This window comes from Meridianimaribacter sp. CL38 (genome assembly GCF_004328055.1).
Classification (GTDB): Bacteria; Bacteroidota; Bacteroidia; order Flavobacteriales; family Flavobacteriaceae; genus Gaetbulibacter_B; species Gaetbulibacter_B jejuensis.
In genome coordinates, this window is the sequence record NZ_QKWS01000001.1 from 461,371 (window position 1) to 692,056 (window position 230,686).

The window sequence follows — 230,686 nt, forward strand, 5'->3', positions numbered from 1 at the left end:
CATCGTCTTGTCCCATTACTTCTTCAGCTAAGTCAGCAAAATCTAAAGCAGCATCATCAATAGCTTGCTCATACTTGTCTTTATCCCAAATCTCAATGATATGTATTGCCGAAGACACCACAATCTCCTTGCTAATTCCAGAGAAAGCAATCAAATCTTTCGGGATTAAAAGTCGACCAGTAGCATCTACCTCAACCATTTTAACTCCTGCCGTAAAGCGTCGTATAAAATCATTATTCTTTTTCTTGAACCTATTGAGTTTATTCACTTTTTGCATCAACAACTCCCACTCACTCATTGGATACAACTCCAAACAAGGCTGAAAAACCGCTCGCTTTAACACGAAACCATTTTGTAGCACAGGAGACAACTGCTTTTTTAGGGCAGCAGGAAGCATTAGCCTTCCTTTGGCGTCTACTTTGCACTCGTATGATCCTATTAAAGTGTTCAAAATGATTATTTTATACTTCTAACGAATTCAATTCAAATATATTGAAAATATTACCACATTTTACCACTTTATACCACTTTTGTTAATAATTTTTTTATTTTAACAACAATTAAGCGCTAAAACAGATTGTAGTTATTTAAAAATCAGAGGTTTATTTTTTTATGAAGACACATTGATTAGATTGTGAAAAACTCTATGAAAAACAATTTTTCACTAAGGGGTAAAAAAGGGAGTATTTATCAATGAAATAACTATATTTGTTTAAAATGACATCACTAACTAATACATGAAACACCTTTTAAAAACAGAAAAAAATTACAGTTATATTGAAGTAGGAGAAGGCACGCCAATAATTGTTTTACACGGTTTAATGGGAGGGTTGAGTAATTTTGACGCTGTTACAAATTACTACAGTACAAAAGGTTACAAAGTCATTATTCCTGAGTTACCAATCTACACCATGTCATTACTAAAAACCAATGTAAAAAGTTTTGCAAACTACCTACATGATTTTATTGAGTTTAAAGAGCTAGATAACGTTATCTTGTTAGGAAATTCTCTTGGTGGACATATTGGTTTATACCATACCAAAATGTATCCTGAAAAGGTTAAAGCCTTAGTAATTACAGGAAGTTCTGGACTATATGAAAGTGCAATGGGAAGTGGTTACACCAAGCGAAGTGACTATGAAGTTATCAAGAAAAAAGCCCAAGATGTATTTTACGACCCAGCAGTTGCTACCAAAGAAATAGTTGATGAAGTTTACGAAACTGTAAACGACAGAAACAAGCTTATAAAAACATTGGCAATTGCTAAAAGTGCAATACGACACAATATGGCAAAAGACCTTCCTAAAATGCAAACACCAACTTGTATTATTTGGGGAAAAAACGACACTGTTACTCCACCTGAAGTTGCTGATGAATTCCATAGTTTATTACCTGATTCTGATTTATTTTGGATTGATAAATGTGGACACGCAGCTATGATGGAACACCCTGAAGAGTTCAATTTGATTTTAGAAAAATGGCTTTCTGCCAGAAACTTTTAAAACATGTTAATTAAAACAGCAGAGTTTGTAATAAGCAATTCTGAAGTTACAAAATGCCCAAAAGACATATTGCCTGAATATGCTTTTATTGGTAGAAGTAACGTTGGAAAATCCTCGCTAATTAACATGCTCACCAACCATAAGAATTTAGCAAAAACCTCTGGAAAACCAGGAAAAACTCAACTAATTAATCATTTTTTGATTAATAAAAACTGGTTTTTGGTGGATTTACCAGGTTATGGTTATGCAAGAGTCTCTAAGACTGCTAAAAAGAAATTTCAAAAATTCATTACCAATTATTTTGAACAACGTCAACAACTCGTATCCGCATTTGTTCTTGTTGATATTAGACATAATCCTCAAAACATAGATTTAGAATTTATGGAGTGGTTGGGAGAACATGGAATCCCTTTTTCTATTATTTTCACAAAAGCTGACAAACTGAAACCTAAAGCTATTGAACGAAATATTTCAGAGTACGAAATGGAAATGCTTAAAACTTGGGAAGAAATGCCTAATTACTTTGTAACCTCTTCAAGTAAAGCCATAGGTAGAGAGGACGTTTTACAGTTTATTGACGACACGAATAAAGAAATTAACGCTTTAAGAAACGAATAGTTTTAATTTTTTACATCCAATGCATCTCTAAGCGCATTACCTATAAGTATAAAAGCCATTACCAAAATCATAATACATAAACCAGGAATTATTGCTAAATAAGGTTTTCCCAGTATAATATAATTATAATGATCTTTTATCATTGCTCCCCAACTTGCCATTGGTGGTTGTGCTCCAATACCCAAAAAGCTCAGTCCACTTTCAATTAAAATTGCAGCTGCAAAATTTGCTGCTGATATAACAATAATTGGAGCCATAATATTGGGTAATATGTGTCTGGTAACAATTCTAAAATCGGTATAACCTAAAGCTTTAGCAGCTGTAACATATTGCATCTCCTTTACGCTTATAACTTGCCCTCTCACTACTCTAGCAACTTCAACCCACATAGTAAGCCCTACTGCTATAAACACTTGCCAAAATCCTTTATCTAAAGCCAATATAATAGCAATAACCAAAAGCAATGTTGGAATAGACCAGGTTACATTGATAATAAACATAACTATTGTATCAACTACTCCACCAAAGTATCCAGCTAAACTTCCCATAAAGATTCCAACTACTAAAGAAATAAATACAGCTATAAAACCAATAAAAAACGAAATTCGAGAACCTATCAATACTCTACTTAATAAGTCCCTTCCGTATTTATCAGTACCAAACAAAAATGTACGTTCTTTTATAAAAGGCTTAAAATCTTGATTTGGAAAAGTACTTAGGGCAATTTCTTTTTCCACACCTATTAATCCATCAGACGCATATTCAGTATATACTAATTTATCATTATAAGCTTTAAATTCTGAAATTGGGATTTCGGTATCTGTATTTTTTTCACCATAAAATATTTTTGACAAGAAAGATTGATTATTATTAATTTCTGACGGAATGGTGAGAATATTCACTTTAAAACCAGGTTTTTTAGAGTGAATTGTTAAATGCATTTGATTTGCATTTTGAGAATTATCTGGTGCTAAAACATAGGCAAAAACAGACACTAACCCAATGGCAACAATGAGCCAAAAACTTAAAACGCCCCAAAAGTTCTTTTTGAACTTTTGGAGCGCTAATTGTGTTAATGAGTTACTGTTTTTACTCATTTATTTTAATCTTTTACTGCAGCTACTTTTGTTTTAACACCATAGGTCATTTTAAGATCGTTTAAAACATTTAAAGCCTCTTCAATATACACATCCTTACTTAAATTTTGGTGCCAACGCTCACGCTTTTGTTTTAAAACAGAGTCTTGCTCCATTAATTTAATTTCATAAGGCAATGAATTAAATGTAAGATTAGTTTTGTAATCTGCTATTTTTTCAAAACGTTTCGCCTCTTCTTCATTAGTATTTAAACGCTCTTTGTATTTTTTATAGTTAAGAGAAAAATTTTCTGTTTCTCTTATAGTATTAATCCATTTAGCATTTTCATCAATTAGCTTTAACTGATCGCTATTAGCCATACGCTCTCTACTTTTTGAAATTGTAGTTTCATAATCGTAATAGTTTTCCCAAAGGTCATAATCAGCAGCATCAATTTTATCCCATTCTAAAGGACTGTCATACGTTCTTTCACCAATACCAATATACTTATAACGGTCTGGAACTACAATATCACTCTTTACTCCTTCTAACTGTGTTGAACCACCATTAATTCTGTAGAATTTTTGAGTCGTGAACTTTAACGCTCCCATATCTCCATTGGAATTATTTCTCACCATTCTATTAAGGTCTAGCACATTTTGCACTGTTCCTTTACCATAGGTTTGTTTGCTTCCAATAACTATTGCTCTTTTATAATCTTGCATTGCAGCAGCTAAAATCTCTGATGCTGAAGCAGAAAGTTCGTTAACCAATATTACTAACGGTCCATCCCAAACAATAGACATATCTCTATCCTTTAAAACTTCTTTTGGCTCACCTGTAGTTTTAACTTGAACTATTGGACCATCTTTAATAAACAATCCTGCCATATCTACAACCGTTTGAAGTGATCCTCCTCCATTATCTCTAAGATCTAACACAAGACCTTCCATACCTTGTTGCTTTAATCTTATGATTTCTTGTTTTACATCTGAAGCCGCATTTCTTTTATTGTAATCGTCAAAATCAACGTAAAACTTAGGTAAATTGATAACTCCAAATGTTTTGTTATCTTTAATTACTGTTGAAGATTTTGCATAAGTTTCTTCTAATTCCACAATATCTCTAGTAATTGTAATGTCTTCTATTGTACCATCAACTTTTTTCAAAGTTAAGGTTACATCAGTACCTTTTGGTCCTTTTATGAATTTGATAGCATCGTCTAAACGCATACCAACAACACTTACAGCCTCTTCTTCATCTTCTTGCTTTACTTTCATTATTTGGTCTCCTACCTGAAGTTCGTTTTGTCTCCAAGCTGGACCACCACTGATAATTTCGTTAACCAAAATAGCATCCATTTTCTTTTGAAGTCTTGCTCCAATACCTTCAAAATTACCAGACATATCTACATCAAAACGATCTTTATCTTCTGGCGCAAAATAAAACGTATGTGGATCATACTCCTCTACAATTGCATTGATATACACTGAAAACCAATCTTTACGTTGTCTTTCACCTATAAAAGCGTAGAGTTCATTTAAAGAGTTTAACGTTGCTTCTCTGGCTTCTTCTTCTAGTTGTTTTTCAGTTTTTACTGTATTTGCAGCACCACTATTTTCATCAAATGCCATTTCTGGATCTTTATTTTTAGCTCCACGTTCTTGCTGCACTAATAAATCATCATAATTAGCTATGGTTGAAAACTTAAGTTGTTGTCTCCAACGCTCTTTCATTTCTTTTTTAGATGTTACATAAGGCATTGAATCATAATCGGTAGAAAAATCTTCATCCACATTGAAGTCAAAAGGTTTTGACAGCACTTCTTTGTAGATTTCTTTAGACTCTTCCATACGCTTTAATAGTCTTTCATGAGTTAAATTAAAGAACGTTAAATCGTATTCTTTAATCTGGTCATCAATACTATTTCTATAAGCACTGAATTCCTCAATATCAGACTCATAAAAATAACGCTTTAGTGGATCTAATTGCTTTATATAATCATCAAACACTAATCCTGAAAAATCATCATCTACGTCAACTGGACTGAAATGACCTTCATTTAAAACATAACTAATAAGCTGAATGAGTAATTTATCTTTGTTAGGGTCTTCAAAGGTTTTTGAGGTAAAACTACAAGAAGCAAATGCAAGTAGTAAAACCAAAAGCAAAATTTTATAGTTCCTTTTCATAATATCTTTCATATTTATACTTTAACTGTATATAACTACAAAAATTAAGTTATATTTTTCACTAAAGTAAAAGAAAAAACCGTGCCAATAAAATATAGCCCTACTAATTTTTTGTTAAACCTAACATAACAGGTAATTGAAGGGTTTTATTTATTTTAGCAGCTAACAAACAACAATATATTTTATGGCAAAAAGACCTCTTATTTTAGTTACAAACGACGATGGTATAACCGCTCCAGGAATTAGAACTTTAATTGAAGTTATGAATAGCATTGGAGACGTTATTGTTGTAGCTCCTGATAGCCCTCAAAGCGGAATGGGACACGCAATTACTATTAATTCAACACTGTTTGTAGAAGAGATAAAAATTGACGAAGGTAAACAAATAGAGTATAGTTGTTCTGGTACACCTGCCGACTGTGTAAAACTTGCTATAAATGAAATTTTTGACCGTAAACCGGACCTTTGTGTTTCAGGTATAAATCACGGTTCAAACTCATCTATAAATGTTATCTATTCAGGAACAATGAGTGCAGCTATTGAAGCTGGTATTGAAGGCATTCCTGCTATAGGGTTTTCACTTTTAGATTACAATTGGAACGCTAATTTTAAAGCCACAAAATCCTTTGTAAAAACTATTGCTGAAAATGTTTTAAAAGAAGGTTTGCCAAAAGGAGTGGTTTTAAATGTAAATCTTCCTAATCTTCCCAAAAAAGATATAAAAGGCATAAAAGTATGCCGACAAGCTAAAGCGAATTGGGAAGAAGAATTTGACAAACGCAAAAACCCACAAGGCCGAGAATATTACTGGCTAACCGGTAAATTTGTTAACTTAGACAAAGGAGAAGATACTGATGAATGGGCTTTAAAAAACGGTTATGTTTCAGTAGTACCAATACAATTTGATTTGACAGCTCATCATTGCATACAAAATTTAAACACATGGAAATTGAATGGTTAAAAAGGAAGTTTTTATTGGATTTATTGTTGGATTAATTGCTAATTTTATGGGTTTAATATTAGCAGTCTATCTTTTTGGAAATGGCGATGATATTGAAACCACTATTAGGCAATCCTTAGCGGAAGGTTTTTTTAGTAAATTAGTAAGTATAGGAGCTATTTTAAATTTAGGTGCGTTTTTTATTTTCATAAAAAAGAAACAAGATTATAGAGCTAGAGGTGTGCTTTTAGCTACGGTTTTAATAGCAGTATTTACATTTTTGGTAAAGTATTTATAGATGAAGTATTACATAATTGCAGGAGAAGCGTCAGGTGATTTACATGGCTCAAACCTAATGAAAGCATTACAAAAAATTGATGTAAATGCCGAATTTAGGTTTTGGGGAGGCGACCTCATGCAAGCTGTAAACAACTCTCTGGTAAAACACTACAAGGATTTAGCCTTTATGGGTTTTATTGAAGTGGTTATGAATTTAAGAACCATAACCAAAAACCTAGCCTTTTGCAAAAAGGATATTGAACAATACAATCCTGACACTATCATTTTTATTGATTATCCTGGTTTCAATTTACGTATTGCTAAATGGGCAAAACAAAAAGGCTACAAAACACATTACTATATTTCTCCACAAATTTGGGCTTGGAAAGAAAATCGTATTAAGGATATAAAACGAGATGTCGACCACATGCATGTTATTCTTCCTTTTGAAAAAGAATTTTATGAAGACAAGCATAATTATCCTGTAAATTTTGTTGGTCATCCATTAATTGACGCTATTGGATCACGACAACAAGTTGATGAATATAGTTTTAGAGCTGAACATGAGCTCAACAAAAAACCTATTATTGCTTTACTACCAGGAAGCCGAAAACAGGAAATTAAAAAAATGTTATCGGTTATGCTTAGTGTTGTTGACGATTTTACTGGTTATCAGTTTGTAATTGCTGGAGCGCCAAGTCAAGATTATAGTTTTTATGAGCCTTTTATTACAAATAACAACGTAAGTTTTATTAGCAACCGAACTTATGATTTACTCAGTGTATCCTACGCTGCATTAGTAACTTCTGGAACTGCAACTTTAGAAACTGCATTGTTTAAAGTTCCTGAAGTAGTATGCTACAAAGGAAGTTGGTTATCTTACCAAATAGGAAAACGATTGGTAAAACATATTAAATACATCTCATTGGTAAACCTTATTATGGATAAAGAAGTGGTTACCGAATTGATTCAGGATGATTTTAACACCAAACGTTTAAAGCAAGAATTAAAAATTATTCTAGACGATTATCAACGTGTGAAATTTTTCTTGAACTACTATGATTTAGAGAAAAAATTAGGAGGTAAAGGCGCAAGTAATAAAACTGCTGAATTGATTTTTAAAAGCTTAAATTAAAACAGGTTTGTTGATAAGAGTTTTCATAACTATTCAAAAGCCTTCCCAAACTAATAATTTATTGTTTTTATTTTGTTTCAATTCTTAATTTTAGTCACAAATTCAATACATGAGAAACTTTACTATACTACTACTAGCGCTTATCTGTTTGAATAGTTGTAAATCCTCAAAAAAAGCCAAAAGCTCACATAAAACCACTACCAAAACCGAAAAAAGGGCAACTAACACAACATCAAATGCACTTGCTGAAAGTATCGTAGACTATGCTAAACAATTTGATGGTGTTCGCTACAAATACGGTGGGACTACCAAAAAGGGAATGGATTGCTCTGGACTGGTAATGACAGCTTTTAAGAGTGAAAATATTATGCTACCTAGGACAACCTCAGACCTTTCGGTTACAGGAGATTGGATAGACCTTAAAGAAGTTCAAAAAGGAGATTTAATGTTTTTCGCAACAAGAAAAAATAGCCGAAAAGTTAATCATGTTGGCATAGTTACTTTTGCTAGCGAAGGCAATGTAGAGTTTATTCATGCTTCAACAAGTGCAGGAGTGATTATATCGTCGTTAGCTGAACGGTATTGGTATTTTGCATTCGTGCAAGCGCGAAGAGTATTGTAAACCATTATTTTTTAGTAACTTAGATTATGAAGTTACTAAATTTTACTCTTATAAAATTAACGCTTTGTTTAGTTATCGGGATTTATATAGGTTATTATATTACAATTCCGTTACAACTATCATTATACACTAGTCTTAGTTTAATCTGTCTTTTATTTTTATGCTTTCTCTATCTTAAAAATAAGTTTAAAAACTCCATTTGGTTTGGACTTATTACTTTTATTACCACAATAAGTATAGGTGTATTAACTCATAACCTTCATGATAAAAAACAATTTTATAATCACTACACCAAAGTGGTGGAAATAGATGAATCGGCTTCAAAAGAAATTACATTTAGAATACGAAAACAACTAAAACCAGGGAACTACTACAATAAATACATCATTGACATTTTAAAGGTTGACTCAACGGTTGTTAATGGAAAATCTTTATTAAACATTGAAAAAGATTCTACTTTAAAACGCTTAAAAACCGATGATATTTATATCACATATTCTCCCATAAAAGATTTGATTAACCCTCTAAACCCAAATCAATTCAATTATAAAAACTATTTAGAGAAGCAATATATCTATCATCAAATTTTCACGAATCAACAGTCAGTTTACAAAACAAAGTCCAAGAGCAATACTATTTTTGGTTATGCAGCAGCACTTAGAAATACCATAAATGCTAAATTGAAACCATACAACTTCTCTCCAGATGAACTCGCAATTATAAATGCTTTACTTTTAGGGCAACGACAAGATATAAGCGAAGACGTTTACAACAATTACACCAATGCTGGAGCAATACACATTCTTGCCGTTTCAGGGCTTCATGTTGGCATTATATTACTCTTACTAAATGTTTTATTAAAACCTTTAGAACGTCTTAAACACGGTAAACCCATTAAAATACTGTGCATACTCCTACTGCTTTGGAGCTTTGCCATTATAGCAGGATTATCAGCATCAGTTACTAGAGCTGTAACCATGTTTAGCATTGTTGCCATTGCTATAAATTGGAAACGACCAACAAACATTTACAACACACTAGCCATATCTATTTTTATATTGCTGCTCATCAAACCTATGTTTTTATTTGATGTTGGGTTTCAACTTAGTTATCTAGCAGTTATTGCTATTGTTACGTTTCAGCCTATACTTTACAAACTATGGTCAACCAAAATAAAACCACTAGACTATTTTTGGCAAATCTTCACAGTTACAGTAAGTGCTCAATTTGGAATCATTCCTGTGAGTCTTTATTACTTTCATCAGTTTCCTAGTTTATTTTTTATTTCAAACCTTGCTATAATTCCGTTTTTAGGATTGATTTTAGGTCTAGGTATTCTAGTCATTGTTTTAGCTGTTTTAAATAGCCTTCCTGAATTTCTTGCTAATTTTTTTGGAAGTACTATTAACGCAATGAATCTAATTGTTGCTTGGGTATCCAAACAAGAAACATTTTTATTTAGAGATATCCCTTTTAGTTTAGCTCATGTTTTAAGTAGTTACTTAATTGTTGCTTCACTTTTTGTGCTGAATAAAAAAAGGAACTTTAAGAGTTTAACTTTCATGCTTATCGCTATTATGGTATTTCAAGGTGTTATGATTTATACAAAATATGAGACCTCTAATAAACAATTTATCGTATTTCATAAAAGCAGATACAGTTTGATTACTGAAAAATCTAATAGAAATATGATAGTTTATCATAACCTAGACAGTACAAGTTTTAAAAATGATAAAGTCATTAAAAACTACAGAGTTGGTAATTTTATTGAAAGTTTTAAAACAGACTCACTGGAATCTATCTATAAAGTTCAAAACAAAATGGTATTAGTAGTAGATAGTTTGGGTGTTTACAATGTTACAGCGTTTAAGCCTAATTATGTATTACTTCGTAACTCTCCTAAGATTAATTTGCAACGTTTGATAGACTCTATTCAACCAGAGGTCATTATTGCTGATGGTAGCAATTACAAATCTTACATTAAACGATGGAAAGCAACGTGCTTAAAACAAAAACTCCCTTTTCATCAAACTAGTGAAAAGGGAGCGTTTATTATTGAATAGTATTTTTAACCTTGAAACTTTGGTTCAAATGCAGTGTAATACGCATTGAAATCCTCTTGAGAGGTCATGTTCTTGTGTTCATCGTTTTTGAAGAGTTTTAAATACAACTCTATTTGTTGAGGCTTTTGATAACCTCTTAAAGGCGTAAGCACTTTTCCTTCTTCATCAAAAAATACGATAGTAGGATATGCACTTACTTTTAAATGCCTTGTTAACTCATGAACACCATTTCTACGATTTGCCAATTCTGGCTTGTAGCTTTTATTAGTAAATGTTTTACCTTCATAAGTAACCTTATCATTTCCTTCGGCATTAAACTTAACAGCATAGTAATGCTCGTTTACATAATCTGCCACATCTTTATTTTGAAATGTGTTTCGGTCTAACATTTTACATGGACCACACCAATTTGTATACACGTCCATCATTATTTTTTTAGGTTTTTCTTTTTGAAGTTTTAGAGCTTCTTCAAAAGTCACCCAATTAATCTCCTGAGCTACACTACTAACTGTAGTTAATAATGCAAATACTAATAAATATCTAAGTTTTTTCATAATATCATTTGTTGCAAAAGTTATTCCGAACTTACAAAAAATGCTCCAAAAGAGGAGCATTTTACGTTTATTTTAACGAATTACTCGATTATCTCACTTCGTGCATTAACTTTTTAAGTAAAGGATTTAATAGCATTGCGAGTAAACCAAATCCTGCAGGAACAAGAGTAAATATTAAAAAGAATGTAGACAAACTGTATTGCTCAGTAATTTTATCAATCATTCCTCCCATAGTTCCAGCAGCTTTTTGACCTATAGCAATAGCTAGATACCAAATACCAAACATAAACCCAATCATTCTAGCTGGCACTAGTTTACTTAAATAAGATAAGCCCACTGGTGAAATACACAACTCTCCCATAGTGTGAAATAGGTAAGCAAATATTAAAAACACCATACTAACAGATGCTGTTTTAGCACCTTGAGGAATTCCTAAAGTGCCAAAAACTAACACTCCAAAACCTAATCCTAATAACATTAAACCAATACCATATTTCATAGCAGCACTTGGGTTGTATTTACTTTCCCACCACTTTGAAAATAATGGTGCTAATGTTATGATAAAGAAAGAATTTAAAATTCCGAACCATGATGCACCAACTTCAGTAGCATCTTTACTGAATTCATTATTTATTTTATAAAACACTACATACCATAAAAACACAAAAGTAGCAGCTAACACTATATTAGATAAAGCAATTTTAGAAAATGTCTTTTTAAACAACAAGTATAACACCCAAGTAATGATTGCAAGCGGTACAACTGTAAGAATGGAGTCTATTATTTTAAACACTGTTGCAGAGTTTCCTGTTAAAGCACGAGCAGTATAATCTCTAGCAAAAAGAGTCATAGAACCTAAGGACTGTTCAAACGCTGCAAAGAAAATAACAGTAAATACACCACATATGGAAACAGCAATAATTTTATCTCTAACTATTGGAGTATATCGTATAATCCTACTTATAATTAGAATTAAAAACAAAATCAATGCTAAAACAATAACAACACTTGAGCCGTCAAATGGACCAATATTAAAATTAAGCATATTAATATTCCCTATTTTAGACATAGGATCATTGAATAAGTAAAGTAAACCTCCAATTGACGATAAAGCAATCAGTATTAAATCAAAACTTTTAAAAGGGTTTAATTTATCCTTTACAGGTGCTGTAACGTCATGTCCTTTTGGGCTTTCCTCATTAATGTTTTGGGGCAACTCAACTTCATGAACTTTTGTAGGTTTAGCTCCTATAGCACCAAACAAATCTTTAGCTAACCAAAATTGAATTAATCCACCAAGCATAAAAATACCTGCAAGACCAAAACCATAACTCCAACCAACGTTTTCAGCTAAATAACCGCAGAGCATCATTCCAAAGAAAGCGCCTGCATTAACACCCATATAGTAAATAGTGTAAGCCCCATCTTTTTTGGATTCTTTTCCTCTATACATTTCAGAAATCATAGAAGTCATATTAGGCTTAAAAAAACCTGTACCAATTACCAATAATGCTAATCCTAAGTATAAAGACCAAGTCGTTTCAAAAACCATTGCTGCATGACCTAACATCATAATAAAACATCCTATGATAACTGCTCCTTTATAACCTGTGTATTTATCGGCTAACCATCCTCCTACAATTGGCGTTAAGTATAGTAACGAAGAGTAGGTACCAATCAGCGCCAAAGCGTTTTCACGAGACCACTCCCATCCAGGATTATCACTTAAAAAGGGAGCTGTTAAAAACAGCACTAAAAGTATTTTCATTCCATAAAATGAAAAACGTTCCCACATTTCGGTAAAGAAAATAACAAATAATCCAGCAGGATGACCAATAACCTTGTCTTTAAACAGATTTTCAATATCAGTATTCATAGTGTTAGTTTTAGTTAAGAAAAGAGAAACCCTTGCCTGTAAAAATTAGCAAGGGTTTTATATTTAATATTATGTTAGTTTGCTTCAGAATCAGCTAATTCAAAACCTTCAGTTTCGTCACTTGAGATTTCACGCTCGTTATCTTCAGCTCCATGTGTAAGACGTTTTAAAGGTTTAAGCAACAAAATTACAAGTAAACCAAATAGAACAGTAAAAATTGTAATTCCTGAGAAGATTGCATATTCACCAAATTCTGATGCAGATTCTCCAATAACTCCAGCTACTTTATTACCTAATCCTGTTGCTGCAAAATAAACTCCCATCATTAATGAGGCATATTTTACAGGTGCTAATTTTGTAATAAACGATAAGGCTACAGGCGAAGAACATAACTCTCCAATAGTATGGAATAAATAAGCCAAAACAAGCCATTGCATTCCTGAGCTACCATTAGCATTGTACTCTGAAGCTGCAAAAATCATGAATACAAAACCTAATCCCATAATCATTGTACCAACAGCCATTTTAAATAATGACGAAGCCTCTTTACCTTTTAATTTTCTTTTTGCCCAATATCCTGCAACAATGGTTGCAAATATTATAATAAATCCTGCATTTAAACCTTGGAACCATGTTGCTGGAATATCCCATCCAAATAAAGTTCTATCGGTTTTGGTTTTGGTGTAAATACTCATTAATCCACCTGCTTGCTCAAACGCTCCCCAAAACACAATAACAATTAGGAATGATAATAATAAAACCAAATACCTATCTCTTGATACTTGCGTCTCTAAGTTTTTATATATCATCATCATTACACCTGCTACTAAAGCAATAAATATGTATAAGGCTGTATAACCCCAACTATCAATACCATCATAGCTAAACCCTGCATAAAACGCATAACCTATTATGAGCAAAACAATTACAAGGTTCAATGGAGACTTCATTAAATCACCAAATAACTTACCTAATGAAACATCAGTTTTCTTATCCTCTTCGGTTGGCTTATTCCCAACGTTAATCAAAAACTTTTGACCATACATGTAAACCATTAACCCAAACAACATTGCAATTCCTGCTAATCCAAAACCGTAATGCCATCCTATTTTTTCACCTACATATCCAACTATAAATGTTGCTAAAAGTGACCCTAAATTAATACCAATATAAAAAATACTAAATCCTTTATCTCTTCTAATGTCTCCTTGTTTATACAGGCCTCCTACCATTGTAGAAATATTAGGTTTTAAGAGTCCGACTCCTAAGACAATTAAGCCTAAACCAGTATAAAAAGCCCACATAGGCTCAAAAGCAAGAATACCATGACCAGCTACTAAAATTAGTGCTCCATAAAGAACCGCCTTCTTTTGTCCTAAAAACTTATCTGCAATCATACCACCAGGTATGGACATTACATAAACCAACATGGTGTACCAACCATAAAGCATTATAGATTCAGAATCTAACCATCCTAGACCTGGATTATCTGCTGTTGTTTTTTCTACCAAGTATAGTGTTAATAACGCTCGCATTCCGTAATAAGAAAAACGTTCCCACATTTCAGTAAAAAACAAAATGTATAATCCTACTGGATGTCCCCAAAGTTCTCTTTGGTGTGGCTTTAGTGTTGTAGCTGACATAAAATTTATTATTAGTTAGTAATTTATTGATTTTTAAAAGGTAACACACCTTTATTTTTGCTTTTAAGGAACCGCCTTAAATTTTTAGCAAAATGATGTCAAGTTTACTAAAAATTATGCAAAAAACCGTAACTATTAACAGTTAAATGTGCAATATTACGCTTGGCAAAGTATTTTAAACACAAGAATAGTATCTTTGTAGACATAAATAAAAATTAATGAGCAAAACTATTTCTGGGTTTTCAAAACTATCTAAATCCAAAAAAATCGACTGGATTGTAGACACTTATTTTTCTAATAAAGAAGCTGCCAAAACTGTATTAAAACAATATTGGAATTCTAACGAGAAGCTACAACAACTTCATGATGAATTCATTGAAAACACAATCACCAACTACTATTTGCCTTTAGGAGTTGCTCCCAATTTTTTAATTAACGACAAAACTTACACTATTCCAATGGCTATTGAAGAGAGCTCAGTAGTTGCAGCTGCTAGTAAAGCTGCTAAGTTTTGGTCAGATCGTGGTGGTTTTAAAGCTGAAGTTATTTCAACCACTAAAATAGGACAAGTTCATTTTATTTTTAATGGCGATACTGAAAAACTCAAGTCTTTTTTTAATTCTACAAAGTCAAAACTTATTGAAGACACTCATGCAATCACCAAAAACATGCAAGCACGTGGTGGAGGTATTCTAGATATTGAGCTACGTGACAAAACCAATGCTATTGAAGGCTACTATCAACTGCATGCAACCTTTGAAACGCTTGATGCTATGGGAGCAAACTTTATTAACTCTTGTTTAGAGCAGTTTGCTAAAACTTTAAAAACTGAAGCTGAAAGTAAGCTTGACAATTCCATAGAAATTGTAATGAGCATTTTGTCTAATTATGTACCTGATTGCTTGGTAAAAGCCGAAGTAAGTTGTCCTGTTAATGCCTTAAGTGATGACAACTCTATTACAGGCGAGGACTTTGCTAATAAGTTTTTACAAGCTGTAAATATAGCTGAAGTTGAACCTTACAGAGCTGTAACTCACAACAAAGGCATTATGAATGGTATTGATGCTGTTGTTTTGGCTACTGGTAATGATTTTAGAGCTGTTGAAGCGGGAGTTCATGCGTATGCCTCTAGAAACGGAGTATATAGTAGTCTTACACATGCTGAAGTAAAAGATGGCATCTTCAAGTTTTGGATTGAAATTCCTCTAGCACTTGGAACTGTTGGAGGACTTACAAGTTTACATCCATTAGTGAAACTTTCTTTAGAAATGTTAAACAAACCATCAGCTAAAGAGCTAATGCAAATAGTTGCTGTTGCTGGATTAGCGCAAAACTTTGCCGCAATACGCTCACTGGTAACTACAGGAATTCAACAAGGTCACATGAAAATGCACTTGATGAATATTTTAAATCAGTTTGAAGCTACTTTAGAAGAAAAAGAACAACTTGTTGAGCATTTTAAGTCCAATACCATAACACATAGTGCAGTAATTGAAGCTATTGAAAACTTAAGACGTTAATGCAAACTTTTTTTAGCAACGGAAAATTATTATTAACTGCAGAATATTTAGTATTGGATGGAGCTTTATCATTAGCTATTCCAACCGAATTTGGGCAGTCAATGGTTGTTGAACCTATTAATGAGCCTAAAATTATTTGGAAAAGTTTTGATGAAACTGGAGCTATTTGGTTTGAAGAGGTGGTTCTTTTAAATAACCTTTCCAGTAGCAATTACGACAACCCATTTTCAAAGCGACTAATTGAAATATTTAATGCTGTAAAACAACTTAACCCTAACTTTTTTGAAAATTCTAACGGCTTTGAAATTGCAACGCTATTGGATTTCCCAAGACATTGGGGGCTTGGAACCTCTTCAACTTTAATTAACAATATTGCTAATTGGGTAAATGTAGATGCTTATAAACTATTAGAGCTTACTTTTGGCGGAAGTGGTTACGATATTGCTTGTGCGCAACATAGTTCTCCATTAACCTATCAACTTCAACCTAATAATAGTAGAACAATAAACACAGTTGAATTTAACCCTAGTTTTAAAGAGCAACTCTATTTCGTTTACCTTAACAAAAAACAAAATAGTAGAGATGGTATTGCGCAATACAAGTCTAACTCAACAGATATTAGTGCTTCTATTTCTGAAATAAATGCTATTACTTTAGCTTGCATTTCTTGCGAAACGTTAACAGAATTCAACAAGCTCATTACAACTCACGAAAGCATTATAAGCAAACTTATAAAACAAGAACCTGTAAAACACACTCTTTTTAGCGACTTTAACGGAAGTGTAAAAAGTCTTGGTGCTTGGGGAGGTGATTTTGTTTTAGCAACATCAGAGACTAACCCAAGCTCTTATTTTAAAGACAAAGGTTTTGATGTAATACTTCCTTATTCTGAAATGGTTATTTAAACACATAAAAAAACTCCACTGAAAAGTGGAGTTTTTATTTTATTATGTGACTTTCTTATTAGTAGAAATTCGCTCTGTTATCTTCGATATCACTAGCCTCTTTAAGTGCGTTGTATGCTTTTGTTAACACACTGCTTCCTCTTGTAGCACTTAATCTGTTAGCTATTGGTTGGTAGTTATCTAGTTTAGATGCTGGAGTTGCTTTAGTAACTTCAACTACATACACACCTTTAACACCATCAATTGGCTTTGAAATTTCGCCTTCTTTCATTCCAAAAGCTACACCTACTACTTTAGGTTCACGTCCAGCACCTGAAATTGTTGGGCTTTTCATTGTTACTGCTGTTGCAGTTAAAGTTGCTACTTTATTTGCCTTTGCAATTTCGTCTATAGTAGTACCTGAAATTTTAGCTTTAATCATTTTAGCTTTTTTCTCATTTCTGATTTTGCTAATTGCTGTAGCAGAAGCGTTTTCAGGAGACATTAATCCTGCTTCGTTTTTCTTAACCACTTGCACAACTGCATAACCTCCTCCAGGAACAGTAAATCTTTTGTAATCACCTACTTTAGTTTCTCCTTCAAAAGCCCAACGAACAATAGCTCTTTGACTTCCTAATCCTGGTATATTTTCATCTAAAACTTTAAAACTTACAGGTTTTACTTGGTAGTTGTTTTCTTTAGCTACTTCTTGGAAATCTCCATCTTGAAGTGCTATTTCAAATTTAGATGCTGTATTAAATACTTCGTCAATTGTTTTTTCAGAAGGCTCTATAGTTCTTGAAACTGTAGCTACTTTAACAGCTTTACTTTTGTTCTTTTGGTCTAAAATTTCAATGATATGGTATCCAAAAGATGTTTTAACCACATCGATATCACCTACTTTATTATCAAAAGAGAATGCTTTAAACTCAGGAGCAAAAGAATCGTTGTATCCAAACTCTATTTCTCCTTGTTTTTCATTACTAACTGTATCAGAAGATAAATCTAACAGGTCAACAAACTTACTTTGCTTAGACTTGATAACAGATAAAATACTATCAGCTTTAGCTTTTGCTTGAGCATCTGTAGTCGTGATTGTAGGATCAACTCTTGTTGCTCCCATGTAAGGAATTAAGATATGACGTACTTTAACTGAGTCTGCCATTTGAGTTTCAGCTACCAACTTGCTTAAGCTGTAGTATCCATTTTCTTTATAAGGACCATAAAACTCTCCTACTTCTAATTTAAAGATACTATCAGCAATTGATGCAGGTAACGCAGACTTGAATAAAAACTTATCGTTGTATTTTACATCTGAATTTGAGTTTACAAACTCTGCTACATCTTTAGTGTTTTTAAACCCTAAAATAGTTTCGTTTAACTTACTTACTTTATTAAACTCTACTCTATCTTCTAATAGATTAGTTAAACTGTTTTTGATTTCATTTTCATCTTCAACAGTAGCAACTTCATCAAATTGAACATAAACAATATCTCTACTTGCTTCTACTTCATACTCACTTTTATGCTCGTTGATGTATTTTGAAATGTCAGATTTTGTTACTTCTACTAAAGAATCGGCAATTGAAGTGTAAGGAATATTTACGAACTTTAAATCTACTGTTTCATTTTCCATTAAGTATTCAGTCTCAGCTTCAGCTAAAGTAGTTACAACTCCAGCTCTAACCATATTGAAGTATGTTTGCTCTTTAGCTCTATTAGCTATAGACGCTTCGTTAGTTACCCACTCGTTATAATTGAGTTGGAAGTTTCCTAATGGAGCTCTGTTTTGCTCATTATTTTGAATTGCTTTTAAGTTTGCTATAAACTCGTTAAGCTTGTTTTCGTCAAAAATACCAGCTTCGTTGTTAAACTCAGGATAGCTAGAAAAACTAGTTTTTAACAACTCTCTCATTTGGTCTTTCTCAACTGATAAACCTAATTCTTCAAACTGTGAACTTAAAACTGCTTTTCTTACTTCTTGCTCATAAATTCTGTTCATTGTTTGTGTAGAAGATGCACCAGGTCCTTGAGCTCTTTGAGCGTTCTCAACTTGGTTCATAAAATCTTCTCTAAAGATATCAGTACCGTTTACAGTAGCCACAACATCTTGTGAAGCTCCTGAAAGCGCGCTGCTATTTCGGAATAAATCTGAAAGTACAAATGAAAATAATGCTAATGCAATTATTAGTATTAAAAACAGTGAACGTTGTCTAATTTTATTTAAAACTGCCATTTTGTTGTATTCTTTTATAAAATATAAGTCCGCGAAAATACCATTTTATATCAAATAATAAAAGTAGTAGAACAGATTTTTATGGTAATATAACGTTTATTCTTCTTCAAGGATTTTAAGAGAAACTACATCAATTTTTGTAGAAGACACTTCTAAGATTGTAAACAGGAAATTTTCTATAACAACTTGGGTATCAACCTGAGGTATTTCTTCGGTTTCATCCACTATTAAGCCTCCTAAAGTTTCGTAGTTTTCGCCTTCTGGCAGATTAAGTTTGTAGGCTTCGTTGAGATAATCCACTTCTAAACGCGCCGAAAATTTATAGTTTTTATCGTCTATTTTTTCTTCGATTAAAGCCACTGTATCGTGCTCGTCTTCAATTTCACCAAATAATTCTTCTATAATATCTTCAACCGTCATAATACCAGATGTACCACCATACTCATCAATAACAACTGCAATACTTTTTCGCTTTTTGGTAAGGATATTAAGCACATCTTTGGCAAGCATAGTTTCTGGAACAAACTCTACAGGGAGTGTGATGGATTTTATAGACTTTGGTTTTTTAAACAACTCAAAAGAATGCACATAACCCAAAACATCATCAATAGTATCTTTGTATACCAAGATTTTTGACAAACCAGAAGTAGTAAATAAGTTATTGATGTTTTTGATAGAATCGTTAACCTCAACAGCAACTATTTCGGTTCTTGGTATCATAACCTCTCTCGTTTTTACTTCAGAAAACTCTAAGGCGTTTTGAAAAATCTGAATCTCACTATCTACTTCTTCATGCTCCTCAACAGCTTCCATTTGCTCACTTATGTAATTACCCAGTTCAACTTTGGTCATTGCCAACTGCACATCGTCTCCATCGGTTTTAAAAAAGTATTTTAAAATAAGGTCAGAAATCCAAATTACAAAAGAGGAAATAAACCAAAACAATAGGTAAAAAATATACGCTGGTAATGCAAAAATCTTAAGAAAAGAATTAGCATAAATTTGAAAAAACACCTTTGGTAAAAATTCAGCAGTTATTAAAATGATTATTGTTGAGATAATCGTTTGGGAAAGTAAGCTTAAATCGGTAAGCAAATAGTGTACAAATCCTGAATCGGTAGGCAACATGGATTGAAACCAATCAACAAGAACGTCTCCCATTTTAAAACCGTAAATTACCAATGCTATATTATTACCAATAAGCATTGTGGCAATGTACTTAGAAGGTCTTTCGGTAAGTCGTCTTAATATTTTTGCAAGAAAATCGTCCTGCTTTTTTTCAATTTCAATGTGTATCTTGTTTGAAGACACATAAGCGATTTCCATACCAGAAAAAAAGGCAGATAAAAGCAGTGATAAAACAATAATCAAGATACTGAAATCCATATATTATTTTTGATTTCGGTCTTCAATTTTTTTTCTGAATCGTTTTCTGAAGAAAAACATAAATACTGCAAGTGCTGCTAAAAACAAAAGCATGTAAGAACGGTTTCGATCAACGTTCCATTGGGTAATAGCATCATAAGTAAAAACAATTGCTACAAATGCATATACATATTGAAAAAAGCTAAGAATTTTCATTTTTTATAAAAGTTAGTTGGAACAAAGATAACTAATTATTCATCCAAATAAACAATACCACTCATCTCAGTAACTTCAAAATTTTTAAAGTTAGAGTCAGAGTCAAAACCTTTTCCGTGGCTTATCTCAGAGCCAGAACGCAAGGTTACGGGTTTGTTTGTAAATAACCATTCTCTTTTTTGGTCGTAGTAAAGTTGTTCGGCAAATAGCGTATCTCTACTGTGAGTAGAAATTACTACGTTACCTTGAAGATCTATAAGATCGGTTTCGCTATAAAAAATAGCATAGTCAGAAACAATAACGCTTTTGTTATTTTCTTCATCAAAAACGGTAAGATGTATGCCTTGAGGAAATTCAGAAAACGCAAAACTCCTGTTGGAGTAATCAAACATTTTAGGACTTTTTAAGTTTGCCTTTAGTTTACCTGAATCTTCAAGTTTTTCGGTGTATTTTAAATCGATATGTTCTGCTTCTCCAATAGGCTCGTTTTGCAGAATACCAACTTTTTGAACTTCTTTAAAATTGTTTTTACATGAAAAAAACATAGTCACAGTTATTGCTGTGACTATGTTTTTTATACTATGTAAAATATGTGCTTTCATTAAAGACTTGGTACAGTTACACTACCTCCTGTCCAGCAGTTAAACTTAATAACTTCTCCTGAACAACTACAAGAGAAAATCTCGCTTCTTGAAGGTGCTTTTGCCATATAGCTCTCGTAAGTTTGCTTTGCAGCTGACTTAAGGTTAGCATCAACTTTACCAGCTTTAAGTGCTTCTTCAGCAGCATACCAAAACATTGCTCTTTTATTAAAGTTTGTATCACCACAGTTGTTTGCACTAGCAGCATACATAGCAGCAATAGACAAGTGTGGTCTTCCGTTTGATGGGTTTAACTTTAAAGATTCTCTATAGTAACCTCTAGCTTCTCCATATCTTCCTTTTTTCTTTAAGATAGAACCAATTTTTTCAGCAAGTTTACCTTTTTTGTAAGTATCTGTTTGAAGGTCGAAAGCTTGTTTTAAATAATCCATAGCTTCGTTATCCTTACCTTGGTTAAATAATATTGTAGCCACAAAGTATTTAGTATCTGCAGATGGATCAGTAGCATCATACGCTTTTACTAGCTCAATATACAATGGATCGTCTGTACATTCTTTGTTATACATTCTGTTTACAGCACGTTTTAACCAAACTGCATCGTTTTTATACGTTTCGAAATCTTTCTTGTATAAAGGAATTAGGTTTTCACAGTTAGCTAACTGACCTAATTTACTATCAATACTACCAGAAATTTTCTCATAGTTTTCTAAGTAACTATTGTAAGAGTCTTTAAGTTTTTGCTCTTTAGAACTTAACTTAGCTCCTGATTCCTCTTTACTCACCAGTTTGTTTAACTTTTGAGTATAGTTTTCAACTTCTGTTTCTATTTTATCAGACACATCATCATATTTATTGAACACATCTTGGATTGGTGCTTGACCAGCATCGTACAAATCTACTATTTTAGAAAAGTATAAATACAATGCTTTTGGATGTGTAAAGTTTTTTAAATCCTCTTTATAAGCTTTATCAAAGGCATCATAGATTTGCTTATCTGTAGCACCAAGAACATCCTTGTTATCATACATTAACAAACCTTTATCTGATAATACTTCTCCTAAGTCATATTTACTTGGGAAATATTCTAGGGCTTTATCCCATAACAACATTAAATCATCAATATAGGCTTTTTGTTCGGCTCCAGTAGAGTTATCAATTTTGTGCTTTAATATTTTTTCTCCGTAAGCATAGATAGCTCTATTAAACTTTGGACATTTATTTCTAACTTTCATCCATGGCTCATAAGCCTCATCATACTTTTTACTCTTGTAGTAATCTGTAAAGATTGTTAAGTTGGTCATGCACTCTTCATCTTGCTGAGCAAAACCAAGGTTAACACTCATAAACAAGGCAACTAGTATTAAAGTAATTTTAGTCTTCATCGTTTTATTATTTTACCGTTAGTTATATTTAATTTTTTGGAACCATCTATCGTTTAAAGATAAACTTAGTTGGAAATTAATGAAATTCTCTTGTATTAAATTTGCGTTAGTTGTTCCACGCTTACCAAACTCTAATCCAAGGTTTGCATTAGAAAACATACCTCCAACTGGTAATCCAACTCCAAAAGACATGCCAAACTCTCTAATATCCTCATTATTTATTTTTAAACCTGTGTGTTCAAAGCGCATACCTGCTCTATAAGTAGCTCTTTTCCAATATCCTGAAAAAGAATCGTAATTAGGAATATAAAACCCTCCTAATGAAAACGAAGATGCGTTTACAAAGTTGGTGTTATCTATAGAAAAAATTGGGTTTGAAAATTCGCTTGTATTTTGAGACGAATATTCAGCTCCTAAAAACCATTTTCTTGGTTGACCTATACCTACTCCAAAAGAAAATTTAGAAGGCAACGTTAAATCGGTTTGATCTAAGCCTTCAGCAGCTAAATCGGCTTCAATAGTGTTTGTACCTGCCGAAAAAACTCTTGTATTGTTTGATCCAATTTTACTTTTAGGTGAATAGGTTAATCCAGAAACAAGTTCTAACTTTTTACTTATCATTGTTTTATATGATACGCCAATATTAAAACTTAAGCCACTTAAATCTGACCTGTTCTCTTCAGTAGTCGGATATTGAATGACCACACCATCGTCATCATATCTATACTCTGCCACATTATTTTGAATATTACCAAAGTTATAATTAGCATCGACACCTACACTAAGCTCTTCAGTAATTTGATACCCTAAACCTAAAAAAGCTTTATTAAGACCACCTTCTCCAGCATATCTATTGCTAATGCTTCCGTCCTCGTTAGTAGATTCAACTTTATAACCTACTGATGTGTAAGGCAACAACCCCATTCCTAATCCAAATTTTCCCATTGGGACTGAAAGTGCAAAGTAATCGAAGGTTGTAGTACTTGTATTGTCGCTTTGCGATTCACTCTTTAAGTTAGTGCTTGAGTAGCTTCCTCCTACTGTAAATTTAACTGGTCTGCTTTCTTCGTTCCAAATTTTCAAATTATTACCAGCGTATCCTGCTGGGTTTCTTAAGTTAATATGGATACTATCAGTATAAATGCTCAATCCACCCATACTTCTATTCTCAACTGTACCTTTAAATTTTAAACTTCCTATTCCGTAAAACGAATATGGCGAAGCTGTACCTTCTTGAGCATGTGACTGTAATGCAAAAAAAGTTATTAAAACTACTACAAGTCTTTTTATCATTAGTTTGAATTAAATTCTAAAATAAAGTTTAAACCTTCTAAAAGAAAATTAGAGTTGGCAAATATGCTATTTTTTAATTGTTTTGACAAGAAATTAGCGTCTCCGCCTGTTAAAATAACTGTTAAATGTGGGTATTTTTCTTCATATTGGTCTATAACACCATCAATTTCTTTTAAAATTCCATTTACAACTCCAGAGTGTATTGAACTGTCTGTAGCAGTTCCAATAAAGTCTTTTGGAAGTTCAGTATCTAATAACGGAAGATTTGCAGTTAAATTATTTAATGCCTTATATCGCATTCTAATTCCTGGTGAAATAGCACCTCCAAGGTATTCATTTTCAGTATTAATAAAATCATAAGTTATACAAGTACCTGCATCAATAATTAAAGCATTATTATCAGGAAACTGCTTTACAGAAGCACTTACTAAAGCAATTCTATCTACACCAAGTGTTTTAGGAGTGTCATACAAATTTTTAAACGGAAGTTTAGTATTAGAGTCCAAAACAAGAACATCTAGCTTTTTTTGGATTGCTTTTAGATGAGATGTATTGAGTTTTCCTACTGAAGAAACAATACATCTATTGATTTTTTCGTGATTTTTTAAAATTATTTTAAACTCTTTTTCAAAGTCCTCTAATTTAAAAAACACTTTATCTATTAACTCATATGACTGAAATACAGCGAATTTCACATAAGAATTACCAACATCTACTATTAAATTCATGATATTAATTAAAGCTGTAAATTTACAAAAGCAATTTTTATATCTTTTCTTTTTGTGTTTAATAAAAATGAATTTATATTTGCATCCGCAATTAAGCAACTGGTGCCTTAGCTCAGTTGGTAGAGCAAAGGACTGAAAATCCTTGTGTCCCTGGTTCGATTCCTGGAGGCACCACCAGCAAAACCTCATAAACTCAATGTTTATGAGGTTTTTGTTTTTTTAAGGGACAACATTAGGGACAATTATTTCTATATTACTACTTTCATTACTTTATAATATAAGTTTAACCAAAAAAAGAAATTCGCTAAAAAGACTTTTTCTATTTAACAACCATTAATAATTATTGAAACCAAAAAAAATTGATAATTGTATTAAATCACCCTACTTTTTCTTGAACCAACAAAACGTGAAATTCTGATTTGTATCAAAAGGCGTTGTATGTGACTTATTAATACATTTTTGTTTAGAAAATGAAACATTAAACAAATCTTCCAAAGATTTTTCAGAATATTGTTTTATTTCTAAACCACTACATTTTTTTGGTCCATTTTCTGAAAATGTACCTATTACTAAATTTCCATTTTTCTCGATATTCTGTTTTACCAGTTGTTGATACTTTTTGATTTGAGATTCATCAATTAAAAAATGAAATGACGCTCTATCGTGCCAAAAATGATATTTTTCAGTTGGAACGAAATCTAAAACATCCGATACAATCCAAGTAACATCATCTGCCTGATTTTTTAGTCTTTTTTTAGCTCGTTGAATTGCTGCTCCCGAAATATCTAACACTGTAATATTTGTGTAGCCTAATTTTAACAAATGATCTACCAAAAAACTATCACCACCTCCAATATCAATTATCTTATCTGATTTAGACACATTTGCTATTTCAATAAATGATAATGAGGTTTCTGGTATTTGTTCAAACCAACTTACCTCATTTAGAGATTTTGTTTTAAAGACATTTTCCCAGTGTTCTTTTCTGTTCATTATTAATGGTCGTGATTTGAATGGTCATCACTTTTCATTTCTCCAGACTGATTCATAGCCATATTATGGTCATATTTACAACAACCTGGTAAACCATCGTATGCTTCTTCATTACCTGCTACTTTTTCAGTATCATACCCTGAAGCTGCGATTGCATTATGAATTGCCGTTGCATCTGTTTTAGAGCTATCGAAAGATACATCTATTTTCTTTTTGTCTTTATCCCAGTTTGCAGCAGTAACACCTTCAACACTATTGGCTGCTTTTTCAATGGTGTTTTTACACATACCACAATTACCTCTTACGCCAAAAGATAAATCTGTCATTGCTATTTCTTTTGACACTTCCGTTGCTGTAGTTTCTTCAACTTTTTTAGTTTCGTTTTTACAACTTGTTAATCCCATAGCTGCTATTACAGCTACACTTAAAATTACTTTTTTCATTGTTTAAAAATTTAATTATTATCTGTGTTTATTTATTCTATTGTTTGTTTAATCTCACCACATTTAAGCATTGCATCACCAAAATATGGATTCAAGATTTGTTCTTCTTTACTTAACCAATAGGCTCCGTTATTGTTATCTGCCATAGGGCAAAATTCTACATATACCTTTTCATTTACACCAAATATTTGAACCGCTTTTATTAAATGTGAAGACAAGTGTTTAAAGTGATTTCTTTGGGTTTTAATGTCTTGTGAACCGGCTATTGAAGTTGTAGAAGATTTTATCTCATCTATTAATGACATCCAATGATTGTGTGCTTCATCTTTAAGCAATTTCATATCTGTATTACCCAAATTTGATAGTAAAGAAGTTGCATTTTGTGAACTACCTTTTGAGTCTTCTTTTACTAAAGCATCTTTTAAATTGATGTAATCATTGTATACCTCTTTTAATTGCTCTTGAAATTTCTCTGACACTTTTAAGCGTTCATTCATATGAGTATGGTCGCTTTCATTTTTTGAATTATTATCCATACCTAAATGACCTTCGTGACCTGTCATAGTTTTACCACCTTGCTTATTCATCATTGATTTTTTGCCCTGTAGTTGTGCAGCAGCATCTACAGTAAATGTTCCGTTGGTAACAATTTCATTTCCTGTAAATAATCCGTCTAATACCTCATAATTATCACCGATTTTATTACTTAAAGCCACTTCTTTCAATTCAAAAACAGGCTCGTTTGGATTTGTTTTGAGATAGACTACAGAGCGTTCGCCTGTCCAAAGTACTGCTGAAGATGGTATTGTTATTACTTCATTTGAATTGGTTTTAGTGCTTTCAATTTCTGCGGTTACAAACATTCCTGGTTTAAAAATGGCTTCTTTATTATTTAAAACCACACGTAAATCAACAGTACGAGTTTGGGTATTTAAAATTGGATCTATAAAATCTACTTTTCCTTTAAACTGTTTATTAGGGTAGGCATTGGTGATTATATCAACTTCTTGCCCTTTTTTAAATAGTTCAATCTGATTTTCATATACATCAAAATTTGCCCAAACCGTATTTAGATTTGCAATTTTAAGCAACGGTTGCCCTTGTTTAATGTAATCGCCTTGTTCTACTAATTTTTCGGTAACAGTGCCTGAAACGGTAGCATACACAGGAAAATCTTCAATCACTTTGCCAGAGGATTCAATTTGGTTGATTTGAGTTTCGGACAATTTCCAAAGCTTTAATTTATTACGTACCGCTTTATATAGAGCAGGTTGCGATGCTTTTAATGAAGCTGCTGTAATCAATTCTTGTTGTGCTGCATATAATTCGGGTGAATAAATAGTTGCCAATAATTGTCCTTTACGAACTTCTTCGCCAGTAAAACTAATGTTTAAGCGTTCAATTCTCCCTGAAAAATAACTCACTTGTACTGCATTTGCTTCTTCGTTTTCGGCTATTTTTCCTGATAATTTTATGATTCCATTTTCGACTGAACCATTACCAACAACGATAGTTTGAATGTTTGCTAAAGCCATCGCATTAGCTGTTAATTTAAACTGGTCTGCTGTTAAACCATCTGCACCAGCTTCAGCAGGAATTAAATCCATTCCGCAAATTGGACAATCGCCTGGTTCTGGTTGCATAATTTGTGGGTGCATAGAGCAAGTCCACATTTGATTAGTTTGCGCAACTTCATTGTGATTATGGTCTGCTTCTTCTTTTGATGAACCGCCAAATAGCAACCAACCTAATAATAAACCAACTGCTAATATTCCTAAATAGATGCCATATTTTTTCATTACTTTTTATTTTTTCTTTTTAATAATTTTCTAATTGATGGTGAGGATGTGTACCATAGTAAAGAGCCACTCAAAACCGTTATTAAGCCTAACAATGAAAATGCTCTTAAAACCGTTGTATTAAAATTGTCTCTTCCTTCATAATCCATAGTGTGCGTCATCCATAGAAAATCGAACCAACGCCAACTACGATGTCTTACGGTTTGAAATTTTCCATCTATAACAGACACATAAGCCTTTAATGCTTCTTCAGACTTATAAGAAATCACATAAGCTGGCAATAAACGTTCTCTGTATTCGTGGTGTTTACCTGCCTCATTTATTTGCTCTATTGATTCTACCTCTAAATCACTTTTCATATAATTTTTTGCGATGTAAAGCGCTTCTTCTTTTGAAATAAAATTCTTTTTTGTTCCATCTAAAGCACTGAACAATTGTTCATTATTTACCCAATAGTATGGAGCATTATTGATGTCTCTTAATTCAATAGTATTGATCCCATTAGAAGTATTTAGTGTTGATGGGCTTATCAAATTATTGAAAGTTTGAGGTTGATAATCCAAATTCTTAAAATGGTCGCCGTGTATGTCGTCTATGTTTGTCCAACTGAAATACAAGCCACTAATTGTCCAAAACAAAAACTGAATACCTAAAAACAATCCTAAATAGCGGTGTGTTTTTCTTATTTTTAATGCTGTGTGTCTGTTTACCATAGCTATATATTAATTCTTCTTAAACGTAACGCATTTGCTATAACTGACACCGAACTAAAACTCATTGCCAAAGCTGCAATCATTGGTGATAGTAATATTCCAAAAAATGGAAATAGTACACCTGCTGCAATAGGCACTCCTAAAGTATTATAAACTAATGCGAAGAATAGATTTTGTTTAATATTCTTCATTACTGCACTGCTTAAATGACGAGCTTTTACAATGCCGTGTAAATCGCCTTTTACCAATGTAATCATAGCACTTTCAATAGCGACATCTGTTCCTGTTCCCATTGCAATACCTACATCACTTTTTGCCAATGCAGGTGCATCATTAATGCCATCACCTGCCATAGCAACCACTTTACCGTTGTTTTGAAGTTTCTCAACTTCTTGTAATTTGTCTTCGGGTAACATACTCGCTTTAAAATCTGCTAGATTTAATTCAGAAGCTACTGCTTGAGCTGTATCGTGATTATCTCCTGTAAGCATTATCACATCAACCCCTTTGCTTTGCAATTCTTGTATAGCTTTTGCACTGGTCTCTTTTATTTTATCTCCTATAACTACATAACCCACCACTTTTTTATCTATGGCTAAATAAGACACTGTTTTCCCTTGCTTTTGATAGGTTTTAGCTTCTTCCTTCATTTTAGAGGTGATCTCAGCATTTGTGTATTCCATCATTTTCGGATTACCTAAAGCTATTTTTTTACTATCAATTTCAGCTTCAACACCTTTTCCTGTAACTGCACTAAAATTGGTAGATTTTAAAATTTCAGCATTAAATTCTTTACCGTATTTAACGGTTGCTTCTGCTAATGGGTGTTCGCTATTTGTATTTAATGAAACTATAAAATTTAACACCTCATTTTCACTAAAACCATTTCCAAATGCACCAACTTTTTCCACTGTTGGTTTACCTTCCGTAATTGTTCCTGTTTTATCCACAATAAGGGTATTTACCTTATTCATTTTTTCAAGAGCTTCAGCATTTTTGATAAGCACACCATTTTGAGCTCCTTTACCAACACCAACCATAACCGACATAGGTGTTGCCAAACCTAACGCACAAGGACACGCAATAATCAACACTGCAATGGCATTAACTAATGCATATACATAGGCAGGTTCTGGTCCCCAAATAGCCCAAATTGCAAACGTTACTAATGATATAATGACAACGACAGGCACAAAGTAACCCGATACTTTATCTGCAAGATTTTGAATAGGTGCTCGACTTCTGCTGGCATCGTTTACCATATGTATGATTTGTGATAAAAGTGTATCGCTACCTACTTTTTCCGCTTTCATCAGAAAAGTTTGGTTGCCATTTATTGTGCCACTACTAACTTTATCATCTTTAACCTTACTAACTGGAATAGGTTCACCAGTAATCATAGATTCGTCAATACTGGTTTCTCCTTCTGTAATAATACCATCAACAGGGATTTTATCTCCTGGTTTCACTTTTAAAATATCGTTGAGTTCTATCTTATCAATACTCACTTCTACTTCTTCGCCATCTACAATTTTTATAGCTTTATTAGGTGCTAATTTTAGTAATTCTTTTACGGCTGAATTAGTTTTACTATGAGCACGAGCTTCCAATAATTGACCTAAAAGCACTAATGTTAAAATAACTGTTGCAGCTTCAAAATACACGTGAACTGCTCCAGATTCAGTTTTAAACTCATTGGGAAATACATCAGGGAATAACATACCAAAAACACTGAATAACCACGCTACACCTGCACCAATACCAATAAGTGTAAACATATTGAGATTCCACGTTTTAATGCTTTTGTAAGCTCGTTCAAAGAACATCCAAGTAGCATAAAACACGACAGGTATGGATAAAATGAATTGTACCCAATTCCAATATTTCTGTTCCATTATATCATATAACGGATTGTTGTGTAGCATTTCGCTCATGGCTATTAAGAAAACAGGCAGTGTAAATACTGTTGCTACCCAAAACTTTTTCAATAGTTTTTTATACGTTTTTTCTTCAGTAGAAAGATCTGGTTGCATTGGTACTAAATCCATACCGCAAATGGGACAAGAACCTGCTTCGTCCTTTACAACTTCAGGGTGCATCGGGCACGTCCATTGCTCTGCATTTGATGTTGATAGATTTTGTTCTTCTACCAAGTCCATTCCGCATACAGGGCAATCGCCTGGTTTATCGTAGGTTTTATCACCTTCGCAATGCATTGGGCAATAAAATGTGCCTGTACCTTTGCTTTTAGGTTTCTGTTTTTCTTCTTGGTTAGATTCTGGTCGTTGACCTGCTTTGTATATGCTGTAAGTGCCTCCGTCATTTTTAAGAATATCTTGAAATGTTTCAATCGGAATTTCAGATTTCATATCAATGGTAGCTTCGGCTTTTTCTAAATCAACAGAAACATCCATAACACCATCTGCTTTAGATAACACATTTTCAACGTGAGCTTTACAGCCAGTACAAGTCATTCCATTTACAGGAAACGTACGCGTGACAGTTTCATCATTTTTATAGGGATGAATATGATACTTTGCCTTCTTTTCTTGCAATACTTTTTCAAAAGCAGCTAATGGAATATGCTTTTCCATTTCTATAACAGCTGTTGAGGCTTCGAAATCAATCTCTACATTTTTTACACCCTCAACTTCTGATAAAGTATTATTAACAGTTCTCATACAACCTTTACAGGTCATTCCCTGAATTTGATATTTATGTTTCATTATTTTCATATTTTAAAGTTAACCCACAAAACTACCTTTCACTTGCCAGTATGGTTTTCCTAATATTGGATAATATTTATACAATTTGGTCTAATGGTTTTCTGTCATCTATTTGTAGGTTTTTAAAATCAGTCATAGACATACCTGTCACCTGTTTAAACTGTTTTGCTAAATGGCTACTATTTTTGTAATTGAGGGTATATGCTATTTCTGAAAAATTCAGCTCTTGTAACTGTATATATTCCTTAACCTTTTCAATTTTTAGGTTGATAAAGTATTTTTCTAATGTTATACCTTCTGACTTACTGAAGGTTTTACTCAATACGGAATAGCTCTTACTCATTTCGCTTTCAAGATTAGCAAGAATGGTATTGGTATCATTCGCTTCAATATGCTGAATAAGGTTGATTTTAATTTTTTCAACCAAAGCTTTAGTCGGGTCTTTAATCAATTCAAAACCTAATTCATTTAAATTCTTTTCAAATTTTAAGTAATCATTATTTGGGTTTTCTTTAACTGTTATTTTTCCGAGTTGAATAGTCTCTACTTCGAAACCTTCATCATTTAAAAGTTTAAGAATTGACATTTTACAGCGATTACAAACCATATTTTTTATAAATAATGTATGTGTCATTTTTAATTTGTTAAGTAATTAATGATTGTACTCTGCACATAGTAATTTTTCACCGCTTCTATTTGATTGATTTGAAACTTTAATTGCAATTCCTGAATATCTAAAACATCGTTAAAATCAATAGTGCCAGTTTCATAGCTTTTGATGAGTATTTGCTCTGCATCTTTAGCTTGTTTCAGGTTTTTTGATGCTGTTTTATGGCTTATTCTTGCTGAAATACGGTCGTTTATAGCTTTATCTAATACCGTTTTTAAACTGTTTAAACGCTCTTGCTTTTGATAGTTGATTTCTTGTTGTTCCAGTTCGTTTTGTTTGGAAATAGATTTGTATTTCTTATTGAAAATGGGAATGGACACCGAAACCATAGGCATTACAATATCTTTACCGTTATCCGAGAAATTCATATCTGGTCTTTCGGAAACATTTATATAATCTAATCCAAAACCAATCATTGGACTACTTTCTTTTTGATTTAGTAATTCCGACTTTTCTACAGACTGATAGAGTTTATCAAACTTTACTAATTCAGGATGTACCGATAGATTTTCAGTATTGATTTCAAAATCTTCAATCGGAATTGTTAAGCTATCTACCACAGTAACTACAACATCATTTTTCCTATTCAAAAGATTATTAAAATTAGTTCGTTCTGCTAAAAACTGTTGTTGCAACACGTCTTTTAATTGCTGTAAATCGTTTTGTCGCATTTGCAAACGCAATACATCTACTGCTGACGCTTTACCAACCTCTACTGAAGTCAACGCCATAGTTTCATAGGTTTCCAACAATTTAATATTATCACTCAATATTTTCTGTTTTGCTTGGTTTGCATACAGGTTATAATAGGATTGCGATACTGAAGCCATTAGTTTACGTTTGGTAATGACGATGTCTTCATATTTCGCATCTGCTAATGCGGTTACATAATCTTCACGAGAGGTAATTGTACCAAACCAAGGTAACATTTGTTTTGCTGATACTTTAAACCTTTGAGCGCCTGTACGTGTTTCTGGTTCACTAACAAAGTAACCGACGCCAAATTCAGTATTAGGAATCGTATTGACTTCATTTACTTTTTCTGAAACTCTTTTGTATTGCAACTCGAATTTTTGAATTTCGGGATTGTTTTCCAACGCTTCATTAATTAATGTTTCTAATTGTTGAGCGTTTGCAAAAAGACTCAAGAAACAAGAGCCAAGAGCCAAGACGATTTTTATGTGTATTGATTTATATTTCATTTTGATGCTCTTTTAAGTTGAACTTCGGCTTTCCAGCTATATAAAACTGGCACAACAAATAAGGTGATTAAAGCGATTAACATTCCTCCGAAACTCGGTATTGCCATAGGAATCATAATATCACTACCTCTTCCTGTTGATGTAAGTACAGGCAAGAGTGCTAAAATGGTTGTTGCAGTAGTCATTAAACACGGTCTAATACGTTTTTCACCTGCTTCTACAATAGATGCTCTAATTTCCTTTTTAGTTTCCGGTGAATTTCTATCGAATGTTTGCGTTAAGTAGGTTGCCATTACTACTCCGTCATCGGTTGCTATACCAAAAAGTGCAATGAAGCCTACCCAAACGGCCACACTTAAATTAATGGTGTGCATTTGGAATAAATCACGTAGGTTTTCGCCAAAGACACTGAAGTTTAAAAACCACGATTGTCCGTATAACCATATCATTAAAAAGCCACCTGCAAATGCTACTGCAATACCTGTAAAAACCATTAATGATGTACCCACCGAACGGAATTGGAAGTACAGAATTAAAAAGATGATAGCCAATGCTAATGGTACAACTACCGATAAGGTTTTTTCGGCACGTAATTGGTTTTCGTAAGTTCCTGTAAATTGATAATTAATGCCTTTTGGGACTATTAATTCACCTGCATCAATCTTGCTTTGAATCATTGCCTGCGCATTTTCAACTACATTGACTTCTGCATAACCATCTAGTTTATCAAACAACACATAACCCACTAAAAAGGTATCTTCACTTTTAATCACTTGTGGACCTTGCTCATAACGAATGGTTGCCAATTCGCTTAAAGGTACAGGACTGCCTTTTTCAACAGGCACGTAAATTTGTTGTAAATCGGTTGGGTTTGCTCGTAATTCTCTTGGATAACGTACACGAACGCCATAACGCTCACGACCCTCAACGGTTTGGGTTAATGACATACCACCAACAGCTACTTTTAATACGTTTTGCACCTCTTCAATACTTACACCATAACGTGCAATTTTTTCTCTGTCAATATCAATTAGTAAATACGGTTTACCTACAATACGGTCTGCAAAAACGGCTTCATCCTTTACACCTTCAGCTTCTTTTAAAATGGTTTCTAACTGCATTCCAAAAGCTTCAATTTCTTTTAAATCTTGTCCTTTTATTTTGATTCCCATTGGTGCACGCATACCTGTTTGTAGCATTACCAATCGAGTTTCAATAGGTTGTAATTTTGGTGCTGATGTGACACCTGGTAATTTGGTGACTTTTACAATTTCGTTCCAAATATCGTCTGGTGATTGTATTTCTGGTCGCCAGTTTCGGTAAAACTCGCCATCATCGTCTGGGATTAATTGAGACCTTTCTATGTTTAATAAAGTTGACTTTATAAACGCTTTGTTCTCGACTGCGCTCGAACTGACAGCTATATTTTCATTGTGTATTAAACGACCATCTTTTAATTGATATAATCCATCTTCATTGACTTTGAAACGCTGACGTTCTCCTTTGTCATTCAGCATATATTCAGGTTTGTATTGAATGATGTTTTCATACATTGATAATGGTGCAGGATCTAAAGCTGATTCCGTTCTTCCTGCTTTCCCAACAACAGTAAGTATCTCTGGAATACTTGCTACTGCCATATCCAATTGCTGTAAAACGCGCTTATTTTCTTCCACACCAGAATGTGGCATTGAGGTAGGCATTAACAGAAAAGAACCTTCATTTAATGATGGCATAAACTCCTTACCTGTATTTTTCATTATGAAAAATCCTGCAATGACAATTGCTGTAGGTATGGAAAGAAATAATAATTTATTGTCTAAACACCATCTTAAAATACGTGTGTAGTATTTAATGAATAATGCAAATACACCTAATAATCCAAAGCAAATAATAGCTACAAAAATGAGGTTTAAGAAGATACTTTCGTTTGCGCCTAACGGTCGCCAATATTCTGCTAATAAAAATACGATTGCCGAAGCCGAAATGATAATGTTGGCAAAGTTTCCCTGTTTATCTGAAATCTTGTTTTGAAGATTCAATAAAGCTGTCACACCAAAAGCTATGAGTATTATTCCTAACCAGTACTCGAAGTAAATAGCAGTTATTCCTAATACTATTAAAACACCGTTTAAAGCATATTTAAAATGTTTTTGAATGCTCTTTTTTCGGAATAAAAAGGCTGCAAACGGTGGAATTAAAAATAAGGCTACAATTATCGAAGCTGTTAATGCAAAGGTTTTTGTGAATGCTAATGGCCTAAATAATTTTCCTTCAGCACCAATCATTGTAAATACAGGAATAAAACTGATAATGGTTGTCATTACTGCGGTTACGATTGCGCCTGAAACTTCTGCTGTTGCGTTGTAAACGACTGTGTTTATTGGTAATTTGTTTCCGTTTTCGTCTAAATGCCTTATTATATTTTCTGAAAGAATGACTCCAACATCTACCATCGTGCCAATAGCAATAGCAATACCTGATAGTGCTACAATATTGGCATCTACTCCAAAGAGTTTCATTGCTATAAACACCATTAACACCGCAACAGGTAGAAGTCCAGATATAAGTACTGATGCTCGAAGATTAAATACCATAATGATAATGACCAAAATGGTAATGAGTATCTCTAATGTTAAGGCTTCATTGAGTGTGCCTAAAGTTTCTTGAATTAATTCTGTACGGTCGTAAAATGGTACAATAGTAACTTGTGAGGTTCTACCATCTACTAACGTTTTTGTGGGTAAACCTGCGCTTAATTCGTTTATTTTGGCTTTTACATTATTAATCACTTCCATTGGGTTAGCGCCATAACGTGCTACTACAACACCACCAACCACTTCTGCACCTTCTTTGTCTAAAATTCCACGTCTTGTTGCAGGACCTAAAGACACTTTTGCCACATCTTTAATTTTGATAGCTGTGTAATCTTCTGAAGTTACTACTGCATTTTCGATGTCTGCTATGGATTTCACATAACCCAAACCACGTACCAGATATTCGGCTTGATTGATTTCTAACGTCTGTGCTCCAATATCTCGGTTACTTTCTTTAACTGCTTTTACAATGTGATGTAAACCTATATTGTATTGTCGCATTAGTTCTGGGTTTACATCTACCTGATATTCTTGCACATACCCACCAATAGATGCTACTTCAGATACACCACTTGCAGAGGATAGTGCATATTTTACATAGTAATCTTGAATGCTTCGTAATTCGTGTAAATCCCATCCGCCAGTAACGTTTCCGTTTTCGTCACGACCTTCAAGAGTGTACCAAAATATTTGACCTAATCCTGTAGCATCTGGACCCAATGCAGGATTAACACCTTCAGGCAATAAACCACTTGGTAATGAATTGAGTTTTTCGAGAATACGACTTCTACTCCAGTAAAACTCTATGTCTTCTTCGAAAATGATATAGATACTTGAAAAGCCAAACATAGACGAGCTGCGTATGGTTTTTACTCCAGGAATACCCAACAATGATGTGGTTAATGGATAGGTAATTTGGTCTTCAATATCTTGTGGTGAACGACCATCCCATTTGGTGAACACAATTTGTTGATTTTCCCCTATATCTGGTATGGCATCTACAGCTACAGGATTACTTGGTAAAAAACCTGTATCCCAATTAAATGGTGCATTAACAGTTCCCCAACCTATGAAAAGGACGAGTAGTAGTACTGCAACGAGTTTATTTTCTATAAGAAATTTGATTGCTTTATTAAGCATAATTTTTGATTATTAAACAGTTAGACATTGGTGTTGAGAAAACACCGAATACAACAAATTATCCACATAGCATAAAGCCATAGGATAAAACAGTCTAATGTTTAAAAATCAAATTAAATAAGTCTCGTCAATCTTGAAGATTTGCCTGACGACGAGTGGTGGTTTGTATTCTTCATAAGAAGATACATTGCTATCTAATCCTTCAAAAAGGTTGATATAAGTATATACGAAAGATGTAATGAATACTTGTTGTTCAAAAGAAATTTTATCAATGGTAAGTTGTAACTCATCTTGACCTTCAATTGATAATTGCCTATCATCACAACAGTCTTTCTTTGTAATAGAACAGCTTTCAGTTGAAGGGTTGCTCATTTCCATACCGCAACCTTTGGCTTTATGAAAAAGAGCAGTTTCTACCAAAGTATCACCACAATAATGCATATTAATAGTGAACGACATTGTAGAGAATAACACTACAAAAGCCATTACCAAAGCCATTATTTTATGGAATACTTTTTTCATTGTAATTGCGAAGTTACGAAATTATAACAAATACTTATTTAATTAACAGAAGTTTAATGCTTAACTCCATTTCATTTTCTGTAATCTAACAGCATTTAAAATTGCTAATAATGCCACGCCTACGTCTGCAAATACTGCTTCCCACATTGTAGCTAAACCACCTGCTCCTAAAATCAAAACAATCACTTTGACACCAAAAGCTAAAATGATATTCTGCCAAACTACTTTGCGTGTAGAACGACTAATTTTAATGGCTCTCACTACTTTAGATGGTTGGTCTGTTTGAATAATGACATCTGCTGTTTCAATAGCTACATCACTACCTAAACCACCCATTGCAATACCAACATTACTTGCTGCTAAAACAGGTGCATCGTTAATACCATCACCTATAAAAGCTACTTTATTTTCAGGATTCTTCTTTAAAATTTCTACTTCCTTTAATTTATCCTCTGGCAATAAACCGCCTTTAGCCTTTTCTATATTCAATTCTTTTGCCACTTGTTGGGTTATGGAATCTTTATCGCCAGAAAGCATCATTATTTTTTTTATACCTACTTGATGCAAACTTGAAATGGTTTCTTTAGCATCTTCCTTTAATTCATCTGCTATAACTACATAACCTGCAAATTGATTGTCGATTGCAACTAATACTATTGATTCTACAATAGATTCCGTTTCAGTTGGAACATCAATATCATTCAGAGTCATTAAGGCCTTATTTCCTACTAAAACCGTCTTACCGTTTACAATACCTTTTAATCCTTTACCTGCGACTTCAGAAACGTCTTGTGCTTCAAAATTGTTGGTTCCTTTCTGGTATTCCATAATAGCTTTAGCAATAGGATGTGTAGATTGCTTTTCCATTGCCATTAGATAGTTCATAAATTCTTCTTCATCCCAATCAAAGGTCTTAATGCTTTTGATTTTGAAAACTCCTTTGGTTACCGTTCCTGTTTTGTCCATTACCAAAGTGTTTATCTGGGTCATTGCATCGAGAAACGAAGCTCCTTTAAAGAGAATGCCATTTTTTGAAGCTGCACCCAATCCACCAAAGTAACCTAACGGAATAGAAATTACCAATGCACATGGACAGGATATTACCAAGAAAATCAAGGCTCGATATAACCAGTCTCTAAAGACATAATCATCTACAAAAAAGTACGGTAGAAACGTTAAACCAATAGCAAGAAAAACCACAATTGGTGTGTATATCCTGGCAAATTTCCTAATAAACAGTTCGGTTTTGGACTTTCTTGCTGTGGCATTTTGTACCAAATCCAATATCCTTGCAATTGAACTGTCTTCAAACTTACTGGTAACTTCCACTTCAATCACACTTTCCAGATTGATGCTTCCTGCATATACTTTTGACTTTTTATTTATGATGTCAGGTTTACTTTCGCCAGTTAACGCTGCGGTATTTAAAGATGCTTTTTCAGATAGCAGAATACCGTCCAATGGGATTTTTTCACCCACACGTATTTGGATTTTTTCACCTATTTCGACACTTTCGGGCGATACGCTTATATAATCCCCATTACGAAAAACATTGGCTTCCTTTGGTCTTACATCCAATAAGGCCTGAATATTTCCTTTTGCTCTATTGACTGCTGCATTTTGAAATAATTCCCCTACTGCATAAAATAGCATTACCGCAACACCTTCTGGATATTCACCAATGATAAATGCACCTATTGTTGCAATAGACATTAAAAAGAACTCGGTAAATACATCCCCCTTTTTTATACTTTCCCAACCTTCTTTTACTACCGGAAAACCAACAGGGAGATATGCTATGGTGTACCAAATTATACGAAGCCAATCCTTAAAAAAAGAAACATCAAAATAGTCCAATCCTATTCCAACAATAAGCATTGTAAAACTTATAACTGCAGGAATGTAGGCATTAAATTGACTTGAACTTTTACCGTGATTGTGGCCATCATCGTGACTATGCCCGTTATCAGAATCAGGTTTTAAGTCTCTTAAATTAATTTTCTTTTTTTTCATTTTTAATTTGTCTTAAATTCAAAGTTCCGTAAAAATGGGATGCAATAGAAGTGCATTATTTACCGCTACATTTATCGCAAATCCCTTTTACTACCAAGTTTACATTTTCGGAAATAAAACCTTTAGGAACCTTGATTTGAGGTATTTTATGGTCTGTTAAACAAACTGTTTCACCACAATTAGTACAATGAAAGTGTAAGTGTAAATCTGTTTTAATATCGCAACTACAACCTTGCTCACACAACGCATATTTGGTGATGCCAGTACCATCGTCTATTTGATGTACAATATCCTTTTCTTCAAAAGTTTTTATTGTTCTGTAAAGCGTTGTTCTATCTGCCTTATCAAAAGCATTTTCAATATCGCTTAACGTTACAGCAATTTCTTTTTCTGCAAGAAATTTATATATTAATAAACGCATTGCAGTTATACGAATACCTCGTGACTCTAATAATTGTTCTATTCTTTCCATAATTAATGAGTGTGTTCTGCATCTCCTTTTTTCATTTCTGCTATAAGGTAATACGCATTATTGTAGGCAAACTTGGTATTTACCGGTATTTCTTGCGAAAAAGTAACAGCCATCCAATCACCATCTTTTTCTCCAGTTATCACTTCTATAGGTTTAAATGCCCAATTTCCTCCTTTCCTTTCTACCATAAAAACAAAAAAACTATTACCATCTTTTACAATAGCACTTTCGGGCAAAGCTTTTGTTTTTACGCTGTTAGTCTGTATTCTTCCTTGAATGTACATACCAGGGATGAGATTACCTGACTTGTTTTCGATTTCAGCGTGTACATGAACCGCTTTGGGACTGTCCTCAAAGGTTTTGCTTACCGAGTAAATCTCGGCCGTAAGCTTTGAATCTGGTAAGGATTGCACACTAAAAGTTACCTTTTGCCCTTGTTTTACTTTGTGTACGTCTTTTTCAAACACCATCAAATCTGCGTGAACGTGATGCGTATTGACAATCTCGAACAGTTCGGTTTGTGGTTCTACATACTGTCCTGTTTTAACCTCGACTTTTTGAACAAAACCTTCAATGGGGCTTCGCAAAGAAATTTGTTGTGTAATGGTACCGTTACGAACAGATACAGTATTAATATTCAAAATTTTCAATTGAGCTCCTAAACCATTTACCAACGCTGTTGAGCTTTTGTATTCTGCTTCCGCTTTTTGAAAATTGGCACCAGATCCTACACCTGCATCATACAATTTCTTTTGACGTTCAAAGTTTTTCTTTGAAAGTTCACTATTGCTATAAGCGTTTAGGTAATCGGTCTGTAAGGCAATGATGTTAGGGTGTGACAAATAAGCCACAACCTGACCTTTTTCAACTTTATCGCCCTCAATTACTTTTATAGATGTTACGTTTGCACCTACTACAGAAGTAATAGCAGCTTCGTTTTGGGGTGGTACTTCCAATGTGCCGTTTGCCTCTACATAACCACTCATATTGCGCAAGGCCAAAGTATCTATTTTCATTTTTAAGGCTTCAAACTGTTGTTGATTAAGCATTACTTCACCTTCTTCGTGGTGGTCCTTATTTTCACTTGTTTGTTCTTCCTTATCGTGAGAATGTCCATCATTTTCTGAATGGTTTTCTTTATTGCCGCAAGACACCATAAAGAGTGCTGCAAAAATGACTACGATGTATTTATATGCTGTTTTTTTCATAATATTATTGATTGAAATATTGTAATTGAAACGTACTTTCTAAATAATTGATTAAAGCGTTTTGAGCTTCCAGTTCTGACTGCACAGCTTCTTTTACCAATTGTGTAAAGGTGGTATAATCGATTTCGCCTTCCTTATACGCCAACAACGCTCCTGATTTTTGGTCTTTGGTTAACGGTAATACTTGTGTTTCGTAAAATTCCCAAGACAGTTTCCATTTTAAATAATTTTCTTTTGCTTGTGCATATTGTGATTGTAATTCTTGTTTTTTGAATAGCAAATTACTTTCTGCAATAGCATTGTCAATTTTTGCCGATTTAATTCGGGCTTTGTTTGAACCAGACAGGAATGGAATGGAAATTCCTGCTTGATAGGTATAAAAACCTGAATCACCATTAACTTTTTGTAAACCACCTTGAAGGTTCAATTTTGGTAAATTATCGGCTTTTGCTGCCCTCAATTCTGCTTCGGCGACATTCAATTGATTTTCTGAAACAGTAACCATTGGATGTTCATTTGTTGATAAGCTATCAGTTTCAATCGTTGCAATGTTTTCCAATTCTTCTGATACAGTATAAATTTCGTCATCAAACAACCAAAGATTTAACTGTTGGATAGCAATAAGATAATCCCTGTATGCCTGTACTTTTATATTCTGAATTTGAAATACTTGGTTTTTTGCTGCTGAATACTCCAATTTAGAAATGGCTTCCACTTCAAAGTTCAGCGTAACTGCTTGTTCAAAATTACCATAGATGGAATCAAGCTCTTTGTACAACTGAAAGTTTCTCATAGACTGATAACATTTTGCCCACGCTTTTTTTACTTCCAGTTCTACCTCCAGTTCAGATAATTGCACTATTTTTTGTGATAACAGAATGCGTTGTTGTTGCAGTTTTCGTTTTGCTCCGATTCCAAACACATCCATATTTGATTGACCAACACCGACCGTTGTGTAGATTCCTGTTCCATCTTTGACTTCTTCACCTCCTGTAAAGATTTGAGTAGAACCAAAATCATATGCCGTAGATTTTAGGTTTTCTTGTTTGGTAACTTCCAATTGTTTTTGTTTCAATAGTGGGTAGTTCTTTTTAGATAAAGCAACAGCTTCGTTCAACGAAATTTTAGACAAGGTATCCGTGATTTGTTGTGCATTACTTCGAGTTGAAAACACCAACATTAAAACCAGTACTGCGGTTGCACTCACTATTTTTTTGTTTGGCTTTAACCTAAACGATTTATTCTCAACCCAATGGTATAAAATAGGTAATACAAATAAGGTGAGTAATGTTGAAGTTAATAAACCACCAATAACTACGGTTGCCAATGGGCGTTGAACTTCTGCACCTGCCGATGCTGAAACAGCCATTGGTAAAAAGCCCAACACATCTGTAAATGCTGTTAGCATAATAGGGCGTATTCTTCGCTTTGTACCTTCCAAAATCCTTTCTTTTAAATTGGTGACACCTTCTTCTTTCAATTCATTTAGGCCACTTATCATAACCAAGCCGTTTAACACGGCAACCCCAAACAATACAATAAAACCAACACCTGCCGAAATGCTAAATGGCATATCACGCAACCATAAAGCCACCACACCACCAATGGTTGCCATTGGAATAGCAATGTATATCATTAAGGTTTGTGGTACTGATTTTAAAGCAAAGTATATCAATACGAAAATAAGTAGTAAGGCAATAGGCACTACGGTTTGTAAGCGGTTACTGGCACGTTCTAAATTTTCAAAAGCACCACCATATCGAATGAAGTAACCAGAAGGCAAATCCAGTTGTGCATCTAATTTGGTTTTGATTTCACCTACCAACGATTTTACATCACGTCCTCTTACATTGATACCTACATAGGTTCTTCTGTTGGTATTGTCCCTGCTTATTTGCATAGGTCCCGCTTTATAAGATATATCAGCTACTTCACGAAGTGGAATTTGTGTCCCCGAAGGCAAATTGATAAACAGATTTTGAATATCTGATATATCCTTACGGTTGTGTTGGTTTAAACGAACTACCAAATCAAACCGCTTTTCGCCTTCAAAAATAACGCCTGCATTTCCTCCGGCAAATGCCGATTGCACCATTTTGTTAAGTGTGTTGATTTGCAGTCCATATTGTGCCAACTTATCTCTATTATAATTTATAGTCATTTGAGGCAAACCTGTTGTGGCTTCGGCTTTCATATCACCAATACCCGGTGTTCCTGCAATTATTTTAGTAATTTCTTCTGCTTTTTGGGATAAGACCTCGATGTCTTCACCATATAGCTTTATGGCAATGTCTTCTCGAACTCCTTCCAACAATTCATTAAAACGCATTTCTATAGGTTGGGTAAATTCATAATTCACGCCAGGAATTATTTCAACAGCTTCTTTCATTGCTTCAATAAGCTCGTCTTTCGTTTCTACCGTAGTCCATTCGCTTTTAGGTTTCAGTATAACAAATACATCTGCTAAATCCATAGGCATTGGGTCTGTTGGTATTTCAGCTACACCAATGCGGCTCACAATTTTTTCTACTTCTGGAAATTTAGCCTTAACTATTTGTTCTATTTTAGTTGTGGTTTCTACGGTTTCAGATAATGAACTACCCGGTTTTAAAATGGCGTGGAATGCAATATCGCCTTCATCGAGTTGTGGGATAAATTCACCTCCCATTCGGGTAAACATAAAAACTGTTACCGCAAATAGTGCCACTGCAATTCCTACAATCCATTTTCCTTTTAAGAGTGCTCTTTGCAATAAAGGTTTGTACTTATCTTCAACCCAATGCACAAATTTATCACCATAAGATAATTTATCATTTTTTGGTGTTCTCAATACCAAAGCAGACATCATGGGCACATAGGTAAGGCACAATACCATAGCTCCCAACATAGCGAAGATGAAGGTCAATGCCATTGGTTTGAACATTTTACCTTCAATGCCTTGTAAGGCTAAAATGGGAAGAAATACGATAAGAATAATTAGCTGGCCAAAGAACGCTGCATTCATCATTTTTTTGGAAGCCGATGCAGCAACCTCATCACGCTCCTTGGTTGTTATTTTTTTCTTTTTAAGTACTTGGGAAGCGATAAGGAATACCGTAGACTCCACAATAATCACTGCACCATCTACAATAATTCCGAAGTCTATAGCTCCTAAACTCATCAGGTTTGCCCATACGTTGAATACATTCATTAAAATAAATGCAAAGAGTAACGATAGTGGAATAGTTGATGCTACAATTAAACCACCTCGCCAATTACCCAACAAGAAAATGAGGACGAAAATAACGATTAAAGCCCCTTCAATAAGATTGGCAGCTACTGTAGAAGTGGTTTCACCAATTAACTTACTTCTGTCTAAAAGTGGTTCAATAACAACACCTTCTGGCAACGATTTTTGTATTTCAACCATTCGCTCTTTAACATTGGCAATCACATCATTTGAATTTGCTCCTTTAAGCATCATTACCAAGCCACCGACAACCTCTCCTTCCCCGTCTTGTGTTAATGCTCCGTAACGAATGGCTGAACCAAATTGAACCGTTGCTATATCACCAATGGTAATAGGTACATTATTAATGGTTTTAACCGTAATTTTTTTAATGTCGTCTAAACTTCTTACCAATCCTTCGCCTCTTATAAAATTAGCCTGATGGTTTTTTTCTATATAAGCACCTCCCGTATTTTCATTATTAGCTTCAAGGGCTTCAAATACATCTGAAATGGTAATCCCTATAGATTTAAGCTCGTTAGGGTCTACAGCTACTTCATACTGTTTTATTTTACCACCAATAGCGTTGACCTCGACAACACCAGGAACCATTGCCATTTGACGTTGTACAATCCAGTCTTGCATTGTACGCACATCTGAAATGGAATATTTACCTTGATATTCTGGTTTTACTTTTAATGTGTATTGGTATATCTCTCCAAGACCTGTGGAAATAGGTCCCATTGTAGGTTCTCCAAAACCCGCAGGAATTTGTTCTTTTACTTCGTTGAGTTTTTCAGCAACCAATTGTCTCGGAAGATATGTACCCATATCATCATCAAATACAATGGTTACTACTGACAGGCCAAAGCGTGAAATTGAGCGAATTTCTTCCACATTGGGCAAATTACTCATTGCCACCTCAACAGGATAGGTAACTATTTGCTCAATATCTTCTGTACCTAAATTTGGGGATTGCGTTATTACCTGAACTTGGTTGTTGGTAATATCCGGAACGGCATCTATGGGCACTTTGGTCATACTCCAGATACCTGCTCCAATAATGGTAAGCGTTAGCAAACCAATAATGAACTTGTTATTGATTGAGAAATCAATGATTTTATTAATCATAATACATGTATTAATTCAGTTAAACATTTCGATAGGACTTGAGAAGCTATCGAATGAGATTGACCATAGCGATCTTAGAAGGATATAGTAATCCTATAAAAACTGAATTAAACTTGCGGGGGTTGGAAAGGGGATTCCAAGTATCTGGAACGAAAGGTTTCTTTATATGAATTAATTTGCTTTCTCTCTTCAATGTTTAATTGATTTATTGAGAAAATGTTTTTATTAGCAATATACAATAGTACAGATTGGCAACACTGATGATGAGAATGAACTGGTACTTCCTGTTCTTCAGAATCATTATGATGTTCTTCACTTTCGGTGTTATTATCAATGTAATCTTCAACTACATATTCAAGGAAAGAGTCTCCATAAACTTTATGGTCTTGATAATGGGTAATAACTTTTGAAATGTCTTTAATTGGGCCACAAAAGTCCATATCTATGCTTATCCCTTGAAAAAGGAATAAAATAGACATAGATATGGAAAAGAATATTTTCATAAAGCTGTACAAATATACTAATAATTGGATGCAATGGCTGTGCAAAGAATTTACATCTATTTAAAATTATAATATAAAAGCAGTTTACTGAAAAGACTCTAATAATTTAGTTTACTTAGTTAAAACTTATACTTATAACCTAAACGAATCACTTGAGTTTCATAATAGTCATCAGATGTGTAATTAAATGTTTCGCCATTTACTTCTTTTTTAATTACCAAGGTATTGAACAAGTCGGTAGCATTAAGAAATAGTTCTCCTTTATTGTTCTGTATTGGTTTTTTAATACCAAAATCTATCGAAAAACGAGACTTAATTTTACCTTGAGGGATAATATCAGGTGCTAAATAAATTGAGGTCAATTGTGCTTCAATTTCTTTAGGCAATTTCGCTAAAACATTGAGTTTAATGTTTCCTGAATATGCTGTTTGCTCTGATATTGAAATGGTGTTTTCTACTGGATATTTATTTAGTACAGAAAAGGCATCAATTTTATTGTAATAACCGTTCATATTTAGATTAGCTGACCATACTTCTGATAATTTTTTATCTACAACTATTTCTAATCCTGTATTAAAACTATTTCCTGCATTGTGCGACACATTATAAATTAAGTTAGAATCACCTTCAGTAGTTGCAATTCTGGTAATAGTACCTTCGGTTATTCTATGGTATAATGCGATATATAAATACCCTTTATTCCATTGGTTTTTATAACCCAATTCAAATGAATTTGTAAACTGTGGATTAAGAGCTGGATTTCCAACTTTAATAATTTCGGCATCGTCATACTTTGGAAAAATACGAATATCTACTTCATCTGGTCTATCTACGCGTCTATTGTAAAATGCTGAAAGTCTATTTTTATCATTAATTTTATAACTAATCCTTGCATTAGGAAATGGTTGAAAATAGTTATAACCATTACCTTGGTAAGTATTATGATTTGGGTCTACTTGATACTCTAAATTCACATATTCTAACCGTAGACCCGCTTCGGCTTCCCAATTTTCAGTTTCGTAAGTGTAATTGGTATATACAGCTGGGATAATTTCTTTGTATTCTGCTTTACCATCTGCACCAGTATCTAATACCGAGTTTTCATCGGATGGATTGAATTGCATATCAGTTGGGATTATTCTATTTCTAAACTTAAAGCCAGTTTCTAAAAAACCATTTTTTAAAGGTTTAGAGTAATCTAACGCTACATCAACCACTTTTTGGTCAGCTATAAGAAAAAAGGATTCTTCTTCAATAAAGGAAGGTGTGGTATTCGTGAAAAAATATTTTTCATCTTCTCTATCAAACGTGTAATTGAATGAAGCGTTTAACTTATGACCAGGTTGTGAAAATTTATGTTCAAAGTTAGCCGAAAACATTGCAGCTGTTAAGACTTCATCTTCTAAAAATTGCCATAACCTTAATTGTTCTGTTAATTGTTGGTTATAGAATGGTTGGTCTCCATAATCCTTAATACTTTCCTTACTAAAAAGTCCTGATATTGTGAGCGTATTGTTATCATTCATAAACCAATCCAATCCTGCTTTTGATGTGAAAAAATTAGTATTTCTATTGCGCTTTAATTGTTGATTTATCACAGTACCATCATCGTAACTACGAGTTGTAAACTCATTTTTATTTAAGGTTTCTGTGTATAAATTATCTGCTTGCAAAAAGAAGTTTATTTTTTCTTTTCTGTAATTAAGCGCTACAGATGGATTTATTTTAGGCGTCATTTTATATTGTGGTCTTATACCTGGTAAATTTTCTTTCCTTTCCCATAAAGCTCCCAGACCAGTTGTAATACCCAATGTTCCGTTAAAACCGTTTTGATTTTCTTTCTTTAGAATGATGTTTATAATACCTGCATTACCATTGGCATCATATTTTGAAGAAGGATTATTTATAATCTCTATCCTTTCAATAGCAGATGCGGGAATATTATCTAATCCATTTTGATTGCCAAAACCTGTAATTGCCGTTTGTTTACCATCTATTAGCACCAATACTTTGTCGCTACCACGTAATTGCACTTTGCCTTCTTGTGCTGTTATACCTGGCAAATTTTTTAATGATTGTAAAACCGTTCCGCCACTTTGTGAAATATTAGCACTTACAGCATAGGTTTTTTTGTCCATTTTACTACCTATGGCTTCTTTCTTTGATGTTATTACTACTTCATCTAATTGTGATACATCTTCTTCTAAAGCTATCGTACCCAAATCTAAATATCTGGAATTTGCACCAACATAAATAGTATTAGAATATGTTTTAAAGCCAATAAATGATACTTCAATTAAATAATTACCCGAGCTTACATTTTCGAGTGTAAATACACCCTCGTCATTGGTAATAACACCTGCCACAAACTCGTTGGTAGTGTTGCTATTTTTTAAAACCACATTTACATAAGCTAAAGACTCTTTTAAATTAGCATCTAAAATTTTACCTGATAGTGTTACATTTTGAGTTTGTGACCACGTTAACACAGACCATAAAAATATAATAGTGTTTACTAAAATTTTAATCCTCATCTGATTTGTTTTCTTCTTCTACTTTTTTTGTTAGGTTTCCTTTGTGGTCAATAGTTACTTCATACTCTTGCTCACCTATTTCAATTTCAAATTCGTAGGATTTACCTTGTGCTGTTTCTGATATTTCTACGTCTTCGATACCATAATCAGTAAAATTTTTATCCAATATGTTTTTGATGTTAGTAGGAATATCAGATGTTTTAATTTCGTATTCTGTTTCTAACCATTCGCCCTTATTAGAGAAATTTGCAGAATACTCCATATGGCTCATTTTAAAATCGGCTTCCCATTCGTTTTCGTTTTCCTTACTCCATTCTACTTTTTTAGCTTTTGGAAACTTATTCGCAAAACTTGATATTACAGATTGTGGTGCATTTTTTTCATTCTTGTTTTGTGCACAAGATGTAAAGGCTACTGTTATAGCCAAAATTGTTAATATATTTAGTGTTTTCATTTTAAAAATTATTAAAGTTTATAAATTGTTTGTTCTATTTTTTGTCTTCTATGTTCTAGGTAAATGAGTAGTACAATTACGATTAGAGCAACCATTGATGCATTTAATGTCCCTAGGTCTAAACCGCCTTTTGCTGTAGGTTTTGTTAAAAAATCTCCGAATGTTGCGCCAAAGGGTCTTGTAAAAATAAACGCCAACCAAAACAAAACAACTTCGTTTATTTTGGTAGCATAATGCACTACTACAACTACTATTATAATTGCAGCTGTAACAAAAGCACCTTGCAGATAAGACAAGCCTACTACATCGCTTAAATAATCACCAAAGGCTGTTCCTAAACTATTCGAAAATAATATCGCTATCCAATAGTATATTTCTTTGTTCTTACTAATTATTGGGAACACATTTAAGCTATTAAATTTCTTCTTCCATAAAAACAGTGTTGTTATTAAACCTGTAAATAGTAAAATGCTTCCTCCTGTGTAACCAAGATGTAATGATCTGTCTATAAAATCGGATATTTCTGTACCCAATGTTGTTGTAGCAATAATGACCAACCAGTACACATAAGGAATGTATTTTTTACAATTAAGCTGAACCAAAAGAATAATTATAAAAACTAAAGCTGTAATCCCTAGACTTATTAAATAACCTAAGTTTAACGTCATTGAAATAAAATCTCCAAAGGTTTCCCCTAATGTGGTAGCTACGATTTTCATTAACCAAAACAAAATGGTTATTTGTGCTACTTTGTTTAATTGACTATTAGTTTCCATTTTTTAAAATTTATATTTAAAACCGATTAAGTAATTATTGTTTTTTCCTGAAAAGGTTAACTCATAATGTTCTCTTTGATAAGGTGTCGTAAATAAATAAGTACTGCCAACACCAACAACAATACCGCCTAGCACATCCCAGCCATCGTGTCTGTCATTTATACCTTCTATTCTTGTGTAAGCAACTATACCAGCAATAGCATAGGCAGGAATACCGTAAGACCATCCGTACCGTCTTTGAATAAAAGAAGCTCCAGAAAATGCGACTGCTGTATGCCCAGAAGGAAATGCTTTACCATCCGTTCTTCCATCTGGTCTTGGCTTATCTATACAATATTTTAAGGCGTAGGTAAGTGCCAATGTTGTTCCGTAAGATTTTGTGAATTGCCAAAGTCCTTTTTTGTCCTTATTAGCAATTATCATAATCAAAGAAGTTAATGCTGGTGCGTGTTGTGCATAATCACCGAATACTTCTAAATTGGTTTCTCTCCTTATTTCAGATGGTGAATCTTCTTGAGAGCACATTATAAATGGTATTAACCCGACAATAATATTAAAGATATATTTCATTCTAAAAACATTAAAATTTGTAAGTAAACCCTAATAGATAGCCTCCATCTTCTTTATTAAAAGTAAGCTCCATATGCTTTTGCTGATATTCTGTAGTAAATAGTAGGTTACTACCAAGACCAATAGCTGCGCCTGCCAATACGTCAAGAATGTCGTGTTTTTTAGAATCGATTCTGCTTGCAGCTGTAAAACCAGCCAATGCATAAGCTGGTATACTATATTTAAAACCATATCTTCTATGAATATATCCAGCACTATGAAATACGGTAGAAGTGTGCCCTGAAGGAAATGAGTTATCATTACTCATATCTGGTCTTTGTTTATTTATACTTAATTTTAAACCATATGTTATCGCTTCTGTTAGTAATAATCCTTTAGTAAATTGCCAAGCTCCTTTTTCATCTCCGATGATAAAAGAGGTACCGATTGTTGCTGCTGGCAATGCAAACAGAATAACGTCTCCAATTTTTTGAGTTGTCCCTACATCTGGTTTTGTTTGACTAGTATCTTGTGCTTGGGTTGGTAAGATTACTAAAAACAATGTGACACATACAAGCAGTGAAATTTTTAAGTTTGTGATTTTCATTTATACTATAGCTATTAATTAGTGTAGACTTTTCTATATCTAATTTTATTTTAGTTAAAAGTATTATTGAAATCTTAAGCAATTTTAAAGCCTGTTTTGAATAATAAAGACTTTAAACTAATACGTTCAAAGCCTTTCTTTGAATTGATATTAAAAGTGTCTCTTCATTAATTTGTGAAGATTCCCCATCTATTTGAGATAGATAAAAAGCTCCTTGAGTTCTATAGAGAGTAAGTGAATCTGATTGATAACAAATCGCTTCTTTAAGTAAATTTGGTTTTTTTAAAAGTAGGCATAAACCAAAATATAACATTTTTAACACACTTATTTTTGGAACTATAACAATATCTAAAAGGCCATCTTGCATAGAGGCTTTAGGTGTAAGGCTCATATCATAACCCAAAGTATTAGAATTTGAAACAAAAACTAAAAATGGGTCGGTAACATCTGTTTTATCATTAATACGAATATTTAATTTGTTTTTTTTAGAATAATAAAACAATGATTTTAATGTTGCCGTCACATAACTTGACAAGGTTCTTTTGTTTTGTTCTTCATAGTTTTTAATGACAGATGCAGAAAAGCTAAAACCTGTATTACTAAAGAAATAACGTTGATTAATTTGACCAACATCAATTCTAATTTTATTATTTTTTTTAATCAAAAGAAGAGCTTTGTGAATATTTCTAGGAATATTCAATGTTGATGCTAAACCATTACCTGAACCTATAGGAATAACACCTAATTGAATAGATGTACCAACCAATGTCGAAGCTACTTCATTTATCGTTCCGTCTCCACCACAAGCTACTATAATAGTTGCCTTTTGAAAAATAGACTCTTTGGACAAAACCAAAGCGTGCCCTTTATAAATTGATGACTTAATAGTTATGTTGTACTTATCTGCTTCAAAATAATCTTGAAGAAAACTTTCTGAAAAATTGTTTCTTCCTTGACCAGCAATTGGATTGACTATAAAGTGGATATCTATCAAAATACAATTTTATTTTCTAAAAAGTCTTCACAAAGCACTTCCTAATCTTATAAGACTTATTAAAATTTTTAGCGAAAAGTAATCTTCAATTCTAAAGAAATATTAAAGCACAAAATACCTTCTTAAAAATTCCTTTAGAATTGAATTGTAATGTTGCTATGTGTAACCTTCAAGCTGCAGTGTTAGCAATTGGTTTCATTTCATATCTATAATAGAATAAACACCAATTATAATGATAGAAACGCCAATACTACTAGATGATATACCTAGTGAACACAATTTTAAAGTGAGTATCAAAGATAATTTTCAACAAGTGAGATTAAATCAGTTGTTTGTTCCAATTATTTTATTCACAATGATTTTTTGCTTTTTTGTGTATGCTATGCAAGGTTCGTTTGTTAACATCTATGTAGAATCTCAAAAAGATGTATTTTTAAAGCTGAATAGCATTTTATCTGTATATCCAAACTTTGCCCATAACATCTCTTATTTGGGCGATGCGTTAGTGCTCTTCCCTTTTGTTTTTATATTTCTTTTTATCAAACCTAAACTCTGGGAAGCTATAATTATATCATCTCTCTTTACATTGATTACCTCTGCTGTACTTAAACTTATTTTTGCTGTACCTAGACCAGCAGCTATGATAAATATGGAAACTTTCACAATTATGGGTAGACCAAATATATTGCATACCTCATTACCTTCAGGACACGCGATGACAGCATTTATGGTAATTTCGATATTGTTATATGCTTTTATGCCAAAGAAAATGTCAAGTAGGATAATTTGGACTACACTTCTTATTACTATCGGTCTTATTATCGGTTTTTCAAGAGTAGCAGTTGGTGCACATTATCCTTTAGATGTCGTTGTGGGATGCATACTTGGTTATATTATGGCAATTTTTGGTATAAAAATCACTACAAAACTAAATTGGTTAAACTGGCTGAAAAAAAGAAAATTCTATCCAATTATTATGCTAATTTTTTCAATTTGGGGGTACTTGATTAGTCTAAAATTAATAAAGCATAATATGGTGATTTTTCACCTTTCTTTATCAGCATTAATTGTAACGTTTTTTGTAATAATATATAAATATGTTAAAACAGCTAAAGCTTAAATATTACGCAATACTGGTTAGTCTGGTTAACCTTGTGTTTTATCAATATCCATTTTTTAAGTTTGTTCTAGCTTCCAGCAATACAAAAAGTGTAAGTGGTGTCCTGTTACTTTTAAGCCTTATTATTGCTGCCATAGTTTTAAATGCCTTTGTTTTTTATATAGGTCTTTATTTACTGCGAATTGTTGGAAAGTGGCTAATTGCTATATTTTTCAATATTAGTGCTATTGCAGTTTATTTTATAAACACTTACGGCATCATCATAGATAGAAGTATGATTGGTAATGTTTTTAATACCAATTATGAAGAATCTAGCAGTTTCTTATCATTTGGTCTACTTTTATATATCCTGTTTTTAGGATTATTACCTAGTTTTTTTCTCTTTAAATTTGAAATTATAAGACCACAGCTAAAGCGTTTTTTAATAAGTACTGGCTTGACCTTATTATTTCTTGGGATTTTGGTTTTTGTAAATTCTTCAAATTGGTTGTGGATAGATAAAAATTCAAAAACATTAGGTGGCTTGGTAATGCCTTGGTCTTATGTTGTAAATACCAGTAGGTATTATAATCATATAAATAAAAAGAATAAAAAACAGATTCTTCTTCCAGATGCAACTATTGCAAATAACCAAAAATCCGTTGCGGTTTTGGTTATTGGTGAGTCTGCCAGAAGTGGTAATTTTTCATTATATGGTTACGAAAAGAACACCAACCCATTACTATCGCAAATAGAAGATCTAAAATATTTTGATGCAGAATCTTGTGCTACATACACTACAGCTGGTTTACAGTGCATTTTAGAGCACCAAGACACAGGAAAACTCTATGAAATACTACCCAATTACTTATACAGAAATGGTGTGGATGTTATATGGAAAACTACCAATTGGGGTGAGCCTAAAGTAATTATTGAAAATTTTCAAAATAAGGAAATGTTACGAGAAAATTGTAAGGGAACTGATTGTGATTATGATGGTATACTTCTTAATGGACTTAAAGAAGAAATACTGGCAAGTAAAAAAAATAAAATTCTTATTGTACTACATACTAGCACTAGTCACGGTCCGACATATTATAAAAAGTACCCAAAGCAATTTGAACAATTTACGCCTGTTTGTAAAAGTGTTGAGTTGGCCGATTGCACCCAACAAGAATTGATAAACGCCTACGATAATACAATTTTGTATACTGATTACTTGGTTGCAAACCTTATTGAAAATTTAAAGGAATTAACCGCATACAAAACTTCTATGATATACATATCTGACCACGGTGAATCTTTAGGGGAAAAAGGACTGTATATGCACGGAATCCCTTCTAGTTTAGCTCCAAAAGAGCAATTGGAAATTCCATTTATTGTTTGGACATCTGAAGGTTCTGAAATAATTAAAGAAAATCAAGACCATTCACAACAAAACATTTTTCATAGTGTATTAGACTTTTTAGCCATAGAAAGCCCAATCTACGATGAAGATATGAGCATCTTTAAATAATGAAGTAGAATTTATAAACTATTTTGTTGAAAAATTCACTGAAAAAATATGGTGCATTTTATCAAATTTATAAGACACCTTAAATTGATATAAATCACATATTTTCTTAACAATTGCCAAACCTAAACCTGTAGATTTTGTTTCATTAGACTCTCTGTAAAACCGATGAAATAATTTACTTGGATGCTCTAAAGCTTTTTCACCAAAATTAGAAATAACAAATGAGGACTTATCACTAACAATAGTTATAACCTCTTCAGAATTATTGTATTTTATGGCATTTGATATAAGATTATTAATCAATATCTCTGCAAGATATGGATCCATCGAAGCATTAAGCATTTCATTAGATGCGTGGAACATCTTTGACATTTTTAGCTCTTTAAAACTCTCTACTTTATTATTTATAATTTCAGTTAGATTAACATTTTCTACGGTTACAAATTGGTTATTATCTATTTTAGTAAGTATTGTAATACGTTTGTTTAGTTGCTTTAGTTTTTGAATATCTTTTTGAATAGACGTAATCTGTTCAAACTGTACTTCATTTATTTCTTGTGAATTGATAATGTTGTCTAATTTTGCTTGAATAATTGCTAATGGTGTTTGCATTTCGTGAGATACATCTTCAGTAAACTGCTTTAGGTTTTCATAATCTGCACGTACCTTATTGGTAAGTGTAGTAATTTCATTCTTTAATTCTGAAAACTCTAATACGTCACTTTCAACAAGTTCTAGTGGTGCTTTTGAAGAAAGCGAAAAACGTTTCATTTGCTCTAAATTTTTAAAAAACGGATGCCATAATTGAAGATTTCTTGAGGTATTAAAATAAAACAGAAACACAAAAGCTAACCCAAATATGATAACATTGGATAAAACGATTGCAAGAAGAAAGTCTTCAGATTCAACAACCATTTCTCTTATGGTTATTTGGTAGTTCTTTCCGTTTATTTTTCTATAGTTAGAATACTCCCTAAAAAGTTCCATTTCTTCTTGAGAAGGGTCGTAAATAACGGTATCCTTTAAAATTCTATCTTTTAGGATTTTAACTTCGCTAACTTCTAAAATTGGGGGTAATGAACCAACGGTTTTACCTGATTTTAAAGCATTCTCAACCCTCGCTTCTGTTGAATACAATACTTCTTCAAGTTCATTTTCGAGTTGGTATTTGGTGTAAAAATAAAGTGCAACTGTACTTAAAACAGCCAAAACTAATCCTGTTAATAAAAATGTTCTTGATGTTTTTTTTATAAGTCTAACCTTATTTGACATATTTTATTCGTCTATAAATTTATACCCGCTACCATATGCTGTTTTTATATATTTAGCTCCTTCGGCAGTCAGTTTTTTGCGTAAGTTATTTATATGCACATAAATAAAATCAAAATTGTCTAATAAATCGCTATCGTCTCCCCAGAGATGTTCCGCTATAATCTCTTTTGATAGCACACGTCCTTTATTTGATATAAAAAACACTAATAAATCATATTCCTTCCTTGTTAAAGAAATAGCTTTATCATTTATGTAAACAGCACGAGATTTAGTATCTATTTTAATTTCATTAAATTCCATTATCTCGCTACCTCCATATTTACCACGACGAAGTACTGCGTTGATTCGGGAATTGAGTTCAGCTAAATGAAATGGCTTTGTAATATAATCATCTGCTCCCAAATCTAACCCTTCTAGTTTATCGGTTAAAGAGTTATTTGCAGAAATAATAATGACCCCTGCATTTTTCTTTTCTTTTTTTATAGTCTTGAGAACGTCTAAACCACTACCTGTCAACAGATTTATGTCCAACACAATTACATCGTATTCATAAATTGAAACTTTTTCAGAAGCTTCTATATAATCTGAAGCTACTTCACAGATGTTACCATCACGCTCTAAATAGGTTGCAATGGATTGTTGTAAATCGTGTTCGTCTTCTGCAATTAAAAACTTCATTATTGTAAATTTAAAAGGATAAATTTAGTATTACAATCTAAATTTTTTCTAAAGTAATATCGAGCAAGGCGATATTATTTATTGTAAAAAATAAATTTAACCACTTTTATTCAAATGGAAACTTTTTCAAATTGATTTCGAATATCATTTTCTTAAAGTCAACAAACTCTTTTTTCAACATTTCTAAATCACCTTTGGTAGCTGGCAAAGATTTTGGAGCAAATATTTTTTTGGCAGCATAAGCGGTAGCATCAGCTGCTATAGTTCCAATTGCAGCTTCTTTTATTGAAGTACTATTCATACTGTTTTTTTGGCTTAACCGCTCAATTTTCTCTTCTAACTTTTGCACAACTGAAAGAACTTCTGGATTTACTGGTAAAGCCAACTTATCATTGACATCTGTTCTTACTTTTTCATAATGGCCAGAAACATACCTATAATTGTTTCGTTTATAACTTGCTTTTGTTCTGCAACTCGCTGAACAATACATATGGTTGGTTCTACGTTTTAAAAACTGTTGCACACAATGCTTACAAACACCAAATCTTGTCATATTTATGTATTTATTGTTCTAAAGCGTTAAATAAAGTTTAATTTAACGCTTTACATCCTTTTACTTTTACCATTTATTGTTATATAATTGCACATACCAAAAACTCTATCTGCTACTCTAGCATCATAAAAATCTTCTAATTGCAGTAAATTTTCCTTTGGCAACTTCTCAAAACCAGTTATAGGATTCATCGTAAAATGTGTTTTGCAATTATTTCTTTCTCTATTCATAATTATTCTCAGCATCACATTAGTTTTTCCGTAATTATTAGCAATTTTTTCTGAATGTAAATCATCAAATAGAATTACACCTGTTGAATATTTTTTAAAAAACTCTTTTTTGTCATTAGGACAAGTTAATCCTTCAAATTCCTGAACTACATCATCAACAGAAACTGTTTTGAATCTATGTGGTGGGTATTTTTTAAAAATCTCTTCAAAACATTTCATTATTCTAGTTTTACCAACTCCTACTGGACCTGCAATAAAAAGGCCTTTATTATACATAGGAACCACCTCATCCTGAAATAGGTTAGATGATTTATAAAAATTTAAATCGTGTAAAAAATAATTAAATATTACTGCCCAATTATTTTTTAAATATTCATCTGTATAGGCGAATTTCACTTCAAATAGACTTTTGTAAGCACCCCTGAAAGCACCCCAAAGTTCTTTCTTTGTAAATGGATGATTTATCCTAGAATTTATACTTTTTTGTTTTAGTTCTATTCTGATTTTTTCAGAAATTATACTGCAATCGTCGTTATTATTAGTTTGGTTCTTCATACCTATCTATTACCTTTTACTTTTTTTGGTTCATTAGACTTAACGACCGCTGATTTGATGTTTTTTTCCATTTTCACCCACCTTGATAGACGCTTTTCTATTTCAAAAAATCCATCTTTTTCAAATCGCATTTTTTCTTTATATGGTGAAAGCTCACTCCAGTAATCATAAAAATCATTTAAAATCTTTAAATCATAATGAGAGTGTTCAAAAACTTGTTTTTTGAATTTTTCACGCCTCAACTCTATTTTTTCTTTGTTAACCTTATTATTCTTATTTCTTTCTTTAGTTGTTGTTGTTGGTTTGTTATTAGATTGTTGATGGTTTGTTACTTGAGTGTTGCTTTGCTTGTTACTGTAAGATTTAGCAGTTTGGCAATTATCATAGTTAACAATAGTTATGAGCGTAAATCTGTTTGTTGGTTTCAATACTATGTCATTACTATCATTAAGTTTGGAAAGTGCAGTTCTTACAGATTGAGTTGAGATCATTAATTCCGATGCCAAATGACCTATTGAAGTAATTAATTGTCCACGCTTTATTAGTTGCCCTTGCCACTTTTTATCTTTAAAGTTGGCTTTGATTAGTAGATGCATATAAAGTCGAAAAATATTTGAGCTTTGATACCATTCCCATTCCATAATATCCCTATGTAAAATAATGTGTCCAAACATATTAAACCTGTTTTATCAGTTTATTAAATATGTCGCTTCTCTTGTAGTAAACACGATTACCTAAACGGTAAGATGGAAGGATACCATTTTTACGCCAATTCCATAAAGCTTGCTTAGAGCATTTTAGAAATTTTAAAGTTTCTTCTACAGTTAAAAGTTCGTCTGCAAATGGAATTTTATCTGTATTCTTTTTTTGTTGAGGCAATAACTCTTTAACAATGGAGCGAATACTCTCCTTGAACTCATCAGGAGATAAATTATATACTCTTATTTCTTTTGATTCCATCAAAACACATATTTGTTTTTATTGGAACAAATTTGAATAGAAATTAAAGCAGTTTAACAATCACTAACAATTGATTGCACCTATTAACTGATATTTTTGGGAATCTCCCACCCCAAGCCTCTTAATTTATAATCCAGTTTCTCGTTTTCTTCGGAGTTCTGAATTACAAATTGTTTTAAACCATTAAAAGTAGGTTTCTTATCAACAAATTTAAATGTATTTAAGAGTTGTTTAGTCAGTTGTGTATTGTTAATCTTTCCATTTCTTAAAGGCGCATCGAGATAGCCTTTATTTGCTAACTCGCTTATTAAATAGGCTAAAATATTAGGATTAGCTTTCCAAATAATAATGTTATCTCTTGTTTTATTTTCCTCATAAGTATTTGTGAAATTTTTTAAAATTTCTACTATTCTTTCGAATTTCATTTCGTATTTAAACAATGAAGTTTCATGATAAAACAACCTATAATCATAAAATCGATTCCTAATAATTCCTTCTGAAGCAACAAAATCGTTTTCTAATTCAATTGATTTGTAATATTCAATACCAAAACCATTAATTTGAGCATTAGAAATAATTGTTTTAATAGCTGGAATAATTTCTGAAAGAATCAATTCGAAAAATTCATCAGGGTTTTCACTGTTGTCTAATTGCACTTCAAGAAAAGATTTAATTTCCATCCTTGATAAATCAAATAACATTTTTCTTAAACATACCTTTAAATAAAAATCATTTTCAAAAGTTAAGTTTAAATCAGAGTACCTTGTTAGGAGAAAATCATAATCATCTAATAAATATTCATTACCAGAATCATTATCCCTTTTGAACGCGAAATACTTTTTAAAACTCATATAATTTATTTAGTAAAAAAATTGGATTGAGATATTTTAATTGCCCTCTCTTGAGGTTTTACCTTAATATATTTATAAAACTCTCGCTCAGTTGAATGCCCACTAATTGCCATAATATCAATTACAGGCATTTTTGATAAATAAGCATTAGTACAAAATGACCGTCTTGCTGTATGAGATTGAATGAGGCTATATTTTGGCACTTTAACTATTTCAAAGTTACCATTTAGCTCTTTTTCTAAAGAAATCTCGCTATCGATTTTTGCCTTCCTTCCTACTTCTTTTATAAATTCATTAATATCTGGGGCATTTAATTCTGGAGGTGGATTATCCTGATAACGTTCTTTGAATATTTTTTTCAGTCTAGGATGTAATGGAACATATAGCTTTTTGCCTGTTTTCCTCTGGTTAAACTCAATAACCTCTGTTCCTTGAAACCTTTTTACTTGTTCTTTTTTGACATGATTATAGTCAGAAACCCTTTGCCCTGTATAATATCCTACTAAAAAAATATCTCTAGCCAATTCCCAGTCTTTTGTTTTTGATAAATCTAGATTATATATGGCTTCAATTTCGGCTTCAGTTAAATATATAGAAACAGATTCCTTAGAAACTGTCTTAAAGTCCCTATGCTTATATTTTAGATTAGAATTATACCCATCTTCAGTAGCAGCATTAAGAATTGTCTTTAGGTTTTTTATATGTTTACCTATTGTATTTGTTGAGTAATTATTTTTTTCTAAATATTGAACAAACGCATAGTAAAAATTAAGATTGATTGTATTAAAGTTAATACCAAAATTAGTTTCAGAATCAAAGTCTTTAATTCTGTTTACAGTTTGCTTATAGGATCTAACTGTAATTGGACTCAACTTTACATTATTAAGATTTTTTGATTGGCTTTCTTTTCTTGAAATAAAATCATCAGCATATTGAAAAAACTACTAATTTCAACATTAACTTCCTTCTCTCCTCTGATGACATCCCTGAGAATAGCCTTTAATACCGATTTATCATTTTTTTCACTTTCCTGTAACTCAGAAACCGTTTTCATAAACTCAGAGGAAAAAAGCAATAAATCATTATTGACTTTTTCTCTGTTTTTGATAGTCGATACTGCTCTTATTCTTTGATTGCTTTTATCCCAATGCTTTGGGTTTACCTTATAGCCTGTAGAAAATTTTATTCTGTTACTTCTTCCAAAACTATAATCTAATATTATAGATGTTTCCTTATTTGAACTAGGCTCCTTTAATCTATACTTTACAGTTCCAGAAGTTAATTTTATTGTGTTGGTCATATTTCTAGTTTACACATATTAAGGGACAACAAAAGGGACAACATAATGTTGAATTATTGTTATTTCAAATATAGTTATTTTATTCTATAATTGCTCTAAATTCAACATTAACAATAGTTACAAACACTATTGATTAAAATAAGATAACATAGTTTAAACCACAAAGTAGTACTGGAGGCACCACCACAAAAAAACCCTGACACAAGTGTCAGGGTTTTTCGGTTTTAAAAGGTATGAAAAACCTAATTACATATCAGCTTTTAAAGCTTTTAGAGAAGCTACCAGCAACTCCTTACTTAATCTTGTTTTATAATTAGGGTTGATGTATTCAAATAAAATATCACCAGATGTATTTAAGATCATAACCGTTGGAACTGGTAAAATCTCAGTTGCTTCCATCTTTGTTTTCTTTTCAATATACGACACTGCCATTCCTGGAGTTTTAAAACCAATTCCTGTTGCTTGAATAAGTTTTGCTTCAGGGTCTGCATAAAGGCTATAACCTACTTTGTTAGTTTCTCCTGTTGGTGCTAAATTTTTGTAGTTATCAGGACTTACTGCTACTATTTGGTAACCCAATTCTAAGATTTCTGATTCAGATTCAGCTAAAGAAGCTAATTGTGTGTTACAATAAGGACACCATCCTCCACGATAAAACACCAAAACAGTTGGTTTTTCTTTAATGATTTTTTTCAAAGCAATTTCTTCACCATTCTTATCAATTAAGTTAGCATTTGGGATTGTTTCCCCTACCAATAAAGGACTTACGTCTTCTGCTTTTTCTGGTACTTGTGCACTAAGGCTAAATGTTGTTAATACAGTTAACAAAACTAAAAGTGTGTTTTTCATTTGTTTTTTGATTTATGTGTTTTACAATGGTGAAATAAAATACCCTAATCCCATTTTGGTTGATTAGTAACTTAATTGTTATGGATATTTCATTATTATTAAGTTTTGCATCTTGGTCTAACGCAATTAATAATCCTTACAATTTTTAAATACATTTCACTTATTTTTGTGTTAACGATTTAAAAACCAATTATGATAAACTATATAAACGAAACCGTTGACTACTTAAAAGATAAAGGATTTATTAATCCTGAAATAGGAATTATCCTAGGCACTGGCTTAGGTATGCTTTTAGATGAAATTACTATTCTTAAAGAAGTAAGCTATAATCACATTCCTAATTTTCCAACAGCAACAGTTGAGTTTCATAAAGGCAAATTAATTTTTGGTGAGCTTGAAGGTAAAAAAGTTATTGTTATGCAAGGTCGTTTTCACTTGTACGAAGGCTACACGTTACAAGACGTAACTTATCCAGTTCGTGTTATGGAAAAATTAGGCATCACCACTTTATTAGTTTCTAATGCTTCTGGTGCTATTAATCTCAATTTCAAAAAAGGTGAATTAATGCTTATTGACGATCATATTAATCTTCAAGGTAGCTCTCCTCTAGCCTTTAAAGGCGTGTCGCTTTTAGGCGAACGATTTGCTGATATGAGTGCACCTTATGATGCAACCATAAACAATACTTTTAAATCTATAGCTAAAACCAACAACATTACGTTACACGAAGGTGTTTATGCAAGCGTTGTTGGTCCTCAATTAGAAACAAGAGCTGAATACAGAATGCTAAAAATTATTGGTGCTGATGCAGTAGGTATGAGTACTGTACCAGAAGTAATAGTTGCTAATCACCTCAACCTTAAAGTTGCAGCAATTTCTGTACTGACTGACGAATGTGACCCTGACAATTTAGAAGCTGTAGCCATTGATGATATTATAGCTACCGCTGCAATAGCTGAACCAAATATGATTACACTTTTTAAAGGATTAATACAATCGCTTTAGATTTTAAAAAAACAGTTTTGCAATAAACATATCAACCACCTCAACAAGAATAAGGATAATAATAATCCATTCTAATTTGCTGCTTTCTTTGTGGTCCATTATATCTTTAAAAAGCTCTAGATTTTCTTTGATAATCTCTATTCTATCATGGATTAATCTATATCTGTCTTTTAAGTCGAAAGATTGCTTTAAATCGTGATTTAATTTGTTTAACTGTTCGTTTTCTAAAGTAATTTCTGGCGAATCGAAAATATACAGGTTTTCTGAAATTTTATTTTTTATATTGAGTACTTTACCAATAAAGCGCTTTAGCTTGTTTCCAGAAATATCCAACTTCCCTTTATTTTCAAGATAAAGAGTATGTTGATTGGTTTCAATTAAAAGTTCTTCGGTAATTTCAGAATAGTTATCCAACGCTACAGACTGTGATGCATTCAACATCACCAATCGCACCATTTCCTCATCAATTTCAGGTAAAATGACTTTTTCAAACTCCACTTTTAATGTATTGGGTTGAATTGAGATTTGTACATCTTCAGAAATTTTGTCGGAAAAGAAGTCTTTACAAAACGGTTTTATTTCATCTAATGCTGCATTAATTTCGTTGGTAGTCATATTAAAAAAACTCACCATTCCATATTGAAAAATATAGATGAATTTTTCTTTTGAATAGCTATAAAAAAGCTCATCACTATCAGAAAAAAGCAACTCCCATTTAAAGTTATTTTTTCCTTCTCTAACTTGTATTAAGCTAGACACTTGGTAAGCAAAAACGGTATACATTAATATTTAAAAATCTCGCTTTGGTTAGTAAACGATTTAAACTCTACAGTATAATCGTTTGGATCTTTTAGAAAAAACGAATGATGTTCTCCTACTTTCTCAATTAAAAAATCAACTTCAGATTGAACAGGAACATTTCTAAACTTTAAGGTGTTTAAAAGCGTTTTCCATTTTTGCTGCTCTAAAATAATTCCGAAATGAAAGGATGGTAAAATTTCACCTCCAAAAGAATAGCTTTGACAATCAAAATTAAAAGGACCACTTTTAGTAAATGTAATTTGATTATTGTACAAATTAATATCAACCCAGTTTTGTGCTGATCGTCCTACCTGAGCACCAAGACTATCAACATAGAAAGCCTTTGTCTCACTGATACTTAAGCATGGTAATGCTAAATGAAAATGTGCCGACATAACATTATATTTTACATAAATTTAGTTTATTTTTCAATACGCTCAACTAAGTTTGAAGAAAATGAATTAAGCCTTTTGAAAGATAATTTTGGTGAAGAATTTAAGAAGTCGCCAAAATATGGCGACTTCATTTTTAAGTATATGCTATTTTTCAGACTAGATCTGTTCTAAAACATCAAAACTGTAGTGTGTGACTAATCCTCGTCAGAGTCAGCCTCTTGGTCCATTTCTGGTTCTTGTACTGCTTCTGGATCATCATCGTCATAATCTTCATAATCATCTTCATCATAATTCTCCATTGTTACAGCTAATTTAGTACTTACTTTTACTAAATACTTAGTGTCTTCAGTACTTACTTCTACAGCTTCAACAATTTCGTTATTAGCATTTTTGAAAGATATAACGTGGTCATCATCATAACCATCAGGATATTTTTCAACTAACAATGCTAAAATTTCTGGTGTTAATTTTTTAAAATCAACAATTACGCGCTTAAGATTGTCTTTTTTGTTCATAATTACATATCTAGTAGGTAAGCAAATATAAGTGGTGCAACAATAGTAGCATCACTTTCTATAATAAATTTTGGTGTGTTAATATCTAATTTTCCCCAAGTGATTTTTTCATTTGGGACAGCTCCTGAGTACGACCCATAACTTGTTGTTGAATCGCTTATTTGACAAAAATAACTCCAGAAAGGTGTATCAGTACGTTCCATATCTTGGTATAGCATTGGCACTACACATATAGGGAAATCGCCAGCAATACCTCCTCCTATTTGGAAGAAACCAATTCCTTTTTCAGAATTATCAGTGTACCAATCAGCTAAAAATGTCATGTACTCAATACCTGATTTCATAGTACTTGCTTTAAGCTCTCCTTTTAATACATAACTCGCAAAAATGTTACCCATAGTACTGTCTTCCCAACCAGGAACAACTATTGGTAAATTCTTTTCTGCTGCTGCATACATCCAAGAGTCTTTTAAGTCTATCTCGTAGTATTCTTCAAGTACACCACTCAATAACATCTTGTACATAAATTCATGCGGAAAATAACGCTCTCCAGCTTCTTCGGCATCTTTCCAAATTTTAAAAATATGCTCTTGCAATCTTCTAAAAGCTTCCTCTTCAGGAATACATGTATCAGTTACTCGGTTTAAACCTCGCTCTAACAAATCCCACTCTTGTTGTGGTGTTAAATCGCGATAGTTTGGTACACGCTCGTAATGAGAGTGCGCAACCAAGTTCATGATGTCTTCTTCTAGATTGGCTCCTGTACAAGAAATAATATGTACTTTATCCTGACGAATCATTTCAGCAAAAATCTTCCCAAGCTCTGCAGTACTCATAGCTCCTGCTAGAGACACCAGCATTTTTGCTCCTGAGTTTAATTGGTCTTCGTAAGCCTTTGCCGCATCAACTAATGCTGCTGCATTAAAGTGCAAATAATACTTTTCAATAAATTGTGATATGTGTCCTTTAGTTGTCATCCTCGTCATTAAATTTAGAAAATTTATTTATTCCTGAGCTGTTATCGCTAAAATTATTGTCATAATCATCATCTACATCTTCATTTAAGAATTTATAGGTTAACATTTTATAATACAGCTTTGCAGCTAAAAAGTCTGATGATTTATCAATTTTATTTGGGCACAACTCAACGATATCAAAACCTACTACGTTTCTCTCAGCAAATACTTGCTTTAAGAACTCTAGTGTTTCGTACCAGAATAATCCTCCTGGTTCAGGTGTTCCTGTACTTGGCATAATTGAAGGGTCAAACGCATCTAAATCAAACGTGATAAATACGTTATCAGTCATTTGATCTATTGCAGAATCCATCCAGTTGTCATCTTCAGCCATTTCGTGAGCAAAATAGGTTTTGTCCTCATCCATAACTGTTTTTTCCATAACATCCATTGAGCGAATACCTACTTGAATTAAATTAGTCGTTTGACTTGCTTCATAAACAGCACATGCGTGGTTACATTTTGAACCTTCATACTCCTTACGTAAGTCAGCATGTGCATCAATTTGCAATACTGTTAAGTTATCAAAACATTCATTAAACGCACGAATACTTCCTATTGAAATAGAATGCTCTCCACCAAAAAGGGTTACAAACTTATTGCGTTTAATATACTTTTTAGTCATTTCATGTACAGCATCAACTACAGCTTCTGGTGATGCGCTTTCAGTAATTGCATCTGCTAAAAACACACCTTGCTTGTAAACCTCAGTATCGGTTTCAATGTCATAAAGCTCCATATTTTCAGAAGCATCTAAAAAGGCATCAGGACCTTTGTCGGCACCTTTTTGCCAAGTACTTGTACCATCGTAAGGCACAGGAATTAAAACAATTTTTGAACTGTCTAATTTGGAATATTCTTCTGAAATTCCAGCATACGTTTTATTGCTCATGGTAACCTAAAATTTTAAGTAAGTCTTCACTTTTTTGTTGTTCACTAAATAATTCTGTTGTGATGTTTCCATCGTTGTCTTTATCAATTAAAATATGTTTTGGCGACGGAATCAAGCAGTGTTGCAAACCTCCAAATCCACCAATAGTTTCTTGATACGCTCCTGTGTTAAAGAAGCCAATATACAAGGGTTTTTCTTTGTTATATTTTGGTAAGTAAATAGCATTCATATGCTGTTCACTATTGTAATAATCGTCACTATCACAAGTTAACCCTCCTAACAACACACGCTCATAACTATCGTTCCAACGGTTTACTGGAAGCATAATAAAGCGCTTGTTTATTGCCCAAGTATCAGGCAATGTTGTGATAAATGATGAGTTAATCATATTCCACTTTTCACGGTCGTTTTGTTGCTTTTGGTACAACACCTCATAGATTGCTCCTCCACTTTCTCCTACAGTAAAGCTACCAAATTCGGTAAAAATATGTGGCACCTCAACATCTGCTTCATCACAAGCAATTTTAATTTGGTTGATGATTTCATCTACCATATACTCATAATCAAACTCAAATGCCAACGAATTTTTAATTGGAAATCCGCCTCCAATGTTTAAGCTGTTCAAGGTTGGACATATCTTTTTTAAGCTAATGTAAACTTTTAAACATTTTAAAAGCTCGTTCCAGTAATACGCATTATCACGAATTCCTGTATTAATAAAAAAGTGAAGCATTTTTAATTCTACTTTCTTATTATCTTGAATTTGACTTTTATAAAATGGCACAATGTTTTTATAACCTATTCCTAATCTTGAGGTATAAAACTCAAATTTAGGCTCTTCTTCTGACGCAATACGGATTCCTACTTTAAACTTGCCTTTAATTTCTTCTGAAAGTAAATCTAGCTCTTCATAATTATCAATAATTGGAATACAGTTTTTATGACCATCGTTAATTAGTCTAGCAATATTGGTGACGTATTGAGAACGCTTAAACCCATTACTAATCACATAAGTTTTATCTGTGATTTTTCCAGCTTTCTTTAAGCTTTCAACGATATCAATATCAAAAGCCGAAGAGGTTTCTATATGAATATCATTTTTTAAAGCCTCGTTAAGCACATGCTTAAAGTGAGAACTTTTTGTACAGTAACAATAGTTATATGTTGCTGGATAATTATGCTTTTTTATCGCATTATCAAACCATGTTTTTGCACGATTGATGTTATTTGATATTTGCGGTAAATAGGTAAATTTTAAAGGAGCTCCATAAGTTTCTATCAATTGTTTTAAATCGATATCATGGAATTGTAAATGGTTATTTTCAAGTTTAAACTCCTCTTGAGGAAAATAAAAAGATTGATTGATTAAATCAATGTATTTAGTATTCATGTTTTTGTTTTGTTTTTACTCTTTTGAGACAAGTTAATCAATAATGCCATATAAAATAGCAAAATCAATTGGTTACATTATGTTTTAAAATTTAAAAATGTGAATTATTCTGGAATTCGACATTAAGATAACAACAAATTAATGTATATCAAACTTGTATTTGAGGATGGGTTGTAGGAATGAAGCCATACAAATGTTGGCTCATAACGATGTAGTAAGCGGAAGTTAGCTCTAAAATTCGGTTACTTAACCTATAAGCAGTTTTTGAATATGACTTCCTGATGTTCAAAAACCCGAACGTAAAAACAGATTTCAATTTGTTCAGCTAAATGCACTGCAAATGAAATACATTTTTTTTATAAAAAAAGTTTTTTTTTATTTTTTTTAAACTTTTTAACTACAACATCTTTAAGGTGTTGATTTCCTGAATTGTAAGGTGTTTCCAGTGACCACGAGGAATGTCTTTTTTGGTAAGATGTGCAATCGCTACACAATCAATTTTAATGATATTATATTTTAAATGATCAAAGATGGTTCTTATTACTGTGTTTCCTGTATTTTTAATTTTTAACCCTATTTGATTTTTTGATTCACCTTCAATATAGCTAACTTCTTCAACATATATTTCTTTTCCGTCAACCTTCAAACCGTCTTGAATAGCTTTTAAGTCTTCAAATTTTAAGTTTTTATCTAGTTCTATTTGAAATAAGCGTGTTACACCATTTTTAGAATTGGTGAATTTTTTAACCACAGTTTCATCATTGGTAAACAACAATAATCCTGTTGAGTTTCTACCTAAACGTCCAATAGGTTTAATACGTGCGCTAGTTGCATTTGCTACCAAATCCATTACTGTACGTCCTTTGCCTTCGCTTGTGGTTGTAGCAAAACCCTTAGGTTTATTAAGTAAAACATATGTTTTTTTCTCAGGTGTAATGCGTGCTCCATCATAACGCACATCGTCATCAAGTTGCACTTTATAGCCCATTTCGGTAACTACTTTTCCATTTACAGTTACCAAACCAATTGCAATATGCTCATCAGCTTCACGACGAGAACACATACCTGAATTGGCAATGTATTTATTTAAGCGTATTTCATCTGCTGACGCCTTTGTGGTGTTTTTCTTTTTCATAGGAGCATTTCCTCTTGCATAGCTTTTTCCTCCAGAGTTGTTTCCTCCTCTTCCAGATCGAGTTCCTTGGTTGTGTCTTTGTCCTCTACCTGATGGTCTTTTGCTTCCTCCTGTACCTTGCTTTCTGCTCATATCTTTATTCCGCTAAAACGGAAATTGTATTAATTAAACTAAATTTTGCTGCAAAGATATACGATAAATTATTGCTTATCGAATAAAAGTGATTTTATTAAGCACTAAGCCAATATCAATCAAAGGAATACTAATGACTCCTAAAACTATAATAAGCTTTAAAATATTATGAAGAATTAAGTATTGTGATTTTGAATTTGATTTCCATAGCATTACAACAAACACTAAAAGCAACACAATACTTACATAAAAGTAATAACTCATTTTACCTACTTGATACTGAAAAATTAGCAGCAGCGTAGGTACTAATGTCAACACACTTAAAACAGTGAGCATTAATTTTGAAGCTTTTTCACCATACACCACAGGAATAGTATGATAGTCTTGAGCCATATCTCCCTGAAGATTTTCCAAATCTTTTGTAAGCTCACGCATAGAAATCACTAAAAACAAAAACATAGCATGCACAAAAACTACGTGCTCAAAGTTTTTATAGTATACAAAAATGACAAAGAAAGGTGTAATGGTTAAAATAGCAGAAACCAAGTTACCAATAAACGGTAACTTTTTTAATTTATGAGAGTAAAACCAAATTGCAAAAATATACACCGAAAAGAATACTACCGCTCTAAATGACACGTAACTAGCCAAAATAACAGCAATGAAATTAAGCACAAAATAGAATGATAGCTTCGTGTTTTGACTCACTAATCTGTCTAACATCGTTTTTCTTGGCCTATTGATTAAATCCTTTTCAGAATCGTAGAAATTGTTAATAATATAACCTCCAGCAATAGCAGCTGCCGATGCAAGTACAAGCATTAATAAATTAAGGTCTAGAACAACTTCCTTTACTGGTTTATCATGTGCTAAAATGTAAATGGATGCTAAATACTGCGCAATTACTACAACCAAAATATTATAGCCTCTAATCACAGAAAACATACTGAAAAACTTAAGTAGGATATGTTTTTGTTTTCTGGTTAGCATAGAAATTGAAAGTGAGATTCTAAAACAAGTTCAGAATGACAAAAATGTGTATTAAAAATTATAAACCACTTCTAGTTTATAACCTTCTAACGCTTTTTTGGCTTTATTAATGTCTTCAGTGAAACCTAAAATATAGCCTCCACCACCAGAACCGCAAAGCTTTAAGTAGTAATCATTGGTTTCTAAACCTTTCTTCCATAGTTCATGAAATTGCTTTGGAATCATAGGTTTAAAATGATTTAAAACCACTTTAGATAATTGCTTGGTATTATTAAACAATGATTTAATATCACCTTTTAAGAAGTCTTCAACACAAGCATCGGTATGTTTTATAAACTGGTCTTTAAGCATATTACGGAAACCTTCTTGCTTCATGTTTTCCATAAAAATACTTACCATAGGAGCTGTTTCTCCTACAACACCACTATCTAATAAAAAGACAGCACCTTTACCGTCTACTTTTTGCGAAGGGATACCTGTTGCTTCAATATTATCTTTTGAATTGATAAGAATTGGCAAACTCAAATAACTGTTTAATGGATCTAATCCAGAAGATTTTCCATGGAAAAAGGATTCCATTTCAGAGAAAATAGCTTTAAGCTGCAATAACTTTTCACGTGTTAAATTCTCTAAAACAGTTATTTTATCATGAGCATATTTATCGTAAATCGCTGCAACAAGTGCACCACTACTTCCTACACCATAACCTTGTGGTATAGACGAGTCAAAATACATTCCACTGGCAATATCTTGCTTTAATGCTTCAATATCAAAAGTCACTAATTCAGCATCAACTTGCTCTAAATAATCAGCAAATCGTTTTAAAGCATCATTGGATGCTTTTGCGTCATTGGTAAGCTTTGATGCTACTTTTAAAGCACCATTATAAAAATTATACGGAATAGATAATCCTTTGGAATCTTTAATGATTCCATATTCTCCAAAAAGTAGGATTTTTGAGTAAAAAAGTGGTCCTTTCATAGTTTCAATAGCAATCTACTATGTAAATATACGATTAATTATTCTATTTGGTTCGCTCCAAAACCAATTTGGTCGCAAATATATTCGCCATTTTTACAATATGCAACTAATTCGTTTTCAATAAAGTTAAGAATTTCTACTTTTTCAGATTCTGGATATAATATATGAACATTAGCACCTGCATCTAACGTAAAACCAATATGTAAACCTGTATCTTGTCTAAATTTCCAAATACGATTAATTACTTCCAAAGTGTTTGGTTTCATTAAAATGTAATACGGATTGCTAGTCATCATCATAGCGTGCAATGTTAACGCTTCGCTTTCCATTAGGCTGATAAATCCTTTTATGTCGCCAGCCTCTAGAATTGGTTTTAGCTTTTCAAGATTATCGTGAGCTTGCTGAAAACGACTTGCAGCATTCGGATGATTATGCATTAAATTATGACCAACTGTACTACTTACTTGTTTTTCGCCTTTGTCAATCAACAAGATGGTATCTTGATAGTTTTTAAAATGGTCGTGAACCGCATAAGGATATTTCACTCCAAACAAATCACTGCTTTCAGCTACATGTTTTGTGTATCCCCAAACAATTAAATCGCCTTCCACACTTCTGCATGCCGAACCAGAACCTAAACGCGCCAAAAACGATGCTTTGTGATTAAAAAACTTATTAGACATTTCTGTATTAAACAGTTTTTCAACACTCATTAAACACAATGCCAAAGCACTCATTCCTGAAGCAGATGATGCAATTCCTGAACTATGCGGAAACGTGTTTTTTGTTTCAATAGTAAAATGAAAATCCTTTAAAAACGGCACATATTGCTCAACACGCTTAAAGAATGTTTCAATTTTTGGTTTAAAAGCATCTTTTTTTTCTCCATCTAAAAACACATCAAACGAAAAATCGCTAGTTGCTTCCTTTTGCTTGTATGATAGTGTTGTTATGGTTTTGCATTGACTTAACGTAAAACTTATAGATGGATTCTCTGGAATTTGCGGATCGCGTTTTCCCCAATATTTCACCAAGGCTATGTTACTAGGCGATTCCCAAGTGACTTTTCCTTGTTTTAAAGTGTTTGTATATGGCTTTGGAATAAAATCTTGTTCAGTCATTATCTCTAATTATTCCGACAAAGATAACAACTTTAGCATTGTTTTATAGTTTCTAGCAGTTGCTGTGACATTTAATTTCTTTTCGAAGAAATTATTGTTGTATTTGGTTTTCCCATAACCTGTAGAACAGTAAAAATAAATACAGTTTTTGGTTATTGAAACTTCTTCGTTAGGGTATTTTATTTCTGCAACAGCATCAATCAATTCTTGCTTTGGCGCATCATATAATAATGAGAAGTAACTGTTTTGCTTTTTTTCTTCGGAAAAAGGACAATCATCAAAAATCTGTCGCAATACTTTAGGCGTTATTACTAAAACAGGCACATCAAAGCCAAAATGATTTTTTATAGCAACTTCTATTTGATTTTTAAGCATTTCAGCAGATGCAGCCGCATCAAAAATGACGTTACCTGTCTGAATATAAGTTTGCACATTTTCTAAACCAGAATCTGTTAATAGTGTACGTAATTCTGCCATCGGGATTTTCTTGTGTCCCGATACATTAATACCACGAAGTAGTGCTATATATTTCATAATTTATTTCCCTCCTAGAAAGGAGGGATTAAGGGAGGTGTATTATTTTCTTCAAATTTAAGAATATAATCTTCGATTGCTCTAATAACATTATCAATATCATTCATGATTTGAAAATCAGAAAAACGCAAAACATAAACCCCTAAATCATTCAATCGTTTTGTCTTTTTCACATCCTTTTCATAAACCTCTAATATTTCATGAGAATAGCCATCACACTCAATAGCTAATTGTAATTTATTACAAAAGAAATCAACGATGTATTCATCAATAGGCTTTTGTCTATGAAAATCGTATCCATACATCTGGCTTCTGCGTAAATAAGTCCAAAGTTTAATTTCTGACTTTGTAGCGTTATTCCGAAGTTGCCTTGCTAATTCTTTAAGTTTTGGATTGTAATAAATTTTCATTCGAAACTAATTTATATGAACACACCCCTAATCCCCTCTTTTTAGAGGGGACTTTTTTTGGCTATCGTCTTTGCAGCAATAAAAGCTCCTGTCCACGCATTTTGGAAGTTAAAGCCACCTGTAATGGCATCTATATTGAGTACTTCGCCAGCAAAATATAAATTAGGAATGCGCTTACTTTCAAACGTTTTAAAATTGACTTCTTTTAAATCGATACCACCTGCAGTAACAAATTCGTCTTTAAACGTGCTTTTTCCATTGACATCAAAAACAGCTTGTGTTAACTGCTCTGTAAGACTGTCTAATTCTTGCTTGTTTACATCTGCCCAACGTGCATCTTGAGTCATACCTGACGCTAAAACCAATTGCTGCCATAAGCGTTTAGGCAATTCAAACTGTGGTAATTTATAAACTAGTTTTTTACCAAAATCGTGTTTGATAGCTTTGAGATGATCTAAACAACTCTCAAAATCTTGCTTTATAAAATTAATTTCAATTTGAAATTTGTAATCCATTTTTGCTAATTCCACAGCGCCAAAAGCCGATAATTTTAAAATCGAAGGCGCACTCATTCCCCAATGCGTAATAAGCAAAGGTCCTTGCGATGATAAATCGGTTTTTAATATGTTTACTTCTACATCTTGAGCAACAACTCCTGGAATGTTCTTAATACGTTTGTCATTAATATTAAATGTAAATAGTGACGGAACAGGTTGCACAATCGTATGACCTAATTGTGATATTAATTTCCAAAATTTTACGCTACTTCCTGTGGCTACAAGTAGCTTTTCACATTGAAAATTGGTGTCTTTTGTTTTAATTTGAAATACCTCTTGTGCTTCTAAAATTTCAATATCCTGAACATTTTGGCTATATAAAACATCTATTTGAAGTTTTTGGGCTTCGTTTAAAAAACAATCTATAATGGTTTGCGACGAATCGGTTACTGGAAACATACGACCATCTTCTTCTATCTTTAATGCCACACCGCGCTTATCAAACCACTCAATGGTATCACCTGTCATAAACTGATGAAAAGGTCCTAACAGCTCCTTTTCGCCTCTTGGATAATTATTTACCAATTCCTGCGGAATAAACTCTGCATGCGTCACATTGCAGCGACCACCTCCAGAAATTTTCACCTTTTGTAAGCCTTCTTTATTTTTTTCTAGAATGCAGATATTGAGCTTTGGGTTTTGCTCTGCGCAATTAATAGCCGCAAAAAAACCTGCTGCACCACCTCCAATTATTATAACGTCGTAATGTTTCATTAGCTATTTAATGGACGCATTAATCCTTCTTGAGCCACTGAAGCTACAAGTTTTCCGTCGCGCGTAAAAATATTTCCTTTGGCAAATCCGCGTGCATTTGAGGTATTAGGCGATTCAATAGAATACAGCAACCAATCGTCAAAATCAAAATCTCTAAAATACCACATAGAGTGATCTAGACTAGCAGTTTGCGTATTTCCCCAATGTGCTTTACTAGCATGACGATTCATTGCAGCAGCCAGAATATTATAATCTGAAACGTATGTTAGAATTTGCTGCTTTGATGCTAAATTCAAATTACTTGTATCGCCTTTTAATTTAAACCAGACGTTTGTAAAAGGCGGCAAATCTTCTTTATTAAACGGATTTACAACCTCAACAGGTTTAAACTCAATTGGGCGTTCAATTTCAATAAATCCTTTTGTTTTTTTAGGAATCGCATCGCCAAATTGCTCTAGCATATCAGTCCAACTCATTAGTTCTTCTGGTTGCTTTACCTTGGTATTTATATCAATTTGATGATTATAGCCATCTTCTTTTTTATGAAACGATGCCGAAAGAATAAAAATGGTTTTTCCGTTTTGGTCTGCAGTCACACGACGTACCGAAAAACTTCCGCCATCTCTCACCAAAGCCACATTATAGATTATAGGAAGTTCTAAATTTCCTGCTTCTAAAAAATACGCATGCATAGAGTGCAAAACTCTGCTATTAGTTATGGTTTGCGAAGCTGCATTAATGGCTTGCGCCAAAACCTGACCACCAAACACATTTGGGCTTCCTACGGTTTTATTATACCCTTGAAACACATTAACATCAACGGATTTTAAATTGAGAAGTTCGAGTAAATCTTCAACTTTTGTCATAATCATAAAGGCTTTTCAGTTTCAAAATTATTAAAAATGAACAAGCAATAGCTCATATTTTATAAATACTTTAAGGTTAATAATTTTAGTTTGGTTAACAATCTCAATATCTTGTCAGCATGAAGATTTTTATAATGATTAAAGCCCAAATTTTATTTTTCGCCTTTATTTTAACCGCTTGTCAAACAGGAAAACTTGATGTAGTTTGTAATATACCTGAACATCTCACTGAGGTTTCAGCTATTGAAACTATTGACAATAATGACTTGTTTTGGGTTATTGAAGATAAGGGAAATGCTAACAACCTTTACGCAATTGATGTTAATGGAACTTTAAGTAGAGATATAGACATTGATAATGCAGATAATATTGATTGGGAAGAATTAACTTCGGACACTGAAGGCAATATTTATATTGGAGATTTTGGGAATAATTCAGGTAAACGCGATGATTTTTTTATTTATAAAGTAGCGCATTCAAATTTGAATGATGACGACGTTAATGCTGAAAAAATTGAGTTTTCGTTACCAAAAGGTATTAAAAAGAAGGATTTTGAAGCTTTTTTCCTGTTTAATGACCATTTCTACCTTTTTAGTAAAGAAACCAAAAAATGTGTATTGCTTAAGGTGAAAAATGAAATAGGAAAGCAAACCGCAAAACTTGTTACTGAATTTAATCTTGACGGAAAAGACAATAAAATCACCTCTGCTGATATTAGTAACGATGGTAAAACTGTAGTGCTTTTAAACCATGACAAACTATGGAAAATCACAGGCTTTAGTTCAGATAACTTTTTTAAAGGCAATGTAGAAGCTCAATATTTTGACCATAATTCTCAAAAAGAAGGCATTTGCTTTAAAGACCAAAACACAGTTTACATTTCTGAAGAGCGCAATGGCGATTTAGGCAGTAACATTTATAGCTTTAAGCTTCACTAAAAGTTTAAACCAAAACCAAACGAGAATCGCCAACCTTCGACACTATTAAAAAAGTTAAAAGTTCCTGAAAGACTTTCGGCTGCAGTTATCCAAGTACCAAAACCGTAGTCGTTGTGCCACTTTTCGGAATCTTCATATTTTGCCCAAACTCGACCTACATCAAAACCTCCAAAAACACCTATTTGAAATGGTAATGTTTTTGTTTTAAAAGATGGAAAGCTGTATCGTAAATCGGCACTTGTAACCAAGGAACTTTTTCCAGTAAATCGGTCTGTTCTAAAACCTCTTAGTCCATTATGTCCACCAATAATTGCACCTTGGTAAAACAAGAAGTCATCACCAAATCTTAACTGAGTTCTGATATCTGTTTTAAGCACAAGCTCTCGCATACCAAGAGCATTGTAAAACCCTAGATTTGAGTTTACAAAAGCAAATATGTTTTTAAACTTTTCTAATTCGGTTTTTGCTCCTGCATTAAACATAAATGTCATTCCTTTGCTTGGATTGATTTTATTATCAAAACTTTCATATTCATAAGTTGCATCAACTGATGAAAAATAACGTCTTTCATAAAACACTTCATCTGAACCAACTGGAACCAAATCGGTAATTATTCTATTGGGTGAGTCTTGTAACTCTACACCTTCAAAAGCAAGTTTAAACCCATAATCACTACCAAATCCAGATTTTTTCACAATTCCAATAGATGCTCCATAAACACTGGTTTTTACCCTATTGTAATCTAAACCCAAATCGTCATCATTATTTACGGTTTCATTACCATATCCAAAGTAATTATTTGCAAAATTCTCACTAGTAAGTACTCCGCTTAAATGCAAGTTCCATTCACCAAAAATATTTGCAAATTCACCTTCGTACCTTAAATCAAAACCGCTTGTTGCAAAATAATATCCTGTTTTAAACCTATGTTCTTGCGAAAACGGATTACGTTGAAATCCTTTTACTGAGTAATGAATTGAACCTCCAATTAAGAATCCATCATCTGGATTGAACCCCAAATTTGGTGTAATTACAGTATTTCTAGTAATATTTTTCTTGAAATCAAAAAGGTTTAGGTTGTAAACATCTGTCAATTTTATCTGCGCGCCTTTATTTTCTTGAATTGTGTTCTTTTTACTTTTATGGTCGTAGATTTTAACGCGTCGTCCTTTTTTTATAATGTAAGTGTCGTTTTCTTGACCTCCAATTAATCTTGTAAAAATTAAGTTGTTAGCTTTTCCTGTAACTTCAAAAACATCTTTATCATCTAAACCATAAATCCATAACTCTTTTGTGATGTCTTTATCAAAAACTCTATCAACCAACACATCGGCTTTTTCTCCATCTTTAATTCTTGAGATTGTAACCTTAGTTTTATTGTCTCCAATACGCTTTACTTCAATATAATCGTCTTTATCAGTTGCTGAAAGAATTACTAATTCATTTAAATAATTATAATATCGCTTAGCAATGTCTTGCAGATTACCTCTACGACCTTTTAGCTTTTGTTTGATTTCTTCAAAAGTTTCGTCTTGAACTTCTTTAGGTGTTTTTGAAAAAGCGTGCTCAATAACATCATCTGTAACGTTTTCTTGTAAAAACTGTGCTTGTGCTAACCATACATCAAGTTCTGACTGCTGAATTAAAACTCGGTCTAGTTTAACTCCAGCACTATTCATCCATTTGACGTCTTTCAGTTCTTCATCATATACTTGTAACTGATTTGTAGACCCTGAAATTACTCTCATAACATCTAACAACGCACCATCAAAATTTGAAAATACTTGGTCTCTATCTCTTGGTATTGGTTTGTAGAGTTTATCTCCATTTTCTTGGTCAAATTGTGCCCAACGCCATTGATCTTGATGTCTGTCCCAATCTCCAATTAGCATATCAAACAAACGTGCACGAATGTATGCTTCTTCGTCTATTTTATACTCTTCGTCTTTACGTACTTTTTCAATGATATCGTGTGTGCTTTCAATATCATCAGCATAACCAAAAGTTCTTTCATCAGTATAATTGTCTTCTGGTCGCTCTTCAATCATATACAACTCATCACCATATTCAGTATTAAAATCACCTAAGTGTTTATGCTTTGGAATATAGTACAGCTTTGGGTTGGTATGATATACATCTGCAGCATCAGACAAATCAGGAACTACCATAAACGCATAAGGATGGGCTGCTGTATAGAAATCGAGAATTAAACTTTCAACTTCGGTTTGTTCAAACTGATCTTCAATATAATTTTCTTTAAACAAAACCGCTTGTAAGTACTGCGTTGCACTTTTTCGTAATGCTCTCATGTTGAGTTCACGACCATCTTTTGTCTTTAATCTTAGAGATCTTGTTTGGTGTCCTCCACCTTTTCTAACTACTTCTAAACCTCCATAGAGGGTATCTAACGTAGCTACTTTAGCTTTAATTTTTGTACTATAAACTTTTCGGTAGTGATCTCCCCAAACCGATTTAAAAAACATAGATTTATCTGTTTCTTCTTCATCGTAAACAGAAACCTCAACTTCATTAGGAAACGTATCAGGAAGCGATGATGTATCAAAATGCTTGTTTGGTTTATAAACCTCTTTTTGAAACAGTACTTTAGGTGTATTACCTTCGGCATCATAATATCTCACCCAAGAACTTCCGTCTTTAAAAACGGTAAGTTCAGCAAATCCTTGCTTTCCATAGGAAAACAATCCGTCATGTGATAATGCTGCATAAGACTCTTTAGCTCCTGATCCTGAAACTATTTGTTTTATACCTTCGTGCTCAATGTACTGCAAGGTATGTTCATGACCCGAAACAAAAACGATGTTTCCACTTTCCTTCGCTAAAGTTTCTATTCTGTTAACGAGTTTATGGTATCTTTCGTTGTATCTATCTTGTATTGAAATTCCTCCTTGAGTTCTAATTTGTGTAATTACCGAACCTAAAATTGGCATTGGAATTTTTTGCTGCAATGGAAATAGATGCTTTATTGCTGCATATTGTCCTCCATGTGTACCATTAGTGTACATAGGATGATGCATCGCTAAAACAATGGTCTTGTTCTGCGCTTTTTTAATTTCTCCTTCGAGCTCCAGAATAAATCTATCTCTTGTTTTTATTTCGCACTCATCATTTATAGTTGGGTTATGATTCCAGTTTTCGAGATACCACTGACTATCTATAATGATTAATTGAACTGTTTCATTTACATCTATACTCTCTAAAGGACAACCGTTTTCAGGCAAAAAAGTGTTTTTCCCTAAAGCATCCTCCACATATTTCTCTTGCGCTTTAACACCTTTCACACCATTGGCATACCACTCATGATTGCCAGGAATAAAAATGATTTCACCTTTAAAATCTTTAACTGATTTAAATTGAGCATCAAGATTGTTTTCATCACTTGCTCTCAATTTATGGTTTTTACCATGAAGTCCTGAAGGATATACATTATCTCCTAAAAAAAGAACATAATCGTCTTTTGTTTTCTTTCCTTGCAAATGTTGATTTAAAGCCGTTAAACCTTTTGACATTCCATTTTCTGGTGATAAACCTGCGTCTCCAATAAGATAAAATGTTTTATCAATTTCTTTATCAGGAAATGAAGGTTGCGACCATTCTTCATTACTATATTGAGGTTTGTAAGTAGCGCAACCAATGGTTAAAAAAGTAATGACGCTTAAAAACAAAAGCTTTTTTGCGGATATCATATGTAAAATTTTATTATAAAAATACTAATTAAGAACTGCATGACAGCATTGAACACCCTATTTTATGTCTTGCCCATTCTGGTCGTTTTGCAAACCATTTTTCATTTTCTGGTTGCTCATCGTATGGCTTTTTTAATAGTTCAAACAACTCTTCAACCAAGCTGTAATCACTTTCTTCGGCTTTATCTATTGCTAATTGTGCCATGTAATTTCGCAATACATATTTTGGGTTTACAGCATTCATTTTTTTAGAACGTTCAGTGCTACTCAACGTTTCCTTTTTTAATCTTAACGTATACTTATCAAACCAAAGCAGCCACTTTTCTTTTATTTCATTAGATATTTCAGAATAAAAAGCAGGTTTTATGAGTTCAAAACCTCTTTTTGGATTATCTACTGAAAACTTAGAAAGCAACCTAAAAAACAGTGTCATATCTGTTTCAGATAACAATAACGTTTCTTCCAACTCATGAATAAGTTGTAAATCTGAAGCCTCTTTAAATTCCAAACCAAGTTTTGAACGCATCATTTCTAATGATTGCTTGTCAAAATTATTCTTATAGGCTTCTAATGCTGTTTCAAAAGGCTTAGCATCTTCAACCAGAGCATACAACGCATTTGCTAGTTGGTATAAATTCCAAAGTCCAATATTGGGTTGATTTCCAAACCTATACCGCTTATGTTGAGCATCTGTTGTATTTGGAGTCCAACCATAATCAAAACCTTCTAGCCAACCATAAGGTCCATAGTCTATGGTTAAACCAAGAATTGACATATTATCGGTATTCATTACACCATGCACAAAACCTACTCGCTGCCAATGGATAATCATCTCTAATGTGCGTTGACAAACTTCATCAAAAAACTTAATATAAGTCTCTTTTGACGGCTTTCCCAGATGAGGAAAAAATTGATTAATTGTATAATCGGTTAATAGAGTAAGCGTTTTTAAATCTTGTCGTGCTGCGAAAATTTCAAAATTCCCAAAACGAATAAAAGTTGGAGACACTCTACAAACTATTGCTCCTTTCTCATAAGCTGAGTTACCATCATACATCACATCTCTAAGCACTTTTTCTCCTGTTGACAACAATGCCAAAGCTCTAGTAGTTGGCACTCCTAAATGATGCATTGCTTCGCTACATAAATACTCTCTAATTGATGAGCGCAATACTGCCAAACCATCACCTTGTCTTGAGTATGGAGTTTCTCCTGCACCTTTAAGCTGCAAAGCCCATTGCTTGTTGTTTTGCTGAATTTCAAAAAGGTTTATAGCACGACCATCACCTAATTGTCCTGCCCAATTACCAAATTGATGTCCACCATAATTCATGGCATAAGGTTTTGTGTTTGGATACACACTGTTACCAGACATTATTTGCAAAAAATCATTTGATTTAAGGTCTTGCGCTGTTAAACCTAAGTTTTTAGCTAAGTCCACTGAACTATGAATCAACTCAGGGTTTTGAGCCAATTTAGGATTAACATAAGAAAAACACGCCTGCTCAACTTGTCTTCTGGTGTTTTCTAAAACTACATCAGAAGGCAAGTTCTCAGAAAATGTATTATTGATATTGAATGTTATCATATTAATTTATCGGCATGCAGTTGACGTAGTTTAGCTAATTTTGGAGTAATTACAAAATTACAATAGCCATAATCAGGATTATTCTTATAAAAATCTTGATGTTCAACTTCGGCATCATAAAATACATCTAGTTCACTAAGCTCTGTAACTATAGGTTTTTCAAAATATACATTAAGCTCATTTAAAACCTGTTCAGCTACTTTTTTTTGATTGTCATTATGATAAAAAATCACTGAACGATACTGTGTACCAACATCAGCTCCTTGCCTATTTAAAGTTGTTGGATCATGCGTTGTCATAAAAATTGTAATGATATCCTTATATGAAATTATATTAGGATTAAACTCTATTTGAACTACTTCGGCATGACCTGTGAGCCCTGAACAAATTTCTCGATAGGTTGGTTTACCAGGAACTGTTCCTCCAGAATATCCTGAGGTTACCTTAACAACGCCTTTAACCTGTTGAAAAACGGCTTCGGTACACCAAAAGCATCCACCACCTACTGTTGCTAATTCATATGTTACATTCATACTACTTAGTCTTCCTTTTGTAACGTTAATGACTCCGAATTTACACAATACCTTAATCCACTTGGTACTGGTCCATCAGGAAAAACATGACCTAAATGCGCATCACAAACGTTACACATAATTTCCACGCGAATCATACCAAACGAAGAGTCCTTTTCATATTTAATAGCGTTTTCCTTTATAGGCTGTGTAAAACTAGGCCAACCAGTGCCTGAGTTAAACTTTATGGTAGAATCAAACATTGGCGTATTACAGCAAACACAATTGTATTTACCTGCTTCGTGTGTTGAACAAAAGGCTCCTGTTCCTGCCATTTCAGTACCTTTTTTTCTTGTAATTCGATATTGATCGGTAGTGAGTAGCGCTTTCCATTCTTCTTCTGTTTTTTCAACTCTTTTGTCTGGTGTTGGATTACCATTAACTGAAAAATCGATAATATTTTTCCAAGTAAGCATATGTTGTCCTTTCTTTTATTAATTAAAACTGAAAAAAATGTGTTCAAAATTAGTCGACATGCTTCTATTTTACTTACAATCAAAGCGTAAAAGCAGTCTGCTGTTTTTCGATTTTTTTTAGTACTTTGTATTCTATAAATTTAAACAAGATTTATGTCTAAACTAGTTGAAAATGCTGAAAAGTTTGTTTTTGATCTTTTTAAAAATGACCTTGACCAAACATTTCTTTACCATAATTATACACATACCGAACGTGTACTAAGAAGCTTAAGAGAAATTCTTGAAAACTCTGAAGTTAACAAAGAAGATTCTGAAATTTTAGAACTTGCTGTTTTATTTCATGATACAGGTTACACCAAGCTTAGAGAGGGTCATGAAGAGGAGAGTGTAAAAATAGCTTCAAAATTTCTAAAAGATAATGATGCAAGTGATGACTTGATAGGTTCGGTTAGTGAGTGCATTATGGCTACAAAGTTTAAAGACACTCCTAAAACTAAACTAGGTAAAATTATAAGGGATGCTGATGCTTCGCATTTTGGTAAAAAATATTTTAATGAAGCCAGTGAGTTTTTAAGAAAGGAAATGGAAATACAAGGTGTTTGCAAGTTTTCACCTAGCGAATGGCTTGAAGAAAACATAAAAGTACTTACCGAAAAGCATGAGTTTTATACTGATTATGCTTTAAAAAATTGGCAAAGACAAAAAGAAGAAAACCTTGCTAAACTGATAAAAAAGAAAAAGAAGAATAAAGAAAAAGCCAATAAAGAAAAAATAAAGGCAAAGTATAAAGCACAGTATAAAAACGAAAGTCCTGAACGTGGTATTCAAACTTTTTATAGAGTTGCATTAAGAAACCACATAAAACTTAGTGACATTGCGGATACTAAAGCCAACATATTACTTTCGGTTAATGCTATTATTATTTCTTTGGTACTTTCTAACCTAATGTCAAAGCTTGATTCTCCTTCAAACAGCTATTTAATAGTACCTACATTAATATTTACTGTTTCTAGTGTGGTTTCGATGATTTTATCAATAATTGCTACAAGACCAAATATTACCAGTGGTGAGTTTACCAAAGAAGATGTTAAGAACAAAAAAGTGAATTTAACCTTTTTTGGAAACTTTCATAAAATGGAGTTAAGTGAGTACCAATGGGCAATTAGTGAGCTTTTAAAAGACAAAGATTACGTGTACAGTTCTTTAACCAAAGACTTGTACTTTCTAGGTAAAGTTTTAGACCGAAAATACAGGATTTTGCGTTTAACCTATACTATTTTTATGGCTGGAATGGTAATATCTGTGATTGCTTTTGCGGTATCTTTTAAAGCTCAACACCCAAAGAAAGACATTAAAGATGTGATTACTAAAAACGAGTATAAACTAAACCCAAAAACTTCAACAAAAAGCAGTGATTTTTTTTATATTACTGCTTAAGTGTTGCCATTAAATCGTCATAGGTGTAGAATTTTTGATCCTCTTTATCAGTGTATAAGATACTGGCTCTTATAGCTCTTAAACCAGTAACACTTTGTAGGTCTTCTAACTCTAAAATTTCAACCTCATCTCCAAGTACGTGTTTAGATTGTAAGAACTTTACATAACGCATGTATTCTTGCTCATCTTCTTTTTGAGAATATACTATAGTAATTTTTCCTTTGTGTGTAATTCTATCAGTAGTTCCTTTAACAAAAGCTTTGTCCACACGTTTTTTTACAACTTCATATCTTGCATTATAAGTACCATCTACATCAAAACGTTTTTCATCCATTCTAAATCTTATAGACAATGGTTGATTAAACACTAAAATCATTGAAGTAACGTCTAAAGACATTGGATACTCGTGCTGATTGTTGTAAAATTCATTTTCCATTTCGCACATTACCTGAAGCTGCCACAACCTTAGGTTGTACAAGTATATATTATCAAAGCTATCTTCTTTTGTAATAGCCTCTCCTATATACATGTTATGTTCAACTCCATCGGTTTTATAACGCTCAAAAAAGTGTGGATACATTTGTTGCGCATCAACTTGTTTTTCGTCCAGCATACTAGACATTTTTTTGTTGATAAGCGCAATGGTATCATCATAGTTTTTTCTGTAGTAATAAATCATTCCTAAGTTGGAATCAATTTTACTAAAGTAGTCTTCTATACTTTCTTTTAATTCAGAATGTTTAGCTAGTAAAAACTTAAATAAAGCGTCTAATTCTTTATGGAAAAACGCAGCTATTTGTTGCTCACTATCTACTTTAAAATCGGTCTCAATTTCTTTAATGTAAGAATCAATTTGAAATCTTACTTGGTCATAGATAGGCATATTTAAATGCTCAGGAATATCTTCAAGAATTTTATTAGCAAAAGACAGTTGAAGCAATAAATCTTTTTGAGTAGTTAAATTTCTAGCTTCTGATGATCCTTTTACATCAATTTGTCCAAAAAGTGGATATACTTTTTCAAAAGAAATTTTTTGAAACATTGCATTTCCATCATTATTGTGTTGATCAATTAAAAATTGCTTTGCAGCTTTTTTAAATTTCCACGACACACTAGGATGTATAGATGTGCATTCTTGTTGTATAACTGCCTCTATTAAGTTTTCTTCTTCGCGCTTAGATCGTTTAACCGAAGACACTATAAATGGCATTACATCGATTAGCTTGTTAGCTACAATACTATTAAGTACATGTGGTTTTTCTGAAGCTATTTCAAGAACACCTAACACTTCATCTTTATCAGCGATTGGAGCTAAAATAGCACTTTTAATACCTTGTTTGTTTAAAATAGAAACATGAGGCATTTCTTCTTTATCTACACACGATTTTTCTACATTAGATACCGAAAAAAATTGCTTTTGGTTTATGATTAAATCATAAGACCAATCACAAAGTGCATTTTTACAACTTAAATGATCTTGATCACATAAAAGAAAACTCTCAATACCTTCTCCATAAACTCGTTCAAAACTATCATCTTCTTTATTATAAATAGAAAAACCAACTTTTAAATCTTTAATTCCTAAGAAAGAACTAAAGATATTCTGGAAATCGCTCATAAAGCTTTTATCCTTACGTTTGGCTTCTCCTATAAGTGTAGATTTTATATTGGAAATAGATTGGTCATCAGTAACATCAAACATGTTAGAAATAACAAATCCTTTAAACTCATAACTATTAGGTGGAAACTTTTCTTTCCACAAATCGAGATTATCAAAATTATCTAGTAATTCTTCGTAATCGTCTTGAGTGACTTTAGGAGCATTCTTTTTTGGTACAACTTCGGTAAAATCGGCATTATACAAAATCTTATAATACCTCATTACTCCTTTTTCATCAGGTATTTCGTATAAAAATGGACGTTTAAAACTTAAATCGTAACCATAATGAAGATTCAAAATAATAGTACACGCAATAATGTACAAATCACTTTCAGGAAGGTTTTTAATTTTAAGTTCAAAACCATCACCAGCAGCTTTTACTATTTTCTTGAAACGCTCAGAGGAGTTAAAAATAATATTCTGAAATGGCAATGAAACTGCTTTAATTTCGTTATTAGTTAAAGCGTCACTAAAAGTATCTTGTAAAATTGTAGTGATCAGCTCTTGATGCTCTTTCAAGGTTGATTCATCATCAAAGCCATCTCTCAATATACTATGAGGTTCTTGTAACCTAAGTATTCTTTCTGCTTTGGCTTTTTCAAAATCATCTCCTGTTTGCTTCAAATCTTCGTAATATTTGAGCAACTTATCAAAGCTTATCTTAAGCTCAAAAGGCAATTGTGTATTAGGGTCAAAATGCTTCATAGTGTGCTGCAAATTTACGAATAAAATAGATTGGTCGTAATTTTATTGATTAAATAACATAATGACTCAACAGAAAAACATGTTTAAAATAACGATTATTTCTGTTTAATGATGGGGAAAAGAGGCAATTAAACTGTTTTAATATTATATTTGATAGTATTCATTACAAACAATAATGCCTTGTAGCTCAATACATAAATTAAAACTTAAACTAACTCGAAGTAAATCATTACAGCTTTCAACAAAAAAGCGAATTGACCTAAGAGCAAAATTGTTTGGAATAACATCTCAATTTTCAAGTAACCTACAGAAGTCTTTTTGTAGCTTTATTTTACTTTTTTTTTCAACGTTTAGCTACGCGCAACTACCTGATTTCAACTTAAACGTTACTGCTGTTAACGAAACTTGTTCTGGTAATGGTGCTCTACAAATGGAAGTTTCCAATACAGCATCAGGAGCTGATATTACATATACTCTTTACATTTTACCTGACACCTCTACTCCTGTTGCTCAAACATCAACCAACTCATTTAATAATCTTTTTGCAGGAAACTACAAAGTGGTTGCAACCCAATCGTTAAATGGAGACGAAAACACCCAAGAGCAAGAAGCAACTATTAACAACTTAACTACTGAACTGGATTTTGAAATTAGCCACACAACTGCTACATCCTGTAACCAAACTGCCACATTAATTGTAAATGTAACATCTGGTGACGCAGCATTGTATGAAATTACTTCTGGACCAATAACTGTTGCACCACAAACCTCAAATGAATTTTCCAATTTAACACCAGGAACTTATGTTGTACGCGTATATGATGAATGTGAAAACGCACTATCTAAAACCTACACATTAATTCTTGGTGAAAATGACATTACTATTGAGCAATCAGTACTTCCAGTTGTTTATAGCTCTTGTTCAGAAATAGAAATAACCAATAGCATCAATGCGCCTCCTGAAAACCCTATAATTTATCCGCTAACCATAACTTATACAATTTATCCTCCTGATGGCTCTCCTGAAATTGTAATTGTTGAAGAAATGACCTCAGGACCTGAGCTACAATTTAACATTAGCCAAAGCATTATGACTTTTGGTGAAGAAACATTTACAGTAAACATTACAATTACTGATGCTTGCAACAATGTTTTTGAAAGAGATAATGAAATTGACCCAAACCCAAAAGTAATGTTGTTTCCTACTGAAGCATACTGCGGAAAATTTTTAAACCTTATAGTAAACAACTTCTTACCTCCTTATCAAGTTGAATTTATTGAAGCTCCTGAAGATTTTATACCTTCAGTTTTTAATGAAGAATACCCTGGACCTTACAACAATAATGTTGTAGTTTTCGAAACAGAAGGAAACCCTGTACCTTACGGAACATACACTATAAATCTTATAGATGCTTGTGGCAGATCAGGCACACATACTCTACTCTTGGAAGAAATTCCTCTAGAGCCAAATCTAGTAGTTAACAATACAGGTTGCTCGGTAGACTCTGGCTTTATAAATGTTTCAATTCCAGACAGAGAAATTGTATCTGCTACAGTAACTGTAGCTCCAGTATCTTATGAAAACGTCTTGCCTGATGATATTTCAGAAAACATCAATAATGGCGCTTTAAGTTTAAGTAATTTAGGAAGTGGAATTTATACTATACTAGTTATCGATGATTGCGGAAGTGAATACATCATTGAAACAATTGTTCCTGAATTTGTAATGCAAGAACTATCAGTTATAGCAAAACCAAATTGCTTAACCGAAACCGGATCTTTACGTCTTGCTAGTGGACATGGTAGCCTTACTTCAGTTTTAATTTCATCGGCTCCATCTAACTATACACCTTCACTTCCTGATGATGTAAGTGAAAATATAGCTGACTCAGGTTTTTTCTTTATGAACAACCTTCCTGCTGGAGATTACACTTTTGAATTAGTTGACGAATGCGGATTTCAATACACTGAAAATGTTTACATAAATGCATACATCAGCACTCCAAGTGCTTATACTTTAAACAGAAACTGTGGTTCTTTTGATGTTGGTATTAACGATTCTGACGATTCAGTAGTTTCAAAAACCTATTGGTTTCAAAGGTATTTTCCTGAAACCGAAACTTGGGGACACCCAAATACTGGAAGTCCATATACCGAAGGTGATATTCCAAATAGCTCTACAGCCATTCAAATTTTGAATGAGCAAACCATTTACAACATTTTTTTAACTGGAGAATTTAGACTTATTAAGGTGTTTCAACCATTCAACAACCAAAACCCTAACGATTTTTGTTTAGATATTTTTGCAAACTTCTCAGTGTTTTCAAACCTTGTTATTTCTGGTGTTTATAATTTAGGTTGCGATGGTGGTAGCGGACCATCAGATGTTATTGTAGACGTTGTTGGCGTTGGTCCTTTTAACTTTAGTATTATTTCGCCTTTTGAATTTGATAATGGTGAAAGCAACGCGTTCTTAAATTTAAATGCAGGAACTTATGAGATAAAAGTTGAAGATGCTTGCGGAAATATTGAAAACACTGTAATAAACATTGAAAATCTATTACCAGTCGTAAACATTACTCAACCTGACAATCTACTGTTTTGTACTGATACCAATAGTAATTCTGAAACCTTTAGTTTAAACGATCAAAATGCATTAATTCTAGGTAATCAAAACCCAAATAATTTTACCGTTAGCTACCACCTAAATCAAGCAGATGCTAACTCAGGTGATAATGCACTACCTAACAACTATACAAACACAAACAATCCACAAGCTATCTATGCAAGAGTTATTCATAACACATTAGATGTTTGTTATGCAACTACCTCATTTCAAATTCAAGTTGGCGACATTCCTGTTGTTGATGACGATCAAACTATTTCTATTTGCGATGGAAGCACTACAACATTAACAGCAACATCAGGTTATGATGCTTACGAATGGTCTACTGGAGAAACTTCTCAAAGTATTGTAGTAAGCCAAGGTGGAACGTATTCGGTTACTGTAAAGAATATGTACGGTAACAATAGTTGTGAGGCTATTCAAAATTTCACAGTCTACACCTCTAGTATTGCAACTATTGAAAACATAGAAACTATTGATTGGACTTCCAACAGTAACTCCATTTCTGTTTCAGTTTCAGGAACTGGAGATTATGTATTTTCTTTGGATGGTATTATTTATCAAGAATCAAATGTCTTCACTAATCTTCCAGCTGGTTCTTATACTGTTTTTGTTAAAGATTTAAATGATTGTGGTATTGTTACTGAAGACGTTTCAATATTAAATTATCCAAGTTTTTTCACTCCAAACAATGATGGTTACAACGATTATTGGCAAATCATAGAATCGCAAACTGAACCTAGTTTAGAAGTCACCATTTTTGATCGATTCGGAAAAATACTAACGTCTTTTTATGGCAATCATTTTGGTTGGGATGGCACGTATAATGGAAACAATATGCCAACCAATGATTATTGGTTTTTAGTGAAACGTGCTGACGGAACAACTCATAGAGGTCACTTTACTCTAAAAAGATAAAAAGCTCCTTTCGGAGCTTTTATTTATTTCTTAAAAATACTAATTGCAAAACCACCACCTTCTGCTAATTTCACAGAAAGATTTGAGCCTTTTGACACTTCAATTTTTTCAATTATGATGTCTAGAGGATTATCGTCCCAATGTGCTTCATCTCCATCTCTGTAAATTACAGCTTCGTAGCTTTGGTTATCATCTAAAAAGTCGAAAGTTAAGTCTATTGTTCTCGCACTTTCATCTGTAATACCACCAACAAACCAATTACCTGTTTCACGCTCTTGTCTTGCTATGGTTACATAATCGCCAACCACACCATTCAACACTTTGGTTTCTTGCCAATCTACGCCAACGTCTTTTATAAATTGAAGTGGCTCTGGGTTGGCTTCGTAATGTTCTACCAAATCAGCAGCCATTTGTATTGGACTATAAATCACCACATACAATGCTAATTGCTGAGCAATCGTAGTGTTTACCTGATTGTCTGGTTTGTATTCATCAAACTTAATATTGAAAATTCCTGGTGTATAATCTATAGGACCAGACAACATTCTTGTAAAAGCAACTATTGGTAAATGCTCTGGTGGATTACCTCCATCACTTGCCCAAGCATTAAATTCTTGCCCTCTTAAACCTTCGCGAGAAATAATATTAGGATAGGTTCTTCTTAAGCCTGTTGCTTTAATAGGTTCGTGTGCGTTAACTGCCACTTCATATTTTGCCGCTTTTATAGCTGCATTGTTATAGTGGTTTACCATATACTGTCCGTGATGGTATTCTCCCTTTGGAAGTATCTTACCAACATAACCAGATTTTACCGAGTGCATACCATATTTTTGCATTAATGCATAAGCTGTGTCTTGTTGCTTAGTATACGTTTCGGTTGCTGCCGAGGTTTCGTGGTGCATTATAATTTCTACACCTTTTTCTTTAGCATATCGTGTAACCTCATCAATATCATAGTCTGGATATGGTGTTACAAAATCGAACACACCTTCGCGGTCTTCAAAACCTATCCAATGTTCCCAACCAGTATTCCAGCCTTCAACTAAAACACCACCAATGTTATTTTTTGCAGAAAAGTCTATAAAGCGTTTTACATTTTCAGTATTTGCTCCGTGTTTTCCGTGTGCACCTCCTGTGTCTGTCCACGTACTCATATTCTGAGTCATCCCATAATCCCAAGAGGATTTTCCTAAGTGCATTTCCCACCAAACACCTGTATACTTCATTGGCGTAAACCAAGATACGTCTCCAAGTTTATTTGGCTCATTTAGATTCACGATTAGCTTTGATTCTATTAGTTCTGGTGCATTATCTGATATTTGAATCGTTCTCCAAGGCGTCTCAAAAGGCAACCTTCTTTTCACCTTATAATCGGTGTTTTCTGAACCTACTAAATTACTCTTTAAATCAAGGTTTTTAGTATCTACTTTTAAGGTCATTCCTGAATAATCTATCAAAGCTGCTTCGTGAAAACTTAAATGTGTTCCATCTGCACCAACCATAGTAACTGGTGTGTTAACAGCATTTTCCGGAATATACGTTTGTGCTAAATTTTTGTGGTTTGCAAACTGTAAGGCATCAACCTCTGATAGCTTTGTAGTATTATACAAATGCTCATAAATATCCCAATCACCAGGAATCCAAAACGTTTTATAGTCTTCGGTTAAATTAAACTCTGTATGCTCATCTTTAATCAGTGCTTCTTTAAAATTAGCTTGTTCTGGGAATTCGTATCTGAATCCAATACCATCGTCATATACTTTAAAAACAAGGTTTAGTTTTCGTTTTAATTCTGATGTTTCTTGTAATTCAACTCTTAATTCATTGTAATGGTTTACTACATCTACTTGTTCTCCCCAAGACATTTGCCAAGTCTCATTGAACGTGCTTGTTGTTGTATTTACAATATTGAAATTATCCTTTAAAGCTTTAGCATTTGTAAACTCAAACCCTAAGTAAGAGCTATCTACTACGATTTTGTTATTGAACATTACTGTGTAAAACGGTTGTCCCTGAGCATTAAGGTTGAAGTTTACTTTCACTTCACTATTTGGCGAAGTCACTTCAGTAATATGTTTTTCCTTTTGATTACATGAAAAGAAAAGGACTGTAAGGATTAATGGGATAAGATTGAATTTCATTAAGATTGATTTATTGTCTTTCGATTAAAATGATATTAGTATTCGAATTTATGATAATTTTTCCATTTTCTACAGTGGCTTTAACACCAGAATATGCATCTTGAAGTTTATCTCCTTCTTCAAAAATTTTAGAAACATCGATAACTTTTTCGCCTTTTGGTAAGTCTAAACCAACAATTACCAAATCTTTAAAGTCTCCTTGCTGATAGCTTCTGTAAAATAAATAAGGTTCTCGGGTTATCATTTGATGGTTACCAGCGCCTACAGCAGGATGATTTGCTCTAAACTGTCCTAGCTTTTGCCAATGAGTTAGTACTGCTTTTGTTTTTGGGTCTGAATTTAAAGCTTCCCAATTCATAAATGAACGTAAGGTAGCGTCGCCTTCAGTGCCTTCTATAACTAATAATCTTGCAGATTCATCACCATAATAAACTTGTGACGTTCCTGGAGATAGTAACAATCTATTTGCGGTTTCGTATGGTTTTTCTCTTTTAGCATCAAACGGACTACCATCGTCGTGAGAACTTAAATAATTCAATGTTCCAAAACCTTTTAATGGACCTTTTAAACTATCGTTATATTTTTTAAAAGCGTCTTCATAACTCAACTCTTTTGAGTTCCATTTGAATTCAAAATTGATTAAGCTTTGAAAACTTGGTGGATTAAAATAGTTCACCTTTCTATCGCCATAATCATAAAATTGTCCTCCACTAATTCCATAATTATACACTTCTCCAACCAAATAGAAGTCGTTACCGTCTAAAACCTTATCTGGTTTATTCTTCTTATAAGTTTCAAATGCATAATCACATTCTTTCTTAAATTCTTGCCATACATATTCTTCTGTATGTTTTACGGTATCTACACGGTAACCATCAATACCAAAATCGGTAATGTAATCCGTTAACCATTTCATTATATAGAAACGTGGAGCTCTTGGGTGACCTGTACGTTCAAAAAAGGCATCGAGCTCTTTTACTTCTTGGTCGTAACGACCTTCTGCTTTCCATTTTTCTACTAATTGTGGTGGTAATGCTACATTCTCATTGCTTTCAGTTCTGATATCTGGAAGATTAGCTACCAATGTACAACTGATGGTGTTATCATAACTATCGTAAGTACATTGTTTATCTGTTCTTACCCATTCTTCTGGCCAAACTGGGTCTTTTTCTGTTACAGGACCTGTATGATTGATTACTGCATCTAATACTACACGAATGTCTTTGGCGTGTGCTTCCTTTACCAGTTCTTTCAAATCCTCTTCAGTCCCAAAATTTGGATCAATTTTAGTCCAGTCTTTTGCCCAATAACCGTGAAAACCATAAGTAACACCTGTACCCTCGTCTGTTCCTCCGTGGATTTGCTCTACAATTGGTGTCATCCAAATCGCATTGATACCCAAATCGGTAAAATAGCCTTCCTTGATTTTTTGAGTGATGCCTTTGATGTCGCCTCCTTCAAAACCACGCAATTTCCCTGTTGCTCTCGTCCTGTCAAAGTTGACATCATTTGAAGTATCGCCATTATTGAATCGGTCTGTCAATAAAAAATATAAGTTAGCACCTTCCCAGACAAATGGTGTTTCTGGCTTTGGTGCTTGTTGTTTTGTTTCTTGATTGCAAGACATTGCTAACGTAATGGTAAGTATTGCTAGAGTTAGTTTTTTCATTGGTGTTTATTTTCTGCGTAACTAGAATTTAAATTATTCGTTGATTTTTAGAATGAAAGATTCCAGAGGTTTTATATCTATCCTCACTTTTGCTCTACTGTTTTCAACTTTTAAGGTTGACGTATAATTCTTGTACAACTGATCTTCCACTTGATAATCTCCATCTTTCAAACCTAATTTTGAAACCAAATCTTCTGGCAATTGCAATTCAAAACCATAAGTATTTTCGGCATTAAAGTTTGAAATGATAATTAGCTTTTCATCATCACTCCAACGTGAAAAACTTAAGACTTTATCGTTATACCATTCTGTATGTTGTTGATTGTAATGTTGCAAATCTTGATAGTCTCCCATTAAAGCATCACTATTAATCGTGAAGTTTAATAAGCGCTTATAAAAATCTCTCAATGTTTTTTCGTCTTCGGTAGATTGGCCTCCATCAAACTGTTTGTTGTTTACCCAACGTACAACACTCGGCACACTTCCATAATCAAAAATTGAGGTTCGTGTTGGGTCGCCAAAACCTAAATCTTCTTCGGCTTTTTCGCCAAATTCCTGACCAAAATATACCATTGTTGGCGATGTACTAATAGTTGCAGAAACCACCATTGCAGGCTTTCCCTTTTCAGCGTTGCCAGCAAAATCTGGACTTGCAATACGTTGCTCATCGTGATTTTCTAAAAAGTGAAGCATATGGTGCTCAATATCTTTTAAATCCTCTTGAATTGGTGGAATATTGTATGTACTTCCGTGACCTTGCATTACGTGTTTTAAGGTGTCATACAATTGCACCTTATCGTACAGATAATCCATTTTTCCTTTTTTGATGTAATCTCTATACAGATGTGGTTGGTAAACCTCAGCGAGTAAAAAGGCATCTGGATTCTGCATTTTGATGTGCGAATTCATATAACTCCAAAATTCCACAGGCACCATTTCTGCCATATCAAAACGGAAACCATCCACGCTTTTGGCTGTCCAATATAAGGCGATATCTTTAAACTTTATCCAAGAACTTGGTACGGTTTTGTCCTTCCAGAAGTTATAATGTGCTTTGTAATCTTCATTATCGAAACCTTCAGGAAGTTCGTCAAAATCTTTTTTGCCTTCTGGATTGATTCCATAGTTAACTTTTACGGTTTCGTACCAATCGTGCATTTTAGGTTGCGACGCTCTTGAACCGTTACCTGTCCATTTTGCAGGAATTTCTTCAAACTTACTATCTGCTTTTGGATGGTTTTCGCCACCTAAAGGTTGGTAACCGTTTTCCCAATTTGGTACTTTAAATGGTTCTCCTGGATTATAATAAAAGTTGTTATTGACTACGTAAGTCACGGTTTTATCATCTTCTGCACCAAAATCCGTTGTGCCTTCAGGATTAGTTAGACTCTGATAATTACGAGCCACGTGGTTTGGCACAATATCTATTAAAACCTTTAACCCTGCATTGTGTGAACGCTCAATTAAGGCTTCAAACTCTTGTAATCTATTCTCAACATTTTCGGCTAAATCTGGATTAACATTATAGTAATCCTTTACGGCATAAGGCGAACCTGCACGACCTTTTACAATATCTGGATCGTCGTTAGAAATCCCGAATTCAGTATAATCAGTAATCACATCATGATGTGGCACACCTGTGTACCAAATATGTGTGACTCCGAGATCTTTAATTTCAGTAAGTGCTTTGTCCGTGAAGTCGTTGAATTTACCAACACCATTTTCTTCTAAAGTTCCCCAAGGTTTGTTATTGGTATTGGTATTTCCGAACAGACGCGTAAAGACTTGATATACGACTTCTTTCTTTTTCATTTTTTGCTTTGTTGCATTTGCTTTCAATTCACTATTATTTGGTGTCGTGTTGTTTTCATTTTTACAACTGAACATCACTGAAGCGATTAAAATTAGAGCAACTATATAGTTTGAACGCATATTATTTGTTAAGCTTTATTTTAATTTCTTTTTTGGCTGAAGTATCCCAAGTCACATCAAGTCTTAAGGTTTTATTATTGATATTGTAATCAACTTCAACTTTTTGACTTCCTATTTTTATTGTTTTTGGTGTTTTAGAAATGTTATGAACAACAAGCTCGATTTCTTTTATTTCACTTGAAAAATGCTTGCCTATTTCTGCATTAAACTCAAATTCTAAATAGCGTTGATTGCTTTCAGATTTGAATTCGAGAATTTCGTAGTTTCCATTTTCAAAAGCATTAATAGTTGAACCATTGTCATTATACATTTGATAATCACTATTTCCTACTTCTTTATCAAAATAATAATGAAGTTCTAATACCGAACCATTGTAGGTTTTTGTTGATTGCATTGGTTTTGCCATAGGAATAAAACTTCCACCTCTCACAAATGTTGGTATGCTATTCTCTTTTATTTCGTAATTAATTGGATGACCTCCTTTGTATAATTCATCGGAATAAAAATCAAACCAATTAGATGTTTTTGGAAAATAAACCGATGCCGTTTTTTGTCCAGCCTCAAGAATTGGCGCAACTAGAATATTGTCTCCCCATAAATACGTTTTTGAATAATTATAAAGCTCTGAATTAGCGGCTTCTTCAAAAAACAATGGTCGCATTAATGGTGCTCCTGTTTGGTTGTTTTCAAACATAAGGTTGTAGTTATAAGGCAACAACCTGTAGCGTAATTCTATAGCTTGTTTTGCCAAGGCTTTGGCTTTCTCACTTCTAAAAACCGGTTCACTTGGCACATCCTCTTGCGCATGAGGTCTATAAATTGGTTGAAAAACGCCATACTGAAGCCAACGCACATACAATTCGTCATCAAGATTTGCTCCTGCAAAACCACCAAGATCACTATGCATATAGGCTAAACCTTGCATTCCCATTTGCAATGCAATTTCTGGCTGACTTTGTAATCCGCCCCAAGTTCTGTTGACGTCTCCAGACCAAGGTACTAAACCGTAACGTTGCGAACCTGAATAACCAGCACGCATTAAAATAAATGGTCGTTGATTTGGTAAAGCTTCATGAAAAGCATCTTGAACCAATTTTGCCCAATCGTGACCAAAAGTATTATGAACTTCATCAGCTGTTCCTGTTGCATGAATTACACTAGAAGGATGTACTTCAGGCTCTCCTAAATCTCCCCAAACTCCTGTAACTCCAAGATTCAACAAGTCTTTATTTATGCCTTTAAACCAATTGTAACCAGACTTACTATACACATCTACCAAGCCTGTGTTTCCGAAGAAAAAATCATAGGTTGCTGGATTGCCCAAGCTATCTTTTGCTAAAGCGTTGTTGGTAACTGCTTCGTTCCAACGGTTAGATGTTGTTAATATAAAAGGTTCTGTAATGAGAATTGTTTCTACATTTTTGCCCTGTAATTCCTTTATCATTTGTTTTGGATTTGGGAACGAATCTCTATGAAATTCTAAATTACCCATGGTTCCTCTAACCTCTTCTCCAAACCAATATAAATCCAGAATCACTGCGTCAACAGGAATATGTTCTTCTCTAAAAGCATCAATGGTTTTTAATGTTTCTTTTTGAGAATGATAACCAAATCTGCTTGAAAAATTTCCTAAAGCCCAACGAGGCAACATAGGTTGTTTTCCTGTTAAATCAGTGTAATTATCTATGACATCATACCAAGAATCTCCAACAATGACCTGATACGTTTTACGACCAGAAATGGTTTCGTAAGTCAGCGTATTGTCGCCTTTGCTATCTAAATCTAAATATCCTATTGGAGCATTGTCAAAATGTACCATATACTGTTTTGACGACATCACAATTGGCAAGGTAAAATTCATTAACTCACTTGTAGTTTCATAGCCATAATGCGCTTTATTATAAAGCTGCAAACGATGACCACGACGATTCATTCCTAAAGCTCTAGCTCCAGCTCCATACAACACTTCATCAGGTGTTAAACTAAATTGAATGGTCTCAAAAGCATCATTTTTTTGGTAGCCATTTTTTTCTGAAATGACTTCTTTTCCGTCTTTCCAATATGAAATATTGAAAGGCGATTTGGTTATAAGAACCGATAAATCTTTAGATTTTAACGTCACTTCTGAATTGGTTTCAGAAAATTGAATATCAGAAAACCCTTTGTTTAAAACCACTGCGTGAGATGGTTTTGCACTTGCAGTTTCACCTTTTGGCAGAAAGGTGGTTTCTGCAATTTTAGATGTAAAGAATTGAATGTTATATGAACCATCAGATACTTTTACGTTTAGCTCATTATTATTAAAAGAAGCATTAACAAACTCACGCGTTTTTATAGCATCTTGAAACAACCACGTAATAGCTTCTTCAAAATTTTCTCGCCATAATGTTTCGTTGTGTTTTCCGTCAGGAACAACTTTTGACCTTATGTTTTCAGTAGAAAAACCATTGTTTTTTAAAACAGAAATCATTTGATTCATGTCTTTAACAGTCTGACTTATCTCATCAAAACCTGCTTTTTCACCTTCTTTTCCACCTGCAAGGAAATACATTTTTGTATCGTTTAGATTTGCATGCGATTTTGTGTAATTTTCAATTTCTGGTGCAAACCAAAATGCTGGTGAATACACACCTATTTTTCCGAATACGTTAGGATATTTTAAGGCTGCATAATGCGAAATTAAACCTCCCATTGAACTCCCAAAAATGGCTGTGTGCTTTTTATCTTTTAAGGTGTTGTAATTAGCATCAATGTATGGTTTTAGTGTATTGACGATAAACTCTAAATAGGCATCGCCTTCGCCTCCGCCATATTTTTCATTTTTGAAAGGTGAATACTCATCCAGACGCTTATTAGCGCCATTATCAATACCAACAACTATAAGCTTTAAATTTTTATTTCGGAATAGTTTATCTAGTGTTTCATCAACACTCCATTCATTTGAATATGAAGATGTTTTTTTATCAAATAAATTTTGTCCGTCGTGCATATACACAACAGGATACGATTGATTTGAGGTCTTATAATCTGCTGGCAAATACAACCAAACACGTCGTTTGCGGTTGAGTTGTGGTATGTTGAACGTATCTGATAGAACTGTAACCTGCTTTGTTACTGTTGAGGCATTTTCAACATCAAATAAATTGTCCCAACCTACTATCTTTAGTTTTAAAGTATCTGGTTTACTACCAAATGTGTAGCTACGATTTTCAATAGCAAAACCTTTATTATCACACTCAACAGAACTCCAAGTACCTTGCGTAAACTTGAAATTAATAGCGCCTTCGCTTTGAGGTAATGTGATGGTATAACGACCATCTTGTAACTCTAATTGATAGGCTTTTTGTCCTCCAGACCAACCTTCAAAATCACCTGAAATAAAAATCGAAGCATTTTCTGGTGTTTCCTTTGGCACTTGCTCTACAACAATAGTAACTTGAGCAAACGTTGTTTGGAATAAAAGAAGACATAAGATGTAGGTTAGTTGTTTCATTTAAGTTTTGTTGTTAATACTATGGCTCCTTTTTCTTTTAAAACAATGCTATCTTTCCAAATTACAGTTTCTCCTGTAAATACATTTTTTAATGTTTTTCCTGTTAAACCTAATTCTTCAAATCGGTTTGTGTTCAAATTAAAAGCGTCTTCATTTTTATTCAGAATATGAACAACTGTTTCGTCATCATTAAATCTTGCTAGAACATAGGTGTTATCTTCTGGTGCAAAGTGCATGGTTTTTCCGCTATGAATGGCTTTAGAGTTTTTTCTAAAATTCATCAATTTAGACACATAACTTTGCATATCTTTTTTAGTTTCTTCCAGATTGTCACCTGTAAATGCATTTACAGCATCACCTTCCCAACCACCAGGAAAATCAGTACGAATTAATCCGTGATCACCTGGTTTATCAAAATCATTCATTAAGATTTCTGTACCATAATACATTTGAAACGTACGCGGTAATACTGCCAAATAGCTCAACGCCATTTTCGTATTGGTAATATCACCTTGTAATTGCGTAAAAATACGACTCATATCGTGGTTGTCTGGAAACACTAAAATGTCTTCAGGTCTTGTATAATGAAAATCATTAGCCAATGCTGTGTATATTTCTTTAAGACCAGTTCCCCAAGTTTCTTCGTTTTTTAATCCAGAAACTATTTTTTCTTGCATAGCAAAATCCATTGTTGAGCGTAAGTTAGAGTCATAACCATCTGCATTTTGATGACCATCTTGCCAATATCCAATTAACAACGGATTGCTTGACCATTCTTCACCTACAATATTAAAATTTGGATATTCTGCCATTATAGCTCCAGCCCAATCGCTCATAAAATCTTTGTCAGGATATGGATAAGTATCTTGACGAATACCACCAAGACCTAGTGTTTCTATCCACCAAATACTATTTTGAATAAGATACTTTGCCATAAACGGATTACGTTGATTAAGATCTGGCATTGCTTGCACAAACCAACCATCGCTCATTTCTTGTTTATCAATTTTTGAAGCATAGCTATCTTGGTTTACCGTTCTTCTGTGTGATGAACGTTTTACAATCTCATTGTTCCAATTGGCTTTATTTGCTTCGTAATGCGCTTGGTAATTTACCCAATCACTAAATGGCAAGTCTTTCATCCACCAATGTTCCAAACCGCAATGGTTTGCGACTTGGTCCATAATTAGCTTCATATTATTTTTTCGTAATTCGTCAGCTAATTTTCTGTAGTCTTCGGTTGTACCAAATCTTGGATCTACTTGGTAATAATCAGTAATGGCATAACCATGATACGATGCATGATGCATATCGTTAGTTAGCACAGGACAAGGCCAAACAGCAGTAAAACCTAAATCTTTAATATAGTTAACATGTTCAGTAATTCCTTGAAGATCGCCACCATGACGTGCATAATCATTGGTTCTATCTATGTGCTTTTCGTTTAAATTATCAAACGTATCATTGTTTGGATTCGCGTTTGCAAAACGATCTGGTGTGATTAGATAAATAGCGTCTGAACTATTAAACCCTACAAAATCTTCAGCTGATTTTTCTCTAGCTTTAAGCTCATAAGTTGTTACGAGTTCTTCGTTGTCATCATTTTTAAATATGATATTGAAAGTTCCTGCTTTGGTACTGTTTGAAATGATGACATCTATAAACAGGTAGTTATTGCTTTTTTCTGCTTTACTTACATGTGCAATAGTTACTCCAGGATATTCAATACTAGGTTGGTAACTCCCAATATTTTGGTGATGTACTAATAACTGCAAGCTATCATTTTTAAAACCAGTCCACCAATTAGGTGGTTCTACGCGATCAATATCGTTTTTATCAATCAACGCTTTAGGTTGACTGCTGGCTATTGATGTAGAAGTTTGCTCTTTACAAGACACACTTAAAACCAATAGAAGCATTAAAAATATAGGTGTGTACGTTTTCATGTTAAATAGTTTTAAGTGTGCTTTTACTCATTAAACAGTAACCAAGCTATTAGCTTCAATCGTTACTTTTTTATCGTTTACCAAGATGTCTAAACTTTCGCCACCTTCTAGTTCGAAGTTGGTTTTACCTTGGTTAACATTCACTTTTATGATTTGATTTCTAAAGTTGATTTTAAACGAATAACCATCCCATTCTTTTGGAATTTTAGGTGAAAAAGACAAGGTATTATCTTTTACACGCATTCCGCCAAAACCTTCAACAATACTCATCCAAGTTCCTGCCATAGATGTAATATGTAGGCCTTCGTGAACTTCTTTATTATAATCATCTAAATCTAATCGCGATGTTCTTAAATAAAACGTATAAGCTTGTTCCATACGATCTATTTTTGCCGCTTGAATACTATGAACACAAGGTGACAATGAACTTTCGTGAACAGTATATGGCTCGTAAAAATCGAAATGACGCTCTAACTCTTCAGTAGAAAAATGATCTTCGAAGAAATAGAAACCTTGTAATGTATCGGCTTGTTTTATGTAAGGCGAACGCAAAATGCGATCCCAAGACCAATATTGGTTTATAGGTCGTTGACTAGCATCTAGCTCATCAACTTTTATTAATTCTTTATCTAAAAACCCGTCTTGCTGTAAGTACACATTATGCTCTTCAGAATATGGGAAATACATCGCATCTGCAACCGATTTCCATTGTGCTATTTCAGCTTTAGACAGCTTAACTTTATTCATTATTCTAGTAAAGTCTGTATCGTATTCTGCTTCAACTTTACTAATATTTTCAATAGCATAATCTATACACCATTTAGCTATATAGTTAGTATACCAGTTGTTGTTTACGTTATTTTCGTACTCATTTGGTCCTGTAACACCTAAAATAACATACTTGTTTTTTGCTGTTGAAAACGTAGCGCGTTGGTGCCAAAAACGTGCAATACCAATAAGTACTTCCAAGCCTTTTTCAGGTATATAACTGTAATCGTTTGTAAACCTGTGGTAGTTATAAATAGCAAAAGCAATAGCACCATTACGATGAATTTCTTCAAAAGTAATTTCCCATTCGTTATGACATTCTTCTCCATTCATAGTTACCATTGGATACAATGCTGCGCCATTAGTAAAGCCTAATTTTTCAGCATTCTCAATAGCTTTTTGCAGATGATTATATCTGTACTCCAATAAGCTTCTTGCTACTTTTTGGTCTTTTGTAGCCATGTAAAACGGAATGCAATATGCTTCGGTATCCCAATAGGTACTTCCACCATATTTTTCGCCTGTAAATCCTTTTGGACCAATATTTAATCTAGAATCTTTTCCTAAATACGTCTGATTTAAATGAAAGATATTAAAACGAATACCTTGTTGCGCTTTTACATCACCACTAATGGTAATATCTGCCATATCCCAAATGTTTGCCCAAGCTTGTTTTTGTTGCTCTAGCAAAGTATCAAAACCAAGTTGTGTAGCTGTTGACAACACTGATTTTGCTGCAGTTACCAATGCGTTTTTGTCATGGTTTCTATCTACAGTGTAACCTCCAAATTTATGAATGGCATATGTTTCACCTTGCTTGACGTTTTGCTTATAGCTGTAAGATACTAATGTTGCATCTGCACTAACGTTTGGCTCGATTAATACCGACTTACCATTGATAAAAACCTTTGATTCCATGAACGTGCATGTGTAAAAATCGGTTTTCATGGTTTTAGCCTGAATAAACGCTTGGTTATTATCGTGACTTACTTGAGTAGTGTCCCAAAACTTATCGTCCCAGTTGGTATCTTCGTTTGTAATTCCTGAATCTATATAAGGTTGAAATACAATTTCAGCATCACTATTTAATGGTGTTACTTGATAATTGATTACTCCCATTTCGTCTTGGTTAAGACTTAAAAAACGTTTTGCGTTAACCTCTACTTCTATACCATTTTGAAGTGTTGCCTTAAAAGTTCTAGACAACCAACCTTCTTTCATATTAAGTTCTCGTCTAAAATCTTGAACCGTTTTGCACTTGTTTAGGTCTAACTGTTCGCCATTTATTGCTACATTAATACCAATCCAGTTTGGCGCATTAAGTACTTTTGCAAAATATTCTGGGTAGCCGTTTTTCCACCAACCAACACGTGTTTTATCAGGATAATATACACCTGCTATGTAGCTTCCTTGAAAGGTTTTTCCTGAATATTGTTCTTCAAAATTAGCGCGTTGTCCCATGGCTCCGTTGCCAATACTAAACAAACTTTCTGATGATTCTACGCGCTCTGCATGAAACCCTTCTTCTATGATTGACCAATTATCTGGTTTAATATAATCTTGGTTCATAATTTTAATATATTGTCTTGTTATCGCTACAACGACAACTTATTTCTTTATTAATTCTTCTATAAATTCTATACTTATTTCAGTGAAATCTTTAAACACATAATCTGCTTCAGATAACACTGTTTTGTCACCTATACCAATTGAAATCATATTGGCATTATTTGCTGCTTGAACACCTGCTACAGAATCTTCAAACACAATGCAATTTTCAGGTTTTTGGTTAAGTGCTTTTGCACCTATAAGGAATACTTCTGGATCTGGTTTTGCCTTACTTACATCGTTACCATCTACAATGGCCTGAAAGTTTGAAATAAGATTTACTTTTTGAAGTATTTTTCTAGCGTTTTTACTTGCCGACCCTAAAGCTACGCCTTGATTATTTTCTTTAAGATGATTTAAAATTTTTGGCACATCTGGAAGAATTTCGCTTTCTCCCATTTTATCTATGTAGCTTAAATAATCATCATTCTTTTTTGCCATTAATGCCATAAACTCATCTTCTGAAATTGTTTTATTTCCCCAAGACAAGATTTTTTCTAAAGATTTTACACGACTTACACCTTTTAGTTGTTCGTTTTGTGTTTCAGTAAAATCAACATCAATACTATTGGCTAATTTTTTCCATGCTAAAAAATGGTATTTTGCAGTATCTACAATAACACCATCTAGGTCAAATATGAATCCTTTTGTATTCATTTTAATTTATTTCGTTTTCTGGTTGATATGAAATTGCGTCTTTATTCACAATAAACAGGTTGCAAAGTGCTGCTAGAATTAAACTAATACCAGCAACAGTCATAGCATTAATAGCATCTTCACCTAAAAGACTAGACACATAATTAATACCACCAAGTGCTGCTATAATTTGAGGTATTACAATAAACATATTGAAGATACCCATAATAACTCCCATCTTTTTAGGATCTACTGAACTCGATAACATTGCATACGGCATTGAAAGGATACTTCCCCATGCAATTCCTATTAAAATAAAACAGTACTTTAAGGTTTCTGGTGTTGCATAGTACATAGACATAAACCCAACGCCTCCTAGTATAAGAGAACCCATGTGAACAAATTTTCTGTTTATACGTTTTTTAGATGTATACAATGCTAGTAATAATGCAAATGCCATAGATGACAGCCCATAAACACCCATTGCAGAACCTACCAAGTTAGATGATTTCTGAAATGCTGTATTTGCCGTATCAAAAGCTTCGGCTTGTGATGCATTAGTTAAATCAAATGCTGCTTCTATTGGTGCAGGTGTTTGAAACACATGCTCTGTAAGCGCAGGATTTGCCATACTCCACATAGTAAAAAACGCAAACCAACTAAAGAACTGTATAAGTCCTAGTTTTTTCATTGTTAGTGGCATTTTGCCTATATTTTCTAAAATATCAGGAATAAAGCGGTTTTTCTTTTTTCGTTCACGCTCAAATTCCTCCATATCTTCAGGAGGATATTCGGATGTGGTAAATACGGTATATAGTATGCTTATTAAAAACACAACAGCACCAATACCAAAGGCTACTTTTACTGACATTGGCACAACACCTTTTGGCGCTGCATCGCTAACACCTAGCTGCGATACCATCCAAGGCAAATTACTTGCTATCCAAGTACCAATACCAATAATAAGTGTTTGCACAACAAATCCATATGAACGTTGCGAATTGGGTAGCTTATCTGCTACTAAAGCCCTGAAAGGCTCCATTGAAATATTGATAGAAGCATCAAGAATCCATAAAAACCCTGCAGCCATCCACAAAACTGAAGAATGTGGTACTAAAAACAGCGCAAGCGAGCTTAAAATAGCTCCGATTAAAAAATATGGACGACGTCTTCCCCAGCGTGGGTGCCAAGTTTTATCGCTTAAATAACCAATGATGGGTTGCACTAGTAATCCTGTTAAAGGAGCTGCAATCCATAACAATGGAATAGCATCTTTATCAGCACCAAGTGTTTGAAATATTCGAGACATGAAGCCTCCTTGTAACGCAAAACCAAATTGAATTCCTAGGAAACCGAAACTCATATTCCAGATTTCCCAAAAACTTAAGGAACGCTTTTTCATTAATAGTATAATTTAGATTAATACTATTTTGATAAGCATATACTCATCAAAACTTATGGTGAGAAGTGAAAATATAAGTTTTGATTTCTGGCGGTAAAGATATAAAAGTTTTTAAATACGCAATGTTAAATTTCTATTTGGTAGATTCTCTTTCAATTAATTCGGTCTCAATTACAACTGTTTGGTAGTTTTCTTCATCGTCTTCATTTTCTAATTTGTCTATCAATAATTCAGCTGCTTGTTCGCCCATAGTTTGCGCATGTTGACTTACCGTTGTTAAACTTGGAGTTGCGTGTTTTGATAAAACTCCGTCAGTAAATCCTATAAACTGTATATCCTCAGGTATTTTTTTCTTTAGCTTTCTGGCTATTTTCATTGCTGTTAAAGCATAAAGTTCATTTACAGCAAAAACACCATCTATCTTTTTATTCTCTTTAAAAAGTTGTTCTATTTCGGCTTCTAGATCTTCTAAATGATCTTCTGAGTCTAATTCTTCTACAATTTTTAAAATCAAGTCTGATTGTGGCTCAATACCATGGTCCTCTAAAGCTTCTAAATAACCTTGAGTTCTAAGTTTACCTACACTCACATAGTCTTTAGTAGTAATGATTGCTATGTTTTTACAACCATTTTCAATAAGTTTATTAACTGCTTTTTTAGAGCCTTTTAAATCGTCTACAATAACTTTATCACAATTAACCTCGTTTACAACCCTATCAAACATCACAATTGGCATTCCTTGATTTATGGTTTCGTAAAAATGATGATAATCTTGTTGTGCTAATGTATCTTTGGAAATAGAGAGTACAAATCCATCTATACTACCATTGGCAAGCATTTCCATATTGATAACTTCTTTATTAAAAGACTCATTAGAAAGCCCAATAATAACATTATAACCTCTTCTATTGGCTACTAACTCGATACCTCTTATCACTTTAGCAAAGAAATAATGTACTATCTCTGGAATTATAATTCCAATAGTTTTAGTTTTTCGGTTTTTTAAGCTTAAAGCAATATTGTTTGGACGATAATTATAGAGTTTCGCAAAAGCCTGAACTTTTTGCTTAGTATCATCACTAATTTCTGCACTATTTCTTAACGCTTTTGAAACCGTAGAAATTGACACATCTAACTCTCTTGCAATCTGTTTTAGGGTAATCTTTCTTTTCATATTTTTTTGTACCTTATAAAGGTAAAAATTGCTAAATAATTTTCAATAAACATCTTATTGTTAAAATAAGACTCATCTCAATTTTTTTGAAGATGACAATAAAGGTATTACTTTATTACATATTTAATAATTTTAAGCTGTTTTTTATTGTTTTCTCTCATTTTTAAAAAAGTTTTTAACACGAAAACGTTTTCGCAAGGTAATTAAAAGTACAACTCCAAGAAGATACACAAAATTTACATAGATTTAACATCGAGAAGTGAAAATATACATAGAAAATTAACAAACTAACATTAAAAGTATTGTATGAAAACAACGTTAAATTGCTTACTGTTTTTGTTCTTTATTATACCATCATTTTTGATGGCTCAAAATAGAGTTTCGGGTACAGTAACAGAACAATCCTCATCATTACCTTTACCAGGAGTAAATGTACTAGTAAAAGGTACAACTCAAGGTACAGCAACAGATTTTGATGGGAAATACCAAATTAACATTAATAATGGTGACATCTTAGTGTTTTCTTATCTTGGTTACATTACCCAAGAAATCACTTATACAGGACAATCAACAATTGATGTAAGCCTAGTTGAAGATGCTTCTCAATTAGACGAAGTAGTAGTAATTGGTTATGGAAGTGTAAAGAAAGAAGATCTTACAGGTGCTGCTGATTTAGTGACTTCTGAAGACTTTAACCAAGGGCCTATTGTTTCAGCTCAACAATTAATTTCAGGTAAAGTTGCTGGTGTATCAGTTACTTCTGGTAGTGGAGCACCTGGTGATGGTCAAGAAATTAGAATTAGAGGTAATGGTTCTTTATCATTAAATAACAACCCTTTAATTGTATTAGATGGAATTCCTCTAGACAGTGGTGGTGTAGGCGGTTCAAGAAACCCTCTTAACCTAGTAAACCCTAATGATATTGAAAGCATGGTAGTACTTAAAGATGCTTCGGCAACCGCAATTTACGGTTCAAGAGCTGCTAATGGTATTATTATGATAACAACTAAAAAAGGAAAGAACAACGAATTTAAATTTAATGTTACTTCATCTACAACAGTACACACATCTGTTGATAGAGTTGATGTCTTATCGGCTGACCAATTTAGAGAAGTTGTAACAACTCATCCTAATGCTAATGCAAACACGTTGGCTTTATTAGGCAATGCTAACACAGATTGGCAAGAAGAAATTTATGCTACTGGTTTTGGTCAAGACCATACTTTTAGTGCTTTGGGTAGCGCTTTTGGTGTTCCTATGAGAGCTTCGTTAGGATATTCTGATCATGATGGAATTCTTAAACGTGATAATTTTAAAAGAACAACTGCCTCGTTAAATTTAACTCCAACTTTTTTAGAAGATCATATAAAATTAGAATTAAATGCAAGAGGTAATTATACCGAAAACTTATTTGGTAACAGAGGAGCAATAGGTTCAGCTAGTACTTATGCGCCAACTCAACCTGTTTACGACCCTAACTCTCAATTTGGAGGTTACTTTTCTTGGATTGATTCTGCTACAGGGTTTCAACCAAGTTTAGCAGGAACAAACCCAGTTGCTCTTTTAAATTTAGTTGATGACGAAGCTGAAGTAAGACGATTTGTAGGAAATGCTAAAGTTGATTACAAATTACATTTTTTACCAGACCTTACTGCTACTGTAAACGTTGGTATCGACAAATCTAATAGTCATGGTCGTATCATAACTTCTGAGCTTATCCCTACCGCTGATCAAACATGGAACGGTTCAAGAAGCACATATAATAATGAATCAACTAATAAGTTATTTGATGCTTATTTAACGTATAATAAAACTTTAAATGACGTTCACAACTTAAATGCTGTAGCAGGTTACTCTTATCAATCGTTTGAATATGATAATTACAGCTATAATAGTGAAGACGAAGAAGATGGTAACGATTTTGAATTCTACGACAGTTCTAAAAATGTATTACTTTCTTATTTTGGGCGTTTAAACTATGATTTTGATGGTAAGTACCTTGTAACTGCAACCTTAAGAGCTGATGCTTCTTCTAAATTAAATCCTGATGATCGTTGGGGATATTTCCCTTCTGTAGCATTAGCTTGGAATATTCATAAAGAGGATTTCATAAACTCTAATGGTTTTTTAAATGAACTTAAACTTAGAGCAGGTTATGGTGAAGTTGGAAACGTAAACGGTTTAGGTGACTATGGCTTTTTAACTAGATATACTGTAAGTCAATCATCTGCAAACTATCAATTTGGAAACTCATTTTACCAAACTTACAGACCTGACCCAATCAATGAAGACCTTAGATGGGAAATTGGTAATACTTTAAATATTGGTTTAGACTATGCGTTATTAGACAATAGAATTTCAGGTTCTGTTAATGCATATCTTAAAAAGACTAAAGATTTAATTGCATTTGTTTCTATTGATCCATTTACAAACTTTGGAAGCAGCATTAACAAGAATATAGGTGATATGGAAAATAAAGGTATTGAATTCGCTTTAAACCTTACACCTATTAAAACTGACGATTTTGAATGGAACATTAACTACAATGTTGCCTTTAATGATAACGAGATTATTAGCTTACCTTCAGATATTGAAACTGGTGGAATTAGTGGTGGTGTTGGTAATAACGTACAACTTCACAGAGAAGGTGAATCTCCTTATAGTTTTTACGTATTCCAACAAGTATATGACACTGATGGAAACCCTATAGAAGGCGCTTTTGTAGATAGAAATGGTGATAATGTTATTAATGATGCTGATAAGTATTTATACAAAGATCCTTATGCAGATATCATTATGGGTCTTAACACTAACATAAGCTATAAAAATTGGGATTTAGCTGTAGTAACAAGAGCTAATATAGGTAACTATGCTTATAACAATGTAGCTTCTGGTAACTCATACCTTAATGGTGTTATCCCAACAACTAATAACTTCTTATGGAATATCCACTCAGATTATTTAAGTACTGGTTTTGAGAATCAATCAGATGAAAAAAACTTTTTAAGTAGCCACTGGATACAAGAAGCATCATTCTTTAAAATAGATAATATTACTTTAGGATATACCATAAACAATGCTATTAAAGATGCTAACATAAGACTTTATGGCTCTATGCAAAATGTTGCAACCATAACAGATTATGACGGTATAGATCCAGAAATAAATGGCGGTATAGATAACGGATTTTACCCTAGACCTCAATCATTTACATTTGGAGTTAATATAGATTTTTAAAAAAATTGACTTATGAAAAATATAATTAAACAACTAATTTGTATAGTAGCTATATCATCTGCCATGGTATCATGCCATGATGATTTAGACCAATTACCTACTGATCCAGATATCTTTTCTGAATTAGATGTATTCGCAAATGCTACTGAAGCTCAAAGTGCTCTAGCAAAACTTTATGCAAGTTTAGCACTTACTGGACAAGATGGTCCTGCTGGAAACCCTGATATCTCTGAAATTGATGAAGGTTTCTCTCAATATTCTAGAATGTTATTTAACCTAAATGAATTAACTACCGATCATGCTGTTGTAGGTTGGGGAGATCCAGGTTTACCTGATTTACATGGACAATACTGGTCTGCAAGTAACGATTTCACAGGTGCTATGTATTTACGTTTAGCACAAGAAGTGTCGTTTTGTAACTCATTTATTCAAAACGCAAGTAACTTAAGTGATGACGTAGTGCAAACCTATATTGCTGAAGCTAGATTTCTACGAGCTTTTGCTTATTATAACCTAGCCGATTTTTATGGTAATGTACCTGTTTTAACCGAAATTTCTACAACACTTCCTACTCAAAATACAAGAGAAGAAGTATTCAACTTTATTGAAGAAGAACTTCTTGCAATACAAGATCTTTTACCAGAATCTAACGAATATGGAAGAGTGGATAAAGTAGCTGCTTGGGCATTACTATCTAAGCTATACTTAAATGCTGAAGTTTGGACAGGAGTTCCTCGTTATAATGACTGTGTTACATTTTCAAACAACGTTATAAACTCTAGTTACACAATTAACATGAATGATGCCAATGGTAACGGAACAGCTTATGACGAATTATTCTTAGCTGACAATGATACTAATGGAGCTCAAAACGAATTCATTTTCACACTTAACTTTGACGGTCTACAATCGCAAACCTACGGAGGAACTACTTTCTTAGTTCATGCAGCAATTGGTGGTTCAATGGATCCTACAGCTTACGGTGTTAATGGTGGTTGGGGAGGCCTTCGAGTTACTAAAAACTTAGTTAATAAATTTGAGACTGGAGAGATTGATATCGACAACTTAAACGGCTCTTTAGGAGGAACATTATCTGATTGGGGACTTGTAGGTGATGCAACTGAAAATAGTTGGGATGGTCCAGACATGGAAATGTTTGAAACTGCAACTAATCAATATGCCCTTTATGCTAACTTAACTTCAGGTGAATTAAAATTCAGATTTAATGAAGATTGGGGTAATAACTATGGAGACACTGATACTGATGGCACTTTAGAGCCAGGTGGAGCAAACATACCTATAGCTGCTGATGGAACTTATCTTATAACAATGGATTTAGATGGTTTAACTTATTCTATTACCGAAATAGTTCCTTCTGGAGACATGAGAGGAATGTTCTATACTGATGGACAAGAGCTCGAAATTGAGAGCATCCCTCCTTTTAGCAATGGTTACGCAACTACTAAGTTTAAAAACATTGACTCAAGTGGAAGCCAAGGAAATGATAGTAGTGGTGAATTTGTTGATACAGATATACCTGTAATACGTCTGGCAGAAATCTACTTAAATTATGCTGAAGCAGTAATACGAAGAGATGGAGCAGCAGATCAGCAATCAGTTAATTTAATAAATGAATTAAGAGAACGTGCTTATGGTAACTCATCTGGAAATATTTCCATTGGTGATTTAGATGAAGATTTCATCCTTGATGAGCGCTCAAGAGAATTATACTGGGAAGGTCAAAGACGTACAGACTTGATTAGATACGACTATTTTACAACATCTGACTATTTATGGCCTTGGAAAGGGAATCAACCAAACGGAGTTTCTACAAGTTCATTTAGAAATGTATTCCCAATCCCAAGTAATACCATATTAACAAACCCTAACTTACAGCAAAACGAAGGTTACTAATTAAAAAATCTAAACAATGAAAAATATAAAAATTTTAGCATTATTGATTATAAGTATAATTGGCTTTAATGCTTGTGAAAGCGATGATAGCCTTACTTATATTGCACAACCAACAGGAGAGTTTACATTTTCTAACTCATTCTTGTCTGAATACACATTAACAACAGCTACATCTAGTAATCTAGGTGAAAGATTTACTTGGGATGATGCAAATTTTGACATTCCAACTAATGTTACTTACGAAATGCAAAAATCAATCACTGGAGATTTTACTGATATGGAAGTATTAGGTTCTACCAGTGCAAATGAATACACGTTAACTATTGGTGACTTATTAGGTTTTGCAAGTGAAGCAGGTTTAGATAATGACCCAAGCACTGAGAACCCTGACACAGGAACAGTTTCTTTTAGAGTTCGTGCTTTTATAGGAGCTGACTCTTCTGAAGAATTACTTACACCTTCTCAAGCATTAACACTTGTTTTACCTGAAGCAGCCAGTGGAGAACCTGTTTGCGAATTCGACCAACTTTGGGGTGTTGGAGCTGGACTACCAAGCGCTGGTTGGGGATGGACAACTCCTGAAAGCTTTAACTGTATTGGAGATGGTGTTTATGGTGCAAATGTAAACCTTCAAAACCTTGGTGGTGCTGAACCAAATAACAACTTTAGATTCTTTACTGTAGAAGGAGATTGGGCTTCTGGTAGAAACTATCCTTGGTTTATTGATGAAGGCTATACCATAGATGCTAACTTTGAAGATGCAATGGATGGTGATAACAACTTTGCTTTTGTTGGTACAACTGGCACTTACTATTTAGAAATTGATTCAGCTAACAAAACTATAACATTAGACGATCCACAACCATTAGGTGTATGTGAATTTGAAAGACTTTATGGTGTTGGAGCAGGATTACCAACTGCAGGTTGGGGATGGGCAACTCCTGTTAATGTACTTTGCTCAGGAGATGGTGTATATTCGGTTTCTGTAGAATTGCAAAACCTTGGTGGTGCTGAACCAAACAACAACTTTAGATTTTTTACTGTTGATGGCGATTGGGCTTCAGGCAGAAACTATCCTTGGTATGTAGATGCTGGTTACACTATCGATGCTAATTTAGTAGATGCAATGGATGGTGACAATAACTTTGCTTTTGTTGGTACATCTGGAACTTACACCTTAACCATCGATGATAACAATATGACCATTACTTTAGAATAAAAGTCATACCAAATTAATTAAAGATTTAGATAAAAGGTTGTGGCATTTACCATGACCTTTTATTTCTTAAAATTAATAAACCATGAAAAAAACTTTACTTTTCCTTTTCTTACTTGCTTTTACAAGTTTACATGCGCAACTTTCATGGCAAGGAGGAACTAACCCAGAAGAAAATGACTCTGCAACACTTTTGTTTGATAAAACAGGAACAGGATTAGAGTCTTATTCTGGAACTATTTATGCTCATACTGGTGTAACTTTAGATGATACTGATCAATGGCAGAATGTTATTGGTACTTGGGGAAGCAACAGTACACAACCAGCTTTAACTCTTGTTTCAGGAAATATCTACGAACTAGACCTAACACCAACAATAAGAGATTTTTACAATAACCCTACAGGTTCTATCACCTCAATTAATGTTGTTTTTAGAAGCGACGACGGATCTCAACAAACCGTTGATCTTGAAATTAATGTAGGTGCTTTTCAAGTAACCATGATTAATCCTGCGCCTAGTGCTAACGGTGTTGTTATAGTTGACAATGGTGGCGGCACACAAATTTTAGCTCAAAACAGTAATGGTCCTGCTAACTACGAATTATTTGCTAATGGTGTTAGCATACATACTCAAAACAATACAACATTTTACAACGGTTATTTTTTTTCTGGATTAACCGAAAATCAATATTGTGAATTGGTAGTTACTCAAGGTGCTGCAACTACTTCTCGTTCTTTTTTAATTCTAGTAAATAGCACTATCGAAGAAAGTATACCTTCAAACCTTGAAGACGGAATAAATTATAATGATAGTGACCCTACAACAGCTACATTAGTTATCGATGCACCTAATAAAGATTTTGTGTATGTCGCAGGAAGTTTTAATAATTGGGAGCCAACCTCTGCTCATGCAATGAAAAAAGACCCAAGCTCTAGTAAATTTTGGGTAGAATTAACTGGTTTAACTTCTGGCCAAATAGAAACTTATCAATACTGGGTTGGTAGCTTAAACCCTATTGCTGGTTCACCTAAATTAGTTAAAACAGCAGACCCTTATTCAACACTAGTACTGTCTCCTTTTGATGATCCATGGATTTCTGCTACTACATACCCTAACTTGCCTGCCTACCCTGAAGGTCAAGAGCGCGAAGTAACTGTTTTAGAAACTGGTCAAACACCTTATGCGTGGCAAGTAACTAACTTTCAAAAACCTAAAAAAGAAGATTTAATCATCTATGAGGTATTAGTACGCGATTTTGACCAAGACAGAAATTTTCAAGACTTAATTGACAAGGTCGATTATTTTAAAGACCTTAACGTTAACGCAATTCAATTAATGCCTGTAATGGAATTTGAAGGTAATGAAAGTTGGGGATACAATACTTCATTCCACATGGCTTTAGATAAATTTTATGGCACTGAAGAAAAGTTCAAGGAATTAGTAGATGTTTTCCATCAAAACGGAATTGCAGTAATTCTTGATATTGCTTTAAACCATGCATTTGGAAGAAACCCAATGGTACGTATGTGGATGGACGATCCTGATGGTGATGGTTGGGGAGAACCAAGTAGCGAAAACCCATATTTTAATCAAGTTGCAAAACATAGTTACAGCGTAGGTTCTGATTTTAATCATCAGCAAACAAGAACTCAATATTATGTTGAAAGGGTTGTAAAACATTGGATAGAAGAATTTAACATTGATGGTTTTCGCTGGGATTTAACAAAAGGATTTACACAAAACTGTGAAAATAACGAAGGTTGTACAAACACTTACCAACAAGATCGTGTAGATATTTTAAAGCAATATGCTGATTATTCTTGGAGTTTAGATGATACTCATTATGTAATTTTTGAACACTTAGGTCAAGATAACGAAGAACAAGAATGGGCTAATTACAGATTGAATGAAGATAAAGGTATTATGATGTGGGGAATTATGAACCATGATTACAACGAACTTACAATGGGCTATCCTGCAGATATTAACAGAATGGGTCACGTTGCAAGAGGTTTTAATGCTCCTAGAGTAGTTGGTTATGCTGAAAGTCATGATGAAGAACGCTTAATGTATAAAAACCTTCAATTTGGTAATAGTAGTGGAGGATATGATATTACAAATCTTAACACTGCACTTGAAAGAATGTCTGCTCTTGGAGCTGTTACACTTACTATTCCTGGTCCAAAAATGATTTGGCATTTTGGTGAATTAGGCATGGAAAACTCAATTTTCACCTGCAACAATGGCACAGTTAACGAACCAGGAGGTACTGATGGTGATTGCAAACTAGATACCAAACCACAACCTCAATGGGTTAATAACTGGATTGGTGACACTAACAGAAGTCAAATTTATAACGATTGGGCTAGGTTAAATGAATTAAAAATCAACGAAGATGTATTTGAAGGCAATTATTCAATAGATTCTGGAGATACGACACCTCGAATCTATATTTGGGATGATGCGCTTCCATCAACTAGTTTGAAAAACGTAGTTATATTAGCAAATTTTGATGTAACTGCTCAAAACATTGTTCCTGATTTTCCTTACACTGGGACTTGGTATGATTTAATGGATGATTCAGGCAGCACAACAATTACTGTTTCAAGTACTACTGCTACTATCAACATTCCTGCTGGAGAATTTAGAATTTATGGAAACCAAGCTTCAACTTTAAGCGTTGAAGATTTCTCATCACTATCAACTCTTAAAATGTTCCCAAATCCTACTTCAAACTCTTTCAAAACTAATAAAACACTTGATAAAGTTTTGATTTACAACACCACTGGTAAACTGATCTACACTTTTGATGGAGGATTCGAAAAAAATCACGAGTTTAATGTTTCTAATCTGTCTCAAGGATTGTATATGGTTAAATTAGAAAGTAATTCTAACACTACAACTAGAAAACTAATTATTAACTAACATCTATAACTCATGAAGAAACTTTATACTTTAGCTTTAAGCTTTTTATCATTTGGTTTGTTTGCTCAAACTACAGTTCAGTATCCTCAACAGGCAGAAAACTATAACGCGTTTTTTTCTGATAGTGGCGGACATTTTAACCAAAACTCTGATGAGTTTGGTATGTGGGCTAATGGTGGCGGAGCAAAACAATCAGTAGCTTGGAGATCATTTACTGAAACTGGTCTACCTGGAGGAACACCTTCTACAATGGCTGTTGGTGATAGCTTTACAATTACTGTTTCTGCTACCCAAGCGTCTTATGGACAAATTGGAGTTGCTCTACTATCGAATCCTTCAACATCATCTTGGGACGATAGAGTGAGTAACTATGCTGTTCAGGTAAACTTAAATGGAAACAGTGGAGCAAATGATCCATGGGAAGTTGTTTCAAATGGCGGTACAATAAACGCTTCTTCAATTGGAGGTTCTACAAATTATGCTGATTTTAAATTTCAGTTTACTTTAAATTCTGTCAATACTATGACAGTATCAATAAACGATGGTGCTGAAGTTTTTAATATCACATTAAATAATACTGATATTACTGGTTATTCTGTTTATTTTGCTGATGACTGGAATGGAGCCGCAAATGCCAATATTTACTGGAAACCTGTTACTGAGTACACTTATGCTTCAACCTTAAGTATAAATGATGTAAATGTTTTTCCTATTAAATTACACCCAAACCCAGTTAATGATTCTTTCAAAACTAATAAATCATTAAATGGACTTCATATCTATGATATTACTGGAAAACTAGTAAAATCATTTACTGGTGAGTTTACTAAAAATGACAGCTATGATATTTCGAGTTTAACTCAAGGTATGTATTTAGTAAAAATAGAAAACGAAAACAGTGAGTCCATTACATCAAAACTTGTAAAACTTTAATTGATATAATAGTAATTTGAATTAGCCTTAAAAGCTTTCCATTAAACTTGGAAAGCTTTTTATTTTTATGCTAAAAATGTTTTGCAGTATATAAATTATCTGCCAAATGTTTAAGTGTTTGAGCAGCGGTTTCTGGTGTAATGTCGCGTTGTGCCATACCAAACATTTCATAACCTACCATAAACTTTTTTACGGTTGCGCTTCGTAATAAAGGTGGATAAAAACTCATGTGCCAATGCCAATGCTCATTATTTTCATTGTTAGTTGGTGCTTGGTGTATTCCGCTTGAATATGGAAACGAGGTATTAAACAGTTTATCATAAATTTTGGTCAATACCGAAATAGCTTCAGCAAACAAAATAGTTTCTTCTCTAGGTAACTCAATAATATCTTTTTGAGGTTGCTTAGGCACTATCATTGCTTCATAAGGCCAAATAGCCCAAAAAGGCACCAAAACCACAAAGGCTCTATTTTCAAAAACTATTCGCTCTTTAAGTTTTAATTCTTGTTTTAAATAATCCTGTAGTAAAGTATTATTGTTTTGTTTATAGTAAGTTTTTTGATGAATATCTTTTTTTGAAACCTCATTTGGCAAAGTAGATTGACTCCAAATTTGACCATGCGGATGCGGATTGCTACAGCCCATTACCGCACCTTTATTTTCAAAAATTTGCACATAATTAATATTAGATTGCTTCCCTAAAGACGTAAACTCACTTTGCCAAGTATGAATTACTTTTTGAATATCCTTTACATTCATATCTGCTAAGGACTTGGAATGGTCAGGGCTAAAACAAATTACTTTACATATACCTTGTTCTGCTTCAGCTTTTATCAATCCGTCGTTGTGTGAGAATTGTTTAGAATCTTTTTGAAGTGCCGAAAAATCATTGACAAACACAAACACATCCTCATAGTCTGGATTTTTTTCTCCATTAGCTCTTGTATTTCCAGAACACAAATAACAATCAGGATCATGTGTTGGTCTTGTCTCTTGATTTGCATCCTCCTCCTGTCCTTGCCAAGGCCGTTTTGCTCGATGTGGAGACACCAAAACCCATTCACCTGTTAATGGATTAAAGCGTTTGTGTGAATATTCTTGTGTATTTTCCATAGCTATTAATTATTAGTAAAATGTGTGCCTTGAGATAGTTTGACAAAATAGATGGAGCATTCTTTCTTAAAAGTTTTTCTATATTTTTTAGAAATATCATCTGAAAACGACTTTACAGCTTCAGTTTTAACAAAATTGATAGTACAACCACCAAAGCCTCCACCCATCATTCTTGCTCCAATTACATGAGGATTATTTCGAGCTTCATCAACTAAAAAATCTAATTCTCTACAACTAATCTTAAATTGATGTTGTGCACCATAGTGCGCCTCAAAAAGCAGTTTTCCAAAACCCAAAACATTTTTTTCTTCAAGCATTTTTCCTGCTTTCAAAACGCGTTCATTTTCTTGAATGATGTATAAAGCTTTTTGATATTCATCTTCAGAAAGTTGATACTTAATGCTGTTAAGCATGGCTTCAGTAGCATCTCTTAAAAAATTTACACTTAGCAATTTTGCTACTTTTTCGCATACGTCTCTTCGATCATTGTATTCGGCATCTACTAAATTATGACTAACATTGGTATTGATAAGCATAACCTGATAATCCTTAAATTCTAATGGATATGTTTTTGCTTTTAGTGTTCTACAGTCAAGCAATAATGCTCTATCCTTTTCACCAAACATGCTCGCATATTGGTCCATAATACCACATCGTACACCAACATAATTATGCTCAGCTTTTTGGGAAATTTCAATCATTTCTTTTTTAGACAACCCAAGACTAAACAATTCATTCAACCCAAAAACCACACTGTTTTCTAAAGCTGCTGAAGATGACAAACCAGCTCCTTTTGGGATATCACCACCAAACACAAAATTGAAAGTTTCTAGTTCTACACCTCTCTTTTGTAATTCGCCTACAACACCTACAACAAAATTTCGCCATTGACCATTAGCAATTGGCTTGATTGTGTTTAATGAAAATTCGTACTCCTCGTCTAAATCATTAGCTATTACAGTGCAATATGGTTTTTCAGCTTTTTGTATTGCTCCAACAATACCTTTGTTTATTGCGGCAGGAAACACAAATCCTTCGTTATAATCGGTATGTTCACCAATTAAATTTATGCGTCCTGGAGAATGCAACACTAAAGGTTGAGTTTTAAATTTATCTTGAAATCTTTTTACGATTTCTGCTGTTAACTTTGGATTCATTAGCGTTTAAAATATTACAATGAATGTCTTATAATAAGTGTATTTGGGTTTTCAATATTTTGCTTTTCTTCTTTCATCAACATTTGAGCTAATCGCTTTCCCATGGCTTTAAAATCAGTTGAAATAGTTGTTATTCCTCCATCTACCACTTCTTTTAAAAGCGTATCATTATATGAAATAATGCCTATATCATTTCCTGTTTTTAATTGTTGCTCTTTTATTTTTTTTATCAGAAGTATTAAATCATAATCGTCTAAAACTAGATACACTTCTCCTTTTTTAGGTATTCTATTGTCTAACGAATCAATAACTTCACACGGAAAATCAATAGACTTTCTAAATTTTTGAAAACCGTTTAACATGCCTTTAGGCTGTTTTAAATTTGGAAATAACAACACCACTTTTTCATACTTTTTAATTAAATGAAATGCGTCATTTAGACTCTTAAAAATGTCATTTTCAAAATTTTGGTGAATAGATGGATAGTGTTGTAATTCTTCTGGCATTTGGTCCAGAATATAAACTTTATCTTCTGGAAGTTTGTCAATTACCATTTGGGTTTGACCCATATTTGCAGGCATAATTACATAGTAATTATAATTTCCTATACTATCATAAATATGCTTTTGGAAAACATCAAAACTAAAATGATGAAAAAAAATATCTACTTGAATGTTATCATTTAATTCCTCTAAAAAAGCATTATATAAATCTTCCTTAAACGCATTAAGTTCATCAAAAAGCAGAAATACTTTTCGTTTCACATCTATATTTTCACTTTTTATGTAATAACCTTTACCTGAAACTGACTCAACAATTCCTCGCATTTTCAATTCATTAAAAGCCATTAAAACAGTATCTCTAGACAATGAAAACTTATTTCTAATGCTATTAATAGAAGGCAGCTTATCTCCTTTTTTGAGCAACCCACTAGTTAAACCATCTTCAATTGAAGTTATAATTTGCTTATACTTTGGCGCTCCAATTTGTTCTGAAACTGAAATAATACTCATGTGACAAAGATATAAAAACTGGTAGGTACTGGTAGGGTTTTAAAGAAATAATTTTTAAATTCGCATCAAACAACAATATTTTTAAATGTTTTAATCATAAAACTGATTGATAATTATGAAATTAACAAAACTTATATACTTACTCAATTTGCTCTTGTTTTCAGCTTTAGCGTGTTCGTCTGATACTAACAATACTAATCAAGACCCTACTGATGACGATACAGCTCCTATTGAAGATAGTTTTTATTATGGTGCAGATTTATCTTACGTAAACGAAATGGAAGATTGTGGAGCGACATACAAAGATGCAAACGGAGTTACTAAAGATCCCTTTACTATTTTTCAAGAAGCAGGAACAAACTTGGTGCGTGTGCGTTTATGGCACAATCCAACTTGGACTAATTATTCCAATTTTCAGGATGTAAAAGAAACCATACAACGTGCTAAAGCAAAAGGAATGGATGTACTCTTAGATTTTCATTATTCCGATACTTGGGCAGATCCAAGTACCCAGGAAATTCCAGCAGCTTGGATAAATGAAATCAACAACACAGAAGCTTTGGGTAATTTACTCTATGAATATACTTATGATACTTTAGAAACACTATCTAACGACAACTTATTACCAGAAATAGTACAAGTAGGCAATGAAATAAACGGTATGATTTTACAACAAGGTGAACTCGTTTGGCCTATAGATTGGACTAGAAATTCGCATTTGATAAATAAAGGCATTGAAGCAGTTAGGGATATTTCTATTGCCAAAAACAAAGACATTGAAATCATGCTTCACATTGCTCAACCTGAAAATGGTTTGTGGTGGTTTGAACAAGCAACCAATGCAGGTGTAACTGATTATGACTGGATTGGGCTTTCCTATTATCCAATATGGAGCGATTACAATTTAAGCAACGTGGGTTCTGCCCTAAGCACATTAATCAACACCTACAACAAACGTTTAATGATTGTAGAAACTGCTTATCCTTTTACTATGGAAAATGCCGATAGTGCCAATAACATTCTTGGAAACGACGCTTTAGTTTCTAGTTATCCAGCTTCACAAGAAGGTCAATTAGGCTACTTAAATCAACTACAAAGCATCGTAGAAAATGCAGGTGGCGAAGGCATTGTGTATTGGGAACCTGCTTGGGTATCTACTAGCTGCTCCACGCAATGGGCTCAAGGTTCTCATTGGGACAACGCTACACTTTTTGATCATAATTATCAAGCTACTTTAGGCATGCAATTTTATAACGGTTCACAAGACAATTAAACATGAAAACTAAAGCACTTCTTCTTTTCTTATCAATCATAATTTTAAGCTGTTCAAAAACTAAAAAGGAGTCTTCCACTCGTGAAATTATTACTTTAAAAGAAGGCTGGAAATTCCAAAAAGGTAGTTTTCCTGATGCTTCTTCAATCGATTTTGATGATGCCAATTGGGAAAAAGTAATCGTACCACACGATTGGGCAATTTACGGTCCGTTTGACAAAGAAATTGACAAGCAAGTAGTAGCAATTACCCAAAATGGAGAAGAAGTAGCCACAGAAAAAACAGGACGTACTGGAGCTCTACCTTACATTGGTGAAGCTTGGTACAGAAACACATTTGATCTTCCCAATTTTGATGAAAACAAAAAGGTTCTGATTTTATTTGAAGGTGCCATGAGCGAACCCGAAGTGTTTGTGAACGGTAAAAAAGTTGGCGAATGGAAATATGGTTACGCCTATTTCTATTTTGATATTTCTGAACACGTACAAGCCACAAACAATACACTTTCAGTAAAGCTCAACAACAAAGGAAAATCTTCAAGATGGTATCCTGGAGCTGGCTTATACAGAAATGTACGTGTTATTATAAAAAATCAAGAAAGTATTGACCAATGGGGAACCTTCATTACAACGCCAAATATTAATGAAGAGGTTGCTCAAGTAAATGTAAAAACCAACGTTACTGGAGATAACTTAAAACTTGTTACCACTATTTTTGATGCCAAAGGCAATGAAGTTGTTTCAAATGAAACGACTACGCGTTTCGGTAACCAATTCGAACAAAACATTGCCGTAAAAAACCCAAAACTGTGGGATACTGAAAATCCTTATTTATACAAAGCTATTTCAAAATTGTATGTGGGCAATACTTTAAAGGATGAAGTCACTACCAAATTTGGTATTCGTGACATCAACTACGACCGAAATACTGGTTTTTCTCTTAACGGAAAACCAACCAAGTTTAAAGGAGTTTGTTTACATCATGACTTAGGCCCTTTGGGAACAGCTGTCAACACCTCAGCTTTAAGACGTCAGTTAGAAATATTAAAAGACATGGGAGCAAATGCTATTAGGAGTTCCCACAATATGCCATCTTTTGAACAATTGGAGCTTTGTGACGAAATGGGATTTCTATTTTTAGCTGAAAGCTTTGACGAATGGAAAAAACCAAAAGTAAAAAATGGTTACAACCTCTATTTTGATGATTATGCTGAAAAAGACGTGGTCAATTTAGTGCGCGCCACAAGAAATCATCCTTCTATTGTGATGTGGAGTTCTGGAAATGAAGTACCAGACCAATGGGGAAGCGAAGGTGTAAAACGAGCTAAATGGCTACAGGACATTTTTCATCGTGAGGATCCAACACGACCTGTTACTGTAGGTATGGACCAAGTAAAAGCGGTTATGGAATCTGGCTTTGGAGCCATTATGGATATTCCAGGACTAAACTATCGTGTGCATTTATATGAAGAAGCTTACGAACGTTTTCCGCAAGGGTTTATTCTAGGTTCAGAAACAGCTTCAACCGTAAGTTCTCGAGGTATTTACCATTTTCCTGTTGAAAAAGGTAGTATGATGCAACATGACGATTACCAATCGTCTTCTTATGATTTGGAATATTGCAGCTGGTCTAACCTTCCAGAAGACGATTTTATATTACAAGACGACAAACCTTGGGTTTTAGGCGAATTTGTTTGGACTGGTTTTGATTATTTAGGAGAGCCAACACCTTATGACGAAGTGTGGCCATCACGTAGTTCGTATTTTGGAATTAATGATTTAGCAGGTTTACCAAAAGACCGTTACTATTTGTACCGAAGCAGATGGAATACCAAAGACGAAACCTTACACATCTTACCACATTGGAATTGGGAAGGTCGCGAAGGCGTAACAACACCTGTTTTTGTTTATACCAATTACAACAGTGCTGAATTATTTTTGAACGGAAAAAGTTTGGGTATTCGAACCAAAAATAATAGTTCACCGCAACATCGCTATCGATTAATGTGGATGGACGTAAACTATGAACCTGGAACTTTAAAAGTAGTAGCACTAGATGATAACGGAAATCCAACTGCTGAAAAAGAGATTAAAACTTCAGGTAAACCACATCAACTAATTTTAGAACCTGACACTACAACTATAAAAGCCAATGGCGAAGATCTTGCTTTTGTAACCGTTTCAGTTATGGATGAAAATGGGATTCCTTGTCCAACAGCAACTAATCAGTTAAAATTTGAAGTAACAGGCAATGGAAGGTATCGAGCAGCTTGTAATGGAGATGCTACCTCATTGGAGCAGTTTCATTTACCAACCATGAAACTATTTAGTGGAAAGCTTGTTGTTTTGGTACAATCCACAAAGGAAGCAGGAGATATTACGCTTACCGTTTCAGGTGAAGGATTAAAACCTTCTAGTGTTCAGTTAAAATCGATACTTTAAAAGCCAGCTGAAAAACGTCATATTACCAATTGCTTTCCAGGTGGCTTCACTTAAAATTAAACTAATTCAAATAATCTTTTTACTGCGCTGTCCATCCTCCATCAAGAACGAACTCAGTTCCTGTAATAGTTGATGATGATTCTTTTGATAACAGTAAAGCCATATCTGCCAAAGCTTCAATTGGAACAAAAGACTTTACCGCTTGTTTTTTTAGCATGACTTTGGTTATGACATCCTCTTCAGACATGTTATGAGATTTCGCCTGATCTGGTATTTGTTTTTCAACAAGTGGTGTACGTACATAACCTGGACAAATAGCATTACAAGTTATATTATATGGAGCTCCTTCTAGACCTAATACTTTTGTCATTCCTATTACACCATGTTTTGCAGTTACATAAGCCGTCTTATATTCGGAAGCTCGTAATCCATGAACCGAAGAAATATTTATTATTCTTCCGAAACTTTGTGCTTTCATGTATTTCCAAGCTGCTTTAGAGGCATAAAATGACGCATTCATATTAAGAGCAATAATAGCTTCATATTTTTCGTTAGGAAACTTATCAATTGATGAAACATACTGTATGCCAGCATTATTTATTAAAACATCTATTCTTCCAAAAGTGTTATAGGTTTGTTCTACTAATTTCTCAACTTGATTGGAATGCATGAGATTAGCATTGGAAAACGCTACTTCAACATTATTTTTAGCTCCAATTTGAGTTGCTATCTCTAATCCATTTGTTTCTAAACCGTGAAACATAATATTATATTGATTTTCAGCAAAATGCTTCGCTATACCTAAACCAATACCGCTTGTACTTCCTGTTATTAATGCAACTCTATTCATTTTTTAAAAAATCTAAAACAATTTCATTGAATGCATCTGGTTGATCTAAAACAACTCCATGCCTTGAGTTTTTTACTACTTCTAGTTGTGCATTTTGCATTCTTGACACATAGGCTTCTTTAAAATCCACAGACGAATAATCCATATCTGAAGCTATAACTAATGTTTTGGTTTTTATTTCTTTGAGCTTAGTACCAAGTCCCCATTCCATCAAGGTAACAAATGACTGATAATAAGCCTCAAAATTATTTGCAGCACAGCGCTTTTCAAACTCATTTCTTAACATTTCTTGTTGTGGTTCTGGAAACATATTAAAGGCTATTTCTTTAGCCAAAGCTTCTAACCCTTTTGTTTTTAAATAAGTTGTTCTACTATTCAATAAATCATCTCCTAATTTTCCCATTCCATTAAAATCAGGACCACTATTAACAATAACCATCTTGTCTACCAAATTTGGATAAGAACATGCTAATTGAAAGGCAACAGCTCCACCCATTGAAAAACCAATTGGTGTAACTTTACTAAGGTTTAACCGATTTAAAAGACTAACCACATCTTCAACCATAATATCTACACCATAGTTCAAGTTTTCTTGAAACGATTTACCATGTCCTCGCAAATCTGGAGCTATTACTCTATACTCTTTAGAAAATGGCGCAATTTGAAACTGCCAATCTAACTTAGTTGACCCTAATCCATGTAACAATAATAACGTTTTGTTATTATTGTTACCAGTATCAGAATAGTCCAAAGAAATAGGCTTTATATTTATTTCTTTTGGCATTTTAGTCTCTATTATTTATTCTTATTAAAGAAGTTTAAATTGTATTTAAGTTCAAAAGAAATCAATCTTCCTATTGTTGGAGAAGCTACAAACTCTCTAATATCTGTATCAAATAAGTTAGTTACATTAACCCCTAAAGACACATTTTCATTTAGATTATACCCAAAATTAGCATCAACAGTAAAACCTCCTAGCTGACCATAATTCCAAGTTCTTCCAACCTGAGCGTTTTCGACAATTTCATTTACACCATCACCATCCATATCTTGAGTTTCAGCAGCTACATTGATACCTGAGAAAAAATCATAGTCTTGTATCCAACGACCAAATATGGCTCCATAAAATTTATCTGAGCTATAATGCAAGCCAATGTTAGCTTTGTTTGCTGGAGTATTTATAGGTAATTCACTCTCTAAAACTACTCCATCTAAGTTTCCATCATTATCAAGATCGTTTGTATCTAAACTTCTACCGAAGTAAGAATAGTTTAATGATGCTCTCAATGCATCAGTAAAGTAATAGTTTAGACCCAAATCAAAACCATAAGTATCAACACTACCAAAGTTACTATAGGTTAATAAAAATGCCGAGGTACTTGCTCCTGGTGATACTTCGTCAACTGGTGTATCTCCTATGTGAGTTACAAAATTTCCGTTTTCAGCATCTACAATATTTCTTAAAGGGCTTATAAAGTTTTCAGACATATTGTAATATGCACTTGCATCTATAAACAATTTATCTGAGATTTTTCCTTTAAAACCAAGCTCAAAAGAGTTGATGGTCTCAACTTCTAAAGCATTAATTTTTGTACCATCTGTTAATGTAAACCCTTCTCCATTTCCTAAAACCAATCCTCCAAATAGATTTCCTTTTAAGTTAAGTATAGAAGGTACTGCCATACCTCTACCATAAGTTAACCTAAATGTTCCTGCATCGATAGACTTGGTAACAGCAGCTTTAGGTAAAAAATTTGTTCCATATAAATCATGGTTGTCTGCTCTTAAACCTAATAAGAAGTTCCACCCACTGTCTAACTTGTATTCAAACTGGCTATATACACCTGCTTGACCAATCTCAATTGGACCATCAGCATCCAAGAGATATGTTCCTTCAGAATCTGCCATATCCAATTGATATTGTGCTCCTACAGTAAGGTAAAAATTGTTCCAATTATTATTGTATTGTGCTTCTCCATTAAACCTTTCAGAAGCATCTTTAAATAAAGCACCTCTAGGAATAGCTATACCAAACGCTGGAACCCATTGTTCATAAAGTGCACGACTCCAAGCTTCATCTTCAGAAAAACCATTTTCTATAAACGATACATAGTTTTGCGTACGTTGGTTTATTGCGTAAGTTTCATCTGTTCTACTCCAAGTATAATATGTATTTGCAAAGAAGTTTTTTGACACAAATTTTAATTGCGCAATATCCAATGTCCAATCTTTAATTTGATTTCTACCTGCGTTAGTTACAGCTAAATTAGTATTATTGCTATGGCCATAATACCCTATCAACTCTGATTGTTTTCCTGTTTTATAATGTACTGCTCCACCATATTTAAGCGCATCAAAATCTCTATCTAAGTTATGTTCGTTATAAGCTGTTGTACCAACATATACTGAGTCTACATAGTTGAACTCTTTTCCTGCTGTTCTTTCTAGATGCACTTTAAAAGACAATCTATCATTAATAACTTGAGCGTGCCTTAACCTACCTGTGATTACATTTTGATTACCTGCACCAAATACCAAAGTTGTACCTTCTGATGTTCTTGGGTTTTTTGTAATTGTACTTACCAATCCGTTATGAGCATTTGGTCCATATAGTGTTCCATTAGGACCCAACAAAATCTCAACGCGCTCTATATCATCTTTTGTAACCGTAGAAAACGATCCATAAGGTAATCCTGTTGCAATAAGCATAGATACTCTATCATCAGTAATTTGTAGGTTTTTTGAATTAAATGCCGAATTAAAACCACGAATATTAATTCCTGTTCCTAAAACTCCTGTCCTAACAAAATCAACTCCTTTTTGTCTCGATGCCATTTCGCCTATATTAAAGCTTGGAAATTCAGCTATTTCCTTAGCTGTAATAACTTCAACAGTTGCTGGTACATCTGTGATTTTTTGAAGCTTTTTTCCAGCGGTAATAACTACTTCATCTAAAACATTTTCACCTTCTTGAAGTGTTATATTTAATTCGGTAGTTTGACCAGCAATAACAGCAACATTTTCTTTATATGCTTTATAACCTACAAAAGACACTGTAATTGAATGTTCGCCCTCTGGGACATTTTCAAGACTGTACTTACCATTAAAGTCTGTTACAGCTCCTAAGTTTAATTCAACTATTTGAATGGTAGCTCCTGGCAATGGAACTCCATTTGAATCAACAACTGTCCCTCCTATTTTACCAGAATCTTGTGCATAGGCAAAACCAGTAATCATTAAAATTGTTAGTAGTAGTATTTTCTTCATGATTTATCGCTAATTAAGTTATGCTTGCAATCTATTATGAATATAAATGGATTTAAAAATAAAAGTAAAAGTTATTGACTGCGACTTTAGAATTGTAAAATAGTGAATTGCCTGAATATTAACTTAATTAAAGCTAAAAACAACTATAAATTAAAGGTGTGACTTTAGCTTCAAAAAAGCTTCAGGAAGATTATTTGATAGTGTATCTATAACTTGAATAAGTACCATTTTTTGGCTTTTTGTAGGATTTAAACCCAGTAATGGCACTTTGATTTCTTCTAGTAATTTTGAAGAATTTATTTGCCCTTCCATGTATTTTGACAAGGATATACTCCATGATATGTTTGGCACATAGTTAGGCATTATTTTTCGATCGGTTTCTTTAGACGAAATATTATAAACTGTTGCAATTTTAAGCAGTTCCTTATACTTTTCATTTGCTATTAATACATTAAAGTAAGAAGTGAAAAAGTGATGCCAACGATGTTTTAAAACTTCCTTTTTATACTGTTTTAAAAAATTAATAGCGATTTCCTCGGCCAACTTATTTTGGTCGAGTTGATTTAGCACTCTTATTTTATAAGAACAAAAGCCAATTTTTTGATGATAGTTATAAGACTCCTTATAAAGTTGATGGTAATTATCTAGTACCTTTTTGGCTTCTTTTGGTTTATTATTTTTTAGCAGAATAGCTACTAGATTGTTTACATACATTAATGTATCGTTATTGTAACGTCTTATGGAAAGGTATGCGTAATACTCGGCTAAATCTAATTCATTTTCTTTAGAATGCATAAGCACTCTACTAGCATAATAATTAGACAACAAACGCCTTGAGTACATCTCGCCATTACTAAAGTACCCATCAATTTCATCGAACAACAGTTTTAGTTTTGAGCTTTCATTATAGTTTGTGTACAAAAAAGCCAAAGTAATAAATGCCATATACCTGTTTCTGCCATCAACATTTTCAGTTTTAAAAACCTCTAGAAGCCACGGCTCCCAATATTTAGTTTCATTTTCTTTTTGGGTATATTGACTTGTTATTTCGGTTGTTGCACTATACAGTTTTTGCTGAATTGATTTTGATTTTTTATAATCTTCAGAATAGTTTTCTAAAAAACCAGCTACAGTTTCGTGGTCTTTGTAGCGTAACCGAATTAGTAAATAAGGCTTGTACTCTTGGGCTAACTCATAAACAATTTGAAAATTATAGCCCACTGTTTTGTAACGACTTAAAAAGTTTAAAAACACTTTTTCTTCTGAAGAAACAATTGCATCTAAAAGAATTTTTTTCTTTAAATCTAGAATCCATTTAGCTGTTTCATCAACGTCTATACTTTCTAGTTTTTTTAGTATCCAGTTTTTTACATAGGAGTACTTACGCTTGTCAATGTTTGTGTCAAAATTCGCTTTTGAGGTATTACTTATAGCACTTTTTGCTAAACGATTTATAATTTCGGTTTTCTCATCATCAGTAAATAAGTGTTCTGAAGCTAAGTATTTAGCTTCGTTAGGTAGAATTGTTTTGCTAAACTCTGTAAATTTTTTGAGTTTAATCTTCATGAATTAATCTTTTTCAATAAATTCTTTAATTAAAAAATTTACTTTTTCTGATTGCTCAAACTGCAAAAAATGTCCACTTTCTTCAACAAAGTTAAGCTGGCTATTTTTTATTAGCTCTTTTGCTTTTTCCCCAACTTTAGCTACATCTAAATCTGGATGAAAATAACGATTAGGTATCAACCTATCATTTTTACCATAAAGCACTAATGTTTTATGAGATATTTTGGCCAAATCATCTACAACAGGGTCATTCAACATGCCTGCAATACTTTTTGAAATTGCTATACAATGTGCTTCAAAATCTATTGCTTCTTTAATAGCAATTCTATCTTCAATCATTTTATCTACTTCGTTGGGTTGCTTATAAAAATTAAGCGCATAATTGTTTTTAATCTGTTCGTTATTTGTACTCGCAACAAATTCAGGTGTAAACATTGTTTTCATAATAATTCCGTGCGCTTCAGAAAATGTTTCTATTCCTGCAGGAGCGACCAAAATCAACTTATCTATTTTTTCAGGTGAATTAATTGCTAATTTAATGGCTGCCTGCCCTCCCATTGAATGACCTATAAGAATGACATTTTTTAATTTTAACTCATCAATAAATGCTGTTATGGTTTTTGCAAAATAAGATGGCGTATAACTCGCATTTTTGGGTTTTGACGACTTACCATATCCAGGTAAATCTAAAGCAACACATGTGAAATTTTCCTTTAAGGTTTTTATGTTTTTTGACCATGCATCTGCATTACTACTTAAACCATGAACAAATAAAAGAGTTTTTTCTCCTTTACCTTCTTTAATATAAGCAATTTCAATAGTATCTAGATTAACAAAGCGCGTTTCGTATTCGTATTTGGAGACTATGTTTTTCATTATTTTATCACAAGTTTGTGCATACGTAACTAAAGGTAGTATAATTAGCATTAAAATTATTTGCTTCATTTTTTTTAAGTTTAAGGTTGTAATTTAGCTTTATACACTTTGTAATATGCCAGTAGCTTTTTTCTAGAGATTTTCCCTACACTAGTTAATGGAATTTCATCTAATATAATTATATGTTTTGGCCGTTTAAACGATGCCAATTTCTTGTTTACAAAGGTTTTTACTTTTTTTAAAGATTTTTCGTTTTCTAACACTACAAAAGCTACTCCACACTGTCCCCAAACAGGATCGTCAACACTTAAAACTGTAGCTTTCATAACATTTTCACATGTTAATAATGTTGCAGTAATTTCTTGTGGATGAACATTTTCACCTCCAGAAATATACATATCATCTTGTCGTCCTTTTAAAAATAAAAATCCATCTTTATCCTTTGTCACCAAATCTCCAGTATGCAACCAGCCGTTTTTAATTTTATTATTGGTTTCGGTAGAATTGTTCCAGTAACCTGGTGAAACAATATTACCCTTAATACAAAATTCCCCTACCTCATTTACTCTTGCTTTACGGCCAGTAGATAAAACTATTTTTGTTTTTAAGTAAAAATTAGGCTTACCGATAGACTCAGGTTTAGTCATAGCTATGTCGTGATGTAAAGACGTAATGCTTGGTCCTGCTTCAGTTAAACCATATCCTGGTCTAATTGATATACCTTTCTTTTCTTTCCAAAGCTTTAAAAGACTAGGCGATACAGTTTCTCCTCCAGAAATTATAAATCGTAGGTGCTCTAAATTTACGCGATTAAACACTTCAGTTTTTTGCATCATTGCCAACATAGTTGGTAATGCCATGAAAAGTGTAGTTTTATTAAGCTCCAACAAACACAATATACGTTCGGCATCAAACTTTTCAACCATATCTATTTGAGCTCCTTTATGTAATAGAGGAGTTATAAAAATATTCCATCCAGAAGTATGGTAAGGAGGTAATGTATTAATGGTTGAATCACGAAATGTTATACCTAATTGCATTGAGGTATTTAGGCTATTCCAAAACATCATTTTGTTAGTGTAAATAACTCCTTTTGGTCTTCCTGTTGTGCCTGATGTATAAAAAATAAAAATAGGATTCTTCTCTTTTATTTGAACTGCAGTTGGTTTAACATCGACTCCATCCTTGTAATAACGTTCTATAAGATCTAAATGAATAGTCTTTGGTAAAGGAATTGAAAGTTGCCCTAGCTTTTCTTTTTGGTTCTCACTATAAAGCAATAGAGCAGGACTACAATCTAAAAACAGCATTTCAATGTCGCTTAAGGATAACCTATAATTTAAAGGCACAATAATAATCCCACTTCGTTGGCAAGCAGACAACAATACAATGTAATGCAAGCTATGCTCTGCCAAAACAGCAATTCTATCTCCTTCTTGAAGACCTAATTCTTCAAATTTCTCGACAAGTCTATTCGCATAAACATGGATTTGACTATAAGTGTATTTTTCTTCGCTGTCAAAAGACGTTACAGCAATTTTATCAGGTGTATAATCTGCCCATTTAGCTATCCAATCCAACGTGTCTGTGGTCATCTTTTTTCTTATTAAAATAGTACAACAAATAGCCTACTACAACCGAACTCACAATAGCAATAGCAGCAGGAATCCCAGGATTATTTACTGGCTCTTGCATATAGGGAGTGAGTCTTCCGTAGTAAATCCCGAAATGAACTACCAAAGCAACAATACTTGCTGCAAAAACAGCTTTAAGCGGAACATTTTTTAAGAACATTCCAAAAAGTACTGGTACAAAAGCAGCAGCAAAATAAGCGTAAACACCATTTTGAGCAAAAATAGCGACACTTACGTCTGGGTTTACAATTTGATTCCAACTTAATACAAAACTCACAAGTCCTAAAATAACTATCACTCCTTTATTTACCAAAACCGAATGCTTTGAAACACGTTCTTTAAAAATTGGCTGTAGTATATCTTGGGTAATAGTAACCGAAAGCGACTGTATTAAACTTTCTAAGGTAGATAATCCTGCTGAAATAAGCCCAACAACTATAAACATTCCAAATCCAACAGAGAATTTCACTACAACATAGGTAGGGATAATTTCATCCATTTTTAAGGCTGTTCCATTAACTTTTAAATCAGGAAACGTTAACCTCGCATACAAGCCGACAACTACAACCAAAAAGAAAACAACCATAAACATAATACCACTAAAGAGGTATTTATTTATCTTTTTAGAATCTTTTAAAAGTAATGATTTTGTGATAATATGTGGCTGACAAACAATAGCAACACCAATAATTATTTGAGCAAGAATAATTTCAAAATAATCCCTAAACAAAAAACTACTTGTATTTGTGGGTTTAGTTAAGTTTTCATCAATACCACCCAACTTTTCGATAAAACCCGTTACTCCATTTTCAAAAAACTCATAACCAGAACCTATTAAAACCAACGCCACAAAAAACATAATTATGGCTTGAATGGTATTGGTATAGACCATAGAGTTAGCACCACCAAACATCATATAACCAAACACAAAAACAGTAATACCCAACAACACGTAAAACGGCTCTGTATTTAACGATTTTGAAATTACCTGCGTTAATCCCACATTGATAAGTACAATAAATGTTATTAAAAGTAATGCCAAAACAGCCATAAAAAAGGCATACGACTTACTTTTATATCGTTGTCCCATCCATTGTGCCATAGTGGTTGCTTTAACACTATGTCCATATTTTGCAAAGCCTTTAGTGAGTACAATTAATGACACAAAAGCTGCAATTGGTAAAACAATACCAAAAGACAATACTCCTGAAATTCCATATAGAGCAATAAAACCTGGATTTATTATAAAAGTAGCAGCACTAGTCATGGAAGCTGCCAAAGAAAGTCCAACAACCCAAGACGGAAACTTTATATTCCCTACAGCAAAATCAGAGATGTTCTTTGCTTTTAATGCTCCTCTTATTACAAAAAACAAAATTACAGCAGCATAAACCACCAATAAAATTGCCATAAAAGTTACCCATTGTTCTGATGCTTTCATTAATTGTTATATTAGAAAAACAAATAAACTTTTTAAAATTTCAATATAAGGAAAGAAAACAAAAATAACATGTGTGACTTTCATTAATTAAATAATATTTTTAAATTTAAAAAACTGAATTACAATTATTTAAAACACAAAGACTATTGAATTAAATTATAATAAAAAGTAATATGAGTCTTTAGAGGCAAGTTCATAACTATTAAAAACAAAAAAAGCCTCAGTATTTAACTGAAGCTTTCTCGTCTTGTACAGGCGGAGAGACTCGAACTCTCACACCTCGCGGCACTAGATCCTAAGTCTAGCGTGTCTACCAATTCCACCACGCCTGCATTTATTCTCCGAAGTTTCGGGATGCAAATATAAACAATAGTTTCAATATTCAAATAACTTTATTTACTAAAAAATCGTCCTCGATTTTGTATTTTTGGGAGAATTCAAAAAAATATAACAAATGCAACATATTCAATCTTATATTGAAGAACATAAAGATCGATTTTTAAATGAGTTGATTGATTTACTCAAAATACCTTCTATTAGCGCTGACTCAGCTTATAAAAATGATGTTTTAAAAACTGCTGATGCTATTAAAACCAGCTTAGAGCTTGCTGGATGTGACCATGTAGAAGTTTGCGAAACCGAAGGTTACCCAATCGTTTATGGCGAAAAAATAATTGATAAAAACCTACCTACCGTTTTAGTGTATGGTCATTATGATGTACAACCACCAGACCCTATTGAGCTATGGACTTCACCGCCTTTTGAGCCAGTAATAAAAACAACTGAGCTTCATCCTGAAGGTGCTATTTTTGCGCGTGGAGCTTGCGATGACAAAGGCCAAATGTATATGCATGTTAAGGCTATGGAATTTATGACTAAAACCAATCAGCTGCCTTGTAATGTGAAATTTATGATTGAAGGTGAAGAAGAAGTTGGTAGCGTTAACCTTTCAAAATTTGTTAAAAACAATCAGGAGAAATTAAAAAATGATGTGATTTTAATTTCTGATACAGGAATGATTGCTAAAGATGTACCTTCTATTACAACAGGCTTAAGAGGGTTAAGCTACGTAGAAGTTGAAGTTACTGGACCTAACAGAGACTTACACTCTGGTTTATATGGAGGAGCTGTTGCTAACCCAATAAATGTGTTAACCAAAATGATTGCATCTCTTCATGACGAAAACAATCATATTACCATCCCAGGATTTTATGATAAGGTTGAAAATTTATCAGATGCAGAACGTGCTGAAATGGCAAAAGCACCTTTTTCATTAGAAGACTACAAAAAAGCTTTAGATATTGATGCTGTTTATGGAGAAGAAGGATATACTACAAACGAACGCAACTCAATACGACCAACTCTTGATGTTAATGGTATTTGGGGAGGTTATACTGGCGAAGGCACTAAAACAGTTATTGCTAGTAAAGCTTACGCCAAAATATCAATGCGTTTAGTACCTCATCAAGATTGGGAGGACATCACACAGTTATTTAAGACTCATTTTGAAAGTATAGCTCCAGCAGGAGTAAAAGTGAAAGTGAAACCTCATCATGGTGGACAAGGCTATGTAACTCCTATCGATAGTATAGGTTATCAAGCAGCTTCAAAAGCTTATGAAGACACCTTTGGAACAACACCAATACCTCAACGAAGTGGTGGAAGTATTCCAATTGTTTCTCTTTTTGAGCAAGAACTGAAAAGTAAAACTATTTTAATGGGATTCGGTTTAAATAGTGATGCTATTCATTCACCAAACGAACATTATGGTGTGTGGAATTATTTTAAAGGCATCGAAACTATTCCTTTATTTTATAAGTATTTTACTGAGCTTTCTAAATAATAGTAAAAAAAAACCGTTCAATTTCTTGAACGGTTTTTTTATGCTTTTTACAAAAAGTTACTCCTTAACAATTTTATAAGTCCCTGATTTATTAGAAGACGACACTTTTAAAAAATAAATACCTTTAGGCAAATCTTTTGTTTTCAAAGTTGTTGAACCCATAATTTCTGATTTATTTAAAAGCAATTTACCTCCAACATCATAAAGAGTAAATTCATAAGATTCTTCAAAAGAAATATCGATATTGAGTTTACTTTTTACAGGATTTGGAAAAACACTTATTTCAGAATTAGAAAACGGTTCTAAACTCAACGAATTAAAACTCACACAAACACTAAATTCTGAACAACTTCCATTGGTAACTTCAACAGCATAATTACCATTTACAGTTGGTGTAAAAGTTTGCCCTGTTTCACCTGACAATGCAGTGTTTGTATCACAATTATACCATTGATAAGATGCAGAAGCATCATTAGAAGTTAATGTACTTGGGCTTTGCGTAATTGTATTATCAACATCAATCAAATTTGCCTTAGTAACCATATAACCCATAATAAGCTTAGCTAATTCATGATAATACGGAAAGTTTAACGTGTTGTACCTATCATTTGAAGAATGGTAAAATGGTGTTTCGTCATTGGTTTCCCAAGATTCTCCTACTAAAACAGCTGTAAAACCTTGATTCCAAAACCTAGCATGATCACTTGCTGTTGTTCCAGGATTTACAACATTAACATTTAAAGTAAAACCATAGGTAGGATCTTCTAAAACCGCAATAATATCATCTTTCATAGCAAGTGAATTGCCAAAATCTCTAACATCGATATCAAAATCGTTATCATCATTACCATCATAACCCATCATATCAATGTTTAAAACTCCCAAGATATTATCACCATTTGAAGCCGCTTGAGTAGCATAATAATTTGCACCAAGCAAGCCTATTTCTTCTTCATCCCAAAGCGCATAAACAATTGTATTATCTAAGCATTGTGTCGATAAAATACGAGCAATTTCTAGTACAGTTGCAACTCCACTAGCATTATCATCAACACAATAATCAGCAACCGTATCATAATGTGCACAAATAATATATATATCATCAGGATTGGTTTTTCCAACTTGGGTTGCAATTATATTTCTACCGTTAGAGTCAAATTGTTGTGCTGCTACAGTAATGTTATCCATTTGCTCAAACCTTTGAACTAAATAGTCTGCTGCCAAATCGTTATTAGCTTGTTGCCTATTAAGAATTGTTACTGTATTTCCGTTAACAACGGTTGATTGCTCACCTGAAAATTCTCTTAAGGTGAGTTGTAGAGAGTCTAAATTAACTTCATTTATAATGTCTGAAATGCTTTGAGCACTTGTAACGAACACAAATGCAAAAACACCTAACAAACTAAAAATAAGCTTCTTCATTTTGGGGATTCGTGTAAAATTTAGTCAAATATAATAGATTTTAATAAAATAATGCCTTGGATAATTTGGATATATTATTTTTTATTCTACATTTGTAGAGTTAATTCTAAATATGTAGAATAATGAGTCTATCAAAAACCGAAGAAGATTTAATGAACCACCTGTGGAAGTTAGAAAAAGCTTTTATGAAAGATTTGCTTGATGCTTACCCAGAACCAAAACCAGCTACAACAACGGTTGCTACGCTTTTAAAACGTATGATTGATAAAGGGTTTGTAGATTATAAACTCTATGGAAAGTCTAGAGAATATTTTCCTTTAGTAAAAAAGAAAGATTATTTCTCTAAGCATGTTAATGGGTTAATCAAGAATTTTTTTAATGATAGCGCAAGTCAATTTGCGTCGTTTTTCACCAAAGAAACCAACTTATCAAAAAAAGAACTCGAAGACTTAAAAGCATTAATTGATAGTGAAATAAAAAAGAAACCAAACTAAAAAACCATGCTCGATTATATTTTAAAATCATCGGCTTGCTTACTTGTTTTACTACTATTTTACAAGTTAATATTGGAGCGTGAAAACATGCACCAGTTAAAACGTTTCTACCTATTGTTGGCAACCGTTTTAGGGTTTACTATTCCGTTCATTACCATTACAACCTATGTAGAGCCAACATACACTTTAGGCACATTTCAACCTCCTTTACTAGAGCCTGTGTTTTATCCTGAAACCACTCAACCTACTGAACAAAACACCAATTTTTGGCCTACACTATTATGGAGTATTTATGGAATAGGAGTGGTTTTATTTTTAGTGAAGTTTATAGTTAACCTCACAAAACTCATCGCAAAAATAAAGACCAATCCTAAACTAAAAAGCAAAAATATCATTAATGTTTTAATCAATAATCTTGAAATTCCTCACACGTTTTTAAGCTATATATTTTTAAACAAAACCAAGTTTGAAAACAATCAAATACCAGAAGAAGTATTATTACATGAGCACACACACGCTACTCAAAAACATAGCTTAGACATATTATTTATTGAACTTCTACAAATTGCATTTTGGTTTAATCCGATTATATACTTCTTAAAAAAAGACATTAAACTCAACCACGAGTACTTAGCTGACCAAGCCGTATTACAACAAGGTACTCAAATAAACACATACCAACATTTATTGTTGGCCTTTTCATCAACACATGGTGGTAACGAACTTACCAATGCCATTAATTATTCATCAATCAAAAAACGACTTACAGTTATGAAAACACAAACATCATCCACCAAAAAATGGATTAAAACCTTAGTGGTTTTACCTCTTTTGGCAATTTTAATCTTTGGGTTTAGTAAAAAAGAAGAGGTTGTAAAAGAAGTCACACCTTTAATTACTGAAAACAATTATGAAAACAAATCATCGCAATTTTTTATTACAATTGAAAAAAATGAAAACTCAATAACCCTTAAATGTGAAAATGGTTGTAAATGGAGTAAACTACTTTTGGACACCAATACAAATCGAAGTTACACTTTTACCGATTATGGTTTTTCTGAAGGCAAAACTTTAGAAACCGACCAATTTGCCTTTACGATTGAACCTAATGAATCTGGTGTTTTTCTAAATGGGTTGAAAGGCACCGCTTGGTTAGAACTAAGCGTCTCATTATACGAAAATCAGGTTCGAGCGATCGATCAATTTGGAGTAACAAATTTAACACGATCAAGTATTGAAGAAAAAAACAAAAAAACAATAGCGATGAAAGCTGTTGACAACGTGCTTTTCATTGGTAACAAAAAATCTAGTATCGATACATACGTAGATGACTTAAACGAAATTACCAAAAATTGGACATTGAAGGATTTCGAACTAACAACATTCGATTTAAAAACAGAAAACTGCTCAAAAGATTTTTTGGACAAATTAAATGAATTGCATAAAAAAACCGACTATTTTTTAACTACTGTTATTGGTTCAAAATCTTTAGTTGAAAAATCTAAACTTAAAGCAAAAATCACAAAACAAGACGAGAACGAAGGTGCTTCAGAAGAACAAATGCAAGAATATCGCAATTTTATCAATGAATACAAATCAACTAACGTTGTTTATTCTGAAAAACATAAACGTGCGGTAATTATTTATGACCAGTTAATGACTGATAAGCAACGTGCATCGGTTGATAAATATCCTAGTAATTTAATTCCTGATAGCAATCTTTCTAAAACACAACCAAAGCAACCAACATCTTCTGAGTTTGAATCTTGGAAAAATGAAAAAGAGTTTGCCATTTGGTTAGATGGAAAGCCTATACCAAACTCAAACCTAAACAAACTTTCTGCTAATGATATTGTGCATTATACAGGTTCATTTATTCACAATAATGCAAGAAGCGATAGGTTTCCGCAACCTTACCAATACTCATTATACACAAAGAAAGGGTTTGAAAACACGTATCAAAAAGCAAATGTAAATCAGTATAAAAAAGCATCAGAAGCATATACTAATGCGATACAAAATTTCTTAAAGGGTTCACAAGAAGACAATTCTGAACTAAAAATTTTAAAAGCGCAAGCTGATAAGATATATAATACGTTTACAAAAGAAGAACTTAAAGAGAATAACATACTACAAACACCTCCATTACCAGCTCAAAAAAAAGCATTTAACAATTGGGTTAAGGTTGAAAATATCTTAGAACAGAGTTCTCAAGACAATAAAGGAGTTACTAAAGAAGAATTAAAAGAATACAATACTCTTGCTAAACATATTAATTCTCAAATTTCTGAGAGTGAATATCCAATTGTGAAGCACAAAGATGCAGTAAGGGTAAAGTATTTGTACAATAAAATGTCTAAAGAGCAAAAAGAATCTGCCGAAGCTTTTCCCGATTTCTCAAAGCTTCCACCTCCACCTCCACCTGCTCCAGACCCAAATGTTAAAACAGGCTTTATAACTATTAATAATTCTACTCATTATTATGTTACTCAAAATGGAAACACTAAATATTATAACCGTTATGGTCAAGAAACCAATAAAGAAGGAACTATAATCAACGACACTCAAGTTGATGGTGACAAAGTAGTTCCTGGTCAAAAAATAACAAAAGTATATAAAGATAATAAGATTGTTAGTGAGTTCAATAAAAATTGGGATCAAGACGTTCCACCTCCTCCACCTCCTCCAAAATCACCTTTAGACCATATAATTGACATGGCTAAAAAAGGCGCTGCATTTTATTATGAAGGAAAATCAATTTCTTCAGACGAAGCCATTGCTTTATTAAAAAAGAATAATGAGCTTAATATTTCCACACAACAGACTGATTCAAAACAAGCTAAAGTTTACATCACAAAAGCACCTGTTAGTATTAAAAATTGATTCACTTAAAACTTACAATTACCAGAAGCCTTGAATTTTCAAGGCTTTTTTTGTAACAATTCAGTATTTTTTACGTTCTAATAGACATCAACCAAAAAACCGAATCAGTTATGTTAAAAAAATTCTTCATCATTTGTTCTGGTTCTGATACTGATATTCTTGATAATTGTTCTATTGGCGAACAAAACAAATTTGCAGGTATTGGAGCTACTGTTTTTTTTACTGCAGTAATGGCATTTATTGCCGCTAGTTATGCGCTTTATACCGTTTTTGATAATTATTTTACAGCTGTTGCTTTTGGTTTTATTTGGGGATTACTCATTTTTAACCTCGACCGTTTTATAGTATCAACCATAAAAAAAAGAGGTAACATTATTGATGAGCTTATACAAGCTTCTCCAAGGATAATTTTAGCAGTGATTATAGCTATAGTTATTTCAAAACCACTCGAATTAAAGATTTTTGAAAAGGAAATCAACCAGGTGCTTTTAGAAGAAAAGAATAGCATGACACTTGCTAATCAAAATCAAATTGCTGAACAATACACTCCTGAAATTGCAGCATTAGAAAACAATATTGAGTTTCTTAGAAATCAAGTCAACACCAAAGAAGCTGAAGTTAATGCGCTTTACGACACATACATTACTGAAGCTGAAGGCTCAAGTGGCTCCATGAAACTAGGCAAAGGTCCTGTTTACAAAGAAAAACGTGATAAGCATGATACTGCTCTAGCGGAATTACAGCAACTAAAAGCCGATAATAAAACAAAAATCGAAGCTATTGAAGCTGAAATTACTCAGCTTAAAACCAATTACGACACACAAATTGCAACCACACAACCTATTATTGATGGTTTTGATGGTTTAATGGCTCGTGTAAATGCTTTAGGCAAACTACCTTGGCTGCCTTCGTTTTTTATCTTTTTGCTGTTTTTAGCTATTGAAACCTCTCCTATTTTTGCAAAACTATTATCTCCAAAAGGCGAGTATGATTTCAAACTAGAAGATGCTGAAACTGCTGTTAAAACTTGGGTTGAACAAAAGGTTAACGAACGAAATGTTCTATTAAAAACAGATAGAGACATCAACAATAAAATCTACAGCGATATTGCTGAGGAAGACGAGTTGTATCAATACAAGCGCAAAAAAGCTCGAGAATTAATGCAACTACAAGCTGATGCCTTTTTTAAGCACCAAAAAAACGCATTATAAATTAAGCTGCTGTTTCTTTAGTTTTAAAGTGGTCGTATAACTCTTTACATCCAAAACCAATAATAGACAAGCGTTTTTGTTTTGTAATAGATTCGTTATGGAGTTTAGCTAATGCTCTTACACCATATCTATCAATACTTTCAATGCCTTCAATACTAATGGTGATTTCATCAGACTTTTCGAATACATTTCTAAATTCATGATGAAAAACATCCACACTAGTTCTATCAAGCACACCAGTGACTTTAAAAAAATTGTTGTAGCAAGTAATTTTAAGACTCATAAACATAATTTTATAAGGTTAAACAATAAATCTGGTGCTATTAAAATCGGGTGGGAATGGTGTAAATGTCTATAAATGAAATAAAAAACCGAAAGATTTTCGATAAACTACTTAAAAGCTAGACTAGATAAAATTACAAAGCAAAAAAGTCGACAAAACACAGGTTTAGAGTATTTTACCTACTAAAACCTTCTGTCAGGAGTAAAAATATTCACATCTAGCGAAGTTGGATGATTTGAAATAATTTCAGACACTAACTTCCCTGTTGCTGTTCCCATACTCCAACCCATCATTGCATGACCTGTTGCAATGGTTAGATTTTCGCATTTTGATGATTTTCCTATATAAGGCAATCCATCAGGAGTTACTGGTCGCAAACCACACGCTGCATTTTGTTTTTCTTGTTGAGTTAATTCTACATTAGGATAAAAACGTGTTGTCGCTTGAGAAATGGCTTCAACTCGAGTGCTGTTGATTGTATTGTTAATTCCTGCTATTTCCATAGTACCTGCAAAACGCGTAAAACCATTCATAGGAGTTACTGCTACTTTAGCTTCTGTTAATATTGAAGGAATTTGTATCCCAGTAGTCTGAGTAGTATTTATTCTGTAGCCTTTTCCTGCTTGTAACAATAATTTTAAACCTAATTTTTTACTAAGCAAATTACTCCAAGAACCAGCAGCCAAAACAAACTCATCTGCCTTTAAAGATTGCTTATTTGTTCTTATTTCTGAAATCTTTCCGTTGTCAACCGTTAAATCTTCTACTTTTTCATTTAAAAGAAATTGAACTCCTACAGTTTGCAAATATGTTTTCATTTCAGCCATAAACTCATGTGGTGTAGTATGTGAATCGCATTTATAATACGTTGCACCTTTAACATTTATGTTGACGTTAGGTTCTAATGTTTTCAGATCTTGAAGACTAATTTCTGATGCATCTAACCCTTCTCGCTTAGCTAAATGTGCTGTTTTAACTTCTTCTTCAAGCATTTTCTCTGTTTGACACAACATTAAAAGCCCTTTCTTTTCATAATGAAATGAAAAGTTTTCAGTTTGCTTTATATCATCATACAAGTCCTGACTCAACAATGAAATAGATTTTATGGCAGGAATTGCTTTTTTAACATGATTAGCATTACACGACTTATTAAACGCTAAGACCCATTTTAGAAAATCAGATTCTAATCTAGGTTTGATGTATAACGGACTTGATGAATTAAACATCCATTTCAATCCTTTTTTCATAACTCCAGGAGCAGAAAGCGGAACAATATGACTTGGTGACAAATAACCTGCATTTACATAAGAAGCTCCTGAGTCCATACCAGATTGATCAACAACAGTTACTTGGTGACCTTCCTTTTGAAGATAATACGCAGAACATAAACCAATAATTCCGCCTCCAATTATTATACAATGCTTCATGGATTTAATGATTTAATGAAATAGTGCTTCATAAAACTAATTATTTGTTCCTGTACTTTTTCTAGCTTTAGAAACTATTTTTACAATTTCAAGTGCTTCGTTAATTAAAGGTGTAAGATGTTTAACAGAAACTAAATTAGAATCATTTAAAATTTCTAACCAAAATAAAGTCTCATCAGCCTCTTCAACTACAATAGACATTTTCGAGAAAAATTCTTTTTTTGAACGTGAAATACAAGCAGCTCTATAATTTGCTGCAGTGGAAGTTGCAGATCGAATAAGTTGCCTACCAATAACTCTGGTTGCTTCAGTTTTCTGAATTTCATCATAAAGCAAAATAATATCGACAGCCAATTGCTTTGTTCTTTTCTTTATTGATTCTACAAATTCTGACTTTTCCATAAATGCATCATTATTTCATTATTTCATTGTTTCATTGTCTCAGTCTTAAATCACTTGAAAACCATACGCATAAGGATCGTCTTTAGTATCTATAGTTATTGTATTATGTCCATAAATTTTTGCCCAACCTTGAATACTTGGTATTATGGCTAATTTATTATCTAAAGTTGCTTCTTTTTCAACACGTCCTATAAATTTACTACCTATAAAACTTTCGTGAATAAAATCTTCTCCAACCTTCAGCTTTCCTTTTGCGTACAACTGTGCCATTCTAGCTGAAGTTCCTGTACCACATGGACTTCTATCTATGGCTTTATCACCATAAAACACCGCATTTCTACCTGATGAATTAGCATCAATAGGGTTTCCTGTCCAGAGCATGTGTGAGACATCTTTTATAGTTTCATTTTCAGGATGTATAAATTGATTAGGATATTTTTCATTAATGCGCTGTCTTACCACTTGTGAGTATTGGATAATTTTTGATGCTGAAAAATCATGAACTCCTGAAAAATTATCTTGTGGGTCAACGATAGCATAAAAATTTCCTCCGTAAGCAACATCAAACTTAATTTCACCTAATTCAGGACATTCAACAGATAAGTTTTCTGCAGCTAAATAACTTTTCACGTTAGTTAGCTTAACCCAATCTACTTTTTTACCTGTTTGTTGATATTCTATATCTACCAAACCAGCAGGAGCTTCCATTTTTATTTTTCCAGGTGTTTTAGGAGTAATCAATCCCTCTACAATAGCAATGGTAATTGTTCCTATAGTACCATGTCCGCACATTGGCAAGCATCCTGAAGTTTCAATAAACAAAATAGAAAAATCATTTTCTGGATTGTGTGGTGGATATAAAATTGAACCACTCATCATGTCGTGACCTCGTGGTTCAAACATTAATCCTTTTCGTATCCAGTCAAAGTCTTTTAAAAAATGCTGGCGTTTTTCGCTCATTGTTTTACCAATAAGTTTTGGCCCTCCTTCTTTTATAAGCCTAACAGGATTTCCGCAGGTATGCGCATCAATGCAAACAAAAGTACTTTTACTCATTTACTTTTTGAATGTAGTTATTCACTCGCTCTTCAAGGATTGACAAGGTTACTGTGCCTTGTTCTAAAATTATTTCATGAAATGCTCTAATATCAAACTTAGCGCCTAATTCTTTTTCTGCTTTTTGACGTAGCTCTCTTATTTTCAATTCTCCAATTTTATAAGATAGCGCTTGTCCTGGCCATGAAATGTATCTGTCAGTTTCGGTATTAATTTCATGTAGTGATAATGCAGTATTTGATGACATATAATCTACTACTTGCTCTCGCGTCCATCCTTTTGCATGTATTCCTGTATCAACTACCAATCGGCAAGCACGCCACATTTCGTAAGTTAATTTTCCGAATTGTTCATAAGGCGTTGTGTATATACCCATTTCATCAGCTAAATATTCTGAATATAATCCCCAACCTTCTCCATAAACTGAGAGGTATAAATTTTTTCTAAACTGCGGAATACTGTCTCCTAGTTCATTATTTAAGCTCCCTTGTAAGTGATGACCAGGAACTGCCTCATGAGCAGTTAATGCTGGCAAGGTGTACAAGGTTCTACTAGGTAAATCGTAAGTATTTACCCAATAATAACCAGGATCGGTGCTTTCTTTAGAAGTGCCTATATAACGACCACTTGTATATTTTGGTGCAATAGCATCTGGTACTGGAGCTACTCCATAAGGTTTACGAGGTAAGGTTTTGAAATATCTTGGCAACTGCGCATCAATACGTTTTGCCATATCACGAGCAATCATTAAAATTTCCTCAGGAGTTTCAGCATAAAACTGCTTGTCTGTTCTTAAAAAATGAAAGAAGTCAGCAAAGCTTCCTTCAAAATTTAACTCTTTTATGATTTGCTCCATTTCGGCTTTTATACGAGCAACTTCTTTTAATCCAATATTGTGAATATCGTCTGCTGTGTATTGTGTACTAGTTGTGTAAAAGTTAATTCTGTTTTGATAAAGTGCTTTTCCGTTTGGTGTCTCTGAAACACCTAAAGTTGCTCTTGTTTTTGGGAAATACTCGGTTTCAAAAAAAGTTTTAATGCGTTTAAATTCTGGTGTTACTTTAGTTTCGATTGCTGTTTTAGCAGCTGTTAACACAGAGTCTTTTTGAGTTTCACTTAAATCTGAAGGCAAATTCTTAAATGGCGAATAGTAGTAACTATCTTGGTAATTATCTACAATATTATCGTTATAAGTTGATTCATAACCTTTAAAAATAACTAGAGGTTGCGAAATCCCTTTTTCTAATCCTTCTCTTAAGTTTACCAGATGCTGATTTACAAATTCTGGAATAGCATTAAGCTTATTTAAGTAATCTTTTACTTGGTTATAATTTGCAAGCGGTCTTACCTCATAAGTCAAACTGCTATGAAAACCTGCATCAGAAAGTATTGGGTTTAAATACTCTTCAAACATGTAATAATCAATTTGATCTTGAAGCACAAACGCTAAAAGTTTAGCTGAAATTTTATCAGTTTCGCTCAAACTACTCGTGTCAATTTTTGCTAATTCATCTAATGTTTTTTGAGCAAAATCAGCTTCGGTTTTATAATATTCTTTTGTAAAAAGACCTAAAGGATATGACTTATAATCATACCCTTCATGATCTTGATAGCTATTAATGATTTCATCTAATTTTGATGCTTTCTCAACTTGTTGGTCTTTGTTGCATCCAAAGCATAGTACCAATGCAATAAGTGCAATTTGTTTTATGCGTTTCATATTTTTTCAGTGGTTTGTTTGTTATTTACTAAACGTGAAATCTCAAGTGGATTTTCATTTTTCAATTCATCAGGAAGCAATTCATTAGGCCAATCCTGATAACTAAATGGACGTACCCAACGCTTTATAGAATGAATACCAACAGCTGTAAAACGACTATCAGTTGATGATGGATATGGACCACCATGTGTCATTGAAGGACATACCTCAACTCCTGTTGGTACACCATTAAAAATGATTCTTCCTACTCTATTTTGTAATGCAGAAACAATTTCAGGATATTGAGCAGCTTCATCATCATGAGCAATTAATGTTCCTGTAAGCTGACCTTCTAAATTTGAAATAATAGCTTCTAATTCTTCTACAGATTTACATTCAACAACTAAAGAATATGGCCCAAACACTTCTTGGTGTAATGTTGGATTATCTATAAATGCTTTTCCAGAAACCGTTGCAACTGTTTGTCTAGCATAGTTGGTTTTAACGTCTTCAGCGTATTCAGCAGTTACATGTAAATTATCCTGATTCACAGCCTTTTGTCGTTTAGCATCATAAGCATTAATAATATTAGGATGTAGCATACAAGTAGGATCGATTTTTATAATTTCTTCAGATAATTTAATTATGAAATTGGTTAAATCATCACCTTTAATTCCTAAAATTAAACCTGGATTGGTACAAAACTGACCTGTTCCTAATGTAATAGAACTCGCATAGGTTTTTGCTAAACTCTCATAATTGTTTTTTATGGATTTTGGAAGCATCACAACAGGGTTTACACTTCCCATTTCAGCAAACACAGGAATTGGTTCATCGCGTTGAGCAGCTAAATCGTACAATGCTCTTCCTCCATTAATACTTCCTGTAAATCCTACTGCTTTAACTCCTGAATGTTTAACCAGTTGCTCTCCAACTTCAATTCCGCTACTATTTAAATTTGAAAACACTCCGTTTGGCATTCCTGTTTTTTGAGCTGCTTTTACTATTGCAGAAGCTACTAATTCTCCTGTTCCTGCGTGCATAGGATGTGATTTTACAATAACAGGACAACCAGCAGCAAAAGCTGCAGCTGTATCACCACCAGCAGTTGAATATGCTAAGGGGAAATTACTTGCTCCAAACACCACTACTGGACCTAAAGGAATATACATTTTACGTAAATCGGGTTTTGGAGCTGGTTCTCTGTTGGGTAATGCTGTATCTATTGTAGCATCAACCCATGAGCCTTCATTTACTAAATCGGCAAACATGCGCAATTGCATTACTGTTCTACCTCGTTCTCCTTTTGCTCTGCCTTCAGGTAATCCGGATTCTGAACAATAGGTTTTTATCAGCAAATCGTCTAGAGCTAAAATTTCATCGGCTATCGTGTTTAAAAATGCTGCTTTTTTATCTTTTGAGATTGACCTAAACACTTTAAAAGCACTTGTTGCCAATGCAACTGCTTCATCAATTTCTTCTGCAGTTGCCTCAGTAAACACATGCTCATTTTTTATATTGAGCTGCGGATTAAACGTGTTATACTGCTTTGTTCCTTTAGATGATAAATTGTTTCCTATGTAGTTTTTTCCGGTTATCATATTTCTTATTGTCATTCTGCGCTACGACGCAGAATCTATTTGTTTTACTTATGGATTCCGCATCAAGTGCGGAATGACAAAGTCTAATTTTTATTAATTCGTTTTAAATGTGCTTCAACATCTACTGGTTTAAAAACTACTTTTGTTGAAACAGGGTATTTTTTTAAAAGTTGTTTTGGTCGTATTGGTCGTTTCTCAAAATCGCCTCCACAATTAGGACATACATGCTGTAAAACGTTTTCTACACAATCCTTACAAAATGTGCATTCAAACGTGCATATCATTGCCTCCCGAGAATCATAAGGCAATGATTTATTACAATGTTCGCATGTTGGTCTTATGTCTAACATTTTTTTTGTGTTAAGGATTGAGGCTTTGTTTGAGCTCTTTAGCTTTTAAGGATTCCGAACCGAAGTGCGGAATGACAAAAGGTAAAAGCGAGTGCCGAAAGCCTGACCACGCTTTTTGCGTGGGAACACCCAAATTAGTTTATAAATTTTTATAATCTGGAAGTTTTGGTCGATTTTCCAGACTCTTTTCTATGATTTTTATAACCTGTTTGCGCTCTTCTCCATACAATGGCAAACGAGGAGCACGAACATTTTCGGTTCCTATTTTAGTATAAACTTCAGCGAGTTTAATATTTTGTACTAATTTAGGATTTATATCTAACTCCAACAACGGCAAAAACCATCTATAAATGTCAATTGCTTCCTTAATGCGTCCTGCTTTTTGAAGTTCGTAAATTGCAACAGTTTCTGCTGGAAACGCGCAAACCAAACCAGCAATCCAGCCATCTGCTCCCATGAGCAGACTTTCTAAAGCTAAGGTATCAACTCCTGTCATGATTTTTAATCGGTCACCAAATCGGTTTTTAATTCTAGTAACGTTAGAGATATCTCGCGTGGACTCTTTTACTGCTTCAATGTTATTGCACTTGAGTAATTCTTCAAACATATCTAAACTCACCTCTACCTTATAGTCAACAGGATTGTTATAAATCATTATTGGCAATGAGGTATTATTTGCTACTGCTTTAAAGTATTCTACAGTTTCTTTATCTCCAGATTTATAGCGCATTGGAGGCAACATCATGAGTGCTTGTGCTCCATCATCTTCAGCTTTTTGAGCTGTAGCAATTGCAGCTTTGGTACTTTGTTCTGCCACATTAACCAACACAGGAACTCTTGAATTTACTAGATTTACTGTAGTTTTTGTTAGAATACGCTTTTCTTCATCTAACAACGTACTCGCTTCTCCTAAAGTTCCTCCTAAAACAATACCATGTACACCAGCTTCTAACTGAGCATTGATATTTTTTTCAAACATTTTTAAATCTAGTTCATCAGTGTCAGTAAACTTTGTGGTAACTGCTGGCATAACGCCTTTCCATTGTATACTCATAAATTACGTTTTTTTTGATAGTGTAAATTTAGAGTAACAATCGACTAAAAAATTAATAAGCAGTTATCCTTGATTAATATTATATTATCCAGTTTAGTATATTTATACTTAATTTTGAGTAGTATTTAATTATAAGAACTTTTTTCATAGAAATAAGATAGCAGTTTTCAATGCGAGTATTACCTTTTAAAATTCCTAAACCTGAAAAAGATGCTTTTGTCTATCAAGTTGATAACGCAGCTATTTTTTATGACAAGCTACATCAACACGAAGAAATACAAATGAGTTTTATTGTTGAAGGTGAAGGTACTTTACTAGTTGGCGATACTATTAACTACTATTCTAAAGGTGACATACTTATTATTGGCAGCAACTTGCCTCATGTGTTTAAAAGTGATGATAGTACGTGTAACACATCACACATGCTAACATTATTTTTTACTAAAAAGACTTTTGGAAGCACTTTTTTTCAACTTGAAGAACTGAAAGAGGTTCAACCTTTTTTTAAAAGAGCAACTCACGGATTTAAACTTACATCTAAACAAAAACTAGCAAGTGAACTGTTTTTTAAATTAGAAAATGCTTCAAAATTAAACCGACTGATCATCTTGCTTCAGCTTTTAAAACTGACGTCTTCAGCAAACTATAAAAGTTTATCTTCTTTTATATACGACAAAAAATACACTGATAATGAAGGTACGAGAATGCGAAATGTTTTTGAGTATACTATGAATCATTTTCATGAAAACATTACACTTGAAACGATTTCAGAAATTGCAGCAATGACCAAAAACGCATTTTGTAAATACTTTAAAAAACGTACCAATAAAACTTATATTCAATTTTTAAATGAGCTAAGAATTGAGCATGCCTGCAAACAATTAATTTTAGATAAAGAAATTACTATTGCTCAAATAGCTGAACACTGCGGATTTAATAATATGTCCAATTTCAACAGACAGTTCAAATCTGTTAAAGGCATGACGCCTTATGGTTTTAGACAAACAAACTGAAATGAAAAACAAACACACTTATTTAATACTAACTATTGCGTTACTCATTACAATTTATGGTCTAGTAAGCGGTAAATTTTTCTTCTTGTTTATCTTTTTACCCTTAGGTTTAGGGCTATTCAGTAGAAAGAAAAAGGATGATTAAAGTTTTTTTACATACTCGGTAACAATAACTATTTGTTGTCCGTCTACTTTTCCTTCAATATAAGTAGCGTTTTCATGATCTAAACGAATGTTGCGAACAGCTGTTCCTTGCTTAGCTACCATACTTGAGCCTTTTACTTTAAGGTCTTTAATAAGCACTACAGAATCACCATGTTCCAATATTACACCATTGGAGTCTCTATGAATAATCTTTTCGCTGTCGTCTTTATGCTCACCTGTTTCTTTTGCAAATGCCATTGTTTCGTCATCTAGATACATCATATCTAGTAAGTCTTGTGGCCAACCTTCTTTACGAAGTCTTTGTAACATTCTCCAAGCTATTACTTGTACTGCTTTGTGTTCGCTCCACATGCTATCGTTTAAACAACGCCAGTGGTTAGCATCCATATCTTCATTACCTTCAATTTGATTAAAACAGGTTTCGCATGCAAGAATACTTGTATCTACAGTTTCATTTAATGCTGGAGGAATATTGTATTGTTTTAAACCTGTTTTTGAACCACAAAGTTCACAGCTAGTATTGCTTCTTTCTTGTAATGTTTGTAAAACGCTCATGTTGTAGAATATTATTTTGCAATAATAAAACAAATAATGGTTTTACGAGTTTGAAAATTTGAGTAATAACTTAGTTTAACTCAAAGTTTACTTTTTCTAGTTTAATATCTTTTTTAGACGATTTCCCTCGATACACCCAAGCTATTTGAGCTAACTGCATTACAATTTTTACAGAATCTTTCATTGATAGTTTAGAACCATCTGCGTGTATCCATCTTTTTAATGGCTGTTCACAAAGCAATGCCTTTGCTTGTTTTAAGCCAAAGTGTTGACTCATTCTTTTAAAGATTTCTACATCAAAAATCCATTGTGTAACAAACTTATCTTTAAAAGCTACTTCTATAACATCTTTACTAAAGATTTTAGCTCCACATTGTGTGTCTTTAAAATCCATTTTTAAAATCTTTCTGATTATAAAATTGATTGTTAAGCTTATTATTTTACGAGCAGACTCTTTGGTAATATTAGCTCCCATTCTAGATATTCTAGAACCGCTTACAATTTTAAAATTTGAAGTTTCAATAGTTTTTACTAAATCGTCAAAATCTGATAAATCTGTAGATAAATCGGCATCTAAAAATCCTATGTAATCTAAATCGGCTTTTTTTGCCATGTGTAACATACCTAATCTTACAGCTTCTGCTTTTCCGCCATTTTTCTCACAGTCATACACAGTTATAAAGTCTTCTCTTCCTTTTTGAAGCTCTTTTAAAACCTTAAGAGTATTGTCCTTGCTTCCGTCGTTTACAAAACAAAGGTGATATCCTGAATTCTTATCTATATAGCTCAAAAACTCATCACTTAATAAACGCTCTTCTTCATTATAACAAGGGATTACAACACCTACGCAACGTTGTTGAATCATAACATCACTTTTTTCCACAGCTGATATAACTTTTGGCGCACCTATTAATCGTTTTACACGAGCGCTGATTTCGTTTAAGCTCAAAGGTTTTTTCATGTAGTCATCTATTCCTAATTCAAAACCTTCAGTTATTGTTTCATCTTTAGTGTCTCCAGACAATACCATAATTGGTGTTTGTGCTTTTTTAGTAATTCTTATGTGTTTTACAACATCTAATCCAGAAATATCTGGCATGTTTACATCTACAATTACTAAATCTGGTTGGTATGAATTGTATGTTTCAATTCCATCTTTACCTTTAGTTTCAATTTTTACATCGTAACCTAATTCTATTAATCTTTTTTGAAGTGGTAATAACACTAATTGTTGATCATCTATTGCTAAAACTTTCATAATGAATTATTTTTAATTGTTTTTGATACTCCAAAAGTACTCTCAAAGACGCTCTAAAAAGATAATTTTAGTTTAACCTATATTTTAGTGTCGACGAATGGTAGATTGCTGTAGATGATTAAAAAATGAACCACTATCTAATTTATTTATCTTTACATTGCTGAAATGTTTAACCTTAAATGAAAGAAACTTCAAACAAATATTTAATTACTGCGCTCCTACTTGGTTTAGCGTTTCATGGTAGTTCTATCTTTTTTACATTAGAGACTACGTATGATGCATTAATTCATTTGTTTTTTGCTGATCATTACGCTAACAGTTGGTTTGAACCCTGGAATTATAAATGGTATACTGGCTTTACTGTACAAAGTTACCCGCCATTAGTTCACCAAAGTATAGCGTTACTTTCTTTAATTGGTGGTTTAAAATTTGGTCTATTTAGTGTCGCGCTTATTGCTATTGTTCTTTTCATAACTGGTGCTTATAGGTTTTCATTAATGATGACTGGAAACAAAACCGTTGCAGGATACGCATCAGTTTTGGCTGTGTTCTCCTCTTCGTTTGTTGAAACGCTACATATTTTTGGGCAACTACCAAGCATTGTTGGTATTTCAGTTTTAATGCATGCCTTACCAGAAATATACTTATGGCTTAAAACTGGTAAGAAATGGTATTTAGCAACCTCTTTATCATTGATTGCTGTTACTGTTACGTCTCATCATGTGACACCTATTTTTGGGATGGTCTTTTTTATATTTCCTTTGATAGGTATGGTGCTTATGGATGTTTCAAAAGAGCAAGTTGGCACCATGAAAGCTGTTACTTTTAAAGTATTTTTAAGTAGCTTTTTTAAACTTTTTAAACGCATTGTTGTTTTTGGTGGCTGTTCTTTAGTGCTTATTGTTGGCTGTATATTTCCTTATTGGTTAAACTCAAAAGCTAACCCAATTACACAAGTCCCTATTCCGCATGGCTCTAGAGATAATTTTCTTGAGATTACGTCTTCTGGTTTAGTTTTCTTTTTAATTCCTTGGGGCGTTTTACTTATTCTACTTCCTTACATTTTTTACAGATATTACAGTAAGCGTTATTTGTTTTTTGGGTTATCCATAACAATATTAACCGTTTTAGGAACTGGAGGCACAACACCTATCCCTAGAAAAATGCTTGGTGAAACTGCTTTCAATATTTTAACGTTAGATAGATTTACACTTTGGGCATCTATTATGTCTATACCTATGCTTGGTGAATTTGCCTACCGACTTGTTGAAGGCGATTTAAAAGTTAGAATTCAATCACGATTTGGTGCTATTTACCATCGTATTATTGGTGGTATCCTTGCTGGTTTATTTGTTTTTATGGTTGTATTCACAATGAGTTTAGGCTATTTTAGACCATCACAACCGCAAAAAATAAAAATGCTTCCTATTGTGAATTTCTTGAACCAGGATGATCATGATAAGTGGCGATTTTTAACACTTGGTTTTGGTGACCAAATGGCTTGGTTAAGTGCACAAACCAATGCTATGACTGTAGATGGCAATTACCATTCAGCAAGACGATTACCCGAACTTACCACTCGACCTATAGAGCGTTTAGAAAACTCAAAATTTAAAGGTGTTGCAGGTATTGGTTCTTTACAGCAGTTTTTAACCACACCTGAAAAATATAATCTTAAGTATATTTTTTCTAACGACAAGTTTTACGACCCTATTCTTTACTTCTGTGGTTGGCAACGTTTACGTCAGTTAGAAAATGGCATTATGGTTTGGGAACGTTTAAACATTCCTCCTGTTTCTTCTATTTTACCAAAAGATGATGTTGCTAAATGGCTAAAAATACATTGGGGAATTATGCCTTTTTTAACGGTTTTAATTGCTTTTGTTTTAAACATTCAAATGCTATGGGTTAATATGCTTAAAACACGTTTTAAACCAATTCCTGATTTTTTAAAATATCCAGTAAACTATTCGCACTTTTCTAAAAACCTGCTACGCATAACGCACGTTTGGTCTTTTATTTTAGCTATTGCTGTGTTTTATGGTATTTATCTTTTTTACTTAAAAAACGATTCGCAACGCAGTCCTGAAAATGCTATTATTGCTTATTATGATGCTTTAGATTTTAAAGAGTTTGAAAAAGCTCATAGTTTAATCAACCCAAATAGCAATATTGATATTGCGCAATACATGCTAGAAATTTCTGTTACCGACGGTTTGTTAAGCAGCTATGCTAAAATGGATGCGATTACTACTGAAATCACAAAGCACAATGACAGTGTTGCTTCTGCAAAAGTAACGAGTCAATGGATTACACCTCTTGAAAAAATTGAAAAGGTCGATTACAAATCCCTTTTAAAAATTAAAGGCAATTGGTTTTTACAACCAGACGAATTAAATAACGACTTGCCACCAGACCAACTGTATTCAAATAATACCACACAATATTTCAACCAAGGAAGAAGACGTATCACGACAGAGCAAACGCATCATGAAGACATTTTAAAACAACCTGTTTTAGAAGTTGTTTCGGCTAAATTGGTAAAACATAATAATAGCTATGCTATTGTTGGCGAAGTACAAAATATTGATAATGTTCCTGCTGATGTCACCTTAAAAGGCACACTTTACAACGATGCCAATAAACAACTAGCCACTTACAATGCTAAATATCATGTAAAGCATAAATTAATGCCTAAAGAATCTAGTAGCTTTAGAATAAACTTTGAAGGTATTGCATGGTCTAAAACGCAAGACTCCATACCAGACACTTTTAATCCTGGCGAGTTTACTCCGGTTGAATTTGAAGAACAACCAACTAAATTCAACTTACAAGTGGCAGGAAATGTTTCTGGTTCTGATTTATATAAAAATGTGGTATTAAGTGACATTCACACTACTAACAGCTCAATTAATGGCAATCTTTTTAATAGTGGCATTCAAGAAATAACCATACCACAGTTACTTATTACCTATTACAATGCAAATAAAGAAATGGTTTGGGTTGATCACTTATTTATAAAAGAAGGCATTAGGCAACAGCGCAAACAAGATTTTAAATATGATATTTTAAACAATGAAACTATAGCTGTAATTTCTGAAAACATGGAAAATATTTATGTCAATGGTTTACCTAACAAAGCCATTGCTTCAAAAATTATATCAAACAGAATACAAAATCATACTGCTGCACAATTACAACCTGTTGAGCATCATGATTTTAGTTATATAAAAATTGAAATTAACACCTATATAGGAAACCCTAATTAATGCAAATAAAAGGCACATACTTGTTCATTTTATGCTTGATGTTTTTATCATCGTTTTTTGTTGTTCAGCAACAAGAATCAGTAAAAGACATAAAACTTCTAACTACCAAAACACAGTTTGAAGTTGGTAATGCCATTACATTAAAATTTTCTGGTAACGAAACCTCAACACCTTTACTTTATTGTTCTAGCAGTTATGGTTCCACATTAATTTCGAGTGTAACAACTGATAACACTTTAGCTTATACTATTCCAGAAGCAATTTCAAATAAAACAGGCGTTGTAAACTGGAAGCTTGTTAACGACAGTACGTTGCTTTCAGGAAAGTTTAATATCAATCCAAAAGCTGAAGTTGCCACTATGGAAACCTATATTGGTCCGCCAAGTATTGAAGCTGGCGGAACAGATTACACCATGCTTGTAGTAATACCAACAGATTCACTTGACAATCCTGTTCCTTCAAACACACAGGTTAATGCAAAACATCAATTTTTAGCATCAGAAGATACTAGTGCTATTTTCACAAATAACTTAATTGCTTATAAAAACATTTATTCTAAAATTGAACATGGCAGAATGCTTATTTCTTCTGAAAGTTTAAGCACAAATTCTAAAGAGTTTACCATTAATGTTACTGCTGCAATACCTTCAAATTTCAATATTTATTCAAAACGTCCTCATGAATATGCCGACGGAAATCAAATAACAACTTTTTCAACATCAATTATAAAAGACCGATTTAATAACACTGTAAGCGACGGTACATTTGTAACTTTTATTATTACAAATAGTCAAGGAAATATTTTAAAAACCTCCGGAACAACTATTGATGGTGTTGCTACTGCAAAAATGATTCATCCTGATTATAGTGACAATTGGGTAGTTAAAGCCTTTATTGATGGTATGGCTGAAAGTGATGAAATTACCATAAAATACAAGCAAGCAATAGATGACTTTGATGTTGCTTTTTCAAAAAACAACCGAACTATAAACGTTGGTCCTTTACAAAGTTTCATGCAACAAATGATTCCTGACGGCTTGCAGGTAACGCTTCAAATTTACAAAAACAATGCACTTATTCAGTCTGAAATAAAAACCTCTTATAATGGTTTTGTAAGTTTTAATATTAACGAAAACATTTACCTTAAAGGACAATATGACTTTACGGTTATTGCTGCTGGCATAGAAAAAAACTTTAAAAATAAAACACTATGGTAAGCCTTAATAAAAACATATTGCGTGCTGCACTTTTGGTTTCGTATATAGTAATTATTGCATTGATTATTTTTGGAGTGAGCGCTTTATACAGCTACTTAAATACAGGTGCTGACAGAAGTGCAATGCTACATACAGAAATAAAAAAGATAGATCAATATTTACCTAAAGTACATTGGCAATCTACAAACAACGAAGGCAGACCCATTGATAGTGAAAACCTAAAAGCAATTCAAAATGATTATTTAGATGCGTGGTATGTTAGGCATGTTGCTTATAAAACCAACATAAAAAATGGCATAGAAGATTATTTTACTGATAGTGCAAGAGAAAATATATACCAATTTATTGCACTAAACAGTTCTAAAAATATCACTGTAGAATCTACTACTTTAAGTCACAATATCACATTAGAGTTTTTTAGTGAAGACGGACAACTAGCAGTAATCACTGATCGTGATGTACAGGAATACAAACGTGTATTTCAAAACAAAAAACAACTACTAGAAACCAAAGAAGTCTCTACCTACAAAGTGGTTTTACTTTTAGAAGATGGTTTTTGGCGTATTAGACATTTTATAAAAGAAACAACTAATGCAGACAATGCAGCACCAAAATCTGTTTCAGTTAGTCCTTTGAGCATAAAAGGAATAAACTATTATCCGCAAGCAAATCCTTGGAATATGTTTGGTGATAGTTTTTCTAAAGACACTATTAGCAAAGACTTTAAAATTATAAAAGATGCTGGATTAAATTCGGTTAGAATTTTTGTGCAATATGATGATTTTGGTAAAGCCAATGTAAACCCCGAAAAACTTAACAAACTACAACAAACTCTAGATGCAGCTGAAGAAAACAAGTTAAAAGTTGTTGTAACCTTATTTGATTTTTACGGAGATTACTCTGTACTAAATTGGACCTTAAATCAACGACATGCTGAAACCATTGTAAACGCACTAAAAAATCATAACGCTTTACTTGCTTGGGATATTAAAAATGAACCTAATTTAGATTTTGAGTCTAGAGGGAAAGATAATGTTATTGCTTGGTTAGATAACATGATTGATTTGGTAAAATCTGTTGATAGTACTCATCCTGTTACCATTGGTTGGTCAAACACCAAAAGTGCTACTATATTAAAAAATGATGTTGATATAGTTTCGTTTCATTATTACGAAGATTTAGACAATTTAGATACCGAAATTAAAACGCTAAAATCTAAAACAGACAAACCATTAGTGCTACAAGAATTTGGATTATCATCTTATTCTGGATTTTGGAATCCGTTTGGCGCTTCAGAAGAAGACCAAGCTAATTATCATAAAAAAGCCCAAAGTATCATTGCAAAAAACAATTTACAATTTATGTCTTGGACCTTATACGACTTTGATAAAATACCAAAGGAAGTCGTTGGTAGACTTCCTTGGCTCAAAAACACTCAAAAACAATTTGGTTTCATTAATAAAAATAATACCAAAAAACTTTCTTTTAAATATATTTCTAGAGAATAATTTCTGAAGTACTCACTTCTCCTCTATTGATTTTTCTATCTATAATTTGCTCAAAATTATTTAGGTACATATCAGCTATTGTTGACATAGGAAATGCTGTAGCTGCTTTATAATTAGCTTGTCCTAATTGCTCTCTATAGTTGTCGTTTACCACAATTGCTTCAATAGCATTTGCTAAACTCTCTACAGATGTTGGCTCAAAAAACTCACCTTGGTATCCTTCATCTTTTACTAATAATGCTAAGTCTCCTAAATCTGGCATTACAACAGCCTTTCCATAACTTCCTGCTTGGTGTAAAACACCAGAACTTCCTGTTGTAGATGTATAAGGGAATACAACAACTGCACTTTCATTAAAAATTACTGGTACATCTTCTTCTTCAACATAACCTGTAAATCTTACTTGTGGCACATGCTTATAATCTTCTTGAACTTTAGCCAAATATCCTGGTACGTTAGGGTTATCTGTTCCTGCAATAACTACTTCTAAATCTAATCCTGTACGTTCTCTTACAAGCTCTACAGCTTCAATCATACCTTCAACTTTTTTGTAAGTTCCAAACTTACCAAAGGTCATAATTTGCATTGGTCCTTCAGGGATTTGATAATTTGGCTCTTCAGCTACTTCAAAAGTACCATGAGGAATTAATGTTACATTTTTAGCATTGTACTTGCTTTCTAAAATGTCAACATATTTTTGCATTGTTACAGCAACAGTATCTGCTTGGAGTATTAATCGTGTTAATGTGCTTCCTATAAAACCATACACTTTTTGCATTATTTTATTAGATGTAAAACCTGCATTTCCTAAATCTACTTCTTCTAAAATGTTATGTAATAATACAATGTTTGGAATACGTTTCAATCTGCAAACTAATGGCAACATTAATCCTAAAGCTGCTGCTACTTTTTTATCTCCAAACTTCATAAATTGTAAATTGAACAAAACTGAATCTGGTTTAGTGTCGTTGATTGCTTTAGTTACAGAAACAATGTTTTTATAGCTATTAAATTCCCAGCATTCTTTTACAGTAATTTTACAACCTGCTTCGGTAAATTCTAAGTCTTTTTCTCCTTCTGTTTTATCAGTTAATAGTATTAATTCAGTTACATTTTCTTTTTGTCTAAACTGCTTTACTAAATGATATGCATATTCGTTTAAAGTAACTTTACTTGGTGGATATGCTGTTACAATTGCTAGTTTCATAAGGTTAAGTTTTTGATGTTTTTGTTGTGTTTTAATTATAGTACAAATTTGAGGCTTATATTTCCTAAAAAGGGTTGATCTTAGACAGAACGTCTTTTACTGTAGACGAATGGTAATTTGCTTTAGATTAAGTTTCTTTAACGTCTTTTTTGATCAATTACAAAGAATACAACTTGAATTAATAGCAGCAACACCATGGCTATAATTTGCATGTGTACCACTTGTTCTAAACTGTCGTGAAAGAATACGACTAAACCTACTTGAAGCATTCCAAAAAGACCTGAAATAACCACTGGAACATATCTATCTAGAGACAAATAGTAGTAAGCAAACAAGTTTGATATTGCAAACAGTCCTGTTGCTAATGCGTACTTCCATAACAATGGAGCCATTGCTAAATAACTATCTCCAAATAGTAGTGTAATAGTTGTTTCAGGAAACAAAGCACAACCAATAATTATCAAAGCTGCAATAGTTGCTATGTAACCAACATATTTAAATAAAATAGGTGCTGTTTCTTTTCCTTCTTTTTTAAGTTGAATTACAGTTGGCAACAACAACATTACAAACATCCAAGCTATAAAGTAAACGATTCTACCTATAAGCGCTAGCGAAGCATAAAGACCTGCATCATAAGACTCAAAGTAATGCTTAACCAATAATATGTCGCTGTTGTTGATTATAATTTGTGTTAATTCATAAAACGCTGTTATTAAGAAAAAACGTTTTACTTGCTTTGAATATGTTGAAGGTATTGCATAAGGTGATTTAAAGCTGAATCCTTTAAACTTGAATGGTATTAAACCAAACCCAAAAGAAATTAAAATACCCACAGCAATAACTACTGAAGACTGTATGTTGAATAAAAAAATTAAACCTAGCGTGATGAGAAGTCTACTCAACATTTCAGATTGATAAGTAACTGATAATGCTTTAAATTGTTTTTTACCTTGAAAAACGCCTCTGTTTACACTCATTAAAAAATACAAAGGCACTCCAATACCAAAAATAACGAACATACTAGACGAAGATGTATTAAAAACCACCTGTAAGTCTTTAGCAAAAAAGACTATTAAAGCTCCAAATGCTAAACCAAATATTGTGGCATTTTTATAGATTTTAGCTATAAAGCTGTTAAAAATTTCATTCTCAAAAATCACCGAAAATTTAGCAGTCACCAACTGAAATGTCATTGCTACAAATGATAGCACCAACAAAAAAGTGATTAATACTGCGGCATCAGCAAATTGAGCAGGTCCTAAAACACGACCTAAAATAAGATTGTATAAATAGTTTCCTCCGTTTACAGCCAAAACGCTTAACATAAACAGCTGCTCTGGAGACATTTTTTTAACTTTTATTGTAGTAGTTGCTTGCATGACTTTAGGGCTTTAAGATCAAACTTGTTTAGGCTACGTTTTTTAGTCTTAACTCGTCAAAAATTTCTTTACAACCATTCCCTAAAATGTAAAATGGCTTTTTCCAAGCTTCTGCTTTTTCATAAAGTGATTTTAAAGCTCTCATTCCGTTTGAATCAATTTCGGTTACATTATTGATGTCTATCGATAATCCGTTTCCTGAATTAAGTGCTATTGCAAAATGCGCTTGAAAATAGCTTGCAGTTGCAGCATTAATTCTCCCTTTTACTTCAAATGTTTTCTCGTTTCTTGTAATACTAAGTGCCATAATCCAATTATTTTTGTGTGTTTGTTTTTGATTTCTGATACAAATATCTTTCAGAAAACACTGTAAAATGGTTGAATTTCGGTGAGTGGTCGATTGGTGTAGACGAATGATTAAATACGAATGCTTAACTTGCAATTAACTAAACGCTAAAACATGAAACTAAAACCTTTTGTTTTGTTTATCTTTTTCATAAGTAGTATTGTTGCCTACTCGCAAAACATGCAAGAAGGGTTTACATATTTAGAAACAGGAAAGTACAATGAAGCTGAAGATTTTTTTAAACATATTTTAAAAGAATATCCCAATAACAAAACAGCGCGTTTATGTTTTGGAAGAGCAGTTGGATTAAACGGAAACCCAGAACAAGCCAAAGTTATTTTTACCAACTTACTTGCCGATCATCCTAACGATTTTGAAGTGAAATTAAATTATGGTGAATCTTTACTTTGGAATAAAGAATTTAATCAAGCTAAACCCTACTTTAAAGATTTAATTAAAGAAGACCCTAAAAGTTTTCCTGCTTTGTTAAGTTATGCAAACACCTTGTCTAACTTAAAAGATTATGAAAATGCTTTAATTTATGTAGACAAAGCGCTTGAGGTTTCTAACAACAATCCTAATGCGCTAACTTCTAAAAAATACATGCATTTAGGCTATGCTTACCAAAATCAACAAGCACAAAACTATGATGTTGCTGAAGCTATTCTGAAAAAAAATTTAGAAATCTTTAAGGATGACAAAGACACGCTTCTCAATTTAGCTAATCTGTACTTAATTGCTAACAGACTAGAAGATGCCGAAGCAACTTATACTATTTTATCTAAAAATCCTGAAAACAAAATTTTAGCATTGAATGGTTTGTCACTAGTTTCACACTTAAATGGAAAAGAAAAAAAGGCTTTAGCTTTAAGCTCTCAAGCCTATAAAAGTTTAGAGGCTTCATCTGACGAAAAAACAAAACAGCAAACTACAGAACGTTATATTCAGGCGCTTATTTGGAATAAAAAATATAAGCCAGCAAACACACTTATTAATTCTATAATAGAAACAAACCCTAATGAGAATTGGATATTAGCACTTCGAGCAACACTTAATATTTATAAAAGTGATTTCAAAAAGAGTCTAAACGATTATAATCTCATTTTACAAAACGACAGCACGTCGTTTGATGGAAATTTAGGAAAAGCCAATGCATTAAAAGCTTTAGGTAAGTATGACGATGCTTACACATCTGCTGAAAACACTTTAAAATTCTACAACAAACAAAAAGACGCAACTAATTTTATAACAACACTTAATAATAATTTCACGCCTTTTTACGAAGGAAAAGCGTCTTACTCTTTTGATAATGGCGACAATGAAGCTTTTGCATTTAGTAATAATTTAGAATTCCCTCTTTCAACAAAATTTAAAATTTTAGGAAACTACAATTACAGAACCACCAATAATACTACCACCAATAACAAAGCAACTTCAAACGATTTCAGCTTAGGATTATCCTATCAATTAATACCAACTATTACTTTTAAAGGTACTGCTGGTATAACATCGGCAAACGCTAACTCAAGTGATTACACACAGTTACTAACTGATATTTCTTTCAACATTAAACCTTATAAATTACAAGATTTAACTATTGGCTACAAACGCGAAATACAAAGTTTTAATGCCGAATTATTAGATAGAGAAATTGTTCAAAATAACTTTTATGCTAATTATAACGTAAGCACAAATTTTAATTTAGGATGGTTTACTCAATATTTTTACACAAGTCAAAATGACAATAACACTAGAAATCTTCTTTTCACATCTTTGTATTATAACATCTTACCCAAACCATCACTTAAAGCTGGTTTAAACTACCAATACATTACATTTAAAGACCAAGTGCCTACAGTTTATTTTTCTCCTGAAAAGTTTAATGCTGGTGAAGTATTTGTAAACATCATTAAAGATGAAGCTATTACAAAGCCTAAAGAATGGTTTTATGAACTTACTGCTGCAACAGGTTTACAGTTTATAGAAAACAACAAAAGCCAAAGTACTTATAGAGTACAAGGTAAGTTAGGTTATAGTTTTTCTGATCGTTGTTTGGCAAATATATTTGGAACACGAAGTAATATTGCATCAACAACTGCTGCTGGTTTTACTTTTACCGAAATAGGCATACGTTTTAAATGGTTACTTTTTGATAAACCGTTGTTTAGAGACTAAATGCTATATAAACGAAAAGGCAAAAAACTTTCGTCTTTTGCCTAATCTTCTTGCTAATAATCAGGGACTACTTGATAAGCAGCTTCAAAGTATCATAGGTTTGTGTTTTGCTTATTACTTTACAGAAATACAAACCAGAGCTTAAATTGTTTCTATTTATGTTAATTACATTTTTTCCTTGTGAAACATTACTATTCATGTAGTATACCTGCTTACCTAACTGGTTGTACATTACAAATTGCACAGTCTCATTTTGATTAGCCATAAACTGAATAGATGTGTTTACAGTCATTGGATTTGGTATAGCAGTTACAGTATTATTTAGAGTTTCCTCTTCATATGTTTCTAAGTCTAATGTTTCTGCCTCTTGTCTAAATTCTAGTCCATTAACTCCAATACTGAAAGGTGCATAACTTGCATAATCTCCTATTACCGAAAACACTATTGTTTTCACATCATCTATAGTAGCTGATACGCCATTACTATCTACAAAATCAGAAAAAGAAATTGTATAAGTTGTTTCGTTTTGATTTTCTGGAATGGTGTATCTGAATCTATTATTCCAATCTTGCAGGTTTTCTTGCATTAATACAATTTCTATTGGCATATTGTTAGTTATATTGAATTTTAATGCTGAATACTCGGTTACATCTAGTGTTTGATCTCCTGGTAACACGTGTCTGAATAAATTTACATTACCCTTTACTTGACCAGAAACCATAGGTTGTCTTTCAACTTCATAAGCATCATCAGTATAATCTATTGCTTGATTGTCTACAAAAAATGTATCTACTGTTGCATACTCTTCAAGATAGTCAACTCCCCAAGGTCCATCAGCTAGGTATAACGCGTCTTGTTGTGTTGATGCACTTGTAGTTAAAGAGAACCCAATATCAAATAAACTTCCTGTTTGTATAGAAACCGAATCATTCCAATCTCCATTTAAGCTTATTGCTTGTGTCATATTTGTTCTATCAGACACTTCTGTTGCTGCAATACTACCATTGAATGTAAATGATGATGCACTGACTTTGTTAATGATATTTAAGTGTAAAGCACCATTACTGTAATATCCTGAACTCACAAATACTGGAGGAACTACATCGCTTAAAGTTTCACTATTTAAAGGCTTTTCAGCTGTTAAAGTATCAATAATGTGATTTCCTATTGAAAACACTTGTGAGAATGAACTACCCCAAATTTGGAAGTTATAATAATCGCCTTCTGGGTATTGTGCTATATTCCAAAAGCTATATAATTCATTAGCTGCATCACCTAACTTTACTGAAAAGCTTAAAGTAAACTCTGTTTCTCCTGTAGCTCTTTTTATTTTTGAACTTATAATTTGATGACCTCTTACAGTTACAGTTCTAACATCTTCTAGAGATGAACTATTTAATCTATCACAAATCACCTTTGAGTGATCATAAATACTACCTTCTGTTGCAGTTGCTAAAACTGCAGAAACTCTAGTTTCTTCTTTATAAAAATCTACTGAAAATATTTCTGATGCGTTTGTTACACCTAGTAAATCTTCTGGACTAGACACATAAGCAGTTTCTGTTCCGTACATACCTGTTTCTGGCAAATAAGACTCTAGTGTTGGTGTGTTTGTACTAGATCTGTACAGTATTTGTTGCTTAACAAATGGTGCTTGCTGCACTTTTCTATTTTGAACTTGACCTGTTTTAGTTCTTTTAAAGTTTCTTTTAGCAATTAAACCTGCTAAATTACCATTACTTTCAAGTCCGCCATCATTAGCTGAAGACACATCAGTTGCACTTGAAACATCTGCATAATTTGTTGTTCTTAATGCCTCATATGGATTTGCTGACACATAAAAAATAGCATCGTTAAAATCGTTATCACAAGAGCCATAATCTCTTCTTATGTCTTCAAAACCAAGAATAATACGCTCATTATTTGGATCGTTTAGTAACACATTATGGTGTCTTAAATTTTCTTGAGCTTCAGGGTTATAATCTGGATTTGAAAATAATTGCCATAAACCATTTCCAACAGAACTACTACCAGAGCTCCAAGCATTTGCCAACAACACCCAACCAATTCCTGTTCCTGGTTGAAATGTTCCTATTTTCACTTTATCTCCTACTACTAATCCGCCACCACTACCTAATGCTGACACGTTAGGAAAAATAATAGTAATGTCTTCTGGTTGAGGCGCAGTAGCTGGTGGATTGTTTACATCGTACGTATAAAAACCTAAAACATTTTTATAACCTGCACCTTCGCTAACAAATGTTACCCAAACATCTGCTAAATCATCAATAATTAAATCGGTATCATATCCTGATGAAATGTAATGCGGATTGTAATCTGGTACAGGATAACTTTCAGGTAAAGAACTGCTAATCATTTCTAATGTAGCAACATCAACGGTGTCTCCCATAGGTTCTAAATAATCTGGAACTCCATTTGCGCTGTAAGATCCTAAATATTGATAGTTTTGAGCGTTGATTGTAGCACTCAAACATAAACATAATAATAGTAGTAGTTTTTTCATGATATAATAGATTTATACCACAAAACTATACTGTTGTTAAGGTGTAAAGATTATTTTTCGACGAGTAAAAATTTACTGTAGACGAATGGAATTTAAAGCAAGTTAAGACGTTTCATTAATTCCGGTCTATTAGAACGACTTACCGGAATTACATCTTTTTTAATAAGTACGCTATTATCTTCTATATCAATAATTTTATCAACGTTAATGATATAAGAACGATGTATTTTCAAGAACAAATCGTTAGGTAGTTTTTCTTCAATTTTTTTTAAGGTAGAATGTACTGTATAGTTTTTGTCTTCGGTTTTTACATTAATGTAATCGCCTTTGGCTTCAACCAAATATATGCTTGGAATATCAATCTTAATTAAACGCCTATCAATATTTACATACAAGTCGTTACCTGAAGTTGTTTCTACTTTTTCTGTATTAGCATCAGACTTTTTAGGTGCTGTACTTGCTACGCTTTCAGCTTTTAAAATGGCTTTTTGAAAACGTTCAGGTGTAATAGGTTTAACTAAATAATCAACAATACAATCATACTCAAAAGCTTCAATAGCAAATTTAGGATCTGAAGTGGTAAGTATTATTTTTGGAGGATTTTTTAGAGTTTGTATAAAATCAAAACCAGTAAAATCAGGCATATGAATATCTAAAAAAATCAAATCGACTTCGTTTTGATTTAAATATTTTATGGCTTGTATAGCATTAGGAAATTCTTCTAGAACGTTTAAACTAGAAATATTACTACATAACTGCGAAATGATAACTCGTGCAGTAGCTTCGTCGTCAATAATTATACAATTCATAAAATTAGGTTATAGGGTCTCTAAAAACTCTGTCATGATTTGTAAGATAGATTCAAAATCTTCTTTACCTGTTGTGCTACTTTCTATAAGGTTATGCTCATAGGTTACAGCAACATCATAACTTTTTTCAAGTCCTAAAATACTAATTTTATGTTTAAGTTTATGAACGTTTTCGGCAGCCTCCTTAAAATTATTAGCGTTTATGTTATTAAAATAAATGCGCTTTTCTTCAGGAAACTCTGTTTTTATAATATCTATTAGCTTTTGCTCAAAGGCTTTGTCTCCTCCTGACATACTTGCTATGTAAGATAAATTAGGCTGCTCCATCTAGTTGTTTTTTTAAGGTGAAAAAGAATGTGGTTCCTTCATTAAGTTTAGAGGTTAACCATATTTCACCTCCATAAATTTCTACAATCTTTTTTACTATTGACAATCCTATTCCTGTTGAATCCACACTGTTTTCAAGTTTTTCAAAAGTGTTAAATATCTTATCATGATACTGCTCATCAATACCTATACCATTATCCTTGACATAAAACTCCCAGTGTTCGCCTTTATCTAAAGCACCTAATTCCACAAAACCATTTTCTTTGTCGTTATACTTAACAGCATTATCAATAAGGTTTTGAAATAATTGAATCAATCTGCTTTTGTCTCCATAAATCTGTGGTAAATGGTTTACTTTAACCTTGAAATTTCCAGGTAAATGCATAACCGAAACCAACTCGTTTACTAGATTTTTTAAATCTACATCATAAAACTCTACTTCACTTTTCGAAATGGTTGAGTATTGTAAAATTCCATTGATAAGCGTGTCCATTTTTTCAACATTGGCTCTTACCAAGTTAAGTTGAGAATTACAATGAGCGTCTAGTTTGTCTTTATTATCTTCTATTAACCAAGATACAAGTGTATCAATACTGCGAAGAGGAGATTTTAAATCATGAGATACCATATGTGCATAATCACTAAGTTCTTGGTTTTGGTGCTCTAACTCCTTTAATAATTTTTCTCGCTGCTTATTAATTTCCAAAATTTCTCTTGCTTGATTATCAATAAAATCAACAAGTTTTAGTTCATCCAAATCATTATTAGTTTCACTCTCACTAGAAGTATTATCCACTAGACCTTTAAAGGTTTTTGTAACTCGCTTAAGCTTGTCTATAATATTTTTTTGAGATTCAGCTTCTTCCCTTAGTTTTTGATTAGCTTCAAACAGTTCATCAGAGCTAATGGTCATTGCACGCTGTTGCATATTAAACTGCTCATCAAAGTTGGTGTATGACCTATCAACAGCATCTAAAAACTGTTCTATTTTTTCATCTGAGGCTAATTCTTCAGTTAAGTATTTTCTTATTTGACGTTTTAGTAATGAATTCATTATTCGCTTATTAGCGTTATAGTCATGGTTTGATTATGTAATTGACAGTTAATTTCAAGATTAAAAGGCGCTATTTCTCCATAAGAGTAAAAACCACAAATTGTTGTATCGTCTCCAACTATTGAAACTACTTCTTCAATCTCTTCCTCAACACGTTGGTCTAATACAAGTTTTCTACCAATACAACTAACTAGTAATGCTAATTGAGGTTTTGTTTTTCGTTTTTCAATTGCTTGTTTAGCAGCCAATTCTGATGCATTTGCAATATTATCTACATTAGTCATCATTAACTGTACTCTAGAATTCTCAGGAATATCACCTGCTAAAACCATAGCGTTAGTTTCTTCATCAATATTTAAAATAGTACGCACGTAAGACTGCTTTTCGTTGGCAGACAACACATTAAGCGGATACAACAATGCTGCTGCTGGTAACTCTTTAGATTTTTCACCTAAATACTTTTTATACAAATCTAAAGCTGGTTGACCATCTAGCTCAAACAACACATTAGACTCTGACGAAGTTACTACACGTTCTGGTCCAAAAGGTGTCCAACCTCCATGAATTGCAAATGAAGCTTCAAAAGTTTCGCCATAAAAACCAATAGCAATTATTTCTCCTTGCTTAGGGTTTTCATTGTATGATGCTAGTGTTTTTTCAAAACGTGCAGCATCACCACATAAACCTCCTGTAACAAGCAACTCATTATCACTTGCTGCATTCATACCTTTAGTAAGCTGGCTTCCGTTTATAAAACTACCTTCTGAAATTACGAAAACGTGTTTTAATCCTTCTTGGTCGAACTGATTTACTAGATCTTGTCCTGTTTTAAAACTGTCCAAATCTGAATTTAGCACGTTGCTCCTTTTTATTTGAAATGTGCTTCTTTCAAACTCAATTGCTGTTACAGTTATGCTATCATCTGAAACAAATTGAGAAGTTATATCTCCACTGGTTGAACCAAATACGAGATGACCATCTGGGAATTTTTGACGAAGCTCATCGTAAATCCCTTCATCTTCTAATAAAAATCTATTACCAAACACTAAAACCAAAGGTTGTTTTAATGTTACATCATTTGAAAGATATTCCCATCCTTGGTCTTGTTGTTTTCTTAACTGTACTGTTTTCATATTATTTTTTTAATGTGAAATAAAATGTGGTTCCTTTTTTGGGCTCACTTTCTAACCATATTTCACCTTCGTGTAAATTGACAATCTTTTTTACAATAGATAAACCAACACCAGTTGAGTCTTTACTTTTGTTTAACGAATGAAAGATTTTAAAAATTTTATCGTGATATTGTTTTTCAATTCCTATACCATTATCAGACACTGAAAACTGATAAAATTCTCCTACGTCTTTAACATTAATATGAATTTCTCCTTTTGGTTTATCAATGAACTTTACAGCATTGCTAATTAAGTTTTGAAACAATTGCTGCAGTTTTACTTTATCTCCTTTTACAACAGGTAACTTATTAGCCACAGAAATATTTATATGTTTTGGAACATATAGTATTTGACACAGCTCATTAACAACTTCGCTTAAATTTACATCAATTTTTTCTTTATCATCTGAACCAACACTAGAATATTCTAAAACATCGGAAATGAGTTGTTCCATTTTTTCCAAAGTGGTTTCAATATGACTTATATTTTGAAGACTTGCCTCATCAAGCTTATCTTTATTATCTTCTTTAATCCATTGCATTAAAGCATCTATACTTCTTAGAGGAGATTTTAAATCGTGAGATACTATGTGAGCATACTCTTGAAGCTCATTGTTACTTTTTTCTAATTTAGATAAAAGGTTTTCCTTTTGTAATTGTAAGCTTTTAAGGTCAGTAATATCTAGATGAATTCCTATTGAACCAATGACATCTCCATTTATATCATAATTTGGAGCTCCACTAATTAGCCAATGCCTTATATTGCCTTGTTTAGTTTTTACTTTTATTTCGTATGAGTTCGACTCTCCTTTTAAACGCTTAATGTTTTCCTCTGCAATAACATCAGTCCCACCTTCAACAGGAAAAATAAGTCCTCCTTTTTTACCTTTTAGTTCTTCTTCAGTATACCCAGACATTTCAGAAAAACTCTGGTTAATCATTTGAATTTCATCATCATTATTCACCTCCACAAGACCTAAATTCATGTTAGCAATAATACTACTATACTTTTGTTTTTCGGCTTCAATAGCTGATCTATACTTATTTTCCAAAGTAATATCTCTTACTATTCCTTGAGCTGCTACAGGTTTATTGTCATCATTTAAAATGATACTTGCGTTGATTTGAACTAGCTTTTGTTCTCCATTTTTAGTGTTCAGTTTTATTTGAAAGTTTGTAATTGAACCTTCAGTAATTAAGGCTTCAAAACTGTTCATGACATTATCAACTTCTGATGGGTCTGCTAGTTCTAATAGATTTAAATTGTCTTTTTCATTATTGAAGCCTAGTAAATTTATTGCAGCATCATTCATTTTAATGACATTTCCCCATAGGTCCATTACCACATAGGCATCAACAATGTTTTCAAAAACACCTTTAAGTTCTAGTGTTTTTTCTTTAACAAGCTTTTCGAGTTTTTTATTAGATTCTTGTAGTTTTTGGGTAGTATCATAGAGTTGAGCAGACTTTTGTTCTAGGATTTCTTCGGCTGCTTTTCGTGCAGCCTTTTCTCTTGCAAGTGCTCTTTTAAGAATCTCTATTTCTTCTTGACTCATTGTTTTTTATTAATGGTAAACCTTACTTCTGTACCTTCTTCATTAAGCTTTTCAAAATCAATTTCAGCTGGTACTTTAAACAGTTTAAAGGTTTCTAACATTAATCCTTTCCCTAGCATATACAATGCCTTATCAGATTTATAAACCATTACCATTTTGGTGTCGGTTTTTTCTTCTAATTCAAACGTAGGTAATTGTGCTTCAGGGTAAATTTTCTTGACCTCAACATGAATGTGATTTTCTATAGAAGCTAACAAATCCATTGGGTCTTTGTAGTGTTCAACTAAGTTTGGGTGCGATTTTATTAGGGCTTTAAACAAATGTTCAGAATACACCATTAGTAAATCATCTACAGAGATGTCAGTGTTTTCACTTAAATGCGAAATAAGTTGAAGCATCTCTGAAAACTCATAGGTTCCAACTGCAGTGTAAACACCGTTTGATTCTAAATTTGATTGGTTTATGATTTTATCAACCATAACTAAACCAAATTTTTCTTCAACTAACTCTAAAAACTCTGTAAAAATTATTCCTTTCACTATGCTGTAATTAATTCGTTAATACTCCAATATGCTAATAATTTTTCAATTTTAGAAACATAATCTTCATATTTTAATGGTTTTAAAACATAGCCAGCAATTCCAATTTTGTAACACTCCAGTAAATCTCGTTGATTATTAGAGGTTGTAAGAATTATAGTAGGAATATATTTAAGTCTATCATCATTTTTAAGGATTTTTAAAAACTCAATACCGTTAATTTTAGGCATGTTAAGATCCAACAAAATGATATCAGGAAGATTATCTTTTTGCTCAAGAAGTTTTAAGGCTTCTTCACCATTATTAGCTTCTCTTATTTTATGATTTAGTTGAAGTGAGCTAGAAGCTCTATTAAGCTTCATTACTTCAATCATATCGTCTTCTATAAGTAAAACATTGAGGGTTTTCATGTCAAATAATTAATATTAATCTGCAAAATAAATTAATACTTAATATTTGTATCTTTTAATTCGTTTGAGGGTGATTAAGTGTCGACGAATGGAATTTAAGTGTCGACGAATGAAATTGACTAGTTTAACTGCTCTCTCATTTTTTTAGTCATTCCCTTAACTACCATATCATAAGAATGATCAATGAGTTCAAATAGAAATGCTGCAGAAATCTCACCTGAATTGAGCTCAACAGAGTTCCAATGCACTTTGCTCATATGGTATCCTGGATAAATACTATCGTACTCAGCTCTTAACTCTTGAGCATACTCAGGATCGCACTTTAAATTAATGAAGCGATTACCTGACTCCCATTTTTCAAGTCCTACCAAAGCAAACATTTTACCTAAAACCTTAAACACTAAGGTGTGTTCATCAAAAGGAAAATCTTCAGTGACGCCTTTCTTCTTTAAACAGTGATTACGTAGTTGATCTATGTTCATTTGGAATAAAGTATATATAAAAGAAAGATAAGGTTTATAATAATCGCTAAGTAGTGAATTTTATAGTTAAAATCAATTTTCCGATTTAAAACATTAAATAATACCCAATCAACTATTATCCACGTAGAAGCTAAAATAACAATAAATAAAGGTATTATAAAACCTATTGGTGGTGTATGACTTGATACTAAACCATATTTTAAACTTGAAAAAACTGTTAATAAAGCGCCAAACGCGTATACTGAACATTTTATATAATAATAAATGTTATTCCTGACAGTTTTCAAAATCATGAAATTTGTTTAACGTTGTTGTCTTCAATTTTTAATGCAGAATAGTCTAACGACCAACCAATGGTTTGCACGATATTTTCAATTAATGAAATGGCCTCAAGCGCTTCTTGTTTTGCGACATTAAACAGTCCGCTTTCTGGCACTTTGTTCATAATATGAATTTTTGCTTCGTTGTGCAACTCAGTTAAATCAGAAGCTTCAAACTTATTGAACATACCATCTTTTTTATCGTAATAATTTAAATCGGTTTCAACACTTAGCACTTCAGGTTGTGGAAAATGATACAACTTTACGGTTTTTGTTTTAGTATCCGATTCCATTTTTATTTTTGACAAATCAAATCCAACATGTGCTTTGGCGTTGATAACCACGAGTGCTTTCTTTTTACTTGTAACTAGTTTTAGAAAGCGTTCTTTTACATCTTCGTAATGATAAATTTCGGCAAAATCACCTTCAACAGTAATAAACTTGCACACTTTTTTTATTTTATCTAAGAGTATAACCGATTGTGAATTTGTACGCTTTTTAATTTGAAATTGCTTTACTATAGTTACAATAGCCAAGGTTACCAAAATGCTAATAATGATTATAAAGAATGTTTCCATAATTAATCTTTTCCTATACTACCCAAATGAGTGTTCTTAAATGAATCGGGAAATTTTAATCCATAGCCAAAAATTCTATCCATTGAGGCATGTGAAAATAAAATAACACCTGTAAGTTTTAGAGGTTCACTTTCAAAATACATGCCAATAAAATACACAAGTATTGCAACTGCTTTATTGTGAAAAATATTATAACTAATAGCTCCAACCTTAGTGTTAACATAGTATCCTAACGCACCAACGTCTGGAAGTAAAATCAATACCAAAAACCACCACCAAGCATAAGTAAGCTGGTTAAAAGCAAAAATTCCTAAGGCAAACATTGCCAATTCTTCAATTTTTAATTGTAGCTTAATATTAGTTAATAACTTCATACAAAACAGGTTTACTTGGTGTAGCATCGTTTTCAAAAGGTGCTATTTGCAGGTTTAAAAAGTAAGTACCATCTACCACATTATTAGGCACAAAAATAAACTCAGTTATAGTTGCATCTAACCTTAGTTTTCCTGTGGTATTCCAAAATGCATTATGAGCCAACAGCTTACCTTCGTCCTTTTCTTTATCTACACTTGGCAAGTCGATAAGTAAGTGCTTAACGCCTTTCTTTTTTAAATAATTAGCAGTCTCCTCAAGCAAATACGTTGGGTTTGTATTAGAATACTGCATTGACAGTTTTTCTTTGGTATTTGGTATGGTTCTTATGACTACTGCATCTCTTTTTTTGTTTCCTAATGCAAATTGCACTTGCTTTTTAGAAATCACAAAATCATCATTCAATTTTTCTGGCGCGACTGTTATAACTTCAGCTAAAAAAAAGAATTGATTAAGGTTTTGGTTTATAGAGTGTACTTTTTTTGTAATGTGTCCTACACACTCAGTATGTGTGCCATGAGCATGCGGGTTAAACTGAATGTTATTAAAATTAACAGGCGACCCTTTAGCTACACTAGCAATCCAATCTTCTATTTGAACAGGCTCAATTTTTGGTTCATCAATATACCACGCATTTACATTTTGTTTTGAGGCAATTAACGGTATGGATATGTCAATTGGTTGTGAAAAATCTATTTTATATTTGTTTGAGTTGTATTGTATGCTTGCAATCATTTATGTGTTTATTTTAAATAAGTCTGAAGCGATGCCATCGCTTAAAAATTTTCCTTTTTTGGTGACTAACAATTTGTTTTCTTCAATATACAACAATTCATTTTTTAAATGGTTATCTGCTTGACTCAAAAGATAGCTTTTGTAGTCTTTACCAAAATCACGTTCAACTTTATCTAAAGACACTCCCCAAATAGTACGCAACCCAGTCATAACATATTCGTTGTATGCATCAGTTACTGTTAGGGTTTCGATTTCTATTGGTAGTTCGTGATTTAATATTGATTTAATGTATTTTGAATTGTTATTTATGTTCCAGCCTCTAGTGGCTCCATCAAACGAATGTGCTGAAGGACCTATGCCTAAATAAGGTTTTCCTTGCCAATAGGCAGAATTATTTCTACTAAAGAAACCTTCTTTTCCAAAGTTTGAAAGTTCGTAATGCACAAACCCATTTTGGTTTAGTTTTTCAATTAATATATGAAACTGCTCATTAGCCAAATCATCGTCAACATTGGCTATAATACCTTTTTTTATGAAATGTTCCAAAGCTGTTTTAGGTTCTACGGTTAAAGCGTAGCTTGAAATATGAGGAATATTAAACTCTAATGCAGTGTCAATATTTTCAATCCAACGTTCATTGGTTAACCCTGGAATTCCATAAATTAAATCGATAGAAATATTATTAAAATATTGTGTTGCTTGCTCTAAACAGGTTTTAGCTTCATTAGCATTATGAGCACGATTCATTAGCTTTAAATCATCTTCAAAAAAAGACTGAATGCCTATACTCAATCTATTTACAGAACTTTTTGACAATGCTTTTAAATACTCCAGATTTAAATCATCAGGATTTGCTTCAAGAGTAATTTCGGCAGTTTCAGAAACCTGATAATCTATCTTTATCAAGCCAATAAGCCATTCAATATCTTCAACTTTTAAAATGCTTGGAGTTCCACCACCAAAATAAATGGTCTCTATTGTGGTATTTTTCATTTCGTTTTTACGCAAAATGAGTTCCACTTTAAGAGCTGACAACATTTTATCTTCTTGCTTTAACGATGTAGAAAAATGAAAATCGCAATAGTGACAAGCTTGCTTGCAAAATGGTATATGAATGTAGATTCCGCTCATTTAGTCCTCAGTTTTCAGTGGTAGTTGGCAATTAATGAATCTCTTTTTTCTTTAAATATTTATAATTCAAATACTGATTGTCTATTTCGTAACTTAACTTAAAATAGTCAACGCATTTTAATTTTTTAGAATCAGGATTCATGTTTTGAAAACACAAGTATAATGTATCATTTTTCTGATAGTAACCACCTAAATATTCTGGACAACCATAACCCTCATGCAAGAAAGTGAATTTTGAAATTTCAGCATTTCCAACACTTGAAACAGTTATTCTACTTTCGATTTCGGTACCTGAAAGATATGTCTCTTTATAATTAAACTTTAAACCCTCTCTCATTTCTGGTGTTATCTTAGATTGAACACAAGAAACTATTAGAAAGCAAATTAAAAATACAGTCTTTTTAAATATGAAATGTGATTTCAATATTCCATTTTTTCTACAAACCACTACTTACCGTTTACTTTATTAGGGTTCTGCTTCACAAAGCTTGCCCAACCAGAATAGCTTTTTCCAACCTCTACTCTACCTTCATTGTAAAAATGACAAACTGCAGCTGCTAAACCATCGGTTGCATCTAGGTTTTTAGGTAACGTTTTTAAACCTAAAGTACTTTGTAGCATTTTAGCTACTTGTTCTTTACTGGCATTACCATTTCCTGTAATTGCCATTTTAATTTTCTTTGGTGAATACTCAGTAATTGGTACTTCTCTAGATAAACCTGCTGCCATAGCAACACCTTGAGCTCTACCTAATTTTAACATACTTTGTACGTTTTTCCCAAAAAAAGGAGCTTCAATAGCAATTTCATCAGGATGGTGGGTTTCAATTAGTTCAATGGTCCGTTCAAAAATGAGCTTCAGTTTTAAATAATGGTCGTCGTATTTTTTTAAATCCAATTCGTTCAACTGCAAAAACTGCATAGTCTTTCCAACAACTTTTATAAGTCCAAAACCCATAATTGTTGTTCCAGGATCAATACCTAATATAATTTTTTCTTTACTCATGTATTAACAATATTGACAACCACTTAATGAAAAGGTTATACCAAAAGTTACCGTTAGTAAATTTCCGTTAAAAGCACCATAACCTTCAGTAATTGGGTCAAAATCCTTTCCAAAACCTAAAATGTATGACACATCTGTGTAAAAAGACATACGTCTGTTAAAAGCATAATGCACTTCCAAGCCTGCCATTGCATTTAAAAACGACACATCGTTTCCTGAATAATTACCAAGCGGTTTCACAAACGAACATCCAGGTCCTGCGTGTGCTACAAGTCCCATTCGCTCTGGAAGAAACGTAAGGGTTTCGGATGGATCGTAGACCACTTGTAAATTAAGTCTTGTGTAATTGGTTTTAAATTCTGGCGAACTATCTTCACTTGAAAATCGGTTAAATCCAAAATCAACCTTTGCTCCCAACTGCGATTTAAACATGTGTTGAATTCCTAAATTCACTGTCGGAAAATTTATAGGCTTACTCTCAAAATCAGCCACAAAACCTGACTGCGACGGATTGTTAAACCCAAGTGCCAATTGTGCTTTCCATTTGTTAGTATCTCGTTGCGCTGTAAGTGTTGCTGTAACAAACACCATAAACACACATACTAAGAGTGATTTTATATGTTTAAAATTTGAGGTCATAGTCTAATTGGTTTTATTTGTAATATGCTTCTAGGAACGCTTTCTTACAAAACTAAGCAATTCTTTGTTGTGCTTATTAAATTAAGCATAGTTGTTGGCGCATTTTATTTTATTTATAAAAAACTGACAGATAATGAGTATTTAGATTTTAACGATTTTACTCGATTTTTATCCGAAAACAAGTCGTTTTCAGCAAAAAATATTACTTTTTTAATCATTTTAAGCATTTTTAATTGGTTTTTTGAAATTGTAAAATGGCAAACTTTAGTCGATTCCATAAAAAAAATAACCTTTAAAAATGCACTTGAGCAAACCTTAGGTTCGTTAACAGCATCATTAATTACACCTAACCGAATTGGTGAATATGGAGCTAAAGCAGCTTACTATACTAAAGCATTTATAAATCGAATTGCACTATTAAACCTTGTTGGCAATATGATGCAAATGACAGTTACAGTACTTTTTGGTATTGCTGGTCTTATCTTTTTTAAATTAAACTACAACCTGGACATCAATTACCTTAAAGTATCAAGGTTCTTGTTTATTATACTTTTAGTAATAGTGTTAACCCTTTTTGGAGCTAAGCATAAAACATTCAAGATAAAAGGAAATACGCTACAAAAGATCATTCATTTTATCATCTATTTACCAAAAACTGTTTTAGTTAAAGGGTTTTTACTTTCTATAATTAGGTATGCAATTTTCTCATTTCAGTTCTATTTTCTGCTCACTATTTTTGGAGTAAATGTACACTACAGTAATGCTATGATTGTAATTACAAGCATGTACCTATTAGCCTCTATCATTCCTTCCATTTTTATTTTTGACGTAGTAATAAAAGGGAGTGTTGCTGTGTATTTGTTTTCTATTGTTGGTGTAAATGAGTTTACTATTTTATGTATTGTATCGTTAATGTGGTTGTTGAATTTTGTCATTCCGAGTGTATTTGGAAGCTATTATGTCCTAAATTTTAAACTACCTAAAAACACCACAAACAGATGAGTTTAATAGCACTTATTATTGTGATCCTATATCTAGCTTTAATTGGAAGCCTGATTTTAGGCTTTGACAAAGTGAATGAATTTACTTTAAAAGATATTACACCAGAAAACAGGTTTTCAATACTTATTCCTTTTAGAAATGAAGCTGAAAACTTACCTGCTTTATTACAGTCCATTTCAACACTAAATTACTCAAAAGCACATTTTGAAATTATTTTTATTGATGACGATTCTGAAGACAATTCAGTAGCACTCATTAATGCGTTTCAAAAAAAATCGAAACTAAACATAAGCTTAATAAAAAACATTCGCAGTTCAAACTCTCCAAAAAAAGATGCTATTACATTAGCCATTTCACAAGCAAAACACCCTTGGATTATTACCACAGATGCTGATTGCGTTTTACCTATATATTGGCTTGATAGTTTTGATTGTTTTATACAAGAGCGTCAACCCGATTTTATTGTAGCTCCAGTAACGCTTAGCCATTGTAATACATTTTTTAAACGCTTTCAATTACTTGAAATTTTAAGTCTGCAAGGAGCAACTATTGGTGGTTTTGGTATCAACAAACCATTTTTGAGTAATGGTGCCAACTTAGGTTTTAAAACAAACTTTTTTAATACTGTTAACGGTTATCAAGGCAACAATACCATTGCTAGTGGTGATGATATTTTTCTTTTAGAAAAAGCTATTAACCATCCTCAAACGCAAGTAAAGTATTTAAAATGTGATAAAGCTGTTGTAACTACAATCCCTGAAAATAGCATAACCAGTTTATTTGCACAACGCGTTCGTTGGGCAGCAAAAACAAGTAACTATCGTAATGTTTTTGGAAAACTTTCAGGATTGGTCATTTTTACAATGAATGCTGCATTGCTTTGTTATCTACTATTTGCCATTTCAGGAGTTGTTTCTTATAAAGTGTTGGTTTATGTGTTTGTTATAAAGTTTTGCATAGACTTTCTTCTCATTTTTAAAAGCGCTCGATTTTTTAACCAAGAACATACTTTGTTTTCATATATCTTTGGCTGTTTTTTATATCCTTTTTTTAGTGTTTTTGTGGCCTTTACATCTGTTTTTAAAGGATATAAGTGGAAAGAAAGAGCATACCGAAAATGATGTTTTATCATTTATTTTTGTTAGATTTACTAAACTATAATCCTAAATCCTGATGAAAAAATTAGTCGCTATTCTCTGCATCTTGTTAAGTTATGCTTCAATGAGTGCTCAAGACACCTACACTGTAAATGGTGAAACCCTAGAGTTAAAGACTGAAATTGATGGAAATCTGGATTTACTTTGGGCAACTGTTGATGGTAAATACCGTTATTTTGTGAGGACTCAAAACAACACCATCTTAGAATTAAAAAACACCAAAGGTGACAATAACAAATACCAAGAAGAGTATAAAACCACGCTAAACAATGTCATGGAAGATTATGGTTTATCAACTGATAAGGTAAAACTCACACTTGGCAGCCTTAAAGACTTTATTGATATGTACAACAGTACGTCTGACGTGTCTTACCAAACGCAACTTAAAAAGAACAAACTCGAACTACGTTTAGGTGTTTTTGGTGGTATTACCAACAATCCATTTGTTCCAAACCCTGACAATTTAAAATCTCCTGTTTTTGGGACCGAACTAGAAGTGATTACTAATGCTGAAAAACCTATACACTCTGGGTTTTTACAACTTAGACAAGTTCTTAAAAACAATGATTTAGAATACACCTCAACCGAGTTTTCTTTAGGCTACAGATGGAGAGCTATTAATATTTCAAACTTAAGTATTTATGGCAATGTAAAATTTGCAACACTCAACTTTAGTAAAGTTACAGTCGCTACTGAAGATGACGTTATTGAAGAAAGCGACACCTCTTTTAATGCGCCTTTTATTTTTGGACTAGGTGCCGATTACAAAGTGGGCAATGGTTATATTACATTTGGGTTTAATCAATTATTTGCTTTAGATTTAGACACTAACGACAATTTCCCAACTGATTTTACATTGGGTTACAAGTTTACGCTGTAAATGAAATTATCAAATTTTAAAACCTCTAACCCTGCCTTTACACCTTATTTTTGGGACGACAACAAAAAGCCTGAAGCAAAAATGACTGTTTCAGGGATTTTTGTAAAATCCATGTTATCCATATTGGTTATTGCTGCAGTTACAGCTGGAGTTTGGAAACTTCATGAAGATGGAATGGATGTAAGCTGGTTTACACTTGGTGGTATGATTGCTTCAATAATTGTAAGTGTAATGATTTCTTACAAGAACAATTGGGCACATATTTTAGTGCCTATTTACTCCATAACCAAAGGTTGTTTTTTAGGCGGTTTTTCGGCTTATGTAAGAGTTAAATTTCCTGAAATGCCTTATCAAGCTATTGGTGTTACCATTGTAACTTTTTTTGTAATGCTCATCTTATACCAAACACGAATTATTGTAGTTACCAAACAACTTAGAAGTGTAATTATCACAGCTGCTGCAAGTATATTTTTGGTGTATATAATTTCGTTTATTTTAGGCTTTTTTGGTATCAAATCGTTTATTTGGGGAACTTCTTGGGTTGCCATTATTTTTAATGTAGTTGCAGCAATTGTAGCTTCGTTTTCATTATTGTTGGATTTTGATTTTATAGAACGTCATAAAAACAAAGCGCCAAAATATAAAGAATGGCTTGCTACTTGGGGACTTCTAGTGACTCTAATTTGGTTGTATGTTGAAATTTTACGCTTAATGCGAAAGCTAGCAATTCGGTTTTAATTGATACTAACTATTACAGGAAGATTAAATTGAGTCGTTACCTGTTGACTGCGTTTTATTGCTGGATATATTTTTGGCAACGAATCAAAACTATGAGTTAACAGACTATCCAACTCAGGAATTTGTTGACGTGTGACATAAGAACTTTTAATGTCTTCAATAGTGAATTGACCTTTGCTATCTATTTTAATTTTTAAAATAACAGTATCATTAACGTCTTCAGAAACTACAATGTTATGTTTTGAAAGGTTTTCGTTTAGTATGTTTCGTAGTGTGGTTTCAAAGCAGTTTTTTTTGTTTGCCTTACCAGAAGTGGTGTCGCACGATGCAAATGTAGGATACTCATCAACATCATTCCAGTTGAAGGTTTGCAACTCTTCCTGAAGAATTTCTTCTGTAGAAATCTTCTGTTTATCAAAATAGTCGCAAGACACCAACGTAAAAACACAAAAAATAAAGAATAAGTGCTTCATTAATATACTACTGAAGCCGAAAAGTACAATTTTTTTGGTATTTAATCTTCATTCATAAACTTTTCTTCTTTGAGCTCTTGTAAACGCATATTGGCTAGCTTTACATAAAAACTCTCAGGATATTGGGTTTTAAAATCTTCGTAGAGTTTAATTTTAGCATCAGTATCAGCATAATATTTGTCTTTTGAAACAACCATATAAAATGCTGAGTTGATATTGTCTGGATTTTCTTTTAAAGCAGTTTGAAAGCTTGCAATAGCTTCTTTATACTTTTGTTGACGATTATAGATTGTACCCAATTTTTGATATTCATAATCCAATGGCACATCTTTTAACTTTAAGCATTGTAAAATATACTTTTCAGCATTCTCATAATCGTTTAAACGCTCATAATATGTTCCTATAAGAAATAATCCGTTAGAATCGTAAGGATTAAAGTTTAATGCACGTTTTCGTTGCTCAATGGCTTCTTCATATTCTGAAAGTTCAGCATGAATAACACTTAATTTCACATGAATAAACTCTGAAGATTCTCCAAGTTGCACTAATTTTTGAAACCAGATTTTTGAGTTTTTGTAATCGTCTTTGTTATAATAGTTTTGCGCTTTTAAGCTGATAAGACTTACATTGTTCTCATAGCTTTCCAAGCCTTTGTTTATAAAATATTCTGCTTGTTCATAAGCACGTTTTTTCACATAGGATCGTGCAATTTTATAAATGGCTTTTTGATGGGTTTGATCCAAATCATAAGCAGAACGAAACCTATTCATTGCAGTTGAATCGTTTAAAGCTTCGAGTACTAAACCTAATTCATAATGGTAATTCGGATTTTTGTAATCTATATATACTAACTCATTAAATTGAGTTGAAGCTTCTTTAAACTTCTTGGTCTTTGAAAGTAATTTGGCGTATTCGTATTTTACAAGTGCATCATCAGGATTTGCCTCTAAACTTTTTTGGTAATACTCTAAAGCAGCGTCATAATTTCCTATTGCAATGTAGGCTTTTGCAATTTTATCAAACACCTCCTCAGTTTTACTCAGTGTTTTGTATTGCTCAATAGCTTTACTATAGTTACCGTTTAAGTACAAACTATCTGCATGCTGTAAAACCGAAGTTTGAGCTTCGGTTTTTAATGTAATTAATACTATTAGGATTAAAAGAGCTTTATTCATTGACTTGAAATAGTATTGGTAAGCTATAGGCAACTTTTACAACTTTTCCGTTTTGCTTTCCAGGAATAAATTTTGGCAATGTTTTTATAGCACGTATTGCTTCTTCTTCCAATGCAGGATGCGATGCTCTAGCTTTTACCTCTTTTACAGTACCATCTTTATCTATTTTAAAAATGACATTGATACGCTGTTGTCCTTTAAGTCCTTTTTCCTTTGCAACATTTATGTTGAAGTTTTCATTGACATGCTTAGCGACATTATTACTTATGCATTTTTTCTTTTCATCTTGTGTTGCTAAATTTTCACAAGACGCTAACATAGGAATCTCATCAACCACTGCAAATGGCACTTCATCAGCATTCTTAAATTGTTCTTTTAACTCCTTGATATACTCTTTTTGGTCTTGAGCACTATTTACTTCATTTTGATTATCATTATCTGACACTTGAAATAAAATTGGCAAACTATAAGGCACTACTACAGTTTTTCCTTTTTGCTTTCCTGGTATAAACGTTGGCAATGTTTTTACAACACGCTTTGCTTCTTCTTCTAAAGCTGGATGTGGTGCTCTTGCTGCAACATCTTTTACAGTACCATCTTTATCTATTTTAAAAATAACATTGATACGCTGTCTTCCTGTAAGTCCTTTTTCCTTTGCAATATTTGTGTTGAAATTTTTATTGACATGCTCAGCAATATTGTCGCTCATGCACTTTCTCTTCTCCTCTCGAGTTGATAAAGTCTCACAAAAAGTAAATGTAGGCGCTTCATCAATAACAGCAAATGGTACTTCAATGGTTTCTTCAACATGCTCAACTATAACCTCATCATTTTCATTACCTGGGTTTGGTATTTTTTTGCCGTCAATATCATTTACTTGCATTTTTAATATTGTGTTTTTTGTAACAATCATCAGCGTATTGAAGTAATCGTCATTTTGAATCATTTTCATTTTTTTATCATAACGTTTTTGCTCAGCAGCTGTCATGTTTTTAAAGTCATCAACTACCAATCGTAAAATGCCATCTTTGGTGTTACTCTCCCAGCTTAACTTAGCCTCATCAGTCTTCTTATATTCTAAATAATCTTCATAAGTTTTATGTTTAGGAAAGCTTTTTTCACTTCTTTCAATATCTTCTTGGGTCAAACTTCCGTCTTTTTGTTTACCCTCAATTTCCTTATCGGTCAAAAACTTAAAGAATGCTGCTCTTTTTGCATACTCTTCTCTAGTAAGAATATATTTATCAGTTTTAGGCATATATTCTTTAAATATTTCAGCAGAATTACCACTAGAAGCACCTAACTCTTCCAACTCATCATAATACTTTTGAACCAATTCATCATCAGTCATATCTTTCGTAGACGTATCTTCATGAGTGGTTTTAGTTGTTGACTTTGGGTCTTGTGAATATGACGATGTGTACATAAGCATTCCAAAAACCATTGGCAATAATAATGTGTACTTGAATAAATGGATTTGTTTTGATTTTGATTTACTTAACATGACTATTCGTTTTTTGATTAATGCTTGTTTAAAAAATGGGTTTATGAAAGAAATGTTTTTGGTCTCGAAAACCTGAGCCAATAAGTTTTCATAGTATTCCTTTTTATCGTGATGCTGTAGTGCTTTATAATCTGCAATGAACTCGTGTAACTCAACTATTCTAGCTTGATACATATACACTAATGGGTTAAACCAAAACGCAATCCTTAGTGCTTCAAAAAACAACAAATCGATAGTATGCTTTTCCTGAACATGAACAAGCTCGTGCTGTAGAATCGTTTTTTGCTCTTTTGACTGTATTTTTTCGCCTAAAAACACATAATTAAAAAATGAAAATGCCGCATTACTATTCAATAAATTAACGATTAGCAAATTGCCTTTCCAACGTTTTGGGTTTTTGTAAAATAGAACTAGAAGTTTAATCAACTTAACCATAAACAGTAGAGCTGCAATACACATTCCTGCATATAGCAGCATACTCCAAGACCAAGTAAGAACAGGTTCAACTGTTTGTTGTGGTTGAGCAATAAAAACATCAATTACTGATTGTTTTTCTTCGACTTTACCTAAAATAACTTCAGGCAATTGAATAACAAACTGCTCTGGAACGATGTCTCTTATACTTTTAAATTTAATAAATGGTAATACCACTGAAAGTATCGCAGTCGATAACAAGTAAAACCTGTTCCAATTAAAGAAAGTTTCCTTTTTTAAAAACACATCGTAGATGAGCAAAAAGAATAATTGAAACGCTATAGTTTGTAATACATAATGCAACATAATACTATTCTTTTTTATTGATTTCTTTTAGTACAGCTTCCAAGTCTTTTAGGTTAATGTCATTTTTCTTCACAAAAAAAGACACCATGCTTTTAAAAGAGCCTTGAAAATAATTATCCACCAATGTATTTATGGTCTGGTTACTATAATCTTGCTTTTTAACCATTGGAAAATACACATGACCTTTACCTTGTTTTTCATAATCGACAAAGCCCTTACTTTCCAAAATTCTTACAATAGTTGATACAGTATTGTAAGCTGGTTTGGGCTCTGGTAACTCATCTATAATATGTTTTACATTGGCCTTTTTAAGTTGCCATAAAACTTGCATGATTTCTTCTTCTGCCTTGGTAAGTTGCTTCATGATGCTTATTTTTAATTTAAAACTCTGAATAAAAGAGCTTAACAAATATAACTAAATTTTTAGTTTAAACTAATTTTTTAGTTACAAATGTAACAAATGACTATTTTCATCGTCACATAATTGTGTAAACTCTAAATAGATTTAATGGATATATTTTTATTGATAATTAGTGGCTTATTAATGCTTCTTGGAATACTTGGTAGCTTTTTACCTGTTTTACCAGGTCCATTAACCAGTTGGGTTGGGCTTTTAGTTTTACATCTTACTGATGCACTACCAATGAACTGGACATTTTTAATCATAACATTAATTGTAGCTATTGCCATTTGGTTGTTAGACTATGTAATTCCAGCTATGGGAACCAAACGTTTTGGAGGCAGTAAAGCAGGAATGATAGGTACAACTATTGGCCTTATAATAGGCTTAATATTTTTAGGACCTTTCGGAATAATTATAGGTCCGTTTTTTGGTGCTCTAATAGGTGAGCTTATTAATAAAAGTGAATTTGATAAAGCTGTGAAAGCTGCTTTTGGATCTTTTTTAGGATTCCTTGCTTCAACGTTTATGAAGTTTATTGTAGCAATGATTTTTACCGGATTCTTTATTTATAAAGTAATAAAATATTCTGACGGTTTTGTATAAATGAAAAAACCCAATAACCTAGTAGGTTATTGGGTAATTCTTTATTTGCTATTAATTCAACAAATTACTTAGAGGGATTAATTAATTTCGTTGACTATTACAAATGTATATAAGTAGAAGGTTTTAAATGTGCGGAAAAACCGCAAACTTGATGCGGAAAAACCGTACTTTCTAACAATAACCTAGTGTTGCATCAGATTGAAAAAGCTAAAAAAAATGAAGATTTAATATAAATTTTACAAAAAGCCTTTTTTTCTGGCTTCTTCTAACAAAGTTTCGTCTTTACCATCTTCAACAGAAAATAAAAGTTTCATTTGCTTTTTACGTTTTTCAATAGCACTCATTGATAAGTCTATATACTCTTTTAAACTTCTTGTTTTTATGCCTTGAGATAATAAGTGAAGTATTTTTCTATTGATGTCGTCAATATAAATATCACTAGTAATAGACTTCTTTAAATAGTTGTTTACAGTACTACTGTAGTATGGAGGGTTGGATAGAATATGCTGAAATGCTTCAGCTAGTTCCATTGATGTTAAATCACTTTTTATTAAAAATCCATCAGGACTTACCTCTTTAATAATATTATGAATCCTGTACGACTCATTAAACATTGTTAAAATAATAATTTTTGCATTAGGTAATATGTCTCGAGCAATTTTTGCTAAATCTTCTCCTGATGTTATTGAACCATCTGAAGAACTAGGTAAACTAATGTCGAAAAAACAGACATCATAAGGCTTTTCTTTAGATGCTTTTTGAAGTAACTCGTTAGCTGTATCGCAATTATTAGCTGTATCTATAACTAGTACCTGATCATCGTTTTTTGTAGCCATCAAAGTATTTTGATAACCTTCAATAATTATTGGATGATCATCTACCATTAAGATATTTATGTGTTGCATGATAATTTAACTTTTATAAGGAATGTCAATTAATACCGAAGTTCCTTTATTTATTTCTGAGTAAAACTTAACTGAGCCTTCTAGCTCGTTTACTCTAGAATTGATGTTTTTAAGACCAATTCCTTTCTTACTCTTATTGATTTCAAACCCTTTTCCGTCATCAATAATCGCTAATAAAATTACGTTATTTTTTAATTCAATACTAATTTTTACCTCATTAGCTTCGGCATGTTTATAAATATTTTGAAGTGTTTCTTGTATTATTCTGTAGATGTTAATTTTGGTTTTATTAGGCACGAATTCCCAATTAATATCATCAGTATATTTAAAATCGTATTGCAATTGATACGCTTTGGTTTGCTTCTCAATTAATTCAGAAATAATATCCATAAACCCTGACCCTGAAACAAAATCGGTATTTAAATCGTGTGATACTTTTCTTATATCTTCTTCAATAGTTTTTAGTTCGCTTATATAATTTGCTCTACTTTTAATAGCATCTTTACCTTCACTAAAATTTAAACTATCTAAACTCAATCTTGTTCCAAACAAACGACCTAAAATACCGTCGTGCAATTCTTCAGAAATACGTTTCTTTTCACTAGCTCTAGCTTCATCAACTTTATCTTGCTGCGATAACATAAGGTTGTAAATTTCCTCATTGGCTTGTTGCTGGTCTTGTTTAAACTTTAACTCTTTGTTTCTTGCTCTTTGGGTAATGATAATATAAATTAAAAGCGCAGTAAACAACAAACCTATTGACAGTATTGTAAGCCACAAACGCTCTCTAGAAATACGCTTATTTTCTTCTTCTAGTTTATCTGTTTCAAATTCAATTCTTGCAAATTTATTTCTGTTTTTTCGCTCGTTCAACAATAAGCTATCGCTTAGCTTTATGTATTGATTTAGATATGCTTTACCTTGCTCTCCTTCATTTATTTTTGACAGTAGTTGCATAGATTCTAACCATATTTGATTAGAGTTTGTTTCTCCACCAATATCGTAAGCTTGTTTAGCATATACTAATGATGAATCTTTGTTTTTTTGTCCATAATAAAACTTAGCCAAATCAATACTAACAGCTAGTTTGGTGATTGGATCCTCGAGACTATCACTAATTTTATATGCAGTTTTCAGCATCTGCTCAATATTATCAATGTCGCTATGTTTTGCTTCATACTTAGTAAACGCTAAGTTTTCTAAAACCAAAGGGTAAAAGGTAGGATCTTCTTCATCATAGACTTCTTTATTTTCTAATACTGTATTATAGAGCTCTAACGCTTTAGCATGATTACCTAACTTTCTATAAACAAACGCCATATTATTTAGTGACAGCATTTGATCAATAAAACCAAACTCCATTTTCTTACCAATATCGTAAGCCATATTATGATACTCTAATGAAGCATTATAGAGTTCTAATTTTAAATTTATTACTCCCAATAAATTATATAGTATCCATTTTGTGCTTAAATAATTTTCAGTTTCAGGGAGTCTTTCTAAAATTTTAATAGCTTTAATTGAATTAGCTTCAGCGCCAATATAATCTCTTTCAGTATCTTGAATATCTGCTAAGTTTACTAATGTTGTAACCTGTCTATCTAACTCTCCTATTTCGTCAAAAGTTTTAGCTGCTCTTGAATAATAATAGTAAGCGCTATCATTTTGAACCATATTGAAATGATGATACCAACCCAAGTTAAGACTGGCAATACCAATAACCAATGAGTCATTAATTTTCTTAGCCAGTTTTAAGTTGTTATGATTGAGTTTTCTATACTTCTCATATTCACCTCTATTCAAATATACACTCGACAAAGTCCTGTTCGAGTTGATTAAAACTGAATCTATTTTAGTTTTAGAAGATAATTCTACAGCGCTAAGTGCAAAAGCTAAACGTTCTTCTAATGAGAATTCAGCATCAGAAGATAAACTTCTTAACTTTTGAATACTATCAAGCCCTTTAACACTCTTTTCGTTTTGAGACAAAACAGCTTTGGTATTAAAAAAGAGAAAAATTAAAAGAGTGAGGTAACGCAACAATGTATTTGGATTATTATGGTTAATCCAAATTTAGAATAATTTATTTAATGTGTTTGACTTATTTTTAATTATAAAGCCAGCTTACAAAAAACAGCAAAAGCCCTTATCTAAAAAAGATAAGAGCTGTATATTTTAAGAAGAAGTATTTTTTATCCGTTAGTAGGAACTAAAACCTTCTTTTTGTTGTGCACTAATAAGTCGTATTTAGTTTCTGATTTTTTGGTAGAGTTATTCTCTTCATTGTTAAAAGAATCACTGCTTTGTCCTGAAACAGTTAATAATAATACAGCTAATAATAAGAAAGTAATTTTAAGGGTCTTCATGTCTATTAATTTTAGGGTTTTACAATATTTAATTTTAGTTAATTACAAATTTTAGGGCATATCCTAATGCCATTGGAGGGAAGAATGGATTATTAACTATAAAGCGTAAACCGCTAAGACTCTATATTTTTTTGAGGGAAATGTAAAATACTAATACAGAGTACTCTACTAAAATGGATTAAATGTTACCTTAATAAGTGTTTAGGGCTTAAGAAAGGACTTCAAATGTAACTCAAATATAATTATTAAAATCAAAAAATCGGATTAAATGCATAAAAATATCGATGAAATACATATTTTCACACATTAAAGAGGAGATAATCTATCTTTTTTTGGTAGAATTACGTTCTATAATATTAGTTTTCACTACTTTGTGTACAGGTTGCTCTGGTAGCTTTCCTTGAATTCTATCTAAAAGTATTTCAACAGATGTTCTACCTATATTTTCAGCATGCTGGCTTACGACAGTTAAAGAAGGGATTGAATGCTCTGCCATTAACCCATTTGTAAAACCAATAACTGATATATCATTAGGAACATTATAACCATTAAGTCTAGCTACATTAATCGCTAAAATAGCTGAGTATTCATCAGCAGCTAGAATTGCATCAACTTTTTGATTATTTAAAATTTTAGTAAGCTCTTTTTCTATTTGATTATAATGTTCAACCTTTAAAACTAAGGGCTCTAAACTCAAATCTTCAATAGCCTTTACATAGCCTTCTTCTCTAGACTCGCCAACACTTATATTAGAAATAGGATTTATGAAGATGATATTTTTTGAATCTAATTCATGAAGAAATTGAGTAGCTTCATATGCTCCTTCAAAATCATCGACAGTTACTTTATCACAACTAATGTCCTTTGCAACCCTATCAAACATTACCATTGGTAAATTATACTTTTCACTCTTTAAAAAATGGGTGTGATTTTTTGTTTTTTGGGTTTCTTCAGCAACTGATAAAATAATTCCATCTACACTACCATTAATAAAAGTGTCTATACTCTCACTCTCTTTTTGTTGTAATTCATTAGATAGGCATATTATTATTTTATAGCCTCTTTTAGTAGCTTCAATCTCAATACCATAAAGCACCTTACTAAAAAACTCAAGCAAAATTGCAGGTATAATTACACCTATTGTTTTTGTTGATTTTGACTTTAAACTTTGAGCTATATTATTTGGGACATATCCATAAGACTCAGCCAATTCTTTAATTTTAGCTCTAGTCTCAATACTAATTTCAGGGTTATCATTGAGTGCTTTAGAAACCGTAGATATTGAAACATTTAAAATTCTTGCTAAATCTTTAAGCGTAATTTTTGAGCCCATGTGTTAAATTTAATAAATCTTTTTGTTCAAAAACAGTTTTTGTAGCACTTAATCTTAAAAGAAAAGCTAACTCTTTGTTTAAAAATTAAAAATACCAAATTTTTGTTCTTTCGTATTATTAAAGAATAATTATTTAATCGAAAACTTAAATACAGTTTCCGAACTAAAAACCTCATCAGGATTTAAAATAACCGTAGGAAAATGGCTTTGATTAGGTGAATCAGGAAAATGCTGTGTCTCAAAACAAAATCCAGTTCTTGGCTTAAAATCCCCTTCTAGAAAATTAGCAGTATAAAACTGCAATCCAGGTTGATCAGAAAAAACCTCCATAAATCTCCCACTTTCACCATCATATGCTGAAGCTACAAATCTTAAGCCTTCATTTTGATTATTAACAACCCAATTATGATCATAACCTCCTCCCCTTTTTAATTGCTCTTCGTTTAAATTAATTTCACTACCAATTGGTTTTGGTTTCCTAAAATCAAAAGGAGTATTAAGGACACTTTCATAATCACCCGTTGGAATCAAATTTTCATCAACAGACAAAAAAGAATCTGCATTTATAACTACTTCATGATTTAAAATTGAAGTATTATAATCTCCTGATAAATTAAAATAAGAATGCTGCGTTAAATTCAATATTGTAGGCTTATCAGTAGTTGATGTATAAGCAACCTTTAGCTCATTATTATTCGTTAACGTGTAATCAATAGTGGTCATTAAATTCCCAGGAAAACCTTCTTCCATATCCACACTTAAATAAGTCAGTTTTAAAGTAACTCTATCACTAAATTTTTCAACATTAGCACTCCATACTACTTTATTAAAACCTACTTCCCCACCATGTAAATGGTTTTCACCATTATTAACTACCAAACTATACTTTTTATCACCAATAGAAAATTTTCCATTTGCTATTCTATTACTATACCTACCAATTATAGCACCTAGATAAAACGTATCACTAATATACTTCTCTAACGTATTAAATCCCAAAACTATGTTTTGCTGCTTTCCTTCTTTATCTATCATTCGCAAAGCAGAAATAATTCCACCATAGGTAAGTATATCAACTTCTAATCCACTAGTATTTTTAAGGATATATTTCCCTATAGAATCTCCATTTGGTGTTCTACCAAATTCAATTTTATCTATGCTGAGTATTTTATTCAAAGAAGTTCCGTTTTGTATTTCAAAAATAACTTACAAAGTGTCTTAAAACAAAAAAGCATCCCAATTTTCTGTAAAGAAAAAAGGAAAGCTTTCCATCGGTTTAATACTCAACTAAATTGGGTATCTCTACCATTGACAGACTCTAACATCTGTCAAACAACACAACTAAATCTTATTGCCAAAAAAAGCTCCAACTTCTTGGAGCTTTAGCAATATTTGCGGTCTGGACGGGACTCGAACCCGCGACCCCCTGCGTGACAGGCAGGTATTCTAACCAACTGAACTACCAAACCGTTGCTTTATTGCGGTTGCAAATATACGCTCCATTTTTTATATCACAAATATTTTTTGTGAAATTTTTAAAAAATTTTCAATTAAGCAAATCTATGTCGCTCTATCATGTACGTTGTTAGGATTTTATCAAAATCCTTATTTATGTCTGCTTCAACATATTTTATCTGATATTGTCCACATTTCAATCGAATATCATTAAAATATTTTTTTACTGAAGTTTCATAATCGTCTTTTATCGAATCAGGATATAAATTGATATATTCACCTGTTTCTACATCTATAAATCGCTTAGGTGTGTTGTCAAAATCAAACTCAAGCTCCTTTTTCCCATCAAATATATGAAACAACACAACTTCATGCTTGTTATGTTTTAAATGGCGTAAAGCTTCAAACAGCTTAACCTCATCTGTAGAAGTTTGAAACATATCAGTAAAAAAGAAAATCAAAGAACGCCTATGAATCTTTTCTGCTATTTGATGCAAATAAGTATAGGTTTCTGTTTGTTTATTTAACGGTCTAGAGTTGACCATATCACTCAACTGATGCAATAACATTTGATGGTGGCGTTCGCTTCCTTTTTCTGGAGCATAATAATCATAGGCATCACTATAAATACTTAAACCTACTGCATCTCGTTGCTTTTTTAAAATATGCATTAAAGATGCTGATGCTAATGCAGAAAATGCAATTTTGTTAAGACTATCTATGGAAAACGAAGATAGTTTAGGAAAATGCATAGAGCTACTATTATCTACAATTAAATGACACCTTAAATTGGTTTCCTCGTCGTAGCGCTTTGTAAAAAGCTTATCTGTTTTCGCATACAACTTCCAATCGATATGCTTAGTACTTTCTCCTTGGTTGTAAATTTTATGTTCAGCAAATTCAGCAGAAAACCCATGAAACGGACTCTTATGCATACCTGCAATAAATCCTTCAACTACTTGCTTTGCGAGTAGCTCTAGATTTTTAAATCCTCCTGTTTTATTAAGTTCCTGTTGAAGATCCATCAACTTCTAAATTATTCCATCTACAATTCCATAAGCAACAGACTCTTCTGCTCCCATCCAATGATCTCTATTAAAGTCTTTCATTACCTTATCAAAATCCTGCCCACAGTTATCAGCCAAAATTTGAGCACTAAGCTCTTTTGTCTTCAAAATTTCTTGAGCTGTAATTTCAATATCACTAGCTTGACCTCTAGCTCCACCACTAGGTTGATGAATCATTACTCTTGCATGTGGTTGAATAAAACGCTTCCCTTTTGTTCCTACAGATAACAATATAGAACCCATAGACGCTGCTAAACCAGTACAAATTGTAGACACATCACTATTTAAAGATTTTATACAATCGTATATCGAAAAACCAGAAGTCACATAACCTCCTGGACTATTTATGTATAATTGAATATCTTTAGTTTCTAATGCATCCAAATACATTAATCTATCAATAACATGTTTTGCCGACTTATCATCAACTTGACCCCAAAGAAACACTTTACGGTCTTCTAATAATTTATTATCTATTAAATCTTGGGTTTTTATTACTTTGCTCATGTGTATATTAATTTTCATCTAAAATAAAAAAAGGTTTGCCGTTAAAGCAAACCTTTTATCTTTTCTTTTAGAAAGTATCTTATAAAAGCGAATCAATCGCTTCAGTATATGCGCTTTTTTGAGCTACACCCACTTGACGTCCTACTACTTCTCCATTTTGAAATACTAAAACAGTTGGTATATTACGCACTCCATATTTTGCAGCAAACTCTTGGTTAGCATCAACATCTACCTTACCTACAACAGCTTTACCTTCATATTCATTGCTAATTTCATCAATGATTGGTCCAACCATCCTACATGGTCCACACCAAGCAGCCCAAAAATCAACCATTACTGGTTTGTCACTTTTTAATACAGTTTCTTCAAACGTTGCATCTGTTATTTCTAATGCCATAATCTTTTATTTAAATGTGTTTTACTTCAATTTTATATGCAATATTAGTCAAAAATTTTGCCAAAACTTACAGCATAACAATTTGTTTTGTTTATATACGCATTGTTTCAGGTTATTAGCTACTTTTTCTTAGGCGCATAAACCATGCTTTACTCATGTATTTCTATTTCTTCGGAATTCGCGAATATAAATATTAACTACTCGCTCTCTTTGAGGAGATCAAACATACCGTTCAATCCTTTGCGCAATTATATCTATCAATTTAACTTATAGAATACATCATTGCTTTCTAGTTTATCTAATAAATCTTGCGATATTTTTATTTTCTGTTTTCGACTTGGCATCGTTAATTTTATCTGCTCATCATTATCATACACCACAAAATTAAGCATTTGATCTCCAGGATGTGTGTGAAATAAGTCTTTTAAAATAGCTATACGTTGTTCCTGCAAATCATTTATATGCAACTGAATAGACAGTTTTTTAGCATAAGCATCCATAACATCATGCAGTAACTGAAAATTATTAAACTGTATTCTAGGTTCGCCTTTAATACCTGTAGTCTTATTAACCCAACCTTCGCGAATAAATATCTTTACAAACACAAATGAATTCTTGACCAAGAAATGCCTAAACTTTAAGTATTCTTCACCAAATATTCTAAACTCAAAACTATCGTCATAATCTTCAACCGTAAAAGCTGCCCAACCTTTACCTTGCTTGCTCACACGATGTTGAACATCTGTCACCACACCTCCAAAAGATAGTTCCCTGTTTATATAAGGTTCTAAATCTCTAAGCAATGATAAATTGGCATTACTAAAAGTTTTCATTTCTATTTTAAAATCATCTAAAGGATGCCCTGAAATATAAATACCAACAACTTCTTTCTCTCTTGCCAATTTTTCCATGGTTCCCCATTCTTCACAAGGCGGCACTTGTGGCTCAGCTATTTGCACATCACTTGCTTCTCCAAACAAACTCACTTGTGCAGAATTTTCATTTTCTTGATGCTTTGCACCATATTTTATGGCTTTTTCCAAAAAGGTAATACCATCTCCTTCATCATGAAAATATTGCGCACGATGCGTTGATTTAAAACAATCAAAACCACCAGCAAGCGCTAGGTTTTCAAAAGCTTTTTTATTGGCAGCACGTAAATCTATACGTTTAGCAAAATCAAAAATAGATTTATAATGACCATCTTTTTTTCGGTTTTCAACAATAGTCATTACCGCTCCATGACCAACCCCTTTTATGGCTCCCATACCAAAACGCACCGCATTGTCTTGGTTTACCGAAAACTTATAATAACTTTCGTTAATATCTGGTCCAAGTACATTCAATTTCATTCGCTTACATTCTTCCATAAAAAAGGTAACCGATTTAATATCATTCATGTTATTAGATAGTACCGCAGCCATATATTCAGCAGGATAATGTGCTTTTAAATAAGCCGTTTGATAAGCAATCCACGCATAACATGTTGAGTGCGATTTATTGAAAGCATAACTTGCAAAGGCTTCCCAGTCTTTCCAAACTTTCTCAAGTACTTTGGCATCATGACCATTTGCGCTAGCTTGCTTAATAAATTTCGGTTTCATTTTATCTAGTACCGCAATTTGTTTTTTACCCATGGCTTTACGAAGCATATCGGCTTCACCTTTGGTAAAATCTGCAAGTTTTTGCGACAGCAACATTACCTGCTCTTGATAAACAGTAATACCATAGGTTTCCTTAAGATATTCTTCCATGGCAGGTAAATCATATTCAATCTCTTCATCACCATGCTTTCTACGAACGAAACTTGGGATATATTCCATTGGACCTGGACGATACAAGGCGTTCATCGCAATTAAATCTTCAAACACCGTTGGTTTTAAATCGCGAAGGTGTTTTTGCATTCCAGGAGATTCGTACTGAAACACACCAACCGTTTCACCACGTTGGAATAACGCATAGGTTTCTTCATCATCTAACGGAAAACTTTCAGGATCTAGCTCAATACCATGTTTTGCTTTTACAATCTTAACAGTATCCTTAATTAGGGTTAAGGTTTTTAATCCCAAGAAATCCATTTTAAGAAGTCCTGCCGATTCTACAACCGAGTTATCAAACTGGGTAACATACAAATCGGAATCTTTGGCTACAGATACAGGAACGAATTTGGTAATATCATCTGGTGTAATAATCACACCACAAGCATGTATACCTGTATTTCTAACAGAACCTTCAAGTGCACGCGCAGTGTTTACAGTTTCTGCTTCCAAATCAGAGCCTTCAGAAATATTTAAAAGCTGATTAACTTTCTCTAATTCTTCCGATCTAAACTTACCTGCTAATGCTTTTTCATCTAAACCAAATATCTTATTTAGTTTAGACATGTTTGGGATTAATTTGGCAATTCTATCAGCATCAAATAAAGGCAAATCTAATACACGAGCTGTATCACGAATAGAAGATTTGGCAGCCATGGTTCCGTAGGTAATAATTTGCGCCACTTGATTAGCACCATATTTTTTAATTACGTAATCCATAACACGACTTCGGCCTTCGTCATCAAAATCAATATCAATATCAGGCATACTAATACGATCAGGATTTAAGAAACGCTCAAAAAGTAAGTCGTACTTCATTGGATCTATATTGGTAATCCACAAACAGTAAGCAGCTACCGACCCTGCAGCTGAACCACGTCCTGGACCAACCGATACATCCATATTTCTGGCTTCGCGAATGAAATCTTCTACAATCAAGAAATATCCAGGGTAACCTGTATTTTCAATAACGCTTAACTCAAAGTCAAGACGCTCTGTAACTTCTTCTGATAGTGGGTCGCCATAACGCTTTTTAGCGCCTTCATAAACCAGATGTCGTAAATAGGCATTTTCCCCACGTTTTCCACCATCAACTAAATCTTCTTCATGCTTAAATTCATCAGGAATATCAAACGCTGGTAACAGTACATCACGAGCTAACTGAAAAGCTTCAATTTTATCAAGAATATCTTGCGTATTTGAAATCGCATCAGGTAAATCCTTGAAGAGCGTCTTCATTTCATCAGAAGACTTAAAGTAATATTCTTGATTTGGTAAACCATAGCGATAACCACGTCCACGACCTATTGGTGTGGCTTGTTTTTCACCATCTTTTACACACAATAAAATATCATGCGCATTGGCATCTTCTTGATTTTGATAATAGGTATTGTTAGTTGCAACCAGCTTAACATCATGCTTTCTTGCTAGCTTCACCAATGTGTCATTTACACGATTTTCGTCTTCTTGATTATGACGCATAATCTCAACATATAAATCGTCTCCAAACTGTTCTTTCCACCAAATCAGAGCTTCTTCAGCTTGGTTTTCACCAATGTTCAACACCTTGCTTGGAACTTCCCCATACAAGTTTCCAGTTAAAACAATGATGTCTTCTTTGTATTGTTCAATAAGTTTTTTGTCAATACGAGGCACATAATAAAACCCATCTACAAAGGCATGTGAAGACAGTTTTGCTAAATTATGATAGCCATTTTTATTTTTTGCCAAAAGTACAATCTGGTAACCATTGTCTTTTCTGGACTTATCTGTATGATCTTCACAAACAAAAAACTCACAACCTACAATGGGTTTAATAAGTTTCTTATCCGTTGTTTCTCCTTTTTCTTCGGCAGCTTTTATAGCAGCCTCAATATTTTTATTTTGATTGTTTACCGCATTTATAAAATGAAAGGCACCCATCATATTCCCATGATCTGTTAGTGCAACCGCAGGCATATTGTGTGTTGCAGCAGCCGAAACTAAATCAGGAATACTCATTGTAGACTGCAATATTGAGAATTGCGAGTGATTATGAAGGTGTACAAAATCAACTTCTGCTAAATCGGAAATATTTTGTTTTATTTCCTCGGTTGAAATGGTACTTGTTTGTTGTCTTTGAAGACGCTCACGAATTTTAGCACTTTCGCGTTTTAGGTTGATGTGCTTTAATCCGATAAGTTGAATTTCCTGCGGATTAGCTTCAGAGAATTTCTGAAAATAATCAGGCTGAACGTCTAATTGCTCAACCGTGTATTCTTCACGACGAATTAATTCAAAAAAGCAACGTGTTGTTGCTTCAACATCAGCTGTTGCGTTATGTGCTTCAGCAAAAGGTTTGTTGAATAGAAATTCGTGCAACTCGGTTAAGGTTGGTAACTTAAATTTACCACCACGACCACCGGGAATTTGGCAAAGTTGCGCTGTATGCTCGGTACAAGTATCAAGCACTGGTAGTTCTTGCAATTTATTTGCAACATCGTCTCTGTAAAATTCGGCTCCCATAATGTTGACATCAAAGCCAACATTTTGACCAACTATAAACGTTGTTTTGTTTAATGCTTCATTAAATTTCTCAAGAACTTCAGATAAAGAGACACCTTGCTCCTCTGCTAATTCGGTAGAAATACCGTGAATTTTCTCGGCATCATAAGGAATATTAAATCCTTCAGGCTTTATTAAATAATCTTGATGCTCAATACAATTACCAAGCGCATCATGCAACTGCCAAGCAATTTGAATAGCTCTTGGCCAGTTATCGGTATCGCTAATAGGCGCATCCCAACGCTTTGGTAATCCGGTTGTTTCGGTATCAAAAATTAAGTACATAAAATGGTTTTATCTTGAAAAATAAGAAGGTTAAAATTAAGAATAATTATTAGTTTTTTGACCGAAAGTTATAAACAGTTGTAAACAAAAAACGCAACCTATTAGGTTGCGTTTTTTGTATTATTTTATTGATTAATTAAGGTGTACAATCACCTAACGAATCTATAAGAGCTTGCAAAGCTCCTGTGGTATCTCCACAAGCATCAATTTGAGCTGTTAAAGCATCTTTATAAGCATTACAAACATCAGTATATTCTGGAGCAGTAGTATCTGTAGCTATATAAGTTTGAGCCGCATTAGCTGTAGCTTCTGTTGCTTGCAAACATCCTGAACCAACTGTTACTAAACCTCCAACTAATGGCACTTTATAAAAATGACCTTCGTTAAAATTAACAGTATTCATTCCATCAGCTGTAAAAGCATAAAACCAAAACTTTCCTGAAATAGTTTTAGGATCAGCATCATTATCTACGTGCTCCACTATTATTTGCCCTTCATTAGGATAAATCGAAACACTAGGGTCTGGTTCATTGTTTGTAGAATAAACCACTCCTTGAGAATTAGTAAAAGTAGCCTCATTACCACTTCCATCACCTAAATTGTATGTGCCAGCAGTATCATTTGTTGTGATAAGCTGTATAGTTTCAAAATTATTACCTCCTTCTATTATAAATCCTCCAAAATCAATATCAGCCGAATAATACACTGCTCTCCATAATTCACCATCTTTATTTCCTTGTACTGCAGGTGAATTAAACTCGATTTCGTCGCCACAACTTAGTACTGACAGAAAAGTAAATAGAATTAAGGCTAATCTCTTCATTTTATAATAGGTTTCTTATTTTAATGATTGTTTGCGCAATTAAAATAACGTTTAATGATTTCCAAAAGTATAATAAAATTTCAAATTAGCTTAATTTATAATAAAATGTTGTAAATAAAAAAAATGTAGTATCTTTGCGCACTTATTAATAATCGAGGTCGAGAACCTCACTAATTAATTTATATGCCAGTAAAAATTAGATTACAGAGACACGGTAAAAAAGGAAAACCTTATTACTGGATCGTAGCAGCTGATGCTAGATCAAAAAGAGACGGTAGATACCTAGAAAAAATAGGATCTTACAACCCAAACACTAATCCAGCAACTATTGAATTAGATGTCGATGGAGCAGTAACTTGGTTACAGAATGGTGCACAACCAACTGATACCGCTAAAGCAATTTTATCTTATAAAGGTGCTTTATTAAAAAATCACCTTGCAGGTGGTGTTAGAAAAGGTGCTTTAACTGAAGAGCAAGCAGAAGCTAAATTCAATGCTTGGTTAGAAGAAAAAGCTTCTAAAGTACAAGCTAAGGCTGATGGTTTAGCAAAAGCTGATGCTGACGCTAAAGCTAAAGCTCTTGAAGCTGAAAAAGCAGTAAACGAAGCAAGAATTGCTGCGGCTGCACCTGTTGTTGAAGAAGCTGCTGAAGAGGCTGATGCTGAAGTAGAAGCTACTGCTAACAACGAAGAAGAGTAAAAAATTTTTATTTTATACCTTTAAACCCAGACAGTAATCGTCTGGGTTTTTTTATTCTTAAGTGTCACATCGAGCGCAGTCGAGATGTAATTAAACTGACACTTTTTTTTATAGTTCTCGACTGCGCTCGAACAGACAACATGCAAAAAAAAGACTGTTTTTATCTAGGTAAAATTGTTAAAAAATATAGCTTCAAAGGAGAACTACTTATCAAGTTAGATACTGACGAACCTGAGCTGTATGAAAATTTAGACGCGCTGTTTATTGATTTACGCAATAACCTTGTCCCTTTTTTTATTGAAACCTCACAATTACATAAATCTGATTTGTTGCGTGTAAAATTTGAAGACGTCGACACTGAAGAAGATGCCGACAGCCTTATAAAAAGCGGTGTTTACCTTCCTCTAGAATTCCTACCAAAACTAGAAGGCAACAAGTTTTATTTTCATGAAATTGTTGGTTTCAAGGTTGAAGATGCCAATTTTGGTTTTGTTGGTACTGTAACATCAGTAAACGACTCTACAGCACAAGCACTTTTTGAAATTGACAGAGAAGGCACAGAAATTTTAATACCTATGAATGATGAGTTTATTTCTAAAGTAGACAAAGCGAATAAAACCATTTTTGTTGAAACTCCTGAAGGGCTTATAGACTTATATTTAAATGAATAAGCCTTTTCAGTTTAAGCAATTCACAGTAAATCAAGACCGTTGTGCCATGAAAATAGGCACTGACAGTGTTTTGCTTGGTGCTTGGGCAAGCCTTGACCATAACCCATTTTCTGTTTTAGATATTGGTGCAGGCACAGGTGTACTCTCTTTAATGCTGGCACAACGCTCCAATGCCGAATTAATTGATGCCTTGGAGATTGATAGTGATGCTTATGAACAATGCGTAGAGAATTTTGAGCAATCGCCTTGGGGAGACCGATTGTTCTGTTACCACGCTTCATTAGATGAATTTACTGATGAAATTGACGACCAATATGATTTAATTATCTCCAATCCTCCTTTTTACTCAGAAGATTCCAAAACCAATATCCCAGAGCGTGATTTAGCAAGATTTCAAGATGCAATGCCTTTTCAGCATTTATTGCAATGCGCCTCAAAACTACTATCTGAAAACGGTTTGTTTTCAGTGATAATTCCTTACAAAGAAAAGCAAAACTTCATACAATTAGCATCTGATTTTTCTTTGTTTCCAAATAGAATATTGCATGTAAAAGGAGCTGAAAACACTCCTATAAAGCGAAGTTTAATTGAGTTTTCATTCTTAGAAAAAACAGTTATATCTTCAAATCTAATCATTGAAACCGAAAGACATAATTACACAAAAGAGTACATTGATTTAACCAAAGATTTTTACTTGAAAATGTAATTTATAATTGTGCACTGAAAACGTTTTCGTTATTTTTGTTTCGAGTCTAGATTAAAAACTAAATCTCGATTACTGAACAACTAAAACATACAAATGAAGCCAGATTTATTCCAAGCTCCAGATTATTACAACTTAGACGAGCTTTTAACCGACGAACATAAATTAGTAAGAGATGCTGCTCGCGATTGGGTAAAACGCGATGTATCTCCAATTATTGAAGAATATGCTCAAAAAGCAGAATTTCCCAACCAAATTATTGGTGGATTAGCTGAAATTGGTGCTTTTGGACCATACATTCCTGAAGAATATGGAGGTGCAGGATTAGACCAAATTTCTTATGGTTTAATTATGCAAGAAATTGAAAGAGGAGACTCTGGTGTTCGTAGTACTGCATCAGTACAATCGTCTTTAGTAATGTATCCTATTTGGAAATATGGAAACGAAGAGCAACGTAAAAAATACTTACCAAAACTTGCAAGTGGCGAATGGATGGGTTGTTTTGGTTTAACCGAACCTGACCATGGTAGCAACCCAGGAGGAATGGTTACTAATTTTAAAGATATGGGAGACCACTATCTTTTAAATGGTGCTAAAATGTGGATAAGCAATGCGCCTTTTGCACAAGTAGCAGTAGTTTGGGCTAAAAATGAAGAAGGACGAATCCATGGTTTAATTGTTGAACGTGGTATGGAAGGATTTTCAACTCCTGAGACACACAATAAATGGTCATTGAGAGCATCAGCTACTGGAGAGCTTATTTTTGACAATGTAAAAGTACCTAAAGAAAACTTGCTACCTAACAAATCAGGATTAGGAGCTCCACTTGGCTGCTTAGATTCTGCAAGATATGGTATTGCTTGGGGAGCAATTGGTGCTGCTATGGACTGTTATGATACTGCTTTACGTTACAGTAAAGAACGTAAACAATTTGGCAAACCTATTGGCCAATTTCAATTACAGCAGAAAAAATTAGCTGAAATGATTACCGAAATCACCAAAGCACAGTTATTAACATGGCGTTTAGGAGTACTAAGAAATGAAGGTAAAGCTACTTCTGCTCAAATTTCTATGGCAAAACGTAACAATGTAGATATGGCTATCAATATTGCTAGAGAAGCAAGACAAATGCTAGGAGGAATGGGAATTACTGGCGAATATAGCATCATGCGTCACTCTATGAACCTTGAAAGTGTAATAACTTACGAAGGAACTCATGACATCCATTTATTAATTACAGGATTAGATGTTACAGGATTAAATGCATTTAAGTAAAAACAACTAACTTCTAATAAACATAAAAAAGCTTCTTTATTATTTAGAGAAGCTTTTTTGCTATTAAAACCATTGTATTCTATTTTACGTATATTGATTAGATATGAAAAAGATACAATACCTTATTTTTATAGTTTCCTTTACGCTACATTCCTGTGGTGCAAATGATGACTTTATTGCAAATCAGAATAACACTAATAACGAAAACATTCCTGTTGATGAAATTAGAAGCCTATTGTCATTAGGAGACAGTTACACTATAGGACATAGTGTTTGTGCGACCTGCAAATTTCCTGAACAACTTAAAAACAAGCTTAGTGCTGATACCTTTTATACAATTGACCTTAACGTTATAGCTCAAACTGGATGGACAACTGCTAATCTTAAAAATGCAATTGACAACCAAGGAATTTCTTCTAACTACGATCTAGTAACCTTATTAATTGGTGTAAATAATCAATATCAAAACATTCCATTTTCAGTTTATGAAACTGAATTTCCTGAATTGGTTCAAACTGCTATAACTGCTGCCAATGGTAATAAGGACAAAGTAATAGTGGTTTCGATTCCTGATTATGCCTATACACCTTTTGGTCAAAACACGGGAAATCCTGACACAATTTCTCAAGAGATTGATATGTATAATGATTTTGCTGAAAGCTACTGTCAATCACAAGACGTTACATTTGTATACATAACAGATATTACAAGAAATGGTTTAGAACAACCTGAATTAGTAGCTTCTGATGGTTTGCATCCTTCAGAATTAGCGTATGCTAAATTTGTAGAACGTATACTTCCTTTTGCTATTGAAAAAATTGACTGATTTTAGTTTCAATATTTTATTTCTGCTTATTTTAGTTGAAAATGTCAGTAAATGTCTTCAAAGAAACGCTTAGATAGAGCTTACAAAAACGCCAAAAAAGTTTATTTTGACGATACGTCCAAGTTTATCCTTTTTAGTGATTGCCACAGAGGCGATAATAGTTTTGCTGATGATTTTGCAAACAACCGAAACATTTACTTTCATGCCTTAAAACATTATTATGCTGAAGGTTTTAGCTATTGCGAACTTGGTGATGGTGATGAACTCTGGGAAAACCTCTCTTTTGATTCTATTTTAAACGCTCATAAAAATGTGTATTTGCTTATGAAGTTATTTCATGAACAAGAGCGTTTGCATATGATTTGGGGAAATCACGACATGGTTTACAGAGATCCAAAATATGTAGAAAAACACCTTTCCACTTATTTTGACCCTAAAATAGGTGAAGATGTTGAGTTGTTCTGTAACATAGAGTATCATGAAGGTATTGTTTTAGAACATTCCCAAACTGGACAAAAACTATTTTTAACCCATGGTCATCAAGCCGATTGGTGGAACTATTTGTTTTGGAGATGGAGTCGGTTTATGGTTCGTATTTTATGGAAACCACTAAACGTAATGGGAATTGCAGACCCTACAAGTCCAGCAAAAAACTACAAAGAACTTATAAAAGTTGAACGTAGAACCAAAAAATGGATCATAGAAAACAACAATTTAATTACTGTTGTTGGTCATACCCATAGACCTCGTTTTCCCGAACCTGGAGACATTGCTTTTTTTAATGATGGCAGTTGTGTACATCCACGAAGCATTACAGGTATTGAAATTGAAAACGGAGAAATCTCGCTCATCAAATGGCAAATAGCCACTACAGATGATGGCACTTTAAAAATTGTAAGAGTGTTGTTGGAAGGTCCTCAAAAATTAGCAGATTATAAAACTTCGTCTTAAAATTAACTCTCAGGAGCTAATTCAACTTTTAGACCTTCTAATTCTGGAGTAATAGCAATTTGACAACCCAATCTGCTGTTCTCTTGCACATCAAACGCTTCGCTAAGCATAGCTTCTTCATCGTCTTGCATTTCAGGAAGTTCATGGTCAGATAACACATAGCATTGGCATGATGCACACATAGCCATTCCGCCACAAACCCCTATGGTTCCTTCGGGAGCTAGTTCATAACTACGAACAACTTCCATAAGGTTCATAGCCATATCAGTTGGAGCATCAATTTCGTGAGCTTCACCATCACGATCAATTATTGTTATTTTAATGTCCTGTTCCATTATTCAATTGCTTTTACTACAGCTTTAGGTGCTTCTTTACGTGTTCCGTCAAAACCATCAATACCACTAACAGTAGTATATTTTAAAACATATTTTTTGTTAGGGTTTATAATTTTATAAGCTGCTTGACACATTAACGTAGCCTCGTGAAAACCACACAATATCAACTTTAATTTTCCTGGATAAGTATTTACATCTCCAATAGCAAAAATACCAGGAACGTTAGTTTGATAGTCTAAAGCATTATTAACTTTGATAGCATTTTTTTCAATCTCTAATCCCCAATTTGCAATTGGTCCAAGTTTAGGAGATAATCCAAACAAAGGCACAAAATGATCGCACTCAATTTCAAATTCTTTTTTGATATGTTGCGCTTGCTCAACAACCACACCAGAAACGTGATCTTCTCCAAGAATACCAACTACCTCAGCAGGAGTAATTAAATTTATTTTACCTTTATTTTTAAGCTCTTGTACTTTTTCAACTGAATCTAAAGCACCTCTAAACTCATTTCTTCTATGAATAAGTGTTACTTCTTTAGCAACATTAGCTAAAAATATACTCCAATCTAATGCAGAATCTCCTCCTCCAGCAATAACAACTTTTTTGTTTCTGTAGACTTCAGGATCCTTTATCATATACTCTACACCTTTATCTTCAAACAAATGAATGTTATGGATTTTTGGTTTTCTTGGTTCAAAACTTCCCAATCCGCCTGCAATAGCAACTACAGGAGCGTGATGTTTTGTACCTTTATTAGTCGTAACTATAAAGGTTCCATCTTCTAGCTTTTCTATAGTATCAGCACGTTCTCCTAAAGTAAAACCAGGTTCAAACTGTTTACCTTGTTCTAAGAGTTTTTCTGTAAGATCTCCTGCTAAAATTTCAGGATAAGCTGGTATATCGTAGATTGGTTTTTTAGGATAAATTTCAGAGCATTGTCCACCAGGTTGTGGTAATGCATCAATTAAATGGCATTTTAATTTTAATAATCCTGCTTCAAAAACAGTAAACAACCCTGTTGGTCCTGCACCAATAATAAGTATATCTGTTTTAATCATAATAAAGCCCACAAAAGTGGGTGTCTCTTTAATTTAGAAATTGTTTAATGTACTACATCAAAATTATATACTGTTTTTATAAAGATTTATGATAAATGTCATTAAAAAACAGGCTAGTTCCAGCATTTTGAAAAACCTTGATGAGCCTTCAGCTTAATAAATATTAAGCTTCAATATTAATAACCTTTTCTATTTGAGGCGCGTACTTTTTAATAGTCATTTCCACACCAGACTTTAAGGTCATTTGATTAACGCTACAGCCAACACAAGCACCTTGCAACTGAACTTTCACTAACTTATCATCTTCTATTGAAAGTAATGAAATATCGCCTCCATCACTTTGTAAGAAAGGACGAATTTCGTCTAGCGCTTTTTCAATATTACGTTTTAATTCTTCTGAACTCATCTTCTGTTATTTCTTTACTGCTGAACAACCAGCCATTGTTGTTATTTTAATTGCTTCGGTTGGTGGTAAGGCATCGTTACGTCTTACTACTTCTTGCACAACATTTTGAGTTAACTTTTCAAAAGCAGCTTCTAATAGTGTTGCTGTTTGAAGCGCAGCAGGACGACCAACATCTCCTGCTTCTCTTATACTTTGTATTAAAGGAATTTCGCCTAAGAAAGGTACTTCTAAATCTTCTGAAAGGTTTTTAGCACCTTCTTTTCCAAAGATAAAATATTTATTATCTGGTAATTCCTCTGGAGTAAAATAAGCCATATTCTCAATTATACCAAGTACTGGTACATTGATAGACTCTTGCTGAAACATAGCTACTCCTTTTTTAGCATCGGCTAAAGCTACTTGCTGAGGCGTACTTACTACTACTGCTCCTGTTATAGGAAGCGATTGCATAATACTTAGGTGAATGTCTCCTGTTCCTGGAGGCAAATCGATTAATAAGAAATCTAATTCTCCCCAATCTGCATCAAAAATCATTTGGTTTAATGCCTTTGCTGCCATTGGTCCTCGCCAAATTACTGCTTGGTCTGGTTTAGTAAAAAAGCCTATAGATAAAATTTTAACACCATAGCTTTCTACTGGTTTCATTTTAGACTTTCCTCCTACATTAACCGAAATAGGTCTTTCAAACTCTACATCATACATTATAGGAATTGAAGGCCCATAAATATCAGCATCTAAAATACCAACCTTAAAGCCCATTTTTGCTAAAGTAGCTCCTAGATTTGCTGTTACTGTAGATTTTCCTACGCCTCCTTTTCCAGAAGCAACAGCAACTATATTTTGAATACCAGGAATTGGTTTTCCCTTTATTTCGTTTTTTGGTGCAGCTGGTGCATTTACCTTAACATTTACTTTTACTTTGGCTTTTTCGTAGACTTCATTATGAATAGCTTTCATTATTTCAACTTCGGTCTTCTTTTTTGCCTGTAAACTTGGGTTTTTAATGGTAACATCAACAACTACTTCGTCACCAAAAGTAACAACATTGGTAACTGCTCCACTCTCAACCATATTTTGTCCTTCACCAGGAACTGTAATGGTTTCTAAGGCTTTTAATATATCTTGTTTATTAAGCTTCAAAATCAATAATTTAGATTAGTTCTAAAATGCAAATATAATTAATAAAGATGGAAGACAGAAGCACGGAGCTTGAAGTTTTATTATAGTACCATTATTGATTTCTATGGTAAACTATTTTCATAAAAATGGAAAAGTAACTAGAGTAATTCAGCAGGATCCCAAAACAGTTTTTTAAAATCTTGCACTTGATTATCTTTAACTTTTACACCTTCACTTTCCAATAGTTGCTGCATTAAATTTGTACCATCAAAATGATGCTTACCAGTAAGCAAACCATTTCTATTTAACACTCTGTGTGCAGGCACATCTTTTCCTGAAGAACCGTTCATGGCATAACCAACCATTCTTGAACTACGAGGAGCTCCTAAATACTTTGCAATTGCACCATAACTTGTAACTCTTCCATAGGGTATTAATTTGGCTACCTCATAAACTTTATCAAAAAAACTTAAGGTTTCTGGTTTCATGCTTCCATTAAAATATTAATCAATGTTACTCCAGCAATTAAACCAGTAATTGACCCTATAATGTAGTTCATATTTTTTTGAGACGTAAACTTCTTATTCTTGATTTTATCAAAAAAGAAAATGTACACATACAGCATCACAAAGGTTCCCATAGCTGCTCCAGACACGTACGAAATAATGCTTGTTCTTTCAAAAGTTAACAAATCAAAAGACGCCAAAGTTACTGTCATATAGGCTTGATAAGGTATTGGGAACACATTTAATGCAGACATGAACATACCTTGAAAAAAACGACTGTGTTTGCTCTTGCTGTTTTCTTCTACATCTGGCTTAGAATTGGTTTTAGCAATGAGTAAAAAGTAAATGGAGATTAGCACAAAAATAACAAAGGCAACACGCTGTAAAATATCAACCACATCTTGATGATTGCTTAGATAACGTGCAAACATTGCAGCTATATAAGTTTGTAAAAAAACTACAACACAAGCTCCAACTGAAAAAATAATACCTCTAGAGTGTCCTTCCTTTAAGCTAATTTTTGCTGCAGTCATATTTAATAATCCTGGAGGAATTACACCAACAAGCGCAAAAATCAGTCCCAAGAAAAATACAACTGTTATATTCAAAATTACTTGATTTTAAATCTAATATACGTAATTGGTTTGTTTTGCTCTAGATATTGGCTTTCATAAAATGTTTGAATACCTGTAACTTCTTCAGGGCTGCCTTCTTGCTTATACACATTATGGTTAGCATACAACACTTCATGTCCTTCGCCATGCAATAACCCAAGCGTATAACCATGCATAAACTCGCTATCGGTTTTTAAATTAACTACACCATCTGGTTTTAATACCTTTTTATAGCGTTGTAAAAACTCAGTATTAGTCATACGATGTTTGGTACGCTTGTATTTAATTTGAGGATCAGGAAAGGTTATCCAAATTTCATCAACTTCGTTTTCAGCGAAAGCAAAATCAATTAATTCTATTTGAGTTCTTAAAAACCCAACATTGGTCATGTTGTCTTCAATAGCAGTTTTAGCACCTCTCCAAAAGCGAGCTCCTTTAATATCAATTCCAATAAAGTTTTTATTTGGATACAGTTTAGCTAATCCAACCGAATATTCACCTTTACCACAACCTAACTCTAAAACCAAAGGGTTATCATTCTTAAAAAAATGACTGTTCCAATTCCCTTTCCATTTAAAATCTTGATTAACTAATTCATCTCTTGTTGGCTGAATTACGTTTGAAAAGGTCTCGTTTTCCTTAAATCTTTTTAGCTTATTTTTACTTCCCACAGTTAATTTAATATTTAGGCAAAATTAAGGAAACATATTAGGTTTACATTTGCTTTTTTTATGATTTTGAAAAAACGAATATTAGTTGCGCCTCTAAATTGGGGTTTAGGTCATGCTACAAGGTGTATTCCAATCATTAATGCCTTATTAAAAAATAACTATACACCTGTTATTGCAAGTGATGGTATTGCCCTTGAACTTTTAAAAAAAGAGTTTCCAGATTTAATTGCTGTTGAATTGCCTTCTTACGGAATTACCTACGCGAAAAAAGGAAAATGGTTTAAGCTAAAAATTATTAGCAACTCGCCTAAAGTGGTAAAAGCCATTAAAAGAGAAAAACAAGCCACAAAGCAAATTATTGAAACTTATGATATTGATGGAATCATTTCTGATAATAGATTAGGAGTTTGTTCTAAAACAGTGCCTTCTGTATTTATTACACATCAATTACAGGTTTTAAGTGGAAGTACAACTTGGATTAGCACAAAAATTCATCAAAAATTTATTAAAAAATTCAATGAATGTTGGGTTCCTGACAATGTTAATGAGCCAAACTTAAGTGGCAAACTAGGTCATGTTAATTTCTTAGAAATCCCTTTAAAATATATTGGTCCTATTAGCAGATTTAAAAAACTGGAGGTTGAAAAAGAATATGATATCATGGCATTACTATCTGGACCTGAACCTCAACGCACACTCTTAGAAGAAAAACTACTCACTCTACTTGAGAATTATAATGGCAACGTATTGTTTGTAAAAGGACTGGTTGAAGACCAACAAACTACAGTTCACAAAGGCAGTATGACTATTTACAATTATATGACTAGCGAACAACTTGAACTTGCATTAAACCAAAGTGATTTTGTGATTTCGCGTTCTGGCTATACTACTATAATGGATTTAGCAAAACTGAATAAAAAAGGCTTTTTTATTCCTACTCCTGGACAATTTGAGCAAGAATATCTAGCTAAAAAACTAGATGAACAAAAGTTAGTTCCTACAGCAACGCAAGATGCTTTTACTATGGAAATGCTTGAAAAAATTGATGATTATAAAGGTTTAGCTGAATTGGATTATGAACTGAATTACAAAAAACTATTCAGCCTTTTCAAGGGTAAATGAAAACTCACTACCTACACCAAATTCGCTTTCTACATATATTTTTTCATCGTGAGCTTCAATAATATGTTTCACTATTGATAAGCCTAAGCCTGAACCGCCTTCTTTTCTAGAACCACTTTTATCTACTCTAAAAAAGCGTTCAAAAAGTCTTGGAACATTAGGTTTAGCAATACCCTCACCATTATCGGTCACTCTAACGATAACCTTATTTTTTATAAGGTTTTCAATACTAACTTCGGTAGTTCCTTTTTCTCTTCCGTATTTTATGGAATTTACGATAAGGTTTGTAAGCACCTGTTGTATACGCTCTTTATCTGCGTTAACAAAAACAGGTTCATTATAATCCATATCAAACGTAAGTGTAATTTTTTTCTTGGTAGCTTTCATTTCTAAAAGGTCAAAAACGCTTTCTACCAACTCAACAATATCAAACCTTTCAACATTTAGACTCAAATCACCAACCTCAAGTTTAGTAATCATATCTAAATCTCTTACAATATAGATTAGACGTTCCACGCCTTTATTGGCTCTATTAAGATATTTTTCTCTGATTTTAGGGTCATTTTGAGCACCATCAATTAAGGTTAACAAATAACCTTGAACAGTAAATAATGGTGTTTTTAACTCGTGAGAAACGTTTCCTAAAAACTCTTTTCGATATTCTTCTCTTACTTTTAGAGTTTCAATTTCTAGTTTTTTATCTTTTGCATATTTATCTATTTCTTTAGTAAGCGTTGCCATATCTGTAGTAATAGGCTGTTTACGCAATGATGTAGACTCTAACAAGGTAAGGTCGTCGTATATTTTTTTTACACGACGGTAAATAAAACGCTCGACCCTATATTGAATGACAATAAAGCAAAAGCTATAACAAATTAGTGCAAAAGAGAGTATTAACAACCAGTCAAAAGACTTTGTTGTATATAAAAAAACACTCATGAAGAGCGTTAAAAAAATTGTGATGTACATTGAGGTTCTAATAGCGAACCTGTACGTTTTTTTTAATTTTTTCTGCATCTAGTCTACAAACTTATAACCAACTCCTTTAACGGTTTTAAAGCTTTTATCTCCTATTTTTTCGCGAAGTTTTCTAATATGCACATCAATAGTTCTTCCTCCTACTACAACTTCATTACCCCAAACTTTATCTAAGATTTCTTCGCGCTTAAAAACTTTTCCTGGTTTTGTTGCTAGCAAAGATAACAATTCAAATTCTTTTCTTGGCAAGACCAATTCTTCACCTTTTAAAGATATTTTATACTCTTCGCGATTGATTACCAAACTACCTATTTTTAATATACTTTCAGAGGCGTCTTCTTCTTTAAGCCGTCTTAGTAAAGCTTTTACTTTGCTTACTAAAACTTTTGGTTTTATGGGTTTAGTAATGTAATCATCTGCTCCAGCATCAAAACCTGCTACCTGTGAATAATCTTCACCTCTTGCAGTTAAAAATGTAATAATCGTTTCGCTTAAATCTGGGTTTTTTCTTATTTGCTCACAAGCTTCAATACCATCCATCTCAGGCATCATAACGTCTAAAATGATTAGTTGTGGTCTTTCTTTTTTTGCTTTTTTAACAGCTTCATGACCGTTTTCGGCAGTTATAACTTGGTAACCTTCAGATGAAAGGTTGTAGCCAACAATTTCCAAAATGTCTGGTTCGTCGTCAACTAAAAGTATTTTAATATCCTTTTTTTTCATGTGTAGTTTTTATTGTTTTGGTTATCACATGTGTTTTGCTGTTTAGTTCTTCATTTTTTTGAGAAACAAACGATGTAAAGATAGAATTAATAACAAAAATTTATATTACATAATATAATCATAACGTTAAAATAACTTAGTCCTTACTGTTTTATAACCTACTCTATAAACTCTCAAAACACAATAAAAAATCTATTCTATTATAGCGTCTTAAATCAGGTTTTTAGAGTAAAAATGTAAAACTGTCCCTAAGATAGTTAAAAAATAATGTTATATTATTGTAAATTAGCATACAATATAGTGGCTTTAACGTTTTAAACACCAAAATCTCACTATATTTGAAACAAAATTTAAACTTATTAAAATTAAGATTTATGAAAAAAATTTACTTTTTATTCCTTATTACTTTAATGGCTTTTTCTGGGTTTGCCCAAAATTTAGCTGTTAATGGTAGCTTTGAAAACTGGACAGCTGGTGTTCCTGATGGATACACTACTGTAGATTTTAGCACTACTGATCTTACAGAAAACACGAATTCAACTTTTGTTTCTGACGGAACAAGTTCTGCAAGTGTTAATGTTTTAACTCAAACTCAAGGAGATACTGACATAAGACAAACTATTGCATTAGTAGGAGGAGTAACATATACTATGAGCTTAGACGTCTATGCAACAAATAATGAAGCTAGAGCTCGTATTTTTAATGGTAATGGATTTTCGCCTTCTGTATATTCAGACGAAACTCTATTAAATCAATGGCAAACTATTTCATTTGAATACACACCTGCTACTAATGAAGATTTTGATATGGGTATCCGTTTTTATGATATCGCTTCAAACTGGACTGCTGGTACACAATCGTCTTTATTTTATATTGACAATTTACAAGTAGTAGCTGCAACTACACCTAGTATTGCGGTAACCTCTCCATCTAATGGAGCTACAATTGCATCTAGTGATGTTGACATTGAATTAAGTGTACAAAATTTTGTTGTAGATCAATTACCTGCTAATGGTGGTACTGGAGATGGTCACATACACTATACTGTTGATGGAGGTAGTAATGTTATGAAATATGACACAGATCCTATTAGCTTAACAGGATTAGCTGACGGTGAGCACACTGTTGAGCTTACTTTAGTTGATAACAGTCATGTGCCTCTAGATCCTGCTGTAACTGCTTCAGTTACTTTTACTGTAACATCTTTACAAGCTGTTGCTGATATAGCTAGTTTAAGAGCAGGTACTATTGGTAATGTTTATCAAATTACTGGCGAAGTAGTTGTAACATTTGTAACTGGTAACAGTAGAAATCAAATTTTTATTGAAGATGCAACTGGAGGTATGTTAATTGACGACAACTCTGGTACAATTACAACCGTTTTTAATAATGGTGATGGTATAACAGGTCTTCAAGGTCAATTGGGAGAGTTCGCTAATGTTATGCAATTTGTTCCTTCTGTTGATCCAGGTGCTGCTAGTTCTACAGGTAATTCAATAACTCCTCAAACTGTAACGGTTAATGACATCATCAACAACTTTGATATGTATGAGTCTGAATTAGTAACAATTGCTGATGTAACATTTGCTGATGGAAATGGTACTGCTACATTTGATTCAGGTCAAAACTATGACATCTCAGATGTTTCTGGAGGACCTTTAGCGTTTAGAACAAATTATCCAAATGATAACATGGCAGGAGAGACAATTCCTTCAACTGCTACTACAATTACAGTAATAGCTGGTGAATACTTTGGAACTCCACAAGTATACCCAAGAAGTCCTGATGAAGTACTTTCAATCAATAACCCTAATACAATTGCTTCTTTCTCTGTTTACCCTAACCCAACTTCAACTGGGTTTGTAAACATAACTTCATCTAGTTCTGAAACGATTTCAGTTTCTGTTTATGATGTTTTAGGTAAACAAGTTATCAATAAAGCTACAGTAAGCAACAACCGTTTAGATGTTTCAACACTAAACACTGGGGTTTATATTATGAATATTTCTCAAAACGATGCTTCAGTTACCAAAAAATTAGTTATTAAATAGATAAAACACATCTATATTAACAAATCATTAAAAGCCAACATTTAAGTTGGCTTTTTTTGTTGCTAGTATTACTTTTGGAGCTCGTTGAACTTTAAAACTTAATTCATGAAAAACATTTACTTTTTATTACTGCCTCTTTTAATGTCTGCTTATTCTTTTGGTCAGACAGTTATTTACACTCAAGATTTTGAAACATTAGATACTGGATATACTGCTTCTAGTACAGAAGGTTCAGGTGGAACCGATGTATTTAATAGAGTAAATCCTAACATTGGAGGTAACTCATCATATATATGGGCTGTTGAAGATACAAATGTTACTCCTGCAACTATAACTTTAAATCAAATTGATGTTACTGGTTATTCTGATTTTACTTTTTCTATAGATATGCTAACTCGTCATTATAATGACTGGGATGATTCTGATACCTTTTCAATAACTTATTCATTAGATGGTGGTTCAACCCAAAATTTACTTTGGGTTCGAAATGCTGGAGGCACTTTTAATCAAGCCGCTTCTTTAGATACTGATTTTGATGGAATTGGTGATTGTGGTTCAGGAATATTGCCTGCTTTAACTACAGGAACTAGTGGATGTACTGTAACAGAAAATACGTTTGCTACATTTTCATCTAGTACTATAACATTAAGCGGAAACTCTACACTTGATATTGTGTTGTCTTTTAATGGTTTTACTTCAGCTGATGAAGGTATTTACTTAGATAATATTTCTGTTTCAGCTAACTCTTCTGCTTGCTCAGCTTCACTTTCAGCTAAAACTCCTGTATGTGATAATATTACTGTAGGAACTGATACATACTCTACTACTTTTGACTTTTTAAACGGTACAGAAACAGATGCTTTTACTGTTGCTGTTTCAGCTGGCTCAGCTAGTGTAAGCACTATTTCAGCTGATGGTTTAATTACAGTTACAGGTATTAATGAAGGTACTGATGTTACTATAACATTAACTAACGAAAATTGTACTCTTACACAAACTACAGTATCTCCTACTTGCGAGCCAGCAATTACATCTTGTTTTGACATAAGCAATGGTGCTGAAAAATTTGAAATGTTTACTGTAGCTACTAACTCTGACAATGATGTTTGGACTGAAAGTAGTGGTACATACAACATGAATGGCTATTGTGGTGGTGGCTGCGAGGAAGTGGTAAACACTTGGTTATTATTTGGACCATTAGATTTAACATCTGTTTCTGACTTAGCTTTAAAATTTAATGCTCAAGAAAATTTTGGAGATACTCCTTTAGCTATCAATTACACAACTGCTTACTCAGGATGTCCTGATACAACTTCTTGGTCATTATTACAAACTATCACTGAAAGTGATGAAGGCGATGTTGAAATTGACTTATCTGCTTTAACTGGTACTGCTGTTTTTATTGGTATTCAGTATTATGATGATGGTGTTGACGGATACTCTAACTGGGATTTATCAAATGTAGAGTTAACTACTTACAACAACTGTCCTGTTTTAGGCGCTAGACCTACTTCAGATTGCCCTACTTTATCAATTGTTGATTCAGAGCAAAGAGAATTTTCAATTTTCCCGAACCCAACATCAACTGGATTTGTAAATATTATTTCTGCACATTCTGAAGCTATTTCAGTTAATGTTTATGATATGTTAGGTAAACAAGTAATTAATGAAACTATTGCTAACAACCGCTTAAATGTTTCAACACTTAATGCTGGAGTTTACATCATGAAAATTTCTCAAGGTAATACTACAACTACTCAAAAGATTGTAATTAAGTAAAACTTACCTTATACTATTTAAAAAGCGTCATCAACTTGGTGACGCTTTTTTATTTTGCATACTTTTGCCAAAATGATTGATACACGTTCCATTTTCAACAGTTCTACGCAAGCAGATTTTAATACTCTCGCTTTAGATATTTTCAAATTTCAATTTGAAAATAACACTGTATATCGTTCATATTGCGATTTGTTGTACAAAAACCCTAGCGACATAAAAAAAGTTGAAGACATTCCGTTTTTACCTATTCAATTTTTTAAAACACACCCTATTTTAAGTACAACTAATGCAATAGAAAAAGTTTTTGAAAGTTCAGGAACAACAGGTCAAATAACAAGCAAGCATCATGTAAGTGATTTAGATGTTTACGAAAACAGTTTTAACACTGGTTTTAATCACTTTTACGGACCTATTGAAGATTATGTGGTATTAGCTCTTTTACCTAGTTATTTAGAGCGTGATGGCTCGTCATTAATTTATATGGTTGAGCACTTAATAGCGCAATCTAACCATAAAGAAAGTGGGTTTTACCTTCATAATCTAGCCGAATTAAAAAACAAGTTAATTACTTTAGATTCCGAAGGAAAAAAAGTGCTACTTATTGGTGTCTCGTTTGCATTATTGGATTTAGTGGAACAGTTCCAATTTCAGCTTAAAAACACTATTGTTATGGAAACTGGTGGTATGAAAGGAAGACGAAAAGAATTGATTCGCGATGAACTTCATACTATTTTAAAACAAGGTTTTGGTGTTTCTGAAATTCATAGCGAATATGGTATGACAGAGCTTTTAAGTCAAGCATATTCCAAAGGAAACGGTATTTTTAAATGTCCTAACTGGATGAAAGTTTTAACACGAGATACTGAAGACCCTTTAACTATAACAAGCACTTCTACTACTGGAGGAATTAACATTATTGATTTAGCAAATATTTACAGCTGCTCTTTTATAGCAACCCAAGATCTTGGTAAAGTTTACAACGATAATTCTTTTGAAATTATTGGTAGGTTTGACAACAGCGATATTAGAGGCTGCAATTTGATGGCTTTGTAAGGAAATAATATCAACTACGACTATTATCTAGCTAAGAGAAAGCAAGATTATTTTTTTTAGTTGGTTGGTTATTGTAAACGCCTGATTTTCATCAGGCGTTTTTTATACAACTTTTATAATATAAGTGTTTTTCTTTCCTTTATTGATAATGATATAGCTACCATTTATTAGGTCTTCATCAGTTAACTGATAGTCTTTTGTAACTTTTTCTTTGTTAACTGACACTGAATTTTCTTTTAATGCTCTTATGGCTTCACCATTAGAATTCAAAAAGCTTGTTTTAGCTGATAATGCAGCAATCATATCAAAACCTCCTTCAAAATCTGCTTTAGACACTTCCGCTTGCGGAACACCTTCAAAGACATCTAAAAATGTTTTTTCGTCTAGTGTTTTAATATCATCTTTAAAAGTTTTACTAAACAAGATGTTTGACGCTTTTTCAGCAGTTAAAAAGTCTTCTTTACTATGCACAAAAGTTGTTACTTCTTCTGCTAATCGTTTTTGAAGTAGTCTTTGGTGAGGTGCTTCTTTATGAGAAGCAACTATATTCTCAATTGTTTCTTTATCTAAAAACGTAAAGATTTTAATATACTTTTCAGCATCTTCATCAGTGGTATTCACCCAAAACTGGTAAAACTTATAAACAGAAGTTTTATCGGCGTCTAACCAAACGTTACCACCTTCACTCTTTCCAAATTTAGAACCATCAGCTTTTGTAATCAACGGACAGGTCATTGCGTAAGCTTTAGCCTCTTCGCCAACATTCATACGTCTTACTAATTCAGTTCCTGTGGTAATATTTCCCCATTGATCACTTCCTCCCATTTGTAGTAAGCAATTATGAGTTTTATATAGATGGTAAAAATCGTAACCTTGAATTAATTGATAAGTAAACTCAGTAAACGACATACCAACACTACCTTCTTCGCCAGAAAAACGCTTTTTTACAGAGTCTTTTGCCATCATGTAGTTAACGGTTATACGTTTACCTACATCTCTTGCGAAATCGATAAAAGAAAAGTCTTTCATCCAATCATAATTATTAACTAATAAAGGCGCATTAGCTGCTTTAGAATTAAAATCTAAAAACCTTGACAGTACATTTTTTATGCCTTGTACATTATGATTAAGTGTTGCTTCGTCTAATAAGTTTCGCTCATCACTTTTACCTGAAGGATCTCCAATCATTCCTGTAGCTCCACCAACCAAAGCAATAGGCTTATGACCAAATCGCTCAAGATGTACCAGTAGAATAATAGGTACCAAACTCCCAATGTGTAAAGAATCTGAAGTTGGATCAAAACCTATATAAGCAGTTGTCATTTCCTTATCAAGTTGTTCTTCGGTTCCAGGCATAATATCGTGTACCATACCTCTCCAGCGTAATTCTTCTACCAATGATTTAGACATATTCAATTTATTTTTAGTTCCGCAAAGATAAAAATCAATGTAGAATTCTTATCCCTTTATGAATAATTCTTTACTTTAGTTTTATGATTTTAGTTACAGGAGGTACAGGTTTAGTTGGTTCGCATTTACTTTATAATCTTGCGAGTAATAATAAGAAGGTTCGTGCAATTTATAGACGTGAACACAAACTAGATACTGTAAAAAAAGTGTTTTCTTATTATACTGAACATTCTGAATCTCTTTTTAACTCCATTGAATGGATTGAAGCCAACCTTACAGATATTACTGCTTTAACCAATGCTTTTAAGGAGGTAACACATGTTTACCATTGTGCTGCATTTGTTTCTTTTGAGCCTGATAAATACCATCAACTCCGAAAAATAAATATTGAAGGTACCGCTAACATTGTTAACCTTTGTGTTTCTCATAACATAAAAAAGCTGTGTTATATAAGCTCTATTGCTGCTATAGGACATCATACAAATTCTGAGAAATTAATTACAGAAAACACCCATTGGAATACTGAAGACGACAACAGCGTTTATGCTATTACTAAATATGGTGCCGAAATTGAAGTATGGAGAGGCACTCAAGAAGGTGTTGATGCAGTAATTGTTAATCCTGGAATAATAGTTGGTCCAGGCTTTTGGAAAGGTGCTGGCAGTAGCAGTTTAATTCGTTTGATTTACAAAGGTGTTCCTTACTACACTAACGGAAGCACTGGTTATGTTGGTGTTTGGGATGTTGCAAGTGTTATGCAGCAACTTATGGAAAGTAACATAAAAAATGAGGGTTTTATTCTTGTTTCAGATAATCTTACATTTAAGAACTTTATTTATAAAATTGCCAACGCTTTAAAGGTTGAACCTACAAAGAAAAAAGCCAGTACTTTTTTATTGGAACTAGGTTGGCGATTGGATTGGCTTCGACATAAACTTACAGGAAAACGAAGACAGTTGTCAAAACATACTGCAAAATCGGCAAGACAGAGAACTTTATATGATAATTCTAAAATAAAAAACGCATTAGACTTTCAGTTTACACCAATTGATGAAGTTATAGAAAAGACGAGCAAACTCTTTTTAGAAGATATTAAAAAAGATTAATCTCGAGCGCCAAAGTTTTTATCCTTTAATCTTTTGGTTTCTCTTTTAATAGAATCAGATAATTTTTTTATTGAATCTCTTTTTTTATTTCTATCCTCTTCTTCCTCTTCTTTTAGTTTTTCGTAAGTTTCTTTTTCTCTGCTAAGACGTTCTTTAACAGATTCTATCATTTCAGCATAGTCTTTAGAATCGTATGCATAATACTCGTTACTTAATGCAAATTGAAGACTGTCTATGCTATACTTTTTAAATATATATCCTTCAGGATTAATACCATAGTTTTCAAGTTGTTGCTTTTTAATGCCTTTAGCAGCATTCATTAAATAAGTATCATATAACACTTGCTCCATCTTATCTTTTGGTATAAGATTACTTGGTTTTTTAGGTTTTTGCGTTTTATCGCAACCTAAAAACAACGCTATGATACAAACAAGTGTTACTATTTTTTTCATCTATCGAATGTTAGTCGTTTGGCAGCATTTCCGTTAAGGAATTTAAAATTATTATACACTAAAGTACCATTTAAAAATGTATGTGTTACTCTAGACTTAAAGGTAGTTCCCTCAAAAGGCGACCATCCGCATTTATATAATATATTGTCTTTGTTTACTGTCCAAGGGCTATTGGCATCTACTACCACTAAATCGGCAAAATACCCTTCTCTTATAAAACCTCGTTTTTCTATTTGAAATAATATCGCAGGATTATGGCACATCTTTTCCACCATTTTTTCTAAGGAAATTCGTCCTCTATGGTAAGACTCCATCATTGCCACAAGTGCATGCTGTACTAATGGTCCGCCAGATGGTGCTTTTGTATATACATTCTTTTTCTCCTCTAGAGTATGAGGTGCATGGTCAGTAGCAACAACATCAATTCTGTTGTCTAACAATGCTTTCCAAAGTTCGTCTCTATCGTGTGCAGTTTTTACAGCAGGATTCCATTTAATTAGCGTTCCTTTTTTGCTATAATCTTCATCACTAAACCATAGATGATGTATACAAACTTCGGCAGTAATTTTTTTATCTTTTAAAGGAATTTTGTTTGAAAACAGCTTAGTTTCCTTAGCAGTTGACAAATGGAATACATGCAACCTAGCTCCTGTTTTTTTAGCAAGTTCTATAGCTTTTGAAGATGATAAATAACAAGCTTCTTCACTACGAATGATAGGATGGTTTTCAATTGGGATATCCTCACCATACTTGCTGGTGAATTCTTCCATGTTAGCTCTAATAGTTGCCTCATCTTCACAATGAACAGCAATCAACAAATTAGTACTACTGAATATTTTTTCGAGCACCTCAGGATTATCAACTAGCATATTTCCTGTTGAAGATCCTAAAAACAATTTAAGTGCTGCTACGTTTTTTTCGTCAACCTTTAAAATTTCTTCCAAGTTATCATTGGTTCCACCAAACATAAACGAATAATTAGCGTATGATGTTTTGGAAGCTATCTCAAACTTTTCTTCTAGTTTTTCAATAGTAGTGGTTTGCGGTACTGTATTGGGCATTTCTATAAAAGAGGTAATACCTCCAGCTATAGCAGCTTTAGATTCAGTACCTATATCGGCTTTATGAGTAAGTCCTGGTTCTCTAAAATGCACTTGATCGTCAATAACACCAGGTATCACATAGTTTCCTTCAACATCAATTACCACAACATCAGATGATTTAGCACTTATTGAGTCGGCAACTTCTTTAATATACTCGCCTTCAATAAGGATATCACCTTCTTTAACTTTGCCTTCGTTTATAATTTTGGCATTTTTAATAAGAATAGTTTTTGCTTTCATGTTACTTAGCAAATAGACTTTTAAATTTCATATTCAACACTCCAAAAATAGCTTCGGAAATAATACCTCCACTCATTTTTGATTTTCCTTTAGCTCTATCGGTAAAAATGACAGGAACTTCAACAATTTTAAATTGCTTTAAATAGGCTTTAAACTTCATTTCTATTTGAAACGCATAACCCACAAACTTAATTGTATCTAGATTAATAGTCTCTAACACTTGTCTTTTATAGCATACAAAACCAGCTGTTGTATCTGCAATTTTCATTCGAGTTATAAACTTTACATACTTAGATGCAAAGTAAGATAACAATAATCGCTTCATATCCCAATCAACCACATTAACAGTATTATTAATATACCTTGAGCCTATTGCCATATCAGCACCTTCTACTGCGCAAGTAGTATACAGCCTCATCAAATCATCAGGATTATGAGAAAAATCGGCATCCATTTCAAAAATATATTCATATTCTTTTTCTAAACACCATTTAAATCCAGCAATATAAGCTGTTCCTAACCCTGTCTTTTCCTTTCTTTGAAGTAAAAAAAGCTGGTTATCAAATTCCTTTTGAAGCTCTTTAACCTTAAGTGCAGTTAAATCTGGTGAATTATCGTCAACCACTAAAACATCAAAAGCTTTCTCTTGAGCAAAAACAGCTCTCACTATAGCTTCAATGTTCTCTATTTCATTGTAAGTAGGTATGATGACAATTGCATCCTTCATTTTACCAAATTTTAGCAAAAGTAAGTTTTTTTGAAGTATAAAGTTTATTGAAATGAGCTTAAATAAAAGTTAAACAGGTGAAAATTTCTTTATAATTTAGCATCATGTTAAGAGAGGTAGTTTCAAATGAATGGTTTACAATATTCATTGTACTGGGTTTGGTATTGGTAACCCTGTCAAAGTTTTTGTTTGAAAACAGATTTAAAGATTTTCTCTTAGTTATAGGTAACTCCAAGTATTTAAAAATCTACTCTAGAGACCAAAAATTTATTGATGGGTTTGACACTTTAATGTTTTTAAACCTACTCATTTCAGTATCAATATTTTCGTTTATAGCTTACTCTGAACTTGTTTTACCTTCAGAATTTGACCTTACACTATTTGTTAAAGTTCTTTTTGCAATTGGAGCTCTCATACTTATAAAAGTGCTCTTAGAACGACTATTAGCAAGTTTGTTTGAAATAGACGAATTGATTGATGCATATTTATTTCAGAAAACCAGCTATTTAAATTATAGTGGCTTTGTACTCTTACCAATAAACATTTTACTCATATATAGCATAACACCTTCAAAACCTTTAATTTACACAGTTATTGGTCTTGTTTTATTGATTAATTTAATTGGATTTATAACTTCATTTAAAAAACATCAAAAGTTGATATTTGATAACTTATTCTATTTTATTTTGTATCTTTGCGCACTCGAAATTGGACCTTATCTAATTTTGTATAAGTTAATTACAGATTATAACGCTTAAAAACTATAACTAGAGCCTATGAAAGTGAAAACAATTTTAGTGTCACAGCCCGAGCCTAAAATAGAAAATTCGCCTTACTTTGATCTTCAAGAAAAGCAGAAAGTTAAGATTGACTTTAGACCTTTTATACATGTAGAAGGTGTTCCTGCTAAAGAGATTAGACAACAAAAAGTAGACTTAAGCCAGTACACAGCAATTATACTTACTAGTAGAAATTCTGTGGACCACTTTTTTAGAGTAGCTGAAGAAATGCGTTTTAAAGTTCCAGATACGATGAAGTATTTTTGTCAGTCTGAAGCGGTTGCATTTTATCTTCAAAAATACGTAGTGTATAGAAAGCGTAAAATATATGTTGGTAAACGTACCTTCCAAGATTTATCTCCACTTATCAAAAAGTATAAAGACGAAAGCTTTTTACTACCTACTACCGACAAATTAAAACCTGAAGTTCCTGAAACTTTAAATGGGTTAAAGGTAAAATGGAAAGAAGCCGTTTTTTACAAAACAGTAATTAGTGATTTATCTGATTTAGCTGATGTTTACTATGACATTTTAGTATTTTTTAGTCCTTCTGGTATTGAATCTTTATTCCACAATTTTCCAGAGTTCAAACAAAACAATACACGTATAGCTGTTTTTGGAAACACTACTATTAAAGCTGTTGAGTCTCATGGATTAAGAGTTGATATTGCAGCTCCAACTCCTGAAACACCTTCAATGACGATGGCGTTAGAAAAGTATATTACTCAAGCTAATAAAGGAAAATAAATTTCTTACACATAACATAAAAAAAGCGATTCAAAATTGAATCGCTTTTTTTATGAATTAGCCTTGATTAATTAAAAGGCATAACGCTGTGGTCCACCTCTTCTTATTTCTTCACTTGCATAAGATTCAAACTTTTTAAAGTTTTCTCTAAAAGCGTTAGATAACTTAAATGCTGTAGTGTAGTATGCTTCATCATTGTTCCAAGTTGATCTTGGACTCAATACCTCAGTTGGAACTCCTGGACAACTTCTTGGTTGCGCCACTCCAAATACTGAGTGAATATGGTAATCGTCATAATTATACAGTCCTAAATCACCATTTAAAACAGCATTAATCATAGCACGAGTGTATTTTAACTTCATTCTTGTACCAACACCATAAGGTCCACCTGTCCAACCTGTGTTTACTAACCAAACATTAACTCCAGACTCTTTCATCTTTTTGCTTAACATTTCAGCATATTTAGTAGGATGCAAAGGCATAAAAGGTGCTCCAAAACAAGCTGAAAAACTTGGTACAGGTTCAACAACTCCAGCTTCAGTACCTGCTACTTTTGCAGTATATCCTGAAATGAAATGGTATGCTGCCTGACTTGGTGTTAATTTAGAAATTGGAGGCAAAACTCCAAAAGCATCAGCAGTAAGGAAGAATATATTTTTTGGGTTTTCTCCTATTGATGGCTTTTTAATATTTTCAATATGATAAATTGGGTAGCTAACACGTGTGTTTTGAGTAATTGATGTGTCGGCAAAATCAACTTCACCTTTATCATCTATTATCACATTTTCTAGTATAGCTCCTTTTTTAATAGCATTAAAAATTTCTGGTTCTTGCTCTTGCGAAAGGTTTATAACTTTTGCATAGCAACCACCTTCAAAGTTAAACACAGTGTTTTCACTTGTCCAACCATGTTCGTCATCACCTATTAAACTTCTATCAGGATCGGTAGAAAGTGTAGTTTTTCCAGTACCTGACAGTCCAAAGAAAATTGCTGTATCTCCATCTTTTCCAACATTAGCACTACAGTGCATTGGTAAAGTGTTTTTAAATACAGGAAGTATAAAATTCAACGCAGAGAAAATTCCTTTTTTAATTTCTCCTGTATATCCTGTTCCTCCTATTAAGGCTATTTTTCTTGTAAAGTCTAAAATAGCAAAGTTGTGTTGACGTGTACCATCAACCTCTGGGTTTGCCATAAAACCAGGTGCATTAACTATAGTCCACTCTGGTGAGAAGTTTTCTAATTCAGCTTCAGTAGGACGCAAAAACATGTTGTAAGCAAACATATTGCTCCATGGATATTCATTAATTACACGAATATTCAACTTGTAATTGTCATCAGCACAAGCATAGCTATCTCTAACAAAAACTTCTTTTTCCGAAAGGTAATCAGTAACCTTATCGTACAGTTTTTGGAATTTGTCCGACTCAAAAGGAATATTGATATTTCCCCACCATACCTTGTCTTCGGTAATGGCATCTTTTACAATAAAACGGTCTTGAGGCGATCGTCCTGTAAACTCACCTGTGTTTACAGCTAAAGTTCCATTAGATGTTTCTACACCTTGCTTTTTAGAAATTGCCGCATCCTGAAGTTCGTCAGGAGACAACTGATAATTTACTTTTGCATTTTTAATGCCATATTGCTCTAACGAAATCGATTTCGTAGTTTGAGTATGGTTTACCATAATTTTTTGTGTTGTTTTAATTGTGCAAAGCTAAAACAATATTTTAAAACTGTCACTAAAATAGCTTTTTAATCCTTTTTAAGTTTTAAAAAGTTTATCAACAAAACAACCCATGAAAGTATAAGTAGCAATCCTCCTATTGGTGTAATAAACCCTATGCTTTTAAAATCAAACGAAGACAATACATTAGTTGCCAAACCATAAATTGAACCCGAAAAAAACAACACTCCACCAAGCACCAAATAAAAGATGGTTTTCTTAGCCTTTTGGGTTACAAGAGTTGTGCTTCCTACAAACAATAATAGAATAGCATGATACATTTGGTATTTTACTCCTGTTTCAAAAGTATCAATCATTTCGGCAGAAATAAGTGACTTTAAACCATGTGCTGCAAATGCACCAAGTACAATGCTTAAAATTCCTAATATGGAAGCGGTAATTAATATAGACTTGTTCATATAAATTTAATCTTTGGGTTTTTATTGCACATTCTATTTACTACATTCGTGAACACAAAATTACTCAACAAATCCCATTATGCGAAAGATTTTAGTTATTGGTTCAGGAAAATCTGCATCCTATCTTATAAAATATTTACTTGAAAAATCTGAATCTGAAAACCTTCTTATAATTGTTGGAGACATCAACTATTCTAGTGCCAAAAAGTTAATTGGCGACCACAAAAATGCTCAAGCTATTGTGCTAGATGTGTTTGACAAACACTCTAGAGAAACAGCTATTCAAAATGCCGACATTGTTGTATCTATGCTTCCAGCAAGATACCATATAGAAGTTGCTAAAGATTGTATTTCGTTTGGTAAAAATATGGTTACTGCATCTTATGTAAGCGATGAAATGCAAAGTTTAGACAAAGCTGCTAGAGATAAAGGCTTGGTGTTTATGAACGAAATAGGTGTTGACCCAGGAATTGACCACATGAGTGCTATGAAAGTAATTGATAGCATACGTGAAAAAGGTGGTAAAATGATTTTATTTGAATCGTTTACTGGTGGTTTGGTTGCTCCTGAAAGCGATAATAACCTATGGAATTACAAGTTTACCTGGAACCCAAGAAACGTGGTTGTTGCAGGACAAGGTGGTGCTGCAAAATTTCTTCAGGAAGGCACGTATAAATACATTCCTTATAACCGATTATTTAGAAGAACAGAATTTTTGGACGTTGAAGGCTATGGACGTTTTGAAGCATATGCTAATAGAGATTCTTTAAAATACCAAAGCGTGTATGGACTAGATGATATTAAAACACTTTACAGAGGTACAATGCGTCGTGTAGGGTTTTCTCGTGCGTGGAACATGTTTGTGCTTTTAGGGATGACTGACGACAGCTATACTATAGATGATAGTGAGAACATGAGCTATCGCGATTTTGTAAACGCCTTTTTACCTTACAGCCCAACAGATTCGGTTGAATTAAAGTTTAGACATGCTTTAAAGATTGACCAAGACGATATAGTTTGGGACAAACTTATTGAACTAGATATCTTTAGTGCTAGTAAAATGGTTGAGCTTAAAAAAGCAACGCCTGCACAAATACTTCAAAAGATATTAATGGATAGTTGGACACTTGCCGAAGAGGATAAAGACATGATTGTAATGTATCACAAGTTTGGTTACGAGCTTAACGGTAAAAAACACCAAATAGACTCTACAATGGTAACAATTGGTGAAGACCAGACGTTTACAGCAATGTCTAAAACTGTTGGCTTACCTGTGGCTATTGCTACCTTGGCGATTTTAAATGAAAAAATTACAACTCCTGGTGTTCAAATACCTATCAACAAAGAAGTGTATGAGCCTATTTTAAAAGAGTTGGAAGCGTATGATATTAAGTTTAAAGAATACGATGTGCCGTATCTTGGTTACAATCCTTTAAACTTATAGTCCAAAGCATTACAAATCTAAATGTATTTACTACTTTTATGTTTTATAATTTCTATTTAAAACCTAATGAAAGTTGTAAATCAAAATATCCATATTGATGGTATAGACAAAAAAATTCTTCGTGCCTTAATGGAAGATGCAAGAACACCCATTCTTGAAATAGCAAGACAAGTAGGTATTTCAGGAGCTGCTATTCATCAAAGGTTACGAAAACTTGAAAAGTCTAAGTTAATTTCGGGATCAAAGTTTGTAATCAATCCTAAGGTTTTAGGATATACTACTATGGCTTTTATAGGTATATACTTAGATAAAGCCGTTAGTAACCCAGAAGCTGTACGACAATTACAAAAGATACCTGAAGTATTGGAATGTCATTACACAACTGGTAACTGGAGTATTTTTGTAAAGATACTGTGTAAAGACAATGAGCACCTAATGCAAGTTCTTAATAAAGAAATACAATCTATTTCTGGTGTATCACGAACTGAAACCTTTATATCGCTTCAACAGCAAATTGACAGACAAATAAAAGTATAAAAAAAGCCTCTGAAAATTCAGAGGCTTTTTTGTTGTTATTTTATGTTTTAATCTCTTCCGCCAAATACTTGAAGTGCCCAATATAGCAATGAAGCTAAAGCACCAATTGCTGCTACTAGATAGGTTCTAGCTGCCCACTTAAGCGCATCTTCAGAGCCTTTATATTCTTCAGGAGTTACCATGTTTTTTGCTTTTAACCAAGCTAACGCTCTATTACTAGCATCATACTCTACAGGTAGCGTAATAAAGCTAAATAAGGTTGCAAAACCCATAAATACTAATCCTGCAACAGCAACCCAATATCCTAATCCTACACCAGCAGCTGCACCAAGTATTAAACCTCCTATTACTAACCATTGTGACATCCCAGAAGTTACACTTACAATAGGTACTAATGCTGAACGCATCCCTAAAGCGCTATAGGCTTGTGCATGCTGTACTGCGTGCCCACACTCGTGTGCTGCAACAGCTGCAGCAGCTGCGTTAGCTTGGTTGTACACTGGCTCACTAAGGTTTACTGTTTTGTTTTTTGGGTTGTAATGGTCTGTTAGTTGACCAGCTACCGAAATAACCTCAACATCATAAATACCGTTGTCTGCCAACATTTTTTCCGCAATCTCACGTCCTGTCATTCCGTTGCGTAATCTTACTTTAGAATATTTGGCAAACTTTTGTTTTAATTGATTACTAACTAACCAACTTACCAGAGCAATTGCTCCAATTAATATATAATATCCAATCATCTTTTTAAAGTTTAATAGTGTAAATTTAATACTAATCTAGCAAAAAATAAGCCAAATTTAAGTTAAGAAATTTTGTCATACCACTACTGTCATTACTAACAAAAGAAGCAATCTTTTGATTAAGAATTTAATGAGATTACTAGGTCACTTTGTTCCTTATAATGACAAGAACTAGCCTACAATATTCACAATCTTCCCAGGAACCACAATCACTTTTTTAGGTGTGCGTCCTTGTAGTTGATCTTGTGTTTTTTCATGAGCCATCACTGTTTTTTCAATATCTTCTTTACTCATATCTAATGGTAGCTCTAGTTCAAAACGTTTTTTACCATTAAACGAAATTGGATATACCTTACTGCTTTCTACCAAATGCTTTTCGTCATACTCTGGAAAAGGTGCAGTAGCAATCGACTGGTTATGTCCTAATTTGCTCCATAACTCTTCAGCGATATGTGGTGCATAAGGTGAGATTAACACAATTAGAGGTTCTAAAATTGCTCTACTAGTACATTTTTGAGCGGTTAACTCATTAACTGCAATCATAAACGTAGATACCGAAGTATTAAACGAGAAGTTCTCGATGTCTTCTTCTACTTTCTTAATGGTTTTATGTAAGGTTTTTAAAGCGTCTTTAGTCGGTTGGTCTTCAGTGACGTGAAAAACACCCTCCTGACCTCCCTCAAGGGAGGAATGATAGAGCTTCCATAATTTTTTAAGGAATCCATGTACTCCTGTGATACCAGCAGTATTCCAAGGTTTGTATTGTTCTAATGGCCCAAGAAACATTTCGTATAGACGTAAACTATCTGCACCATATTCTTCACAAATATGGTCTGGATTAACCACATTGTATTTAGACTTGGACATTTTTTCGACGTCTCGACCAACCTTGTAAACATCATTTTCTCCTTTAATAATTTCTCCTTTTTCACCAATGAAAATAGCATCTTTAAATTCTGGTCTCCAGTTTTTAAAGGCTTCAATATCTAATTCATCTGAAGCATTAACAAAAGAAACATCTGTATGAGTTTCTTTTAAATTAAAAGTAATCAACTCTAAATCAAAATCGTAAAAATTCAAAACCTCCTTATCCTGAAGATTATCTTTAATAAAATTTAATACTTTATCTATCCAATATTGTTTATCGAAATCAAAAATAAAAGTTAAGGTATCAACACTTGGGCTTACTCCTTTATAACTCTCGTAAATAGATTTTGACACAAAATAATTCATGTCCACACTACCTTCTTGTTCTTTAACTATACCAAATGGTTTCGCATAATTCTTCAATATTTTTTCTGGCAAAGGCTTAATAGTTTGAATTAGTTTAAAATTCAAATTGATTTTGTATACAAAAGCACTCGTCCCAAGTATCATCCCTTGGTTAATGAGTTTTTTAGCAAACTCATCAACAGGTACTAATCCTAAATCGAACATAAATTTTTGCCAAAAACGTGCGTACAACAAGTGTCCTGTAGCGTGCTCGCTACCACCAATGTACAAGTCTATTTGCTGCCAATAATTTACGGCTTCTTGCGAGAAAATTTCTTTGTCATTATGTGGATCCATATACCTGTTAAAGTATTGTGAGCTTCCTGCCCACCCAGGCATGGTGTTAAGTTCTAGAGGAAAAACAGTGGTATTGTTTATGTTATCATTGCTTACCACAGTATTGGTTTCAGTATCCCAAGCCCAAACGGTTGCATTTCCTAAAGGTGGCTCACCTGTTTCGGTAGGCAAGTATTTTTCAACTTCAGGCAAGGTAATAGGCAAGTATTGCGCGTCTATCATTTGCGGCATGCTGTTGACATAATACACAGGAAACGGTTCTCCCCAATAACGCTGACGACTAAATACAGCATCACGTAAGCGGTAATTGGTTTTCCCTTTTCCGTAGCCTAATTTTTCCAACTCATAAATAGCTGTTTTAGTTGCTTTTTTATAGTTTAATCCATCAAGAAAACCACTATTAGCAATTACAGTATTGTCTTTGTCGGCAAATGCTGCTTCGCTAATATCAACACCTTCAAATATATTTGGAATAGGGATATTAAAATGCTTTGCAAAATCATAATCGCGTTGGTCACCACAAGGTACTGACATTACAGCTCCTGTACCATAACCTGCCAATACGTAATCTCCAATCCATATTGGGATAGGTTTTTTACTAAACGGATGCTCTGCATAAGCTCCTGTAAACACTCCTGTAATGGTTTTTACATCTGCCATACGATCGCGTTCGCTACGTTTTGAAGTCGCTTCAATATAGGCTTCAACCTCAGCTTTTTGTTCTGGTGTTGTAATTTTTGAGACCAATTCGTGTTCTGGAGCTAGAGTCATAAACGACACTCCAAAAATAGTATCAGGTCGTGTGGTGAAGACTTCGATACTCTCATCATGGTTATTGACATTAAAAGTAACACTAGCACCAACCGATTTCCCTATCCAGTTGCGTTGGCTTTCTTTAAGTGAATCTGTCCAATCAATAGTATCAAGTCCTTGAAGTAAGCGCTCTGCATACGCCGAAATACGCATGCT

Annotated in this window: 195 protein-coding genes and 3 tRNA genes (3 of these 198 only partly in view); 53 read left to right on the top strand and 145 right to left on the bottom strand. The window is 33.0% G+C overall.

The genetic code is table 11. From position 1 onward, the window contains the following. A protein-coding gene (gene rsmH / locus DMZ43_RS02170; protein ID WP_238155754.1) for a 16S rRNA (cytosine(1402)-N(4))-methyltransferase RsmH crosses the window boundary here: on the bottom strand, positions 1-3 show its start. Its footprint begins 903 nt before the window's first position; only the first 3 of its 906 coding nucleotides appear in the window; it begins with the start codon at positions 1-3; the stop codon falls past the left edge of the window. Then, positions 1-451 carry the 5' portion of a division/cell wall cluster transcriptional repressor MraZ gene (gene mraZ / locus DMZ43_RS02175; RefSeq protein ID WP_131506023.1) on the bottom strand. The gene continues 20 nt to the left of window position 1, outside the view, so only the first 451 of its 471 coding nucleotides appear in the window; it begins with the start codon at positions 449-451; the stop codon falls past the left edge of the window. The genes rsmH and mraZ overlap by 23 nt, the downstream gene beginning before the upstream one ends. 286 nt (positions 452-737) lie before the next feature. On the opposite strand from mraZ, the gene DMZ43_RS02180 reads away from it, so the two are divergent. Both DMZ43_RS02180 and yihA read left to right on the top strand, forming a co-directional pair. Then, positions 738-1,502 carry an alpha/beta fold hydrolase gene (locus DMZ43_RS02180; protein ID WP_129759332.1) on the top strand — a complete coding sequence of 255 codons (765 nt, stop codon included), beginning with the start codon at positions 738-740 and terminating at the stop codon, positions 1,500-1,502. Positions 1,503-1,505: 3 nt separating this feature from the next. Next, a complete protein-coding gene (gene yihA / locus DMZ43_RS02185) occupies positions 1,506-2,120 on the top strand; it encodes a ribosome biogenesis GTP-binding protein YihA/YsxC (protein WP_129759333.1) in 615 nt (204 codons plus the stop codon). Between the two features lie 2 nt (positions 2,121-2,122). Here yihA and DMZ43_RS02190 read toward each other — a convergent pair whose 3' ends face one another. Next, entirely contained in the window at positions 2,123-3,217 is a 1,095-nt protein-coding gene (locus DMZ43_RS02190) for an ABC transporter permease (protein WP_131506024.1), read from the bottom strand. A gap of 5 nt (positions 3,218-3,222) precedes the next feature. Then, positions 3,223-5,388 carry a carboxy terminal-processing peptidase gene (locus DMZ43_RS02195; RefSeq protein WP_131506528.1) on the bottom strand — a complete coding sequence of 722 codons (2,166 nt, stop codon included), beginning with the start codon at positions 5,386-5,388 and terminating at the stop codon, positions 3,223-3,225. 184 nt (positions 5,389-5,572) lie between these two features. Here DMZ43_RS02195 and surE point away from each other — a divergent pair, with 184 nt between their 5' ends. The 5 genes from surE (at position 5,573) to DMZ43_RS02220 (ending at position 10,427) form a co-directional block, all read left to right on the top strand. Further along, entirely contained in the window at positions 5,573-6,349 is a 777-nt protein-coding gene (gene surE, locus DMZ43_RS02200) for a 5'/3'-nucleotidase SurE (RefSeq protein WP_131506025.1), read from the top strand. Then, complete coding sequence (locus DMZ43_RS02205) at positions 6,342-6,626, top strand: hypothetical protein (protein WP_131506026.1); 285 nt, start codon at positions 6,342-6,344, stop codon at positions 6,624-6,626. Before surE ends, DMZ43_RS02205 begins: the two co-directional genes overlap by 8 nt. After that, the gene (gene lpxB, locus DMZ43_RS02210; RefSeq protein WP_131506027.1) at positions 6,627-7,742 is read left to right on the top strand and encodes a lipid-A-disaccharide synthase; all 1,116 of its coding nucleotides are present in this window, start codon (positions 6,627-6,629) and stop codon (positions 7,740-7,742) included. It begins immediately after the preceding gene. 109 nt (positions 7,743-7,851) lie between these two features. Next, on the top strand, positions 7,852-8,364 hold the full coding sequence (locus DMZ43_RS02215) for a C40 family peptidase (protein WP_131506028.1): 513 nt from the start codon (positions 7,852-7,854) through the stop codon (positions 8,362-8,364). A gap of 26 nt (positions 8,365-8,390) precedes the next feature. Beyond that, a complete protein-coding gene (locus DMZ43_RS02220; RefSeq protein ID WP_131506029.1) occupies positions 8,391-10,427 on the top strand; it encodes a ComEC/Rec2 family competence protein in 2,037 nt (678 codons plus the stop codon). A 5-nt stretch (positions 10,428-10,432) separates the two neighbouring features. Here DMZ43_RS02220 and DMZ43_RS02225 read toward each other — a convergent pair whose 3' ends face one another. The 3 genes from DMZ43_RS02225 to DMZ43_RS02235 all read right to left on the bottom strand — a co-directional run bounded on the left by DMZ43_RS02225 (position 10,433) and on the right by DMZ43_RS02235 (position 14,500). Beyond that, the gene (locus tag DMZ43_RS02225) at positions 10,433-10,981 is read right to left on the bottom strand and encodes a thioredoxin fold domain-containing protein (protein ID WP_187347835.1); all 549 of its coding nucleotides are present in this window, start codon (positions 10,979-10,981) and stop codon (positions 10,433-10,435) included. An 88-nt stretch (positions 10,982-11,069) separates the two neighbouring features. After that, a complete protein-coding gene (locus tag DMZ43_RS02230) occupies positions 11,070-12,857 on the bottom strand; it encodes a peptide MFS transporter (protein ID WP_131506030.1) in 1,788 nt (595 codons plus the stop codon). 74 nt (positions 12,858-12,931) lie between these two features. Further along, positions 12,932-14,500: a peptide MFS transporter gene (locus DMZ43_RS02235; protein ID WP_131506031.1), complete on the bottom strand. Its 1,569-nt coding sequence runs from the start codon at positions 14,498-14,500 to the stop codon at positions 12,932-12,934. 218 nt (positions 14,501-14,718) lie between these two features. Between DMZ43_RS02235 and DMZ43_RS02240 the strand changes: the two genes are divergently transcribed. Both DMZ43_RS02240 and DMZ43_RS02245 read left to right on the top strand, forming a co-directional pair. Continuing rightward, a complete protein-coding gene (locus tag DMZ43_RS02240) occupies positions 14,719-16,020 on the top strand; it encodes a hydroxymethylglutaryl-CoA reductase, degradative (RefSeq protein WP_131506032.1) in 1,302 nt (433 codons plus the stop codon). Beyond that, positions 16,020-16,925, top strand: a complete 906-nt coding sequence (locus tag DMZ43_RS02245; RefSeq protein ID WP_131506033.1) for a GYDIA family GHMP kinase — start codon at positions 16,020-16,022, stop codon at positions 16,923-16,925. The genes DMZ43_RS02240 and DMZ43_RS02245 overlap by 1 nt, the downstream gene beginning before the upstream one ends. Positions 16,926-16,983: 58 nt before the next feature. On the opposite strand, the gene DMZ43_RS02250 is transcribed toward DMZ43_RS02245, so the two are convergent. The 7 genes from DMZ43_RS02250 to DMZ43_RS02280 all read right to left on the bottom strand — a co-directional run bounded on the left by DMZ43_RS02250 (position 16,984) and on the right by DMZ43_RS02280 (position 24,726). Further along, positions 16,984-19,140, bottom strand: a complete 2,157-nt coding sequence (locus DMZ43_RS02250) for a peptidylprolyl isomerase (protein ID WP_131506034.1) — start codon at positions 19,138-19,140, stop codon at positions 16,984-16,986. Between the two features lie 96 nt (positions 19,141-19,236). After that, positions 19,237-20,526, bottom strand: coding sequence for a hemolysin family protein (locus DMZ43_RS02255; protein ID WP_131506035.1), 1,290 nt, complete (start codon positions 20,524-20,526; stop codon positions 19,237-19,239). A 3-nt stretch (positions 20,527-20,529) separates the two neighbouring features. Next, positions 20,530-20,721 (bottom strand): hypothetical protein, encoded by a 192-nt coding sequence (locus tag DMZ43_RS02260; protein ID WP_129759347.1) that lies wholly within the window; start codon positions 20,719-20,721, stop codon positions 20,530-20,532. A 35-nt stretch (positions 20,722-20,756) separates the two neighbouring features. Beyond that, positions 20,757-21,323 (bottom strand): LPS export ABC transporter periplasmic protein LptC, encoded by a 567-nt coding sequence (gene lptC, locus DMZ43_RS02265; RefSeq protein WP_129759348.1) that lies wholly within the window; start codon positions 21,321-21,323, stop codon positions 20,757-20,759. Further along, complete coding sequence (locus tag DMZ43_RS02270; protein WP_129759349.1) at positions 21,323-22,705, bottom strand: M48 family metallopeptidase; 1,383 nt, start codon at positions 22,703-22,705, stop codon at positions 21,323-21,325. Before DMZ43_RS02270 ends, lptC begins: the two co-directional genes overlap by 1 nt. An 18-nt stretch (positions 22,706-22,723) precedes the next feature. Then, positions 22,724-23,998 carry a hypothetical protein gene (locus tag DMZ43_RS02275; protein ID WP_131506036.1) on the bottom strand — a complete coding sequence of 425 codons (1,275 nt, stop codon included), beginning with the start codon at positions 23,996-23,998 and terminating at the stop codon, positions 22,724-22,726. Further along, entirely contained in the window at positions 23,998-24,726 is a 729-nt protein-coding gene (locus tag DMZ43_RS02280) for a type III pantothenate kinase (RefSeq protein WP_131506037.1), read from the bottom strand. The genes DMZ43_RS02275 and DMZ43_RS02280 overlap by 1 nt, the downstream gene beginning before the upstream one ends. 101 nt (positions 24,727-24,827) lie before the next feature. Here DMZ43_RS02280 and DMZ43_RS02285 point away from each other — a divergent pair. After that, positions 24,828-24,903: transfer RNA gene (locus tag DMZ43_RS02285), tRNA-Phe, on the top strand. Positions 24,904-25,107: 204 nt separating this feature from the next. Here the strand turns inward: DMZ43_RS02285 and DMZ43_RS02290 are convergent. The 20 genes from DMZ43_RS02290 to DMZ43_RS02385 form a co-directional block, all read right to left on the bottom strand. Beyond that, positions 25,108-25,719, bottom strand: coding sequence for a class I SAM-dependent methyltransferase (locus DMZ43_RS02290; RefSeq protein WP_131506038.1), 612 nt, complete (start codon positions 25,717-25,719; stop codon positions 25,108-25,110). Positions 25,720-25,721: 2 nt separating this feature from the next. After that, positions 25,722-26,162, bottom strand: a complete 441-nt coding sequence (locus DMZ43_RS02295) for a heavy-metal-associated domain-containing protein (protein WP_131506039.1) — start codon at positions 26,160-26,162, stop codon at positions 25,722-25,724. A 32-nt stretch (positions 26,163-26,194) separates the two neighbouring features. Further along, positions 26,195-27,961, bottom strand: coding sequence for an efflux RND transporter periplasmic adaptor subunit (locus tag DMZ43_RS02300; RefSeq protein ID WP_131506040.1), 1,767 nt, complete (start codon positions 27,959-27,961; stop codon positions 26,195-26,197). After that, a complete protein-coding gene (locus DMZ43_RS02305; protein ID WP_131506041.1) occupies positions 27,961-28,674 on the bottom strand; it encodes a hypothetical protein in 714 nt (237 codons plus the stop codon). The genes DMZ43_RS02300 and DMZ43_RS02305 overlap by 1 nt, the downstream gene beginning before the upstream one ends. A 2-nt stretch (positions 28,675-28,676) precedes the next feature. Beyond that, positions 28,677-31,400 carry a heavy metal translocating P-type ATPase gene (locus DMZ43_RS02310; RefSeq protein WP_131506042.1) on the bottom strand — a complete coding sequence of 908 codons (2,724 nt, stop codon included), beginning with the start codon at positions 31,398-31,400 and terminating at the stop codon, positions 28,677-28,679. Between the two features lie 76 nt (positions 31,401-31,476). Continuing rightward, a complete protein-coding gene (locus tag DMZ43_RS02315; RefSeq protein ID WP_238155755.1) occupies positions 31,477-31,986 on the bottom strand; it encodes an AraC family transcriptional regulator in 510 nt (169 codons plus the stop codon). Positions 31,987-32,036: 50 nt separating this feature from the next. Further along, on the bottom strand, positions 32,037-33,272 hold the full coding sequence (locus DMZ43_RS02320) for a TolC family protein (RefSeq protein WP_131506044.1): 1,236 nt from the start codon (positions 33,270-33,272) through the stop codon (positions 32,037-32,039). Next, positions 33,269-37,009, bottom strand: a complete 3,741-nt coding sequence (locus tag DMZ43_RS02325) for an efflux RND transporter permease subunit (protein ID WP_131506045.1) — start codon at positions 37,007-37,009, stop codon at positions 33,269-33,271. Before DMZ43_RS02325 ends, DMZ43_RS02320 begins: the two co-directional genes overlap by 4 nt. 108 nt (positions 37,010-37,117) lie before the next feature. Then, entirely contained in the window at positions 37,118-37,531 is a 414-nt protein-coding gene (locus DMZ43_RS02330) for a hypothetical protein (protein ID WP_131506046.1), read from the bottom strand. Between the two features lie 60 nt (positions 37,532-37,591). Continuing rightward, positions 37,592-39,544, bottom strand: a complete 1,953-nt coding sequence (locus tag DMZ43_RS02335) for a heavy metal translocating P-type ATPase (RefSeq protein ID WP_131506047.1) — start codon at positions 39,542-39,544, stop codon at positions 37,592-37,594. A 55-nt stretch (positions 39,545-39,599) separates the two neighbouring features. Then, the gene (locus tag DMZ43_RS02340; protein ID WP_131506048.1) at positions 39,600-40,016 is read right to left on the bottom strand and encodes a Fur family transcriptional regulator; all 417 of its coding nucleotides are present in this window, start codon (positions 40,014-40,016) and stop codon (positions 39,600-39,602) included. A gap of 2 nt (positions 40,017-40,018) precedes the next feature. Beyond that, positions 40,019-41,224 carry an efflux RND transporter periplasmic adaptor subunit gene (locus DMZ43_RS02345; protein WP_131506049.1) on the bottom strand — a complete coding sequence of 402 codons (1,206 nt, stop codon included), beginning with the start codon at positions 41,222-41,224 and terminating at the stop codon, positions 40,019-40,021. Positions 41,225-41,228: 4 nt separating this feature from the next. Beyond that, complete coding sequence (locus DMZ43_RS02350; RefSeq protein WP_131506050.1) at positions 41,229-45,563, bottom strand: CusA/CzcA family heavy metal efflux RND transporter; 4,335 nt, start codon at positions 45,561-45,563, stop codon at positions 41,229-41,231. Positions 45,564-45,670: 107 nt separating this feature from the next. After that, positions 45,671-46,003: a hypothetical protein gene (locus DMZ43_RS02355; RefSeq protein ID WP_238155756.1), complete on the bottom strand. Its 333-nt coding sequence runs from the start codon at positions 46,001-46,003 to the stop codon at positions 45,671-45,673. A gap of 182 nt (positions 46,004-46,185) precedes the next feature. Continuing rightward, positions 46,186-48,600 (bottom strand): outer membrane beta-barrel family protein, encoded by a 2,415-nt coding sequence (locus tag DMZ43_RS02360; RefSeq protein WP_131506051.1) that lies wholly within the window; start codon positions 48,598-48,600, stop codon positions 46,186-46,188. Continuing rightward, a complete protein-coding gene (locus DMZ43_RS02365; protein ID WP_131506052.1) occupies positions 48,590-49,054 on the bottom strand; it encodes a PepSY-like domain-containing protein in 465 nt (154 codons plus the stop codon). The genes DMZ43_RS02360 and DMZ43_RS02365 overlap by 11 nt, the downstream gene beginning before the upstream one ends. Before the next feature lie 11 nt (positions 49,055-49,065). Continuing rightward, positions 49,066-49,830 (bottom strand): hypothetical protein, encoded by a 765-nt coding sequence (locus tag DMZ43_RS02370; RefSeq protein WP_131506053.1) that lies wholly within the window; start codon positions 49,828-49,830, stop codon positions 49,066-49,068. A gap of 3 nt (positions 49,831-49,833) precedes the next feature. After that, the gene (locus DMZ43_RS02375; RefSeq protein ID WP_131506054.1) at positions 49,834-50,400 is read right to left on the bottom strand and encodes a phosphatase PAP2 family protein; all 567 of its coding nucleotides are present in this window, start codon (positions 50,398-50,400) and stop codon (positions 49,834-49,836) included. 10 nt (positions 50,401-50,410) lie between these two features. Then, positions 50,411-50,986, bottom strand: a complete 576-nt coding sequence (locus tag DMZ43_RS02380) for a phosphatase PAP2 family protein (RefSeq protein ID WP_131506055.1) — start codon at positions 50,984-50,986, stop codon at positions 50,411-50,413. 112 nt (positions 50,987-51,098) lie between these two features. Then, on the bottom strand, positions 51,099-51,980 hold the full coding sequence (locus tag DMZ43_RS02385) for a diacylglycerol kinase family protein (protein ID WP_131506056.1): 882 nt from the start codon (positions 51,978-51,980) through the stop codon (positions 51,099-51,101). Positions 51,981-52,212: 232 nt separating this feature from the next. Between DMZ43_RS02385 and DMZ43_RS02390 the strand changes: the two genes are divergently transcribed. Continuing rightward, positions 52,213-53,100 carry a phosphatase PAP2 family protein gene (locus DMZ43_RS02390; protein WP_131506057.1) on the top strand — a complete coding sequence of 296 codons (888 nt, stop codon included), beginning with the start codon at positions 52,213-52,215 and terminating at the stop codon, positions 53,098-53,100. After that, the gene (gene eptA, locus DMZ43_RS02395) at positions 53,078-54,595 is read left to right on the top strand and encodes a phosphoethanolamine--lipid A transferase EptA (protein ID WP_131506058.1); all 1,518 of its coding nucleotides are present in this window, start codon (positions 53,078-53,080) and stop codon (positions 54,593-54,595) included. Before DMZ43_RS02390 ends, eptA begins: the two co-directional genes overlap by 23 nt. Before the next feature lie 18 nt (positions 54,596-54,613). Here the strand turns inward: eptA and DMZ43_RS02400 are convergent, their stop codons facing one another. The 10 genes from DMZ43_RS02400 to DMZ43_RS02445 form a co-directional block, all read right to left on the bottom strand. Beyond that, entirely contained in the window at positions 54,614-55,867 is a 1,254-nt protein-coding gene (locus tag DMZ43_RS02400) for a HAMP domain-containing sensor histidine kinase (RefSeq protein WP_131506059.1), read from the bottom strand. 3 nt (positions 55,868-55,870) lie between these two features. Continuing rightward, entirely contained in the window at positions 55,871-56,545 is a 675-nt protein-coding gene (locus DMZ43_RS02405; protein WP_131506060.1) for a response regulator transcription factor, read from the bottom strand. Positions 56,546-56,651: 106 nt separating this feature from the next. Next, complete coding sequence (locus DMZ43_RS02410) at positions 56,652-57,098, bottom strand: hypothetical protein (RefSeq protein ID WP_131506061.1); 447 nt, start codon at positions 57,096-57,098, stop codon at positions 56,652-56,654. Between the two features lie 50 nt (positions 57,099-57,148). Further along, a complete protein-coding gene (locus DMZ43_RS02415) occupies positions 57,149-57,883 on the bottom strand; it encodes a hypothetical protein (protein WP_131506062.1) in 735 nt (244 codons plus the stop codon). A gap of 2 nt (positions 57,884-57,885) precedes the next feature. Further along, a complete protein-coding gene (locus tag DMZ43_RS02420; protein WP_131506063.1) occupies positions 57,886-58,557 on the bottom strand; it encodes a hypothetical protein in 672 nt (223 codons plus the stop codon). A gap of 1 nt (position 58,558) precedes the next feature. Continuing rightward, a complete protein-coding gene (locus tag DMZ43_RS02425; protein ID WP_131506064.1) occupies positions 58,559-58,843 on the bottom strand; it encodes a helix-turn-helix domain-containing protein in 285 nt (94 codons plus the stop codon). Between the two features lie 83 nt (positions 58,844-58,926). Then, a complete protein-coding gene (locus tag DMZ43_RS02430; protein WP_131506065.1) occupies positions 58,927-59,694 on the bottom strand; it encodes a hypothetical protein in 768 nt (255 codons plus the stop codon). A gap of 5 nt (positions 59,695-59,699) precedes the next feature. Continuing rightward, positions 59,700-60,611, bottom strand: coding sequence for a site-specific integrase (locus DMZ43_RS02435; RefSeq protein ID WP_238155776.1), 912 nt, complete (start codon positions 60,609-60,611; stop codon positions 59,700-59,702). Continuing rightward, positions 60,569-60,994: an Arm DNA-binding domain-containing protein gene (locus tag DMZ43_RS02440; protein ID WP_131506067.1), complete on the bottom strand. Its 426-nt coding sequence runs from the start codon at positions 60,992-60,994 to the stop codon at positions 60,569-60,571. The genes DMZ43_RS02435 and DMZ43_RS02440 overlap by 43 nt, the downstream gene beginning before the upstream one ends. A gap of 246 nt (positions 60,995-61,240) precedes the next feature. Then, entirely contained in the window at positions 61,241-61,843 is a 603-nt protein-coding gene (locus DMZ43_RS02445; RefSeq protein ID WP_131506068.1) for a peroxiredoxin-like family protein, read from the bottom strand. Between the two features lie 192 nt (positions 61,844-62,035). Between DMZ43_RS02445 and DMZ43_RS02450 the strand changes: the two genes are divergently transcribed. Continuing rightward, on the top strand, positions 62,036-62,848 hold the full coding sequence (locus DMZ43_RS02450) for a purine-nucleoside phosphorylase (RefSeq protein ID WP_129759353.1): 813 nt from the start codon (positions 62,036-62,038) through the stop codon (positions 62,846-62,848). A gap of 3 nt (positions 62,849-62,851) precedes the next feature. On the opposite strand, the gene DMZ43_RS02455 is transcribed toward DMZ43_RS02450, so the two are convergent. The 14 genes from DMZ43_RS02455 to DMZ43_RS02520 form a co-directional block, all read right to left on the bottom strand. Then, entirely contained in the window at positions 62,852-63,631 is a 780-nt protein-coding gene (locus DMZ43_RS02455) for an RMD1 family protein (protein WP_129759354.1), read from the bottom strand. Next, complete coding sequence (locus tag DMZ43_RS02460; protein ID WP_131506069.1) at positions 63,631-64,044, bottom strand: VOC family protein; 414 nt, start codon at positions 64,042-64,044, stop codon at positions 63,631-63,633. Before DMZ43_RS02460 ends, DMZ43_RS02455 begins: the two co-directional genes overlap by 1 nt. Positions 64,045-64,238: 194 nt before the next feature. After that, on the bottom strand, positions 64,239-64,559 hold the full coding sequence (locus tag DMZ43_RS02465; protein WP_129759356.1) for a hypothetical protein: 321 nt from the start codon (positions 64,557-64,559) through the stop codon (positions 64,239-64,241). Positions 64,560-64,561: 2 nt separating this feature from the next. Further along, complete coding sequence (locus DMZ43_RS02470) at positions 64,562-65,536, bottom strand: deoxyhypusine synthase family protein (RefSeq protein WP_129759357.1); 975 nt, start codon at positions 65,534-65,536, stop codon at positions 64,562-64,564. Continuing rightward, positions 65,526-66,467, bottom strand: a complete 942-nt coding sequence (gene speB / locus DMZ43_RS02475) for an agmatinase (RefSeq protein WP_129759358.1) — start codon at positions 66,465-66,467, stop codon at positions 65,526-65,528. The genes DMZ43_RS02470 and speB overlap by 11 nt, the downstream gene beginning before the upstream one ends. Further along, positions 66,457-67,857 (bottom strand): arginine decarboxylase, encoded by a 1,401-nt coding sequence (locus tag DMZ43_RS02480; RefSeq protein WP_131506070.1) that lies wholly within the window; start codon positions 67,855-67,857, stop codon positions 66,457-66,459. Before DMZ43_RS02480 ends, speB begins: the two co-directional genes overlap by 11 nt. Before the next feature lie 397 nt (positions 67,858-68,254). Further along, complete coding sequence (locus tag DMZ43_RS02485) at positions 68,255-69,124, bottom strand: pseudouridine synthase (protein WP_131506071.1); 870 nt, start codon at positions 69,122-69,124, stop codon at positions 68,255-68,257. Between the two features lie 75 nt (positions 69,125-69,199). Next, positions 69,200-70,114: a geranylgeranylglycerol-phosphate geranylgeranyltransferase gene (locus DMZ43_RS02490; protein WP_131506072.1), complete on the bottom strand. Its 915-nt coding sequence runs from the start codon at positions 70,112-70,114 to the stop codon at positions 69,200-69,202. Between the two features lie 51 nt (positions 70,115-70,165). Then, entirely contained in the window at positions 70,166-71,095 is a 930-nt protein-coding gene (locus DMZ43_RS02495; RefSeq protein ID WP_131506073.1) for a mevalonate kinase, read from the bottom strand. Positions 71,096-71,133: 38 nt separating this feature from the next. Then, a complete protein-coding gene (locus DMZ43_RS02500) occupies positions 71,134-72,216 on the bottom strand; it encodes a diphosphomevalonate/mevalonate 3,5-bisphosphate decarboxylase family protein (protein WP_131506074.1) in 1,083 nt (360 codons plus the stop codon). A 9-nt stretch (positions 72,217-72,225) separates the two neighbouring features. Continuing rightward, entirely contained in the window at positions 72,226-72,750 is a 525-nt protein-coding gene (locus tag DMZ43_RS02505) for a DUF1697 domain-containing protein (RefSeq protein ID WP_238155757.1), read from the bottom strand. A 14-nt stretch (positions 72,751-72,764) separates the two neighbouring features. Beyond that, entirely contained in the window at positions 72,765-73,160 is a 396-nt protein-coding gene (locus DMZ43_RS02510) for an endonuclease domain-containing protein (protein WP_129759365.1), read from the bottom strand. A gap of 41 nt (positions 73,161-73,201) precedes the next feature. Further along, on the bottom strand, positions 73,202-74,431 hold the full coding sequence (locus DMZ43_RS02515; RefSeq protein WP_131506076.1) for an NAD(P)/FAD-dependent oxidoreductase: 1,230 nt from the start codon (positions 74,429-74,431) through the stop codon (positions 73,202-73,204). After that, the gene (locus tag DMZ43_RS02520; protein WP_131506077.1) at positions 74,431-75,297 is read right to left on the bottom strand and encodes an acyl-CoA thioesterase II; all 867 of its coding nucleotides are present in this window, start codon (positions 75,295-75,297) and stop codon (positions 74,431-74,433) included. Before DMZ43_RS02520 ends, DMZ43_RS02515 begins: the two co-directional genes overlap by 1 nt. Positions 75,298-75,416: 119 nt before the next feature. On the opposite strand from DMZ43_RS02520, the gene DMZ43_RS02525 reads away from it, so the two are divergent. Then, positions 75,417-76,235, top strand: a complete 819-nt coding sequence (locus DMZ43_RS02525) for a hypothetical protein (protein ID WP_238155758.1) — start codon at positions 75,417-75,419, stop codon at positions 76,233-76,235. On the opposite strand, the gene DMZ43_RS02530 is transcribed toward DMZ43_RS02525, so the two are convergent. From DMZ43_RS02530 to msrB, 4 genes are read right to left on the bottom strand one after another with little or no spacing between them, the layout of a single operon-like run. Then, positions 76,232-79,939 carry a metallophosphoesterase gene (locus tag DMZ43_RS02530; protein ID WP_187347836.1) on the bottom strand — a complete coding sequence of 1,236 codons (3,708 nt, stop codon included), beginning with the start codon at positions 79,937-79,939 and terminating at the stop codon, positions 76,232-76,234. The two genes, DMZ43_RS02525 and DMZ43_RS02530, sit on opposite strands and share 4 nt — an antisense overlap. Before the next feature lie 28 nt (positions 79,940-79,967). Beyond that, on the bottom strand, positions 79,968-81,524 hold the full coding sequence (locus DMZ43_RS02535; RefSeq protein ID WP_131506532.1) for a YdiU family protein: 1,557 nt from the start codon (positions 81,522-81,524) through the stop codon (positions 79,968-79,970). Then, complete coding sequence (gene msrA, locus DMZ43_RS02540) at positions 81,524-82,060, bottom strand: peptide-methionine (S)-S-oxide reductase MsrA (RefSeq protein ID WP_131506078.1); 537 nt, start codon at positions 82,058-82,060, stop codon at positions 81,524-81,526. The genes DMZ43_RS02535 and msrA overlap by 1 nt, the downstream gene beginning before the upstream one ends. A 5-nt stretch (positions 82,061-82,065) precedes the next feature. Next, positions 82,066-82,515 (bottom strand): peptide-methionine (R)-S-oxide reductase MsrB, encoded by a 450-nt coding sequence (msrB, locus tag DMZ43_RS02545; protein ID WP_131506079.1) that lies wholly within the window; start codon positions 82,513-82,515, stop codon positions 82,066-82,068. A 153-nt stretch (positions 82,516-82,668) separates the two neighbouring features. Here msrB and DMZ43_RS02550 point away from each other — a divergent pair, with 153 nt between their 5' ends. After that, entirely contained in the window at positions 82,669-83,952 is a 1,284-nt protein-coding gene (locus DMZ43_RS02550) for a Pycsar system effector family protein (RefSeq protein WP_131506080.1), read from the top strand. Here DMZ43_RS02550 and DMZ43_RS02555 read toward each other — a convergent pair. Further along, on the bottom strand, positions 83,942-86,317 hold the full coding sequence (locus DMZ43_RS02555; RefSeq protein ID WP_131506081.1) for a GAF domain-containing protein: 2,376 nt from the start codon (positions 86,315-86,317) through the stop codon (positions 83,942-83,944). The genes DMZ43_RS02550 and DMZ43_RS02555 overlap by 11 nt on opposite strands. 175 nt (positions 86,318-86,492) lie before the next feature. On the opposite strand from DMZ43_RS02555, the gene DMZ43_RS02560 reads away from it, so the two are divergent. After that, positions 86,493-89,861 (top strand): T9SS type B sorting domain-containing protein, encoded by a 3,369-nt coding sequence (locus tag DMZ43_RS02560; protein WP_131506082.1) that lies wholly within the window; start codon positions 86,493-86,495, stop codon positions 89,859-89,861. A gap of 23 nt (positions 89,862-89,884) precedes the next feature. Here DMZ43_RS02560 and DMZ43_RS02565 read toward each other — a convergent pair whose 3' ends face one another. The 9 genes from DMZ43_RS02565 to DMZ43_RS02605 all read right to left on the bottom strand — a co-directional run bounded on the left by DMZ43_RS02565 (position 89,885) and on the right by DMZ43_RS02605 (position 106,630). Next, complete coding sequence (locus DMZ43_RS02565) at positions 89,885-92,002, bottom strand: glycoside hydrolase family 97 protein (protein WP_131506083.1); 2,118 nt, start codon at positions 92,000-92,002, stop codon at positions 89,885-89,887. A gap of 10 nt (positions 92,003-92,012) precedes the next feature. Continuing rightward, a complete protein-coding gene (locus DMZ43_RS02570; protein WP_131506084.1) occupies positions 92,013-93,671 on the bottom strand; it encodes an alpha-amylase family glycosyl hydrolase in 1,659 nt (552 codons plus the stop codon). A 33-nt stretch (positions 93,672-93,704) separates the two neighbouring features. Then, complete coding sequence (locus tag DMZ43_RS02575) at positions 93,705-95,603, bottom strand: alpha-amylase family glycosyl hydrolase (RefSeq protein WP_131506085.1); 1,899 nt, start codon at positions 95,601-95,603, stop codon at positions 93,705-93,707. 1 nt (position 95,604) lies between these two features. Further along, a complete protein-coding gene (locus DMZ43_RS02580) occupies positions 95,605-99,096 on the bottom strand; it encodes a TIM-barrel domain-containing protein (RefSeq protein WP_238155759.1) in 3,492 nt (1,163 codons plus the stop codon). Further along, positions 99,093-101,042 (bottom strand): glycoside hydrolase family 13 protein, encoded by a 1,950-nt coding sequence (locus DMZ43_RS02585; RefSeq protein WP_131506086.1) that lies wholly within the window; start codon positions 101,040-101,042, stop codon positions 99,093-99,095. The genes DMZ43_RS02580 and DMZ43_RS02585 overlap by 4 nt, the downstream gene beginning before the upstream one ends. A 30-nt stretch (positions 101,043-101,072) precedes the next feature. Continuing rightward, positions 101,073-103,379 (bottom strand): glycoside hydrolase family 65 protein, encoded by a 2,307-nt coding sequence (locus DMZ43_RS02590; protein WP_131506087.1) that lies wholly within the window; start codon positions 103,377-103,379, stop codon positions 101,073-101,075. Positions 103,380-103,418: 39 nt separating this feature from the next. Beyond that, positions 103,419-104,075 carry a beta-phosphoglucomutase gene (pgmB, locus tag DMZ43_RS02595; protein ID WP_131506088.1) on the bottom strand — a complete coding sequence of 219 codons (657 nt, stop codon included), beginning with the start codon at positions 104,073-104,075 and terminating at the stop codon, positions 103,419-103,421. A gap of 1 nt (position 104,076) precedes the next feature. Then, entirely contained in the window at positions 104,077-105,456 is a 1,380-nt protein-coding gene (locus DMZ43_RS02600; protein ID WP_131506089.1) for an MFS transporter, read from the bottom strand. A gap of 133 nt (positions 105,457-105,589) precedes the next feature. Next, positions 105,590-106,630: a LacI family DNA-binding transcriptional regulator gene (locus DMZ43_RS02605; protein WP_131506090.1), complete on the bottom strand. Its 1,041-nt coding sequence runs from the start codon at positions 106,628-106,630 to the stop codon at positions 105,590-105,592. A gap of 306 nt (positions 106,631-106,936) precedes the next feature. Here DMZ43_RS02605 and DMZ43_RS02610 point away from each other — a divergent pair, with 306 nt between their 5' ends. The 5 genes from DMZ43_RS02610 (at position 106,937) to DMZ43_RS02630 (ending at position 116,856) form a co-directional block, all read left to right on the top strand. Next, positions 106,937-109,867 carry a TonB-dependent receptor gene (locus tag DMZ43_RS02610; protein WP_131506091.1) on the top strand — a complete coding sequence of 977 codons (2,931 nt, stop codon included), beginning with the start codon at positions 106,937-106,939 and terminating at the stop codon, positions 109,865-109,867. Between the two features lie 12 nt (positions 109,868-109,879). Then, on the top strand, positions 109,880-111,781 hold the full coding sequence (locus DMZ43_RS02615) for a RagB/SusD family nutrient uptake outer membrane protein (RefSeq protein ID WP_131506092.1): 1,902 nt from the start codon (positions 109,880-109,882) through the stop codon (positions 111,779-111,781). 16 nt (positions 111,782-111,797) lie between these two features. Beyond that, entirely contained in the window at positions 111,798-113,000 is a 1,203-nt protein-coding gene (locus DMZ43_RS02620) for a SusE domain-containing protein (protein ID WP_131506093.1), read from the top strand. A gap of 82 nt (positions 113,001-113,082) precedes the next feature. Continuing rightward, entirely contained in the window at positions 113,083-115,923 is a 2,841-nt protein-coding gene (locus DMZ43_RS02625; protein ID WP_131506094.1) for an alpha-amylase family glycosyl hydrolase, read from the top strand. Positions 115,924-115,935: 12 nt separating this feature from the next. Further along, the gene (locus DMZ43_RS02630) at positions 115,936-116,856 is read left to right on the top strand and encodes a T9SS type A sorting domain-containing protein (RefSeq protein WP_131506095.1); all 921 of its coding nucleotides are present in this window, start codon (positions 115,936-115,938) and stop codon (positions 116,854-116,856) included. Between the two features lie 70 nt (positions 116,857-116,926). Here the strand turns inward: DMZ43_RS02630 and DMZ43_RS02635 are convergent, their stop codons facing one another. From DMZ43_RS02635 to DMZ43_RS02645, 3 genes are read right to left on the bottom strand one after another with little or no spacing between them, the layout of a single operon-like run. Beyond that, positions 116,927-117,970, bottom strand: a complete 1,044-nt coding sequence (locus tag DMZ43_RS02635) for a UDP-glucose--hexose-1-phosphate uridylyltransferase (RefSeq protein ID WP_131506096.1) — start codon at positions 117,968-117,970, stop codon at positions 116,927-116,929. A gap of 5 nt (positions 117,971-117,975) precedes the next feature. Next, the gene (galK, locus tag DMZ43_RS02640; RefSeq protein WP_131506097.1) at positions 117,976-119,127 is read right to left on the bottom strand and encodes a galactokinase; all 1,152 of its coding nucleotides are present in this window, start codon (positions 119,125-119,127) and stop codon (positions 117,976-117,978) included. Positions 119,128-119,141: 14 nt separating this feature from the next. Further along, entirely contained in the window at positions 119,142-120,140 is a 999-nt protein-coding gene (locus tag DMZ43_RS02645; protein WP_131506098.1) for a winged helix-turn-helix domain-containing protein, read from the bottom strand. Between the two features lie 115 nt (positions 120,141-120,255). Here DMZ43_RS02645 and DMZ43_RS02650 point away from each other — a divergent pair, with 115 nt between their 5' ends. Together DMZ43_RS02650 and DMZ43_RS02655 are read left to right on the top strand one after the other, a co-directional pair. Further along, complete coding sequence (locus tag DMZ43_RS02650; RefSeq protein WP_131506099.1) at positions 120,256-121,413, top strand: glycosyl hydrolase 53 family protein; 1,158 nt, start codon at positions 120,256-120,258, stop codon at positions 121,411-121,413. A gap of 2 nt (positions 121,414-121,415) precedes the next feature. Beyond that, positions 121,416-123,854: a glycoside hydrolase family 2 TIM barrel-domain containing protein gene (locus DMZ43_RS02655; RefSeq protein WP_131506100.1), complete on the top strand. Its 2,439-nt coding sequence runs from the start codon at positions 121,416-121,418 to the stop codon at positions 123,852-123,854. Positions 123,855-123,933: 79 nt separating this feature from the next. Here DMZ43_RS02655 and DMZ43_RS02660 read toward each other — a convergent pair whose 3' ends face one another. From DMZ43_RS02660 to DMZ43_RS02695, 8 genes are all read right to left on the bottom strand, one after another. Then, the gene (locus DMZ43_RS02660; protein WP_131506101.1) at positions 123,934-124,704 is read right to left on the bottom strand and encodes a 3-hydroxybutyrate dehydrogenase; all 771 of its coding nucleotides are present in this window, start codon (positions 124,702-124,704) and stop codon (positions 123,934-123,936) included. Beyond that, a complete protein-coding gene (locus DMZ43_RS02665) occupies positions 124,697-125,488 on the bottom strand; it encodes an alpha/beta fold hydrolase (RefSeq protein WP_131506102.1) in 792 nt (263 codons plus the stop codon). The genes DMZ43_RS02660 and DMZ43_RS02665 overlap by 8 nt, the downstream gene beginning before the upstream one ends. Before the next feature lie 11 nt (positions 125,489-125,499). Next, complete coding sequence (locus tag DMZ43_RS02670; protein ID WP_131506103.1) at positions 125,500-127,971, bottom strand: TonB-dependent receptor; 2,472 nt, start codon at positions 127,969-127,971, stop codon at positions 125,500-125,502. Between the two features lie 150 nt (positions 127,972-128,121). Then, the gene (locus DMZ43_RS02675) at positions 128,122-129,537 is read right to left on the bottom strand and encodes a hypothetical protein (protein ID WP_131506104.1); all 1,416 of its coding nucleotides are present in this window, start codon (positions 129,535-129,537) and stop codon (positions 128,122-128,124) included. 3 nt (positions 129,538-129,540) lie between these two features. Next, on the bottom strand, positions 129,541-130,482 hold the full coding sequence (locus DMZ43_RS02680; RefSeq protein ID WP_131506105.1) for an alpha/beta fold hydrolase: 942 nt from the start codon (positions 130,480-130,482) through the stop codon (positions 129,541-129,543). An 11-nt stretch (positions 130,483-130,493) separates the two neighbouring features. Beyond that, the gene (locus DMZ43_RS02685) at positions 130,494-132,008 is read right to left on the bottom strand and encodes a class I adenylate-forming enzyme family protein (protein ID WP_131506106.1); all 1,515 of its coding nucleotides are present in this window, start codon (positions 132,006-132,008) and stop codon (positions 130,494-130,496) included. Beyond that, complete coding sequence (locus DMZ43_RS02690) at positions 131,977-133,488, bottom strand: sodium/pantothenate symporter (RefSeq protein WP_131506107.1); 1,512 nt, start codon at positions 133,486-133,488, stop codon at positions 131,977-131,979. The genes DMZ43_RS02685 and DMZ43_RS02690 overlap by 32 nt, the downstream gene beginning before the upstream one ends. A gap of 250 nt (positions 133,489-133,738) precedes the next feature. Continuing rightward, a tRNA-Leu gene (locus DMZ43_RS02695) sits at positions 133,739-133,820 on the bottom strand. A gap of 122 nt (positions 133,821-133,942) precedes the next feature. Here DMZ43_RS02695 and DMZ43_RS02700 point away from each other — a divergent pair. After that, on the top strand, positions 133,943-135,331 hold the full coding sequence (locus tag DMZ43_RS02700; RefSeq protein WP_131506108.1) for a dipeptidase: 1,389 nt from the start codon (positions 133,943-133,945) through the stop codon (positions 135,329-135,331). 57 nt (positions 135,332-135,388) lie between these two features. On the opposite strand, the gene DMZ43_RS02705 is transcribed toward DMZ43_RS02700, so the two are convergent. Then, entirely contained in the window at positions 135,389-136,753 is a 1,365-nt protein-coding gene (locus DMZ43_RS02705; protein WP_131506109.1) for a M28 family peptidase, read from the bottom strand. A 122-nt stretch (positions 136,754-136,875) separates the two neighbouring features. Here DMZ43_RS02705 and DMZ43_RS02710 point away from each other — a divergent pair, with 122 nt between their 5' ends. From DMZ43_RS02710 to DMZ43_RS02720, 3 genes are all read left to right on the top strand, one after another. Next, positions 136,876-137,247, top strand: coding sequence for a BlaI/MecI/CopY family transcriptional regulator (locus tag DMZ43_RS02710; RefSeq protein ID WP_129759462.1), 372 nt, complete (start codon positions 136,876-136,878; stop codon positions 137,245-137,247). Positions 137,248-137,253: 6 nt separating this feature from the next. Next, complete coding sequence (locus tag DMZ43_RS02715) at positions 137,254-140,130, top strand: M56 family metallopeptidase (RefSeq protein ID WP_131506110.1); 2,877 nt, start codon at positions 137,254-137,256, stop codon at positions 140,128-140,130. A 110-nt stretch (positions 140,131-140,240) separates the two neighbouring features. Next, a complete protein-coding gene (locus DMZ43_RS02720; protein ID WP_131506111.1) occupies positions 140,241-141,341 on the top strand; it encodes a DUF4407 domain-containing protein in 1,101 nt (366 codons plus the stop codon). A 1-nt stretch (position 141,342) separates the two neighbouring features. Here the strand turns inward: DMZ43_RS02720 and DMZ43_RS02725 are convergent, their stop codons facing one another. From DMZ43_RS02725 to DMZ43_RS02760, 8 genes are all read right to left on the bottom strand, one after another. Further along, positions 141,343-141,624, bottom strand: coding sequence for an STAS domain-containing protein (locus tag DMZ43_RS02725; protein WP_129759465.1), 282 nt, complete (start codon positions 141,622-141,624; stop codon positions 141,343-141,345). Between the two features lie 182 nt (positions 141,625-141,806). After that, positions 141,807-143,051 carry an FAD-binding oxidoreductase gene (locus DMZ43_RS02730; protein WP_131506112.1) on the bottom strand — a complete coding sequence of 415 codons (1,245 nt, stop codon included), beginning with the start codon at positions 143,049-143,051 and terminating at the stop codon, positions 141,807-141,809. Between the two features lie 36 nt (positions 143,052-143,087). Continuing rightward, positions 143,088-143,453: a four helix bundle protein gene (locus DMZ43_RS02735; RefSeq protein ID WP_131506113.1), complete on the bottom strand. Its 366-nt coding sequence runs from the start codon at positions 143,451-143,453 to the stop codon at positions 143,088-143,090. A gap of 45 nt (positions 143,454-143,498) precedes the next feature. Then, a complete protein-coding gene (locus tag DMZ43_RS02740) occupies positions 143,499-144,509 on the bottom strand; it encodes a 4-hydroxyproline epimerase (RefSeq protein WP_131506114.1) in 1,011 nt (336 codons plus the stop codon). After that, entirely contained in the window at positions 144,502-146,229 is a 1,728-nt protein-coding gene (locus tag DMZ43_RS02745) for a DUF885 family protein (protein ID WP_131506115.1), read from the bottom strand. Before DMZ43_RS02745 ends, DMZ43_RS02740 begins: the two co-directional genes overlap by 8 nt. Next, the gene (locus DMZ43_RS02750) at positions 146,226-147,809 is read right to left on the bottom strand and encodes an aldehyde dehydrogenase (NADP(+)) (protein ID WP_131506116.1); all 1,584 of its coding nucleotides are present in this window, start codon (positions 147,807-147,809) and stop codon (positions 146,226-146,228) included. The genes DMZ43_RS02745 and DMZ43_RS02750 overlap by 4 nt, the downstream gene beginning before the upstream one ends. 83 nt (positions 147,810-147,892) lie before the next feature. Then, positions 147,893-148,159, bottom strand: coding sequence for a DUF1272 domain-containing protein (locus DMZ43_RS02755; protein WP_131506117.1), 267 nt, complete (start codon positions 148,157-148,159; stop codon positions 147,893-147,895). Between the two features lie 139 nt (positions 148,160-148,298). Then, a complete protein-coding gene (locus DMZ43_RS02760; protein WP_131506118.1) occupies positions 148,299-149,213 on the bottom strand; it encodes a dihydrodipicolinate synthase family protein in 915 nt (304 codons plus the stop codon). A gap of 170 nt (positions 149,214-149,383) precedes the next feature. Here DMZ43_RS02760 and DMZ43_RS02765 point away from each other — a divergent pair, with 170 nt between their 5' ends. Both DMZ43_RS02765 and DMZ43_RS14920 read left to right on the top strand, forming a co-directional pair. Then, positions 149,384-150,226, top strand: coding sequence for an AraC family transcriptional regulator (locus DMZ43_RS02765; RefSeq protein ID WP_131506119.1), 843 nt, complete (start codon positions 149,384-149,386; stop codon positions 150,224-150,226). Between the two features lies 1 nt (position 150,227). Next, positions 150,228-150,371, top strand: coding sequence for a hypothetical protein (locus DMZ43_RS14920; protein WP_187347837.1), 144 nt, complete (start codon positions 150,228-150,230; stop codon positions 150,369-150,371). On the opposite strand, the gene DMZ43_RS02770 is transcribed toward DMZ43_RS14920, so the two are convergent. After that, positions 150,368-150,946 (bottom strand): alkylphosphonate utilization protein, encoded by a 579-nt coding sequence (locus DMZ43_RS02770; protein ID WP_131506120.1) that lies wholly within the window; start codon positions 150,944-150,946, stop codon positions 150,368-150,370. The genes DMZ43_RS14920 and DMZ43_RS02770 overlap by 4 nt on opposite strands. A gap of 70 nt (positions 150,947-151,016) precedes the next feature. Further along, on the bottom strand, positions 151,017-152,204 hold the full coding sequence (locus DMZ43_RS02775; RefSeq protein ID WP_131506121.1) for a response regulator: 1,188 nt from the start codon (positions 152,202-152,204) through the stop codon (positions 151,017-151,019). Positions 152,205-152,383: 179 nt separating this feature from the next. Here DMZ43_RS02775 and DMZ43_RS02780 point away from each other — a divergent pair, with 179 nt between their 5' ends. The 3 genes from DMZ43_RS02780 to DMZ43_RS02790 are packed head-to-tail and all read left to right on the top strand — an operon-like array spanning position 152,384 to position 158,198. Continuing rightward, positions 152,384-155,473: a hypothetical protein gene (locus DMZ43_RS02780; RefSeq protein ID WP_131506122.1), complete on the top strand. Its 3,090-nt coding sequence runs from the start codon at positions 152,384-152,386 to the stop codon at positions 155,471-155,473. Beyond that, on the top strand, positions 155,473-156,690 hold the full coding sequence (locus DMZ43_RS02785) for a hypothetical protein (protein WP_131506123.1): 1,218 nt from the start codon (positions 155,473-155,475) through the stop codon (positions 156,688-156,690). Before DMZ43_RS02780 ends, DMZ43_RS02785 begins: the two co-directional genes overlap by 1 nt. Continuing rightward, positions 156,684-158,198, top strand: a complete 1,515-nt coding sequence (locus DMZ43_RS02790; RefSeq protein WP_131506124.1) for a glycoside hydrolase family 2 TIM barrel-domain containing protein — start codon at positions 156,684-156,686, stop codon at positions 158,196-158,198. The genes DMZ43_RS02785 and DMZ43_RS02790 overlap by 7 nt, the downstream gene beginning before the upstream one ends. Here DMZ43_RS02790 and DMZ43_RS02795 read toward each other — a convergent pair. The 3 genes from DMZ43_RS02795 to DMZ43_RS02805 form a co-directional block, all read right to left on the bottom strand. Beyond that, complete coding sequence (locus DMZ43_RS02795) at positions 158,188-159,405, bottom strand: glycosyltransferase (protein WP_131506125.1); 1,218 nt, start codon at positions 159,403-159,405, stop codon at positions 158,188-158,190. The genes DMZ43_RS02790 and DMZ43_RS02795 overlap by 11 nt on opposite strands. Positions 159,406-159,542: 137 nt before the next feature. Next, on the bottom strand, positions 159,543-160,784 hold the full coding sequence (locus DMZ43_RS02800; protein ID WP_131506126.1) for an oligosaccharide flippase family protein: 1,242 nt from the start codon (positions 160,782-160,784) through the stop codon (positions 159,543-159,545). 28 nt (positions 160,785-160,812) lie between these two features. Continuing rightward, positions 160,813-161,091: an STAS domain-containing protein gene (locus DMZ43_RS02805; RefSeq protein WP_131506127.1), complete on the bottom strand. Its 279-nt coding sequence runs from the start codon at positions 161,089-161,091 to the stop codon at positions 160,813-160,815. A 153-nt stretch (positions 161,092-161,244) separates the two neighbouring features. Here DMZ43_RS02805 and DMZ43_RS02810 point away from each other — a divergent pair, with 153 nt between their 5' ends. After that, positions 161,245-163,305: a lipopolysaccharide assembly protein LapB gene (locus DMZ43_RS02810; protein WP_131506128.1), complete on the top strand. Its 2,061-nt coding sequence runs from the start codon at positions 161,245-161,247 to the stop codon at positions 163,303-163,305. 67 nt (positions 163,306-163,372) lie between these two features. On the opposite strand, the gene DMZ43_RS02815 is transcribed toward DMZ43_RS02810, so the two are convergent. The 16 genes from DMZ43_RS02815 to DMZ43_RS02890 form a co-directional block, all read right to left on the bottom strand. Next, the gene (locus tag DMZ43_RS02815; protein WP_131506129.1) at positions 163,373-165,829 is read right to left on the bottom strand and encodes a DUF4114 domain-containing protein; all 2,457 of its coding nucleotides are present in this window, start codon (positions 165,827-165,829) and stop codon (positions 163,373-163,375) included. A gap of 92 nt (positions 165,830-165,921) precedes the next feature. Then, entirely contained in the window at positions 165,922-166,638 is a 717-nt protein-coding gene (locus tag DMZ43_RS02820) for a LytTR family DNA-binding domain-containing protein (RefSeq protein WP_131506130.1), read from the bottom strand. A gap of 9 nt (positions 166,639-166,647) precedes the next feature. Then, positions 166,648-166,965 (bottom strand): Hpt domain-containing protein, encoded by a 318-nt coding sequence (locus tag DMZ43_RS02825; protein WP_187347838.1) that lies wholly within the window; start codon positions 166,963-166,965, stop codon positions 166,648-166,650. Next, positions 166,952-168,019, bottom strand: coding sequence for an ATP-binding protein (locus DMZ43_RS02830; protein WP_131506131.1), 1,068 nt, complete (start codon positions 168,017-168,019; stop codon positions 166,952-166,954). Before DMZ43_RS02830 ends, DMZ43_RS02825 begins: the two co-directional genes overlap by 14 nt. Further along, positions 168,019-169,152 (bottom strand): FIST signal transduction protein, encoded by a 1,134-nt coding sequence (locus tag DMZ43_RS02835; RefSeq protein ID WP_131506132.1) that lies wholly within the window; start codon positions 169,150-169,152, stop codon positions 168,019-168,021. The genes DMZ43_RS02830 and DMZ43_RS02835 overlap by 1 nt, the downstream gene beginning before the upstream one ends. 1 nt (position 169,153) lies before the next feature. Then, positions 169,154-170,746, bottom strand: a complete 1,593-nt coding sequence (locus DMZ43_RS02840) for a PAS domain S-box protein (RefSeq protein WP_131506133.1) — start codon at positions 170,744-170,746, stop codon at positions 169,154-169,156. After that, positions 170,743-171,285: a heme NO-binding domain-containing protein gene (locus tag DMZ43_RS02845; protein WP_131506134.1), complete on the bottom strand. Its 543-nt coding sequence runs from the start codon at positions 171,283-171,285 to the stop codon at positions 170,743-170,745. Before DMZ43_RS02845 ends, DMZ43_RS02840 begins: the two co-directional genes overlap by 4 nt. Beyond that, the gene (locus DMZ43_RS02850; protein WP_131506135.1) at positions 171,285-171,695 is read right to left on the bottom strand and encodes a response regulator; all 411 of its coding nucleotides are present in this window, start codon (positions 171,693-171,695) and stop codon (positions 171,285-171,287) included. The genes DMZ43_RS02845 and DMZ43_RS02850 overlap by 1 nt, the downstream gene beginning before the upstream one ends. Before the next feature lie 119 nt (positions 171,696-171,814). Continuing rightward, entirely contained in the window at positions 171,815-172,177 is a 363-nt protein-coding gene (locus DMZ43_RS02855; RefSeq protein WP_131506136.1) for an MmcQ/YjbR family DNA-binding protein, read from the bottom strand. A gap of 289 nt (positions 172,178-172,466) precedes the next feature. After that, complete coding sequence (locus DMZ43_RS02860; RefSeq protein WP_131506137.1) at positions 172,467-173,075, bottom strand: DUF4230 domain-containing protein; 609 nt, start codon at positions 173,073-173,075, stop codon at positions 172,467-172,469. Positions 173,076-173,077: 2 nt separating this feature from the next. Further along, entirely contained in the window at positions 173,078-173,449 is a 372-nt protein-coding gene (locus DMZ43_RS02865; protein ID WP_370450254.1) for a DUF4260 domain-containing protein, read from the bottom strand. Next, positions 173,433-174,182, bottom strand: a complete 750-nt coding sequence (locus DMZ43_RS02870) for a cyclase family protein (RefSeq protein WP_131506138.1) — start codon at positions 174,180-174,182, stop codon at positions 173,433-173,435. Before DMZ43_RS02870 ends, DMZ43_RS02865 begins: the two co-directional genes overlap by 17 nt. Continuing rightward, on the bottom strand, positions 174,183-175,313 hold the full coding sequence (gene hemW / locus DMZ43_RS02875; protein ID WP_131506139.1) for a radical SAM family heme chaperone HemW: 1,131 nt from the start codon (positions 175,311-175,313) through the stop codon (positions 174,183-174,185). A 31-nt stretch (positions 175,314-175,344) separates the two neighbouring features. Next, positions 175,345-175,650: a hypothetical protein gene (locus tag DMZ43_RS02880; protein ID WP_131506140.1), complete on the bottom strand. Its 306-nt coding sequence runs from the start codon at positions 175,648-175,650 to the stop codon at positions 175,345-175,347. A gap of 110 nt (positions 175,651-175,760) precedes the next feature. Beyond that, a complete protein-coding gene (gene ruvC / locus DMZ43_RS02885) occupies positions 175,761-176,318 on the bottom strand; it encodes a crossover junction endodeoxyribonuclease RuvC (protein ID WP_131506141.1) in 558 nt (185 codons plus the stop codon). Between the two features lie 3 nt (positions 176,319-176,321). Further along, positions 176,322-176,957, bottom strand: coding sequence for an outer membrane beta-barrel protein (locus DMZ43_RS02890; protein WP_131506142.1), 636 nt, complete (start codon positions 176,955-176,957; stop codon positions 176,322-176,324). A 69-nt stretch (positions 176,958-177,026) separates the two neighbouring features. Here DMZ43_RS02890 and DMZ43_RS02895 point away from each other — a divergent pair, with 69 nt between their 5' ends. Genes DMZ43_RS02895 through DMZ43_RS02910 form a run of 4 tightly spaced genes read left to right on the top strand, consistent with a single transcriptional unit; the run spans position 177,027 to position 180,734 of the window. Beyond that, a complete protein-coding gene (locus tag DMZ43_RS02895) occupies positions 177,027-177,959 on the top strand; it encodes a lysylphosphatidylglycerol synthase domain-containing protein (RefSeq protein WP_238155760.1) in 933 nt (310 codons plus the stop codon). After that, the gene (locus DMZ43_RS02900; RefSeq protein WP_131506144.1) at positions 177,956-179,080 is read left to right on the top strand and encodes a glycosyltransferase; all 1,125 of its coding nucleotides are present in this window, start codon (positions 177,956-177,958) and stop codon (positions 179,078-179,080) included. Before DMZ43_RS02895 ends, DMZ43_RS02900 begins: the two co-directional genes overlap by 4 nt. A 52-nt stretch (positions 179,081-179,132) precedes the next feature. Beyond that, positions 179,133-179,996, top strand: coding sequence for a hypothetical protein (locus DMZ43_RS02905; protein ID WP_131506145.1), 864 nt, complete (start codon positions 179,133-179,135; stop codon positions 179,994-179,996). Next, positions 179,997-180,734, top strand: a complete 738-nt coding sequence (locus DMZ43_RS02910; protein ID WP_131506146.1) for a Bax inhibitor-1/YccA family protein — start codon at positions 179,997-179,999, stop codon at positions 180,732-180,734. It abuts the gene before it with no gap. Here the strand turns inward: DMZ43_RS02910 and DMZ43_RS02915 are convergent. Genes DMZ43_RS02915 through DMZ43_RS02930 form a run of 4 tightly spaced genes read right to left on the bottom strand, consistent with a single transcriptional unit; the run spans position 180,731 to position 185,030 of the window. Further along, positions 180,731-181,207, bottom strand: coding sequence for a hypothetical protein (locus DMZ43_RS02915; RefSeq protein WP_131506147.1), 477 nt, complete (start codon positions 181,205-181,207; stop codon positions 180,731-180,733). The genes DMZ43_RS02910 and DMZ43_RS02915 overlap by 4 nt on opposite strands. Before the next feature lie 41 nt (positions 181,208-181,248). Continuing rightward, on the bottom strand, positions 181,249-182,382 hold the full coding sequence (locus DMZ43_RS02920; protein WP_131506148.1) for a tetratricopeptide repeat protein: 1,134 nt from the start codon (positions 182,380-182,382) through the stop codon (positions 181,249-181,251). Next, positions 182,375-184,666, bottom strand: coding sequence for a M56 family metallopeptidase (locus tag DMZ43_RS02925; protein WP_131506149.1), 2,292 nt, complete (start codon positions 184,664-184,666; stop codon positions 182,375-182,377). Before DMZ43_RS02925 ends, DMZ43_RS02920 begins: the two co-directional genes overlap by 8 nt. Positions 184,667-184,670: 4 nt before the next feature. After that, positions 184,671-185,030, bottom strand: coding sequence for a BlaI/MecI/CopY family transcriptional regulator (locus DMZ43_RS02930; RefSeq protein ID WP_131506150.1), 360 nt, complete (start codon positions 185,028-185,030; stop codon positions 184,671-184,673). Positions 185,031-185,174: 144 nt separating this feature from the next. On the opposite strand from DMZ43_RS02930, the gene DMZ43_RS02935 reads away from it, so the two are divergent. Then, entirely contained in the window at positions 185,175-185,672 is a 498-nt protein-coding gene (locus tag DMZ43_RS02935; protein WP_129759488.1) for a DUF456 domain-containing protein, read from the top strand. Between the two features lie 236 nt (positions 185,673-185,908). Here the strand turns inward: DMZ43_RS02935 and DMZ43_RS02940 are convergent, their stop codons facing one another. The 11 genes from DMZ43_RS02940 to DMZ43_RS02985 all read right to left on the bottom strand — a co-directional run bounded on the left by DMZ43_RS02940 (position 185,909) and on the right by DMZ43_RS02985 (position 199,171). Then, positions 185,909-186,577 (bottom strand): response regulator, encoded by a 669-nt coding sequence (locus DMZ43_RS02940; protein ID WP_129759489.1) that lies wholly within the window; start codon positions 186,575-186,577, stop codon positions 185,909-185,911. Between the two features lie 6 nt (positions 186,578-186,583). Further along, the gene (locus DMZ43_RS02945; protein ID WP_131506151.1) at positions 186,584-188,566 is read right to left on the bottom strand and encodes a tetratricopeptide repeat-containing sensor histidine kinase; all 1,983 of its coding nucleotides are present in this window, start codon (positions 188,564-188,566) and stop codon (positions 186,584-186,586) included. A gap of 203 nt (positions 188,567-188,769) precedes the next feature. Next, positions 188,770-188,943: a hypothetical protein gene (locus DMZ43_RS14825; protein WP_161566725.1), complete on the bottom strand. Its 174-nt coding sequence runs from the start codon at positions 188,941-188,943 to the stop codon at positions 188,770-188,772. A gap of 322 nt (positions 188,944-189,265) precedes the next feature. Further along, on the bottom strand, positions 189,266-190,276 hold the full coding sequence (locus tag DMZ43_RS02950; protein ID WP_131506152.1) for a LacI family DNA-binding transcriptional regulator: 1,011 nt from the start codon (positions 190,274-190,276) through the stop codon (positions 189,266-189,268). Positions 190,277-190,405: 129 nt separating this feature from the next. Beyond that, positions 190,406-191,452, bottom strand: coding sequence for an aldose epimerase family protein (locus DMZ43_RS02955; protein WP_187347839.1), 1,047 nt, complete (start codon positions 191,450-191,452; stop codon positions 190,406-190,408). 219 nt (positions 191,453-191,671) lie between these two features. After that, a tRNA-Asp gene (locus tag DMZ43_RS02960) sits at positions 191,672-191,745 on the bottom strand. Positions 191,746-191,826: 81 nt separating this feature from the next. Further along, positions 191,827-192,756, bottom strand: coding sequence for a DUF58 domain-containing protein (locus DMZ43_RS02965; RefSeq protein WP_131506154.1), 930 nt, complete (start codon positions 192,754-192,756; stop codon positions 191,827-191,829). A gap of 6 nt (positions 192,757-192,762) precedes the next feature. Next, positions 192,763-193,305, bottom strand: a complete 543-nt coding sequence (locus DMZ43_RS02970; protein WP_131506155.1) for a ClpP family protease — start codon at positions 193,303-193,305, stop codon at positions 192,763-192,765. 79 nt (positions 193,306-193,384) lie between these two features. Continuing rightward, entirely contained in the window at positions 193,385-193,702 is a 318-nt protein-coding gene (trxA, locus tag DMZ43_RS02975; protein WP_103050957.1) for a thioredoxin, read from the bottom strand. A 257-nt stretch (positions 193,703-193,959) separates the two neighbouring features. Beyond that, positions 193,960-198,348, bottom strand: a complete 4,389-nt coding sequence (gene dnaE / locus DMZ43_RS02980) for a DNA polymerase III subunit alpha (RefSeq protein ID WP_131506156.1) — start codon at positions 198,346-198,348, stop codon at positions 193,960-193,962. 136 nt (positions 198,349-198,484) lie between these two features. Then, on the bottom strand, positions 198,485-199,171 hold the full coding sequence (locus tag DMZ43_RS02985) for a DUF6252 family protein (RefSeq protein WP_131506157.1): 687 nt from the start codon (positions 199,169-199,171) through the stop codon (positions 198,485-198,487). Between the two features lie 183 nt (positions 199,172-199,354). Here DMZ43_RS02985 and DMZ43_RS02990 point away from each other — a divergent pair, with 183 nt between their 5' ends. The 6 genes from DMZ43_RS02990 to DMZ43_RS03015 all read left to right on the top strand — a co-directional run bounded on the left by DMZ43_RS02990 (position 199,355) and on the right by DMZ43_RS03015 (position 204,296). Continuing rightward, positions 199,355-199,870 carry a 30S ribosomal protein S16 gene (locus DMZ43_RS02990; protein ID WP_129759496.1) on the top strand — a complete coding sequence of 172 codons (516 nt, stop codon included), beginning with the start codon at positions 199,355-199,357 and terminating at the stop codon, positions 199,868-199,870. 140 nt (positions 199,871-200,010) lie between these two features. Beyond that, on the top strand, positions 200,011-200,541 hold the full coding sequence (rimM, locus tag DMZ43_RS02995) for a ribosome maturation factor RimM (protein WP_131506158.1): 531 nt from the start codon (positions 200,011-200,013) through the stop codon (positions 200,539-200,541). Then, positions 200,534-201,247, top strand: a complete 714-nt coding sequence (locus DMZ43_RS03000; RefSeq protein ID WP_131506159.1) for a tRNA1(Val) (adenine(37)-N6)-methyltransferase — start codon at positions 200,534-200,536, stop codon at positions 201,245-201,247. The genes rimM and DMZ43_RS03000 overlap by 8 nt, the downstream gene beginning before the upstream one ends. A 93-nt stretch (positions 201,248-201,340) precedes the next feature. Next, positions 201,341-202,519 carry an acyl-CoA dehydrogenase family protein gene (locus DMZ43_RS03005; RefSeq protein ID WP_129759499.1) on the top strand — a complete coding sequence of 393 codons (1,179 nt, stop codon included), beginning with the start codon at positions 201,341-201,343 and terminating at the stop codon, positions 202,517-202,519. 103 nt (positions 202,520-202,622) lie between these two features. Continuing rightward, positions 202,623-203,345, top strand: a complete 723-nt coding sequence (locus tag DMZ43_RS03010) for an SGNH/GDSL hydrolase family protein (RefSeq protein ID WP_131506160.1) — start codon at positions 202,623-202,625, stop codon at positions 203,343-203,345. A 51-nt stretch (positions 203,346-203,396) separates the two neighbouring features. After that, positions 203,397-204,296, top strand: coding sequence for a metallophosphoesterase family protein (locus tag DMZ43_RS03015; RefSeq protein ID WP_129759501.1), 900 nt, complete (start codon positions 203,397-203,399; stop codon positions 204,294-204,296). Between the two features lie 2 nt (positions 204,297-204,298). Here DMZ43_RS03015 and DMZ43_RS03020 read toward each other — a convergent pair whose 3' ends face one another. The 7 genes from DMZ43_RS03020 to trmB form a co-directional block, all read right to left on the bottom strand. Further along, positions 204,299-204,631, bottom strand: a complete 333-nt coding sequence (locus DMZ43_RS03020; protein WP_131506161.1) for a 2Fe-2S iron-sulfur cluster-binding protein — start codon at positions 204,629-204,631, stop codon at positions 204,299-204,301. Beyond that, a complete protein-coding gene (locus tag DMZ43_RS03025; RefSeq protein WP_129759503.1) occupies positions 204,631-205,692 on the bottom strand; it encodes an NAD(P)/FAD-dependent oxidoreductase in 1,062 nt (353 codons plus the stop codon). Before DMZ43_RS03025 ends, DMZ43_RS03020 begins: the two co-directional genes overlap by 1 nt. Before the next feature lie 163 nt (positions 205,693-205,855). Continuing rightward, entirely contained in the window at positions 205,856-206,098 is a 243-nt protein-coding gene (locus tag DMZ43_RS03030; protein WP_129759504.1) for a NifU family protein, read from the bottom strand. A 6-nt stretch (positions 206,099-206,104) separates the two neighbouring features. Further along, positions 206,105-207,238 (bottom strand): Mrp/NBP35 family ATP-binding protein, encoded by a 1,134-nt coding sequence (locus DMZ43_RS03035; protein ID WP_131506162.1) that lies wholly within the window; start codon positions 207,236-207,238, stop codon positions 206,105-206,107. A gap of 137 nt (positions 207,239-207,375) precedes the next feature. Next, entirely contained in the window at positions 207,376-207,705 is a 330-nt protein-coding gene (locus tag DMZ43_RS03040) for an MGMT family protein (protein ID WP_131506163.1), read from the bottom strand. Continuing rightward, complete coding sequence (locus tag DMZ43_RS03045) at positions 207,702-208,331, bottom strand: LysE family transporter (protein WP_129759507.1); 630 nt, start codon at positions 208,329-208,331, stop codon at positions 207,702-207,704. Before DMZ43_RS03045 ends, DMZ43_RS03040 begins: the two co-directional genes overlap by 4 nt. 2 nt (positions 208,332-208,333) lie before the next feature. After that, positions 208,334-209,008: a tRNA (guanosine(46)-N7)-methyltransferase TrmB gene (gene trmB, locus DMZ43_RS03050; RefSeq protein WP_131506164.1), complete on the bottom strand. Its 675-nt coding sequence runs from the start codon at positions 209,006-209,008 to the stop codon at positions 208,334-208,336. Positions 209,009-209,068: 60 nt separating this feature from the next. Between trmB and DMZ43_RS03055 the strand changes: the two genes are divergently transcribed. Further along, a complete protein-coding gene (locus tag DMZ43_RS03055) occupies positions 209,069-210,130 on the top strand; it encodes a glycosyltransferase (RefSeq protein WP_131506165.1) in 1,062 nt (353 codons plus the stop codon). On the opposite strand, the gene DMZ43_RS03060 is transcribed toward DMZ43_RS03055, so the two are convergent. Both DMZ43_RS03060 and DMZ43_RS03065 read right to left on the bottom strand, forming a co-directional pair. Further along, a complete protein-coding gene (locus DMZ43_RS03060) occupies positions 210,104-211,147 on the bottom strand; it encodes a cell wall metabolism sensor histidine kinase WalK (RefSeq protein ID WP_131506166.1) in 1,044 nt (347 codons plus the stop codon). The two genes, DMZ43_RS03055 and DMZ43_RS03060, sit on opposite strands and share 27 nt — an antisense overlap. Then, positions 211,148-211,831, bottom strand: a complete 684-nt coding sequence (locus DMZ43_RS03065) for a response regulator transcription factor (protein ID WP_129759511.1) — start codon at positions 211,829-211,831, stop codon at positions 211,148-211,150. It abuts the gene before it with no gap. 374 nt (positions 211,832-212,205) lie between these two features. Between DMZ43_RS03065 and DMZ43_RS03070 the strand changes: the two genes are divergently transcribed. The 3 genes from DMZ43_RS03070 to DMZ43_RS03080 all read left to right on the top strand — a co-directional run bounded on the left by DMZ43_RS03070 (position 212,206) and on the right by DMZ43_RS03080 (position 216,714). Beyond that, positions 212,206-213,882: a T9SS type A sorting domain-containing protein gene (locus tag DMZ43_RS03070; protein WP_131506167.1), complete on the top strand. Its 1,677-nt coding sequence runs from the start codon at positions 212,206-212,208 to the stop codon at positions 213,880-213,882. Positions 213,883-213,987: 105 nt separating this feature from the next. Next, on the top strand, positions 213,988-215,661 hold the full coding sequence (locus tag DMZ43_RS03075) for a T9SS type A sorting domain-containing protein (protein ID WP_131506168.1): 1,674 nt from the start codon (positions 213,988-213,990) through the stop codon (positions 215,659-215,661). A gap of 72 nt (positions 215,662-215,733) precedes the next feature. Then, positions 215,734-216,714 carry an acyl transferase gene (locus DMZ43_RS03080; RefSeq protein ID WP_131506169.1) on the top strand — a complete coding sequence of 327 codons (981 nt, stop codon included), beginning with the start codon at positions 215,734-215,736 and terminating at the stop codon, positions 216,712-216,714. A 102-nt stretch (positions 216,715-216,816) separates the two neighbouring features. Here the strand turns inward: DMZ43_RS03080 and tyrS are convergent, their stop codons facing one another. After that, complete coding sequence (gene tyrS / locus DMZ43_RS03085; protein WP_131506170.1) at positions 216,817-218,124, bottom strand: tyrosine--tRNA ligase; 1,308 nt, start codon at positions 218,122-218,124, stop codon at positions 216,817-216,819. An 83-nt stretch (positions 218,125-218,207) separates the two neighbouring features. Here tyrS and DMZ43_RS03090 point away from each other — a divergent pair, with 83 nt between their 5' ends. After that, positions 218,208-219,230 carry an NAD-dependent epimerase/dehydratase family protein gene (locus tag DMZ43_RS03090; RefSeq protein ID WP_131506171.1) on the top strand — a complete coding sequence of 341 codons (1,023 nt, stop codon included), beginning with the start codon at positions 218,208-218,210 and terminating at the stop codon, positions 219,228-219,230. Here DMZ43_RS03090 and DMZ43_RS03095 read toward each other — a convergent pair. From DMZ43_RS03095 to DMZ43_RS03105, 3 genes are read right to left on the bottom strand one after another with little or no spacing between them, the layout of a single operon-like run. Then, on the bottom strand, positions 219,227-219,682 hold the full coding sequence (locus DMZ43_RS03095) for a DUF4296 domain-containing protein (RefSeq protein ID WP_129759517.1): 456 nt from the start codon (positions 219,680-219,682) through the stop codon (positions 219,227-219,229). The genes DMZ43_RS03090 and DMZ43_RS03095 overlap by 4 nt on opposite strands. Next, positions 219,679-221,025 carry a dihydroorotase gene (locus DMZ43_RS03100; protein WP_131506172.1) on the bottom strand — a complete coding sequence of 449 codons (1,347 nt, stop codon included), beginning with the start codon at positions 221,023-221,025 and terminating at the stop codon, positions 219,679-219,681. The genes DMZ43_RS03095 and DMZ43_RS03100 overlap by 4 nt, the downstream gene beginning before the upstream one ends. A gap of 1 nt (position 221,026) precedes the next feature. Continuing rightward, positions 221,027-221,752: a polyprenol monophosphomannose synthase gene (locus DMZ43_RS03105; protein WP_131506173.1), complete on the bottom strand. Its 726-nt coding sequence runs from the start codon at positions 221,750-221,752 to the stop codon at positions 221,027-221,029. A gap of 104 nt (positions 221,753-221,856) precedes the next feature. On the opposite strand from DMZ43_RS03105, the gene DMZ43_RS03110 reads away from it, so the two are divergent. Together DMZ43_RS03110 and DMZ43_RS03115 are read left to right on the top strand one after the other, a co-directional pair. After that, positions 221,857-222,510: a DUF4271 domain-containing protein gene (locus DMZ43_RS03110; RefSeq protein WP_131506174.1), complete on the top strand. Its 654-nt coding sequence runs from the start codon at positions 221,857-221,859 to the stop codon at positions 222,508-222,510. Positions 222,511-222,528: 18 nt separating this feature from the next. Further along, on the top strand, positions 222,529-223,278 hold the full coding sequence (locus tag DMZ43_RS03115; RefSeq protein ID WP_131506175.1) for a uroporphyrinogen-III synthase: 750 nt from the start codon (positions 222,529-222,531) through the stop codon (positions 223,276-223,278). Positions 223,279-223,349: 71 nt separating this feature from the next. On the opposite strand, the gene pckA is transcribed toward DMZ43_RS03115, so the two are convergent. Both pckA and DMZ43_RS03125 read right to left on the bottom strand, forming a co-directional pair. Beyond that, a complete protein-coding gene (pckA, locus tag DMZ43_RS03120) occupies positions 223,350-224,966 on the bottom strand; it encodes a phosphoenolpyruvate carboxykinase (ATP) (protein ID WP_131506176.1) in 1,617 nt (538 codons plus the stop codon). A gap of 68 nt (positions 224,967-225,034) precedes the next feature. Beyond that, the gene (locus tag DMZ43_RS03125) at positions 225,035-225,424 is read right to left on the bottom strand and encodes a DUF423 domain-containing protein (RefSeq protein WP_131506177.1); all 390 of its coding nucleotides are present in this window, start codon (positions 225,422-225,424) and stop codon (positions 225,035-225,037) included. Between the two features lie 79 nt (positions 225,425-225,503). Between DMZ43_RS03125 and DMZ43_RS03130 the strand changes: the two genes are divergently transcribed. Both DMZ43_RS03130 and DMZ43_RS03135 read left to right on the top strand, forming a co-directional pair. Further along, the gene (locus DMZ43_RS03130; RefSeq protein WP_131506178.1) at positions 225,504-226,868 is read left to right on the top strand and encodes a saccharopine dehydrogenase family protein; all 1,365 of its coding nucleotides are present in this window, start codon (positions 225,504-225,506) and stop codon (positions 226,866-226,868) included. A gap of 66 nt (positions 226,869-226,934) precedes the next feature. Next, positions 226,935-227,405, top strand: a complete 471-nt coding sequence (locus DMZ43_RS03135) for an Lrp/AsnC ligand binding domain-containing protein (protein ID WP_129759525.1) — start codon at positions 226,935-226,937, stop codon at positions 227,403-227,405. A 47-nt stretch (positions 227,406-227,452) separates the two neighbouring features. Here DMZ43_RS03135 and DMZ43_RS03140 read toward each other — a convergent pair whose 3' ends face one another. Both DMZ43_RS03140 and DMZ43_RS03145 read right to left on the bottom strand, forming a co-directional pair. Further along, entirely contained in the window at positions 227,453-228,148 is a 696-nt protein-coding gene (locus DMZ43_RS03140) for a zinc metallopeptidase (RefSeq protein WP_131506179.1), read from the bottom strand. Between the two features lie 171 nt (positions 228,149-228,319). After that, positions 228,320-230,686: the 3' portion of a leucine--tRNA ligase gene (locus DMZ43_RS03145; protein WP_131506180.1), read on the bottom strand. 744 nt of this gene lie beyond the right edge of the window; 2,367 of the gene's 3,111 nt are visible here — the last part of the coding sequence; its start codon lies off the right edge, out of view; the stop codon is at positions 228,320-228,322.

Coding starts and splice junctions, on each gene's coding strand:
- surE (WP_131506025.1), top strand. CDS start 5,573: ATGGCAAAAAGACCTCTTATTTTAGTTACAAACGACGATGGTATAACC.
- DMZ43_RS02370 (WP_131506053.1), bottom strand. CDS start 49,830: ATGGAAACTAATAGTCAATTAAACAAAGTAGCACAAATAACCATTTTG.
- DMZ43_RS02635 (WP_131506096.1), bottom strand. CDS start 117,970: ATGGAAAATACACAAGAATATTCACACAAACGCTTTAATCCATTAACA.
- DMZ43_RS02910 (WP_131506146.1), top strand. CDS start 179,997: ATGAAATTATCAAATTTTAAAACCTCTAACCCTGCCTTTACACCTTAT.
- DMZ43_RS02225 (WP_187347835.1), bottom strand. CDS start 10,981: ATGAAAAAACTTAGATATTTATTAGTATTTGCATTATTAACTACAGTT.
- DMZ43_RS02260 (WP_129759347.1), bottom strand. CDS start 20,721: ATGAAAATTCTTAGCTTTTTTCAATATGTATATGCATTTGTAGCAATT.
- DMZ43_RS02810 (WP_131506128.1), top strand. CDS start 161,245: ATGAAACTAAAACCTTTTGTTTTGTTTATCTTTTTCATAAGTAGTATT.
- DMZ43_RS02310 (WP_131506042.1), bottom strand. CDS start 31,400: ATGAAACATAAATATCAAATTCAGGGAATGACCTGTAAAGGTTGTATG.
- DMZ43_RS02740 (WP_131506114.1), bottom strand. CDS start 144,509: ATGAGTAAAAGTACTTTTGTTTGCATTGATGCGCATACCTGCGGAAAT.
- DMZ43_RS02760 (WP_131506118.1), bottom strand. CDS start 149,213: ATGAGTATACAATGGAAAGGCGTTATGCCAGCAGTTACCACAAAGTTT.
- ruvC (WP_131506141.1), bottom strand. CDS start 176,318: ATGAGTAAAGAAAAAATTATATTAGGTATTGATCCTGGAACAACAATT.
- lptC (WP_129759348.1), bottom strand. CDS start 21,323: ATGAAAGCACATATTTTACATAGTATAAAAAACATAGTCACAGCAATA.
- DMZ43_RS02685 (WP_131506106.1), bottom strand. CDS start 132,008: ATGACCACAGACACGTTGGATTGGATAGCTAAATGGGCAGATTATACA.
- msrB (WP_131506079.1), bottom strand. CDS start 82,515: ATGCTTACTTGGAAAAATATTATCGATTTTTCAGTTAATGGTAATCCA.
- DMZ43_RS03015 (WP_129759501.1), top strand. CDS start 203,397: ATGTCTTCAAAGAAACGCTTAGATAGAGCTTACAAAAACGCCAAAAAA.
- DMZ43_RS02830 (WP_131506131.1), bottom strand. CDS start 168,019: ATGAATTCATTACTAAAACGTCAAATAAGAAAATACTTAACTGAAGAA.
- DMZ43_RS02575 (WP_131506085.1), bottom strand. CDS start 95,603: ATGCGTTCAAACTATATAGTTGCTCTAATTTTAATCGCTTCAGTGATG.
- DMZ43_RS02300 (WP_131506040.1), bottom strand. CDS start 27,961: ATGAAAAAATATGGCATCTATTTAGGAATATTAGCAGTTGGTTTATTA.
- DMZ43_RS02550 (WP_131506080.1), top strand. CDS start 82,669: ATGTCTAAACTAGTTGAAAATGCTGAAAAGTTTGTTTTTGATCTTTTT.
- DMZ43_RS02865 (WP_370450254.1), bottom strand. CDS start 173,449: ATGAAGTTATTAACTAATATTAAGCTACAATTAAAAATTGAAGAATTG.
- pckA (WP_131506176.1), bottom strand. CDS start 224,966: ATGGTAAACCATACTCAAACTACGAAATCGATTTCGTTAGAGCAATAT.
- DMZ43_RS02870 (WP_131506138.1), bottom strand. CDS start 174,182: ATGATTGCAAGCATACAATACAACTCAAACAAATATAAAATAGATTTT.
- DMZ43_RS02605 (WP_131506090.1), bottom strand. CDS start 106,630: ATGAAAAGAAAGATTACCCTAAAACAGATTGCAAGAGAGTTAGATGTG.
- DMZ43_RS03130 (WP_131506178.1), top strand. CDS start 225,504: ATGCGAAAGATTTTAGTTATTGGTTCAGGAAAATCTGCATCCTATCTT.
- DMZ43_RS02920 (WP_131506148.1), bottom strand. CDS start 182,382: ATGAATAAAGCTCTTTTAATCCTAATAGTATTAATTACATTAAAAACC.
- DMZ43_RS02460 (WP_131506069.1), bottom strand. CDS start 64,044: ATGTCGGCACATTTTCATTTAGCATTACCATGCTTAAGTATCAGTGAG.
- DMZ43_RS02935 (WP_129759488.1), top strand. CDS start 185,175: ATGGATATATTTTTATTGATAATTAGTGGCTTATTAATGCTTCTTGGA.
- DMZ43_RS02390 (WP_131506057.1), top strand. CDS start 52,213: ATGATAGAAACGCCAATACTACTAGATGATATACCTAGTGAACACAAT.
- DMZ43_RS03030 (WP_129759504.1), bottom strand. CDS start 206,098: ATGAGTTCAGAAGAATTAAAACGTAATATTGAAAAAGCGCTAGACGAA.
- DMZ43_RS02820 (WP_131506130.1), bottom strand. CDS start 166,638: ATGAATTGTATAATTATTGACGACGAAGCTACTGCACGAGTTATCATT.
- DMZ43_RS02465 (WP_129759356.1), bottom strand. CDS start 64,559: ATGAACAAAAAAGACAATCTTAAGCGCGTAATTGTTGATTTTAAAAAA.
- DMZ43_RS02710 (WP_129759462.1), top strand. CDS start 136,876: ATGAGTCTATCAAAAACCGAAGAAGATTTAATGAACCACCTGTGGAAG.
- DMZ43_RS02560 (WP_131506082.1), top strand. CDS start 86,493: ATGCCTTGTAGCTCAATACATAAATTAAAACTTAAACTAACTCGAAGT.
- DMZ43_RS02240 (WP_131506032.1), top strand. CDS start 14,719: ATGAGCAAAACTATTTCTGGGTTTTCAAAACTATCTAAATCCAAAAAA.
- DMZ43_RS02445 (WP_131506068.1), bottom strand. CDS start 61,843: ATGAAAAACACACTTTTAGTTTTGTTAACTGTATTAACAACATTTAGC.
- DMZ43_RS03125 (WP_131506177.1), bottom strand. CDS start 225,424: ATGAACAAGTCTATATTAATTACCGCTTCCATATTAGGAATTTTAAGC.
- DMZ43_RS02970 (WP_131506155.1), bottom strand. CDS start 193,305: ATGAGCAAAGTAATAAAAACCCAAGATTTAATAGATAATAAATTATTA.
- DMZ43_RS02230 (WP_131506030.1), bottom strand. CDS start 12,857: ATGAATACTGATATTGAAAATCTGTTTAAAGACAAGGTTATTGGTCAT.
- dnaE (WP_131506156.1), bottom strand. CDS start 198,348: ATGTACTTAATTTTTGATACCGAAACAACCGGATTACCAAAGCGTTGG.
- DMZ43_RS03025 (WP_129759503.1), bottom strand. CDS start 205,692: ATGATTAAAACAGATATACTTATTATTGGTGCAGGACCAACAGGGTTG.
- DMZ43_RS02570 (WP_131506084.1), bottom strand. CDS start 93,671: ATGAAAAAACTAACTCTAGCAATACTTACCATTACGTTAGCAATGTCT.
- DMZ43_RS02660 (WP_131506101.1), bottom strand. CDS start 124,704: ATGAATAGAGTTGCATTAATAACAGGAAGTACAAGCGGTATTGGTTTA.
- DMZ43_RS02430 (WP_131506065.1), bottom strand. CDS start 59,694: ATGAGTTTTAAAAAGTATTTCGCGTTCAAAAGGGATAATGATTCTGGT.
- DMZ43_RS02840 (WP_131506133.1), bottom strand. CDS start 170,746: ATGAGTCAAGAAGAAATAGAGATTCTTAAAAGAGCACTTGCAAGAGAA.
- DMZ43_RS02565 (WP_131506083.1), bottom strand. CDS start 92,002: ATGAAATTCAATCTTATCCCATTAATCCTTACAGTCCTTTTCTTTTCA.
- DMZ43_RS02835 (WP_131506132.1), bottom strand. CDS start 169,152: ATGAAAACAGTACAGTTAAGAAAACAACAAGACCAAGGATGGGAATAT.
- DMZ43_RS02905 (WP_131506145.1), top strand. CDS start 179,133: ATGAAAAAATTAGTCGCTATTCTCTGCATCTTGTTAAGTTATGCTTCA.
- DMZ43_RS02425 (WP_131506064.1), bottom strand. CDS start 58,843: ATGGAATCAAAAGAAATAAGAGTATATAATTTATCTCCTGATGAGTTC.
- DMZ43_RS02735 (WP_131506113.1), bottom strand. CDS start 143,453: ATGGAAAAGTCAGAATTTGTAGAATCAATAAAGAAAAGAACAAAGCAA.
- DMZ43_RS02335 (WP_131506047.1), bottom strand. CDS start 39,544: ATGAAAAAAAAGAAAATTAATTTAAGAGACTTAAAACCTGATTCTGAT.
- DMZ43_RS03020 (WP_131506161.1), bottom strand. CDS start 204,631: ATGGAACAGGACATTAAAATAACAATAATTGATCGTGATGGTGAAGCT.
- DMZ43_RS02790 (WP_131506124.1), top strand. CDS start 156,684: ATGGTAAGCCTTAATAAAAACATATTGCGTGCTGCACTTTTGGTTTCG.
- DMZ43_RS02625 (WP_131506094.1), top strand. CDS start 113,083: ATGAAAAAAACTTTACTTTTCCTTTTCTTACTTGCTTTTACAAGTTTA.
- DMZ43_RS02380 (WP_131506055.1), bottom strand. CDS start 50,986: ATGAAAATCACAAACTTAAAAATTTCACTGCTTGTATGTGTCACATTG.
- DMZ43_RS02270 (WP_129759349.1), bottom strand. CDS start 22,705: ATGAAGACTAAAATTACTTTAATACTAGTTGCCTTGTTTATGAGTGTT.
- DMZ43_RS02780 (WP_131506122.1), top strand. CDS start 152,384: ATGAAAGAAACTTCAAACAAATATTTAATTACTGCGCTCCTACTTGGT.
- DMZ43_RS03110 (WP_131506174.1), top strand. CDS start 221,857: ATGTTAAGAGAGGTAGTTTCAAATGAATGGTTTACAATATTCATTGTA.
- DMZ43_RS03115 (WP_131506175.1), top strand. CDS start 222,529: ATGAAAGTGAAAACAATTTTAGTGTCACAGCCCGAGCCTAAAATAGAA.
- DMZ43_RS02275 (WP_131506036.1), bottom strand. CDS start 23,998: ATGATAAAAAGACTTGTAGTAGTTTTAATAACTTTTTTTGCATTACAG.
- DMZ43_RS02815 (WP_131506129.1), bottom strand. CDS start 165,829: ATGAAAAAACTACTACTATTATTATGTTTATGTTTGAGTGCTACAATC.
- DMZ43_RS02500 (WP_131506074.1), bottom strand. CDS start 72,216: ATGACTGAACAAGATTTTATTCCAAAGCCATATACAAACACTTTAAAA.
- DMZ43_RS03135 (WP_129759525.1), top strand. CDS start 226,935: ATGAAAGTTGTAAATCAAAATATCCATATTGATGGTATAGACAAAAAA.
- DMZ43_RS02700 (WP_131506108.1), top strand. CDS start 133,943: ATGCAACATATTCAATCTTATATTGAAGAACATAAAGATCGATTTTTA.
- lpxB (WP_131506027.1), top strand. CDS start 6,627: ATGAAGTATTACATAATTGCAGGAGAAGCGTCAGGTGATTTACATGGC.
- DMZ43_RS02280 (WP_131506037.1), bottom strand. CDS start 24,726: ATGAATTTAATAGTAGATGTTGGTAATTCTTATGTGAAATTCGCTGTA.
- DMZ43_RS02785 (WP_131506123.1), top strand. CDS start 155,473: ATGCAAATAAAAGGCACATACTTGTTCATTTTATGCTTGATGTTTTTA.
- hemW (WP_131506139.1), bottom strand. CDS start 175,313: ATGAGCGGAATCTACATTCATATACCATTTTGCAAGCAAGCTTGTCAC.
- DMZ43_RS02880 (WP_131506140.1), bottom strand. CDS start 175,650: ATGAGAGAGGGTTTAAAGTTTAATTATAAAGAGACATATCTTTCAGGT.
- DMZ43_RS02655 (WP_131506100.1), top strand. CDS start 121,416: ATGAAAACTAAAGCACTTCTTCTTTTCTTATCAATCATAATTTTAAGC.
- DMZ43_RS02705 (WP_131506109.1), bottom strand. CDS start 136,753: ATGAAGAAGCTTATTTTTAGTTTGTTAGGTGTTTTTGCATTTGTGTTC.
- DMZ43_RS02555 (WP_131506081.1), bottom strand. CDS start 86,317: ATGAAGCATTTTGACCCTAATACACAATTGCCTTTTGAGCTTAAGATA.
- DMZ43_RS02670 (WP_131506103.1), bottom strand. CDS start 127,971: ATGAAGAAAATACTACTACTAACAATTTTAATGATTACTGGTTTTGCC.
- DMZ43_RS02745 (WP_131506115.1), bottom strand. CDS start 146,229: ATGAAACGCATAAAACAAATTGCACTTATTGCATTGGTACTATGCTTT.
- DMZ43_RS02325 (WP_131506045.1), bottom strand. CDS start 37,009: ATGCTTAATAAAGCAATCAAATTTCTTATAGAAAATAAACTCGTTGCA.
- DMZ43_RS03040 (WP_131506163.1), bottom strand. CDS start 207,705: ATGAAACCAGAAACCTTAAGTTTTTTTGATAAAGTTTATGAGGTAGCC.
- DMZ43_RS14825 (WP_161566725.1), bottom strand. CDS start 188,943: ATGAAGACCCTTAAAATTACTTTCTTATTATTAGCTGTATTATTATTA.
- DMZ43_RS02330 (WP_131506046.1), bottom strand. CDS start 37,531: ATGAAAAAAGTATTCCATAAAATAATGGCTTTGGTAATGGCTTTTGTA.
- DMZ43_RS02825 (WP_187347838.1), bottom strand. CDS start 166,965: ATGGAGCAGCCTAATTTATCTTACATAGCAAGTATGTCAGGAGGAGAC.
- DMZ43_RS02305 (WP_131506041.1), bottom strand. CDS start 28,674: ATGGTAAACAGACACACAGCATTAAAAATAAGAAAAACACACCGCTAT.
- DMZ43_RS02470 (WP_129759357.1), bottom strand. CDS start 65,536: ATGACAACTAAAGGACACATATCACAATTTATTGAAAAGTATTATTTG.
- DMZ43_RS02890 (WP_131506142.1), bottom strand. CDS start 176,957: ATGACCTCAAATTTTAAACATATAAAATCACTCTTAGTATGTGTGTTT.
- DMZ43_RS02590 (WP_131506087.1), bottom strand. CDS start 103,379: ATGAACCAAGATTATATTAAACCAGATAATTGGTCAATCATAGAAGAA.
- DMZ43_RS02525 (WP_238155758.1), top strand. CDS start 75,417: ATGAAGATTTTTATAATGATTAAAGCCCAAATTTTATTTTTCGCCTTT.
- DMZ43_RS02290 (WP_131506038.1), bottom strand. CDS start 25,719: ATGAACAGAAAAGAACACTGGGAAAATGTCTTTAAAACAAAATCTCTA.
- DMZ43_RS02245 (WP_131506033.1), top strand. CDS start 16,020: ATGCAAACTTTTTTTAGCAACGGAAAATTATTATTAACTGCAGAATAT.
- DMZ43_RS02650 (WP_131506099.1), top strand. CDS start 120,256: ATGAAATTAACAAAACTTATATACTTACTCAATTTGCTCTTGTTTTCA.
- pgmB (WP_131506088.1), bottom strand. CDS start 104,075: ATGAATACAAAAGGATTCATATTTGACCTAGATGGTGTTATTGTAGAT.
- DMZ43_RS02580 (WP_238155759.1), bottom strand. CDS start 99,096: ATGAAACAACTAACCTACATCTTATGTCTTCTTTTATTCCAAACAACG.
- DMZ43_RS02350 (WP_131506050.1), bottom strand. CDS start 45,563: ATGATTAATAAAATCATTGATTTCTCAATCAATAACAAGTTCATTATT.
- DMZ43_RS03010 (WP_131506160.1), top strand. CDS start 202,623: ATGAAAAAGATACAATACCTTATTTTTATAGTTTCCTTTACGCTACAT.
- DMZ43_RS02345 (WP_131506049.1), bottom strand. CDS start 41,224: ATGAAAAAAACAGCATATAAATACATCGTAGTCATTTTTGCAGCACTC.
- DMZ43_RS02235 (WP_131506031.1), bottom strand. CDS start 14,500: ATGTCAGCTACAACACTAAAGCCACACCAAAGAGAACTTTGGGGACAT.
- rimM (WP_131506158.1), top strand. CDS start 200,011: ATGCAAAAAAAAGACTGTTTTTATCTAGGTAAAATTGTTAAAAAATAT.
- DMZ43_RS02420 (WP_131506063.1), bottom strand. CDS start 58,557: ATGTTTGGACACATTATTTTACATAGGGATATTATGGAATGGGAATGG.
- yihA (WP_129759333.1), top strand. CDS start 1,506: ATGTTAATTAAAACAGCAGAGTTTGTAATAAGCAATTCTGAAGTTACA.
- DMZ43_RS02195 (WP_131506528.1), bottom strand. CDS start 5,388: ATGAAAAGGAACTATAAAATTTTGCTTTTGGTTTTACTACTTGCATTT.
- DMZ43_RS02795 (WP_131506125.1), bottom strand. CDS start 159,405: ATGAAACTAGCAATTGTAACAGCATATCCACCAAGTAAAGTTACTTTA.
- msrA (WP_131506078.1), bottom strand. CDS start 82,060: ATGAATGTAACATATGAATTAGCAACAGTAGGTGGTGGATGCTTTTGG.
- DMZ43_RS02755 (WP_131506117.1), bottom strand. CDS start 148,159: ATGTTAGACATAAGACCAACATGCGAACATTGTAATAAATCATTGCCT.
- DMZ43_RS03070 (WP_131506167.1), top strand. CDS start 212,206: ATGAAAAAAATTTACTTTTTATTCCTTATTACTTTAATGGCTTTTTCT.
- DMZ43_RS02715 (WP_131506110.1), top strand. CDS start 137,254: ATGCTCGATTATATTTTAAAATCATCGGCTTGCTTACTTGTTTTACTA.
- DMZ43_RS02530 (WP_187347836.1), bottom strand. CDS start 79,939: ATGATATCCGCAAAAAAGCTTTTGTTTTTAAGCGTCATTACTTTTTTA.
- eptA (WP_131506058.1), top strand. CDS start 53,078: ATGTTAAAACAGCTAAAGCTTAAATATTACGCAATACTGGTTAGTCTG.
- DMZ43_RS02940 (WP_129759489.1), bottom strand. CDS start 186,577: ATGCAACACATAAATATCTTAATGGTAGATGATCATCCAATAATTATT.
- DMZ43_RS02480 (WP_131506070.1), bottom strand. CDS start 67,857: ATGAATACTAAATACATTGATTTAATCAATCAATCTTTTTATTTTCCT.
- DMZ43_RS02295 (WP_131506039.1), bottom strand. CDS start 26,162: ATGAAAAAAGTAATTTTAAGTGTAGCTGTAATAGCAGCTATGGGATTA.
- speB (WP_129759358.1), bottom strand. CDS start 66,467: ATGAGCAATAAAACGTATGCTGGAATTTCAGAAGAATATTCCAAATTA.
- DMZ43_RS02405 (WP_131506060.1), bottom strand. CDS start 56,545: ATGAAGTTTTTAATTGCAGAAGACGAACACGATTTACAACAATCCATT.
- DMZ43_RS02730 (WP_131506112.1), bottom strand. CDS start 143,051: ATGAAGCATTGTATAATAATTGGAGGCGGAATTATTGGTTTATGTTCT.
- DMZ43_RS02510 (WP_129759365.1), bottom strand. CDS start 73,160: ATGAAAATTTATTACAATCCAAAACTTAAAGAATTAGCAAGGCAACTT.
- DMZ43_RS03075 (WP_131506168.1), top strand. CDS start 213,988: ATGAAAAACATTTACTTTTTATTACTGCCTCTTTTAATGTCTGCTTAT.
- DMZ43_RS02220 (WP_131506029.1), top strand. CDS start 8,391: ATGAAGTTACTAAATTTTACTCTTATAAAATTAACGCTTTGTTTAGTT.
- DMZ43_RS02720 (WP_131506111.1), top strand. CDS start 140,241: ATGTTAAAAAAATTCTTCATCATTTGTTCTGGTTCTGATACTGATATT.
- DMZ43_RS02925 (WP_131506149.1), bottom strand. CDS start 184,666: ATGTTGCATTATGTATTACAAACTATAGCGTTTCAATTATTCTTTTTG.
- DMZ43_RS02665 (WP_131506102.1), bottom strand. CDS start 125,488: ATGCCAAAAGAAATAAATATAAAGCCTATTTCTTTGGACTATTCTGAT.
- DMZ43_RS02415 (WP_131506062.1), bottom strand. CDS start 57,883: ATGAAGAACCAAACTAATAATAACGACGATTGCAGTATAATTTCTGAA.
- DMZ43_RS02440 (WP_131506067.1), bottom strand. CDS start 60,994: ATGACCAACACAATAAAATTAACTTCTGGAACTGTAAAGTATAGATTA.
- DMZ43_RS02355 (WP_238155756.1), bottom strand. CDS start 46,003: ATGGACTTTTGTGGCCCAATTAAAGACATTTCAAAAGTTATTACCCAT.
- DMZ43_RS02315 (WP_238155755.1), bottom strand. CDS start 31,986: ATGTCAATTCTTAAACTTTTAAATGATGAAGGTTTCGAAGTAGAGACT.
- DMZ43_RS02800 (WP_131506126.1), bottom strand. CDS start 160,784: ATGCAAGCAACTACTACAATAAAAGTTAAAAAAATGTCTCCAGAGCAG.
- DMZ43_RS03095 (WP_129759517.1), bottom strand. CDS start 219,682: ATGAAAAAAATAGTAACACTTGTTTGTATCATAGCGTTGTTTTTAGGT.
- DMZ43_RS02690 (WP_131506107.1), bottom strand. CDS start 133,488: ATGAAAGCATCAGAACAATGGGTAACTTTTATGGCAATTTTATTGGTG.
- DMZ43_RS02340 (WP_131506048.1), bottom strand. CDS start 40,016: ATGGAAAGAATAGAACAATTATTAGAGTCACGAGGTATTCGTATAACT.
- DMZ43_RS02400 (WP_131506059.1), bottom strand. CDS start 55,867: ATGTCAAATAAGGTTAGACTTATAAAAAAAACATCAAGAACATTTTTA.
- DMZ43_RS02360 (WP_131506051.1), bottom strand. CDS start 48,600: ATGAGGATTAAAATTTTAGTAAACACTATTATATTTTTATGGTCTGTG.
- DMZ43_RS02505 (WP_238155757.1), bottom strand. CDS start 72,750: ATGAAATATATAGCACTACTTCGTGGTATTAATGTATCGGGACACAAG.
- DMZ43_RS02770 (WP_131506120.1), bottom strand. CDS start 150,946: ATGAGCGTTTTACAAACATTACAAGAAAGAAGCAATACTAGCTGTGAA.
- DMZ43_RS02515 (WP_131506076.1), bottom strand. CDS start 74,431: ATGAAACATTACGACGTTATAATAATTGGAGGTGGTGCAGCAGGTTTT.
- DMZ43_RS02990 (WP_129759496.1), top strand. CDS start 199,355: ATGCCAGTAAAAATTAGATTACAGAGACACGGTAAAAAAGGAAAACCT.
- DMZ43_RS03005 (WP_129759499.1), top strand. CDS start 201,341: ATGAAGCCAGATTTATTCCAAGCTCCAGATTATTACAACTTAGACGAG.
- DMZ43_RS02855 (WP_131506136.1), bottom strand. CDS start 172,177: ATGAACATAGATCAACTACGTAATCACTGTTTAAAGAAGAAAGGCGTC.
- DMZ43_RS02950 (WP_131506152.1), bottom strand. CDS start 190,276: ATGGGCTCAAAAATTACGCTTAAAGATTTAGCAAGAATTTTAAATGTT.
- DMZ43_RS03055 (WP_131506165.1), top strand. CDS start 209,069: ATGATTTTGAAAAAACGAATATTAGTTGCGCCTCTAAATTGGGGTTTA.
- DMZ43_RS03060 (WP_131506166.1), bottom strand. CDS start 211,147: ATGCAGAAAAAATTAAAAAAAACGTACAGGTTCGCTATTAGAACCTCA.
- DMZ43_RS02675 (WP_131506104.1), bottom strand. CDS start 129,537: ATGAAGATTAAACTCAAAAAATTTACAGAGTTTAGCAAAACAATTCTA.
- DMZ43_RS02520 (WP_131506077.1), bottom strand. CDS start 75,297: ATGACAAAAGTTGAAGATTTACTCGAACTTCTCAATTTAAAATCCGTT.
- DMZ43_RS02365 (WP_131506052.1), bottom strand. CDS start 49,054: ATGAAAACACTAAATATATTAACAATTTTGGCTATAACAGTAGCCTTT.
- DMZ43_RS03105 (WP_131506173.1), bottom strand. CDS start 221,752: ATGAAGGATGCAATTGTCATCATACCTACTTACAATGAAATAGAGAAC.
- DMZ43_RS02620 (WP_131506093.1), top strand. CDS start 111,798: ATGAAAAATATAAAAATTTTAGCATTATTGATTATAAGTATAATTGGC.
- galK (WP_131506097.1), bottom strand. CDS start 119,127: ATGAATCCAAAGTTAACAGCAGAAATCGTAAAAAGATTTCAAGATAAA.
- DMZ43_RS02600 (WP_131506089.1), bottom strand. CDS start 105,456: ATGAAAAAGCGTTCCTTAAGTTTTTGGGAAATCTGGAATATGAGTTTC.
- DMZ43_RS02680 (WP_131506105.1), bottom strand. CDS start 130,482: ATGAAGCAAATAATTTTAATGCTAATTATACTACCTTTAGTTACGTAT.
- DMZ43_RS02410 (WP_131506061.1), bottom strand. CDS start 57,098: ATGACAAGATTTGGTGTTTGTAAGCATTGTGTGCAACAGTTTTTAAAA.
- DMZ43_RS03065 (WP_129759511.1), bottom strand. CDS start 211,831: ATGAAAAAAAAGGATATTAAAATACTTTTAGTTGACGACGAACCAGAC.
- DMZ43_RS02615 (WP_131506092.1), top strand. CDS start 109,880: ATGAAAAATATAATTAAACAACTAATTTGTATAGTAGCTATATCATCT.
- DMZ43_RS02965 (WP_131506154.1), bottom strand. CDS start 192,756: ATGGATCTTCAACAGGAACTTAATAAAACAGGAGGATTTAAAAATCTA.
- DMZ43_RS02750 (WP_131506116.1), bottom strand. CDS start 147,809: ATGATAACCGGAAAAAACTACATAGGAAACAATTTATCATCTAAAGGA.
- DMZ43_RS02900 (WP_131506144.1), top strand. CDS start 177,956: ATGAGTTTAATAGCACTTATTATTGTGATCCTATATCTAGCTTTAATT.
- DMZ43_RS03000 (WP_131506159.1), top strand. CDS start 200,534: ATGAATAAGCCTTTTCAGTTTAAGCAATTCACAGTAAATCAAGACCGT.
- DMZ43_RS02205 (WP_131506026.1), top strand. CDS start 6,342: ATGGTTAAAAAGGAAGTTTTTATTGGATTTATTGTTGGATTAATTGCT.
- DMZ43_RS03100 (WP_131506172.1), bottom strand. CDS start 221,025: ATGAAAGCAAAAACTATTCTTATTAAAAATGCCAAAATTATAAACGAA.
- DMZ43_RS02930 (WP_131506150.1), bottom strand. CDS start 185,030: ATGAAGCAACTTACCAAGGCAGAAGAAGAAATCATGCAAGTTTTATGG.
- tyrS (WP_131506170.1), bottom strand. CDS start 218,124: ATGTCTAAATCATTGGTAGAAGAATTACGCTGGAGAGGTATGGTACAC.
- DMZ43_RS03080 (WP_131506169.1), top strand. CDS start 215,734: ATGATTGATACACGTTCCATTTTCAACAGTTCTACGCAAGCAGATTTT.
- trxA (WP_103050957.1), bottom strand. CDS start 193,702: ATGGCATTAGAAATAACAGATGCAACGTTTGAAGAAACTGTATTAAAA.
- DMZ43_RS14920 (WP_187347837.1), top strand. CDS start 150,228: ATGAAAAACAAACACACTTATTTAATACTAACTATTGCGTTACTCATT.
- DMZ43_RS02250 (WP_131506034.1), bottom strand. CDS start 19,140: ATGGCAGTTTTAAATAAAATTAGACAACGTTCACTGTTTTTAATACTA.
- DMZ43_RS02455 (WP_129759354.1), bottom strand. CDS start 63,631: ATGTATACCGTTTTTGCTTACCAAGTGTCTAGCTTAATACAAGTTAGA.
- DMZ43_RS02765 (WP_131506119.1), top strand. CDS start 149,384: ATGCGAGTATTACCTTTTAAAATTCCTAAACCTGAAAAAGATGCTTTT.
- DMZ43_RS03140 (WP_131506179.1), bottom strand. CDS start 228,148: ATGATTGGATATTATATATTAATTGGAGCAATTGCTCTGGTAAGTTGG.
- DMZ43_RS02985 (WP_131506157.1), bottom strand. CDS start 199,171: ATGAAGAGATTAGCCTTAATTCTATTTACTTTTCTGTCAGTACTAAGT.
- DMZ43_RS02255 (WP_131506035.1), bottom strand. CDS start 20,526: ATGGATTTCAGTATCTTGATTATTGTTTTATCACTGCTTTTATCTGCC.
- DMZ43_RS02850 (WP_131506135.1), bottom strand. CDS start 171,695: ATGAAAACCCTCAATGTTTTACTTATAGAAGACGATATGATTGAAGTA.
- DMZ43_RS02215 (WP_131506028.1), top strand. CDS start 7,852: ATGAGAAACTTTACTATACTACTACTAGCGCTTATCTGTTTGAATAGT.
- DMZ43_RS02375 (WP_131506054.1), bottom strand. CDS start 50,400: ATGAAATATATCTTTAATATTATTGTCGGGTTAATACCATTTATAATG.
- DMZ43_RS02490 (WP_131506072.1), bottom strand. CDS start 70,114: ATGCTAACCAGAAAACAAAAACATATCCTACTTAAGTTTTTCAGTATG.
- DMZ43_RS02190 (WP_131506024.1), bottom strand. CDS start 3,217: ATGAGTAAAAACAGTAACTCATTAACACAATTAGCGCTCCAAAAGTTC.
- DMZ43_RS02485 (WP_131506071.1), bottom strand. CDS start 69,124: ATGAGCAGAAAGCAAGGTACAGGAGGAAGCAAAAGACCATCAGGTAGA.
- DMZ43_RS02180 (WP_129759332.1), top strand. CDS start 738: ATGAAACACCTTTTAAAAACAGAAAAAAATTACAGTTATATTGAAGTA.
- DMZ43_RS02915 (WP_131506147.1), bottom strand. CDS start 181,207: ATGAAGCACTTATTCTTTATTTTTTGTGTTTTTACGTTGGTGTCTTGC.
- DMZ43_RS02860 (WP_131506137.1), bottom strand. CDS start 173,075: ATGGAAACATTCTTTATAATCATTATTAGCATTTTGGTAACCTTGGCT.
- DMZ43_RS02805 (WP_131506127.1), bottom strand. CDS start 161,091: ATGGCACTTAGTATTACAAGAAACGAGAAAACATTTGAAGTAAAAGGG.
- DMZ43_RS02610 (WP_131506091.1), top strand. CDS start 106,937: ATGAAAACAACGTTAAATTGCTTACTGTTTTTGTTCTTTATTATACCA.
- DMZ43_RS02725 (WP_129759465.1), bottom strand. CDS start 141,624: ATGAGTCTTAAAATTACTTGCTACAACAATTTTTTTAAAGTCACTGGT.
- DMZ43_RS02645 (WP_131506098.1), bottom strand. CDS start 120,140: ATGAGTATTATTTCAGTTTCAGAACAAATTGGAGCGCCAAAGTATAAG.
- DMZ43_RS02495 (WP_131506073.1), bottom strand. CDS start 71,095: ATGAAAGGACCACTTTTTTACTCAAAAATCCTACTTTTTGGAGAATAT.
- DMZ43_RS02775 (WP_131506121.1), bottom strand. CDS start 152,204: ATGAAAGTTTTAGCAATAGATGATCAACAATTAGTGTTATTACCACTT.
- DMZ43_RS02450 (WP_129759353.1), top strand. CDS start 62,036: ATGATAAACTATATAAACGAAACCGTTGACTACTTAAAAGATAAAGGA.
- DMZ43_RS03090 (WP_131506171.1), top strand. CDS start 218,208: ATGATTTTAGTTACAGGAGGTACAGGTTTAGTTGGTTCGCATTTACTT.
- DMZ43_RS02630 (WP_131506095.1), top strand. CDS start 115,936: ATGAAGAAACTTTATACTTTAGCTTTAAGCTTTTTATCATTTGGTTTG.
- DMZ43_RS02320 (WP_131506044.1), bottom strand. CDS start 33,272: ATGAAATATAAATCAATACACATAAAAATCGTCTTGGCTCTTGGCTCT.
- DMZ43_RS02585 (WP_131506086.1), bottom strand. CDS start 101,042: ATGAAAACGTACACACCTATATTTTTAATGCTTCTATTGGTTTTAAGT.